Source organism: Vibrio sp. 16, from assembly GCF_963681195.1.
In the GTDB taxonomy this organism is placed as follows: domain Bacteria; phylum Pseudomonadota; class Gammaproteobacteria; order Enterobacterales; family Vibrionaceae; genus Vibrio; species Vibrio sinaloensis_D.
In genome coordinates, this window is record NZ_OY808998.1 from 633563 (window position 1) to 864248 (window position 230686).

Below are 230686 nucleotides of genomic sequence, written 5' to 3' on the forward strand. Positions count from 1 at the left end.
TTGTCGAGCCCTTGACGATGCATAGCCGCAGCGAGCGCAAAACCACCAAGGAACAAAAAGATGATCGAGTTGGCAAAGTTGTTCAGTGCAGTTTGGGTATCAAACACACCAAACAACACCGCAATGATGGGAACTAGGATAGCGGTGACGGTGACATGCAAGGCTTCGGTCAACCACAAAATGGCCACAAACATCAGCATGCAGATCCCAAGTACCACTTGGGGATCAAACGGGAGGGAAAAATACATGACCGCAAACAGCGCGATATTCGCCAAAATAATCATGCTGTTGCGGTTAAAAAACCATTCTCGGGTATTGCTAGGTAAAGGGACACTATCATTTCTATTCATTATTATATTTCCTTATGAGGGCCTTGTGGCATAGCAAATGATCCCACACAACCCTGCTCGGAAATATTTTTTATTGCGAATTTGTTAACCACATCAAAATCATGGTTAACAATGTTAAGTTAATGAATACTCTTGATAAGTTCCCATCAATTCTGTTGATTAAATACCGTTCAATTTATCAAAACTCTGCATCACTTCTGCACACTTCATCACTCTGCCGTGGCCCTGACCTTGAGTCGCAACTAAAGTGACATTTGGCATCTCTTCAGCGGCGCGTTGAGAGACCGAGAACTTGGTAAACTTATCGCCTTCATCATGAACAATAATAGTCGATGCAGAACGAAGTTTGAGCTTGTTGTAAGGATCGACTGATTGAATCGGATAGCGATATTCCTCTTCCACCTCAGAAACCACCGCATTGAACAAACGCATTGAATAGCCAGAGCGAGCGACGCTGCCAAATAGATTATCCAGATAGTCGAGGACAGGTGCGATCAGCAAAAATGGCTTATCCGCCAACTTCTGGTGATGGCATTCAATCGACGAAGCGGTACCCATACTATGGCCAACTAGCCCAGCAACTTCGTCAACACTATCCAGTATTGCTTCCAAGCCGTGAACAAAAGCGGGGATATGACCATAAACACCACCACTTTGCCCATGACCCGGGTGATCGTAAGCCAACGCGGTATAGCCTCGACTGGCGATGTGCTCCATCAATGGGTAGAACTGGCTGGCACTGCCTGACCAACCATGAGTCAACACCCACACAGGCCCAGAGCCAAGCTGATACGTCTTGAGCACACCTTCTTTTGAGCTGACTTCGCCTTTAACTAAGCCCGTTGGCTCTGCGTTTTTTGGCTGCGTGCGAGCAGGAGTGAGCAGCAATTTGCGCGCGGTATTTTTTGCATGCTTTGGCGCCAACGTATGATGCAGACGGGTGGTCAAGTTGACTAGGCTCTTTTTGACGCTGAACTTCTGCGAGGTGTTAAAGTAAATCTTCTCACTCATTTTGTTTTCCTTTCTTTGCCAGCCCTTACCTCTCGCAAAAGCGAACGACCGTGCTATTTTTAGTTAAATAATAAGCCAAGTAGAAATACTCAGCTTACTTTGTTCTATTTCCAGCTTTCAATCAGACGGTTAACGCCTTGCCAGAAATGCTGATAACTCGCCTCTTCTCCGTGCAATGAGTAGAAAAGGTGAGCGCTTAAATACAACCCATACAGTTCAAAGGTGGCTTGTTTAGGATCCAATTGCGAATCAAACTCACCATTCTCCACCCCTTTCGCCACCTGAATACGCAAGTACTCAACCCACGTCGCGATGGTTTTTTTCAGGACTTGTTGGGTCGGAGGTGTCTCGCACCCCGTTTCTTTCCATGCATCGAGAAACATGCAACTGCCTTGAAAAGAGTGGTTCCAGCCTAGCCAGTTATCAAGCAGCATCTTTAACTTCTGCTCGATCGATATGGCGTTGTGTTCTCTCGCCGGCGCAATCACTCTCTGAGTAAAGATATGATTTGCATGCTCTAAAACCGAAATCTGCAAGTTGTCTTTAGAGTTAAAATGAGCAAACAGACCGCTTTTCGACATCCCGCACTGCTTGGCCAATTCACCAATCGTTAGACTCTCTAAACCATTCTCACTGGCCAGCTCGAACGCCTTGGTCAAAATATTTTCTCGGGTAACTTTGCCTTTACTCATAGAACACTCTTACACAACCACCTGCTCTTTTTAGCACACTCGTACTTTTTTTCCAATAGCGAAAACCAACCAGCCTGAATACACCCAACTCAGTTTAGCGTGAAGCGTTTCACTTGCAGATCGAGATTCTGCGCCACTTCCGTTAGCTCGTTGGCGGCCACCGACACTTCCCCCACTGATTGGCTGTTCTGAGTGGATATTTCATTGGTTTCTTGTACGCTGCCACTGACATTGTTCGCCACCAAGCTCTGCTCCTCAACCGCTGCCGCGATTTGCAAGTTCAGCTCATTAAGCTCAAAAATGGAGTCTTTGATCGCTTGGAGTTTGTCGGTCGCTGAAATCGCACGCTGAGACGTTTCAAGTACCCGATCGTGGCTGCCCGTAATCGAGTTTGTCGCGGATTCTGCACCCGCTTGCAAGTTGGTAATCAAAGTTTCAATTTGATGGGTCGCTTCTTGTGTGCGCTGCGCCAGCGTTCGAACTTCATCAGCAACAACAGCGAAACCTCTTCCCTGATCTCCTGCTCTCGCGGCTTCAATAGCAGCATTTAATGCAAGCAGATTGGTTTGCTCAGCAACGCCTCGAATCGTTTCGAGAATCGAGCCAATATTGATTGACTCCTGATAGAGCCCTTGAATCTGCTCAACACTTGCTGTCATTTCGTTCTCTATGACTCGAATATCTTGCAAGGTTTGCCCAACGACACTCAAACTCTCCTCCGCATTAAATGTGGCTTGCTGGGTAAAGTTTGCGGCGCCCTGTGCGCTGGTTGATATTTCTAGCGTACTTGCAGACAGTTGCTCCACTGCGGTCGCGATTGAATCCATCTCCTGCTTCAAAGCCTGAGAAGACTCACTCGTGGTACTGGTGATTTGGGATAACTCCTCTGACATGACACCCGCACGACTGCTAGACGTCGCCACTTCGCTGATGATGTCTCGCAACGAGAGGATCGTCACTTGCATATCATTGAGCAATTCGCCGAGCTCATCTTTGCTATTGCTTTCTATCTTAATCGCCAAGTTGCCATTGGATAAGTGCTGAGACACCACCTTCACCCGTGCAATGCCTTGCAAAATGGAGTGACGAACCCACACAGCAAACGCCACCCCAATCATAATGGCAGCGGCAGATGCGAGGAAAATAGCTGTCACCGTCTGCTCTTTTCGCTCTTGCAGTTGAGGGATGAGCTTATCTTGCTGAGCGATCGCGGTGTATTTGATTTCTTCAAGCTGTTGCGAAATATCTTCACCGAGTTGAATCAATGCTCGACTCAAGACTTGCTCTTGCTCCTTAAGCATCACGACATGCTCAAAATCTTGGTTGTATTTTTCTCGCTCGCCCTGATAAGTAGACAATAACGATTGCTGCTTGTCGGTCACTAAGTATTTTTTGAGCGCGGCCTCCGCTTCAGGGAGCTGCTGATTAAGATAACGACGAGGAGTCTCTAACGGTGTTTTTTGCGGATCTTGAAGGAAATTTGATACGGAAATTTTGGCGAACAAGAAGGTCTCCATCAATATCGCGGAGTAATACTCAATATCAGCATCACCGCTGTTGTGCGCGTCTTCCAGCAACGACTCGATGGCAATGAGGGCCACTTTTTCTTGCTCACGCATCGTGCCATTCAAAGAAGCATCAAACTCATGGACTTCCTTCTGCAACAGATCGAAGTTGCGAGCGTAATCCGCCACTTCAACTTTAATTTTTGCTAAATGACGCAAACTCTCTTCATCATGAAGGTACGCTTCCAAGTCAAAAAGCAGAGTATTGGTCCGATCCAAGCGTTTGTTAAATGCCTGCATGTACTTATCATCGTGGGTTGCAAGAAACTCATTCACCCCTAGGCGCGTTTGCAACATATTCGCTTGGACTTGGCCAATGAGAGTCGTTTCTTTCGATAATTTGCTAAAGGTTTTAAAACTTGAACTGGCATTTTGCATGCCTTGATAGCTGACATACGCCGAGATACCAAAGCAGATAAAACATGCCAAAAACGCGATGATGATTTTTGTACTGATCTTAATTCCGTTTACCATCTTGCTCTCCAAGTTGCCTTTTCCTATGTCAACTCCACCAGCTAATGAATACCTGTAACAAAAGCATTCACACCACTTATCACAATGATTAGCAACAATATTTTATTGATAACGAGGCCGGTGACAAAAAAGGGATACGCCTCTCAAATCCGCTAAGAAGTGCTGTTTGCATCCACATAAAACCTCATCCAAATCATGATTCTTCGGCAAAAGAGTTGTTATCTTTCGCCACTCTGTTTCCATAAAAAGTCACTTATGAATAACGATAAAATCATCAGTATCGAGTTTGGCCGCGTCGTCGCTATACTCGCGATCGTCGCAATGCACTGCCAAATGTTTCTCACTTATTGGCAGTTTGACGGCACACCTTGGCTGGGCTTCATCTTCAACCAAACCACTCGATTTGCGGTGCCCCTTTTCTTTCTAATTTCTGGCTACTTGATTCAACCTAAGTTAATCGTAGACCCTATCTCGACGTTGAAACAGTACCTCACCCCATTACTGAGGATTTTTGTTGTTTGGAGCATCATTTGTTTGCTGATGCCGTTCAACCTTCAGCGAGTCGCAGAGCAAGGCTACCTAGCAGAACGTGAAGGATATTGGCAATTTTTAGCGGCAACGCCACTTAACTCTGTTTTGGAAGGGGGATTGGTTCACCTGTGGTTTATTCCTGCTCTTATGTTTGCCGCGCTTATCGCAGGTGTACTCGCCAAGGTGAACAAAACGACGTGGTTATTGCCGATCGGCGCAATCCTATACGTATATGGCGTGCTCGGCGGTAGCTATCAAAACCTGACCGAGCTATGGACCCCGTTCTTTACTCGTAACGGTCCATTCTTTAGTTCATTGTTGTTCGCCATTGGTTTTGCCATCCGTCAACACAGCATATCCGTTAGCGCAAGACACGCCGCCTTATTGGCATTTGTCGGCATGATGATTCATTTTGGTGAGGCAGCGTGGCTCTATCAGTTTGATCAACCGTTCAACGCTAACGATTTTCTTTTTGGTACAGCTTTGTGGGGAACAGGCTGTTTTCTTTGGTTATTGGCAAAGCCTGAGCTTGGAAAAGATCGACGAATCACGTCGCTGTCAAAGTTCGTACTGCCCATCTATGTAGCGCACTTACCTGTCATAATCTTGATGATGAACGTTGCACGATACTATGAGATTACCGACCTTGCCAAAGATGGCTTAGTACTGTTCGGGACGCTCATCACAACGCTCATTTTGGTGGTTGGCTTATCAAAAACACCGCTTTATCGCTGGTTATTTAGATAATTCGCTCATATGGCAAGTAGACTAAGTTAAGTATGATTAAGCCGACAATGACAAGAAAGGTGAGCTTCATACCAGTGATGCGTCCTTTCAATTTGTCGGCAAGAATACTTTTCGCGTGAAGGATGCGCCCAAGAACAAAGAGCGTGCCAAATAGATGAATGAGCCAAACAGACGCCCCATTGTATTCGACCATAGCCATCAGTATTAAGGTAATGGGAACATAATCAACCGCATTGCCATGAGCACTGCGTGCGACTTGCAACGCGTCCACACCGCCATCGGCATATTTTATTTGTGCTTTGCGACGCTGTTTGATGACTTCAATCGAAAGCCAAATCATCAAACCAGCCAATATTGAAGCGTAAAGTGCTGTAACCATAGTCAACGTCCTCTGTTGTGTGAGTGTCCAATAAATCACAAAAACGCCTCGCTGAACAGCGAGGCGTTACTGGGTAGCTTGTTAAACTAATCACACTCAGTGCCACAAAGTATCAAATACTTGCCTGTTTCCACCGTTGTCTAAAAGGGGTTACTTTCCTTTTGCATCGGCGCAGCACTCGGCGCGCAAAAAGCCAATCACACCCTCAAGGCATTGATACTCTGCAACGCAGTAAAGGGTACGACCTTCGCGACGCTGGCTGATTAAACCCGCTGACGCCAAACTCGAGATATGATGGGAAAGGGTAGAGCCTGGAATGGCCATTTTTTCTTGCACTGCACCAACCGCAACACCTTGATGGCCTGCTTTGACGACGGTTTTATAGATAGATAGCCGCGTTGGGTGGCCCAGCTCTTTTAATGCTTTCGCGACAGCGTCGAGTTCCATAGTCACTCCAAATAATCGTATATTTCCAGATTAATCGAAGTGTCTATTGAGTGCAACACCCCAAGAAAGTCAGGGATGTAGAGAAACTACGCAAATCAGATTAATACCAACCCATCAGTATCGAGCTAACTAGAATTCCAATCATAAAACTTGGGGTATGAAAGGACTCTGAGGATGTTCGATAGTACTCTTTTTGCGCTTCTTCTTGATAGCTCTTGATCGCCAACTCTTTTACATAATTGTTCTGCATAATTCTCACTCCTTGTTGATTTAACAACAGGATAAAACCTCAAGTTAACTTTAGGTAAAGCGTTATTTTGCTTTTTTGTTGGCGGCGACATCGGCCCAGTAGGTTAAGAGAAAGGGTGTGATTTTTGACGTCGTTTTCGACATAAAGACAGGGTGTGCTTTTGTTGAACCTGAGTCATCTGATTCCAACCCAAGATTTCCTTTAGGGTACGAAAACAGCCAAGGCAAACATCATCGTCATCAAGACAACAATTTCGCACACAAGGGTTGGTCATTTTGGTTTCACGCAACGACATCGGTTTCCCAATAAAGTCTTAAGTCACTGCCTAAGTGTAGTCATATTTGCGATGACTAGGGTCTGTTGATCTTTCGAGCTGATTTTTGCAGCTGTTTGTGGGAAATTTCTATTTCTTTATAAACAAGAGCAGACAGGGGCTTTGAAGTGTAGCTAGCCTACATGAAAAGCCGATAACGCAGTAGAAATGACCCACAAACGCTGCCCGAAGGGTTCGGCTAAAATCGTTTTATGCTTTGTTAAGGGGTATTTACTTAGAATGCTAGGCTACATACCCCTTGCCGCGCCTAAAACGATTTTATCTCGAACAAAATTTAACCGCGAAAGGTCAACAGACCCTAATTACCTAGCCAACAATGGCTCGCCATGACTCGATGCTTTTATTTCGACATTTATAGAAATAAATATTGACCTGCCTTTCCTTTGATTTCTATAATTCTAAAATAATCGAAATATATTCATCCTACTCGTTATGGAGTCAAGCAATGAACAATGAACTTATGACCATGGCAAGCGAAGCCCTGGATATGTTTGCCTTTCTCGCAGCAGAGTTGATCATTCTGTTTTTGGCCATCAGCTATATTGTTGGTGTGTTACAAGAGTTTCTAACCCCAGAAAAGATCCAGTCGATCTTAAGCTCACGTAATGGCAAAGGTTATATTGTTGCAGCGCTTTTAGGCGCAATTACACCTTTTTGCTCTTGCTCAACCATTCCTTTCCTAAAAGGGTTATTGCGAGCTCGAGCCGGGTTTGGCCCGATGATGGTCTTCTTGTTTGGTAGTCCACTGCTTAACCCTGTCATCATTGGTTTGTTTGTCGTGACTTTCGGTTGGAAAGTCGCCGCGTTCTACTTCCTGATCGCAATGACGGTATCGGTTGTTGCTGGTTATGTATTAGAAAAACTTGGCTTTGAAAAATACGTAAAACCTGAAGCCTATCAAGCTGTTGAAAACTCGAGTTGTAAAGCAAGCCGTGAAGAGCGCAAGCCTATAAAAACAGAAGCCAGTTCATGCAGTTCAAAAGCCGCTTGTGGTGAACCAACTTTGCCAGTGGCAGCGCAGAGCACTTGCTGTAGCACCAACGCCGAACCTAAAATTAAAGTCAGTTGCTGTGGTCCAGATGGCAGCGCCACTGCAACGCTCATTGAAAGCAAACAACAAAGCCGTTGGATGAATATCTGGTTATCCACTTGGAAAGACTTTAAACAAGTTTTCCCGTACTTGATGCTAGGTATTGCGATCGGTTCATTTATCTATGGCTTCATTCCGACGGAGTTGATCGTTGAATACGCTGGTGCAGGTAAATGGTATGCGATTCCTGTTGCGGCGGTTATCGGTATTCCACTCTATATTCGTGCTGAAGCCGTCATTCCATTAAGTGCAGCTCTGGTACAAAAAGGCATGGCGCTAGGATCTGTGATGGCATTGATCATTGGTAGTGCAGGAGCAAGTTTGACGGAAGTGATTTTGCTTAAGTCGATCTTCAAAAACCAAATGATCGCGGCTTTCTTGACTGTCATTTTAGGGATGGCGATAGGCGCAGGCTTCCTGTACAGCGTGCTCTTTGGTTAAACAAATCGTGATAAGCAGACCACTCTGCTTATCACAGACCATTTTTCTAGGCATCGAACGCAGTATACAAATGATCTAAAAACAGTCGCATTCGCTTGGGTAGATAATCGCGGCTTTGATAGATAACGTGTAAATCTGCGCTTTGGCCGACACTAACCTGACTAAAATTCTTCGTATAGCCATCAAGCAAGGTGACCAAACGGCCTTGAGCAATGTCTTGTTGGACATCTAGAATCGACTTCATGACGATCCCTTCACCGTCAATCGCCCACTGACGAAGCACCTCCCCATCATCTGAATACCGTTTTGGCATGATAGAAATGGATTGCTGCTCCCCATTAGCGGCAAAATACCAATGCTGCAGCGCTTCATTCCCTCTTATCAATGCAAGACATTGATGAGCCATCAACTCTGTCGGGCTTTTTGGCTCTCCGTAATCTGCAAGATATTGAGGAGATGCGCACAGCACTCGCTGGCTAGTTGCTAACTTGCGCGAAATCAGTTGGCTATCTGCTAGCTCCCCATAGCGAATCACCAGGTCCAGCCCAGACTCTGCCATGTTGCTTAACCCATCATTCAAATAGAGAAAGGGAATCACATCTGGGTGCATACGACAAAAAGAAGACAGCAATGGCGCAATGTATTGCTTACCTATGTCTTTCGGAGCTGAGATTTTAAGCGGTCCTTTTACCTCTGTGGTTCCGGTTTGAAGCACATTCTCAGTCGCTCGAACGCTTTCCAATATTTCAATACACGATTGGTGATAAAGCGCCCCTGCATCCGTCAAAGACAAATGACGAGTGCTTCGATTCAGCAGCTTCACACCATAGCGCTGCTCTAAATTTTGCAGCCTCGCCGTCACGGTCGCGGGCGATAGCCCCAAAGCTCTCCCGGCTGATGCCATGCCTCTGTGATGAACAATGGCAACAAACATTTCCATATCGGCGAACTTGTCCATTTTCCTACCTCATTATTTGGAATAGCTGAATAATAAATTCAAATAATAGCCAATTATCAAATTTTTTCGAATCAATATACTGACGCTATTCAGACAAGTCCCTCAACTTGCCATCGAAACCCAAAATGAGATTGCTATGAAAAATGAAAAGATGCCACTGCAGGTGTGGATTCTAACCTTAGCTGCCTTCGCAATTGGCACAGCAGAATTTGTTATCGCGGGCATATTGCCTCAAGTTGCTCACACTCTTTCAATTACTGAAGGTCAAGCGGGTTACCTAATTAGTGGCTACGCACTTGCGATTGTGTTTGGCGGCCCACTCCTCACGATATACCTCGCTCGTTTCAATAAGAAGAAGGTGCTGGCTGGGCTAATGGTGCTATTTATTCTTGGTAACCTACTTTCTGCGTACGCGCCAAACTATTGGATATTGATGACCAGCCGCGTAATCACAGGTTTGGTTCAAGGTCCGTTTTACGGTATTGGTGCTGTGGTTGCGACAGGACTGGTTGCCAAAAACATGGCTGGCCGCGCCGTTGGACAGATGTTTGCAGGCTTAACCTTAGCAAACGTGTTAGGGGTGCCAGGGGGCACTTGGATTGGTCTGCAATTTGGATGGCATACTACCTTCCTTACCGTCGCGGCCTTCGGTGCCATCGCTTTGTTCTTTATTGCGGTTGTGATTCAATCAAATGGACACGAGCAAGCAAAAGCGGTCAAAACTCAGTTAATTGCATTTAAGAATCCTCTACTTCTCATCAGTTTAACGGTTACCGTATTGGTTTGGTCGGGCTTCATGACCTTGTATGGTTACTTAGCGCCTATCGCTATGCACGTTAGCGGATTCGATGCGCAAGACGTAACATGGATTCTGGTTATCGTTGGGATTGGTTTGATCATCGGCAACCATATGGGTGGACGTTCCTCAGATAAAAATCTTCATAACGCATCCATCTATTGGGCTTTGGCAATGATTGTTTCACTGCTTTTGGTTGGGCTAAGCCTTAGCCATTCTTGGCTCTTTATCGCTGCTGCCTTTGTATTCGGTATCGCCTCTTTCGCGAATGTTCCAGCTATGCAGTTACGAGTCATGAACCACGGTGGCGAAGGACAAGAGCTCGCGGCAACTGCAAACATCTCCGCGTTTAATTTGGCCAACGCATTTGGCGGGTTCTTAGGAGGTATCGTGATAGACAGTCACTTGGGCGCAGGCATGATTCCATTTGCCGCTGTAGTGGTCCCTTTGATCGGCGTGATCTTTATCGTCAGAGCCAACCGCAGAGAAATCCTGAGCCCCCTCAGTCAAGCCTAACGAATAAGCTGCCTCTGGCAGCTTTTTTAATGCCAATGCTGACGTTGTCAGCAAAAATCATCGAGTTTATTAAGCCAGATCAATCTTGGTATTTATTTCGAGTAGCGTTCAAATTCCCTATCCTACACTTGTTTAAACACCCGTTCACAATAGTAAGGAGCCGCTTATGATTTCCGTACATAGAGACTATCAACTTCATGACCAAAACCATGCTCATGTGGAGATCAATCCTGTCGGCTTACTCGATGTCGACATTAGGGAAAACAAGGTTCATCACCAAGCCGAATTTTCTGAACTGAGCTTTAGAAAAGTTGGCCAATATACTCGATTATCTGCTCAGGGCGAGCAAAAACCTTGGCAACTTGAGCTAACCAACAAAGACGCGGAAGAAATCAACCGCTTGATTGATTCAGCCAACGAAGAGTTAGAGACGCTAATGCGGGATCTCTAAACAAACGCTGTATTTGAGCCGGTCTATTTGTGAGTCAAGATTGGAAGCTTGAGGAGGATCTTTTCGCTCAATGTATGGAACTGAGGCACCAATAGATAAACCGCGGAAACAAAGACGATAGAACCTACAAGGTCTATCGGTCGGTGCATTCCGAGCCACAGTCGGCTATACGCGACACCGAGTCCCCACAACATAAGCGCAGCGGCGAGTCCGTACTCTCTTGATTGCACAAATAGCCCACCAAAAAACGCGATACAGATGGCCACGAAAATCGTATGACCTGAGGGAAACGAGTAATCTTTTTCACCTTGCCAATGACGAGTTCTCCATTGGCTTACTTGCGTCGAAATGCCATCAATAACTTCAGCTTTTTGTGTCGAGTTGAGCTTGTAAAAATGCTCCGGCTGCGGAATGAGAAGCTGGTGAGACAAAAGTTCCGTGTAAGGTCGAGGGCTTTCTGTCATGATTTTCAGCCCGGTTTTAGCCGCAAAACCAATCAACAAAATCACCCCCAGTTGGACGCCGTTGGCAAGCAAGTTTTGAGTAGACGGGCGTTTTCTCCAGACCAACAGTGACAGAACTAACAAGGTAATGAGAAAGCCTTGTGAACCAGCGGAATCAGTGAGCAGAGTATAAAAAAGCCCTTCTTCGAAAGAGACGTCACTCAGTAAATCGATATGGCTAACGAGCAGTGACATTGGAGAAACCAATAACACCAAGATGGCCAATAACCCCAAGCCATACTGCTTTTTCATCAGATAGTTTTTCACTCGAATTCACCGCTCCACAACTCAACATGAACCGTATTAAACGCCTGTTTGTTGCGAGCTTTATCAACACTATGTCAATTCGATGAAAGTTCATTTCAGCAGCCAAAGATGATCGCAAAACGACGTCAATTTCCTCTTTCACTCGAGTCGCTAAAGGGCTATCTCACATTGATATGACCGGGGAAAAAGTGATGGACTGGGCCATGGCCACGACCCACTGTGAGCTCATCAGCATGAGAGATCGCTTGAGAAATATATTGCTTGCCAAGATACACCGCCTTGTGAAGACGATTCCCTTGAGCGAGATAAGACGCAATCGCTGATGACAAGGTGCAACCAGTGCCGTGGGTATTTTTCGTCGCAAAGCGTCGCGCGCGCAATAAGTCACTACTTTTGGCTTCAATCAGTAGGTCGTTGCTGTTGTCATCGCTATCAAGGTGCCCACCTTTGAGTAAAACAGCATTCGCTCCGAGCCCTCTCAGTTGCTCAATCATCGCCCCCATATCATCCTCGGTTTTAGGCACTTGCCCGCCAATAAGGGCGGCGGCTTCTGGCAAATTAGGGGTAATGAGATCGGCCAATGGCAGCAACTCACGCTTCAAGACCTCTATCGCGCGGTGTTTTAACAACAAATCTCCACTGGTCGCCACCATCACAGGGTCTACCACAAGATGCTTTGGTTGATATTGACGAATCTTTCGCGCGACCATGTCGATGATTTCGCTGTCTGCGAGCATCCCTACTTTTACGGCAACGATGTTGAGATCTGAAAAAACGGCATCGAGCTGGCTTTCAATATGAGCAACGGGTATAGGATGTATGGCGGATACGCCGAGGGTGTTTTGTGACGTGATGGCAGTAATGACCGAACACGCATAGCTTCCGGTTGCAGAGATGGCTTTGATGTCGGCTTGAATGCCCGCGCCGCCGCCGCTATCTGAGCCAGCAATGGTCAATACGATGGGGATATTGTCTTGTGAATGTGGCATGAGTGCTCCTATTACAAGACGTACAGGAACTCTCATCCAGCAGAGAAACCGCCGGCGAGTGCGGACACACTACCCAGTGTCACGCGAATAGTTCCCTACGTCAGTGTTAACTGAATCAGGTTCAACGGGTCTCGCAGTGCGATCTCAGCCATGCCATCAATGATGGTCAGGCCCCCCGACTATTTGCTGAGAATCATAACAGCAATCATAAGCGTGATGCACACAATAATTTTGCCGTTCAGGCAAGGGTTGCTACACAAACCAGTAATTATCGCTTAATCTAATTTTAATAATAGAATTTTATGAAGTAAGCATCATGCTCAACCCTACTTGGTTAAAAACGTTTACCACTCTTATCGATACAGGCCACTTTACCAAAACGGCAGATAAGCTGTTCATGACTCAGCCAGGCGTCACTCAGCACATAAAAAAGCTTGAGGAAGCATGCGGCTATCTATTGATTAAGCGAGACAAGAAAAGTTTCTCGATTACCGAGCAAGGAAGCGCCGTTTACAACTACGCCAAACGTCTTGAGAAGAGTGAACAGCAGCTCCTTGCCTCATTGGGCGAAGACGATCCTTATGCTGGAGCCGTGTCGCTCTCTTGCTCCGGCTCAATGGCCCTGATGCTTTACCCCGCCTTACTGGAGCTACAAAGTCATCACCCAAAACTCATTCCACAAGTCGAGGCAGCGCCGGAGCATAAAATCCTCAATGACATACTCGACGATCGCGCCGACCTTGGGATTGTGACACGAGTGCCGAATGACGCTCGCTTCCACAGCGAAAAACTCGGGAATGAGCCTCTGTGCTTGATGTTACCCGCCAAGCATCCTGCTAGTAAGCAGCCACTAAGCGTAGATACACTCAAGCAGCTAGGGTTTATTCGTCACCCTGATGCTGCCCACTATTTCGCGCTCTATTTTTCACAGTTCGATAATCCCGAGCTCGCTAGCCTAGCTATGAATGACGTCCCGATGACGGGCTACGTCAATCAGATTGCGCAAATTCTTCTGCCCGTATCGAAAGGGCTAGGATTTACTATTTTGCCAAAAAGCACGTTGGAAAGTTTTACCCACCGAGAGCAGGTCACGGTCTATCCATTACCAAGCTCAATAACCGAGAGCCTCTACTTACTTTCAAAAAAGAACCGTGATTGGCCGGCAAGGTTTAAGACAGTTAAGGAGACGATTGAGCACAGTATTGCAAAGAGAGAATAACGGGGAGTATATATAGTAAGGCAGGCACTAGGAGGACCCGTGGGAGCCCCCTGCGCGACTGAGTGGGTAGCTTATGCTTCTAGAACTTCTTCACCGAGCACTTCCGACAATAGAAGTTGGTCGGTCTCATCGAGCTTCATTCCTAACACAGGTAGACCGTGTTGGGCAGTCCAACAACAGAAGAAAACCACAATTGCTAATGCGAATAGAATCACTGATATCATAGCCTAATCTCCTCCATGGTTAACATCACCAATACCTGGCTAACCATAAGATGCCGCTAAATCGCGAAGGCCGTCATGCAATACTTTATTCTTTTACGTTTGGGAATCACACAGCGCGAAATCGCGCAAAGTTGTGTTTCTGTATCGTGCAGTGTATTCGTATTAACTATTGAAATCGACTTGGTCTAAACACCTTTGGTTAGTTTGGGTACTCTTTCAATATAGACATACCGTACAAATGAAGCAACTAGATTTAGTAGCAAATTTATACAAAGTCACACTTTTCTTGCTTTTGAGCTTGCATCCCACTCAAGACGGCAAAATTACCACTTAAACTTGCGCTAAGTTTCCACTTGAGAGAGCAATTAATTGACAATAAAGTGGCTGAGAGTTGACGTTACAACCTTGTAAAAAACCAAATCTAGCACGTAATTAACTCCCGACAAGGCGCGGTATTTCAGTGTTGCCCTGTCTTTGCGGAGAGTAATTGGTAAAAAACAGCCTAGCCATTGCCATTTCAATATTGGAGATATTATCAATTTTTGGCTTTTAGGCTTTGTGCAGTACAGATAGTCGCGCTGGTATCAACTTTTAAGGAACTGAGAATAAAAAAAGCTCCAGAGTCAGGCACTCTGAAGCTTTGATTACACCACTTTAATTGTGATTATGCGCCAATCACGCCGCCATCTTCACGGGTGATCGCCATGATCGTTGAACGCGGCTTGCTGTTACCACCACCTGGGAAGTGAGAAGGCGCGCCTTTTTCACCTGGGTGCTGGACACCCACAAACATCGTTTTGTTGTCTGCTGAGAAAGTCATACCCGTGATTTCACACGCAATTGGTCCAGTCAAGAAACGGCGAACTTCGCCGGTCATTGGGTCACCACACAGCATTTGGTTGTTGCCTTGTCCTGCAAAGTCCCCTTTGTTCGAGTAGTTACCATCGGTTTGAATCCACAAACGTCCCGCAGAGTCGAAACCAATCCCGTCTGGGCTATTGAACATGTTGTCTGCGGTAATGTTGGCACTTCCTGCATATAGGTTGCCTTTGTGGACCTCAGGGTTACCTGCAATTAAGTAAAGGTCCCACTCAAATCCCGCATTGGTATGGTCACCGGCTTGCGGTACCCAACGTACAATTTGGCCATAGTGGTTTTCTTTACGAGGGTTAGGACCACCAACAGGTTGACCTTCTTTCACACCTCGGTTCTTATTGTTGGTTAGCGTACAGAACACATGGTTGTTGTTTGGATGAACCGCAACCCACTCAGGTCTATCCATCGTAGTGGCTCCAACTTGTGTCGCAGCACGGCGAGCAAAAATCATCACTTCTGCTTGGTCGTTAAAACCGTTCTCTTTGGTTAAACCGTTCTTGCCGTGTGTCAGCTCAATCCACTGACCTTTGCCTTTGAGCTCGTTTTCATCCATTTCAAACTTGGCGACAAACAGAGTGCCCTCTTCCAGTAGGTTGCGGTTTGCTTTGTCATTGCCTGGCTGATACTTGTTCTTCGACACAAACTTGTATAGATGCTCTCCGCGCTCATCGTCACCGAGATACACAACCACATGACCGTCGTCGTTGATCAGTAACGCTGCATTTTCATGCTTAAAACGACCTAAAGCTGTTCTCTTTAGCGGCGTTGATGTTGGGTCATTCGGGTCAATCTCAACAACCCAGCCGAAGCGATGTGGTTCGTTCGGGTGTTTTGCCACATCAAAACGCTCATCGCTGTCATGCCACTGATACTTGCTCTTCGCCGCTTTCACACCATAACGCTTGTGATCATCACTTAGCTCTGCGCTCGCGTTAGTACCAAAGTAGCCGTTAAAGTTCTCTTCACAAGTGAGGTAAGTTCCCCAAGGCGTCTGGCCATTCGCACAGTTGTTGAATGTGCCAAGCGGTGTCATACCTGAAGGGTCTAGCTCGGTTTTCATCAGCTCGTGCCCCGCAGCCGGGCCGGTTAGCTGCATAGGCGTGTTTGCGGTGATGCGTCGATTGCGTGCGCCGCTTTTGTCGAGCGTCCAACCGCTATCGGATTTGATAATTTCAAACACGGTAACGCCATGCGCTGCTTGCGCTTTAAGAACGTCGTCTGCTGTCATCGCCTTTCCGCCGTGATCAAACAGCAAATCGTAATTGGTGTACTCGTTGTTTACCGCGATCACTGCGCGGCTGTCATTGATTGGGAAAAAGCTCATGCCGTCGGTGTTGTCACCAAACTGACGAAGCTGTGCGTCAGAGCCTTGCTTACCGCTTGGGTCAAACTCTGGCGCGCCATTAAAGATTGGGTCTCCCCAAGAAAGTAATGGGGTCGCTTTATAACCTTTCGGTACGATGAATGCGTCAGCTGTCGATGCTGGAACCGCTTCAAAGTTGAGCAGAGCACTTTCACCTTTTGCAGCGAAAGCCTTTGTGATCGGGTTTAGCGAAAGAAATGCACTTGCACTTACTGCCGCTGTTCCAGCTAAAAATCGGCGTCTCGACAGACGAGCATCGATCATTTGGCTGAACTCAGAATCCTGATTATCACGCTTATCGCTTGAAACTGGACACATTGCTGACTCCTTGCTTAGTTTTAATAAAAATTGCCAAGGAATGGTAGAAGCCGTAAATGACAGAGAAATTAACTTATTGTTTCTTATGGGTTAAGAACCCTTTACATAAAAACGACACTTACATGGCAAACTCATTAAAGTGCGCTATGGTTCAATTTTGGTAAATAAGGTACGGCATACATGCAAAAAAATGTGAACCAAACCCTAGCTTTTTTGAAAATTGGCGGCTAAATTGAGTCTTGTTCATGAGGAACTTGATTCACATTAGCTCAGTGAAGAGCGGATTTGTATTTACGTGAGGGAATATCATGAAGAAAATGAGAAAAGCACAATTGCATCGCGTTCGTATTCAGTATTGGAAAGAGTCGAACAAAAACGCGAACAAAGAATCTTAATGTGCTACCCCAAAAAACTAAGCTGGCTTAATCGCCAGCTTTTGCGTTTTTAGCGCCTTTGAAGCACTCTATGCGGCTTGATTGGAGCTTGGAAACATCTCTGCGAGCTCATGGAAAATGGCCTGAGTTTGTTTGGAGAACAGGTGTTTATCTTTATAGCCGACCAACTGAATTTGGCGCACCTTTCCTGAAATCAAGATTTGTCTCAACATACGGCTGACCATTTGAATATCCAATGCGCTGCCCTGCTCCAAACGAGAAACTGGGTATAAGCAAGCAAGATCAATGTTGAGTATCACCTCTTCACAATGGGTAAGATACGTCGCGATCTGCTGCTTCACTTGAAAACGATGACTAAAGTTGCACTCTGGCAACGTTAACCAATCACAGCCAAGATCTTCTGCATACTCAATGGTTCGCTCGTCAATGTTGGCACTGTCGATCCCTAAACAGAACAATCGGCATTCATTATAGCGTGACAATGCAAAGTGAAAGGCCGAGCCTTGGTCAGGCTCTAGTGACGCTTTTAACTCAAACTGCCGACCAATATGAATAATGCCCAAATCTCGCTGCGAAGAATGAAGAAGAGGTAAGCTGTAGAGCAAACTCTCGCTATTGTTTGTCAGCACAACGGGCAACGTATCAGAGCCTAAAAAACGGCTGAGGTGCAATTGGAACTGATTAGCAGACTGCTCCATGAGATTGTAGTGACCACCATTTAACCAGTGCGATTGATCCAGCGACACTAGCCAGTCAAACATCTCTTCTAAGCTCTGATCGGCTATCTCAAAGTCCACCTGTTTCATCGGCTTAATTCGTTCCGATACGGTCAACAACGCTAACCGATGTGAAGAAATACCTGTGATACTGTGTGTTTTGTTACGTCGAAATAGCCCAAACATCGCATTACCTTTCTGGGGGCAAAGCCCTTGCTGCTTGAAGAACGTGCAAAATTATCTTTTGCCGGTTTTGTTCTACCCTATGGGCAGGCGCCATGACCGAAATCGCTCCGACCAATTTTGTTCCTTTCATCACTGGTGCGCTGATCCCTGACACCCCTGAGTCGATCTCCGAAGTACTGAGCGCGTATCCTTGATTGCGGATTTGCGCCAACTCTTCTTGCCACTGCGAAATATGGTTGTATTCGCCAAAGTAACGTAAGATCTTTTCGCATCGCTGCGCAGGCATATACGCAAGCATCACCTTTGATGAGGCGCCTCGCAGCAGAGGTTGACTTTGACCCTGGACGTAGCTGCAACGAAGCGCCTGCATACTCTCTTTACGGCTCACACATAGCGCTCTGTAGCCTACGGGCACCATGTACGCCGCCATTTCACCGGTCTGTTTTTGCAGCCGATTTAGCACCACATCAACCGCATCCAAATCGTGCTGGCTGGTTTCGTAACTGCGCATTAGCATCAATGCAGCCGGACCGATGATCAAGGTTTTGTCTGATGGACTCTCTTCAATCAGGTTCCACTCTTTTAACAGTTTAAGATGGCGATATAAGCTACTGATTGGTGTTCCTACCTGCTCGCTGAGCTGTTTGGCAGTCACCGGCTCATCATTCACCGCCACTTGCATTAATAACTGCAGAACCTTCTCGTTTACTTGTCCACTACTCTGCTTCATAGAGTTCACGCTCTTGTTGTATCGCTAGAATTGGTTGATGATCAAATTGTATTCTTATCCTGTAGGAATTAATAAGCATTGGTCACAATAGTTTCTCATAATCCGAGAATTAACCCGTACCGCTGTTTTCTGGTCTTAACCTTGTCTCACTCTTGAACCTGCCAATAACTTTACTTAACGGTAAAGTTAAAATATTCTTGGGAACGATAATAAAATCAGCACCATTTACCAATCCAATAAGCCAGAACAATAATAATCCAGGGACAGACATGAACAAACTCGCCCTTTCTGTTGGCCTTACTTTTACTCTTGCTCCGATTCTGTTTTTTACTTGTCAGCGTTCAGAAGCTGGACCAAACGCGCAGCCCACCGCTTACGTGGTTCAGTTTCCAATCGAGCGCCAAGTCACCCAGTTAACCCCACTCGATGGCGAAATTAAGCCATCGCAATTCACCCAAATCATTGCTGAGCATAGCGCGAAAATCGATACGATTTATGTTCAAGATGGCGAATACGTTGACCAAGGAGAGCCGATATTTAGCTTTGATGATGCTTTGCCCGCCCTCGCGGTGAAGGCAGCAGAGTATGAGTATCAAATGGCGACAAGAAACATCATGGAGCTCACCCGTACCGCTCATGAAAACGATCCAAGGCTCAATACCGCCGTGAAAGCTGTCGACGCAACACGAAACAATTTGCTCAACGCGCAAAAGGCGCTGAAGTCGACCACAGTTTACGCGCCATTTTCGGGCAAAATGGGCCAAATTCGCTTTAATACGGGCAACCTTGTCAATGCGGGAGATCTAGTTTCTGAACTGGTGGCCACTGATACGGTTGAAGTGCACTTTATGGCCTCACCAGAGGTGCTCAATACCTTCCGCCAAGTCCTTAATAACGAACCCGACACGCTAAAAGCGTCGCTTCAATCTGCGGAGGGGAGCTTTATTGATGGCAAGCTCAAGTACGTCGACTCAAGCCTCTCTGATCAACATGCAAAGTTATCCGCCTATGCGGTGTTTGACAATGGTAATGGCGAACACCTGATTGGCTCGAAGACGACGCTCTACCTCAATAGCCCAGAGCCAAAACCCCAGCTGTTTGTGCCAGAAATCGCACTACATACTGAGGACGGCATCCCGACTCTCTTTGTCCTTGACGAACAACGGATTGTGCGGCCAAAGCAAGTGACCCTTGCGACAATCAAAGAGCGCTATACAGGTTATGTGCCCATCGCCGAGGGGATTGAAGCGACCGACTTTGTGTTATCGACACCTGATGCACCGCAACTCGTTGGTAAAAAAATCGACCCTATGGTCAATATCGTCAACCAGCTTAACGAAATACTCAATCGCGCACCTTGATGCTAAAAGCAGCGAACGAGCGACTAAAAGATGAAAAAACTCTCAAAACACCGCGCCAATAGTAGAAGGAACGACAAACTATGGTAGCTTCTCAGCTTTCCCCATCCTGTACGGATAAAGGTATGGATAAACGAAGTCAACGCAGCGAACGAACCAAGCTGAGTATTATTTTAGCGGCAATTGAATGTTATAAAGAGCTTGGCGTTCAAGGCGCCTCTTTGGAGGTCATCGCCAAGCAAGCAGGAACAACCAAACCAACGGTCTATTCTCACTTTGGGTCAAAGGAGAATCTCTACCAAGCGGTTGTTGAGCACATCATGGAAGAAGAGAAGCTTAATCACGCATTGCCGCCGTTCGACCCCAACCAGAGTTTACGCCAACAGCTGATCGATATTTTTTCCACGCAGCTTGAGCGAGTAATGAAGTGCGAAAGACGCCGTTTGCTGGTTGCCATTACGATTGAAGCCATGTGCCAAGGTCAATGTCACTTAAACAATGTTGAGAGCATTAAAACCTGCCCAATGGAGGCTTGGTTAGATTCTGCCATTCATCATGGTGCTCTGCCGCCGCAAAACAGTGCAGAGCTGGCGACCAATTTATGGGCGTTAATCAAAGGGCGAACCTTTTTTCCTGTTTTCTTGGGAATGGCACCCAATGATCTGAGCGAGCGACAACGCAACTTAGAATCTGCCATTGATTTTTTTCTGTCCTGCCAAAAAGCAAAATGAGGAGCCCATTGGCTCCTCATTCGTTTATTTGCTCAATGTCTGACCATGACTGCGGATAACGTCCTGATACCAATAGAAGCTTTTCTTGCGCTTACGTTCAAGCGTACCGCTTCCATCATCATGGCGATCCACATAAATGTAGCCGTATCGTTTACTCATCTCGGCAGTCGAGTTCGCGACTAAGTCAATCGGTCCCCAACTGGTAAAGCCCATCAAATCAACACCATCGAGTATCGCCTCTTGAGCCTGTACGAGGTGATCATTTAAGTACGCGATGCGATAGTCATCAATAATCTCGCCTTCTGGTGTCACTTCATCACGCGCGCCCAACCCGTTTTCAACAATAAACAACGGTTTTTGGTATCGGTCGTATAAAAAATTGAGCAACACTCGCAGCCCTTTCGGGTCAATCAACCAACCCCACTGGCTTTTCTCAAGGTAAGGATTCGGCACACCTGAAACGATGTTGCCGACTTCTTTATCTTTGGGATCGGCGCTAGCACAGCCACTGGCGTAATAGCTAAACGAAATAAAATCGACACTCGCGCTCGCCAGTAGTTCGAGATCGCCCTCTTGCATATCGATGGTAATCCCGTTTTCGCGGAAATAACGTTGCATGTACCCAGGGTACTTACCACGTGTTTGCACATCCCCGAAAAACAGCCATTGATTGTTCTCATGCCTCGCTGCCAGAACATCATCTGGGTTGCAGGTGTACGGATAATAAAGCGCCCCCAACAGCATATTGCCGATTTTGGCGTCTGGGATGATTTGATGACACAGGTTCACCGCTTTGGCATTGGCAAGAAGTTGGTGATGAATCGCTTGGTAGATCGCTTGCTCGCTCGCATCTTCTTGAAGACCAACCCCAGTAAAAGGCGCGTGCAAAGACATATTGATTTCATTGAAGGTTAGCCAAAGTTTGACCTTGTTTTTATAACGCTCAAACACCGTGCGTGCGTAACGTTCGAAAAAGGTGATGAGCTCTCGGCTCCCCCAGCCGCCGTAGTTTTCCACCAATGCGTAAGGCATCTCATAGTGCGATAAGGTGACAAACGGCTGCATCCCGTGTGCGGCTAACTCATCAAACAACTTGTCGTAGTAGGCAAGACCGGCTTCATTGGGTTCTAACTCGTCACCATTTGGGAAAATGCGCGTCCACGCAATGGACAAACGTAAACAGTTGAAACCCATCTCTTCAAACAACTGAATATCTTCTGGGTAACGATGGTAAAAGTCGATGGCGAGATCTTTGATCCCTTCGTTTCGTTCTTCCCGTGTTTGGTGAGGGCTCAAAATACCACTTGGCAACATGTCTGAGGTAGACAAGCCTTTGCCATCTTGATTGAAGGCGCCTTCGACTTGGTTGGCAGCAATCGCGCCGCCCCAAAGAAAGTGTTTTGGAAATGACATAATCTGTGCTCTTCGAATGATTGTTTGGATTAGTCTACGCCGATATTCGACGCAAAATAGGGCCGATTTTTTAGATTACCCTTTCCTAGTTTGTAAACGCTCTTCAATGATCTGAGAGTAGCTATTCGCCTTAACCCCGTAAATGATTTGCACATGTTGCTCATCTAAGATCACAACGCCAAATGCGCCGCTGTCCGTCAGACGTTTTTTATCAATCAAAGCGGTCTGCTTAAGTGTCAGTCGAAGACGAGTCGCGCACGCACCAGGCTCCAAAATATTGTCGAGACCGCCAATCGCGTCGACGATCTCGGTAACTTCTTGCTCATAGTTATTGTTCGTTGAGCCTAAGCGTTTTATGGTTTGAATAATTTTACGAAACATAGTCGTGCCGTTTTAAGCGAAATAAACCTCACATGTAACACAAGCACTTTCGCGTTTCTCTGACTCAAAGCAAGACCTAAGCAAAAAGACGATCACGAGCGTATAATGCCTCGTTGATTCAGCAGGTCGCACACGTGTTGTGTCTTCTCACGGAACATATCGCGCAGCAAGCGCACAGTGGGTGTGATAGAGCGACGACTTGGGCAAACCAACCACAATTCACTGCTTGTGGGCTGGTAGTCAGACATGATTTCTACAACATTTCCCGCCAACAAATCGTTCGACATATCCAAATAAGATTTTATCGCGATCCCTTTTCCGGCCACGCACCAGCGTCTTACCAAATCCGCATCATTTGATGCGCGGTTTCCCGACATTTTTACTTTGATCTCTTGCCCATCTTTGACAAATTCCCACTCATCTTTCAGCACATCACGTAACTGATAAAACAGCCCATTGTGATGCTTTAAGTCATCAGGGTGTTTGGGTTCGCCATGTTTGGCTAAATACTCCGGGCTGGCACACAATACTTTTCGGATATCACATATCTTAAATCCATACAGGTTTGAGTCTGTCGGCGAACCGTAACGCAGTGCGATATCCACGCCATCACGGTAGAGATCGACATTGCTATCACTCAAGTGCGTGCGCAACGACAACTTAGGGTGCGCGTCTAAGAACTCATCCAACCAAGGGACAACAACATTGCGCCCAAGGTCTGAGGAGAGTGAAATTCTCACCTCGCCATCGATCTCCCCTTGTTCTTCTCGCATAAGCTGCTTCGCTTGCGACAATAGCTCCAGCGCCTTTTCGCACTCTGGGATATAGCGCTCACCTGCACTTGAGAGCCTCAATTGCCGTGTTGTGCGGATAAACAGTTCGCTGCCAAGTGACGCTTCAACACGTTTCACCGCTGCACTCGCCGTTGCAGTCCTCATATCTAGCGCGGTGGCAGCTCTAGTAATACTGCGCATCTCAGCCACTTTCAGTACTACGTGCAGATCTTCAAGCAACATATTATCTATTCCTGTTTGATAATTATCGAAAGATTACACCGCCTTTGATGAAAAGCTCAAGCTGACAAAGATCAATATCAAATGAAATAGATTGAGTATTTATTCGGAGCGAGATCGAGTTAGCAATCTTTGCTCTTTGGAGCGTCTATTCTATATGTGTGTATTGATTAGGAAGAGGCTGGTTATGCATTACAAACATATCCTTGTCGCATTAGAGATTTCAGAAGAGAGTAACATCCTTATTGAGCGCGCTGTTTTTCTTGCTAAGCAGCTTGATTCACGTATCTCCTTTATTCATATCGACGGGACGCACGGCGAAATCTACCCTGATATTGTCGACATCAAAGCGACCCCAGATCTAAGACCACTCGATAGCCATAAAATGGAGCAGCTCAAGGCATTTGAAGACAATGCCAACTTCCCCATCAGTCAGTTTTTCATCGGAACCGGGGATTTGAGCGACAAGCTGCATGGTGTGATTCAAGACAGCCGAGTGGATCTTTTAATATGCGGCCATCACCAAGACTTTTGGAGTCGCATTGTTTCTTACTCGCAGCACCTCATCAACAAGTCTCCTGTGGATATACTCGTGGTACCGATTGAATCTTGATCGAGCAAATACAAGAAAAGGCCCAAACTCTTTGGGCCTTACTAAAAATATGCATTACTGATCTATGACCAGTAATCGAGTGAATCAGTTGCCCCACGCAAAAGGCTGGAACATAGGATCCAATGGCGTTTTCGCCGCGTGATTCACATAGTTACTGATCACTTTCTGCGACAAACCCAGAATCACTTCTAGCACTTGCTGCTGGCCGTAACCCGCTGCATAAAACGCTTCCAGATCAGCCTGAGTCACGTTACCTCTCGCACGAACCATGCTCAAGGTAAAGTCGTGCAAGGCTTGAAGTTTGTCTGTTGGTAGCAGAGTCCCGTCTCGCAGCGCCTGCGTAATATTCTCATCCACCTTCATTGAGTTAGCGATCAATGTATGCGCAGGAACACAGTAACGGCATTCGTGTTCTACGTTGATAGTTTGCCAAACAACAGTGAGTTCTTCAGCGGTAAATGAGCTATTGGCGAAATGAGCATGAAGCTGATTGTACGCCTTAAGCGTTTCTGGTGATTCAGCCAATGTCGCAAGTAAATTCGGAACCGCGCCCATGTTTTGCTGCGCACCTTGCAAGATGGCTTTCGACTCTTCTGGTGCTGATTCAATAGTGTGGCGTTTGAACTCGTTCATTTTCTTTCCTTCCTGTCTTTGTTTTTCAGTGCTAGATACGCCCTAGCGATGAACATACGATAGATCTATTTGAACGAACGTTCAATAATTAATTTGAACAATCGTTCAAATAATTTTAAAGCCATTAAAAATCAGTAATTTATTTTTATGTGCCTAGTATCACAGGCGACAAAGATGCGTGATCACAGCTTTACCGACCCTAACAAACCACCTATAATTTGAACTGTCGTTCAACATTGAGTTTCTACAGCATGGGCAAAACCGCAAAATTCGACCGAGAGTGGGTCATCAATCAAGCCACCGATCTCTACTGGCAAAAAGGCTTTCACGCCACCTCAATGAGAAACTTACAAGACGTGATCGATATGCGCCCAGGAAGCATTTACGCAGCATTTGGTAGCAAAGATGGGCTGTTTAAGGAAGCGTTGAACAACTACACGCAGATGGGTATTGAGAACTTAAACGCCTGCCTAGAAGCTTCCTCTTCTCCACTGGATGGTCTGAAAGCGTTTGTGAAACAAGTGGTTATAAATACGAAACATCATGCGCCCAATGGAATGTGCATGTTGGCCAAAACCATCGCAGAATTGACCGACGAACACCAAGCACTGCTAGAGCAAGCGCAGGCCTGTTTTCGCAAGATGGAAGAGACATTTGCCCAAGTGATTGTTCAAGCGCAGCAGCATGGTGAACTCTCTCCAGAGAAAGATGCCAACAAACTTGCTCGGCATCTCCAAGTGCAAATTGCGGGGTTGCGTACTTACGCGAAAGCCAACGACGATGACACGCTGCTTGAAGAAATGATCGACGATATTTTTACCCATCACCCGTTTTAAGTGTTGAGTATTGCAAAGACGACAAAGCCTGACGCTAAGGTCAGGCTTTGTCGTCTTTTTCAGTGGGGTTGTGATTACAGCACTTCAATCACATCATCCATATGCATACGCGCTTTCGGTAGGCCGTGGTTGTAGTCTTCCCCATCTTGGTGGTAGCCAATCGCCAATGCCACTTCACAGACATGCCCATCTAACTCTTGCTCAAAGATCTGGCCGATAAGCTCTGGATCGACCCCTTCCATTGGCGTTGAATCAATACCAAGGCGAGCCAAAGTGTGCAGTAAGTTACCCAGAGCAATGTAGACTTGTGCTTTTGTCCAATTGCCATTAAAGCCATTTTCGTCGGTATTCGCTTCTGCAAATCCGTAAGCGCCATCAAGCATCATGTGGTAACGCTCTTCCGGTAAGTGGCCTGATGTCACTTCGGCATCTACACGCTTGGCATATTTCTCTTTGGTGAATTTTGGATCGTAAGCCAACAGAATAGTGTGTGAGGCTTCTTTCGCATGCGGTTGATTAAACTGATGCTTATTGGCAAACGTATCGTGGAAACGCTGTTTGGCTTCATCGCTTTCCAATACGATGAATTTCCAAGGCTGTGAATTGATAGACGAAGCCGATAGACGCAGCGCCTCTTTGATCACTTGGATATCGTCAGCAGCAATGCGTTTCGTCGCATCGTATTTTTTAGCCGTATAGCGAGCGTTTAAGTCTTTAATGATTGGATGTGTCATGTTCGTGCCTCAATATAATAGGGGTTGCGTTACGCAATATGGGTCAATTCGTCGAGAGTAAACCGTTCAACCGCGCCTTCAGTTGCAGCCTTGTAAACGGCGATATGCTCACTTTGCAGGTGTTTTTGCAGCAACTCGCGTGATGTCCAATTTTCAAGGAAAACAAAATGCGCTGGATTCTCGTTGTCTTGGTGCAAATCGTAATCAATGCAGCCCTCTTCCAAACGGGTTGGCTCAATCAGCTTGATAAGCTCACTTTTCACCACTTCGATTTTGTCTTGCTTAGCAATAATATTTGCCACAATTGTTAATTTACTCATCGACTTAGCCCTGATATTTATCGTCCGCAACCACTTTGATTGCTTTTGCTTGATGTTTGCTTGAAAGTGATATTAAGGCAGGTTAAGAGCGCGATAAACAGTCTAATTTTTGAATTATTATCAATTTATTTTTGATAATAAAATTCACGTTCTCGCCATTCATCCTGCTATTTCACCGTTTGTCGCAAAGTCCTCCACTTGAAAAGCCAGTACAGATAATAGAGCTAAACCGTTAGACCAAGGACTTTAAGATGGATACCCTGCCAGCGTTATTATTCTCACTGTTTATCATCGCCCCCTTACTGACCCTGATACACGAACTCGGCCACGCAATACCACAACTATTTTGGGTAAAGCACGTGACCATTTCTTTAGGTACACCACGAAGAGGTTTCACTATCCCAATGGGTAGACTGACTATCATCACCTCAGCTACACCATTTCATCGAGGTTTTTGCCAGATATCCTCTACTCTCTCCCTTCAGCAAAGAGCCTTTGTACTACTCGGTGGTCCGCTTGTATCTTGGGGATGCTATTTCTTGTTCAGCGTTGGGCAAAATGTCAGTACACCTCCGTTCGCAACATACTGCCTCAACTTCTCCGCAACGTTTTCATTCCTTCAAGCGTTAATGACCACCATTCCATGGCGCTACCCAAAACGATTGGTTGGCTACTCGGGACAAGCGAGTGACGGATTACAACTACTCAAATTGCTACGCTCCACGTGATAAAACGAAAGCGGATACACGATCTTATTGACCCAGATTAATAAAAAGTGAACTAGACCAACATCACATTTTTGAACCCCGTAGAATGCGTGCTCACGTTCATGTTGAGTAAGAGATAAATAGTGACACGCGATCAATTTGAGTTATTAGCCCCGGGTGGCGATCTGGATTCTATCAAAGCGGCTATTGCTGCAGGTGCCGATGCCATATACTGCGGACTAGACCGCTTTAATGCCCGCAACCGAGCCACCAACCTCACTTTAGATAACTTGAATGGCGTGTTGCAGCTTGCGCATCAGCATAACTGTAAGATCTTCCTGACTCTAAACGTGTTGATTCTGGAGAGCGAAATCCCAGCCATCGTGCGTTTGCTCAGCCAATTAAACACCACGACCATTGATGGCGTCATCGTGCAAGATCTTGGTTTGGCTTACATTCTCAAGAATCATTTCCCAGATCTAGACGTACACGCTTCAACTCAGCTCAACACGCACAACGAAGGTCAGATCCTGTTTCTTAACCAGCTAACAGCCAGCCGTGTAAACCTCTCACGTGAATTGAACATCAATGAGATCAAGCATCTAGCTCAGTTTGGCCGTCAACATGATGTGACGATGGAAGTGTTTGTCCACGGCTCATACTGCATTGGCTTCTCTGGCATCTGTTACATCAGCTCTGCACGCAACGGTGCATCGGGCAACCGCGGGCGTTGTAGCCAGCCTTGTCGTGAACAATACGAAACCACCAAAACAGGTAACAGCTACCCACTCAACATGAAGGACAACTCGGCATTTGGCGATTTAGAAGCCCTTGCCGATGCGGGCGTGTATTCGTTGAAAGTGGAAGGCCGCATTAAGAAATCTCACTACGTTTACACCGTGGTCGATAACTGGCGTAAACAGATTGATCGCTTATGCGATGGTATGGAACTGTCGAACGACACCACTGAGCTTTACACCGTTTTCAACCGTGATTTCTCCAACGCGTTTTTGCAAGGCGACTTTGGTAAAGCGATGTACATCGACAACCCTCGTGACCACGCGGTGAAACATTTCTCTAAGATCTACAAATGCGAATCCGCCAATGATGTACAAGGCGTGAAGAAAAAGCTCTACGACGATAAAACCGCCATTATTGAGAAGGTTGCAGAAAAAACACAAGACTTTGATATAACTTCAACGCAAGCCTCTGGCAGCAGCCTAAAAGGCGCGATTGATGTACCCACTTTGCCGATGCTGCCTCAACCACAATTGCGCGAAGGCGCTCCGAAGCTATCGGTATTGATTTCATCAGTAGAAGACGCAGCACTATGCGAATACAGCGACGTCGACGTGTACTTCCAGCTACCAATGGGATTGGCCGGTGAACTGAATGCAATGATCGAGTTGTTCCAAACTAATCCGACATTGAAGCCTTGGTTCCCTGCCATTTTGATTGGTGACGATTACCAAGCGGCACGAACATTCTTAGAGGTCGCGAAACCTGCGCTGTCGATCACCAATAACTCTGGCGTGGGCATTTTGGCTCAAGCGCTAGGATTAGGTTGGGTGGCTGGCCCTCAGATGAACACAGTCAACTCATACTCGTTCAAATGTTTGCAACAAGAGTTCGCCGCAAGCGGTGCGTTTATCTCTAACGAGCTGAACATGAAGCAGATGCGCCACATTAAGCGCCCGCACAACATGCGCAGCTACTACAGTATTTACCACCCGAACACTCTGCTGACCAGTCGCCAATGTTTGTTCCAACAAACCGAAGGTTGCCGCAAGATTAAGGTCAACAAAGGCTGTTTGAAGCGTTGTGACAAGCGCACATCGATCATCAACCTAAAAGACAACCCTTACGTAGTACAAAAACAAAAAGGCAATCACAACGCGATATACAGCGAGCACAACGTACTTAACCTGCAAGTGCTGCAAGATTTGCCGCAGCTGTTGACTGACGTACTAATTGACCTACGCGATATCCAAACAGAAACCAGAGTATCGGTGAGTAAGCCAGAGGTTGTCGATGCATTTTTGCTTGCGCTACAAGAACCAAACTCAGTGCGTGCCCAAACGCTCAACGATATGATTCACCCTACGGCAAACGCACAGTATTTAAAGGGTTTGTAGCAAAAGCTTTGCTCACTCCTAATTCGCGTCATTTGATGGCTTGAACCAAGACCAAGCTATGACTACAATGGCGCACTTTTTCTACGGACTTCAAGGTCACAAAAAATGACAGATACAGCTAAACCAGCTCTACCAGATCGCCTATCAGGCAACCCACGTAGCCCATTCTTTGTAAAAGAGTGCTTCGATCACCAGATCGGTATTCGCTTTAAAGGCAAAGAACGTACAGACGTTGAAGAGTACTGCGTGAGCGAAGGCTGGGTAAAAATTGCTTCTCCAAAAGCAAAAGACCGTTTCGGCAACCCTATGCTTATCCAACTGAAAGGCGAAGTAGAAGCATACTACATCTAAGTCAGACTTAGCCTAATTTAACGAAAGCCACTCAGTTGAGTGGCTTTTTTACACACGCTAAATACCGCATGTAACTGGTCAAAATTTGTCTCAAGCCGCCAATGATGGCAGTATGCATCAAAATGAATATAACTTTACGGACGAAGATATGAAGCTTACATTGAGAAAAGCGCTCCCCTCAGATTTAGATTTTCTGATCAATCTACGCCATGCAACCATGCGCGATTACCTCGAAGATGCAGGTATGCCAACCACTTACGAAGCGTATGTAGACCGAATTCAATACAAATTTGATTGCGCGCAGATCATCAACCTTGATGACACTCCGATTGGGTTGTTTAAAACCGAGTACCAAAAAGAACAAAACCTGTGGTACCTGATCCAAATTCAAATCCACCCAGGCTATCAGAACTTACAAGTTGGTAGCCAACTGATCTACTCACTGATAGAAAAAGCAAAAATAACCAATGCAGTGGTTGGTTTAAGCGTTATCAAAACCAATCCCGCTTACAAGTTGTATCAGCGACTGGGTTTTGAGAAAGTAGGTGAAAACAAATTTGAGCACGAGCTAGAACTCTATCCATAGCCCAGCGCTCTAGCAGTATTGATAAGGACATCTATGCTCTCCACTCAGCACCTAATTCTCAAACCCGCAACAGAAGGTGATCTTGATATCTTCCTAGAGATTCTAGGCTCAGATGCTTTAACCAAATACCTTCCCAAAGGCAGCGCGTATACGGAAGATGAAATTAGGTTATACACTGACAAACGCCTTGCTCATTGGCAGCGTGGCTATGGCACCTACATCATTTATGAAAAAGCAGAACCTAGCATTAAGCTTGGGTATGTTGGTGTAGAGCAATGCGCCGATCCAAGGTTTAGTGATGTGCGCTACGCTATCCTTCCCCGTTATCAGGGCAAAGGTTATGTCTTTGAAGCCGCCAGCGCCGTGATTTCAGAAACCTTCAAGACCCAAGCGCTAGACAAGATTTATGGTGTCGCCTTAAAGCAAAACTTAGCCTCACTGGCGATCATCAAAAAACTAGGAATGACAGCAGATCCCAATACCGGACTTTATGGCGAGTTTGACGATCTTTTGACTTACTCCGTCGCTCGATAATTAGAGGAGCCCGCTATGAACCATGTCATGCTAGATATTGATGGTACGCTGATTCAGTCCTACGAGCTCGATGAGCAATGTTTCGTGTCCGCGGTACAAGAAGTCACAGGCTTAACCCTTTCGAGCGATTGGGAGGCTTATCCCCACGCAACCGACAAAAGCATTCTGCAAACCTTTGTCGAAAGGCAGGCTCCCCACTACTCTTTCGAAACGTTAGAACGTTTAGTTAAACCCGTCTTCATTCGCAACATCGCCAATACGCTACGCAATGAGCCAGCTAAAGAAATCCCAGGTGCAAGAGATTTTGTTTCTTATCTACTGCAAAGCGACCAACACATAGTGTCAATCGCCACAGGCGGCTGGGGAGAAACCGCTAAACTCAAGTTGGAGTCAGCGGGGTTCAACCCGAATGGCTTAGTGATGGCCTCTTCTAACGATCATCACTCTCGCACTCAAATTATGCGCGTGGCGCAATCTAAGGCTGACCAAAGCGCTGAACTGCCCGTGACCTATTTTGGTGACGCAAGTTGGGATGTGAAAGCATGCAAAGAGTTGGGAATCAACTTAGTCATCGTCGGCAATCGCACTCAACATCACCAGCAAATCAATGACTTCTCATGCCTAAATAGTGTGCTACGTTATCTTTAAACTAACATCGATTGTGACTCACTTTTCTTTAAAACCAGTATAAGAGTTTTTGAACGCCACACTTAAAAGAGTCAGGAGAGGAAATGGAAAGCCCACTTGTCACGCTCAAACACGCCAGCAAAAGTTTTATCGATGGTAAAGAGACACATCGCGTGTTGGAAAGCGTCGACTTCACACTGAACACAGGAGCGAGTGTTGCGCTGACGGGCGCCAGTGGCAGCGGCAAAAGTACCTTACTCAATGTCATCGCTGGCTTTGAGCCGCTTTCCGATGGTGAGTTGTGGTTAGATGGTGATAACACAGCAGCTTGGAAAGACCCACAATGGAGCCGATTTCGACACCAAAAACTCGGTGTTATCTTCCAGCAATTCAATCTATTAACGCCGCTCAACGTACAGCAAAACATCGCCTTTCCTCTGCATTTGAATCAACAGAAATGGAACGACTGGTGCGATTATTTGGTCGAGACTCTGGGCATCAGCCAACTTCTCGACAGGCATGTTTCTGCCCTTTCCGGCGGCCAACAGCAGCGAGTCGCTATCGCACGCGCATTGGCACACAAACCTAAGCTTCTACTTGCTGATGAACCCACAGGTAACCTCGACCAAAAAGCAGGGTTAGAAGTGATGAAATTACTCAGTGAAATCACCACCCAAGGCAATACGGCAGTGCTGTTAGTCACCCACAGCCCTGAATGCGCTGAATTTATGAAAACCCACTTACGCTTAAAAGATGGGCGATTGGATAATAGTCAGCTACAGAACTGTCATCAAGTAAACAAACATGAGCTTCGCCATGAAGCAAGCTAAGTTATCAAATACCAGATTCACTCATACTCGACTCGCCCTGAATCTATTTTCAGCGCACTATCGGCAGGCGCCACTGCAAGCCGCCGCAATTCTGATCGGTATCGTGTTGGCCGTGACCTTGTTTGTTGCGGTGCAAGCCATCAACCTCAATGCCAAGCGCAGTTATGCGGAGTCTACCGAGCAGCTTAGTGCACAAGCTCAGAACTTAATTATTCCACCCGCAGGGCAAAACTATCTGCCCGAATCGCTCTACTTCACCCTCAGACAAAACGGGCTCAGTGCAGCGCTACCTGTAATCGAAGGGCGAGTGAGAGATGAACAAGGGCGTCGTTGGTCAGTACAAGGTAGCGAGTTGATTGCTGCCATCTCTTCACGTTCGCGCTATTCATCGGATAGTGAGCAAAACGTCTCTTTGTTCGACAGTGCGTTACCTTTGCCTGAGCTTTTAGCCGGCAAGCCCATCGTGATGATGAGCCAATCTCAACATCAAAACTTAGGGGAGGTAGAAACCCTAACTCTGGACGACATTCCAACCCAAGTGGTGGTGTTGCCTGACGAATGGCAGTTAGGTAGCCGAATGTTGATGGACATTGGCTTTGCCCAGCAACTGCTCAATAAACAAGGACACCTCAGTTACATTGCGGTTTTCCATTCGGGTGAGAAAGGAAATAAAGACAAGCAAGCAAAGTGGCAGAACCTTATTGGTGAACAAGGACAATGGATTTCCAATAATCAAAGTGCAGACCTTGGCTCACTGACCGACAGCTTTCACCTCAATCTCACCGCAATGAGCTTACTCGCCTTTTTAGTCGGGCTGTTCATCGCTTACAACGGCGTAAAGTACAGCTTGCTGAAACGCAATCGACTGTTAGTGCAGATTCAACAGGCGGGCGTTGCGCCGAGCATTGTGTTCTCTGCGCTGTTAGTTGAACTCACTATTCTCGTTACCATCGGCGCTTCCCTCGGTTTTGTATTAGGCATGCAACTTAGCCATTGGTTGCACCCGACCGTGGCGCTGACATTGGAACAACTTTATGGCGCGACACTGCTGCCCGGCACTTGGCAGTGGCAATGGTGGGCGCAAGCGCTTCTACTCACATTAGCCGCAACCCTATTGGCGTGTTGGCAGCACTTTAAACAGCGAGTGCGCCAACCGCTTTCCTCTCATGGCGGTTTTTATCAAGCGCCTGAAGCCTCTAACGAAAACCAATTGTTCTTGATAGGTGCTGCGTTGACAACTCTCGCACTCGCAGGGTTATGGCTGAGTGAACACCACCGCTTCACCATGGCGTGGCTCGGCGTGCTTGTGGTGTCGATTCCTTTGTATCTACCCAAAACACTCAGCCTCTTAGCCAATTGGTGTGGAAAGCGCACCAGTTCCGGTTTGATGCAGTATCTGTTTGCTGAGTTGCGCGAGCTGATTTCTCCGCTTTCTCTCGCCATGATGGCACTGCTACTCGCCGTTACAGCCAATATGGGGATGAATACCTTAGTTGGTAGCTTCGAGTCCACCCTAAAACAGTGGTTAGAACAAAGGCTGCACGCTGATATTTACGTCAGTCCTGCGCAAGGAGAAATCGCTAATGTGGAGCGCGCGTTAGGGCAGTTCGACAAGGTTGAGACCGTCTACAAGCAATACTACGTCGACGATAACCTGCAAGGCTTACCGATTTTGCTTGGCACCAAAGACAAAGACACCTTAGAACAAACCATGGTGTTCAAATCGCATTTGGAGAACTTCTGGCCACGCTTTTACCAAGGTGAGTTAGTCGCTATCAGTGAGCCAACCGCGGTCAAACTGGGTTTATCACTGGGTAGCGAGCTCACGCTTGATGCCGTTCCAAATAAGAACCTGCTTGTGGGTGCGGTATTCCACGATTACGGCTCACCCAACGGTGAAGTCTTATTAGCACCAAAGTTATGGCAAGAGAGTGGCTTTACCGACCTGCCAACAAGCCTTGGTATTAAAGTCTCGGGTGACCCACAAATCGTCTACGAGCAACTGCGCGAGCAACTGAATCTGCATCCAAGTCAGCTCTACGATCAGGCGCAAATCAAATCCATCGCGTTGGATATATTCTCGCAGACCTTCGCCATTACGCGTGCGCTCAACGGCGTGACGTTGATGGTCGCGGTGATTGGCTTGTTCAGTGCTTGTTTCATGTTGCTCGACGCGCGTAAAGCCGCCATTGCAAGGCTGTATGCACTTGGCGTTAGTCGTCATAAATTAATGACCATGGTGGTCGGACAGATCGTCGCTTTGGTCAGTTTTACTCTGGTTATCGCCCTGCCCCTCGGTGCGATGGTGGGTTATGTGCTGACAGACATCGTCACCTTACGAGCTTTTGGTTGGAGCTTAAATTATGTGTGGAACTGGAGTGATGCCCTCAGTATTGCTGCGATCACCATCTTGGTGGCGGTGATTGCAACCTTGATTCCGCTGTGGCGATTGGTCAGTAAGCCTGTCGTGTCCAGTTTGCAAAGCGAGGTGTTGTGATGGTTCGATTAGCAAGCAAACTTACTCTGCTCATAAGTAGCTTGATCCTATTTGGATGTGAAGATGCCCAACAAAAAAATATGAGCACACAAAATATGGGCACATTGCTCGGCAGTGGAGATATGCAAAGCGAGGTCAACCCATTCACCCCCGTGGAAAAAGGGGTTGAACTGACCTTCCCGGCAGACCATCAAGCACACCCAAACTTTCGTCATGAATGGTGGTACTTAACCGCTAACTTAATTGATGAAGATGGCACTCCACTTGGCGTCCAGTGGACACAATTTCGCTTTGCTGCTGCGCCACCGCCACCGCCAAGGGGCGAAGATGACGTGAAGAAAACCGAGTGGCAAACGCAGCAAATCTATATGGCGCACAGCGCGGTCACGACCGCGGACAAACACTACGCCGATGAAAAATGGTCACGCGAACAAGCCTCTCTAGCCGGTGTTGATACTTCACCATTTCGGGTTTACCTCGATGATTGGCAGTGGACCTCTTCAACCAACGACCTCTTCCCTGCTACGCTAAATGCCAATTCAGAGCAGTTTGGCTACTCACTCAAACTTACCAGCAGCGCGCCTTATCAAAAGCAAGGCGAACAAGGTTACAGCCCCAAAAGTGCCAATGTTCAGGTGGCGTCGTATTACTACAGCCAACCGTTTATTGATGTCTCCGGTGAAGTCACCATCGACGGTGAAACCCATCAAGTGTCGGGTAAAGGTTGGATAGATCGAGAGTGGAGCTCGCAATTCTTACTCGACTCACAACAAGGCTGGGACTGGTTTGCCCTAAGGTTGAGTGACGAAACCAGTTTGGTGGTATTCCAATTGCGGGATTCCAAAACCGGATCAGCCAGTTACTCCAGTGCAAAGCTGATGCAGCAAGAGGGATCTGGCATTGCTATCCCACAAAAAGACATTCAGTTAAAGGCGACTAAGCAAACAAAAATCCAAGGTCGAACGTATCCAACCCAGTGGCAAGTGTCGATTCCTAATCAGCAAATTGAGCTTACCGTTTCTGCTCTCAACCTGAACGCGAAAATGCCGCTTTCTGTGCCTTATTGGGAGGGCCCAGTACGTATTGAGGGCTCTCATTCTGGGACTGGCTATATGGAGCTAACAGGGTATTGAAATATTGAGCGGGAGCCCCAATTATTTTGCTAGAACAAATACTGGCAACCAAGTCATACACTGATTGAAAGGAAATATGATGAACCCAATTATCGCCTTGCTGAAAGAGAACAACATCAGCGATGAACAGATCAACGAAATCTTCCAGACTCTGACGCAGAACCCGCTTGCGGCAATGGCAACCATCAGCCAACTAGGTCTGCCACAAGAGAAGCTACAAATGCTGATGACACAAGTGATGCAAAACCCTGCGCTCATCAAAGAAGCCGTTGACGAACTAGGCTTAGACTTCTCTAAAGTTGAAGAAGCAAAAGAGAAACTTCAGAGCCAAAACCAAGGCAACTAATTTTTCGCAATTAAGTCTTAGCCATTTAGCGCTCAATCAAGAAAAAGCCGTTCGCCCGAACATTGGGGTTAACGGCTTTTTGCGCTCTAAGCTCAACCAATTTCTATCACGCATTTCTCACTAACCACTCTTGAAACATTGATTCAATTCGGTAGGCTTTGAGCAACTCCAGCAAGAATGAGCTAACCAATGCGCGTTGATTACCAAAAAAGATTGTTGCCTGTTATTCGCTATTTAGAAGCGCATTTTAACGAGCCGTTAAATCTGCCAGAGGTCGCTGCACTTGCCAATCTTTCACCGTATCACTTTCATCGCACCTTTAAAGCGGTTCAAGGTGAAACACTGGCGGATTTTATTCGCAGACTTCGTTTAGAAGCCGCGGCAGATGAGCTGTTCAAATCCAAGCAACCGGTTTTAAATGTCGCATTAGAATATGGATTTTCTAGCTCACAAAGCCTAGCGAAAGCGTTCAAACAGCATTTTGGCGTAACCCCTACCGCATTTCGAGATTGCGATAACTATCAAGAGTTTGCCTTACTGGCTCGAAACAGCAAGATTGGACACACCTTGCGCAAGAATGGAAACGAAGTATCAACAAGCGATCCATATACTGGCTCTACACCAACAACATGGAGCAGCACAATGGAAACGCAAAACTTTGAAAAATCAAAACTGGCTTACATTCGCGTAAACGGCCCTTACGGCCAAGGTTATGAAGAGCCATCTGGCCGCTTGTATCAATGGGCAGGGATGAAAGGCTTGGCAGGCAATACCTGCATCTTCATCTACCATGACAACCCAGAAATCACCCCTGATGAGAAGTGTCGTACCGACATCTGCTTGATGGTGCCAGAAAATACAGAAGTGGCAAACGGTATTGAACTGCAAGACTTCCCAGGCGGTCAATACGCGGTAATGCGCCAGAGCATCACGGACGTCAATCAATATGCGCAAATGTGGGATGAGCTAATGGGCAAAGTCATTGAGTCTGGACTGGAAAACGACTGCAGACCATGCTTTGAGCTCTACCACAGCTACGATCCGCAAACCCACCATGCGGATGTGAGTTTCTGCACCGCAATCAAATAGCCCAACCTCTTCAAAAGCCTGCGTTCGAGCGGGCTTTCTTATCATCAGATTCAATAAGGCTTGACTAAACTTAACCGATCGCATACATCAATTGATAGGGAGTTATGGGGACTCCTCATACGATATGGACATTGAAATGGATTCAATCTATCTGTTAACCAGAGTTACCTCCAAGCCTTCAAGACGCGTGCTAAGAAAAGCCGTTCGTTTTGCCCACGCAGCAAATAAAGCGCTCCACATTTACGCCGAAGATTACCGTCGAAGCGAAGAACATACCTTTATCGATTTCTTGCTCAAAGGCGAAGAGAGCAGCGCCCGATACAATGACTATTTTATGCAGTGGTGCACCTCCGTAATAGAGTTAGTTGAGGAAATTTGCGCAGAAATAGAGTTCCCAGAAATGGATGTTAATTTCGACTTACTCTCTGGAAACAATTGGGAGAAGAAGCTATCGAAAGACCACCAAAACTGCGCCGACGTGTTCTTGGTCGATTATTCTCGAGGCGTATTAGCACCGCAGCTACTTAGGGAGTTGGCGCGTCAAAGTCACGATGTCTTGTTGCTGACGGAGAACAAATGGGGACAAGAGATAAAGATTGCCGCCGCCATTGATCCGCTCCACCGCGGAGACAAAAATGCGGACATTGATAAAGCGATTATTGACCGCTGCTTAGAGACTGGCGCAAAGCTCAATGCCTCGACCACACTGGTATATTGCCAATATGTCGCGCCATACTTAAATCGCTATTCACAAGAAATTCTCGCCAATCAAAAGCACGCCATCAAAGAATTTCTCAATAGCAACAAGTTCTACCAACTGCCTTTGCGGTTGATTAAAGCCAACCCTGAAGAAGGTTTACCCGATGCCGTCGATACCATTGGCGCATCCATTCTAGCCATGGGCGCTTGCAAACGTATCGCGCTCTCTCGGTATTGGTCAGGCAGTACCGTGGATGTGTTACTGGCCAACCCGCCATGTGATTTATTGCTCGTGAGTAAATAGCATTGCATAAAAAAGGGGAGCACCACGCTCCCCATTCAAACAATCCAGACTAACGCCGCTCGCGTACAATTTTAATCGCACCATCTAAGTGAATATCCCGCTGCGGGTAGGCGATAGTAATTTCATGCTGTTTAAACGCCTCATCAATGGCGAAACGAATCTCACTGGTCACAGCACGAACGCCCCCTTCCACTTGAGAATTTATCCAAAAGAAGGTTTCAAAAATTAACGCGTTGTCACCAAAGTCCTGAAAGAACACCGCCATTTCAGGTGTTTTCAGCACCTTAGGGTTACTTGACGTGATCTCTCGCATCAGGGTTTCCACCAAGCGAACATCACTGCCATAGGCAACACCCACTACCACAGAGCCACGAACCAATTTATCGCGCAAGGTCCAGTTGATCACCGTGTTTTCCAACAACTTGCTGTTAGGAATCAACATATGGACGCCATCGACGCGTCGAATTCGAGTAGAACGCGTGTTGATTTGTTCCACAGTCCCTTTTGCCCCTTCAACCTCAAGGAAGTCACCAATACGAATGGGCTTTTCGCCTATCAATATCCAACCACTGATGAAGTTGTTAATGATGTTCTGCGCACCAAAACCAAAGCCGATTGCTATCGCACCCGAGAGAAACGCAAAAGCGGTAATCGGGATATTGAGCATCGACAAAGTGGTCAGGAAAATGACCGCAAGGGCGACAACAAACAACACGCGCTCAATCAAGTGGACAATATTCGGGTCCTTGCCAGATGAGGTTAGGCGAGCACACACACCTTTAATAATAAGCTTTGAAACCCATAAACTAACCACCACCCAAGTCGGCACCGCTAAAATAGCCCACAAGGTAACCGGTTGTTCATTAAAGGTAAAAAGCGTCATCTCTAACCAAGAGATCGCCGTATCAAATGCATTCATATCTGTTTAGCACTCCCACCGCAGAATACTTGTGACGGATCAATAAGGAACTTTTTCCCCATCGCTTGACGACCAAGCAGCATCAAGTACGTCATGTCAGAGCGGTCGGTCAAGGTGATTTGGATTGGCCACTCTAACCCACCCAATTTCACATTGGTTTCAATCACATAGCGCTGCTCAGAAACACCGTTTGAGGATTTCACTTTGCGCAGGTCATACAGCTCGGCTTTACAGCGCACCACTTTATCAACGTTGTGCACCTCGGGGTGAATGTCGAACTGAATACCTGGCTTACCGTGTATGGTGATCAACGTAATATTGTCGACGTGCAACGAGGACGTCTGAGCACCGGAGTCGACCCGAACGGTCAGGTTTTCAATGCCAAGATCGGGCAATGAAATGCTTTCAAGACGTCCAATAATGACTTTTTCTTTGCTACTGGTTGCCATTACATACCTTCCTTAATTTCTCGTGAGGCCACATCCTCAGACAGCTTGTCAATTTGCTGGGCTATGGTCTGTTCATCTTCATGGAAGTAAGCAATGTGATACATCGCTTCCCCTTCTTGAACTAAGGGAATGTTCTGCTTACCAATGATGACCCCAGTTCTCGGCGCGACGATCACCGCTAATTCTTCGCCATAGGCACTGCTGATGGTTGCGAGCTGATCGCCTTTTTTCACGTAGTCACCCAGTTGGTATCGGTGTTTGACAATGCCACTCGCACTGCCCCTCACCCACTGGCTACCACGCGCAATCACTGGCTCTGGTACATCACGAAGTCGGCGACTTTTGCTCACCATGTTGAGATGACGCAAGACTCGAATGACACCTCGTGTTCCCATGCGGATCGAGGTTTCATCAAATCGCAACGCTTCGCCACCCTCGTACACCAGCACTTTAGTATTCGAGTTCGCGGCACAATCACGCAACGAGCCATCAATCTCTTCCGAATGCAGTACCACTGGTGCACCAAACGCATTCGCCAGCTGCGCGGTGACTTCATCTTCCACATTGGCGCGAATTTGCGGCAAGTTGGTTCGGTGGATGGCACCGGTATGCAGATCTATACCGTACTGACACTTATCGATGATCTCGGTTTTAAATATGTTTGCCACCCGCGCCGCAAGGGAGCCTTTCGGTGAGCCGGGGAAGCTACGGTTGAGATCACGACGGTCCGGCAAGTAGCGGCTTTGGTGGATCACACCATGCACATTCACCATTGGCACAAAAATCACCGTGCCTCGAATCACCTTAAAACGCTTCATATTGATAATGCGATGAACAATTTCAATGCCATTCAGTTCGTCACCATGGACGGCGGCACTGACAAAAATTGTCGGGCCTTCACGTTTGCCGCGAATAATGTATACCGGCAAAGAAACGTCAGCGTCGGTGTACAACTTCGCCACGGGCAACGCTATTTTAGTGCGTTGACCGGGCAATATTGTGTGTGTACCAATACGGAGCTCTGACATACTTGTTACCCCTTACCACGGGTTTTATTGGCGTTAAACTTGGCGTTCTTTTCAATAAACTCGTACAGCTTGCCCGCCACGTCTAAGTTGGTTGCTTTCTCGATGCCTTCTAGACCGGGTGACGAGTTCACCTCCATCACCATTGGACCATTATTGGAACGCAGCAAATCCACACCACAGAAATTCAGACCCATGATTTTGGCCGCACTGACTGCCGTTTCACGCTCTTCTTTGGTTAAACGGATCACTTCTGCCGAGCCACCACGATGCAAATTAGAACGAAATTCCCCTTCTGCCGCTTGACGCTTCATCGCCGCGACGACACGCCCGCCAATCACCAAACAGCGAATATCCGCACCGCCTGATTCCTTGATGTATTCTTGAATCAAAATGTTGGCTTTCAAGCCCATAAAGGCTTCGATGATGCTCTCCGCAGCTTTTGACGTTTCAGCCAATACCACACCGATGCCTTGGGTACCTTCGAGTAACTTAATCACCAAAGGGGCGCCACCGACATTTTTGATAAGGTCTTTAATGTTGTCAGGTTTGCTCGCAAAACCGGTTCTAGGTAGCCCGACGCCTTTTCGAGACAACAACTGTAAAGAACGCAACTTATCGCGTGAACGGCTGATCGCCACAGATTCATTGACGTTAAATGTACCCATCATCTCGAACTGTCTCGCCACCGCCGTACCATAGAAAGTAATGGAAGAGCCAATACGTGGGATCACCGCGTCATACAATGGCAATTCGTTACCTTGGTAGCGCACCGTTGGCCGGCTGCTGGTGATGTCCATGTAGCAGTGAAGTGTGTCGATAACATCCACTTCATGACCGCGTGCAATGCCCGCTTCAACTAGACGTTTGGTTGAATATAGATTCTGATTTCTCGATAAGATGGCGATTTTCATTTTGTCTCTCCCTATGGATTTGTAGGGAAAATGTAGTAGTTGTTAAGAGATAAATAAAACTATATATTTCTTACAGTTTGTTCGAAAAAATTTATCAAAATAATGAAAATTGAGTTGCTCAAAACCTTCATCGACGTCAGTCATACGCTGCATATTCGTATGTCCGCGCAAAACCTTCATTTAACGCAAGCGGCAGTTAGCTCGCGGATTAAACAGCTGGAAGATGAGCTGGGGGTACTGCTGTTTGACCGCTCGAACAAGCGCCTAAAGCTGACAGCAGAAGGGGATAAGCTGGTCAAGCATGCCAATGACATGATGGCCATGTGGCACAAGTTAAAACAAGAAGTTGGCGTCACTGACAGCGATGGTTCGCAGCTTTTTCTTGGCGCGATGATGTCCATCTGGGACATGGTGCTGCACGACTGGCTGCAAAAGCTTCACCGTAATATTGACGATGTGCACCTTTACACTCACACCTACTCTTCGGTCGAACTTCGTAAACGAGTGCTCAATCGGATTTTGGATATCGGCTTTCTCTTCGAGCCCCCCTACACCGACGAAATTATTTCGAAGAAACTGTGCACGGTGCCTTTGGTCTTGGTCAGCACAGACCCAATCAAGCAGGTAACCGACATCGAAAATTTCGTCATGGTTGACTACGGAGATACCATCAACTCGGCGTTTTTACATCATTTCGGCAAAGACCTTTCGCCAGTTCACCATATGAGTCAACCCAATACGGCCATGTCATTTATTTTAGAAGCCGGGGGGACCGCTTACTTGCCGCGCCAAATGTGCTTTACTCAACTGCGTAAACAGCAACTTTATCTTGTGCCGAATACGCCAACCTTTCAGCGTGACATTCATGCCATATACTTAGCCAATAGCCATAAAAGAGAGTTAATTGAAGATTCGCTGATGCTGTTCCCTTACAGCATTAGATAATGTTTATTTTATATGAGTAGTTGTTCGATTTTTTTTATCAACTGTAGCTAAACACAGAAATTGATCACAGTTGTGATCAAAAAGGAGTTCCAGAATGCTCAAAGCGTTTTATCTCAAGGATGACCAGTTGACCGAAGGTGGTCAGGAACTGATTGAACAATGGCGCCTTCAAGGTGGTCAAATATGGATAGATCTCTACAAAGAACCATTGAAAGAAGAAGAGTCACTGTTACTCAATCTTGGCTGCCACCCGCTTGCGATTCAAGATGCACAGCGCGATCGCAGACCGCCAAAAGTCGAGGAATTCGAGAACTATACTTTCGTCCTCTACCGTGGGTTTAGCAATGTCGAGACGCATCTAGACATCAAAACCATGGCGCTTGGGTGCTTTGTGGGCGAGAACATCTTAATTACTCGTCGCGTCGAACACTCATTTGGTATCGAAGCGTTAGCGAAACACCGTTCATTGTCTAAGTATCTGCGCTCGCCGAGCTTAATGCTGAGTAAAATCATGAATGCGTCTGCGCAGCGCTATACCGACGCGGTTCTTGAGGCGGAAGATGAAATCAGTGACCTTGAAGATGGGATGCTCACTCAGTCCAATGATGACTTAATGCACCGCCTCATTTTGCTCAAATCCCACTTACGAAAAATACATCGTATTCAGTCCTACCACGTTAAATTGGTCGACCAACTGATGACGGAAGAGTTTGCTTACATCAATATAGAGGATGCAGACATTAAGCACAGCCTGCGCGATGTGTTTGATAAGTTTGACCGATTAGAAAGCCTTACGTCGATGTATTACGACTTGTGCGGTGACTTGATTGAAGGTTACATCTCGTTGAGCTCACACCAGCTGAATAAAACCATGCAGCTGCTTACGGTCGTCTCAGCGATTTTTGTCCCACTGACCTTTGTTGCTGGCATTTACGGAATGAACTTTGAATACATCCCTGAACTCACCTTTAAGCATGGTTACTTTATGCTTTGGGGCGTGATGGCGATTATGGCGACGTCACTTCTATACGTATTTAGACGCAAACGCTGGTTATAAGCTCTTTTCACAAATAGACCAAAGCGACCTATCGTTTTGGTCTATTTCGGCATTACTTTGCCTATCAATCTTCCCTTTACATCGAAATCGCCTATCAAGTGAAATAGGAATTGGCTATCAATAGGATAGATACAAGCGATTTTCCTTAGACACACTCCGATGAGAATATACTTTCCGAAAGCAAGAAACGGCTCAGCCCAATACATTCAGAGGAAAGTAAAAATGATTAACACTCAAATCAAACCATTTGCAGCAACAGCATACAAAAACGGCGAATTCGTTGAAGTAACAGAACAAGACGTTCTAGGTAAATGGGCAGTATTTTTCTTCTACCCAGCAGACTTCACGTTTGTATGTCCAACAGAACTGGGCGACCTTGCAGACCACTACGAAGAGCTACAAAAACGTGGCGTAGAAGTATACTCAGTATCAACTGACACACACTTCACTCACAAAGCATGGCACGACAGCTCAGACACAATCGGCAAGATTCAGTACTACATGCTTGGCGACCAAACAGGCAACATCACAAACAACTTCGGTGTGATGCGTGAAGGTCAAGGTCTTGCAGACCGCGCTACGTTCCTAATCGACCCAGAAGGCACTATCCAAGCAATGGAAATCACTGCTGAAGGTATCGGTCGTGACGCAGAAGACCTACTACGCAAAGTAAAAGCAGCTCAGTACGTAGCAGCACACCCAGGCGAAGTTTGCCCAGCAAAATGGAAAGAAGGCGAAGAGACACTAGCACCATCTCTAGACCTAGTTGGCAAAATCTAAGCCACTGATAGCACACGCTAAGCGCGCATTGAGTTCCTAGCTAGCTTAGCGTCTTAATTAGAGAGCATTCCAGGTTAGATACTTTGACGACCTTCGGCCTGGTTTGCTCTCCCCTCGCTCCAATTTTATCCAGAGTAACCATTTAAGTAAGGCATGATTCTCTATGTTAGACCAAGCAATCCAACAACAACTCAAACAATATCTGGCTAATGTAAAACAAGAAGTACGTTTAGTGGTTAGCCTAGATGAAAGCAAAGCATCAAACGACATTCTCTCTCTAGCGAATCAAATCGCAGAGATGAGCGACCTCATCACCGTTGAACGTGATGACAACGCAAGCGCACGTAAACCCGTGATGGCGGTAACCAACCCTGAGAAAGGCACATCACTGCGCTTTGCAGGCTTGCCAATGGGTCACGAGTTTACCTCTCTAGTATTGGCGCTGCTTCACTCTGGCGGACACCCAATCAAACTAGAGCCAGAAGTGATTGAGCAAATCGCAGCACTAGACAAAGATCTAGACGTAGAAATCTTCATTTCACTGTCGTGCCAAAACTGTCCGGACGTGGTTCAAGCGTTCAACATGATGGCGGCGATCAACCCGAAAGTAAAAGCAACCATGATCGACGGTGGCTTGTTCCAAGATGAAGTGAAAAAACGCGACATCATGGCAGTACCAAGCGTATTCGTGAACGGCGAGCTGTTCGGCCAAGGTCGTATGTCTCTGACTGAAATCCTTAACAAAGTGGATGATGGCGCGAGCGAAAAAGCGGCGAAAGCACTGAGCGAAAAAGACCCATACGACGTACTTGTTGTCGGCGGTGGTCCTGGTGGTAGCGCCGCTGCTCTATACGCCGCTCGTAAAGGTATTCGTACTGGCGTTGTTGCTAAGCGTTTTGGTGGTCAGGTCATGGACACTATGGCAATCGAGAACTTCATTTCGGTAAAACGTACTGAAGGTCCAAAACTGGCCACTGATCTAGCAGAACACCTAAAAGAATACGACGTAGACGTCGTGACTGAGCAACAAGCTGAGAAGCTAATGGGCGCAGCGCACACAGAAGATGGTTTGATTCACATCCAACTTGAAAGCGGCGCAACGCTGAAGGGTAAAAGTGTCATCCTTAGCCCAGGTGCACGCTGGCGTGAAATGAACGTTCCGGGTGAGCAAGAGTACCGCAACAAAGGTGTCGCGTACTGCCCACACTGTGACGGCCCACTGTTCAAAGGCAAGAAGACTGCGGTTATTGGTGGTGGTAACTCAGGCATCGAAGCGGCTATCGACCTTGCTGGTATCGTAGAGCACGTAACGGTTCTTGAATTCGCCGACGTACTTCGCGCAGACCAAGTGCTTATCGACAAAGCGAACTCACTACCCAACGTAGACATCATCACGATGGCGCAAACAACAGAAGTAGTAGGTGACGGTACGCGCGTAACAAGCTTGAAGTACAAAGACCGCAACACAGATGAAATCAAAGAGATTGAACTGTCAGGTATCTTTGTTCAAATTGGTCTAGTACCAAACACAGAGTGGCTCAAAGATTCAGAAGTCGCCCTGTCTGAGCGCGGTGAGATTGAAGTGGGTAGTCGTGGTGAAACCAGCTTAGAAGGTGTTTTCGCAGCGGGTGACGCAACCACCGTTCCTTACAAACAGATCATCATTGCGATGGGTGAAGGGGCAAAAGCAAGCTTAGGCGCATTTGACTACCTAATCCGTAAACAAGGTTAATTGTCGCAGAACAAGCGGTGAGGGTTTGAACAAAATCCATCGGGTCACCGTAGAACTCGACGAGAACAACTAAAATAAAAACTGGAAGCCCAAAGTATTGCCAGCAGGTATTCAACTGCTGGCTTTTTTGGTTTTTGGTAGGTGAAATTCCTATTGAGACAGATTGGTTAGAACTTATCGACAAGCTTCTTTAGATGGCGCTTTGCCAATTCATGATTTCCACGGCTCATCCACTTAATACAATCAAACAGCTCCCAAGTCAGCCCTTCGTCACCGTTGGTATAGGCGGGAAAGTCCTCATGTTTTGGCGCGGGCGCATCCGTTACCCTCTGCTCGATGATGTCATTTTTGTCGAATAGCACTTTAAAAGGCTTTGAGATACAAAATGGTTCACTCACATCTAAGCAGTGGATTTCAGCACTGGTTAAGTCATTGAAAATGTATTTCTTAAAGTACGCATTGTCATTGTGAAAACCATCCAGCAGATAGAAAATTTCTTTATCACTCTCGAAGACGGAAAAGCACGAGTTTGCCGCTTTGTGAAAGTCATTTTGAGTAAAAACGAGAATGTCAGCGTCCGAGACTCGATCGCCTTTCCCTGCCGCCAGCGAGCCTAGCAACACAGCGGCAACCACGTCATCTTCAGATATAAATGCCGCGCACGCTGATTGAACCAACTCATTTTGCAAAGGTAGCGACTCTAAATTACGCTTTTCTAAACTCACAACGTCCTCCATGTGTTCTGGCTAATTTTTGACGAGCTTTGTCATTGCCGTCTCTGAGACCGACTGACCATCGATTCTATATTGATCTTTGAACTCACCGACAATATCGAACCCAGCTTTAAGATACAGGTTCTTTGCGGGCGTGTTTGCTGACAAGACACAAAGGTCGAGCCAATCAATCCCTGATTGTTGTTGGCAATACTCGACAACGGTACCAATGAGCTTTTGACCCAAACCTTGTTTACGACACGTCGCGTCTACACCCATACCGAGTAACACTCTGTGGCAACAGCTTGTATCATCATGGTGGCGAAGATCAATGTGACCTTTGATACTTCCGCACCTATCTTTCACTAGCCAAAGTTTTCGCCAACCCACCTCTCCAAGTTGATGGGAAAACCCTTGGACAAATTTATCTTTTGTTGAATCTGGTACGTCTTTTTGATTTCTGGATATTGGCTGGAAAAGCGGATTTTTCCCGTTGCCGTTTTCAGACAACTGATTTCCAAGGTAAATAAAGAACGAATCTAAATCCGATTTTTCTGCTGCTACGACTTCCATCTCATACTCTGCATTTTATTAAGACTGTTGCTTGGGCTTCTGGCGCTCAATTTTGCCGTCAAAGATCAAACTCGGAGTTGTACACTTTAAAGACATTGACCAAAGGCTCTTCCCAACCGAGGCACACTCGAAGCTGATCAACAATAGGTTTCACTTGGTGCTTTGCCACGTTGATTTCTACTTTTAGCAGGGGGTAGTTTTCTACTGTACCTTGACCACCAAACACCGGCTGTGAGCCATCAAGAGCGCGGTGAGATCCCGTCACCGAGCCGATGGCCCAGCAGTGGTCATAGTTTCCAATTTTATCGACGCCTGACTCATGTAGAGTACTTAAAACCCGGTCTTGTTGCTCTGGCGTACAGAAGATTTCTAGTTTATACATCTGGTATTTAGACTCCAAAATAGCGGTTCCCGCTAACGAAGGGTTAGGAACGTTGGCATAAAAGGCTTGCGGATCGCATCATGCTTGAAGCACGCCAATCCATACAGAAAGGTCTTATTACGATTGTGGTCTGGGAATCGTATATTCGTAAAAAATCACACCACTCTCATTTTCTGGCCGCTCTATAAAACCCAACTTTTTGAGCAAATTAGCTGAAGCGACATTCGATGTGTCAACGCCACCAACAAGTTTTGACCACGACTCTGTACGCGCTACTTCTTTGATAAAGCTTTGCAGCAGCTCACTCGCGAGCCCTTTACCCCAACATTCTTCGCAGAGCAAGTAACCGATATGCGCAGCGTTATTTTCGCTCTCTACATAGGCGAACAAGAAACCGATTAGCTCATTTGCCGTGGATTTCACCTGAAGTAAGCGACTCTCCAACAACATTTGATCGAGCCAAACCTGCGCCAATTGGCGAGAAGTAATACTGTGAAAATAGGGAGGTAAGTTTTCAACAACGGGCGGCGTCAGAATAGTAGGTATCTGCTTTATCAGAATTGATTGCTCATCAGGGCTAAGATTCCCTGATATTTCCTCAACTCTCAATCTCTGAGTTTCAAACGCTATTGCCATAGACTCTGCCTCAAATGGTTTGTCAGAACGAAAGGTATTGTCCAACTCTGAAAAACTCTGCTATCGCCAATCTGTCTGCATCAATACCCACAGGCGCTGACGATAATGGATACCAGTGCACGCTCTCGGCTTCTTGGGCTGAAATTTCTCCTGTCCAGTGGTCAACGACATAGTAATGGATTAATTGCAGCTCGCGTGTGGGATGATAAAGCGAACAAAGATATTGGTAGGATTCAGGGATCACATTCAACTCTTCATCCATTTCACGGAACAAGGCTTGGCGTTGGCTTTCACCTTCTTCAATATGACCGCCAGGAATGTTTACAATGCCCGCATCGGTTTCTCTGGTCTCGCTGCGTTTTTCGAGTAACACACGGTTGTTGTCGATCAACATAAAAGATACGCATTCGTGCACTTTCATCAAATGTCCCTATTAGTGTTAACGCCCAACTAAGTCGTCCATACTACACCGACCAAGCGGAGCATTCATCTTTAACCTCAACAGGGACGTAAAGTAGTAACAATCAGCGTTTTTTACGCCTTGCTTAAGCCACCTTTATGCTGGATTGCACGTGACTATCTTTTGACTGCTCGATGTTTTATCGAAACGACGATGACTTGAAACAAACTTACGATGTTTCTCAGCAATCCAAGGAATCAGCTCGTTTGAATCGAGTTTTTCAACCTGATTGGATTTGCTGCGCCCGAAACTAAACCCATTGGTACACAGTTCACTGGCTTTTTTATCGAATAGCTCAGTTAGTTTGTTTGAATCAGGCTTTACCTCGTCTGCATAGTAAACGGCGAGCAAAAGGTATGCCTCTGCAGATGGCAGACTCTTAGTATAAACATCCATTTTTACATCACTCGGCTTCTGAGATGCACAAGCACTCAGAAGAACAATAGACATAATGCTAAAAAACCGTTTCATTTACCTCATACTCCTTGTGGTATAACGCTTATAGGTAGGGTTAAAGATAGATTCCAGAGCTTCTAAGCTGTGACTTAAGATCCAATAATTTAATCTGAGTCACGAGTAGAATTAACGCATTGCTTAGCGCTGCGAAAACCAACAAACATACTGAAATCATGCCCAGAAATCCGCTGTTTGATATCAAGATTAAAGAGGCACCAAGAGTAATAAGGCAACTTGAAATTGCCAACGCAGTTTCTCCACTTTCGAGCGAACAATAATCACCATTGGGATTATATCGAATTCTAATTTTCAAACTCAAACCACCAAATTTGAGCTGGATTGAATGCCCATTTCGGGTGTGTTCAATTCTGTTCATCTTTAGTGTCTCTTCGACGCGATCTAACATGCTGTGACCTAGGATTGTTGAATTTGAAACGAGTCTAAATTCAACAAGTTAGTAAGCTAGTGTTCAGGCTCTATTTTTCGACCTAACTCTCGGAAACATAAGTACATATTAATAGGCACAATCAGCGACATCTGCAAAAACCTAAAAACAGACACATTAATGGTTGACTCTCCTCTATGCAGGAGAGTTTATCGTAGTACCTCAATCAACAGATATTGAGGATAAACACGATGAAAACAGCATTCATCAGCGGCGCAACGCTGGCTTTGGCCTTCATGGTGAGCACTTGTTACTCAACCAAGCGGAGCATTCATCTTTAAACGCAGAGCATGAAACGCTGCGAATCACCCTTAAGCATCTCCTGACGAGATCGACTTAATGGCTTCGGCAATGGATAGGAACTGTATCTTGGTAAGGCACATTTCTGCTTTCGCAAACTCATGCTCTTGAACCAACTTGGTTACTTCCGACAAAGTAAGCATGACACCTTCAGGCTCAAACGCATAACTATCGCTTTCTACACAGACTGAGTAACACTGCCCGTGACTGTCAATGAGACGGTCTGAGCTATCCCAAATTAAACCTTCTAATTCAGTAACTAACTGATGGACGGAGTCCATATACAGTAGTTCTGAATCCCCATCTAACTTGAAAATACAAGGCCAAATAATCATTTTCTATCCTGCTAACGTAGAGTTGTAGCCAACGCCATCACCTAATTGAACCATGGCGCCGACTGCATCAAACCCAACGATAGGACAAAATTTCTAACGTTGGGAATTTGATTTTAGTTCCTTGCTAGATTGTAATTACATTTCACCAGACTTTATTTTTGCTTGCGCTTCTTCCGGTGTTGATAGCGAGAATAGTAGATCCATCATGGCCATTATACGTTTGCGGTCGTCTCCCCACTTATCGGGGTTTGAGTTGTTTGCTGCTTTGAACTCGACATTACCAACTTTCTGATCATTCTTATATGCTTTAATATTTGCATCGGCAATAAAAGTACTAAAATCCCAACTCCACCGCGATATATAAGTTAGAGTCAACTCCGGAGCTTCAGGTGGCGTTCCATCATTAACAACTTTACATCTGTGGGCATTATCAAGGCACCACTCCTGCATCGATTGTAAAAATATGTCTCGAGTAGCATCGTCTCTTACGATTGTAATATCTTTACTTTGCTTGTCTTGAGGAATCGGGTCTACCGTATATTTGGGTGCGGCACATGCTGCAAGTAAAAATGGAATAGCAACAATAGTAAGTTTCTTAAACATATAAACAGCCTCTTACCTTATATTTTATTTATGAAAAGCACATATCAAGTCCGCACAGCAGAATAATAATGCTATCTAAGCCAATAAAGCGTGATACCTATATGCATCACGCCGTCTTTATATGCCTTTTAAATTAATAATCAATAGCTTATTCACCACTATGTGAGCTTAAATGGCTATATAGTTTTACTGTTGTCGCCTGCGCAGAAGCCGAACGGAAGTCGTTATGGGTGAGTTTGCTCTCAAATGAAGCAAGAGATGAAATGAATAGGATGTTGCGCGCAACTGGATACAAAAATGCCTGCAGAGTTGCAGGCATTTATTCAACTACAGACGATACTCTTTGAGTTCACCTTTGTCAGTAATGGTGGCATTAGCGAGCTTGTTGCCATAGATATCTTTAAAACCTATATCGATGGAGTTGCTCGCGTGAACAATTTTCGTAATCAAGATTTCGCCTACATCATTGCTAAGAGTGAGGTAGTAATGCACATTGCGGCTGCAAGGAATCACTTTTTCTTTAAAGGTTTTGCTGATGTAGTACATGGATTCGCTGTTTAGCTCTACGCCATGCTTTTTAACGATATCCACTAAGCTGCCAACGATAGTGCCGACTTTTTTCAATTCACCGGTTAAAATCATCATTGCCTCCAATCTATTCTAGAGCCCAATCGCCCACCCAAGACCAAGCATGGATGCACTTGAGCACCGCGCTTGCTACTGCGATAAGAAATAGACAACTCTGAAATCGTGGCCACAGCAGCGAGAACATTCTGTTTATTCATATTTATATTGATAATTATGTTGTGTCCTCACCAAGCTATCTTGAGAGCATTTACCGAAAAAGTAATTTAAAGTTGCATTTTTACTCGGTATTTTCGAAGTGTTTACTCTAAATGATCAAATATCTTTAATTTTCAACCAGTAAGAAGGCCTCTTCTACTCCATTTATGGGGTAACCCCATGAGCAAGCGAATTTAAATAACTCACTTACCATGATCTAAATCAGACCTACAATTATTACTCTCATCGAAATAAAGTCTTTATATTCAATGATTAGAAGAAACAAGGCTAAGATTCGTTAAATCGACTTGGGCTAGAAAGGTTATCGGAAATAGGCAAAAAGTGCCGCTTAACAGACTTTAGTGAACTCAGCAGTTTAGGAAGCGGTTGAAATGGTACCACCCGCAATTTGAGGCGCGACGCATTGATGTGAATAGATTGGAATAAGCCCCTCTGCCGCGTTAATAGAAGCAGAGGGGCTATCTGTTTAATCTAGACTCAGTCATTTTGGAGTATTTGCTAGGCAACCTTAGTGGCGCTCGCTGGCTTGCTATCAAAAAATACACCGTGCAAGGCACAAATTGAGGATTGGTACTGGTTGTCATCAACAACAAACTGGACATTGACATTGCGCATTGATGAATGAACCGCGATCGGAGTAATGTCCCTGTCCATCAAAGCCAGTACGCCTTTTGCCAGAGCTTCATTCGTATCAAACTGCGAACCAATCGCAGAGATCAAGGCAACCATTCGACCTTTGATGTTGGCCTGTGGGAATCGCTTCTCCGTCTTGTAGAGCACTTTATTTAACGCATCGGTACTGCCCGTTAAGTAGTAAGTCATGGAGTTGGCATTCATCTCCTTTCCGACTAACCGAACGCGAGTATCTGTGATGATTTCCATCAAGTCATAGCTGACATTGTCCACACACCCGACCATCGCTTGGTCAAACAAATGCAGCGCGAATACTTTCTCTTTCCCCGCAATGATCTCCACTTTATCCATCGTTGGACGAAACTCCCCCGAGATCAGGGTGCCAGGATGAAGAGGTTCGAACGTGTTTTTGATTTGTAACTCAATGCCGCTCTCTCTCAGACCCGCTGCTGCGTTCGGATGAATGGCTTCCATACCAAGGTTGGCAAGTTGATCGGCAACGTCGTAGTTTGTTTCTCCCAGAGGAAGCACTTTCTCAGACCCAACCACACGAGGATCCGCCGAACTGAGGTGGTACTCTTTGTGAATTATGGCTAAGTCGGCACACGTTAGCGACGCAATTCGGCTAAACGTCATTTCACTGTAGCCACGGTCATAGGTCGACATCAGCCCTTCTTTGCATGACGCGTATCCGGTCACGATCGGCAGTTCTTTGGTTGTGTCGATATCAGCAAAAGCTTTGAGAATGCATTCGTCCAAACTCGCTGGCACTTGCGTATCCCAACCGGATAAGTCGACAAATCGCGCATTGTAGCCCATGTTTTTCAGCTTTAGCGCTGTGTTGTAGGCACTGTGCGCTTCACCAATGGAAGAGAGAAATTCTCGAACCTGAGGAAGATAGTGACGAAGTGAAAACTGCCCATACTGGCAGGTCTCTAATATATTCGAAATACACACTTTCGCTTCTGAAATCCGAGAGCGAATAAACTTATCCGCTCGCATGCGGTTCATTGGATCCGCAAAAATATTCTCGTTGGCGAGTAACATTCGCTGCTCAACGTAATCTAGTGCCTGTTGCCAGCTGTCATCTCGCTTGGCAACCAATTGATAGACGCCGGGTTTACTGGTTTTTTTGCATTCGAGTAAGGCATCAGTCATACCTGCGTAAGCCGATACGACAAACACTCGGTTGTACATTTCCTCTTCGCTATCTTTGATTAAAATATTATCTAGAACAGCATCGAATGCGGTCATGGAAGTACCGCCGATTTTCTCTACGGTATAAATCATGTTAAAGCCTTTTGTTTGGTTTTGAATTGTGTAGGTGGCTAGACGAACTCGCCTAGCCAGAGATCGTTTGTCTAGTCGATAAGTGGGTACACACCATTTTCATCGTGCGTCTCTTTACCGGTGATTGGCGGGTTAAACACACATGCCATCACCATCTCTTTACCTTCATAGGCGCGAAGATAGTGCTCATCATGCTTATCTAAAATATAGAGCGTTCCCGGTTTGATCGGATAAGTCTTACCACCCACCACTTCAATTTCGCCCTCACCACTCATGCAGTAAACAGACTCCAAATGATTTTGATAGTGAATGTGTGTCTCGGTGTTTTCAAAAATGGTGGTGATATGAAATGAAAAGCCCATGTTGTCATCTTTCAACAACATGCGAACGCTCTCCCACGTTTCGGACGCAACTCTGCGCTCACTGTCTCGACATTCATCTAATGTACGTACAATCATCTTGCTTCCCCTAGTTACGACGCTTTTTTAAATTGTTGTTCAACGACAGATTCAACCGCGTTTTTAAAGATATCTAGACCTTGTTGCAGCTCAGACTCTGTGATGGTTAGCGGCGCAAAGAACTTCACCACTTCATCGTTGGGGCCCGCAGTTTCAATAACTAAGCCGTTATCAAAACAGTTCTTGACGATGTCGCTAGCCAACTCACCACTGCGACATTCAATCCCCATCATCATCCCGCGGCCTTTGCGAGTGACGAACATCTCTGGGTAACGGAGCAACGTAGACTCAATCACCTCCGAAACCAGCAGTGAACAATTCGAAATATGCTCCTCGAACGGAGCGCTGTCGGCCCAATACGCCTCAATCGCCTTGGTCGCCGTGACAAACGCATGGTTGTTGCCTCGGAAGGTGCCGTTGTGTTCTCCGGGATTCCAAATATCTAGCTCAGGTTTCATCAGAACAAGCGCCATTGGCGATCCATAACCGCCAATGGATTTCGATAGGGTCACCATATCCGGTTTGATGCCTGAAGATTCAAAACTAAAGAAGGTGCCAGTGCGCCCGCAACCTGCTTGAATATCATCCACAATCAGTAAAATATCGTGCTTCGAACAGAGGTTGCTCAGTCTCTTTAACCAATCCTCAGAGGCGACATTCAAGCCACCTTCACCTTGCACCGTTTCAACCAGTACGGCAGCAGGTTTGTCGATCCCCGCAGAATTGTCATTCAACATGGTTTCAAATAATTTCAGCCCATCAATGTCGGCATAACCCTCAAACGGAATGCGCGTTACATCATTTAAACTTGTTCCTGCGCCTTGGCGATGGTGCTGGTTTCCTGTTGCGGCAAGGGCTCCCGCGGTACACCCGTGAAAACCGTTAGTAAACGCAACGATAGAACTGCGACCTTTGGCTTTTCTCGCCAGTTTGAGCGCGGCTTCTACCGCATTGGTTCCGGTAGGGCCTGTAAACTGGACTTTATAGTTCAGACCTCGTGGCTGAAATACATGCTTGTACAGCGCTTTCAAGAAGTCCGCTTTCGCAGCAGAATGCATGTCTAACCCGTGCGTAATACCATCAGACTCAATGTAGTTGAGCAACGTTTGTTTAAAAATCGGGTTGTTATGGCCGTAGTTAAGAGACCCAGCACCAGCAAGAAAGTCCAGGTACTTTTCACCTGATTCCGTCTCTAGCCAGCACCCTTTTGCTTTAGTGAATACGACTGGGAAGCTGTTGCAGTAAGAACGTACTTGTGATTCTTGTTTGTCAAAAATATCCATGATTAGACCGTTTATCTATCCTGTGGTTTGAGTGGGTTTTAGCGGGATACGATACAAATACTCCGTATCGTGCTTCCCTTTGAAGTGTGTTGTTTGGTCGAGAAATGTTGAAACACTGCCTTGCTGACCATTTTCTTTATCGATCTTTTTAAACAGCGCCCAAGAGGCACCATTTTCTTGCGTAATCGTGGTTTCAATGGCCGCTATATTTCGTAAAGCCTTTCTCGCGAACAGCGACTTAAGCATCTGATAAGCCAATCCTTTCCCGCGGTGATTGGGAGAAACCGCCACCTGCCAAATAAATAGCGTCGTGGGATCGTCAGGCTTGAGGTATCCAGAAACAAAACCTGACACCTCACCATCACAACGGGCAAGCAAACAAGTTTGGCTAAAGTGCGTTGATTGCAAAAAATTGCAGTAGGAAGAATTGGTGTCGAGTGGTGGACACTGGGCGATTAAGTTAAAAATCTCGTCGCCATCCTCTGCAGTTGGCTCTTCAAATGAACCATGAGAATGGGCTTGCTCATCAATTTCAGGGTAAGCAACCCAAGGTGCTGATACGATCATAGGAATGTGCATTTACTTCGAACTCTAAATAAACTTGCTATTTATTATCACGCAGAAAATGCCCCAAAAGGCAAATTTGACCTCAAAAAAGCCCAGTTTATGTGATGTAAATCACACAAAAGACCAGATTAACCAAACTGTCACTAATTCGACATCTAATATTTTGAGCAATAACCTTTAAAATCCAACCAAGTTAAACAGAACTAGAAATACGAACACTCGAATAAAATCTTATCTCTTACCAACAACCAAGAGATACTTAGAAAAACCCAAGTTAAATCATTAAAAATAAACAATTTAAATAAAGCCAGAATCACAAGGTAGAGGTTTAATTGTGTACAAACCTTACTATTCTTCGATCAAAAACCTCTCCAATTCATTTGAAATAGATTTCTTTTTTATTTAGAGTACAAAGCAAAAATTAGGGTGAGTATCAGAAAAAGGACAATGACATGGCTCCCATACCGGACGATAAAGGGCTCTCTGGGAAGTTTGGAGAAGGGACCTAACGCGCAGGTTCTGTACTAGCCATTTTCGATAAGCGACCCTTTGTAGTTTGCCCCAAACATACATAGACTTAAGCTACTCTACCTCCACGTTGTATTGACAAGCCAATGACCCGACTCTCTAACACCGCTCTCGCACTAAGCCTGATTTTGTCTAGCTGTGCCGCCTTTGCCCAAACCACTGATATGCTGATCTCAAATGCAAAGATCTATCAGCATCCGGATGCCGACACCCTTGTGATTGCGCAAGGGAACATTGTTCATATTGGTACCAAACACTCAGCTGCTGTCTATAAAACGTCGACCACTCACATGATTGATGCTGAGCAAGCGTTTTTGATGCCAGGGTTTATCGACAATCACAATCATGTATTTGAAGCCGCCTCTGAAGCTGGCGGACAATGCGAGTTGAGCATGAGTGCCTCTCTGCAAGAGCAACGCCCTTATCTCGAAGCATGTAAAGCTCAGCACACTGGAGAGGGTTGGTTGATGGGCTATGGATTCTCATTAGAGGCGATTCTAGGTGAGCACAACCACGATACCCCACTCGACGTGATTGATTCTGTCTTCCCAAATCAACCTGTCATCCTGATGGAGCAAACCTCGCACTCTATGTGGGTTAATTCTGCGGCGCTTGCCGAAGCGGGTATCACGTCGTCAACGCCAGATCCTCAAGGCGGAAGAATACTCAAAGATGAGTACAGCCAAAAACCAAACGGCATCTTATTAGATAACGCAGGCGATCAAGTGATGGAGATAGCGTGGAATGCGTTGGAAAATCAGTTTGAGCAAAGCTATCAGGGATTAATGAATGGTCTGGAAGAAGCGGCGTCTCACGGCATTACCACCATAGGGGACGGGCGCCTATATTGGAAACGAAGCTGGTTTGATGTCTGGAAACAAGCAGAAAAAGAACAAGATCTAACCGCCAGAGTCTCATTACGTCCATGGATATATCCGGCAGATCCTGTGAAACCGCAACTTGATTTCCTTAAACGAGTCCACTCTAACGATACCTCGCGTCGACTGCTGGTCAATCAGGTAAAAATGTACAGCGATGGCATCTTCATTAATGGCACCGCCAAGACTCTCGCGCCCTATTTAGACACTTACTTACCCAATGATCCGTACGGTATTAATTACATTCCACCAAAACAGATGAAAACGTGGCTCAATGAGCTAGATCGAATCGGATATGGCGCTCACATTCATGCCATTGGCGATGGGGCGATCCGCGAATCATTGGACGCCATCGCCAGCGTTCGTCGCCAATCCCCTCATCGCCCTTACACACTGACTCATGTAGAACTGGTCAACGTAAAAGACAGCTCCCGCTTTAAGACACTTGATGTAACCGCGGATTTTCAGGTGGGATCGGATTACGTCGCCTACCACGATCACCAATGGGCGCAGGCGTTTTTGGGGGCGACACGGGCACGAGCGCTAATGAACCTAAGAGCCCTATTTAACGCAGGTGCTAACGTGACATTAAGCAGCGATTGGAACGTGCACGATATCAACCCTCTCGTTGGTATCGCCAATAGCGTAAAAATGGGAGAGACCGGGCTGCCATCCGTAGATGCGGCGATAAAGGCTTACACCATAAACGCAGCGAAAAGCTTGGGAATCAGTGATATCACTGGCTCCATCGCAATCGGCAAATCCGCCGACTTGGTCCTAATCGATGATGACATCACACAATTAATGCCCAATGACATCGCGAAAGCCACCGTGTTAATGACCATGCTGCAAGGTGAGATTGTCTATGAGGCTCAGTAAACACTCGACTCTATGCCGCAATCTGAGCGAGTTGACTTTCAGATGGTGGACATAGAGTCATTATGATTAATGAAGAGTTGGTAAGTATCGCTGTACAAATGTCACGACATGGGGCACATACTTTTCGGTATCGAAAACTGGCGCACTATGGCCAACCCCCTCTTCAATCCACAGCTGATTCTCGACGCCAAATGCGTCCAACTTAGCTTTTAGCTGCTCACTCTGTGCTAGAGGCACGCGCTTATCTAGTGTGCCGTGAAGCTGAATGAATGGTGGCGTTTTTTCATTAACGTACGTCGTCGTCGATGCCTGTTTCGCAATTTCTGGGATCACGCTAGGCGTATTGCCCAGGAAACGAGATACCGAGGATTTGTCACTAACCGCTTTCCCTCCTTTGTAACCCAACGCCAGTAAATCCGTTGGTCCAAAGAAACTCACGACTGCGCTAACCTGATATCTCGGTTGGTGATAAAGCGAGAGGTTGTCTTGTGAGTTTGTCACACCAATCAAGCCCGCCAAATGCCCACCAGCCGAGCGACCCATCATCACCACATTATCTGCAGCCACATTAAACAGCTCGGCGTGATCATGAAGGTAGTTTAGGGCATCGTTGATATCCACAATGGCAGCCGGAAAGGTCGCTTCTCCACTTAACCGGTAGTCGATAGACGCCAACGCATAACCTTTTTGCATCATAGAGCGTAAAAGTAATGGATTCTTTGTCGGAATCGCGTCTTTACTGCCTCGTTTCCAAGCTCCACCGTGAACCCAAACTAGCAGTGGATAGGGTTGCTCTGCCATTTGCTTCGGTTTGTACAGGTCGAGCATAAGCGTACGACCATCAAGAGTCTTATAGACAATGTCTTTGGTGACTTCGAACTCATCACTTGCATGGGTGCTACTCATACCCAGCAATGATATGGCGAAGAGCGCGACTGCTCGATTCCAGCGTTTTAACTTCGACATTAGAATGACGCCTCTGCTGCAATCCAGTAACGACGACCATCCTCAACATAGCCGTATTCATCGTAGCTTGTTTCTACATCAAAGACGTTATAGACGCCTGCCATTAGCTTAAGTTGTTGATGGACCTGCCAGTTTCCGCCGAAGTCGACATAGGTGATCGAAGGTGCAGAAACATTGCGCGAATCAACAGTAACAGGCTCCGACTCTTCACTGCGATAGGATGCACGTAACCAAGCGTTGATGCCTTCGCGAATTACCCAATCTGAATTAATCGCTACAAGGTGCTTTGGCGCTTGCGTTAAAGGTTGCCCTTTGTCATCACCAGACAGCTTTTCACTGTAGGTATAGGTGTAAGTTGCTCCTAGACTAACCGTCTCTGTAATGGCTTTTTGAATCGAGCTTTCCGCACCATAGGTTTTCGCGTCTTCAATGTTTACATACGTTGAGTCACATGCGCGTCCAGAGCAGTTTGGATCCAGCTTCACCTTGTCAATTTTGTCTTTAAACTCATTGTAAAACACCGTCAAACTAGAGTTGAGCTCATTGATACCCGTGTAGTAGAGGCCCAACTCGGTGTTCACCGAAGACTCTGGTTTAAGGTCTGCGTTGCCGTAGATCTCGCATCGCCCATTGCAACTCTCTTGCACCCACTCCTCTTCCATTTCCGTGAGACTCGGTGAGCGGTAGCCCGTTGACACTCCACCTTTCATTGTCCAGTCTGAACTCAAGCTCCAAACACCGTAAATACGTGGGCTCAAGTGAGAGTTGAATTGCTCATTGTCGTCATATCGTAAGCCGAGTGTCAGAGCAAAATCGTCGGCCAGATACCACTCATCTTCCGCAAAAAGAGACCACTGAGTATTATTGAAAACGAAATCGCCATTATCGAGCTCTTCACTCTGATACGCTGCGCCAAACGATACGTAATGCATGCCTAACGCTTTCGACCATTGTGTATTTGCGTTGATATTGTGTACGGCTAAATCGCGCCCAACATTCTCCACCTTCTCGCTACTCACGTAAGACGAACCCGTGATGGATTCATAATTTGCGTCATGGGATAAGCCCAAAGATCGGCGGTTATTGGTCGTCTCGGAGCTCTTGGTGCGTGTTTTGCCTTCGGTATTAACGCGCTCTTGATCGTGATATGTGTAATCGAGGGTAAAAGTATCAGTATCTGTCGGCGTTAGATAAACAGACGCACGATAGTTTTCTAGCGTTTTTCCGCCATTAGCATAAAGAATCTCATCTTCAATTCGCTCTTGGTACATACCTGAGATGGCCGTGCTGAGCAAACCATCGATCAGAGGCCCAGCCAAATAGACTTCACCTTGATAGAAATGACCAGACTCGTCATTTTCTTGTAACGTGGCTTCCGCACGAACACTGCCTGTCCAACTTGGGAAATCCTTGCGCGTAATGATATTTATGACGCCGCCTATCGCATCAGAGCCGTACAATGTCGACATTGGTCCGCGTACCACTTCTATCCGCTCAATCGCATTTAATGGTGGCAGCCAATCTTGCTCAAAGCCACCACCACTGCTCACTTGTGTCTCTCGGCCAGATTGCTTGCGACCATCCACCAAAATAACTGTGTATTCAGACGGCATACCACGCAATGAAATCTCTTGACGCGATCCTCCTCCCGTAACAACAACACCTGGAATGTCCTTCATAGCATCGGTGAGATCTTTATATGAACGTGTTTCAAGTTGCGCTCGGTCAATGACACTGATCGATGCGGGAGCTTCGAGCGTCGACTGTTCATAGCCAGAGGCGGTAACCACAACGGTTTCCATAGTGGTTGTATCGTTATCTGATGGAGATTGTGCAGAAGAAGCAAAAGGGGTCACAGCCGTGAAACTCAGCGCAGCATAGACGACTGAATTCACGTTTAAAGGAGGATTCTTGAGCATGGTGATAGTTAACTTACTTGCAATTGATAATTGTTATCAATTAGATGTTAATTACCCCACAGTTTCAATCAATAACGTATTCACAATGTAAAATCTCGCTATGCAGGATCTGAAACGTTGTCAGGATATCTTGTATCCAGTTAGGCAGACAACGCTTCTTCGTCAAACAATTCATTGATCAATTCACGCACCCAGACACACATAGGATCATCATGAAAACGCTTGTGCCAGTATAGATAAACCTGTGAAAAATCCAGACGCAATGGCTCTGGCACCTCTCGCGTAATCAAACGTTCATCTTGGCATGCAGCTTCTGCGAACGGAGTGGGTAAATGGAAGATAATGTCTGTTTCCGCAGCAATGCTTGGCGCCGAAGTAAAGTTGGTAAGCTGCACTGGTGCCGACAAACGCTGCTTTTTGTTGGCAAGCCCAAGCTCAATGAACTTATGTTCGAAAGAGAGGGTTTTCTCTCCCTGTAATGAGATCTGCCCAAAATGGCAATTGCACAGTTTTTCCGCTGTCAGCTCTTGCTCAGCCAAAGGGTGATTACGGCTCATCAATAGGCGAAAGTCTCTCTTAGCTATCGCCTTTCGATAAATCGTATTTTCCGACGTAGGTGGCTGATGAGAAGAAAGTGAAAAATGAACATCACCCGATACAAGATCCTCAAAATGACGCTTTGGTGTGGTATCAATACTGACGACAAGATTCGGCGCCCGTTCACGTATGGCCGCCACAAGCCTAGGCATAATCGTATTGATTTGTGGTTGAAGGCCGTAAAAACGAAGGGTTCCTTCCACTTTACTCGGCTCGAAAGAGTTAGTGTTAGAAAGTTTTTCTAAGCTAATGATTAAAGAAGAAATATCCTTTTTGATGACTTCCGCTTTGGAAGTCAACTCATAGCCAAAACTGCTCCTAACCAAGAGCTCATCATCGAAAAAGACCCGCATTTTTTGCAATGCTCGACTGACTGAAGATTGACTGGTATTCAATAACAACGCCGTGTTAGACACATGTTTTTCTTCGAGTAAGTATTTCAAAATATAGAGGGATGTAACATCGACTTGAGGGATTTGCATACGCTGCTCTTGCTTCCAAAATGGGGTCACTGCTTAGCCAAACACTCGGCTCACTATTCACTTTATCAATAAATAGTTTGCAGAGATAGCGCTGCTAATTCCGTCCATTTTGCAATCACTCGCTTACCACATATGTAAAGTCCCACTTGTGGTACGCAACAAAAAAGCCAGCATGACAGACATACTGGCTTTTTGGACTGCTTAAACATACGTTAAGCTGGCTTGTGATTATATTGAGCCTTACTTACCACCAATGCTCAAACGAGCAAAGCGAACGTCTGGCGAGAAGAAAGTGCGGCTATCGTTAATCTGCTGAGTATCACCCACAGCCACAACGTACCCCACAGCCTCCAATCAGGTGCGCCTCAATCACCAAACTAGATTCAGGACTAGCCACCGCCAGTTTGAAGGCGTATCGGGTGCGATCCCATTCGCTGGGTTATTCACAATGTCCGGCCATTGGCTTGCATACATACCCAATGCGTTTTGAGAAAAACTCTCACCGAATGGAGTAGCAAGGTAGTTGAGCGTGTTAGAGGTCAGCGCGTCTTTCGCTTCTGGGACTAAATCCATTAAGTTCAAGCAATGCCCTGTCGCCCAGCGAAGCTTACTGGTAAAAACTGCCGCCACCGTACTGATATCTGAAAAGCCTAAAATCCATTTTGGCCTTGTATGCTCTAGTTTGGCAAAATCAATGAGGGGTAACAGCTACATCTCCAACTCCCCCCCCAAGGTGGATAGATAGCATCAATGTTGTCATCGAAAAGAAACGTCATCAGCTCTTCTAAACGCTGCTCAATGGGCGCACTCACATGCTTAAGTTCGCCATATTAACACTTGCCTACAACAACAGTGAAACCACAGGATTCAAGGTGCTGCTTAATGATGTCAAACCTAGGCTGGTGGGCTTTGGCTATCCCACACGAGAATGCCGTAATTGCAATCGTGCTTCCTTGACGTAACGGATTAGGGTACTTCATTGTTTTTTCTCAGTAATTTAAGCCTGATATCAACGTACCTATTTCCAACCGCGATTTCAACGTTGCTTATTTAACCGACAAATCACATCCACTTTCGGAAGCCAACTTTGGAAAGCGTTACATTTTGTTTATCAAACGGTACTCGGAGTTGGAGAGAATCGCATCCTCCAACACACCAATTCCTAGTGTGCTGTAACCAAAGAAGTTCGGCTTAACTGTGGAACGAAATGACTGGACAGCCTGGGCTAGATTATCATCCAGCATGAGCGCATCTGCCACAGCAGACAACCGTGTTTGATTCGCAGGAGCTATGGGCGAAAGAAACTCACTGACACCACTAATCGAAGAGTATAAGAAGGCAAATTCCCCGCCGTTATTCTCCTCAATATAGTAACTACCCGTGCGAGCATAAGCAGCGCGAACTTCATTGACACTCTCAATTGCGTTGATGTTGCGATCAAAAAACTGCGCTCCACCAGCATGTTCGATCGTTTCTGGTTTGAATCCATCGTTCGGGAAGACCAAATAAGCAACAATCGCATTATCTCGAGCGATAGCAGATAAGACAAAGTTATCATCTTGGTAGTACTGAATTACATCACCTGTGGAAGAACGTTTAATATAGACTGGCGCCCCAAACGTTTGATCAAGCACTTGCGCCGAAGAACGAATGTAAATTTTATCGAGCTTATTGTGCGATGGAATATCCGTCATTTGAGACAGTCCGAAATTAACCATCTTGTTGATGGCATCAAAGCTGTCATTAAAACCTCCCAGTGCAATCGACACCACAGAGGCTAAGCCGATCGCGCGGGCCCATCCTCCAGATAAAGCGCTACTGTTCACTTCTTCTGACGTAGAGGCTCGTACAGCGTCTCCGCTCACTTGATTTGTGTGATCTGTTGCCATTGTTATCCTTTAAACTCATCGATCTTGTCTAGTAAGGCTTCTTTTCCTTCTTCAGCTTGCTCTTGAACCTGCTCAAATGCCTTGGTATCGGTAATTTGTTCTATCTCTTCTGAGTAATTGAAGCCGACATATATGCCAACAGCCACAAAGAAAACAGCAAAAATCTTAAACATGGTTTTTCTCAATTGTTTTGGTCACAGTACAAATACACCCACGAGGTGTCTGAGCAATCACTGATAAAGAGCGATGCGGCTCGTCACTTTTTTCAAATACCCTTTGGTCTCATCGTAGGGAAGCTCCTCCATCAACTGGTGATAGACTTGATCTGGGGACATAGCATTAATCACTGTCGCAGCTTTGTTGATGTTGGTCGAACGGTCTGCATTGAAGGCACGCGCAACATTTCCTGCCCCTGTGTTATAAGCAGCAATCATGCAATAAAGTCGACTCTCATCATTCTCTATTTTTCTCAGATAGCGCCGATTTAAAATATCTAAATACGCCACTCCCGTTTCAACGTTGATCGTTGGTTTATACAGTTCCGAGGGCGTCATAGGAGCGTCAATATTCCGAACTTGCTTATTGACGTCATGCCCTGCACTCGTCGGTACTACCTGCATCAAACCATAAGCTGGGATGTGGGATTTGGCGTCCGGGCGAAACGCCGACTCAGAGTGCATAATTGCCATAATCAGGGCAGCGTCAACTTGCCAGTTTTTACTCTCGTTTTGCGCTAGGGGCGCGTACTGACTGGCGCGTGTTTTGAGGCTATTTTCTGGGAGCGTCACCTTGTAGCTGACCACTTTTTGAGGGGCGGTCGGGGCACTTGCCACTCTTACATTTGGCGAAGTTGGGCGTTTTAACTCCTTTTCACTCGCCTCTGACTTTGAAGATGCTTTTTTAGGCTCTCCATGCACAACTTGATCACGAGCGACAAACTCAGGTTCAGACTCTGACAATTCTGGAGTTTCAGCATGTGCGACAACAATGCCATACTGAGCCCTCATCTTGGCGTAGAGTTCACTTTGCGCTTTTATGCGAGCTTGCGCTTGCTCTAAAAGCGCCATCTTTTTGGTATGCGCCCTCTGATAAATAAAAGCATCAGGGGCACCTGTCTTCGCGTTGATTAATCGCTCTGCTTGAACGTCCAACTCATTCATTTGACGTTGAGTTTGGGCAATGACAAACTGCTTCTCTGCTTGCTCTTTTTCCAGCGAATAGGTTATGGCGTGGTCTTGCCACTGCCCAGCGTCAATTTGTACTCCCTCACTAACAATGTCCTCAGGCAAAACACTGAGTAGTTCCTGCGACGTTTTGGCTGACGCATCCAGATCAACCAGAACAGAAACCGTCGCAACATTTGCTTCATAGTCGATACTCATTCTTGTCGAATCATTGTTGGAATAGCGCACATCTTTCGTTGCAGTCGAAACCGCCCCCTCACCCCACTTTGTAATCAAGTCAGCCCGTCGTTGATCAAGCGTTTTGGTATACTGATCTCGCCACGCTTCATACTCATCCAGATAGTGATTCACATAGGCATGAAACGCTTTTTTCTTGTCTTCTGGTGATTGATTCACCTTTGCTACCGCTTGGTTTAGTTGCGTTAACTGCTCATCGGAAATCGCCCATGCTGGTGTGCTAAACCAAGCTGATATGACAACGGCCAACACGCTTTTCGTTATATTTGAATACATATTTTTCCTTTAAGCCGATAAAAAAGACCGCCAGCATGGCGGCCTTTATGTCCCCTAACATTTCATCAATGCTCGATTATTTCTTCAAAGCTTCAAATGCTTCCGCCAAATCGGCGGCAGCTTGTTCATTGTTAAACTGATCCCAAAGCGCCGAGTCTTTGCCACTCACTTGATCAATTACGGTATTCATATTGGCATCAAAGGTCGCTTGATCCATTCCAACAAGGACATAAACACCACCAGTGGGGCTCGCTTGGCTAACGATCACGCGACTGTTGGTCAAACTTCGAGTCACCACACTTTTGGTGATGTTCTCAAATGTCTCTTGAACGTCTTCGGTGATCTCTGTTCCAGCCAGTGTTTCAGATGTAGTTACCGAGCTTTCAATCGCTTGCTGAAAAAGATTGTTAACGTCAGTCTGGAATTGGCTAGCCAAGTTGACTCGCGCATCATTCACGGCAACCTTACGCATCACATTCAGTCCTGCAGGACTTTTTTTCGAATAGCCTGTTGCTCCAGCCGCAAGGCCAGTTGGCAGTACGTCGCATATCCACCCAGGCGCGGCGACAGTAGGCGCATCTGGAAATGTACACGGAGCAAAGTTCTGTGCCTGTTCTACGCTAATGGTATTCGTACTTTGGCATCCGGCAAGCAACGTAACCAAAGAGACAGAAATCAGTGTTTTTTTCATGATAGGCCCCTTGCTATGGCTACTTCATCCAACATTCAATATCGCCTAGGCGGCATTTCTCTGGGACCACTTTGCCCAATGACCCTTTTTGCACTTTCAGTGCTGTTTCTTCATCGATAGAAACCCAAGAGTATTTAGGAGTCACTGCATTGTGTTCATTTTTAACCACATAGCCTGTACCTATAGGGAACACTTCAAGCTCACCATCCATCGACTTCATACCTTTCGTAAAGAGTACTTCCGCACCAGGCTCGATACGCTTGTTCTTACCCATGTTCAGACGAACCATACTGCCATGCTCACATTGGCGCAGCTCTAACACTGGAGCACTCGCAGCCAACATTTTTTTTAACTCGTAGGTATGTTCGACCGCTTCTGCGGCTGCTTTGCTTGCTAGGCTTTGGTACTGACCTACCGAAATAGGACAGTCAGAGCGACGCTCTTCTACTTCAATATCTTCATCACCTTCCATTTCGATACGTTTCAGTAGTTCCATACTTGGAATAGAGACCACTTTAGCGACCGCTTTCACTTTGACTTTGAAATCACACTCTGCAGGGTAACGTTTCACTTCGCCATCCGCTTTCTCACGGGTACGGGCTTCTTTGTGCTTATAGGTGAGGTTTGATGCGGTAATTTCAGTGATGATGGCGATATCCGCGATGGAAGCACCTTTGGTACTAACGCGCCCACTATGCTCTGCAAGAATCAGTTCATTTTTGAGTTTATTGGCTAACGACCGATCAACCAGTTCAGCCCCCGACTTCGCAATCTGAGCTTCTAATGAATTTCGCATAGAACTCATCAGTTTTGTCGCAGCTTGATCGTGAAAAGAGATGCTTGGTGGCAACACAATCACTTTAGTATCTTCCGTGGAAGGAATACTTATCTCCGTAGTATCAATCTCGACGCGTGTATCGGGAGTACAGACTTCATCTGCGATACGTGTACACCCCGACAAAGCGGTAATCAGCGCACTTGCCACCAACGTTTTTTTTAACATTCTTATCTCCGAATATTTTGTAGTCTATTGTTAAAGGAATACGGTGTTAATTATTTAAGCCCAACACATTCCATATTCCTTTTTCGTTAATTTGTTCATTTAGGTGCCTAGCAGCCCCTTCATCAGCATATTTATAGCTAAGAACCGAATTGCCGGTAGAAATAATCTCATTGCTTGAAATTGTTCTATTCTTAATATCTTTAACTTTTATCTTATAAACAATGGTTGAAATATAGTTACCAGATAATTCACTGCTACGTTTTTCCCCAGTTACTTTAATGACATGAGTTTGACCACGTCGACGTAACTGATCCGTCGCAATATTAAACTCTGAAAGTTGCTCACCGATAAAACGCAAAGCGAGTCTAGACTGAGAATCGCTCTGCAACCCAAAGTAAAAAGAACTGACCACTTGTTCATACAGGGCTACATAATCAGACAGTTGTGAAATATTAGGTTGGAAGCTGGGGTCAAGTGGCGCTAGCATAGAAATACGCACGAGCGCATCACGGTGCAACTGACGCGCATCACTATTTTCAAGCCACCAAAGCAACCTATCTTGACGGTCGAAACGAAGCAGTTGCATGGACGCTTTCTGGTTCATTTCGCGCAACTCACGTTTTAGCTGCTCAATTATCGAAGACTTTTTTATTCGAACTTCAACAAATGATCCTAACTCATTCTCTTCAATTTTAACAAATTCTATACCATTCAGAGTTAGTGACTCTGTTTGGGTATTAATTTTGTTATCTACCAAGTTATTAATAGAGGAATTATTACTCGACTCTTTAAATACTTCCCTGATATAAGTTGAAGAGTCAACTTGAGTCCACAAGCTTTCATTAATATTGCTTACTGCAATTTTTTTAGCATGAGGTAAATTTCTTGCCTGCGCGACTGAGTATAAATATTGATCACTACTTACCTTCGGATTTAGATACCAATCAGGTTTAGTTGTTTGACAGCCGGTTAAGAAAGAGGCAGAAGCAAGTTGAATTAGGACGAGAGTACGCCGCCTCATAAAAGACATTTTTTGAACCAAAATCAAATAAATACGCCGAGAATACTATATGCCGATTTTTATAAATTCAAGGCAATGAAAATGAGTCTGTATATATTTCCTACATATTCGTTTTTATATTTTACAATATCCTGACACAACTTCGATCAATAAATAGACAGGAGATTATAGCATTATCAATATAAGTCGTTGTTTTTAATGAAAACAAATCTATAAAACTCATTTAAAAATATTAATCAATAGTATTTTTTGTTTTTTTATTTCATTATCAAAAATGTGACAGCAAACGTATTCCTATATGATACGGTCTAATCTTTATCGTACACAAATTACTCTAAGCACAAACCGTCTCTCTATTTTTCCACACCTAATGTTGCGGGTTGACTATTATCCAAATGTTTCTTTTTCCAAATATACGTGGTTTGAAATTACCCTACGCAAGGGGCATGCTTCGTGTTGATGACACACTCTCATCCTCAGTCTACGGAACATCGACTATTAAACGCGTTTTTGATGCCAACTCTAAAGCAGAAAGGAAATACGGGATTGTGTTTGGACAAAGACAATTACTCTCAAACAATCCAAAAAAGCCAGCATGACAGACATACTGGCTTTTTGGGCTGTTTAAACATACGTTAAACTGGCTTGTGATTATTTTGAGCCTTACTTACCACCAATGCTCAAACGGGCAAAGCGAACGTCTGGCGAGAAGAAAGTGCGGCTATCGTTAATTAGCTGAGTATCACCCACTGCCTCAACTTCTTGCAGCATCTTGTAGAAGTTACCCGCAACCGTGATACCACGCACTGGTTGAATGCGCTCACCATCACGGCACAAGAAGCCACTCGCACCAAACGAGAAATCACCACTCACTGCATCCGCACCAGAATGGACACCTTGAAGTTCGACTAACTCTAGGTACTCACCCGCTTTTACTTCTGACGCACTGCTGTTACCTGTCGCAATCACTTTGTGATTCGCTGATACGTCTAGGCTCGATTTTGCACCGCGAGCGGCACTTGCTGTCGAGACTGCGCCCAAGTAACTTGCGGTCTGGCTGTTGTGTAGCAAGGTTTTCAAATCACCATTAGCAATCATCACATTGTCTTGAGTTGCAAAGCCTTCACTATCAAAACTCGCGATTGCCATACCATTTGGCATGTAAGCCGTATCAGTAAAGGTAATCAAATCACTCGCAACACGTTGACCAAGCTTGTCACCCAGTGGCGTAATGCCTTTCATCGCGCTTACGCCAGAGAAAGCACTGCCGAAAGCACCGAATAAACTTGCTAGCGCATTGATGTGGAAGATAGCAGGGTAGTTACCCGTCGCAACCGGAGCACCTTCCAGAAGATCGCGAGCAAGGTTGTAGCCACCCTCGATACAGTAAGTTGGATTCAACTCATCAAAACGGCGACCCAGTGACATTCTACCCGCCATCGACTGTTTACCGTCTTTTTCAAACAAGGTATACGCGTAACAAGTGAACGAGCGCTCGAAGTGTTGACACAATGTACCTTGAGTATTGGCAATGATCAGTTGTGTTTCGCCATCGCTGTAACCATTGTAAGGTGCGCTAGAAGCGTGAGGTAGCGCTACTACGCCTTGCTCAAGAGCGAGAGACAGTTCAATTTTTTCATCAACCGAAGTTGTGTCTTCTTGCGCAATCGCAGCTACGTCAGTCGTGATTTGGCTGTTCACGCAGCTAATGGTCTGATGTTCGTCTTGCTTGGAAAAGCGAGCGCTTTGTAGTGCGTTGGTCAGCATCAAATCTAAGCTTGGTTGCTCTAACGACTCAGAATAGCTTGTTGCAACACGCGCATCTTTCACAACACGAACACCCAGAACTTGGCTTGAGCTTACTTTGTACTCATCCAGCTTTCCTTGGTTCGCTTTCAAAGAAAAGCTACTGTTGCGGTTTACAATGACGTCCGCTTCTGCACCTTGGCGTTTTGCTTCTGATAGGACGTAATCAACCGCATTAAGAAGTTGTTGTTCTTGGCTCATTAGTTACCGCCTCCTACCAGAATGTTATCGACTTTCAGCGTTGGCTGACCGACTGTTGTTGGTACAGAACCACTTACTGAACCACACATGCCCGGCGCAAGCGCCATGTCTTTGCCGACCATGCTGATTTCTTTCAACACTTTTGGACCCGTGCTGATCAGCGTTGCAGTTTTCAGAGGTTTGGTGATTTTGCCATTTTCAATGAGGTAAGCTTCACGAACAGCAAAGTTAAACTCCCCCGTACCCGGTTGAACCGAGCCGCCGCCCATCTTCTTCGCATAGATACCGCGTTCGATGCCAGCCAGCATGTCATCGAGTGAATGCTCGCCTTCTTCGATAAAGGTGTTACGCATGCGTGAGGTTGGTGCGAATTTGTAGTTTTGACGACGACCAGAACCCGTAGGTTCGTAACCTGTCTTCATGCCACCCATTTTATCGACCATAAAGCTGGTTAGCTTACCGTCTTTGATCAATTGAGTGCGCTGAGTCTTCATACCTTCGTCATCAACGTGAATCGAGCCCCATTCGTTGGTCATGGTGCCATCATCGACAGCATTCACAGCGGTGTGAGCAATCATTTCGCCCATCTTGTCGTGGAATACGGACGCTTTCTTTGCAACCGAAGTGGTTTCTAGTAAGTGGCCACACGCTTCATGGAAGATTACGCCGCCAAAGCCGTTACCAATGACTACTGGCATTTCACCCGATGGGCACGCATCCGCGCCAAGTTTTACTAGCGCTTGCTGCGCGATAGTTTGACCTAGCTCTTTCGCATCAAGCTGTTCACTGAACTCCCAACCAGCAAGAGCGCCAGGACCTTCCATACCTGAAGACTGCTCACTACCTTTTTGCGCGACAGTATTACCCGCAACTCGGATGTAGTGACGAGTATCGTCAACGTGTAGACCTTCTGAGTTGAAGATAGAGACTTGCTGTTCGCGCTGAAGTACGCTGCCGATGAACTGGCTGATATGTTCACTCTCTGCACGTGCGGCTTTATCAACTTGTAATAAGAAAGCGATTTTAGAATCTAGATTGGCGTCTTTGCTAAGTGGCAGACGACAATCATGTTGAATTGGGTAGCGGTTCAGATTGAGAGAACCTGCTGACACGATTTGCTCACGCTTGTCTTTTGCTGCAAGCAGTGAGGTTACGCGTTTTAGTTCGGATTCATCGGTGCTGTTGGTGTAACCGTAAAGCACTTTATGACCGAAGAAGAGACGAATACCGATGCCAAAATCGATACCCGAGTTCACCTTGTCCACCTCGCCAGAGGCAATCTGGACAGTGTTGGTTTGATGGTGTTCAACGAATAGCTCAGCGAAATCAGCCCCTAAAAAGAGGGCATGATCGATCACCGCTTTCGCTGTTACAGAATTAAGCATGAAATCTCCTTGCTTGTTGAGCGTCCTAGCCACCGCTTTTTTAAACTATGTGGTGTGAGATTGATGATACAGTCCACATCTTCGACACTGGGTGGCAATGCAGGCGATTTTACCATTTTTTAACGTCTTCGACTCGATGATAAATTGTATGAAACAGTGACCAACAATCCATCCACCAAAGAAATAGCAATAGATTCACTCAACAGTGTCGCCACGGGCGTTTTTGCTTGTCCCCTATTGGGGCGTCGGCAATTGCGTCTCAAGCCATTCAATAAATGCCGCATTCTTTGGTCTGTGTTGCTGCCCGTTTAGGCAGATCAAATCGTAACCTCGCTCTGCATTTACACGCTCAAAAGGGGCGACGAGTTCACCGTTTTCTAGGCTGCTTTTCACTAAAGATTCACGGGCAATCCCCAGCCCCATTCCGTTCTTAGCTGCTGTCATTGCCATATCGGCGTGATTAAACAAGTACGTTCTGTCCATCACATTAAGTGTGTTGAGTAGCGGCTTAGATTGCTTGGCTAACCACATCGCCCACTCTTGATTGGGTTCACTCGCCTCCAATGATTCAGAGCAGTGAATAAAAGTCACGCCAGCCAACTGCTCAAGCAATGGCGTTTGACTGGCGAAATGATCGTCAAAGTACTTCGGGCTACACACCGGCAGTAGTACCTCATCAAATAAACGCTGATGGTAGAAACCGGGATGTTCGCTATCGCTGTAGTAAATCGCGATATCGACGGGCTCATGTTGAAAGTCCAAACGGCTCGCTTTCACCCTCAGTTTAATATTGAGATACGGATACAAACGTTGGAAATCTGGCAACCTTGGCAAAAGCCAACTCTGGGCGAACGTCGGCGCTGCTCCAATATATAACTCACCGCGCAGTTCATTGAACTTGATGTCTTCGAGCTCAGAGAAAATAACGTCGAACGATTGGTTTAATGCATGCAGTAATCGCTCACCTTCTTTGGTCAGTTCTAGCCGTCTCGTCATGCGCACAAACAAACTGAAGCCCAGTTGCTCTTCTAACGATTTGATTCGCTGGCTCACCGCCCCTTGGGTAATGAAGAGCTCTTCCGCTGCTTTGGTAAAGCTAAGAAACTTACCTGCAATCGCAAAAGTGTACATATTGGAGAGCATCTGCTGCTTTCTGTCCATCATTCGACCTTTCATAAATTAGCTGTACTAATCCATAGCAAGATTTGTTTGGTTTGTGAAGCAAATCAGGATGCTTTTAAATCAAACTGTCTTATCCATAACGAGAACATCACGATGAAAAATAATCTTAAAATTACCATCATTGGCGCAGGATCTAGCTACACACCAGAGCTGATCGAAGGTTTGATCAAACGCAATCATGAACTGCCAATTGGCGAGTTGTGGTTGGTTGATATCGAAGATGGCGCAGAGAAAGTCAGCATCATTGGCGATTTAACACGTCGCATGTTGGCTAAAAACGACATGTCGCATATTGATGTGCACGTCACCTTGGATCGCAAACCTGCTTTGAAAGACGCAGACTTTGTCTGTTCTCAATTTCGCGCTGGCTGTTTGGAAGGTCGAATCCGTGATGAACGTATCTCACTGAAGTACGGCATGATCGGTCAGGAGACCAACGGGTTAGGCGGCTTTGCCAATGCCTGTCGCACCATTCCTATCGCGCTGGAAATCTGTAAAGAGATGGAAGTGTTGTGTCCAGATGCTTGGTTGCTCAACTTTACCAACCCATCAGGCATGGTGACAGAAGCGATTCTCAAACACACTAAAGTGAAAGCAGTCGGTTTATGTAACGTGCCAGTGATCATGCAAAAAGGCATCGCCCAAATGCTCGGTGCTAACGAGCAAGAGTTCGTATTGCAAGTTGCGGGTTTGAACCACTTTATCTGGGCACGCCAGATCCTGCACGAAGGTCGCGACAAACTGCAAGAAGTGGTCGAAGAGATCCTATCTGGCAACGATCCTTTGGTGCCGCAAAACATTCCTCCATTCGACTGGCCACAAGAGCTGCTGCGTAATATGGGGATGATCCCTTGTGCTTACCTACGCTATTACTACACCAGCGAAGACATCATGAGCCAAGAGATTGAAGAAGCGAACGGCGAAGGCACACGCGGTGAAGTGGTCAAAGCTATGGAGAAACGACTGTTTGATATCTACCGCAATCCAGAGCTCAGCGAGAAACCAAAAGAGCTCGAAAAGCGTGGTGGTCAATACTACTCAGAAGCTGCCTGCGAGCTGATGAGCTCTATCTACAACGATAAGCGCACCATTATGCACGTTAACACCCGTAACAACGGTGCCATTGCAGGCTTACCGGATGATTGCGCGGTGGAAGTCAGCTGCATGATCACAAAATCGGGACCTGTGGCGTTAAACGTAGCGCCATTCCCAAGTGACACACTGCGCTTGATTCAATTGATGAAAGACTTTGAATCACTCACGGTAGAAGCGGCAGTCACGGGCGATCGCAATGCCGCGCATCGAGCCTTAATTTTGAACCCGCTCGTGACCACCGGGACGATTCTAGAAAAGGCGCTAGAGGAGACGATTGAAGCCAACCTCGACTACATGCCACAGTTCCGTTAGTCCGAACGAAAAAGGGATGGTGGATGCCATCCCTTTACAAGACTCACGCTTAAACCGGCTGGCTCAGCATAAACACCACCACTAACGCGAGGCTGCTGCCCATACAGCGGTTTACCCACACCACCTTTTGTGGTGACTGAATAAAGCGGTTCAATACGGTGCCAAAGTACGCCCACGCAAACATCCCCAACACACCCGTTCCCACCATCACGCTAATAATGATCACCACCTGTGTCAGGTAATCATTGTTTGGCGAGATAAATTGAGCGAACACCGTCAGCGAGGCAACCCAACTTTTCGGATTAAGAATTTGCACCCAAACGCCAGATAAAAAACCGGACTTTTTCGCATTCGAATCATTGTCGACTTCCATTGTGGCAATCGACCATGCGAGATACAAAAGGTACGCCGCACCAATCCACTTCAACGCCGTGTACAAGTCTGGGTAAAGGGTAAACAAACTGACAAGCCCCACACTTGCACCAACCAACATGATGATCACCCCGACGGCATTACCCAACACAAACGGAACCGTCGCAGAAAACCCATATCGGCTCGAAATACCTAACAGCGCGACGTTACCTGCTCCCGGCGTTAAAGAAATAGAAACGGCAAACAACAAAAATGCCGCCAACAATTGAGCACTCATGCACTCTCTCCCAAAAACTAATCAACGAATATGGCAACAGTCTAACGATTTGGGTAGAAAGAAAATTGCTATCTGCGCTACGATAAAAGCCAATTTGAGCAGACTACTCCCAAAACAATTATGAAAAAGAAAGAATCCACCAATTTTGAATTAGATAGTACCGATTTCGCCATTCTTGACCATATTCAGAAAGATGGTCGCATGAGTAATTCCAAACTCGCCGAGACGGTTAACCTAAGTGAAACGCCCTGCTGGCGACGCTGGAAAAAGATGGAAGAGGAAGGCTACATTGAGGGTTACGCCGCAAAGCTGAACCGTAAAAAGCTCGGCTTCCAAGTCTCTGGTTTTACGCTAGTGACCCTTGGCAGCCATGAAGTAGAAAACACCGAGCCTTTTGAAGACTTTGTCGCCGATGCAAACTGGATTCTCATGTGTCATTGCATCGCGGGCGGTGCTGACTACATTGTCCAAGTCGTCGCGCATGATCTCGACGAATATTTTGAACGCATAAGCTCGATGAGACGGGTAAAAGGCGTCAGCGCGATTCAATCCAACGTATCCGTCAAAGAGATCAAAAGCACTTTTCAATTGCCATTGGAGTAGTCTAGCAAGGGCACTAAATCCATTAGCCATTGGCTAAAGAATCAAAGAGGCAAAGAGAGCAAGATTAAGGGAGATATTCTGCAAAACATGATAAGAAGGTTCATAAGATATCGTCACTTGCAGTCATCTCCTGTAGGCTCTGTACCCTCAATTCCAGTTCCATCTAACGCTTTACTGTAGTATGCATAATGCTGGCGTCTTAGCTTTGTATTTAAAGTAAATGCAAAGACCATGTCCTGAGCGTCACTAGCATCATCCCAATCAAGATTCAGTTGCTCCATGCAGTGAATAACCGGTTCAAACGTCATCACGTGTGCATGTGCAATCTCCGTATCTATTTCCGTTCCTCCTGAGTAGTCGTAGTCAAATACCGTTTGTATATGCCTTGCACTTTGCCGATAGAAGCCTCGCTCATTTTCTGGGATCATCAATGCATTAATAAACTCATCAACATCATCTCGGATGCCATTTTCATCGGCATCGACACCTTTCAACGTGTCATCGCGATTAAGGATGGGCTCAAAATGCTGAAGAAGATACGCTAATTGCGCCTTGGTGGTTGATGCGCTCTCTAGGGCTTGGCGGTCTTGCTCTGAAAGCACAATTTTATCTTCAATGTTTCTCGCATTACCCTGCGAGATCCCCCAACCAACAATAAACACCCAACTAGGGCTGCAACCGTTTTGTCCATATTAGTCATTCTAAATTCCATTGAATCAATGTACTGGGTTGAAAATATAACCTATTTGGATTCTCTCAATTTAGACAGGGGGTCGTTGAAATAACTAGATTACCAAAGTGTGAGTAAGTGCAAGTGAACGTGTCCAATCGCTGATAAGGAGGTAAAATTAAACCACCAAAATGGTGGTTTAATTGAGGCTGATTTTTTTGGATGTCACTCAGTAGTCTATCTCTTTGCACTGGAATTTGGGCGCTTCCCCTGAAACTGCTTAATACTCTTTTTACTGTTAGTACGGCGGTTGGCTTTTTTATCACGTGGGGCGCGTTTGCTCTCGCCTGTGGAGGGTTTATCGGTAACAGGAAAACCATCTAACTCTTGAACCGGTAACTCACGCTGAGTCAGGCTACGAATGGCATTTAATGCTTCTGTTTCGCCATGACAGACCAGCGACATTGCAACACCTTGCTCGCCTGCACGGGCTGTACGCCCAACTCGGTGAACGTAAGTCTCTGCGTGCATTGGCAACTCAAAGTTAATCACTACTGGTAGTTGTTCGATGTGAATACCACGGGCGAGCAAGTCTGTAGCAATCAACACTTGAGTCTGACCAGATTTGAATTGTGCTAGCGTCTCTTCACGCTCAGATTGACTCTTATTGCCATGCAAAGCACTGGTGGTAATGGCGGCTTTATTAAGCTTTTTCGCCAAGCTATCGGCATTCTCTTTTGCGCCAATAAATACCAGCGCTTGAGACCAGTGATTCTGTTTAATCAGCTCAATCAGCGCTTTCGCTTTACTGCCTTTGTTGACCAAATAAAGCGTCTCCGCAATGTCTTTGTTGGTGCTGTTTTCTTGGTGAGCCGTCAACGCAACAGGCGCACTCATCAAAGCCGTCGCTTTTTGTTTTAATGCGTCAGAGAAGGTGGCAGAGAACATCGCCGTTTGTCGTTGTGCAGGTAGTTTTTCCGCAATCGCTTGGACATCTGGCCAAAAGCCCATATCCAATAGACGGTCCGCCTCATCCAAGATTAGCGTCTTCACCCGCTTTAGCGACAGCTCTTCAGCGCTTAGCAAATCTAACAGTCGCCCCGTCGTGGCTATCAGTATATTTGGTCTCTTCGCTAACTTAGCTTGCTGCTGCGCTTTATCGACACCGCCACACAATACGACCGAACTCAAACCAAGCGGCTGAGTGATTTCACCTACCGAATCATTGACTTGAAAAGCCAGTTCGCGAGTTGGGACTAAGACTAAAGCTTGGTGATCAGGATTTGGCAACAGGCGTTGCAACAGTGGCAATAGGTAAGCAAGTGTTTTACCACTGCCCGTATTAGCCTGCGCGAGCACGTCTTTCTCTGCCAACATTTGTGGAATCACCAAAGCTTGTATATCCGTCGGTTTGACCACGTTTTGCGGCAGCGCCTGAACAAGTTTTGGAACAAGAGATAAGGAAGAAAAAGACATCGAGTGGATTCCTAGATAAAAGTTAACAGGCTAACGGACGCGGTGACTTGACCACATAACCGAATGCCGAAGTGAGTCGACTTGGGGAGTATATCATTGAGCGCGCCCCAAAAGCCGTTAAAGAATGTAGTGCAGAAGATCGGCGGCTAAAATCGCATCAAAAAGGCGTTTCCATCTAGCGCGATTTACACTGTAATTTCTCCAGTAGCGGGCTGAAAAAAACGAGATTCATTTCCCAACAATAGGAAGAAGTCAGAGCATTCACTCAGAAATATAAAACTAAATTGCTAATAAATTGAAATGGTTAAAACCTAGTCTATGTTTAGATATAAAAGTTTGTTCATATAACAAGGACTAGGTATGAAACGTTTCACCCTCTCCCTTCTAACCATTGCAATGTCAGTCAATAGTTATGCCGCTGTCGACTCTAAACCTGCGACTCAGGCAACCATCGAAGCCAACCAAGCTCTCTATAAAGCCTTGCCGTTTAACGACACAAAAGATTTTGAACGCGCGCAGAAAGGCTTTATTGCCAAGCAAGATGTCGTGACCATCACTAATGACAAAGGCGATGTCGTTTGGGATCTCGAAGAGTACAAGAAGTTCATTACTCTTGACGCAAAAGCACCTGATAGCGTTAACCCTAGTCTTTGGCGAAATGCTCAGCTCAACGTGATCAATGGTCTTTTCAAAGTCACGGATGGAATCTACCAAGTACGTGGCTACGACTTAACCAATATCACTTTCGTAGAGGGTAAAACTGGATGGATTGTGTTTGACCCACTGATCTCGCAAGAAACCGCCAAAGCGGCACTCGATTTTATCAACTCGGAGTTAGGGGAAAGACCTGTCACCGCTGTGATCTACAGCCATAGCCATATCGACCACTTTGGCGGCGTGCGTGGCATTGTCGACGAAGCAGACGTGACCGCCGGTAAAGTACAAATCATTGCTTCCCACGGGTTCACAGAACACGCCGTATCTGAAAACGTGATTGCAGGTAACGCAATGGGTCGACGCGCCATCTATATGTACGGAGCCTTATTGCCTAGAAATGCGCAGGGAGGCGTCAATGGTGGCTTAGGACAAACAACGTCGACGGGGCTAGCAACGCTCATTAGACCCACACTCGTCATCGAAAAGACGGGCGAAGAGCACATTGTTGATGGCGTCAAAATGGTATTCCAATACACGCCGGGGTCGGAAGCACCTACTGAAATTAATACCTGGCTACCAGAGAAGAAAGCACTCTGGATGGCAGAAAACAGTACCAATACCATGCACAATATCCTCACTCTACGCGGTGCTCAGGTGCGCGATGCGCTGAAGTGGTCATCGTATTTGAATGAAACTATCGAAATGTGGGGCGACGAAGTCGAGGTCAAATTCCAAAGTCACCATTGGCCGATGTGGGGGCAAGAAGAGATTGTCGATTACTTCAAACTTCAACGTGATATGTACAAATACACTCACGATCAAACGGTTCGACTCATGAACCAAGGCTACATCGGTTCCGAAATTTCCGAGATTATTCAGTTCCCGAAAGAGATCGATCAGAACTGGAATACTCGTGGTTACTACGGCACGCTCCGACACAATAGTCGCGCGGTCTATCAACGTTACATGGGTTGGTATAGCGGTAACCCATCCGATCTGAACAATCTTCCACCAACCAACGCTGCCGTCAAATACGTTGAATACATGGGCGGTGAAAATGCGGTCATCGATAAAGCGCAACAAGACTTCGACAAAGGAAACTACCGCTGGGTGGCTGAAGCGCTTAAACACGTCGTCTTTGCCAATCCACAAAGCAAAAAAGGCAAACTGCTGCTCGCTGATACCTATGAACAGCTAGGTTACCAAGCAGAGTCTGGACCTTGGCGCTCGGTCTACCTCCAAGGTGCCTATGAGCTGCGCAATGGTACACCTTCTTCTGGTGGCACCAATACCGCGTCTCCAGACATCATCAAAAACATGCCACCAGAAATGCTGTTTGACTACTTAGCAGTACGTCTGCTCCCAGAAAAAGCGGCGGGCAAAGACTACACCATCAACATAAACTTCACTGACCTTGATGAGCAGTACACGCTTTACATCGAAAACTCGGTATTAAACCACACCACCAAACAGTCGGACGATCCGGACGTCTCTTTAACCTTAACAAAAGAAGCGTTAGACAAGGTACAGCTTGGCGAGATGACGCTTGAGCAAGCCATTTCAAGCGGTGATTTAAAACTGAAAGGCGACAAACAAGTGTTCAAAGACTTTGTGGGCATGCTAGATACCTTCAACTTCTGGTTTAACATCGTCACGCCATAGGAAGCAACAATGAAGCAACTCAATATGCTGGTTGCGATTTGCCTGAGCAGTGTCAGCCTCGCTGCTCAGGCATGTACCTACGATGGTCAATTTAGCAATCCATTTACCGAAAGTTACCCGGGCTCTCTAGATGTCGCGTTGTCAACGTACGACGCGCTAGACAGCCAGACAATTGATACGATTTCGTCTCTCAACGGGCCTTCTGGTTTACGAAGAGCCAGTTGGTGGCTGAAACTAATGGCGGACAAATACGCCAGTGAGTTGCAGTCAGTTAGTTACATTTATCTTGTCGACAGTCATTTATGGAGCAAGGTTGAACATGGTCAATCCATTACCGTTCACTCGGCTCCAAGTGATGAGTCTTCATCAAATCGTGTTCTTCTCCTCAGTGAAGCAGCTCTTAACGCGCTTGTTCAGGGGAAAGTCAGCTTTGAGCAAGGCGTCACTCTTGGCGTCATCCACAAGGCGGGTTAACAAAGGCTGCCCTGCGGAAAGTGTAAACATTTTGCCCCACATGGTGTGTTCTATGTGGGTGCATTTTGGTCCGAGAAGCCGCAGAACATAGGGTTATAATGCGTCTTATTCTCGACAAATACATACGATGTTCGTAGAGTGGGATTTACAACTCACGACAATATGGATCTCGCCTATCACTCCTAACGCTCTCTAAAGCGTGCGATAATGACCTGTTTTTTATCGTACACATTTGAAGGAACCAAATGACCGCTACAGAATATCTCAACGACCTGAATCAACGTTACCTCACCATCCACCGAACTAAAGAAGACTTTTTCTGGGAGACTTACATGGGCATCAGTGATGATCATGACGGGTCGACCAAAGCGCAAACCGAGTGGATCAACTTTCTTAGCAATGCCGATCAAATCGCTGAGATCAAACACCAGTTGGAAGCAGCCGAATCTATTACCGATGATACCGAGAAAAAGGCGACCCAAACCGGACTAAATGGCTGGTTAAACACATTCCAAGCACACGCGATTGAAGGGAATGAAGCGCAAGCTCTAAAAAATCAGTTGATTGAGTTCGAAGCAGGACTGTTTGAACGAAAGCAGAACCATGTACTCACTTTTACCGATGAGCATGGCAAACAAGTTGAAGGCTCACTGCCTGTATTGGCCTCAACCATTCGTACCAACAACCATGAAGACGTCCGCAAATCGGCGCACCAAGCACTACTTGGACTAGAGCAGTGGTTGCTACAAAATGGCTTCATTGAGCTGATCAAACTGCGCAATCAATTTGCGCGTTCTTTAGGTTACGACACATTCTTCGATTACTCCGTCGTTAAAACGGAGAAAATGACCTCAGATGAGCTGTTTGCCATTCTTGACGATTTTGAAGCTCGCACTCGTGATACTAACCTTGCTAGCCTCGTCAATCTTGCTAAAGAAAAAGGTGACAACGCACTGACGGGCCATAACTTCGTGTACTCATACTCAGGTGACGCAATGCGTGATCTGGACCCGTATGTGCCCTTCTCCAAGTCACTTCGCCGCTGGGTTGAATCGTTTGGTCGTTTGAACATTGACTATTCTGGCGCAGAGCTCACGCTGGATCTGCTCGACAGAAAAGGCAAATACCCGAACGGCTTCTGCCACGGTCCTATTCCTTCGTTCTATAACCAAAACGAGTGGGTTGCAGCCAAGGTTAACTTCACCAGCAACGCCAAGCCAGACCAAGTTGGCAGCGGTTATTCTGGTATCAACACCTTGTTCCATGAAGGCGGTCACGCTGCGCACTTTGCAAACGTCAAAATGAACGCGCCGTGTTTCTCTCAAGAATTTGCGCCTACCTCTATGGCCTACGCAGAAACACAATCAATGTTCTGTGATAGCTTGCTCAACGATGCAGACTGGTTAAAACAGTACGCACTGGACGCACAAGGCAACCCTGTCCCTGACGACGTGATTAAGGCAATGATCAACAGTCGTCAGCCGTTTGCTGCTTTCTCAGAACGTAGCATCTTGGTTGTGCCTTACTTTGAACGCGCGCTGTATCAACTGAGCGATGAAGAGCTTACTCCTGAGCGCATTACCGCTCTTGCGCGCCAGTGTGAAAAACAGATTCTTGGTCTAGAGTGCAGCCCGCGCCCGCTTATGGCAATCCCTCACCTAGTGTCAGATGAAGCTGCTTGTGCCTATCACGGCTACCTGCTAGCACATATGGCGGTGTACCAGACGCGTGCTTACTTCCTCGATAAGTTTGGCTACCTAACCGACAACCCTGAAATCGGCCCTCTGCTTGCTCAGCACTATTGGCATTCAGGCAACCAGCTTTCTCATAACGAAACCATTGTGAGCTTAACGGGTGAAGGATTTAACGCTAAGTATTTGGCGGATGCATGTAACCTCTCTTCAGAAGAGGCTTGGGCAGCGCAGCAAGAAAAAATTGCCAGCTTAGCGACGCGCCAACAAGCGGAAGTTGCGTCATTAAACGCGACCATTAAAGTCGTCGATGGCAGCAAAGAGTTGGCAAGCAACCAAGAGTCTGATGAGGCGATGTGCGATCAATTTGAAGCCTACATCAAAGAGACTTACGGCTGTTAACTAGCTCACGACTCAACTCCCCAAGGCCGCGACGATTCGCGGCCTTTTTGATCAAGCGCTTTATTGAGCGCCCCACCAAACAGCAGACGCCCGCAGTAAACCAATGATTTATAAAATGGATTTGTAGAAAAACGCGCCTCTGTGTCATTATGCATCCAAAGCAATTCGTTGCCCTATTCAATCGCTATTCAAGGAAGAACGCATGATAGAGATCCGCAAAGCCAATGCGTCTGATGTTCAGCCTATCTACGATTTGCGCAAGCGCTCCATTCTTGCCAAATGCGCAGACCACTATCAACCAGAGCAGCTCGCCCTTTGGACGCAAGGTGGCGTGTCCGAACAGCTGAAAAAGGACATTGTCGCGACCTTTTACGTTTCTGAGGTAGATGGCAACGTAGTGGGGTGTGGCAAACTCAACACCGAGACAGGCATGGTCGATGCCATATTTGTCGATCCGCCTTATTTTGGTTTGGGCGCAGCAAAGAAGATGCTGGCTTTTCTTGAGCAAATGGCTAGAGAGCACAAACTGGAAAAAATGGTCTTAGAGGCAACCCTAAATGCTGCTCCTTTCTATCGCTCTTGCGGATTTCATGGGGAGGAAATCTCGACCTATCACTCTCCACGAGGAGTGAGCTTAGATTGCGTCGTGATGGAAAAGACTCTGACATAGTCTCTCGACCTATGCATCTAGTGATCTTTTCAGCGCACTAGCTGCAAGCAAAACACATCATTTTTCAAACTCTTTAAAAAGGTAAACTCTACTCATGCTTTGGCGCCGATTTTTCGCATATCTCATTGATGTACTCCCCATATTTTTCATCACTTTTGGCTTCTTTTGGTTCTTTATGGGTTATGACATTATTTTTAAAGGATTTTTAGACGGGACGATTGAGCGAACAGAATTCTACCCACACCGAAACCAAGTCAGAGACTTTTCCGCTCTACTTTGTTTTATCTACTTTGTCATCTTTGAGTGCCGAGGAGGGTTCAATACGGTCGGTAAATCGGCATTGAAGATAAAAGTCGTCGACAAAGAGGGGGGAGACATCTCTTTGTGGCAATCTTGCGAACGCAACTTTCTCAAATTTTTCACCGTAGCGACAGTGGGACTTGGCTTTCTGTACGTATTCTTTAACAAAGATCGTCTATTCCTGCATGATAAAATTGCAGGCACTCGATTGATTGCTTTGAGCGAAAGACCGACTGCCGAGGAAGAACTACAATGATAAGCCATATCGACCATATTGTTCTCACCGTCTCGGACATTGCCCATTCTATAGCGTTTTACCAACGGGTTCTGTTGATGGAAGAGGTCACCTTCGCCAACGGTCGCAAAGCGCTAAAGTTTGGAAACCAGAAGATTAATTTACAACTGTTAGGTCAGGAGTCGAGAAACCGAGCGCAAGTTGGCTCAGGAGATCTTTGTTTGATAACACGTTGGCCACTCGAGGAAGTGATTACTCACTTAACTAAAGAGCAGGTAGAGATCATCGAAGGGCCAGTTGAGAAATCTGGAGCCCAAGGCCCTATTCAGTCAGTCTACTTTCTAGATCCAGACTCTAATCTGATTGAGATTAGCGTTTACTGTTAAACTAATGCGAATAGAAAACTATGAATGAAAAAATGACCGCACTATGCGGTCATTTTTTACTTTGTTTAATTGAAGACGGTTAACGAAAACGCATCGCGAGCGTAGCGGCCACATTGCGCGCCGTCATCTCCACGTTAAATGCCGCCTCTTTCAGCGCGGTGGGTAGATCTGTTGCCCCCAACACCACACTGAACACCGCATCAATGCCGTGATCATGGACCACGCGACAATCTTGCGCAGTACTGCCCGCAATGCCAATCACAGGTAACTGATAGAGCTTCGCGGTACGTGCCACGCCAATTGGTGTTTTACCATGAATGGTTTGGCTATCAATGCGCCCTTCACCCGTAATCACTAGGTCGGCATCTTTCACAACTTCAGCAAGGTTAACCGCATCCATCACTATGTTAATGCCGGGGCGAAGTGTTGCATCAAATAAGCCCAAAAGCGCCGCGCCCAGTCCACCAGCAGCTCCTGCACCCGCTTGACTGATCACATCCTTACCATTGGTTTGATGGATCATAGCAGCGTAGTGCGCGAGGTTTTGGTCAAGCTGTTCAACCATTTCAGGGGTTGCGCCCTTTTGCGGGCCAAACACATGAGAGGCGCCTTTGGGGCCACACAAAGGATTATCAACATCACAAGCGACTTCGAGTTGAATCTTTGCTAAACGAGGATCCAAACCAGACAAATCAATCTTAGCTAAACGCGCTATGGCGCCACCACCAAAAGGCAAGTCGGCTCCCTCAGCGTCGACCAGTTTCGCGCCAAGAGCTTGTGCCATTCCCACCCCACCATCATTGGTCGAGCTACCACCAATACCGATGATAATGTGGTTCACACCTTTATCGAGTGCCGCTTTGATAAGCTGGCCAGTACCGTAGGTTGTGGTAAGGAGCGGGTTTCGCTCACTTGGATCCACTAAGTGCAGCCCTGACGCTGCGGCCATTTCAATCACCGCAGTAGAGCCATCACCCAACAAACCATAAAACCCTTCCACAGGTTGGCCTAACGGACCGGTGACTTCCACCGTCACGATATCGCCGCCCGTGGCATCCACTAGGGACTGTACGGTACCTTCTCCTCCATCAGCCATCGGCAGTTTGATGTACTCTGCGTCAGGCATGATTTCTTTAAAGCCATTTTCAATCGCAGTTGCCACTTCCATAGCGGTTAAACTTTCTTTGTAAGAATCTGGAGCGATAACTACTTTCATATTGGTTTCCTATATTGGCTTGCTACAGCAGAACAAGACTTAGAATGTAAACTAGCGTCATGGCTGTCACGCCTTGTACCAAAGTGGCCATGGTTTGCGCGCGATACGCCAAGCCAACCGACATACGGCTAAACTGAGATACCACCCAGAAGAAGCTGTCATTGGCATGCGATACCGTCATCGCACCGGCACCAATCGCCATCACCGTTAGCACTCGTCCCATTTCAGAGTCTAGCCCGAGTTGTGCCAACATTGGAGCCACCAAAGCGGAAGTCGTAACCAGCGCAACCGTTGATGAGCCCTGCGCTGACTTCAATGCAGCCGCCACAATAAACGGCATGAAGATACCAACGCCCAACGCCGATAACGTCGTACCCAAGTACTCGCCGAGCGGCGTCGCTTTCAACACAGCGCCAAATGCACCACCCGCACCAGTAATGAGTAGAATTGGCGCTGCTGACGTAATTCCTTGGCTAATACGCTCGCCAAACTCTTCCACCTTGTTGTCACTTTTTAGCAAGCGAACCGACAGGAACAGACCAATAATCAGCGCCGTCAGTGGTTGGCCTAAGAAAGAGAGAACATCAAACATAGTGCCATCGCCTAACGGCAGGCTTGGGAACTTAGCGATAGAGCCTAAACAGATCAGAAGAATAGGGACGAAAATGGGTGCGAACGCTTGGCCCGCTGTCGGCAGTTCACCATACGAAGCCTTGAGCTCTTTCCAATCTTGTTTTGCTTCAGCTAACTGATCACCGCCATCAGGCTCCACATCTTTGAATCGATTTGCCCACAACATACCTGCAATCGCAGCGGTCGCGGCCACAAAGATACCGACACCAATCACCAAACCCAGATTAGATTCAAGGCCTAGGTTACCCGCTGCCGCGATTGGACCCGGTGTTGGCGGAACGAAGGTGTGTGTCGCATAGAGACCCGTCGCCAATGCCACACTCATCGCCACGCTGGAGGTTTTTAAACGGTTCGCGAGCGACTCTTTTAGCGAGTTCAAAATCACGTATCCCGAATCACAAAACACAGGCACCGAAACGATGTAGCCAATGATGCTCATGGTGAGTGTTGGTGAGCGTTCGCCAAGCACTTTAATCACCGTATCGGCCATGGTAATGGCTGCGCCACTTTTTTCTAAGATGACACCAATGATGGTGCCCAAAACAATGACTAAGCCGATATAGCCCAAAATACCGCCAAAGCCGGAAGCGATGGTTTTTGCGATGCTATCTGCCGGTAATCCATAGGCAAATGCAGCTAAAAAGGCGGCAACGATGAGTGCTAAAAAGGGGTGTAACTTAAATTTGGTGGTTGCGAGGACGATAAAGGCTATCACCCCCAGCAAGATTAGGATAAGACTCATGATAACTCCGTTTATTATTGGTTTACTCAGGGTATGTGAAGTCGTTTCACACACTCAGGGTGTCTGTAGGGACGGGGCTATTATTGAGCGATTCGAGCCACATTCCTTTATGCAAGGTGACAAATTTATCAATTCAAAAGGCAACATAAACTGTCAACTTGCACAAAAACCTAATGGTAATCACAAGCATTTTAAGGCTAGATATAACTGCACCTTATGATCTAACTTGTTGATTTTTAGATTAGTCACCTCTTCTATCTTTTCCAATCGGTAACGGAGTGTATTTCGGTGAATATGTAGCGCTGCACAAGTTTGAGCTAGATCGCAATCTTGGTCAAAAAACACGCGGAGTGTTTTAAGTAATGCGCCCTTGCTGTCTTGTTGTTGGAGCTTGACCAGTGGTTCTAGTAGCTGTGCTTGCCTCCACTCGTCTTGTTTTAAGCCCCCCACTAACACCGATAGCTTATGATCTTGATAGAAAAGAATGGCGTCTTTGCTCTGCTTTGCGCCATCTAGCGTTGCTTTGGCGGTATCGTAAGAACGCGCTAAACCTGCCAGCCCCGGGAAATACTGCCCCATCGCAATCTGGATCGAAAAGTCCGATTCTTGCTCTACGCGCTTAAGAAGCTTTTTCACACGGCGCCGCTCTTCCATGTGATTCCAGACACCACCAACCAGCGTAACGGGTTTGAGCACTACCACTTCATTCATCGATACCGACACGATACCAACGATATTGTTTCGCTCTGGATACTCGAGCAAGTGGACCAATTTCTGAAGATGCTCCAGCGTTAAAGGCTGCCCTTTTTTTGGGATCACTTTCACTGCGGCGGCAATTCGGGGTTGAGAAAGGTTGAGATCCAAACGCTCAGCAATCGATAGCAGTTGGTTTTCGTTTAATGTAGAGCCTTGAATAAGCTGGATAAGTAACTCTTCACGATGACGTTTGTTCCACTGAATCTGCGCCATCATGGCTTCTTGTTCGACAATCAGTTCAGCGGTCATTTTGACAAGCTCACCATAGCGCCTGACTTCATCGGGTTGACCTGATATGCCCACCACACCAATGACCAACTCTTGGTGAAGAATAGGGAGGTTGATCCCCTCTTTGACGCCATTTAGTGTGCTGGCTACGGTCTTGTTGATTTCAACCGTACGATTGTCGTGGATCGCTAACAGCGCGCCTTCATGAGTGCGGTGCAAACGGGAGGGATCACTAGAGCCGATGATCTGTCCGTTTTCATCCATCACGTTAACGGGAAATTGAATAATTTTTGTCGCTCGCTCTACGATTTGGCGAGCAATTAGCGTGTTTAACTGCATTAGTGCGCCTTATGATCACCCACTATCGGTATTTTGCTTAACATATCACAAGGGCACCTTGAATCACGCAGGGCAAATTCGACCCGCTCACAGAGAGAATAAAAAAATGCCCGAGGCTCTCCCTCAGGCACAATTTAGTTCAGGTTATTCATACTGGGCCAGCCAGTGTTTTAACAGCAGATTGAGCTCAGTCTGTTGCTCATGACTCAGTCCGGCGACTAACTGAGTCTGCACGCCCACATGCTCCTCAATGATTTGGTCAATCAACTTCAGCCCCTCTTGAGTCAGCTCAACGGTCACACTGCGACGGTCTTCTTTGCTGTGCTGGCGGCTGATCAAACTTTTGGCTTCTAACTTGTCGAGCCGATTGGTCATGGCGCCTGATGTCAGCATCATGGAATTAATCAGCTCTGAAGGCGTTAAACGAAACGGCGCGCCACTTCGACGCAAAGTCGCGAGCACATCAAACTCACCGAGCTTTAAGTCATATCGCTTATGCAGCTCTGCAACCTCAGACTCCATGTACTTTGCAATTCGCATTAAGCGACCCATGATCGCCATAGGCTGAGTATCCAAATCTGGCTTCTCATCGGCCCACTGGCTCACCACTTTATCTATCGCATCCATGAATCTCTCTCTTACTCCCATAGCAAACTCGAAGTATCTTAACATAAAGATACTTTACAAACAGCAATGTGAGGAGTAAGTTTAACTTAAAGTATCTTAATATGAAGATAAATGATGAACATATTGCTTGCGATGATCCCCGCCTTCTTTTGGGGAACCACTTATGCCGTTACCCAATACACACTCGCGGATTGGCCGCCATTGTTGTTAGGGGCGATAAGAGCGCTCCCTGCTGGTCTGCTGCTTCTGGCATTCAAACCCAGTTTACCTAAGGCGCAAGATTGGGGCGTTCTTGTTCGCTTGGGCTTTATCAACATTGCCACCTTCTTTGTTCTGATCTTTGTTATGGCGCTCACGCTGCCATCAGCCATTTCTGGGGTGGGAATGATTTCAGTGCCCGTATTCGCGATGCTCTACACTTGGTTGCGATACAAAAAACGCCCGGGTCGACTGCAGGCGGTCAGTGGGGCGGCACTGATTGCTCTAGCTTGGATGCTGTTTGATCCGCGCTCCATCAGCTTAAACCCCGTTGGTTTGGCGGCGATGCTTGGCGCGATCAGCTGCATTATTGTCGGCAGTTCATTAACCAAGTCACTAGGTGAGCGTATTCACTGGTGGACAGTATTGAGCTGGCAACTGATTCTAGGCGGCGCAATCCTAACGCTTGCTGCCATCATCCATAGCATGATTCAACCCGCCCAATACATCGCGGCGATTGAGCAGCTCTCGATGACCAACGTGTTGGGGCTACTTTGGGTTGTTCTACTCAATACTGCGCTGGGCTACGGTCTGTATGTGTGGTTGTTGCAACGCATGTCTGTGGTCGATTTTACCTTTGGCGGTATTGCTAACCCTGTGGCGGGGATCGTATCTGGGCTGCTATTGCTCGGTGAGTCTTTTACCCCCGTGCAATACAGCTTAATGGTAGGCATGATCGCGATGTCGCTGTTACCCCAAGTGGTAGACAGCTTGCGCTCCCAAGCCAAAGCACAAAGGCATGCAGAAATTTAGAGTGGTAAGCGTCATCAACAAGGCGTGCAAGTGGATACAGCGCGGTTTTCTATCGCTTTCGGGATAGTGATGGAAAACTTTGCACCGCCTAGTTGGCTTTGGCTGACGGCCAATCGCCAGCCAAGATTCTTCGCTGCTTGATTGGCGATCGCCAAACCTAAACCAAAGCCGCCTTGATTTAAGTTTCGGCTCGCATCCAAGCGAGAAAAGGCGATGAAGATTTCTTCTTGTTTCTCTTCAGGTATCCCTTCACCGTTGTCTTCAACATGGATCAGGTAGCAGGTTTGGTCCTGCTCGATCGACACTTCAACTTTGCCATTACCATATTTGTTCGCGTTCTTGATCAAATTATCGAGCACCAATTTAGCGTAGCAATCGCAGCCATAGACCTTAGGGTTATCCAATTCGTGTTGAATAACAAACGTCGCGCTGCCCGGCTCCGCGGTAACTTGGATGCGATCTTGGCAGAGCTCAACCAACGAAAAACAAGTCGGCTCTAGCTGCATTTCTCCATGCTGGTTGGTCAGCTTTGCCAGTTTGAGGATGTCTGACGTTAACAGTGAAATATCGCCAATATAACGGTCTATTTGATCAAATAGGTCGTTTTTATCGACGGTATCCTCTCGCCTTAGCAGATCACTGGCCATCTGAATACGCGTCAACGGCGTTCGAATCTCATGAGGAATGGCGTAAGAGAAGATTTGCGCCTGTTTGACGCGAGCTTCAATATCGTCCGCCATGTAATTGAAACTCTCAACAATCTCTTTCATCGGTGACAGAGCACTCGGCTCAGCGCGCACGCTCAGATCTCCCTGACCAAAAACGCGCTGCGTGTGGAGTAGCTTTTTGACACGTCGATTAATCATCACAAGCGGCGTGTATATCAGAAGCCCGATCACCAAACCAATCAAAGTAAACAAGGCGGTAAAAAACTGTGTATCTTCATCCTCATACCACTCTTCGTGAGTGTGAGAGGGCTCTTCAATTTCAGTCAGCAGTAAAAACTTGTCGCTGTTGGGAATGGGTAACGCAGAAGAGAAATAGTCGTCGTCACGCACGTACACCTTGGGTCCTGTGTCACTGACAAGCATCACGCACTCTTTACACCGCTCGCCCGCCACCTCACTGTTGTCCACCAATGAGAGCGTGTAGTTATAGAACACCAACTCGTCTTGACTGTTTAGCCTTTCGTATAGCCCATCTGGCTCGCCCTCAGTTTCGAGGTAACGCTTTACATGAATGGCAGAGCTCTCAACAAACGAATCAATGTCTCCTTGTAGCATGTAGCCGTCAGTAAGTTTGGTAAACAAGGTAATGGTACCCAGAATACTGACCACTCCCGTGAGGTAGAGATAGGTGAAGATTGAGCGACTTTTTTTGCGTTTTACCATCATGGGAGCCATTGAATCCAAAGCATCAGTCAAAATATTATCGAGCTGGCAGCAGAAAAAACACGCTTGATTGCACGCCAGCGCAACGAAAAGTGGACAACCTAGCACAACCGGCGGGCGTTTTATATCTTAGAAATGAAAAAGCCTGCTGTGAGGGGCTGCAGGCTTTAAAGAGAAAGAGACGTCTTCCGCCAACATGCTGAAGGCTGTCTTATCATCTAGGCAGTGTTGCGGGTAGGCTCTCCTAGCAGAACTCTAGAGATCACCTTGATCAATCGAACGGATAACACGGCACGGGTTACCCGCCGCGACAACATTCGCAGGAATATCTTTCGTCACTACGCTACCGGCACCAATGACACTGTTAGCACCAATGGTAACGCCCGGACAAACGATAACACCGCCGCCAAGCCACACGTTATCACCAATCGTAATCGGTGTACCAAACTCAACGCCATCTTCTACGCGCCCTTTTACATCTAATGGGTGGCCTGCCGTGTAAATTTGTACATTCGGCGCGAACAGCACATTATCACCAATGTGCACCTCTGCCACATCGAGCACCACGCAGTTAAAGTTAGCGTAAAAGTTTTTGCCAAGTTTTATGTTCGAGCCGTAATCACAACGAAATGGCGGCTCGAGATACGCCCCCTCGGAATCCGGAATCAAACGGTCAACAGCGCTTCGCCACTCTGGGCTATTTGGAATGCTATTGTTCAGTGTTTGCAACACCTTACGGCACTCAATACGTTCGTTGAACAGTTCTTCGTCCCACGCTTCATAAGGCTCACCTGCGAGCATTTTCTCTTTTTCGCTTCTCATCACTCAGTTACCTTTAACCACAGCACATCATAGGCTGCCAGCAAAATATCTTCACCGACCAGTTCCTTACCAGATAGTAAGTCTCGGGTTCGCCTTGACCCCAAAATATCGCATATCGACGCCGGAATTGATTGCGAGGATTCGGCGAAATTACAGAGAGCGAGAAGTTGCTCACCCTTTGCGTTAGTTCGGCAGTAGGCAAAAAGTTGCGAACGATAAGTTTCTAAAATCTCAGTCTTTGCATTACCAAACTCAGGGTGATTTCTACGCAGTGCAATCATCTGTTTAAGATCTTGGTTGATGCGATGCTGATAACTGCCTTTGCTTTCTGCCAATGCGACCGCTTCTGCGCTAATTTGAGGGCGGTTCACCCAGCGCGCATCTTCGCGTTTAAACTCATCATTCAAGTAGCTGTGATCGTTCAACATACCTAGCTCATCACCTTGATAAATCAGCGGAATACCACCGATGCTCAAGTTGATGCTATTAAGCAGACGAATACGCTTCAATGCGTGCTCAATCGCTTGTGAATCATCTGCTTCTATCGCTTTTTCTAACCCCGCAAGAGAGGCCAAAGAGCCACATACTCGGCAATCACCCGTAGTTGGGTTTTCTTGGAATGGCACTCCTTGAGAGAATGAGCCGTCGAATTTGCCAGTGTAGAACTGATTCAAAAAGCGGCGATGCTCATAGCCATTAATGCCAAGCTGCTCAGCGACTGCATCATCAAACGTCCAGCCAATATCGTCGTGACAACGAATGTAGTTCACCCATGAACACTGGTCTGAAATCTCAAAGCTTTTCTTTAATGATGCTGTCAGTAACTTGGTTTCACGTGTTGCCAAACTTTCCCACATCAGCGCCATCATCAGTGGGTTGTAGGACAACTGACACTCATCTTTGTCGATGTACTGTGCCACCTCATCTGGGTGCACAATCGCTTCAGATTTGAATAACACGGCAGGCGCTGCAATCTGCAAACAGGTGTTGAAACACTGAATCAGAGTATGCGCCTTCGGCAAGCTTTCACATTGGGTCCATTTCTCTTTCCAAATAAACGCCAAGGCGTCCAAACGCAGACCTTCACAACCGATGTTAGCTAGAAACAGCATCTCATCAGTAATCGCGTTAAATACTGCAGGATTTGAGTAATTGAGATCCCATTGGAAGCTGTTGAATGTCGTCCAAACGTACTTCTCTACATCTTCTAAGAAAGTGAAGCTGCCACGACGAACGGTTGGGAAGATCTCGCGGCAAGTTTGATTGTACTCATCCACTTCTTGCTTATCCGTGAAGAAGTAATAAAAGTCTTCAAACTCAGGGTTGCCTTTACGCGCTTGCTCCGCCCAGTGGTGTTCATCTGAGGTGTGGTTGAACACGAAATCCAGCACTAGGCTGATGCCTTCATCACTCAATGCCTCTGCTAACTGCGCCAGATCTTTCTCTGTGCCTAGCTTTGGATCGACCTTGCGGTAATCCGACACGGCATAGCCGCCATCACTGTCCCCTTCTGGTGCTTTGTAAAGCGGCATCAGGTGCAGATAGTTAATCCCCAGAGACTTGAGGTACGGGATCTTCATTTGTAGCTTTTTCAAATCACCCGCAAACAAGTCGACATACACCGCCATGCCGAGCATTTTTTCACTGCGGTACCAACTTGGATTACCGAGGCGCTTCTCATCCAAGTTCTTCCATTTGCGTTTGCGACCTGCAAAGGCTTTGGCAAGCACAACCACCAGCTTTTGTAGATGCAAGAAGAAGTCATAACGTTCACCATAAAGCGAGTGCAGTTGCCCAACTAAAGATGGAAAATGCTGCGCCAAACGTTCAAGAAACACCTTTTCATCTTTTTTGGTTAGCTTTGGCAATTCAACCGAATCAAGAACTTGCTGCAGTGCTTGCTGGGTTTGTCGTTCGTTTAACATGTTTTCTCTCCTGCCAAGCTAGACACTTGAACGTTGCGCAGTGCCAGCGAGCCGCTATCCACGTTTAGGGCGACACTTGCTTGTGTCTCTTTGGCGTAAACAAGGTTGGTAAAGCTGTATTGGCCAGCATTGATCAGCAACTCGACTGAGCCTTTGTCGATCAACACTTCGACTTGGAATTCATTCTCAATCGGTAAGGTCACGCGATAGTCGTGTGGGAAGTGTTCATCAATGCGTTCCGAGCCGAACTGACCGCGACGTACAGAGCGCACTTCTATCCCTTGTTCGACACCAGCAAACTCAAAGTAAGCCGGATTGTCTTGGTACACATTCAGGTGCAACGTTTGGATATCTTGTAGCGTCACATCAGCGCTGAACTTCATGACTTCTTGCAGGCTGTAAAGGCTAATCGCTTGTTCGTCACTTGGCTCTGGCGTTTGCACATCAAGACTTAACGCCTGATTAAGCTCTTTCACAAAGCGTTGTCCAACACGTAACCCTGCTTTACCTTCAAACAGGAACAGCTCACGAGGCATGGCCATCGAACTGCGAAACTCTTGGGTTGGTAACTCAAGCGAGTACTGATGATTACTCATCCATGTACTGACGATACGGCGACCGTCTTCAACTGGGATGTCAGAGAAAGACTGAGTCGCGTAGTAATCACGACCGAAATCGAGCCACAATACGGTCTCTGGATGATTGTGATTGATGAAGGTTTCGCCATCAAAGTCGCCAATGAAATACTGCGTACCAGCACCGCCACAGTGCGCACCCTCACCAATGCCAACCACCAAGACCCAACGTGTTTCTTGCGAGCCTTCGATAGGCAGTTCAAACAAGTCTGGGCATTCCCACGGGCCTTTGCTGTGCGCACCATGACGGTAGCCAAACTCGCTCACTAAACGCCAGTCCAATAGGTTGGTCGAACGGTAGAACTCGATATGTTGACCACAAGACACCACCATCACCCACGCTTGGCTTTGCTCATGCCAAATCACCTTGGGATCACGGAAATCCGGATTACCACGTGCAGTAATGATCGGTGCACCGTTGGCGAACTTCTTCCACGTCATGCCATCTTGGCTATAAGCGAGAGATTGCTGCTGAATTGGATCTTCTACTTCAGTGCCATCAGCCAGTATCACTTTAGGTTGAATGAACGAGGTGTAGAACGCCAATAAGCCAGGTTTGTCGGCCTCAAATAAACCTGAGGTGTTATGCCAATCGACAATCGCACTGCCCGAGAAGCACATGCCAGATTCATCTGGATACAGTGCAGGCTCAAGCTCTTGCCAATCTATCAGGTTGGTACTGATTTTGTGTCCCCAGTGCATTGGTCCCCAAACCGTATCGCTTGGGTAATACTGGTAAAACTGGTGATAATGACCATTAAAGAACACCAATCCGTTTGGATCGTTCATCCAACCTGAGTTAGGCGTCATATGCAATAAAGGGCGATACTGTTCGCTCATAAGCCAATCCAATGTTGTAGTGAATATTTCTAGGTTTGGACGCGACGAAAAATGGAGCTGGAACAGGCTCCCAAAACGGACGCTACGCTGCCAATGCTGGTCCAAAACTAGAAATATTGAAAAAGAGTGGGGTTCCCCCCTTACGACGAAGGAGGGATTTCTTGCGCGGTTAGAAGCTGTAGTTCACACCTAAGATAAATAGAGGAATGTAACCATCGAACTCATCACGTTGCGGGCCGCTAGCGAAGTCAATTTTCTTATAGCTTGCCTCACCAAACATGCGCCAGCTCTTTGAAAGTGGGTAGTTGGCAGATACGCCTAGCTTAGAGTAGTCTTCTGTCCACGCATGAGCGCCTGTTGAATCAACACTCTTTTCGAATGAACCAAACTCCCCCCACAATGACGCAGAAAGTTTACCGAAGTTATGCCAAATACCTGGTTTAATGATCCACTCAGTCTCTGTTTCAGAGTAACCATCTTTTGCCTTCCACTGACCTTCTTGGTAACGGAAATTCAACCATGCGCCCGTGTTGTCATTGATTTTGTAGCTAAAGCCTGGCTCAACTTCCCAGTACGGGAACTCCCCCGTGCCACGCTTGTATTCCACGTGGTAAAGCGCGTAACCATGCATACCTAAACGATCTGTCAGTTGGTAAGAACCAAACACTTTACCGCCCGGAGTAGTGCGTTGGTCAATACTCTCACCGGCTAACTTCAAACCCCAACCAATATTACCTTTTTCATGGTTGTAACTACGGTTAACATAGATTTCTTGGATTGAGTTTACGCCTCGGTTGTAGTCGGCATGCTTCAGGTTACCAGTAAACAACTCTTCACGACCTGAGTAGAAACCAAAATCCCAACCTGGTAAGTCGTCGTGTCGGAAGCTACCTTGCGCAATGGTGTATTTAACTTTACCTTCGTTAACACCGTCATCGCGGATCAAACGCTCAACTTCAACGTTAGAACCTAGCGTACCATGGAACTTACTTTCTTCTTGTTGAGGAACACTTAGAGCAGTTAATAACTCAGCATTAGAGTATTCCGACTTCAATTGCTCTACGGCCGCTGCAAGTTTTGCATCTTTCTCTGCTTGAGGTTCTGTTAAGTCTTCAGCAAATGAAACACCTGAAAAAGCAAGGGTTAAAAGTACAGAAGATGCCACTACTGTTTTTTTCATGATTATTACCTTATTATCACATTGTTACTGTCGCCCCCTTGGGGGGCAATTCGATGCCTGCTGCAACAGGCGTTAATGTCACGCTCAAACGGGCTGCAACCCGAATTTTGAGCGCAGTAATCCTTAAGCCCGCCTCATGGTGGGCTTTTTTATAGTTTTTAGAATTGTGAGCGAGAGCGGTTAACTCGCTTGCTGCACCTGAGGTGGTAGCGTAATTAAATCATTAAGGGTATGACCTCGCTCGTAGGCTTTACCTTTACTGTCAAATAGGTGACATTTCTCAGCCGGAATGCGGATGTTCAAACGCTGGCCGATTTCGACATGCACAGTACCTGGTACGCGAACCAATACTTCCTGGCCACCGCGTACTAGCGTGGTGTAAAGCAGTGATTCTGTCCCTAGGCGTTCGAAGCCCTCAACAATCACACCCACACCTTCTTCGTCAAGGTGGATGTCTTCAGGACGGATACCAAGCGTCATCAATGCGCCTTGTGTCGCGCCTTTTGCGTTTACGTCCGCTTGGAAGGTGTAGTCACCCACTTCTACCGTTGCTTTTTCATCGCAAGCAGAAACCAGTGTCGCTGGCAGCAGGTTCATTTTTGGAGAGCCGATAAAACCTGCTACGAACAGTGTTTGAGGGAAGTAGTACAGCTCCAGAGGCGAGCCAACTTGCTCTACAACGCCAGCACGAAGTACCACGATTTTGTCGGCTAGGGTCATGGCTTCAACCTGATCGTGGGTTACGTAAATCACGGTAGATTTGAGTTTTTTGTGGTATTCCGCTAGCTGCAAACGCATACGAACACGTAGTGATGCGTCTAGGTTAGATAGCGGCTCATCAAGTAGGAACAACTTCGGATTGCGAACAATCGCACGACCAATCGCCACACGCTGACGCTGACCACCCGATAGTTGACTTGGTTTTTGTTTCAGAAGGTTTGTCAGTTCTAGCATTTCCGCTACCTGACGTACTGCTGAATCAATGTCGTCTTTGCTTTTCTTCGCCAGTTTTAGGCCAAAAGCGATGTTTTCGTAGACCGTCATGTGCGGGTAAAGCGCATAAGATTGGAATACCATGCCAATCCCACGATCGGTTGGTGAAAGGTTGTTAACCACCTCACCGTCTAAGCACATGTCCCCTGATGAAATCTCTTCCAAACCTGCGACCATACGCAGCATGGTTGACTTACCACAGCCTGATGGCCCAACGAATACCGTGAATTCACCGTCTTCAATGGTCAGGTTGGCATCCTTGATGATGTGTGCACCATCAGGATAAATTTTGTTGATGTTCTTCAGTTCTAAACGTGCCATTGTTCTACCTATAATTCTTTAAGAGTCTGGGCTTTAGGTGATTCGGGGCAGCACGCCGATATCAACGACTGCCCCACCACACTTCTTATTTTGGATTAACCTAGGATCTCGCCCAAGTTGATGCCTTTGGTGTCATCGAAGCGCCATGTCGCGTGACCAACACGGTCGTTAGGACCAATGCCCACTACGCGCATGCCTGCTTCTTTTGCTGCGTCTACACCCGCTTCTGCGTCTTCAACTACGATGCACTCGTCAGCGTTTACGCCCACTTGGCCTGCTGCGTGGATGAACACGTCCGGTGCTGGCTTAGAACGGTTAACTGACCAACCATCACCGATAGCATCAAACAGTGGTGTTAAGCCAAGACGGTGCAGGATAGGACGAGCATTCTTACTTGCTGACGCCAGTGCCACTTTGATGCCACGTGCGTTTAGCTCAAGTAGGAATTGCTCAATACCCGGTAGAACGTCTTTCGCAGAAATCGTGTTCAGCAGATCCACGTAGTAATCGTTCTTACGCTTCATTAGCTCAGCAAACTTCTCTTCGCTGATCTCTTTGCCGTTCAAGATGATGTTCAGCGACGCTTGACGAGATACGCCACGTAACTGCTCATTGATTTCACGGTCGAAGTAGTAACCTTCTTCGTTCGCCATACGTTGCCACGCTTGGTAGTGCAGCTCAGCCGTATCCGTGATTACGCCATCTAGGTCGAAAATGAATGCCTTACACATTGAATGTCACCTCTGTTGAATCGATAACACGTGGCTCACCTGCAACTTCGATGTTTAACGCTTGGCCGTTGAACTCTGGACGCTCGATGCGAACTTGCTCTTGGTCAACGGTCACTTCGAGGCGCTCACCTTTCCAGTAGATTGGGAAGTTCAGGCTATCCCACTCTTTAGGAAGGTTAGGGTTGATACGCAGGTTGCCACCTAGCATACGAACGCCACCGAAGCCGTAAACCACACACTGCCACATGCCACCGATAGACGCCGCGTGAATGCCGTGATCTGAGCTCTTCATGTTCTGACCGATGTCGATAGACGCAGCTTGTTGGAACAGGTCGTAAGACAGCTCTGGGTTACCAACATCTGACGCTAACACCGAGTGCGTAGACAGACTTAGCGACGAATCGTGCAGTGTCTTCGGCTCGTAGTAGTTCCAGTTAGCCAGTTTGGTTTCTAGGTCAAACTTATCTTCCTGCTGTAGGAACAGCACCATGATGTCCGCCTGCTTAGAAACCTGCATCTCGTTAACCTGTTCTAGGTTGTAGTCTTGGAACAGACCACCAACGAATGGCTGCTCTTTGTACTTAGTCAGGTCGATGATTTCTTTCTGTAGGTAAGTGTCATCCTGTGGGATTACCTTATCTTCAGCACGTGGCTTCGGTAGGTAGATGTTGTCTACGCGGTCTAGCCACATTTGACGAGCTTCCACTAGGTTTAGCTTGTCAGACAGCTTAGCCAGTAGCTCTGGGTTCGACGCTTCTAGATCCTCGTAGTAACGAATCGCTAGTTTGATGTTCTCTACCGCCATGTAGTTAGTGAACGCGTTGTTGTCGATGTGCTCTTTGTACTCATCAGGACCGATTACGTCACAGATACCCCACATGTTGCGGTCTTCTAGCCAATCTAGTCGGCTTGTCCAGAATGTTGCTGTGTCGAACATGATCTCGTAGCCCATGTCGTCCATGAACTTCTGGTCGCCAGTGATTTGGTAGTACTGCCACAGTGCGTAAGTGATGTCACACGTGATGTGCTGCTCAATAAAGCCAGACCAAATCTTCGTCGACTTACCCGTGATGATGTCTACTGCACCCCATACTGGCGTTACTTCTTCACCTGTTAGTGCCGATTCCCATGGGAACTGTGCACCGATGTAGCCGTTGTCTTTCGCTTTCTTACGAGCGCCATCTAGCGTCTTAAAGCGGTACTCAAGTAGGCTGCGCGCCACTTCAGGCATGGTGTAGATGAAGAACGGAAGCATGAATACTTCTGTATCCCAGAACGAGTGACCTTTGTAGCCTTCGCCAGATAGACCTTTCGCACCGATACCGAAGCGAGAGTCGTGCATTGGCGTAAAGATGTTCAGCTGGTATTGCGCAAAACGAATTGCAAGTTGGTCGAAATCGCTACCACCGATGGTGATGTTCATGCCTGCCCAACGCTTATCCCACTCTGCTGCACTCTCTCCTAGAAGTTCATCGAAGCTGCGGTCAGCGTTATTTTTTAGGTTCGTCAGAGCGTGGTCACGAAGTGCTTGAAGCTCGTAACCTTCCACATCGAACTGCTTGTCGCGAGACGTATGAACCACACCGACTTTTTCTGTGCCGAACGTTTCGCCCGCTTTCAGATCGTAGTTGATGTTTACCCATACTTTACGACGGTCCATCGCAAGTGAAGGGTCGATTTCTGTCTCTTGGCCGTCAACTAGGTAGCGGTGAGACGTTAGGAATACAAAGTCTACTTTGCTCTCTGTTGTGTGTTGTAGAAGCTCGATAAAACGCTTGTCGTAGATACGCTTTTCGCCTTCGTGGAAGTGCTGTGCACCTGAGTTAGAAAGCTGCGCATCCACACCAGAGCGGATTTCGATTTTCGCATCGCTGTTCAGTGCTTTTACTTGAACGTCAAATGCCATTAGGTGAAGGTTTGCTTGCGAGAAGAAGCGACGGAAACGCATCTCAAAGCTCTTACCTTCGTTATTTGTCCATGTGAATTCACGGATTAGCTCACCGTTTTTCACGTTTAGGCGACGAGAGTAGTTGCTCACTTCACCGGTTTCTAGGTGGAAACGGCGACCATCGATGAAGATTTCAATCGAGCTCATGTCTGCAGAGTTTGGCAGCTCGGTGACTTCGTCTGCATCAAACTTGTTGTAAGTACCAGCAACGAAAAGGTTGCGAACTTGGCCCACGTATTTTTCTTCCGTTGCACTACGCGCACCCATGTAGCCATTACCTTGGCTCATTACCACTTCACATTTGCCTTGGAAAGCTGAGTCAAACGCCGTCTCTTCAACGATCCAGTTTTTTAGTTCGCCTTGACCAGCGTTGTAGTTCATAAACATCTTAAATATCCCCGAAATTTAACCTTTAACAGCGGAAGAAATGTCGTTACCCACGAAGTAACGTTGGAAAACCATAAATACAATCAGTACTGGGATTGTTGACAGGAAAGCCCCCGCCAAGATCAGGTTCCAGTCACCTGCTACGCCATAGGCGTTACGTAAACTCAATAGACCAACAGGGAGCGTGAACGCGTCAGCTGGGCTGTTAATCACCACAAGCGGCCAGAAGAAGTCGTTCCAAGCACCTTGGAAACCAAGGATGGTGACCGACAAGATGGCTGGCTTCGCCAGTGGCATAAATACCTTCCAAAGAATCACAGCAGGGCTTGCGCCATCTACGATTGCGGCTTCTTCCAGTTCTTTCGGAATGTTCTCGAAGAACTGTTTCATGATCAGAACCTGACCCGAAGCAACGACCGCGGTGATGACCGCCCATGGTGTGTTCAATAAGCCGATATCTTTATAAATTAGGTAGTTAGAGATGAACGTCACTTGGCCCGGAATCATCATGCTGAACAACATGAAAGCAAACACAGCACGCGCACCAGTGAACTTCAATCGAGCTAAGGCATAACCCGCAGTACATGCAAAGAATAGGGTCAGAATCACCTTACCAATCGCAATGAAGAACGAGTTGATGGTCCAGCTCATGAACAAGCTCTTACCTGTATCTAGGCTCACCGACTCGGTGTACACGCGAACGTAAGACTTAAATACATAACCAATCAAACCCGGCGTTGCGTTATCCCATGCCGCGACACGGCCACGACGTTCCATCTTGCTTGGCGCTAGCGTGCTATCAATCAGCACTTGGCCGCGCGGCGCTTCTACCGTTAGTGGTAGCGTTGCAATCTCAGGACCTTGCCCTTGATACTTGATGGAAAATGCCCACGTTTGGCTGTGACCTTGCTTAGTAAGTTCACGACGACCACGCTTCTCTACAAACGTCACGTTGTCGTTAGTGTCTACCAGCACTGGCTCGCTGACTTGTGCGTAATCGGCAGCAAAGTCGGTCACGATAGCCGCAGCCATACCTGTACCTGGACGACGGCGTGGCACTTCAATCTCTGGCGTTGCCAGCTCTTTGCCGTCTTCCACCGCGTAAGTCACAGTGAAGTTCACTTCTGCGCCCGGAGCAAAACCACCGAACATTGGCGCATCGTTACCTTCTTTACCGAGTTGGTAAGCGGCACCCCAGTTGCTTGGTTGAACCTGTGCAAAGTTGAACTTAAATGGCTGCTCTAGTGGGTCATCTTTCAAACTCGCTAAGAAAGCCACCACGAACGTACCTAACATGACAGTCGCAACCAGTAGCAACGCACTGTAAACCCACGCCACTTTTGCCCAGCGACGGCGCGCTTGGAACTTGGAAATCTCTTCCATTGATGCCATAGGTTTCGCATCATCGTGATTCATGGTTGAAACGGGATTAGTCATCTGCTTTCTCCTTCACACCAAAGATTTTCTGCAGATAAACCACTGCCAACGTGATGAATGCCAATACCAATGCTGCCGCGCTTGCCATGCCGATTTGCGGCGTGCCACCTGGTGGGAAGGCGTTGTGGTAAACGTAGTAAGCCAGCGTAATACGTGATTCGAGCGGTGCTGCCGAGCCAAGCAGTGCTACTTGGTCAAACATTTGTAGCGTACCGATAATCGAGAAAGTCACGACCACGAACGTCACCGGTGCCAACTGAGGAATCGTAATGTTCCAGTGTTGTTGCCACTTGTTCGCACCATCAATGTGCGCCGCTTCGTAAAGCTCACCCGGAATGCCTTGTAAGCCCGCTAGGAACAGCAGCATGAAGGTCGGGATAGTGGTGTAAATGTTCTGAATCACGATTGCCCAAAGTGTTAAAGGCATTGGCCCCACATTGTCACGTGTGTTCAACCAGTTCACTTCCACGATTTGGTCCGTCACTTCTACCCAGCCCATTGCGCTGGCTACGAAAGTCGCCACACCCGCAACGATGAAAGAGAGAATGCCCCATGCTGGATCCAACCAACCAACCGGTAAGCCTTTCAAACTGTCTTTGGTTACCAACACAAACTGAGTAGCGATAGCGACAAGCACAAAGCAGCTCAAGTGCGGGTAATGGTTCACCACATCGGTGACAAAGCCGTTCAGATAACCGTTCTTTTGGTAGAACCAAATGAAGATCAGTGTCACCGCGGCACTCGACAAAATACTTGGTAAGTAAAATGCGGTTCTAAAGAAGCTTTTTGCGCGAATTTTAGAGTTCACTAAAATCGCTAAGCCAAGTGCTAACACGGTTTGCACACAGGTCACGATCAACGAGAACCAAATGGTGTTTGCCAGTGAAAGCAGGAATAAGTCGTCAGTAAGCAGAGCTTTAAAGTTCGCTAAACCAACCCAGATTGCATCGCTGAACAAGTCGTACTCGGTAAAGCTGAAGTAAACCGTTCTGATCAATGCGTATAGAAAAAACACCACCAAAGTCAGTACAAATGGCCCAGCTAGGAGCCATCCGTAAACTTGTTGGCGTAAACGTAAAGAGTTCATCCCTCGCCCCGTTATTTCGCCATCAGTGCATCGTATTTAGCTTGCGCCATCTTGATCGCTTCTTTCTGCGTCATCTGACCAAGCAACACTGAGTTCAATGCTTCATTAATCGGAGTCATCCATGCTGTGCCGTAGTTACCAAATGCGAATGGCTCTACATTTCCTTCAAGAGCACCTTCAAACACTTGTTTTGCCAGTTCGTTTTCTGCTTTTTGCTGTGCAAAGAACTCTGACTTACCAAGCGCTTCACGGCTTGGCAGAGCAAGACCTGAATCCAACACCCATTCTTGTGCTTTTTGGCTAGTTAGGATCTCGACCGCTTTTTGCGTCGCTTCAATGTTCTTACCATCTGCATTGACGCCCCAAGCAACAGTAAACAGTAGGTTGCCACGTTCACCGCTTACTGGATCTTTTGGCATCAACGTTGTGCCATAAGGCAGGTTTGGCGCTTTATCGCGTAAGTAACCACTGATCCAGTTACCTTCTAGAGCGATTGCTGTTTCTTCCGTACCGAAACAGCCGCCGCCCCAGCCTTGACCAAGGTCAGTCGCCAAGATGCCCACTTTGTCTTCGGTAACTAAGCCAGTGTAGAAGTTAAATGCACGCTCGAAGTTCTCATCCAGAACGGTTTTGCCTTCAGCGTTGAATGGCGTCCAGCCTGTTGCGAGCGCAAAGGGTGCAAAACGCGCGTAATCAGGCATAACACAGATACCAGAGACTTCATCTGCTAGCGCATTTTTCACATCCAGTAGTTTTTTACGTAAATCTTCCCAAGAGTCTCGATTGGTTGGGTAAGCGACTTCAGCATCATCAAAAATGTCTTTGTTGTACTGCAGTGCAATTGTGTTGAAATCCTTAGCCACGCCGTACTGTTTACCTTTAAACGTAAACGCCGAGTTCAAGCTTGGAATCATGTTGGCCGCGACTTTTTCTAAGCTGCTGTTATTTTGAGAAACTTTGCCAGAGTTAACTAACGTGTTAGCGAACACAACATCAACGTAAAACGCATCCGGTGCAGTGCCCGCTGAAAGGGAGTTGGTAATAAATTGAGAGAAGTCACCCTCTACTGCTAGGTACTTAACCTCTAAGCCGGCTTTTGCGAAATCATCTGCCAGTACGTCATTAACCAGTTTGTTCAGTACGACTACGTCGTTCCCTCCCCAACCAGCAATGGTTACTTCGGTATTTGCAACAGCCTGAGTAGATAGGCCGGCAGCAAGTAGGGATACTGCCAATATTGTTTTTTTCATGTTGCCCTCAATTCCTTCATTTCAAAATCTGAGGGTATTATGCGCAATTTACGTAAACGCTTACGTTAAGTTGATCACATTACGCTTTTATGACGTGGAGAAACAAAAAAAGCATGACTGAAGTCATGCTTTTTGAGGTTATTGTTAATTATATGATCGTTTTTTACGTTGTTTTGCCCAATTTTAAGCTTACCTCAACCACCGAACCCACGGGCTGTTCACGTAAAATGGCTTGCTCGAGCATAGATGCAACGCGCGCAGCAATCTTATCGGTATCTTGCACTATGGTGGTTAAATCTTTAGAAATACCCGGCAAACCATCGTAACCTACAACGGAGAAATCCTGAGGAAGCTCATACCCTCTATCTTTTAGAGCGGCGATAACACCAAGCGCCGTTTCGTCACACTCACAAACAAAGCCTTGATAGCCCTCAAGCTGCTTTTTATCAATATTCATGAAGTAACGATAAGCAGCGATTTCTCCCAAAGGATCAGCGCCAGTACGTAACTCTCGAACAGGTAAGGCATTGCTGGCCATCACCGACATATAGCCTTGATGACGGAACTGATAGCCATCACCATAAGTGGTTGGAGTCACAAAGCAAATGTCCGTTAAGCCTTTATCTACAAGGTGTTGCGTTGCTTCTCGACCACCATTGAAATCATCCGGTGCCACCCAAAACGAGCCTTCACTCATGCCAATACAAACAAAAGGAAGATCTAACTGTTGGCAAGTTTTAATGCGCTCATCATCGGTTGTAATACCGAGTAACACAGCGCCGCCAACCTGCTCTAAATCCACTTCACCAAAGCTCACGGGTAATAAGTTTCGGCCTGAGTTTTTAATTGCCGCCGACAGTGAAGGCCATAGCATTCCTAGATATCGAGAAGCGTAAAAGTCATGGGGACCCAGTGAGATCGCAATCGTGTTCTTATGACTGCCGCTTAGTTCACGGGCCGACGTGCTTGGAACATAACCAAGGTCTTTACAGATATCGAGAATTTTCTTTCTGGTTTTCTCGCTAATACCAGGCTTGTTATTTAAGGCTCGACTAACGGAAGCAATTGAAACACCAGCGATTTTTGCTGCTTCATGTATAGTTGCTTTCTTTAGTTCCGCGTCAGTTTTTGGTGCACTCACTCGCGCTCTCCTACCGCAAAACGTAAAATTTACGTTTATTATCTAGTAAGAAAAGAAAAACTCAACTCTCATTTACGTAAATTAGGATTGTCGTCAACCAAATTCGTTAATTTTTCGCTCGTTCAGTTAACTTTCTCACTCTCGCAACATACTCATTGGGCCGTTTTCCGTAAGAAATCATAAAAGCAAAGGGCAGCCGGGCCCGTTTTAGCTCCCTTAGGTAGGGTGATATGCAGCGGCACTTGATACTTTTCATTGTGCTCGACTTTAAGCACCTTTAACTGGCCTGTGTTTCTTGACTTGATGATGTGCTCTGGCAAGCGGCAAAACCCGACACCTTGCTCCACCGCCCGAAATGCATGATCAAAATTATCAACGGTAATCCGCTGATTCGCCTTTAACCAGCCGACATTTTGCTCTTTGTTCTCAACCTGAGTCGCCCCCAGATCGCGAATGACAACTTGGCAATGAGTGGCAAAATCCGACATACAAACCTGACTTTGACTTGCGAGTGGGTGCTTACTTGAGACAACGGGCAACATACTCGTCATCGAAAAAGCTTCGGCAGGATAGTTAGTCACCGGCAAAGTAATTATTGCAATATCCGCTTGCTCGCTGGTCACCATTTCTGCCGTTTTAGAAAGCGAAGTCTCTACAACTTGAATGGAGGTGGTACTGTTTTGACTAAGATACTCTGCCATCGGTTGATAGAGCAGGCTCGGGTCGCAGAGGTGATCCATCGCGACGGTAATCTCTGACTCGACACCCGCTGAAATTTGTTGGCTTAAGTCTTCTAGCTCTCTGGCCTGTTCAAGCATACTGCTCGCTCTTCTAAGCAGTGAACGGCCATGCTCAGTCACTGTGGCACGTCTTCCCTTCACCTCCACCAGCTTAACGCCCAGTTGATCTTCTAACTTTTTGATCGAGTAAATCAGGGTGGTATGGCTTTTGTTTAAAGCCGAAGCTGCGGCTTGAATACTGCCCGCTCTATCCACTTCCTTCAGCGTAACCCATTGCTCAAGTGTACTTTTCAACCTCATCACACAACCTGTCAGTTTTTTAGACATTAAAGCGCAATATTATGAACTTTTCTGTTTAATTTATATAGACAACAATATCTCCATCGAACAGCGACACGCGTTCACAACAGACAACAATTGGAGAAACTAAGATGAAATTACTGCAAGTCGATTTTGAATATCATGGCCCTATGGGCGAAGAGATGTCTCGCGCATTGGTAGGTCTAGCGGAGTCAATTAATCAAGAACCCGGCATGATGTGGAAAATCTGGACAGAAAACGGATCTGAAAAGCGAGGTGGAGGTATCTATCTTTTCCAAGATGAGACCAGCGTACAAAATTACCTAGACATGCATGCCGCTCGACTAAAAGAAATGGGAGTTGCAGAAGTGCGTGGCGTTATTTTTGACATCAATCAGCCACTGACTGAAATCAATCGTGGGCCAGTTGGCCTGTAAGGAACCGCTATGACCAATAGACTGTTTTTAACCTTACACGGCAGCATCTACACTGTGTTTGCATTCGCACTGTTTTTTCTGCCGACCATGATGTGGCCAATGTATGGTGTAGAGATTAACGATAAGTACGCTTACTTTCTGTCTCAGCACACAAGTATCTTTCTCGGTGGTGTAGCGGCAGCAAGCCTGTTTCTAAGAACAATTGAGCACAAAGAGACAATGCAACAGCTACTCAAAGCACTGCTTGTCACCAACCTGCTTGGTGTCGTAATAACTGGCTATGCTGGATTGACAGGGATCTTTGTCGGCTTCGGTTGGAGCGATCCTGCCTTCTTCGCTCTGTTGTCTTTGCTTAGCTATAGACAGCTAATCAAACAATCATAATTCCAACGCCTATTTGCGCCTGTGACTAAGCGCAGATAGGCCCACCTCGCCTTTTGTATCCAACCTGCGTAGAATACGCGCTCTTTTCCTATTCACGAGCACTTATAGGCAGTCAGTTTGCATACAGTAGAACAACTCAAACGCGGCGAGTTACGCGGCATACATCGGCTTAAACTCTCAGAGCAGCTTACCGAGCTACCCGACGAGATCCTCTCTTTGGCCGATTCACTCGAAATCTTAGACGTATCAAACAACTTACTGACCGACCTCCCTGACTGGTTAACCGAACTGCCTAAACTGACCATTGTTTTCGCCTCCCAAAACCGTTTTACGCATTTACCTTTGGTGCTCGGACGTTGTAAGCAGCTTGAGATGGTTGGCTTCAAAAGTAACAAGATCGCCCGCGTATCAGGCGATGCATTACCTCTGCAGCTACGTTGGCTGATTTTGACCGACAACCAAATTGAGCAACTTCCAGAAGCGCTCGGTCATCGACCACGTCTGCAAAAACTGGCGCTTGCTGGAAACATGATCAAGGTATTGCCCACCAGTTTTGACAAGCTCGAAAACCTTGAACTGGTGAGACTGTCCGCCAATCAGCTCACCCACTTCCCTGATGTCTTGTTGACTCTGCCTAAACTGGCGTGGATGGCGTTTGCTGGCAACCCGTTCTGTGAGCGAACCATGACAACCGCCACGGTTCCGCGAGTCTCGCCTGACGCTTACCGACTCAACCATGTGTTAGGTCAGGGCGCTTCTGGTGTGATCTCGCACGCCGATTGGCTGGATCGCCGTTACGATTTTCCAGATCAAGTCGCAGTCAAAGTGTTTAAAGGCGAAGTCACGAGCGACGGCTACCCACAAGATGAGTTACAAGCCTGCCTACAAACGGGGTCGCATGACAATTTAGTGGCGTCGATCGGTTTGGTGGATGACACTGAATCTCTCGCTTTGGTGATGAAACTAATCCCTGATAACTACGTCAACCTTGGTTTGCCACCCACACTGGAAACTTGCACTCGCGATGTGTTCAAACCAGAGTTTCGCTTGTCGGTCAGACAAATTGAGAAGATCGTCGATCAAATGGTGGACGTGTTCAATCACATGCACGACAACAAGGTTTGCCATGGCGATCTCTATGCCCACAACGTATTAATCAATCAAGAGTGTGAGATGATTTTCGGCGATTTTGGCGCGGCGTCGGTTTATGACTACCTGACCGAAACGCAGCAAAGAGGGGTAAGAAAAGTGGAGGCCAGAGCGCTGAGCCATTTTATTGATGACCTACTTTCAGTTTGCCAAGCAAAAGAGCAGCAAACGGCGGCGTATCAATCACTGCGAAAGCTCACAAAATTGATCGCCTAATCCTCCTCACGCTTTACAGTGTAAAGAGCCACCTCGCAAGGTGGCTCTTTTTGGTTATGCCAGTTCAATCACCAAAGCTTGGTAAGGCTTTAATGCCATTTCCGTTAGGCTCTCAACAGTCTCTGGGTAATTGTTGATTACTTGCTGTTTGACACTGCCGGGATAACTTCTCACCACACTATTACCACTAAAGTTTGCAATGGTCAGCAGAGATTCGCCTTGATGACTGCGGATGTAGGCGTAGACTTCACTGTCTTGCGGGTCCAGCAATTGATGCTCGCCATACACAATCACGTCACCGTACTGCTCTCCTTGGCGCAAAGCAATCAAGCGGCGGTAGTGATGATAAATGGAGTCATCGTCATTCACCGCCTGTTCCGCGTTGATCTCTGAATAGTTGTCATTGACGGGCAGCCATGGCGTCCCCGAGGTGAAGCCAGCGTTTAATTGATCGTTCCACTGCACAGGGACTCGAGCGTGATCGCGTGAAAAATCGTTCAAAAAGGCCACCGCATCCGCATCACTTACTCCTCTGTCACGCATTTTTTGATAGTGGAATTTCGCCATCAAATCATTGAACTCGTCAATAGAGTCAAAGTGCTTGTTGGTCATGCCAATCTCTTCACCTTGGTAGATGTACGGCGTACCACTCATCATATGCAGTACCGTGCCGAGCATTTTCGCACTCACCACGCGGTACTTTGCAGAGTCACATCCATAGCGCGAAACCGTGCGAGGCTGATCGTGGTTGCTCCAATAGAGACTATTCCAGCCTTTCTGATACAAGTCTTCTTGCCAGCGAGTCATGATCTCTTTGTATTGAACCAAATCGAACGGTTTTTTCACCGCATTGTGCTCTTCCCTATCGATACTGACGTGCTCGAACTGGAATATCATGCTGATTTCGTTGCGATCAGGATGCGAATAATAACGCCCATCAAGGGTGGTAGTGAAAGGCGTTTCTCCCACGGTTAACACATCATAATGTTTGAGGACTTTGTCGTGCATTTCACGCAGGTATTGGTGAACCAACAAGTTATTGGACCAATGCTCCCACCCCGCAACCCCTTGATCGAAGATCGTCGCATCGGGGTAATCGGAGGGTTTACCAATCATGTTGATGACATCCATACGAAAACCACCCAATCCTTTTTTCAGCCAGAAATGCATCATGTCGTAGACGGCTTCACGCACTTCTGGATTCGCCCAATTGAGATCAGGCTGCTTGTTGCTGAACAGATGCAGGTAATACTGCCCAGTGTTCTCATCAAGCGTCCAAGCCTTAGGTTTGAAAAAAGACTCCCAGTTGTTTGGCTCACTGCCATCAGGCTTAGGGTCTTTCCAAATATACCAATCCCGTTTGGGGCTATCTTTGCTGCTGCGTGATTCAATAAACCAAGGGTGTTCGTCTGAGGTATGGTTGACCACCAAATCCATCACAATCTTGATACCGCGCTTGTCCGCTTCAGCGATCAGCCTATCCATATCGGCCATGGTGCCAAATTCAGGAGCAATTTTCTGATAGTCGGAGATGTCATAGCCGTTGTCGTCCATCGGCGATTGATACACAGGACTCAACCAGATGACATTGGCACCCAGCTCCGCAATGTAGTCGAGTTTGTCGATGATACCAGGAATATCACCGATCCCATCGCCATTCGCATCATTGAAGCTTCGCGGGTAAATTTGGTAGACAACCGAATTGTGCCACCAGCGCTTATCGAGTTGCTGCGTACTCATGATCGTTGCTCCTTAAACGGGTTATACAGGCCTAACTGGTACGTCGAATCATCAACTCGGTGTCGAGTACCATGGTTTGGTATGGGATGTGTCCCATCGCCATTTGGGCGGCAAGCTGCCCTTTATGCATAATCGGCTGTCTGACCGTGGTTAATCCGGCTGACTCTGCAGCAGGAATATCATCAAATCCGACAATACGAATCTCATCTGGAACGATTAATCCGAGCTCTTGGGTCACCTCAAGGGCTGCGAGAGCAATCTTGTCACTCATACACAGCAGCACTTGGGGACACTGCGGTGAGGTCAACGCGCCTCTCAACATGGTTTTTAGAACCGGTTTCTCAAGCTCATGGATTTGCCACACATTATCCACATCCAGCGTAGCCCCCTTGTCGTGAATCGCCCGTTTGTAGCCTTCAAAGCGGCATCTCGACACCGATTCTTCCTCTGTGTACAGGTTGTCTAGATTGGCCAGTGCCAGTGCATTGGTCGATTCCAAGCGCAAACCAAGGATCAAGATATGGTCATCAGGGCTGTGAATAGCGTGGCTTGCGATGTCATAACAGGCTTGTTCGTTATCAACGTTAATCGAGGGAATGTCTGGCCAACAAAAATCGACCGTCACTAAAGGTTTGCGCTGACGCGTAATCAAGTTCATGACGTTGGCGTCCATCGGTTTGCCATACACAATAAAGCTGTCTGGAATCGTCTCGACTTGAGTGTTCTGATAATTCTCAGTATTGGACGGCAGCATCAACATGTTGACGTGCTCTTGGTCAAGCAATTGAGAAATCCCCGCAAGAAACTCCGTCGCAACAGGATCGGTAAAGTTGAACGCAAGGTTGTCAGCCAATAACAGCCCAATCACCCCTGTTTTACCAGTACGAAGGCTGCGCGCAGTGATGCTTGGTCCACTGTAACCGAGGTTTTCGCACTCTGAGAGAATCTTCTCTCGCAGCGATTTAGAGAGCTGGTTTGGTCGGTTAAAGGCATTCGACACCGTCGCGGTGGAAACCCCGAGATACTCAGCTACGGTTTTAAGTGTCGGCTTTTTATTCTGCATGATAGGGCTAAGTCCAAACGTCTTGTTCTGGAGGCAAAGGTAGCCTCAATTTTTTAAAGTCTAAAACGATTAAGTAAAAACCAGTACTCGAAGCAGAGAAGCAAACTGATCAACTTTGAACCTGATCAACTTTTGTTCAAAATAACAGCAGTAAATATGATCAAAAGCACAACACAAGGCTAAAAAACAAGCAATCTCTGGAAGTACTTATATTTTGATTAGTGATAACTTAATCGATTAAGAGATAACCACCATAAACGGTCATCTCAACAAAGTTCGGTTTGATAACAAGAAACGTTAATTAGGTATCTGAACACGGAGTCTAACCAATGAAAACCACTCTACTTGCTAGTTCGATTGCTGTCGCGGTGCTGTCCCTCCCTACCATCGCTGCTGATTTAAAATATACTCCCGGCGAGGACGCTCGCTTCAATTGGCAAAGCTACGAGGCTTTGAAGAGTCAAGATCTGAAAGGTCAAACCATCACCATCTTTGGTCCTTGGCTTACTCAAGATAAAGAGTTAGTTGAAAGCGTGATTGCTTACTTTGAAGCCGCTACAGGCGCCACAGTGAACTACTCTGGTTCAGACTCGTTTGAGCAACAAATCGCCATCGATGTTCAAGCAGGCAGTGCGCCGAATATTGCGATTTTCCCTCAGCCAGGCTTGGCTGCCGATCTCGCTTCTAAAGGCTTCTTGACCCCCCTAGAGCCAAAGACAGCAACATGGATCAACGACAACTATGCCGCCGGTTCTTCATGGGTCGATTTGGGAACCTTTGCCGGTAAAGATGGCAAAGACGCACTGTATGGATTTTTCTACAAGGTCGATTTGAAATCGCTGGTTTGGTACGTCCCTGAAAACTTTGAAGATGCGGGCTACGAAGTCCCTGAAACCATGGAAGAATTAAAAGCGTTGACCGAGCAAATCGTCAAAGATGGCGAAACTCCTTGGTGTGTTGGTTTAGGCTCGGGCGGTGCAACAGGCTGGCCTGCAACTGACTGGGTAGAAGATATGATGCTGCGCACTCAATCGCCAGCGGACTACGACAAATGGGTCACCAACGAGCTCAAGTTTAACGATGCCAAAGTGGTCAATGCGATCGAAGAATTCGGTTGGTTTGTACGCAACGATGCCTTTGTTGATGGCGGCGCTCGCGCAGTTGCTGCAACCGACTTCCGCGACTCGCCGAAAGGATTGTTCACCTCTCCGGTCAAATGTTACATGCATCGCCAAGCCTCCTTTATTCCAAGCTTCTTCCCTGAAGGCACTCAGCTAGGTGCAGACGTTGATTTCTTCTACTTCCCTGCCTACGAATCGAAACCGTTAGGTAAGCCAGTACTCGGCGCTGGTACCATGTGGAGCATCACTAAAGATTCACCTGCAGCGCGCGCCTTTATGGAGTTCTTACAATCACCCATCGCCCATGAAATTTGGATGGCGCAATCAGGCTTCTTAACGCCACATAAAGGAGCAAACGTGGATGCCTATGGCAATGAAACGCTGAAAAAACAGGGTGAGATATTGCTGCAAGCGACAACCTTCCGGTTCGATGGCTCTGATCTGATGCCGGGCAAAATTGGCGCAGGCGCCTTCTGGACAGGCATGGTGGACTACAGTGGTGGTAAATCTGCCCAAGACGTTGCCAACGACGTTCAAACCACTTGGGATGCGTTGAAGTAACCTCCCACGTTGAAAGCCGATAGGCACCCGCTCTATCGGCTTTCTGTTGCCTCGAGAACGAATTCGACAGCGATAGGTGAAATAGCAATGGAACAGCTTTACTCCTCACTCTTTATCATGGCGTTAGGCGTTGCCAGTTGCGTGGTCTACTTTTTGGGCACCAACTGGTTGCTGAGTGTGATCTTTCCAACCAAAAACGTCTCCAATCAAACCATGGCTCGCAACTTGCGACGTGCCGCATCCATTCGTCCTTGGTTGTTTCTTGGCCCTGCCTTGAGTTTTCTTGGTTTGTATCTGGTGTATCCGGTATTTGAGTCGATAGTGCTGTCTCTGCACGACAGAAACGGCGACCAATTTGTTGGCCTCGCCAATTACCTATGGCTCTTTAACGACCCTGAATTTCGCGAATCGCTGTTTAACAACTTACTTTGGTTGCTGGTTGTCCCTGCGGCGTCGACGTTTTTCGGTCTGGTTATCGCCGCTCTGACAGACAAAGTCAGCTGGGGCAATATCGCCAAAAGTCTGATTTTTATGCCGATGGCAATCTCGTTTATCGGTGCATCCATCATTTGGAAATTTGTCTACGACTATCGCGCTCCTGGATCAGAGCAAATCGGTATTCTCAATGCCGTAGTTGAAGCGTTTGGTGGCACCGCCCAAGCCTGGATCACGATCCCATTTTGGAACAACTTCTTCTTGATGGTGATCTTAATTTGGATCCAAACCGGTTTTGCGATGGTGATCCTCTCCGCTGCGCTGCGCGGTATCCCAGAAGAGACGGTAGAAGCCGCTGTTCTTGATGGCGCGAGTGGAGTGCAAATCTTCTTCAAGATCCTTATTCCACAGATTTGGGGCACCATTGCCGTGGTGTGGACCACCATCACCATTTTGGTACTGAAAGTTTTCGATATTGTTTTGGCGATGACCAACGGCCAATGGAGCACCCAAGTTCTCGCGAACATGATGTTTGACTGGATGTTCCGAGGCGGCGGTGATTTTGGACGTGGAGCTGCCATTGCGGTAATCATTATGGTTGCCGTTGTCCCAGTGATGGTTTGGAACATGCGCCAAGCGAGCGCGCAAATGGAGGATCGCTAATGTCAGATTCAACGTCTGCGAGTAACGCAACATTCAGCATGAGCAAACTTAGGCGCTCACCGCTGACGCTTTTGGTTCACTTTTCGGTGTTTGTGATTGTGGTGCTGTGGACCTTACCCACAGCGGGTCTTTTTATTTCGTCGTTTCGCGACAAAGACCAATTGGCGATTTCCGGTTGGTGGACATCTCTCACCAGTTCGCAGCAGAACTTGGTAGAGCGTACCGAGGTGCCAGACAAGCAAGTGAAACAAGGGGATCGATATGTTCTTCAAGGCCAACTGCTGGTAGATGGCAAGCCGAGTACCATCAGCGCGTTTGGGTTTTCTTCGCGTGAGCCTACCCGTTACCAACCAGGCGAAGTGGCGCAAATGCGAAATGACGGCACACTCACGGTTGCAGAAAATGGCCAATATCAGATGACCTCACCCGAGCCGTTTACTGGCTCGCGAGGCAAGCGAATTTTCTTTACCGCTGTTGTGCCTCCCAAATTCGGCTTGGATAACTATCAAGAAGTGCTGACCGCAGAAGGGATTGGTCGCTCATTTATCAACTCCCTAACCGTCACCATACCCGCCACAATCATTCCGATATTGATTGCGGCTTACGCGGCCTACGCACTCTCTTGGATGAAAATGCCCGGTCGAAACCTGTTGATTGCGTTAGTGGTTGGCTTACTCGTGGTGCCTTTGCAAATGTCATTGATTCCACTATTAAGACTCTACAACGATATCGGCGCCTTTTTTGGCGTGGGGGCAAAAACCTATCTCGGGATTTGGCTCGCCCACACTGGCTTTGGCTTGCCCTTGGCTATCTATCTGCTGCGCAATTACATCTCCAGTTTGCCACGAGAGATCATTGAATCTGCGAAAGTAGATGGGGCTACCGACTTTGAAATCTTTATGCGCATTGTGCTGCCGCTCTCTTTTCCTGCCCTCGCCTCATTTGGCATTTTCCAATTCTTATGGGTTTGGAACGATCTGCTGGTGGCTACGGTATTTCTTGGTACCGGCGAAGAACACATGGTGTTAACCGCACGATTGCGTGAGCTGCTTGGTTCTAGAGGCGGCAACTGGGAAATCCTTACCGCATCGGCCTTTGTCTCTATTGCGGTGCCGTTAGCGGTCTTTTTTACCCTACAACGCTACTTAGTTCGTGGACTTCTTTCTGGCTCAGTCAAATAAGCCGTTTGCAAATGATGAGAATAATGAAATGACAGGATTAGCTTTAACCAACGTAACCAAATCATACGGTGACACGCAAGTTCTGCACGGCATCGACCTCGATATTCGCCAGGGTGAATTTGTTGTGTTTGTCGGCCCTTCTGGCTGTGGAAAATCGACACTATTGCGTATGATCGCGGGGCTAGAGGAAATTACTTCTGGCGACCTCTTTATTGAACAAGCCCGCGTCAACGATTTGCCCGCCGCTATGCGCGGTATTGCGATGGTGTTTCAAACCTATGCTCTCTACCCGCACATGACGGTGTATGACAATATGGCGTTTGCCATGCGCATCGCCAAAGAATCAAAAGAAGCCATTCATGAGCGAGTGATGGAAGCCGCCAGAATGCTGCAACTTGAGCCCTACCTCGACAGACTACCCAAAGCACTGTCTGGTGGTCAGCGCCAGCGTGTGGCGATCGGACGCGCCATCGTGCGCCAACCCAAGGTGTTCCTATTTGATGAGCCACTCTCCAACCTAGATGCGGCGCTGCGTGTGCAAACCCGTATTGAAATTGCCAACCTGAAAGAGCAACTTGAACAAACCACCATGATCTATGTAACCCATGATCAGGTCGAGGCAATGACGCTTGCCGATCGCATCGTGGTGCTCTCAGCAGGGAAAATCGAACAAGTCGGTACGCCGCTTGAACTCTATACGAATCCAGCCAATGTGTTTGTTGCTCAGTTCATTGGCTCTCCGGCCATGAACCTAAGCGCCGCAACACTGATTGAAGCGGGCGATAAATGCAAAGTGAGCGCCGAAAGTGGTCTGCACATCGATATCCCCATTGCCGCCGCCCCTGAGCTAAAAGGAAGCCAGCTTCAATTGGGCGTTCGCCCAGAAGATTTTCTTGTTGCAAACCAAGAGGAAGCGCTCATCTCCGGAACCGTGCTGTTTGTCGAGTCATTGGGCGAAGTCACCTTGCTCCATATCAACGCCGAGGGACATGAGGAAGCCATAGTAGCGAAGTTACCCGGGATCTTAGATTTCCATCGCGGGGAACAAATCCATCTAAAAGCGGATGTCGAGAAGATCCACCTCTTCAACCAAGATGGTCTCTCTCTTAAACACTTGTGATAGTGGATTCTGGCTTCTGCTCTCTCGCGAACTCGATACAGGAACGTTCTATCATGCAAAATAAGGTTCAGTTGATCGCTTACGTTGACCGCTTAAGTGGCGCCGATTTACCCGCATTGAATACACTGCTCACCACTGAGTTGAGCGGCCTTTTTTCCGCCGTTCATCTGCTACCGTTTTTTTATCCTATCGACGGCAGCGATGCAGGGTTTGATCCGATAGACCATCAATTGGTTGACCCACGCATAGGCAACTGGGCAGATGTCAAAGCGCTCAGTGAACACTGTGACATCATGGCAGACCTTATCGTCAATCATGCGTCGGCTCAGTCTCCGCAGTTTATCGATGTGCTTAACTATGGTGAGGAGTCCGCCTATTGGTCTCTGTTTCTCAAAGAGCAAGACATCTTCCCAAGCGGCATCACTGATAGCCAAGCAGAGGCCATTTATCGTCCCCGCCCCAACCGCTGTTTTAGCGCCAAAACGCTCAAATCGGGTCAGCAAGTTAACTTTTGGACCACCTTTACCGACAACCAAATTGACATCAATGTGGAACACCCCGAGGGCAAAGCGTATCTCGAGCAAGTGTTGCAACTGTTCGCTGACAATGGGGTGAAAATTATCCGCTTAGACGCCGCAGGCTACGCGATCAAACGCGCAAATAGCAGCTGCTTTATGCTCGATGAGACGTTTGATTTCATTGATGCTCTATCTCAGCGGGCCAATCAACTGGGCATGGAAACCATCGCCGAGATTCATAGCCACTATCAAACGCAGATTGATGTCGCGAAACGGGTTCATCGAGTCTATGACTTTGCCCTCCCGCCGCTGGTATTGCATGCTCTGTCCGCTAACGATGTCGATCCGCTGATTCATTGGTTGGGCATTGCGCCGCGCAACTGCCTGACTGTGTTGGATACACATGATGGTATTGGCATTATTGATGCGGGTCCCGAAGGCGATAAATCAGGGCTACTGACGCCATCTCAAATTGATAGTCTGGTTGAATCCATCCATACCAATAGTGGCGGTCAAAGCCGTTTGGCGACGGGCGCAGCGGCGAACAACCTCGACTTGTATCAAGTCAATTGCAGCTATTACGACGCACTGGGAAGAAATGACTTTCACTACCTTATCGCGCGAGCTATTCAGTTCTTCAGCCCGGGCGTTCCCCAAGTCTATTACGCGGGTTTGTTTGCCATGGAGAACGACGTCGAACTGCTAAAGAAAACCCAAGTCGGCCGTGACATCAACCGCCCCTATTTAACGCCGCAAGAGGTCCATTCACGACAGCAAAAATCCGTGGTCAAAGGGCTAATGGAACTCATCAGGCTGCGCAATCGTCACCCCGCTTTCGATGGTGAATTTGAAGTTTCAGGAGGGGGCACATCATTGACGATAACTTGGATCAAGCAAGATTGCCAGATAGCTTTGGCAGTAGATTTGGCGTCACAAGAGGCGTCGATAACGAGCAGCATGGGCGATAAAGAAGAAGCGCTCGACCTACACCAACTGGCCAACCGTGAGGCCGATTGACCAAATAGAACTGGTAAGATGCGCCTTCGTTCAACCTTGCCGAGCGTCAGACAGGTCACGCAGATGTGCTTGCTAGCGACCACCCGCTAAATCGACAAAAGAGCCGGTCACATACGATGCTTCCTCGCTGAGCAACCACGCAATGGCATTAGCGACTTCTTCGGGTGTTCCTCCGCGCTTGAGAGGAAGATTGGGACCAAGGCGGTCAACTCTTCCCGGCTCGCCTCCGTCGGCGTGCATGTCGGTATAAATACAGCCCGGACGCACACCATTCACGCGGATATTCTGCCCAGCCAGCTCCAACGATAGCCCTGTGGTCATCGAGTCCATCGCCCCTTTTGATGCCGCGTAATCGACGTATTCAAAAGGGGCACCAAGTCGAGAGGCTGCCGACGAGACATTCACAATCGCCCCATGCTCGATAGCGTGATCGAACTGATTGATAAAGGTTTTGCAGCAGACAAAGCAGCCAATCACATTGGTGTCGAGCACTTGCTTAAATCGCTTAACGTCGATGTTGTGCAGTTCAGATTGAGTAAAGAGAATCCCGGCATTGTTAACCAAATGCGTCACGTCGCCGTAACGCTGACGAGTTGCGACAAACATGGCTTGAACTTGATTCTCGTCACTCACATCCGCTTGATAGGCAAACGCCTCGCCGCCTTGCTCTACAATCTTATCGACAACCGAGTGCGCTTGTTGCTGATTAGAATGGTAGTTAACACACACCTTGTAGTTTTGCTTTGCGAGCAGCACGCAAGTCGCCGCTCCAATTCCTCGTCCACCACCGGTCACAATCACGACTTTACTCATCTTCTATCCTTAAGAGCTCAACTGACTTTACACTGTAAACCTAACCGATCTTGGCTCTGTTTTTAACCCCTTCCAACAAAGCATCAACGAATAAAGTCAACGCTTTAGGTTGATAGCGCCGCTGCTTGTAAACAAGGTACGCTTGTCTGTCGCTGCGATGATACTGAGGCAGAACACGGGTCAAATTCATCTCTTCTGTAACATGACGAAAGGGCAATGACGCAATGCCGAGTCCTTTTTCCACCGCCGCGCAAACCGAAATAATGTCATTAACGATCAACCTAGGATGAATCTTTAGCATTTCCACTAAGGTATCGTCTTGATAGACAGGAATATCCACTATGTGATCAACGCTAATCCAATCAAGCTGAGGAAGCTGTTCCAAGGTCGTTAAGGGCTGGCCAATGCTCTGCAAATACTCTGGGCTAGCAAAAAAGGCATGTTTTGCCGTAAAGAGCGGCCGAGCGATCATCTCATCAAGCCCCGTTACGTCGAACGTCATCAACAGATCTCGATCCGACTGCGGAACCGCTTGCTCTTGGCTAAGGACTAAATCGAGTGTGACTTTAGGGTAGTCGGTTAAAAACTGCTCGACCACCTCAGCGATAAATCCGCGATAAAAATTGTGGGGCAAGGCTAACTTAATTGACCCCGACACCTCTTCGGTGTCTGAGACGAGTTGGTCAAAACTGGATTCAATGGACTCCATACCGCTGCGCAGCAACTCAAACGCTTGCTGACCATTTTGAGTGGCGACAAGCTCCCGTCCTTGCTTTTCAAGAAGGCGAGTATTGAGACGTGACTCTAGCGCAGATAAACGACGCGACATGGTCGAAACAGGAAGTTGCAGCTTTCTTGACGCAGCAAGCAATGAACCCTCTTCAACCACACAGCAAAATAGGTAAAGGTCATCAATATTTCCAAATATGGAATTCATGGTTCTAAATGTGCTTATTTTTCTCAATAATGACTAGTTATATCCTTCTTTCTCTCTTCACGACAAGCGAATAAAGGACAAACTATGAATCGAAAACAGTTTTGGCTCTCAGCCCTACTCTCCTCCTTTACCATGGCCGCGATCATGTCTGGTCTACTGTCGGGCTATAAGTTAGGGTTTGGCGACCAATGGCCCGCGATATGGATGCAAAGCTTCGCCCTGGCGTGGCCCTGCGCATTACTGCTTAACCTGACGGTCTTACCCCAGGTTCGAAAACTTGCAACATGGCTTGCGACAGCGACCTCCACCACGCAGGTATAAAAAAACCGAGCACTCTGGCTCGGTTTTTTAATCTCGCTGCAATTACAGCTCAGCGTTGTGGTAAACCTGCTGAACATCATCACAGTCATCAAGAAGATCTAGGAATTTCTGGAACTTCTCTGCATCTTCACCCGCGACTGGCGTGTGCGTTTGAGGAACAAACGTGATTTCCTCAACATCTAGCGTCAAGTCAGGGAATGCACCGTTTAGAGCCGTCTTCGTTTTGAAGAACTCGGTATGCGGAGCAAATACCGTGATAACGCCATCTTCAAGCTCTACGTCTGTTACGTCAACGTCTTCCATCATCAAGGTTTCTAGGATGATTTCATCGTCATCACCCTTGAACTGGAATACCGCTTGGTGATCGAACATGTGAGAAACAGAACCTTCAACACCGATCTTCGCACCCGTTTTCACGAAACACTGACGTACGTCTTGGAATGTGCGGTTGCCGTTGTCTGTCAGACAGTCAACGATCACGCTAGTGCCGCCAGGGCCAAAACCTTCGTAACGTGCTGGTGCGTAGTCTTCGCCGCCACCGCCGTTCGCTTTGTCGATTGCTTTATCGATAACGTGTGCTGGAACTTGGTCTTTTTTAGCTTTTGCGATCAGGTGTTTTAGCGACAAGTTCATGTCTGGGTCTGAGCCACCGTTTTTCGCGCACATGTAAATTTCTTTACCGTATTTGGAATAAACTTTAATTTTTGCGCCAGCTGTTTTCGCCATAGAGGCTTTGCGCACTTCAAAACTTCTTCCCATCGGGATGTTCTCTCTAATTCAATTTAACGCGAAGGATTTTAGCAAAAAGCGAGAGCTTTTCAATTTCTCACTTTGCAGAGGAAATGGCCCGCATTAGGCGACACCCATTACTCGCTTATATTTGGCTACGGATTCTAAAAAGAACGTTCGTTCATTGTCATCTCGAATTTTGTCGGCTTCCTGATCGATTTCATCAGGTACAGCTTTCGCTTCACGAAGCTTCCAAACTAAAAACGACGCTTGCTTATCAAGCTCAACCTTATTTTTCTCTTCGGCAGGAAGGTTAGAAAGGTTAATCGACATAAAAAACGCTCTGTATCCGTAAAAATATGGAGTGGGAATATACCACACCAACGCCCAATGTTGAGCAACAATCGTAGGTTGTAAGCGGATCAGATCAAAAAAACAGCGCAAAAATAAAGGGTGGCTTGATGTGCCACCCTTAGGTATTTGAGATTAGACAAGACAACTAGTGCAACAAGCCCAGTTCCTTTGCTTCATCAATTGATAAGCCACTTTCACGAATCTCTCTGAGCGCTTCAATACGACGACGTGCTTCTGCACATTTGACCGATGTTACCGGCTTCTTTGACTCGACTTCTTCCGTGAAGTCCCACTTATCTGCAATCTTAGTCATTTCATCATGGTCAATAGAATTAATGGACATATAAACCTCCGAACAAACCATGCTAGGGACAGCTAATCTGTAGCAAAACAACGCGCCCCTTGTTAAGAATTTTAGCTCCAGAATGTGATTCTGCTAATAGTTCGAAAAGTCTTATCTATTTTTCTATAAATAGGCTTTGCATGGCCCATTATCTCGAAGTACATTTAAAAGATTACCCCCAATGAAAGTAAGCTGATCTGGCTCTCACTTTTCTTCTCCCTCCATTGGCTCGAAACACCCGCAACGCGCCGCTTTGCATACTATTTAAACAACGCTTTTTCGACTCACTTCACCCTTTTTGCCATGAGTTCTTTTCACTCACGAATTAAGAGTTAATGATAATCATTATCTTTTACTTTTTTGGTAGGTAGATTTATGAGTCAATCGTTTCTCGAGCATGCATTTCATGCCGACCCCATTATTCAAATACGCGAATTGTGCGTCGATTACATTACCGATCACGGTGATTTCCAAGCCGTGAAGTCGGTGAGCTTTGATATCGGAAAAGGCGAAATCTTTGGCCTTGCAGGAGAGTCAGGCTGTGGAAAGAGCACCATCGCTTTCGCCATCAATCGTCTCCATAAGCCGCCAGCGTTTATCTCTGGAGGACAAATCCACTTCCAAGGGAGAGACTTATTGCGCCTTCCAGATGAGGAAATTAATGCCATTCGCTGGAGTGAAATTGCGATGGTATTCCAAAGTGCCATGAACTCGCTAAACCCAGTATTGCCAATCAAAGAGCAGTTCGCCGATGTGCTTCGTCACCACCAAGGTGTGAGTGAGGAAGTGGCCCAAGACCGCGCTGAAAAGCTACTCGATCTGGTCAACATTCCACGTGAACGTCTCAGCGAATACCCTCACCAATTCAGTGGCGGTATGCGTCAACGTTTGGTGATTGCCATTGCGTTATCACTCAATCCTAAATTGATCATTATGGATGAACCCACCACAGCACTAGATGTGGTCGTACAACGAGAGATCTTGCAGCAAATCTACCAACTTCGTGAAGAGTTTGGCTTCTCGGTTCTATTTATCACTCACGACCTCGCATTAATGAGCCAGCTTTGCGATCGCATCGCCATCATGCGCCACGGCGAAATCGTCGAAGTCGCCGCATCAAAACAGATACGCAATGCACCACAACACCCATACACACAAAAACTTTGGGCTTCGTTCCCGAACATCCATGAAGGTAAACACAATCAAGAAGGAGCGACAGCATGAGCGAGCCCATTATTAGACTGAACAACGTCGTTAAAGAGTTCACCATTGGCGGCGGTTTCGCTTCTGAAGAGCGTTTCAAAGCCCTGCAAGGCGTCAGCTTCGATATCTACAAAGGGCGTACTCTCGCGCTTGTGGGGGAATCGGGTTGCGGTAAAAGTACCTGCGCGCGGTTAATGACAAAGGTCTACCCTGCGACCTCGGGTGAAATCTTGTTTAACGGTAAAAACATCGACGACATTGAAGGGCGCAAAGAGCTGCTTGAATACCGCAGCAAGGTCCAAATGGTGTTCCAAGACCCGTTTGGCTCGCTCAATCCCACACACACCATAGAGCACCACCTGACCCGCCCGTTAAAGATTCACAACCAAGTCGCAGATAAAAATGAGATTCCCGCGAAACTGCAAGAACTGATTGAATTAGTGGAGTTAGCACCGGATACACTTAAGAAATTTCCCCATGAGCTGAGTGGTGGTCAAAGACAAAGGGTTAATCTAGCAAGAGCCTTAGCGGTAGGCGCAGAGGTGATCTTAGCCGATGAACCGACGTCAATGCTCGATGTATCGATTCGACTGGGCGTACTCAACCTAATGCAGCGAATGAAGAAAGAGTTCGGTATTGGTTTTCTTTACATTACCCACGATCTCGCGACTGCGCATTACATCGCCGAAGAGACGGCGGTAATGTACAAAGGCCAAATCGTAGAATGGGGAGATACTCAAGCGCTGTTAACCAATCCACAGCATCCTTACACTCAATTGCTGATTTCTGCCGTTCCAGACCCGGATCTTCCATTTGGCAAATTGGTGCAGAGTGAACCAAACTATTCACTGGATGCCGACAAAATTCGTGCAGAGAGTGCCATTGTGCAAGAAGAGTACAAACAAGTCGGTCCAAACCATTTTGTAAAACAATGGGTTAAAGCAGCATGATGACATTAGACACGTGGGTCGAACAGATGGGTGTGTGGTATCAAACTCGAAAGCATGATCAAGAGCAAACCCTAGAATCATTGATCCAATCGGTTCCAGATGCCGTTTGGGGTCCAAGGATCACCGATCTTCAGAGCAAGGCTATCGCCTGCTGGTTAGATGGGTGCCTGCGTGTCTACCAACACAATCATTATGAAAAGCCAGACAAAGCCTATCAATATTTGCAGTTAGCCTACAGCCGACTGCAAAACGTGGTCTCGAATCCGCTCAGTGAGCTAGAGCTTAAAGATTGGTGCATGAAGCGCCTGCAACACCTGGCCGTATTAACGCTTGAGTTCTGTAACCAGCAAGAGCAAACCTGTTGGCAAGCCGAGTCGGATCAGTTGATCGAATCCCATGTTCACTTTATGGCAGCGCAATCGTGGAATGAACCACGGAACTATGATCAAGGACAACGCGTCCTCCATTAATCTTCGCCCCCTGTTACTCACCCAATCTGCGGATCAATGATCAATTCCTCCCTTGATCATTGATCCGATAATCACACCTTTTCGGCCAATCTTTCATCTCAAAACTGAATTTTGGACAAAAAAAAGCGAGTTCAGAGAACTCGCAAAAATATTCAGAATGAATGTAACAATATGAGCCAATCTATCAGGGATAATCTAATCCCTCATTCATCAGAAAGGACAAAAGGTTGTCTATTCGGGATAAATCTTATCCAACTCCCCTATTCGCTTTGTCAGTTGACTGTCAGGAGAATGTAGTAGCTTTGTTCAATGGTTTATCGAATGTAACAAACGATAAACAGGTGGCACAAAAAAGCCAGCGTGCGACGCTGGCTTCTCTCTTGAAGGTAAAAATTAGACCGCGACTTCGTCAAGGGCTCTGAAGACCGTCTCATCGAGGTGCCCCTCAAACACTTGTTTGCACACTTTCCTACGCACGGCGAGACCAGCAATAAGACGTTCAATAGATAAATGTTTGTTCTCACTTTGGCCGTTATACAACTCGACCATTTTGCTCAAGGTTTCGTACGGAATTGCCTGCTCACCGACGCGAAGGTAATCGAGCTTGTCTATGAGCTCCAGACACTCTTCTTGAATTGAGGTGTGTGAATGCCCTGTCATAGCGGCAAGAGCCGTTATAGAGCGTTCTAGGGCCTCTGGTGAGGTGTATTTAGATAGAGTAATGGTAATCTCATCAGCGTTGATCTCAACCAGGTGCTTGCGCTGTTTGACTCGTCGGCCAAGTTTCCCTTTCGGCGATCGTTCTTTACGCTGAATGGGTTCGAACTCACCATCAATGATCTGAGACATCTCTTCAAGCTGCTTTTTAGTCACCATTTCATTGCGCAATGGGTTTGGCAACGTTGGCGCCATATTTCGCTTACCTGCGTTGGTTGTTCTGGCGCGCGAATAACGAAGCACCTCTTCAGCGTCACATTTGATGTCAAACTGGTAATCTTTGATCTTCCCTTTCTCTTCGACCGCCGAGATCGTCAAGTGGTAACCCCAGAGGTTGACGACAAAAAGATCCTCTCTCCCTTTTCCATCCGATAAACGTTTAAGCTCGCGGATCAGATCCATCGAAAAACGGCGCCATTCAATGTTTCGTGCTAACTTCTGATTCAACTCACTCAGCAACATTTCATCAGTATGACGACGTACCATGCGACTACGGAAGTAACTGTAGAGCTGGAATACCAAAGTATGCTGTTTCAAGATCTCAGGTGGGAACAGGAAGAAGTAATCACGCGTCAGCAGCTCTTCGTAGAACGAGGGTTCCCAAACTAGGATATACAGGTTTGGTTTAATGCGAATTTCGCCGTCAGCGTTCTCTGTAGGCGCTTCTTCCGAAGCTGTGATGGTTCTGGCTAGAAAACGGAAACGGTCGCTCTTGAAGCCTTCTGGCATGTTCTCGCTTAACCAGCGGCCAGTCAGCTCATGCAACTGAAAGTCCGTAAATTCAATGCGATCAATACTATCTCGAATTGAATCACGTGCAGGTCCACTGTCTTTTTTGCCGCGCAAGGAAAGAATATCGGTGATATACAGCGGTGTTTTATTCGGAACTTGAGTGCCATCCAGCTGATACTGGTGTTGGTGATGCTCGTGGTATTGAACTGTCAGAGTAAACAAGGCGAATAGGGTCATCAGATCATCAACGGTCATGATGTTCTTTGATGAACGCGTTTCGATCACAGCACGTGTACCTGAGATCGAAACCATGCTTTTCTGGTACTGCTTACGCGTCCGTGGGGGTGCTAACGCTTGATCAATGATCCCCGCCCAGTTGGTAGGAGAAACGACAAATTGATCCGCTTCGTCTTTCATTGCTGGTGGCGTATTGAGCCCATGCTCGTTTAACAAGCGCTTGTTCACTTGCGTTTGCGCGAGAGCTTTAGAGCGTTTTTGTTTCTCATTTTGTTTTACCGATTCAGTCACTAGGCTGGTGGCACCAAGCGCTGATATCAATTGGCTCGGATTGATAAAACGGTGCAACATGGTTTTGCCCGCCAATCCTTCTTCAAAGCGAACAGGCACTTGCTGAAACAGTCCAATATTAACGGCTGCACGTAAACGCTGTTGAATCGCAGCGCGAGTGACTTGTCCATCGGTTGCCTCGATCAATTCGGTGGTTGAGACCAAACCATCTTTGCTGCTAAAGCCTCGCAGAGAAATCAAATTCAGAAGTTCTACGATACTTTTCGTCACCCCTTTGAAATGCTGATATTGCTCTATCCAGTTAACTGCTGTTTCTGATACCTCGAATAGATGTCCATCTTTGTGGCTTCTAGGGAGTTTGATCAGTATCTTTTCTTCTGAGCTCATTTTTAGATCCGTGTCACACTAGCCGTAATATCGCTATAGTTCCAGAAGAATAAAGAAAAAAAGATCATAAATAAAGAAAAAACTTATTGTTTTTAAATAACTGATCTTTCTGATTATATTGATCTTAATTGGTAATATGATCTATTGATCTGGGCGACAAGTGCCTTGTAACTAACTGTTTTGAAAGGAATAAAAAAAACAGCCTCTGAAAGCATGATCATGATAATACCGAAACCATGATCACTATAAACGAGAAAGCATGATCAGAATGATTAAGAACGATGATCATCATCTTTATGAAAACATGATCATTGTAAGTCTTGAAGCATGATCATCATCGTTTCACATATTATCCACAGATCGGCACGGTGATAAAAGCTAGGATCTTGAATTCGCACTAATGGAGCTGACAAAAACAGTCGAAACGATGATCAAGAGAGAGTCATTTTTCATCGATTTCCAGATATTTTCATCATGTTACTCAATTGAAATGACACCACTCCAATGTTATCCACAACAGCTGATTTATCGTAAAACTGGCGAAAGCATGATCAAGCTTTTTGAAGATAAGTGTCTGTTTGATGGACCTGTCATCGAACCGTCTTTAAATTGTCGTCGATTTGTCTTTAAACCCCACTATATATGCATTTGCCCGTAATTTATCTGGAAATTTTCATGCTTCCGGAAAGATATCATACTTGATCATTGTTCCGATCTTTTTGTTGATAAGATCACTTACCGATGAATCTGAAAATCTGACCATTTTCCCTTGATCATTGTTCCTTCAGTGGCGTATTTAGCCGCAAGCATGATCATGATGAGTTCCTTGATCATCGTTTCGAAATATTTGTTGCAATTACGAATCCCTAGTTGGTTTGCCAGATTTAGAACTCCTTCCCTATTTCCGCTCTTTACCATTCAGTTCTAGAGATTTTGTTATCGAGTTTTAAATTGAAATGACACCATCCGTAAAATACGCTGCAAAGTTAATCGTTCCGAGGTTTGTTCCTTAATCGATAGCCTTTTATTTTTACAATGTAAATTTGTGATACTGTAACATTTTAAATCTGGTTTACTTTTCGGGTTATTCCAAAGCTTTAAAAATCGGATTTTTTGCGTGCTTTTTACCCATTGTCACTAAAATGACAAAATGTTTTCTATTTAATGTGATTTTTATCCATAAGTGTATGTTCACCTTTTTATTGTCAATTTAATTAAATGCTGTACAATTGTGGGTAAGTCATTTATTACGGAATTTGGCAATGAAGAGAGATAACACAATAGAAAATCTCAATCGCCTCGCGGAGCAAACCGCTCAGGTTCAAGCTGACCGCATTGAGATTGTTTTGGAAGAGCGCAGTGATGACCATTTTCCACCAATGTCAAAAGCATTGATGGAAACCCGCTCAGGTCTGACTCGTCGTAAATTGGATGATGCCATAAGCAAGCTTGAAGAGTCGGGTCATCAGTTCACTAAGAACAACGCCAATCACTATTCTATTTCTCTTCAAGAAGCGCATATGCTTATGGACGCGGCTGGCGTGCCTAAGTTTCATGAGCGTAAGAAAAATGGTGACAATAAGCCTTGGATTATCAACGTACAAAACCAAAAGGGTGGTACGGGGAAATCGATGACGGCCGTTCATCTCGCGGCGTGTATGGCACTAAACTTAGACAAGCGCTACCGTATCTGTCTGATTGACTTGGACCCACAAGGTTCACTTCGTCTGTTCTTAAACCCGCAAATTAGCATCACTGATCACGACAACATCTATTCTGCTGTCGATGTGATGCTCGACAACGTGCCTGAAGGTGTGGAAATCGATAACGAATTTCTGCACAAGAATGTGTTGCTGCCTACTCAGTATCCAAACTTAAAAACGGTATCGGCGTTCCCTGAAGACGCGATGTTCAATGCTGAAGCGTGGCAAAGCCTGTCACAAAATCAGTCGTTGGACATTGTTAAGCTGCTTAAAGAGAAACTTATCGATCAAATTGCCGATGACTTTGATGTCATTATGATTGATACCGGTCCACACGTTGACCCGCTTGTTTGGAATGCAATGTACGCATCAAATGCATTGCTTATCCCTTGTGCGGCGAAGCGTCTTGACTGGGCGTCGACGGTTAACTTCTTCCAACATCTGCCGACGGTGTACGAAATGTTCCCAGAAGATTGGCAGGGGTTAGAGTTTGTCCGCTTGATGCCAACCATGTTTGAAGATGACAACAAGAAGCAAGTCGCGGTACTGACGGAAATGAACTACCTGTTAGGGGATCAAGTGATGATGGCAACCATTCCAAGAAGCCGCGCATTTGAAACTTGTGCAGATACGTACAGCACCGTTTTCGACCTTACAACTGGCGATTTTGAAGGTGGCAAGAAAACACTGGCGACAGCGCAAGACGCCGTTCAAAAGAGTGCGCTTGAGCTTGAACGTGTCCTTCATAGTCATTGGTCATCACTGAATCAGGGGTAATAGAGCATGGCAATAAAAACTTCAGATCTTAACGCGCGTCTTTTTGGTAAAGCAAACAAGCGTCATGTTACGACTCCACAGCAAGCCCAACAAGCGGCTAAAGAGCAGGCTCAGGTGATTGAGTTAGCGGTTGCTGGTGAACAAACTGTACAATTTGAGTTGGTTCGTATTCCTGCTGAACAGGTCAAAGAGCAGACCGTTGTCTTTGCTGAAAACGCACGTGAACAGTCATTTTTAAATGAACATGCGCTGTCTGACGTACTGGTGACTCTGCGTGAGCGTGGTCAACAATACCCAGCGGTGGGTCGTAAGCGTGAAGATGGGCGTATCGAAGTTCTCGATGGTAGCCGTCGTCGCATGTCATGTATTTTGGCAGGCAAAGAGTTCTTGGTTTACGTTGGTGACAACATTAGTAGTGAACACGCTAAGTTCCTGTCTGATGTGGCCAATGCGCACAAGCCGCTTTCATTGTTTGAAAAAGGCAAAGAGATGCTCGCGAAGCTAGAAAGTGGTGAAGCAGAAGATCAGAAAGCGTTAGCTAAAATGTTCCAATGCAGTGAGGCACTTGTCAGTGGTGCGTTGAAGGCTGCCGATTTACCTTTGGAACTTCTTCAGGCTTACCCAAATGTCGCGGACTTAGGTCGTCCTACGATTGTGAAGCTGCATAAACAATTTAATGGCTTAGACGAAGACAAACGTAACCAGTTGCTTGCCAAGTGTGGCTCTGAAGGTGGTTTTGTTTGGCAGCGCAGTCAAGCACACGGAGTGACTCGTATCACTAAAGATGTGACGGAAACCATCGAAGCGTGGATTGAAGAGATGGCGCCAAAGAAAGCGGCAGTATCGGCTAAGAAAGAGCTGGTCAAAGGGCGCGCAAGCTACACGCGTAAGGGCCAGAATCTGGCGCTTAACTTAAAGAAAGTGGATGACGCCGTGATGCAAGACATCCTCGACTATGTAGCGGACAAGCTTAAATAGTCCAAAACAACTCACAGTGAAAAGCCGCCTCGTGCGGCTTTTTTTATGCAATAATGCGGCCTGTTGTTTCGACCAAACGAGAGACCTCATGAACGCGACGCACCATTTTCTATCTACTTTGACCGATATCGCTGGTCATAACTTCCATCGTTATGGCGTAGTACTGAATGGCCAGCACGAGTGGCAAGTCAGCACCGCTGAATCTGTGGCTGAATCGGTAACTAAGTCGCTGCAGTCAGAAAAAGTGTTTCAGTTAGGAGGGGAGGCGCTTGCTTATGCTGACCTCAGCGTTGGTTACAATAAGGGACAACAGTTGCTTGGTCAGGAGTGTGGCTTATTGATCTGTGACTTGCGCAGCGACTTCGACGCCAACAGTTTTAGTGCGGCATTGGGGTGTTTGCGCGGTGGTGGTCTACTTTTGGTTTTTCCTCCTTCGCACAATCAATCCTCTCTTGATGGACAATGGCTACAACGTTGTTTGGCGAACTTGTATCAACTGTATCAAAATCAGATCCCCAATCTCTCTGCATTACCTTCACGCCATGCCTCTTCTGTAGAGCTTTATCAGCAGCAAAATATAGCGGTAGAGAAAATTCGTAAGGTGGTTGAAGGGCATCGTAAACGTCCTTTGGTGATGGTTGCTGACCGAGGGCGAGGAAAGAGTAGTGCGCTTGGAATCGCCGCGGCGCAATTACTCCAAACACGTGCCATGCATATTTTGGTTTGTGCGCCAACGTTGGCGACGGTACAGCCCATATTCCAGCACGCAGAACGTTTGCTCGACAGCGCGCAAGTTCAGAAAGGGCGTTTGATGTTGGGGGATTCAGTGATCGAGTTTATCGCGCCGGATGATTTGCTAAAACGAAAACCCAATTGTGATTGTCTGTTTGTGGATGAAGCGTCGGCGATTCCCATTCCGATGTTGCAGCAGATGGTGGCGCACTACCATCGCACAGTATTTTCAACCACAGTGCATGGCTATGAGGGCTGTGGTCGCGGCTTCACGGTTAAGTTTCAGACGTGGCTACAGGCGTGTCGACCAGGGACGCAAACTTATGCACTCTCACAACCGATTCGTTGGAATGAATCTGATCCTTTGGAAGGTTGGCTGTTTGAGACCTTCTTACTGGACGCGGAACTCGAAAACGCCGGGTGTGAATCGCATCGAACACAATTGTCGCGATTGGATAAACAGACGTTGCTGGATAGTCCCCACTTGTTGCGCTCATGCTTCGCACTTTTAGTGAACGCTCATTATCAGACTTCACCGAATGATCTCTTGCTGCTTCTTAATGATGACACCATGTCCTTGTATGCGACATTCGAAAGCGATGTTTGTGTGGGATGTCTGTTAGTGGTTGAGGAGGGCGGTTTAGACGCGGCAACCGTTTCAGATATTCAGCAAGGACGCCGTCGACCCAAGGGGCAGTTAGTGGCGTCAAGTTTAGCATCGCAGTTGGGTATCTCAGAAGCGGCAATCGAATCGAGCTTACGCATCATGAGAATTGCGGTTCACCCTGAGTTACAGGGCAAGGGCATAGGTCAAGAGATGGTCGCGCAGCTTCAAGCACAAACGAGCGCAGACTTTTACTCAACCAGTTTTGGGGCGACGTCTGAGTTGGTCCATTTTTGGCGACACAGCGGCTTTTCCCCTGTGAAGTTGGGAAGCAGTCGTGACCATGCCAGCGGCACACATTCCTTGCTGATGGTAAGTGGACGCGCTTCTTGGATTCCTGCCGCTTGCGATTACTATCGCTTGTTTATTCAGTTTTCTTTGTCGAATTTATTTCAGCATCTTGAAAGCGACTTAGTCCGTAGTTTGGTCGATGAAAGTGATGCTTCCGTTGATGCTACAGATTTTGATGCCTTGATTCAGGGCTACTTAGCCGGAGGTGCTCAATATGATAGTATTGCTCCTGTGCTTGATACGTTGTGGAAGCGTTCTCCTCAAATTATCCAGTCCATGAGTGATCTTTTGGTTGCGAAAATAGTACAACAACGAGACTGGAGTGAGTGCGCTCGTCTCGCTCAGTGTGCGGGTCGTAAACACGTTGAAGCCATGTTTAAGCAGCAACTTGAAGTTTGGATTAACCAATACCGAGCCTGTTAATTTACACTGTAAAACGCTTCCTATCGGCAAGTTATCCTGCGATGAAATATCAGTTTACAGTGTAAATGACGTTCTATTTACACTGTAAATCGATTTGGTGCGAAACGGTATTGGGATTGACCCACAAAAAAACCTCGTTTTTTGTAAGGGACTAGTGTTTCTCACTAACCCTTTCATTTATCAAAGATAATTCGTTTAAACGATAAACGGCTTGTATGTTTCTGGTGCTTTTTTATTAGTACCGTCATTTGCGAATTACTCAGTTCTTCCTACACTCATTTTTAGGCAACAAGATTTATATTGGCTAGAAATAATAAGAAGTGAAGGTTAATACATGGACTGTGCTTTACCTGAATCGCTTGATATCTCAACCGTGCTGGATTCCACTTCAAGTTACAGAGAGTGGCTATCTGAAAACACCGAAATCGTCATTGATGCTTCGCAAGTATCCCGTGTCGACGCGGCTGGTGTTCAAGCACTTTGCTCCCTATTCATTTCTGCCAACAATCATCAAATTGACATTCAGCTAAAACATCCTTCTCAGATACTGCTTGAAGCGCTTGGTACCTTAGGACTAAGTGAGCAGATCAAATGGAATGAAGACTGTGGAGAGAGCAAGCATGACGAAAATTCTAGCTGTGGATGATTCAGTTTCAATCCGCCAAATGGTGAGTCACACCCTGAAAGATGCAGGGTATCAAGTCGAAACCGCGAACGATGGCCAAGATGCGTTGAGTAAAGTGATGAGCACAAAGTTTGATGTGGTGATTTCAGACGTCAACATGCCAAATATGGGTGGCTTTGAATTAGTGAAAGCGCTGCGTGCAAAACCGCAATACAAGTTCATCCCTATTTTAATGCTCACCACTGAAACCAGCACCGATAAAAAAATGCAAGGCAAGTCAGCCGGTGCAACGGGGTGGTTAGTTAAACCCTTCAACCCTGAAACATTACTCAAAACTCTAAAACGTGTGATTTAGGTTGTCACGCTGAGAGACAAAACAGAATCATCGAACTAATAAAGCGAGCAGCAGGCATTGCGACTTGAACTGCGAGCAATAGAAATCGTCTTTGGTAGGGAAACAATATGGCTTTAGACATGGAACAGCTACGCAAAATGTTTTGCGAAGAGTGTCGAGAGAATCTGGAAGTGTTAGAAGATGTGCTTCTAAACCTGGATCTTCAACACGTCGAAGCTGAGTCTATCAATACCATTTTTCGCGCTGCACATTCGATAAAAGGCGGTGCGGCGACATTTAACCTGCTTAATATCAGTGAATTTACTCACTCTGTTGAAGCGTATCTTGACCTTGTCCGCACGGGAGAGCGCGAGCTCAGTGCAAGCTCGGTCGATGTGCTTCTCAAAAGTGGTGACTGCATTCAAAGCATGTTAGAGCAACATGAATCAGGCACAGAGACCGATGACAACTTGCTTGATGATGTGCGTGCTCAACTGGACTCGCTGTTAGGAGAGAACTCACACGCAGAGTTCACTGAGCCAACCGATGACAACTCCCCTAAAGAAGATGGCATAAACGGGGATTGGCGAGTCACCTTTAAACCTCACCCAGAGATATTCTTCAGTGGTAATGACCCTTTACGTATTGTGCGCGAGCTAAAAGAGCTGGATGACCAATGCGAAATCGTCGCAAACCTTGAAAGCATCCCAAGCATTGATGACCTTGAAGCTGAGCTTTGTTATCTGAGTTGGATTGCTACGCTACCTGCCTCTGTCGAGGAGCTATTGATTCGAGAAATTTTCGAATGGGTAGAAGATGAGTGTGACTTGATCGTAGAGAGAACCAACGAAGAGCCGAGTTGTGAGCCGGATGGCGACATCGCGCCAGCGCCCGGTGTGCGAGAGGTGAGTACGCGGAATGAAGCTGAACAAGAACCAGCGCCTCAACCGGTAGCTAAAGCGGCAAAGGGTGAAGCCAGTGTCAGTTCGATTCGTGTCGACATCGACAAAGTTGACAGTCTCATCAACTTGGTGGGGGAACTGGTCATCACCCAATCGATGCTGACCGAAATTGGCAATGACTTTTCCATTGATAAGTTAGAGAAGTTGAAAGCTGGCCTCGATCAACTGCTGCAAAACAGCAAAGACCTACAAGAAAACGTCCTGAACATCCGCATGTTACCGATGAGTTTTGCGTTCAGTCGCTTTCCTAGGCTGGTTCGAGATTTATCCAGTCGCCTTGAGAAACAGGTCAACTTATCGATTAAAGGGGAACAAACTGAACTCGATAAGACCGTACTTGAACGGATTGTCGACCCCTTGGTTCATCTGGTTAGGAACGGAATCGATCATGGGATTGAGCAGCCAGCGTTGAGGCTTGAAAAAGGCAAGCCTGAAATAGGGGTAATTGAGCTGAATGCCTACCACCAAGGCGGTTCCATTGTCATCGAAATTTCGGATGACGGTGCGGGATTGAACTGCGACAAGTTGTGGAATAAGGCGATCGAAAAAGGTGTACTTGATTCCGATGTGCGTCGAGAAGAATTTTCTGACAAGCAAATAATGAATTTGATTTTTGCCCCTGGATTCTCCACCGCGGATGAAGTGTCGGACATCTCTGGACGAGGCGTTGGCATGGATGTGGTTCGCCGCAACATTGAAGAGTTAGGTGGCCATATTGAGGTGGAATCACGTTTGGACGAAGGCAGCTGTTTCACCATCAGCTTGCCGCTCACGCTCGCGATTTTAGACGGTCAATTAGTGAAAGTTGGCGGAGAGGTGTATGTCATCCCGTTGCTGACCATTATTGAGTCTATCCAAATCGATCCGAGCTGCATCAAGCTGGCGTCTGGTGGCATAGAGCTGTATCGACTGCGTGAAGAAAACATACCGATTTTACGCTTGCAAGAAGAGCTGCAAATGGGAGAGAGCGGGGCACTCGATAAACGCATTCTCTGCTTTGTGGAGGCGGCAGGTAATCGTGTGGGTTTGCTGCTTGATGAGTTGCTCGACCAGCAGCAGGTGGTGATTAAGAGTTTAGAGTCTAACTACAGCAAAGTGAGTGGTATTTCTGGGGCGACCATTCTTGGAGACGGATCGGTCTCTTTGATACTCGATATTCAAGGGCTGGTCACTAGCTTCTTGAACCGAGCCTCAGAGGGGACGCACAAAGGGATAGCGGCGTAGGAGGCAAGATGAATCAAACAGAAGCGCTGCTGAGCAACGAGCTTTCTCAAGCGTCGAAACAGTCCATGACAGCCAACGCTGAAACTTGGCTCAGCGAAGTAAACGAAGAGGTCAGTGAAAGTGCGGACTTTCTTAGTTTTCAACTTGCGGCGGAACTCTATGGCGTGAACATCAACGATGTGGAAGAGATTCGAGTGTGGGAAAAGCCGACCCCTATACCGCGTGCACCTCAGTTTGTATTGGGGGTGATCAACTTGCGCGGAATGATTGTCCCAGTCGTAGACCTGAGACTTCGATTTAACCTTGGACAAGCAGATTACTTGCCGACCACTGTCGTGATTGTATTGCGCAGCTCAAACGGACAGGAACAACGTTTGATGGGATTGGTGGTTGATGCTGTGAGCGATGTGATAAGCCAAGGAAACAATGCGTTGTATCCGGCGGTAGGGGATTCGTTAGTCACCCCCTACTTACAAGGTTTACTCAACGTGGATGAACAGGTGATGTCGCTGCTTGATACCAATGAGTTGCTGAGTATTGATCGAATCTTAAGGGAGAACGCATGAGTTTGACGCAAGAGTTTTTGAGCTTTGTCCTCGATGGCGATGAATACGGTGTCCCTATCTTAGATGTTCGAGAAGTTCGCGGTTGGAGCCCTGTCCGAGAGATTCCCAACTCCCCTTCCTATATGAAGGGCGTTTTAGAAATTCGCGGCGGTTACGTGCCGATAGTCGACTTGAGGCTACGGTTTGGTTTGCACGCGGCAACATTAGGTCCGACAACGGTGGTGATCGTGCTGAATGACGCACAACACCACCCACTTGGCATTATTGTCGATGGTGTCTCTGAAGTGTATCCGCTGAAGGATGCGCAGATCAAACCGGCACCGCACGTCGCTCCTGAAGTTGACCACAGTTACGTCAGGGGAATCGCGTCGGTCGATTCTGGGCACTTAATTTTAATACATTTGGACGCTCTGTTTGATGCAGCAGAGCTCGTTGAACCCCATCATGAAGTACACAGTGGGGCATGACTTCAACCCGTTTTATCAGCGTGTTGTAACACTGGTCAAAGCAATCATTGAGAGGTAACTCATGGCATTTTGGAACAGGAAATCCGAGGTAGATACAGCGTTTAAAGCGCCGACACAAGATACCTTAACTCAAGATTTTGAGGTTGAGGAGCAAGGAATATCAAAAGAGCAGTTGCTGTGTGCGTTAAATGCTGCCCAAACGGCGTTGATGATGATAGACCGGGATTTCAACATCACCTACATCAATAAAAAATCGATTGAGTTGCTTAAAGTGCATGAGGCTTTGTTTCGTTCGGTATGGCCCAACTTTCAAGCGACCGAAGAATTTTTGCTCGGTTACTGTATTGATGCTTTCCACGTTAACCCTAGCCACCAGCGACAACTGTTGTCGAATCCTTCAAACCTGCCATACACCACCAACATCAAAGTGAAAGATGTCCAAATCGAGCTCAATGTCGGTGCCATCATAGATGCGCACGGCCAGTACGTGGGGAATACGCTCGAGTGGAAAGATGTGACGGAAGAGCTGGCGAAAGAGCGTGAGATTGGGCGATTGGTCTCTGCGGTGGAAGGGATGACCACCAACCTAATGATGGCGGATAAAGATGGCATCATTACTTACCTTAACCCGTCGCTAAAAGCGCTGTTGAGCAGCCGAGAACGGGATCTGCAAAGTGTGTTGCCAGGGTTTGATGCCAGTAATCTTGTCGGAAAAAATATTGATGTCTTTCATAAAAATCCTAGCCATCAGAGAAACATCATTGCCAATCCTGATCGCTTGCCATTCTCTTCCAACATTGCGGTAGGTTCACTTGAGTTTAATCTCACCTGTATCGCGATGCGTGACGGGCAAGGAAACTATATTGGTCCTGCGCTGCAATGGGTCGACATTACAGAGCAGCAAGATGGGCAACGACAAGTCGAAGCTCTGATCCAAAAAGCGATTGATGGCGAGTTGAGTGAGCGCATTGATACCAGCGTGTACAGTGGTTTTATGAAAGAGCTGGGTGATGGAATCAATAACTTGCTCGACACCATGGTTGCGCCGCTTGGTCAATGTATCGATGTGATGAGCCAAGTGGCGGATGGGGATCTCAATAGCACCATGTCTGACGACAACAAAGGTGAATTTGGACGACTGTCTGACGCGGTAAACACCTCCATCATCAACTTACGCAACATGGTCGAGAAAATTACCCATTCATCGGCCCGTGTTGCAACCGCCTCTACCGAGATTGCGGAAGGTAACAACGATCTCAGTCAGCGCGTCGAAGCGCAAGCGTCTAACTTGGAAGAGACCGCGGCGAGCATGGAGCAGATGACAGCCACAGTCAGGCTCAATGCTGACAACGCCAAAGGTGCCAATGACCTCGCCGATGACGCCAGCAAAAAAGCCAGCAAAGGCGGCGAAGTGGTCGGTCAGGTGGTCTCTGCCATGGCGGAAATAAACTCTGCGAGCAAGAAAATCGCCGACATTATTGGCGTGATTGATGAAATCGCCTTCCAAACCAACCTTCTAGCGCTGAACGCTGCGGTGGAAGCCGCCAGAGCAGGCGAGCAAGGTCGCGGCTTTGCCGTTGTTGCGGGAGAAGTACGTAACCTTGCCCAACGCAGTGCCGCTGCAGCCAAAGAAATTAAGGGTCTGATCAAAGACAGCGTCGAGAAGGTGGACGAAGGCTCCCGCTTAGTGGATGAGTCAGGTGAAACGCTCAGTGAGATCGTTGATGCGGTTGCGAAGGTGAGCGAGTTGATCGCGCAAATCGCCTCATCAAGCCTAGAGCAATCAACTGGCATTGATGAGATCAACCGTGCGGTGGCGACCATGGATGAAATGACGCAACAAAATGCCTCCCTTGTCGAACAGACATCTGCGGCAAGCCAATCGCTTAAAGATGAAGGTAAGCAACTTCTCAACTTGATGAACTTTTTTGCCACAGACAGCAACGTGACCACATTTGAAAGCCGGACGAAAGAGTCTGGGCGCAAAGGCAACGTCAGGGAAATAAGAGCGCCAAAGGTTGCTAACTCACGCTTAAAGCTAGAAGAGGACGGAGATGAATGGGAAGAGTTCTAGTTCAAACTGAGTCAAGGATGCCCGACAAGCCAGAATTTGAGCTTACTGATCAAGACTTTAAGTTCATTCAATGGTTTATGCACAAACATGCGGGCATTTACTTCTCAGACAGAAAGAGAACCTTGGTCTACGGTCGTATTAGCCGCCAGCTGCGACGATTACGGCTAAAGCGTTTTGCCGAGTACAGAACTCTGATAGAGCAAAACAGTGAGGAGCGTATTTGTTTTATCAACTGCTTAACCACGAATAAAACCCAGTTTTTCCGTGAATACCACCATTTTGATTTTATGGAGAAAGTATTGCTTTCAGAGTGGGCACAGCAAGGTAAGCGGAACATTCGAATCTGGTCTGCGGGGTGTTCAACCGGTGAGGAGCCTTACAGTTTCATCGCGTCACTCCACACGGCCAATGCACTAGAGCAGTTTGACTCAATAGAGATAACGGCAACGGATCTGGATACCCGTGTCCTCGAGGTTGCCGAGCAAGGTATTTACGATGAAGAGGCGTTAAAAGCGATTCCGATTAAGTACCTCAAGCCCTGCTTTGTAAAAGGGATTGGTCGCCATAGTGGCGAAATTAAAGTGCGTCTAGGGCTGCAAAAAATGATTCAATTTCAAAGACTGAATTTGCTGGAAAATTGGTCGTTTGATCAGCGATTTGACGTGATTTCTTGCCGAAATGTGATGATTTACTTCGATAAGAAAACACAACAAGAGCTGATTACACGGTTTCATCAACAGTTGAGCCCCAACGGCGTGCTGTTTATTGGTCACTCAGAAAGTATGCCTGCCGACTTTGACGGCTTCCATCATCTTGGCCACACCATTTACGTAAAAAAATAAGGGACAAGGATGATAGGTATGCGAGAGGAGAAAACCCAAACGCCCACTGCACATTTTAATCGCTTCTACCATCCACAGAGAGAGAAGCACATCGTTAAGGTGACGCCCGGTGGTGTCTATTGTACCCAGCGCACTGATGAGTTAATCGCAACGGGGCTTGGTTCATGTATCGCTGCGTGTGTTTGGGACGAGACGGCCAACGTCGGAGGAATGAACCATTTCCTACTGCCGTTTGACAACTATAGTCAGATCAAAAGTTGGAAGCCGGAGTCATTGGTTTCTACTGCCTCTCGTTATGGTATTCACGCCATGGAGATGTTGCTGAACTCATTAATTGAACGAGGGGCAGAACGAGACAATTTACAGTTTAAGCTGTTTGGTGGCGCTCAGATGCTTGGCAGACATTCGATGATAGGGGCGAAAAACGTCGCCTTTATTCTCAATTATGTCGAGCAAGAGCAACTCAAGGTTATCGCACAAGATCTTGGCGGGCTAGAGCCAAGAAAAGTGATGTTTGACCCTATTAGTGGTAAAGCGTGGCTAAAACGCATCCCATTTACTGAAGTCCACCGGTTACAACATCAAGAAGAAAAATACGCACATCAGTTGGATAGAGAAAGTCATCGCAAGCATGACGATGACGTGGAGTTATTTTAATGAAAAAGATCAAAGTACTAGTGGTTGATGACTCGCCCGTGTTTCGCGCACTACTGGCAGAGTTGATCAACGCCGATCCCGATCTTGAGGTGATCGCCATGGCTGCCGATCCTTATGAAGCGCGAGAGATGATCAAACGTCACAACCCAGACGTACTGACTTTAGATATTGAAATGCCCAAAATGAATGGTGTCCAGTTTCTGAAAAATCTCATGCGCTTGCGTCCTATGCCTGTGGTGATGATTTCGACTTTAACCCAGCATGGTGCACAGGCCACCTTAGCGGCACTGGAATATGGGGCGGTCGACTATTTTCCCAAACCCTCGGTTGATAGCACGGCAGAAATGGTCAACTACAAGCGCGAAATCAACGAGAAAATTAAGGTCGCCGCTGGAGCAAACGTTGCTCAGGAAACCCACCTTGAGCATGGCGCACAGGTGGCTAAAGTGTCTGCGCCAAGCCGCACAAGCATTGAGTTGATTGCTATCGGTGCCTCAACAGGAGGAACAGAAGCGGTCAAGCAGGTACTGTCATCACTGCCCGCGGGGCTGCCTCCTGTCATCATTACTCAGCACATCAGTGCGATGTTTTCTGGCTCCTTCGCCCAGCGACTGGATGAGAGCTGCGCCCTTAACGTTAAGGAACTCGTGGCTAATCGCGCTCCATTGGTTAATGGCTGTGCCTATGTTGCTCCGGGTGACAAACACTTGGTTGTCGTACGAAGAGGCACACATCTGTACTGCCAGCTTGATGATCGCCCTGCGGTGAATCGTCATAAACCCTCGGTGGATGTGATGTTTGACACGGTTGCAGAGACCGTAGGCAAACAGTCAATTGGGGTGATATTAACGGGCATGGGGCAAGATGGCGCAAGAGGCATGCTGGGCATGAGAAACGTAGGCGCGCGAACCATCGCTCAAGACCAAGCCACTTCTGTGGTGTGGGGAATGCCTCGAGTAGCGGTTGAACTCGAGGCTGCGGAATCGGTGGTGCCACTGGGTAAAGTGTCTGAGCAAATTTGCCACTACTTATCGAGTGATAACCATTAGCAAGGAGAGCGTTATGAAAACACCACTATTGTCGATTAAGCCTCGATACTTCCTTGCCGTCACGACGCAAGTACTATTGCTGACGTTTGCTGTGACACAAGCCTCCACCTTGCTGGTTGTCTCGGCCATGATCGCCGTCGCCGCGATTCCGTGGTTTGTATTTCCACGAGGAACGGTCCCTGTGGAACTGGATGTGAAGCCGCCTGTAAGCACTGAGAGCTGCGAGCAGAAAACGGCCGACATTGCACCCTTACTTTCATTGCTTGCCTCCCAGCTTCAAGAGCCTCTCAATCATCAAAAAGGGGTGATTGATGAATCCGTTGAAACACTTAACGAAAGTTACTTTGAACTGCAAAAACTGGCGCAAGAGCAAAACCAAATCACCGCTGAGCTGGTAGAGAATTTATTGGGCCAGTCAGGGAGCGATCATGACATCAGTCAGGTACTGCCGAAAACCGAATCTATCATCCGAAACTTCGTCGATACGTTGGTGCAAGTTTCTGAAAAGAGTATTTCCGCGGTGCACAGCATTCACGATATGTCCGAGAAGCTCGATGCGGTGTTTAAGCTATTGGAGCAAGTTCGCGGCTTGTCAGAGCAAACCAACCTTCTGGCGCTTAATGCAGCAATTGAGGCTGCGCGCGCTGGAGATGCTGGGCGAGGGTTTGCCGTTGTGGCTCAGGAAGTGCGTAACTTGTCCCATAAAGCGGAAGAGCTCAACAACCAGATTGAACAAGAGATCAACATCGCGCAGCGTACGGTCAAAGAGGCGAACCAAACCGTGGGAGAAATGGCCTCGATTGATATGACTGAAGCGATAGAGTCAAAAGACAAAGTGGACGAAATGCTCAGAGGCGTGCAACAGGTCAATGTCTCAATCGAGCATGAAATACAAAAAATCAGTGACAGCGGTGAGCGGTTACATGTTCAGGTGGACAACGGAGTACGAGCATTGCAGTTCGCTGATATCGTTGTCCAGCAAGGGGATTATGCCAAACAGACCGTCGACTATTTGCTGGCGTTTTCTCAACTGTGTGATGAGTGGAATCAGCAACGCATCGACGCGGAGCAGTTTATCCAAACCACGCAAGAGCTGTATTCGCAAGTGCAACATCGAGATGCCCCCGCGGCCTCTCAGTCTAGTATCGAAGAGGGAGAGGTCGAGCTCTTCTAACGCTGTTTATGCTTTGTACTCCAATGGAGGAACCCTATATGTCAGTAGAAGCTCAGGTAGACTCAGGCTCAAGGCACGTCACCATCTTAATTGAAGGGGCGTTTGGCTTTAACTTAGTGCAAGATTTTCGTCGTTGCTACACCGACCGACGAGATTACCGCTTTACCATCGACTTACGTAAAGTGGATTACATCGATAGTGCTGGGCTTGGAATGCTGCTCAATATGCACAGCTATTTAGAGCAAGATGACGGCATGATCCGCATCACCAACACCTTGCCTCAAGTGCGTAAAATTTTGATCATTTCTCGCTTCGATAAGAAGTTCTCAATTGAGTAAACTCAAGGAGAAGCTATGCATGTCATGATTGTTGATGACCATGCAACAAACCGCGAGCTGTGTCGGTTTATGCTCGGTCATATCGCAGAAAAGACGACTCTGTTTGAAAACGGACAGGGGGTCGTTAGTGCAATGGAACAGATGGACACCTTGCCGGATGTTATCCTCCTTGATGTGATGATGCCGATAAAAGATGGATTCACCACGGCGAAGGAGATTCGTAAAGCATTTCCGAATATTCACATTCCGATTATCTTTCTTACCGTGCTTGATGATCACGCGTCGTTCGAAAATTGCCTGCATTATGGGGATGATTTTATTCTTAAACCTGTCGAGCGCAGTGTTTTGCTGGCAAAAGTACAGGCGCACTATCGCATTGTCCGAATGCACAATGAGGTCACGGAGCAGCGCGATGAGCTGCGTCATTTCCATGAGCAGGTTCGCTATGACTACGCCATTGCAGAGAGCATTTTCTCCAATCTGATGGAAGAGATGAGCTCTCAGGTCAATAATATTTATGGGATTAACTACATTTCCACGCCTTCAACGGTGTTTAATGGCGACTTGATTGTTGTCGCCCACCGTCCTCATGGTGGGGTCTACGTAATGATTGCAGACGCTACAGGCCATGGGCTGCCTGCGGCTATTTCAGCTATTCCTGCAACTCGCGCGTTCTTCTCTATGGCGGCGAAAGGATTGTCGCTTGGAGAAATTGTCAGCGAAATTAATGACGCCCTAGTGCGTTTTTTGCCGATGGGCATGATGCTCGCCGCCAGTGTCTTTGAAATTCGGGCCAACGGGTTTGAAGTCTCTTGGTGGGGAGGCGGCTTGCCGGATGGTTATGTGATTAACTCAGATGGTTCAATCGATCGTCGACTGGTTTCAAGACATATGCCGCTTGGCGTGCTCAAGCCAAGGGAGTTTGAAACCGATCTTGTCCATATGAAGCTTGAGCCAGACCAACAGATCATTTGCTATACCGATGGGGTGATTGAAGCGTGCAACCGAGAAGGAGAGCAATTTGGCCTTGAACGTCTAGAAAAAGCGCTTGCTAGCCCACGCCCAGTGATTCCTGTTTTATATGATTCTGTACGTCAATTTGCCCACAAAAAAGTCGATGATGACTTGTCGATATTGGCTATGAAGTTCCCCATCTCCAGTACGCAAGAGCCAGACTTAAAAAGCGTTAAACTCAACATCAACAAAGTACCGATACACTCAACGCTTGATTTCCCTGCTCCGGTGTTAAGAAGTGTGAATGTGATGACCGAAGTCAGGCAGTATCTCAGCGGTATCTTGTACATGGGAGCGCATCTCGATTTGGTTTGCTCGGTGCTTTCTGAACTGTTTGCCAATGCGATTGAACATGGTTTACTCAAATTAGATTCGTCGATCAAAGAGCAACCGGATGGCTTCTTCTTGTTTTATCAGATGCGTGAAGAACGTTTAAAAACCCTTGATGATGATGCTTGGCTGAAGCTGCGTCTCACTTATGAGCCAAATGAAGCCCAGTTGATGATGGTGCTCGAACACAATGGCGAGGGGTTCGAATACAAACTGCCGCAACAAGGCGATGGGCCGCCGCGCAGTTATGGTCGTGGTATCATGCTGGCCAAAGCGCTTTGTTCATCACTAGACTATTCCAGTAATGGACGCTGTGTGACGGCCGTTTACTCGTTGAAAGAGGAGCATCATTTTCCCACGTAGCGGAGTTCAGATTTACAGTGTAAAAAATTTATTAAAGTGACCTACGCTCTAATTTGTCACACTTGTGATACAGCTAGGCGAGCAAATTGCATACACTCAAGTGAGGACGTAAAACGGGCTGATTGTACATGTGGGATAAATTTGTTGCCTTGTCAGAAGATCACCGAGCTGTCGTCGCGACCTTGTCGCCTAGCATTTCGGTGGATGGAAATTTTGATACGCGAGGGTTAGAGGAAGCATTAGCTGCGATAGGAGCGAGTGAGTTTTTTGTGATTGATGAATCGGTTACCCGCTTTATCAATCTAGCCAAAGAGAGCGCGGGGGAAGCCTACTCAGGGGTGACCATTGCCGAAGTCAGGGATGCCACGGTTGAGGTTGTGCTTTCTGAACACGATATGTTGGCGAGCATGGTGGTCACCGGAGCGTACAAAGGTGAGCCTCTCAAAGGACCACAAATCGTCCACGCGCTCGCACAAGCCCATGTAACTAAGGGCATCAATAAACTGGCACTTAAAAAAGTGCTCATCATGAGCCATCAGCTCAAACCTGGTGAAACCTACACACAGCCGGTCGCCAAAGGCAAAAATCCGGTACAAGGCCAAGACGCCAAATTCATCCCTCTGGTTAAAGATCCCACCAAACAAGTCTTAGCACCCAAAGAAGATCAGCAAGATGGCAAAGTCGATATGCTCAATTTGGGCGAGACGATTACGGTATCTGAAAATGATCCTTTGATGAAACGCATACCTGCTACCAAAGGGGAACCAGGTCTTACTGTGCAAGGCAAAGTGATTCCTCCTAAACCCGGCAATGACAGTGTTCTTAAAGAGGGCAAAGGTTCTGCAATCTCGCCGCAAAACCCCAACGTATTGATTGCTACCGTTTCAGGTATGCCGATGATCAAAGAGAAAGGCGTTGAAGTTGAAGACGCCCTCTGTTTACCGACCATTGGTGTGGCGACGGGCCATGTCAAGTTCAAAGGCAACGTCGTTGTTCTGGGCGACATTGAGTCCGACATGGTGGTGCGGGCAACCGGCACCTTAACTGTCGGCGGTTTTATTGAATCGGCCGATGTGCAAGTTCAAGGCGATATTCAAGTGGCAAAAGGCATCATTGGTCACAATGTGTCTGAAGGTGAAAAGCGCAGTTGTATTGTAAAATCTGGTGGCACGATCAGCGCCAATTACGCTCAGTTCTGTGAACTTCAAGCGGGCGAAGACATTCATCTCAACGTCCACTGTATGAACAGCGAAGTGCGTTGTGGTAAAGATTTGGTTGTGGTCGACGCTTCTGAAAAGCATGGCACATTGAGTGGAGGTCACGCCAAAATTGGTGGCAAAGTTGTTTGTGTCGAGCTTGGTGTTGAGGGAGATACCGCCACTTATGTTGAGGCATTTGCTCGCTTCCAGATGTTTAAAGATCGCCAAGCGAAGCTGAAAGAGCAATACACTCAAGCGCAAGAAGGCACCATGAGTGTCATTCGAAAAGAGCTAGAGTTTAAAAAGATCCCGAAATCACAACGTACGCCAGAGCAAGAACAAGAACTAGAAACCTTTAAGCAAGAAGCGAACGCTCACTTAGAAAAAGTTAAACACGCGCGAGACAACAATGAGCAGGAGCTCGAAGTGGCTTTGGAAGAGAATGTCATTGAGGTGAAAAGCAAGGTGTTCTCTCATGTGACGGTTCAGTTCGGGGAAGAGAAGATCATCACCAAGCGCTCTCATGGTCCGAGCATTTTCTCTTTCAACCAGTATGAGATTAAATGTCGTTCAATGCTGGATGAAGAGGCATTCGAAGAGGTTTAAGCGCAGTCAATCATCACACCTGTCACCCTATCTTGATTCGTTGAGGTAGGGTGATTTTTTGTTTGGGCTAACGACGCTGACAGGTTGTGCAGCCGCGACACGCAGACCGTGTATGCTTGTCGAGTTGGCTGCGCTGAATTTTGCAGTAGGCGTTTTTTAAAGCGCGCCGGGCAGAGAACCAATCGTCAGGTTTTTCTAAGATTAGATAGCCGTTAAAGCGTTTGACCAGCTCCACACGATGTTTGTCGATAAAACGGCTATCGAAGCCGATTTCAAAGTAGTCGAGTGCTTGTTCAATCGAGGTGAAACTGGCAATTTTCTGCTGGATGTCGACTTGGCTCATACACCGACATCTCTTTGCATAAAGACGAATTGTTCATTGTGTGAAAGGCACTTAAAGCCTAAGCGCTGATACAAGCTACCGACGCGATTACCTTGCAGGTAGCAGAGCTTGATTGGCAGGCGTAACTGATCCGCTTGGGTGATCACTTGATTCAGGACTTGGCTGCCAATGCCTTTGCCATGCCACTCTGGCAACAGAAAAAAACGTCCAAAATAGAGATGATCGCTGTGGTGCTCAAGGAGATAACTGCCGACAGGTCGATCTTCTCGCTCGATGATCGTCGGTTTAGCCTGGTGCCACTCTTGCTGGTGGAGCGCTCTTTGAATCTGTTCATCCCAGCCAAACACGGCTTTAATAGCATCATATTCTGCGGCTTTTTTGAGCTCGAATAAGAACTCATAATCTTGCGCATTCGCAGGGCGGGTAGTGTAGTCGAACGACATGTTAAGCGCCTTGTGAGCTAAGCAGTTTATCAATGGCACTTTTGCTGGTTTTGCCTATCTTTTGCATCAAAGCAAAACTGGGCTCTGAAATACCGCGAGACTGCAAATCGTTGACCATCAGCATCCACAGTTTCGCCGTCATTTCGGCATCCGCCAACGCTCGGTGAAATACACCGTCATTGTCTATTTGCTTAAAACGGACAAGATCGCCTAGTTTGTGGCTTGGCGCATCTTGGTTAAGGCGACGAGATACCAGCAAAGAGCAAGCAAACTCCCCCGAGTAAGCGGCGTTCACTCGTTCCAATTCATCATCAAGGAAACGTTTGTCAAACGAGGCGTTGTGGGCAACGAGGTTTTCACCTGCGATGAATTGCGCAAATTGAGCCATCACTTCATCGCAGCTTGGCGCATCGCGTAGCATGACATTGGTAATACCTGTGTATCCTTCAATGAAGGAGCTAACGCGAAAGCCAGGATTCATCAACTGTTGGAAGGTGTCGACGACTTCACCATTGACCAACTTCACGGCGCCGATTTCTATCGCGCGGTCGCCCATGTTGGGTGACAAACCCGTGGTTTCAAAGTCGAGAACAACGACAGAGTTCGCAAGAGACATACTTCTTCCTAAGCCTAGTGATTTGGCTGTGAATTATAGGTTTGCAGTGCCAGAGGGTAAAGGAGTTATTCCGCCCGCCCAGCCAAGGAAACGTCAGTGATTAACCCACGTTTATCGACTGTTTGACAATATGGAACTGCTCACATTGATTGAACCGCGCAAATGCCTGTAACTCTTTTTCCAGCGCAGGCATAAAGTCATCAGTATTGATTAATCCAGGCTCAAGGCTCAGATGCAAAACGTTGAGCGTAGCGCTTTTCTTATCCACTTTGCAGTCGGCTCTCGCAACGAGTTTACCATCCCATAAAATCGGCAGAGAGAAATAACCAAATTGGCGCTTGGCTTGTGGCACATAGCACTCAATCAGGTAATCAAAGTTGAAAATGGCACTGGCGCGTTTACGTTGGATGAGCAAATTATCGAACGGTGACAGGATTCGTGCCTGCTTTCGATTCAAGCGTTTGCCAAGCAAATTCAACGATTTTACACAGGCGTAGTAAGGCTGATGATTAACCATGATGGGTTCAATCTCGCCCATTTCCACCAACTCTCCAATGGCTTGGGTCACGCTCGTTTTTACATCCTTGAGTTGATACACCATCTCTTGAATCGTGCCAAAACCGTGCGCTTTTAAGTAACTGAGTACCAAAAATCGACCATGTTCTTGCGGGGTTGGCATAGAGGTGTCGATATTTTGGGGTAAGACACGCTGCGTGAGATCGTAGACTTTATGAAAGCCGCGCCGCTCAGCAATCATTAAGTCACCTTGCATGTAGAGGTTTTCTAACGCTTGCTTGGTTGGCTTGGTGTGCCATCCATCAGTTTTATGTGCTTTGGACTCAAAGTCTTTTGCCATTAATGGCCCTTCTGCTTCAATTCTTGCCAACACATTCTTCATAAGATCTCGATCTTTACAGTACCAGTGGCGCTGCTGACCAGACTTGATCGCGACTTTTCGCGGCAAACTGTAGCGGTAGTTGCTCATCGGCAAATATGCAGCGGCATGAGACCAATACTCGAAGACGTGGCGATCGGCGACCAGTTGATCAAGGTGTTTGGGGTGATAGCTGGGGTTTCGACTCCATAAGGTGTGATGGTGGGCTCGCTGAACAACAGAAATGGTATCGATCTGGATATAACCCAGTTGTTCAAAGGTGTTTAGAGTTTTGGCGTAGCTGCTGCCTTTTACGCCCGCTGTCGGTAATCCTTGCGACAGCAATGCCAGTTTTTGCGCTTGCGCTAGGGTGAGTGATTGCATTGAAGTTGAGCATTCCTTGCACGTGTATGCGTCTACATTTTGGCTCTGTATGGTTGCATGCTGTTATTGGGCCAGCAAGCGGCTGCTGTATATTTCCCTCACAATAATTCACCTCACTAATAAGAAAATTATCTTTTATTGAAATTTTTGCGGAGAAGATCCGCTCTCTATTTCTGCGATGAGCAAATTATCCGCAGTCGCACAATGGGTATTACTGCTCAGAGGTGGGCACTGAGTAGCTGAAATAGGGGCAAAAGCATGATCGATTTTGCGACGACGATGGAAGCGTGGTTGTTTCAGGACAATCTCTCATTATCGATGCTTTTTGTTGGCGTTGTTTTGCTGTCGTACCTGCTAGAAGACTTGGCAATTATCACCGCTGCGACCTTGTCGGTTGAACATATTATGCCGCCAAGTTTGGCTCTAGCAGCAATCTTTGTCGGTATCAGCTCTGGCGATATGGGCTTGTACCTGTTGGGTAAGCTGGCGAAAAAAGTGGCATGGTTTCGCTATCGTCTACTGCGCTATCACAGGGCGAGAAAACTGCGTCGAACTTTGCATCAGCAAGCATTTAAGACGCTGTTTATCGTTCGCTTTGTTCCGGGGCTTAGAACTGTGGGCTTTACCCTAAGTGGATTTTTAGATGTGCCGAAAGTGACGTTTTTGCTTGCGGTGATCACGGCGACAGGGCTGTGGACATTGCTGGTGTTTGGCTCTTTTTTCCAGCTAGGGAATGCCGCTTGGTTGCAAGAGAGCCAAGGAGCATGGCTGCTAATTCCCGCAGGGCTGTGCCTGATGTTGCTCATCAATAAACTGATTACTAGAACCTTCTTAAGGGATGCGTATGACACAGCACGCTAACATAGAGGTGATTCCTTCAGGACGAGTCAATGCCGGAATGCCGGTTTTGCATCAACCTAAGCGGGTCATTTCGCCATTCGAGTTTTTACCGACCTGGTTTTTTTATACGCCTGTCGTCATTCAAAGTGCGGCGCTGAGTTTGGCACATCGTGATTGGGCGCTGCCGTTGATTGCTAATCCCGCGATTAAGTTAAGCGGTATGGTGGGTGAGTCCAAGCATGACATCTTCGCCTCTGCTGGAGAGCAAACCAAGCGCTGGATTCTGCCGTTTGTTACGTTAACCAAAACCCCATTGCCTTGTGCCAAATTGGTCGAAGAGGCAAAGCATCAACTCGCAGGCTTAGGGCTCGGTTATCCCTTGGTAGCAAAGCCGGATTTGGGCTGTCGTGGCGTGGGGGTAAAGCTGATTCGCAATGATAAGCAACTGCACGATTACATTGAAACCTTCCCTCAAGGTGGGCGTTTTCTATTGCAACAAAAGTCTTCTTATCAAGCAGAAGCAGGCGTGTTTTATGTCAGGCAGCCGGGAGAAACCCGCGGAAAAATTATCTCCATCACGCTGAAGTATTCACCCTATGTGGTCGGAGATGGTAAGTCGACACTCAAACAGTTAATTGAGCAATGCCCTCGCGCTGGAAAACTTCAGCACCTCTACCTTCCTCGTCATTCTCACCAATTAGAGCAAGTGATTGAAAATAAGGACGAGTTTCAATTGGCATTTGCAGGCAGTCATTCACGGGGGGCGATCTTTCGCGACGGTAACCGATTTATCACCGAGCAGTTAGAGCGCAAACTCGATCTTGTACTCGGTGATTTTGACGGGTTTCACTACGGTCGCTTGGACATTAAGTTCCGAGATATCCATGCGCTCATGCAAGGAGAGCATTTCGATATCCTTGAAATTAACGGCGCGAGCAGTGAAGCGGCACATATTTGGGACAGCGACACGCCGCTGAGCCACATTTTTGCCACCTTGCTCAAGCAGTATCGATTGCTGTACCAGATTGGCTCAAAACACAAGAAACAAGGCATTGGCTCTCCGTCATTGGGTACACTTCTTAGCGCATGGCGAGAGGAAAAACTACTGACTCAGCAATACCCCATGACGGATTAATTTGTTTAGGAAGCGCAATAATGAAAAACACCCAAGTTGACACGCTATCGCTCAACCAAACTCACGCTTCGCAAGCGGTGGTCGGTTGCATTGAAACATTGAACCAAGGTTACGAGTTTCTCGAAACTCTGAGTGCCGACGATTATGTCTACCTTGCTCAGCCACATGTAAGCAGCTCAATTGGCGAGCACTTTCGTCATTGGCTTGATCTGTTTCATGCCATTCGCCTTGAACCACGACGGATTGACTACAACGTTCGCCGGCGCGGCCATCAGGTAGAACGAGACATCAACGTCGCCAAACAAGAGATCAGCGAACTGATCGAGTGGCTGTTTGAGCTACCGACTGGAGACCTTCATCAAGGCGTTGCCGTTGAGACCGAGGTGCTGCTATCACAAATGCAAGTGGAGGAAGTCTCTTCTACCTTGGTGCGTGAGCTAACCTTTGCTGCGCTGCATGCAACGCACCACTTCGCGATGGCTAAAGTGGTCGCCTCGATTCGCGGTGTGACCTCTGATTGTCGTTTTGGGGTTGCCCCTGCCACGGCGACGTATCAAAGAGCGCAATAGCCTATGTGTACATTATCTTGGGTCTACCATGGGAATACCCATTATGAGGTTTACTTCAATCGCGATGAGCAACGCGCGAGGTTGCCCGCGATTGAGCCGCAAAACCTCATCATTGATGGCGTGAACTGCGTTATGCCAATCGATCCAGTCGGCGGCGGTAGTTGGATCGCGACCAATGAGCACGGTGTGACCATCTGTTTACTGAACTTCTACCAAGGTGATACCCCAAAAGGGGAGTTGGTAAGTCGAGGCATGATCATTAAGCGACTCGCAAGCAGTGGCTCTAGCCAAATGGTAGAGCGTCGATTGCTAGAGATGGATCTGTCGTGTTTTGCCCCCTTTACTTTGGTGCCTTTTGACACGCGTCGCAGCGCAAACGAGAGCGTTGTCTGGACTTGGAATGGTTCGACACTGGTGCGCAGTCATGCAACGGCACCGATTGTCTCTGCGGCGATGCATTTTGAACAGGCAAGAGAGTTTAGAGTGACGCTGTTTGATGCCCTGACAGGCAGTATTGAGCGCGATAAGTTGGGCTTTCAGTTCCATCACACACATGATGCTGCCGCGCCTCACTTATCCCCTTTGATGAAGCGAGATGATGCACGGACGGTGAGCTTTACGTCTGTCGTTGTTTCGCCTAATCAACAGACCATGATTTATCGATCGTTTGACGATGACCACAAGATTGATTTTCAGTCTTCTTTGCAGTGCCGCAACCATGATGCTATTCAACAAGGAGTTTTCAAATGAAAAAACTATTTGCCCTACTGACGATGTTGGTCAGTTTTTCTACTGTCGCTGCTGATGAAATCTACACCGGCTTTTTTAGCAATAAAGCGCTTGATGGCTACGATACGGTGGCGTACTTCACGCAAGGCAAACCTGTGAAAGGGAATAGCCAATGGCAAACCGAATACAAAGGCGCCGATTGGTATTTTTCTTCACAAGAGCACCTCGACAAGTTTAAAGCGGATCCCAACGCTTATGCTCCCCAATATGGCGGTTATTGCGCTTGGGCGATCTCAGAGAAAAATGATTTTGCCGCCGCCGATCCAAAAGAGTGGGCAATTGTCGATGGCAAGCTTTACCTCAACTACAACGCAGAAGTGAAGAGCTGGTGGGATGATGACCGCGCAGGTCATATTTTGGCGGCTGATAAGAACTGGCCAGCGCTGATTAAGTAGCGGTGTTGCATCTATTTCTGAGGAATGGTTAAGGAGCTTATGATGATCACCAGTCCGTTTCGATTACCACGTAAAACCCCTTTTGGTATCGGAGAGTCGATAGTTGAATGGGCAACCGGTTTATCTACCCTTGACCGTTTATATCGACAAGAATCTCTGCCTGAAGACAGCTTTGAGTTCATGCAAGAGACGCTCTCGCGAATTGGTACTCAGTATCAAGTCGATCATGGGAGCTTAGAGAGTGTGCCCACTGAAGGCTCGGTATTAATTGTTGCCAATCACCCTTTTGGTGGCATTGAAGGGGTGATCCTCGCCTCGTTGATTTCTCGGGTACGCAAAGATGTGAAAGTGCTCGCCAATGAGCTACTTAAACGCATCCCTGAGCTCGACGATCTGTTTATTGGGGTGAATGTCTTTGGTGGAGAGCAGGCAAGGCGGACCAATCGTCTTGCAATCAAAGAAGCCAATCAACATTTAAAGCAAGGTGGAGTGTTGATTCTCTTCCCTGCTGGCGAAGTTTCCGCTTGGCAAGCGAGCGAAAACAAAATCACGGACAAAGCGTGGAGTCAGTCGGTGGCGAAGTTTGTGAAACATGCCGAAGCCACGACGGTTCCGATCTTTATTAATGGCATGAATAGCCCACTGTTTTACCAAGCGGGAAGGATTCATCCTCTGCTTAGGACGGCGTTGTTGGGTCGTGAGCTCCTCAACAAATCTGGTCAAACTATCTCTGTATCGGTGGGAAATCCGATCCCGTACAATGAAGTGAAAGACTTCGACAGTGATGATGACATCACGCAGTACTTTCGCCTCAATACATATTTGATGGGCAGCCAGAAGCGCCATCAAGTCGCGCAACAGCCGTTGAACGGCGCCCATTCGAATAGTTCCGAAGCGTCGATCATCGCCCCCATTACGCCCGAGTTGCTTGAGCAAGAGCTGGAGCGTATGACCGATTTTAAACTACTCGAACAAGGCGAGTTTTCGGTTTACTGCGCGCCCAGTGAGGTGATGCCAAACATGATGCGAGAAATTGGTCGCGTCCGTGAGGAGAGCTTTCGTGAAGTGGGAGAGGGTAGCGGTTTAAGTTGCGATCTTGACCGTTTCGATGTTCATTATCATCAGCTGTTTGTCTGGCATAACACCCATCGTGATTTGGTTGGTGCCTATCGTTTGGGGCTGGTCGATGAGCTTATGGCGCAGGGTGGAATCGACGCGCTCTATTCCACAAGTCTATTTAAGTATGATGAGGCCTTTATTGACACCTTGGGCCAGTCTATTGAGCTTGGTCGCTCGGTTGTGGCGAAACGTTACCAGCGCAATATGCATTCGCTGTTGTTGCTCTGGAAGGGAATCGCCGGCTTTGTACAGCGCAACCCGAAGTACACCCATCTATTTGGCCCTGTTAGCATCAGTAACGACTACAGCCCAGTCGCTCGGCAGCTGATTGCGTCGGTGATGACGGTGCATTATTACGATGATGAAAAAGCCAAACTGGTGTCACCCACCACGCCACTTGAGAAAAGCGGTCAAGAGTTTTGGCGACCGGATATGCTCAGTTCTTTGTCCAAGTTGCCGCTGCTGTCCAAAGTGCTTAGTCGCTTAGAGCAAGGGATGGGCTTGCCTGTTTTGCTACGACAATACCTCGGCATGAATGGAAAGTTGGTCTGTTTTAACGTTGACCCTGCGTTTAACTTCGCGCTAGATGGGTTGATCGTCGTGGATCTCACCTCTGTATCTGCGCGAACTCTGGGTAAATACATGGGTCGTGAAGAAGCGCAGCGCTATTTAGATTCTCACCTCTAACTATTTCACTTAACGCCTAATAAAGCCGTTGATTTCAGCGGCTTCACGGCGCTTTTACATAGATTGATTTCGAATCAGTCAGAAGGTTTCGAGCTAGTCGTATCGGTCGGGCTTGCGATACTCTTCGATTAGATTACAAGGATTGTTATGCCGACCTCACTGACTCTACCCATTGCACTTATTGCATTTGCTGCCAACTCATTTTTTTGTCGTTTTGCTTTAGCGGAAGGCTCGATTGACCCTGGTTCGTTTACCTTGATTCGACTTGTGTCAGGGGCGCTCACTCTGTCGGTCATTTTATTGTTTCGACGTCAGCTGGAATCTTCTTTTTTTAAAAGCCGTTTGAGCTGGTGGTCGGGAATGGCGTTGTTTGGCTATGCGGTGAGTTTTTCATTCGCTTATACCCAACTCAGCACCGGAACAGGGGCGCTGATCTTGTTTGGTATGGTTCAGCTCACTCTCGTTGCATTCCATGTTTGGTCAGGTAACCGCCTTAAATCGGCAGAGTGGTTTGGTATTGCGATTGCGATATCGGGCTTTGTGATTTTGATGCTGCCATCAGCGCAAACGCCAAGTCTAGGCTCTGCTGTATTGATGATGATTTCTGGGGTGTTTTGGGCGGTATTTACCTTACTTGGCAGAAAAAGTGGCGTGGCTTCTGTCGCGATTACTCACGGTTTTGTCCTAGCTAGCGTATTGGCGTTAGCGGTAAGCCCATGGTTGATGAGTGCCCATAGTATTACATTCCAAGGAGCTACTTGGGCGCTGTTATCCGGTATTTTTGCTTCGGGGTTTGGTTATGTACTTTGGTATCAGGTGATGAAGCACATATCCGTTCTGCAAGCCTCTGTGGCTCAACTGGCGGTCCCTGTAATTGCGTTCGCCGCCGGCAGTATTGGGCTAGGGGAGCCAATTACCCTAACCGCAGTGGTTTCATCACTGCTGGTATTGGGTGGAATTGGGGTGATATTTGTGGCTAAGGGGCTATAAATGCAATGAGTATATTATGGCTTTGGTGGAGGGCATTTGTGCTCCGAGTCAACGACAATCAATACTCCACAGCCAATAACACCGCCCACGTCGTCAGTGGCGCTGGTCGTATCTGGGTCTGGGATATCTCTTGGCTCGCTGCGCTTTCCAGAAGTACAGCCGAGCAACAAAAGAGAAACGACCAAGGTGCTTAGTAGGAACTTGTTCATGAGTTATTGCTCTCCATGTAGTTCATCTCTTCGTCGGTCATTAGAATCTCAGCGCGGCACCAAGGTAAACATTGCCATTGCCATCGAATTCGGTGTTGGCTTGTTTGTATCCCGCTCGAACATCGAATAGACCTAAGTTTTGGCCAATTTCAAAACCGTAAACGAGGTGTGCACCTAAACCATCATTAAACTTATGGTAGCCAAGGATTGGTGTTAAGTAGATGGTACCAATCGGGAAAGTGGGCTTCATATTGAGACCAAATGATCGGACGTCTTCTGTGTGTTGTGTGTAGGCTAGTTCATAACCAAATCTGAGCGTTTTGTCTGCGGTAAAGTCGAAGCCGTATTGGATAGAGCCTTGAGAGCCATCAAGAAAAGAATCGACACCAAGATAGCCACTGTCTGCGAGCGAGCTTGCTGTGAATACACTGGAACTGATGAACATGGTTACTAACAGTTGTTTTTTCATATTAAGCCTAATTATTGAAATACTGAGGATAAATTATCTTCACGCAACGTAGGTTTGGTATATTTATCCGCAACGGAGTTATAGGTATTTGCTTTTATTTTGCTTAATGCACTAATTGTCGACTGACTATTAAGCGAATAAAACTTTGGCAGGCCAATTACCATGATAACGGATAAAATAATAATAACGACGACAAACTCAGTGAGAGAATATCCTTTCATCGCTAACCCTAACATTTGAGTTGCTTGTTAATGTTGCATTATCAACAGGATGGGTATAAATAAAGATTGCGAAAAATGCTGCAGTCACTCTTAGAATAATATTCATAGTGTTTACTCCTAAATAACATGGCGAGACAATTAAATACTTTGCTATTTATACATTGAGCAGAGAATTTCAAATCCTCGTGGACTCAATAGATCATGCAAGGTTTTCACTTTTAAATCTTTTCTTTGAACAACCTTGTTCTTTTTTGATTTACACATCAGACACTTGTTTTTATCTGACGAACTGTAAAACTTCCTCGGTGAGATTTTTACAGAGTGTCCGTTGTTGCATATTAGCGTTATCTTTACATCGTAACCAATGAACCTAGAGATGGAGGGCATGCTCCAACCCTTTTCAATCACCGCTTTCTCAAGTCTCTTTCTGGCGTCAATTTTTCTACTATTCATGGTAAACCGTCATTTAAATGGCGAATGGATTTTAACCCATGTTTTTGGAGAATCTAGAGGGGCTTACATTACTTACAAAGCCAGAGCGCCTGGGCTTCGATGGTTTTTTTGGGGTGGATTAAGAGAAAAGCATGGATTTAATAAATGTGATCTCTGACCACATCAGACTTTCAGCGAGTTTTCTGCTTTATGAGTAAGTCATCCTTTGGTGGTTTTATAGGCAAACAGCTCTCTGTTTAAACTTACGATTGCTTACGTTAGTCCCTTATTTCCCCTCATCTGTTTTAAATCAGAACGTATTCCATAGAGTAATAGCGTCCCCATACTGTAAATTTTAACTCTATTGATGGGGATAAAAGATATCGTTAAGCGACCATGTTGTCGGTGTGCAAGAATAAATACATTTTTATGACTTTATAATTGAAAGAATTATTTTCTTAGGTGATATATGAATGTTCTTGAAGTTGATGATTGTAAGTTATTGTAATAAATGCAGGGTTTCTCTTTTCTAAAACAAGATTTGTAATGATTTGTCAGGGCTTTGATTAAAATAAATGCAAAGTTAAGATATGTAAGCATTTGCTGATTATGTTTTTTATTTTGTTAACCTAATTTCAGTTATCAAACGAATAACTAATTTTAAGAATCAAAGCAGTGGATTATATATTATGAAAAAGACTCTATTAGCAATCGCTATTCTAGCTAGCGGTACAGCATCAGCAGCAATTAATGTTCACACATCTGAAAACGTTTCTGTGGACGTTTCTGGTGCGGTTGAAGTACAAGCTTTCCAAAGCCGTTTTAACGTAAAAAACGATAAAGCGTACAACGAAGATGTAAAAGGTCGTCTAGATGACGGTGACCTACAAATCGACATCACTGCGCCAATTAACGATGACCTTAAAGGTATCGCATCTACAGGTTGGAAATACGAGAGCAACGCAGTAGAAAACGACCTGTTGTTTGTTGGTCTACAATCGGCGTCTTTCGGAACTTTGACAGCGGGTCGTCAAGCAACCATCGTTGATGGTTCTGGTATCTCTAACGACATCGAGTTTGGTCTAGGTCTTTACGATTCAAACGGTGACAAGCAATCTGTATTTGGCGTGACATCTGCAGACGAAGTACTGAAGTACAAGTTCGAAAAAGACGGCTACTGGGTAGGTGTTTCTTACGCTCAAGAAAATGACGCATCAGTTAAACAAAAGAACTCTGCATACGATCTTGGTGCGGGAGCAACATTTGCTGACCTAACAGTTGCGGCTTATTACCAAAATGTCTCTGCTAAAGATAAAGACGGTAAAGGTTCTCAGAAAGCTTACCAACTAGACGCATCTTACAAGTTGGATGCACTTACTCTTGGTGCCTCTTACGCAGATTCTGACCTAAAAATCGGTTCAACTAAAGCTAGCCTAGATGTTGCTAAACTGACAGCAGCGTACACGATTGAGAAAACGACTTTCGCGTTGGGTGCAGATCAAGGTCACGTTAAAGCAGACGGTCAAAAAGTTAAGCTAAACAACTACTACGCGAACGTAACATACAAGTTTACAGATAACGTAAAAGCGTACTCTGAAGTGGGTTACCTAAACTCAGACAAGCTAGAAAAAGCACTTAAAGCTGAAGGCGCAAAACTAAAACTAGGCTACGTTGTCGGCCTAGAAGTTAAATTCTAATCATCCACTGCCAAGGATTTAGAATCATCGGGCGTGTTCTCCTTTTCTTCGCCCGATAAAACTTAGCCATCTAAATTGCAATTAATGGATTAAGTTTATAGCCCCAATGCCTCGTATTGGGGCTTTTTTGATTGTTAGTCTTTGATGATTACTTTCTCAATTTTAATGGTGTCTAATGGCACGTCATCATGGCCTTTTTTAGAGCCAGTCATTGCTTTACCAATGTTGTTCACCACCTCCATACCTGCGGTCACTTTGCCAAAGACGGCGTAACCCCAACCGTTATTGGTTTTAGCGGTATGGTCTAAGAAATTGTTGTCATCAAGGTTGATAAAGAATTGAGCCGTTGCTGAATGCGGTGCATCGGTTCGAGCGAAGGCAATAGTACCTGTTAGGTTTTTTAGCCCTCGGTTTGCTTCGTTCGCAATCGGCGCGTGCGTCTCTTTCTCTGTCATATCTTCTGTGTGGCCGCCACCTTGGATCATAAAGCCATCGATAACTCGGTGGAAAATGGTCCCTTCGTAGAAACCTTCTTGGCAGTAGCGGAGAAAGTTCTTTGAGCTCACTGGCGCTTTTTCCATGTTGAGTTCGATTTCGATGTCGCCATAGGTGGTCGATAAGATAATCATAGTGATGAATACTCGATAGGTTTGATTTGGCCAGAGTATAGCAGTCAGTGTGGTGGAATTGCAGCGCGTATGTAGCAAAGGCTTAGCCTGAGTTATTTGAGCTAAGCCTTAAGTGAGTTAGTCTCCTAGTGGTTGTCGGTCTAACCCGCCGCGGTAGGAGTCAAGGGCCAGTTTCAAGCGGCGCAGTTTATCGCGTGAGCGGCGTTTATGGTTGACCGCCAGTGCCATGGAAAGCACATCGACGAGCGCTAGCATGGCATAGCGCGATGCAGACGGTTTATAGATAAAGTCTGTCTCTTGGTGCTCGATAGGTAGAGTTAAATCCGCGATACTATCTAGCGGCGTCGATTTTGGGGTAATCGCAATCACTTTTACTCCGTACTCTTTGGCAAGTTCAGCGGTTTCGACAATCGCTGGGGTATAGCCCGTTGCAGAGAGCATCACAATCACGTCATTGCTGTCGGCGGTAGAGGCAATCATACGCGACATAAGCCCATCGTTATAGGCGACAACCGCGTAACCTAAGCGAAAAAGACGGTGCTGCATCTCTTGAGAAGCAATGGTCGAGCCGCCACCCATACCAATTGAAATAACTTGTCTTGCGCCATGTAGCCACTCGACGGCGGTATCAATGTCTTGTTCGTTGATAAGGTTACGGTTGATGTCTAACGACTGCTTAATGGATTCGTAAATGCCCTGATAACCAGTTTGATCGGGCGGCTCAAGAATAAAGCGTTGACCGACGGTGAGCGTTTGAGCCAGCTTAATCTTCATATCACGAACGTTCTTGCAACCAACGGCTTTCGCAAAGCGCGTAATCGTCGCTTCACTTACTTCGGCACTTTCTGCCAACTCAGTAATGCTTGCGTTGGCCGCACTTTCAATATCGTCCATGATCAGTTTGGCGACTTTCTTTTCAGCGTCACGCAGGGCACTGAATCGCTCGGTAATGCGCGAGATAATATCGACTTCTAAACTCAAGGTGTTGTCCTACTATTTTTTTGTTGGAGGCGACGCGCCATGCCAGGTACTTGAGCCTCCAAAATTTGCCATTCAGTATACTTAAAAATCCATGTCTAGAAACGGGTCTCTACCCAATGGGTGACATGGTAATCATCGTCGCAAATTGCTATCGAGCGCCACTTATCGAGGGTTAAACATGGGTGAGAGGTTGAAAAAGCGACGATGTCACCGACATTCAGATCTGAGCTAGGATCGATTTCAATAAAAGCGTGCTGATCCATGACCGCGGTAGTGGTGGCGCTGCCTACTTCAATCTGTCGACCATGGCGGTAAGCGCGTTCTGGGATCGGCAGACCCGCATCAAACGCGACGTCACGTTTGCCTAATCCTGCTACCAATCGGTTTGGCTCCGGTCTGGAAATGATGTGCGCCCATACTTCGAGTGACGATTGCAAGTCGCCCCCGAGATCGCAGGCTGCGCCTTGGTTTTTCTCTGCGCGCGCCATCACCTTGTTTTGCGCTTCTAGGTAGATGCCAGTGTCATGAATGGCGTAGCAACCAGGGCGAATGATCGCGTCTACATCGTCTAAGTTGGCCAAGCATTCCGAGACCACGTCATACCATGCTGAGCCTGCACCTGTAACGATTGGCTGAGTACTGATGAGCTGTTCTTGCTTCAATGTGCGAGCTAAAGAAAGGCTACGAGTCAGGAGGTCACGCACTAGTTGCTCGGCGTTGTCACCGTGAATCACCCCTTCATACACTTCAATGCCGCGCAGACAAAGTGGTGAATATTGTTGGATCAACTGAGCCTGCTCCATCACTTGCGATTCGGTTCGACAACCACAGCGACCGCCCTCGACCCCAAACTCTATGAGTAGATTCAGGTGAACTTGGCGCTTGGCAAAGAAGTGACCTAAGGCTTGGATATTAAGGGCTGAATCAACACACACATACAGCTCGACATCTTGGCGTTCAATTAAGTTTGCCATGATCGCCATATTGGCTTTACCCACCACCTGATTGGCGATGATGATATGTTTCGCCCCTGCTAATGCGGCAATTTCTGCTTGAGCGGGCGTCGCAACGGTGATCCCCCAAGCGCCATGCTCTAGCTGCTGGCGGAAAAAGTCCGGCGTCATGGTGGTTTTCCCGTGCGGGCAAAGTTTAACCTTGTGCTGCAGGGCAAAGCGCTGCATCCAATCTAGGTTGTTGTTTAGTTTTGAGTGCTGAATGACCGCCGCTGGCAGGCTCACTTCTTCATTGATTAAGCTGAACTTTTCTTGACTAGAGGTTGAATAAGGTTGGCTTTTTTCGCCACAGCTCGGTGGTGTGATGGGCTCGATTTGGTAGTTAATATCACAGTTTGAATTAAAGTCTTTCATCGCAAGCTCACTTCTAACACGTTTTAAGTTGTTGATTTATATTGTTTGTTGGTTTTTATATTAATTGTAATGTTAGAAACTATCAAACATTGTGGGCGCTTTTGTGTGTTTTATCACTGATTTAAGTAAGGAGATTATTAGTATAGGAAGCCTATAAACGACGGACGAAAAGGTGAGCCATGGTGTTCGATACCATTATCAAAAGTGTAGAGGTCTTTGACGGTACCGGCGCTAAGCCATTTATGGCGGATGTTGCGATTTGCGGCACACGAATTGAAAAACTTGAACGTATTGGGCAACTTGAATCTGCACAAGCGAAACAGGTGATTGATGGTCAAGGTTTGGCGATTGCTCCTGGTTTTATCGATGTGCATACCCACGATGATACCAACGTTATTCGTTACCCAGAGTGCTTACCAAAGATAAGCCAAGGGGTAACCACGGTGATTGTTGGTAACTGTGGCATCAGTGCTAGCCCAGTCGTACTGGCAGGCGATCCACCAGACCCAATGAACCTACTGGGAAAGCAAGAAGATTTTAAATACCCAACGTTTGCCCGCTATGCCAAAGCGGTAGAGCAAGCGCAGCCTGCCGTCAACGTCGCGGCATTGGTCGGTCATACTGCGTTACGCAATAACGTGATGGACGATCTGCAACGTACGGCGACGGAAGAAGAAATTACCCAAATGCGAGCAACCCTCGATCAAGCGATGGAAGAAGGCGCATTGGGGCTGAGCTCTGGTTTAGCGTACGCGAGTGCCAAGCAAGCAACAGCCAATGAGGTTATGCGTCTTGCTCAAGTGTTGGGTGAGCATGGTGGCATCTATACCACTCACATGCGCACAGAATTTGAAGAAATACTTGCGGCAATGGAAGAAGCGTTCGAGACGGGGAAGTTTGCCAAAGTCCCTGTGGTGATTTCTCACCTTAAGTGTGCGGGTGCAGGTAACTGGGGCAGAACCGTTGAAGTGCTTAACTTGATGGACAAGGTCTCTAAGCACCAAGACGTGTCGTGTGATTGTTACCCATACTCTGCGAGCTCATCAACCCTTGACCTTAAGCAAGTGACAGACGACTTCGATATCTTTATCACTTGGTCGGAGTCTCACCCGCAACACGCAGGCAAGATGCTTAAGCAGATCGCAGACGAAATGGATCGCCCATTAATGGAGGCGGCGAAAGCGTTGCAACCAGCAGGCGCGGTTTATCACTGCATGGATGAAAACGATGTGAAGCGGGTACTTAAGTACAAGTTGACCATGGTGGGCTCAGATGGGCTTCCGAACGACCCACATCCTCATCCGCGTTTGTGGGGCACATTTCCTAAAGTGCTTGGCTATTACAGTCGTGACGAGAAGCTTTTTCCACTGGCGGAAGCGATTCACAAAATGACGGGTATGTCAGCCAAGCGCTACAACTTGCATGGCCGAGGCGAAATTCGCGTCGGAGCCTATGCCGACTTAGTTTTATTTAATCCAAACACGATTAAAGATACCGCTACATTCGAGAACCCAGTTTCCGTGGCAAGAGGTGTTGAATGTGTATTTGTAAATGGTGAGTTGTCTTATTTTGAGGGCAGCGTGACTAATAAACGAAGTGGTGTATTTATTTATAGAAAATAAATGGCCAAATAAATAAGCGAACATTAATTAAATTATTTTATATTTTACTGGAGAATATTATGTCTATTAAACGTTACGGTGTTGAAGGTGGTACAGGTACGGGTGGTCAGCATCTTCCGTTTGCTCGTGCAACTGAAGCGGGGGGCTTCCTTTATGTATCGGGTCAGACACCAATGACAGATGGAGAAGTGGTTGAAGGCGGCATTGTTGACCAATCTCGCCTAGCCATTCATAACTGCGTCGACATCATGACAGAAGCCGGCTACACGCTTGAGGATGTGGTGCATGTAAAAGTGGTACTAACAGACTCTCGCTACTTCCAGTCGTTCAACAAAGTGTTTAAAGAGTTCTTTGGCGAGCATCCACCAGCGCGCATTTGCATGGTGTGTGACTTAGTTGTGGATGTGAAGGTCGAAGTGGACGTAACCTGCTATCGAGAAGATCGCCGATAACCTCACAAAGATAGAATCTATAGCGCCGGGTTTATGTTTATCCCTGTTAATATTTTCTCGGCGCTCTTACCCTACAAAATAAATTAAAAGCAACAGCACATATAAATAGTGATCTTAATTCAAATTAATAATAGGGCTATTTGTATCTAGGAATAAAAAGTAACTGCTCGTTGTAAATAATTAAATATGGATTTTAATTAAGAGGTGTTCGATGAATAGTACACTGTTTCTCACTGGTTTTGGCGTATATGTCTTATTTTTAATCTGGCTTGGCTGGTTTGTTTCTCGTAACCAAAAGTCAGGAGAAGATTTCCTATTGGGTGGTCGTGGTCTGCCACTGTTTCTTGTTTTAGGTACCACAGTAGCAACCATGGTTGGCACGGGCTCTAGTATGGGCGCGGTTGGCTTTGGTTACGCAAATGGCTGGGCTGGAGCGCTTTATGGCATTGGCGGTGCCATAGGTATCTTGCTACTTGCTCTCTGGTTTGCCCCAGTCCGTAAACTCAACTTTATGACAATGAGTGAAGAACTCGCTTACTACGTGGGTGCAAACCGCATCGTTAAGAACGTGGTTGGTCTGCTTATCTTTATCGCGTCAATTGGGTGGCTCGGTGCACATATTCTTGGTGGTGGGATGTACCTCGCTTGGATTGCAGACATCGAACTTAGCACGGCGAAAATGATCATTGCAGCGGCATTTACCATCTACGTTGTTATCGGTGGCTACACGGCTGTTGTGTGGACCGATACGATTCAAGCTATCATTCTCTTTGTTGGCTTCATTCTAATGGCGGTACTGTCAGTGCAGCACATTGGTGGCTTAGATAACTTATACGCCGCGATGGATCCCGCAGCGACAAGCTTCCTAGCGATTGAAAAACTCGGTCTTCTGCCTGCAATTTCTCTTGCGGTTGTGATTGGTGTCGGTGTACTTGCAACACCATCATTTCGTCAGCGTATCTACTCAGGTAAGGATGTTTCTACGATTCGCCGCTCTTTTGTTGGCTCGGGTATCTTGTACCTTTTCTTCTCTATCATTCCCGCCATCATCGGTATGGCCGCACATGCCATTGACCCAACGCTAACTAACCCGAACTTCTCGTTCCCCTACATTGCGGCAACCGTCTTGCCTGTGGGTGTTGGCTTAATTGTTCTTATCGCGGGCCTTTCGGCAACCATGTCGAGCGCAAGCTCTGATGCGATTGCCGGCGTCTCTATCTTATTGCGTGACGTGTATGTGATGTTCACAGGCCGCGTGCCAAATAAAGAGTCTATGCTGAATTACTCTCGTCTTGCTCTTGTGGTGGTGATTGGCTGTGCTTTGTTGTTCGCTCTTACCTCAAACGACATCATTAGCTACATCACTAAAATGATTTCAACGGTTATGTCAGGCATGTTTGTCTGCGGTATGCTGGGTCGCTTCTGGAAACGCTACAACTGGCAAGGTGCGCTGGCGACACTGGCAGGGGCGTCTATCGCGTCAATTACCGTCATGATGAGCGCAGACCTAACCGCATTCTGGGGCAACCCAGTGATTCCTTCATGCCTGTTCGCATTAACTGCGGGTATCGTGGTGAGCTTAGTGACGCCTGCGAACCAAGTAAGCCCAGAAATGGCACGTGCAATTCTTGATGATGAGCGAGCGCTGATGGAAATGGAACTGTCCGACAAAGGCCAACTAGACGAAGACGTTTCACTGCAAAATCGTCAAGCAGTGAAGAGTGCTTTTTAAACATCCATCATACTAAATTGGGTGGTTCAGCAATGGGCCACCACACTAAACAGGTGAGCCCAAATGACACATCCAATTCATATCGCGTTCTTCGGTGAATGCATGATTGAACTTAGCGGCCTTCCTCTTAAAAAGGGTTTCGGTGGCGATACACTAAACACCGCACTTTACCTTTCTCGTCTGACTAAGCGTACCACTCTTTCAGTGAGTTACGCCACTGGGCTAGGTAAAGATGCGCTATCACAGCAGCTCATCGAAGCTTGGCAGCAAGAGGGGATTAATACCTCGCTGGTGGAGCAATACGGCGACAAACTACCTGGGCTTTACATGGTGGAAACGGACCCTCAAGGTGAGCGCAGCTTTATGTATTGGCGAGACAGCGCCGCGGTTAAAAGTTACTTCCTTAACGCAGAGCTCAGCAAGCTTGAACAGGCAATGAAGCAAGGCCGCGTTGATGCGGTTTATTTAAGTGGTATTAGCTTGGCGATTCTTTCTGATGTGTGTAAAAAGCGGCTTATTGATGCATTAAGTGATTTTTCACAAGCGGGTGGACAGGTGATGTTTGATAATAACTTCCGCCCTCAATTGTGGACAAGCGAACAAGCCAAATACTGGTATGGTCAGCTTCTTCCACTAGTTGATATTGCTCTCATTACTGAAGATGATGATCAGTTGGTGTGGGGAGCGGACGAAAGCGTCGAGCAGCGCAGTGTACGTTTAGGTTGCAAAGAAACGGTGATCAAACGCGGCTGTGAGCCATGTAAAGTGATTTGGCAGCAAGGTGGCGAAACACATCATGCTTATGTCAGCGCAGAGCAGGTCGCCAATGTGGTTGATACTTGTGCGGCGGGCGATTCGTTTGCAGCAGGCTATTTAGCGGCAAGACTTAATGGACAAAGTGCCGAAGCTGCGGCGGCGTTAGGCCATCAGCTAGCGTCAACTGTGATTCAATTTTCAGGTGCGATCATCCCGAAATCGGAAATGGCCCACCTCACTCTTTCTTAACAATTTCTGGGTAATAAACATGAACAACGAAATGATCAACAAACTAAAACAATTCAAAGTTATCCCTGTTATTCAAATCAACAAAGTGGAGCATGCGGTACCTTTGGCAAAAGTCTTAGTGGAAAACGGCTTGCCAGTCGCGGAGGTGACCTTTCGCACAGAAGCTGCAGCTGACGCGATTAAAGCGATGAGCGAAGCCTACCCAGAAATGTGTGTAGGTGCTGGTACGGTATTAAACGCGCAGCAGGTTGACCAAGCCAAAGCCGCAGGTTCTGAGTTCGTGGTTGCTCCCGGATTGAATCCAAACACGGTCCGTTACTGCCAAGAAGTGGGCATGCCAATAGTTCCGGGCGTAAACAACCCAAGCCAAGTTGAGCAAGCGTTAGAGCTTGGTCTGAATTTCCTAAAATTCTTCCCTGCGGAAGCGTCTGGTGGGGTCGCCATGGTGAAATCCCTACTTGCACCGTATGTGGATGTGAGCTTGATGCCAACAGGCGGCATCGGTAAAGGCAACGTCAATGATTATCTAGCGATTGATCGAGTCGTGTGCTGCGGTGGCACGTGGATGGTGGCGCCAAGTTTGATTGAAAACGAGCAGTGGGATGAGATCGCAAAGTTAGTCCGCGAAGCGGTCGAGCATGTGGCGTAGCTCAGAACAACAACCTTTAATACAGGACAAAGACAATGAAAAAAGCGACGTTAGCTCTACTCGTTTCGGGCTTAATGACAGGACCTGCAGCAATGGCAATGGCACCCAATACCGACTTAAACCTTATGCCTTACCCACAAGAAGTGGAACTGGGCTCGGGCTCTGTAAGCATCGACAAAGCGTTTAGTATTTTCATCAAAGGTTACGATTCTGAGCGCGTTCAGTTTAACGCGAAGCGCACCATGGAACGTTTATACCGTCAGACTGGCCTGCCAATGCTCCACTGGCAGGCGGAGTCTGAAAAAGACGCCACCTTAGTGATCGACATTCGCAAAGGACCAAAAGATGCTGTGCAAAATATTGATAGCGATGAGTCATACCAACTTGAGGTAAAAGATGGTCAAATTCGCCTCTCATCTGAACGTCCGTATGGTGCATTCCACGGCCTTGAAACCTTCCTCCAGCTTGTGACCACCGATTCGAACGGCTATTCGGTTCCAGTGGTGTCAATTGACGATGAACCTCGCTTTAAATGGCGCGGCGTCTCTTACGATACTTCTCGTCACTTCATTGAGCTCGACGTGATTCTGCGTCAGTTGGATGCCATGGCATCGGCGAAAATGAACGTGTTCCATTGGCACATTTGGGACGATCAAGGCATCCGCATTCAGCTCGACAACTACACCAAGCTTTGGTCTGAAACCGCTGACGGTGACTACTACACCAAAGATGAAATCCGCTACGTCGTAAATTACGCACGCAACCTTGGTATTCGTGTCATTCCAGAAATTTCACTGCCAGGTCACGCGTCGGCGGTTGCACACGCTTACCCTGAACTCATGTCTGGCATGGGCGAGCAGTCTTACCCACAGCAACGTGGTTGGGGTGTGTTTGAGCCGTTAATGGACCCGACTAATCCAGAGCTTTACACCATGCTTGCGAGCGTGTTTGATGAGGTAGTCGAGCTGTTCCCAGATGAGTATTTCCACATTGGCGGTGATGAGCCAAATTACAAACAGTGGAAAGAGAACCCGAAGATCCAACAATTCATTGCGGACAACAATTTAGATGGTGAACGCGGCTTGCAATCTTACCTCAACACTAGAGTTGAAAAGATGCTCGAAGAGCGTGGCAAGAAGATGTCGGGCTGGGATGAAATTTGGCACAAAGACTTACCCAAATCGATCGTTATCCAAAGCTGGCGCGGGCATGACAGCATTGGTCGTGCAGCAAAAGAGGGTTACCAAGGCGTACTGTCTACCGGCTACTACTTAGATCAACCGCAGCCAACTAGCTACCACTACCGCAACGACCCAATGCCAAAAGGCGTCACGGTGGATGACACGCTACACAGCGGTGAAAAGTTCGAAACGTACGACTGGGTGAAGCCACGCAACAAGGGCGGCCCGCGTAAAGGTAATCTCACCATTATCGAAGCAAAAGATGGCACTTTCCGCGCATTTACCGACTATAACGGCAAATCTCGTGAAGAAGTGCATATTCTAGAATACATACCTGGGGTTAAATTCCGTGGTCACTTCGATAACTTCATGTCCTACACAGAATTCAACTATCAATTTGCAGGCGGCAAGCTGAAAGAGGGCAGTTACCAGATCATTGGTAATGTTCGCTGGCCAGCAACGGGTGAACTGGTCGCAAGCAGCGCAACCAAAGGCAGTGTCATTCCAGAGCCAAATGGCGGCTATCCAGCAGAGCTAAAAGGTAAGGAGAAAGATCTAATCTTAGGTGGTGAAATTACCATTTGGGGTGAGAACCTAGATTCAATGACCATCGAGCAGCGCCTATGGCCACGCAGCTATGCGATTGCTGAGCGTTTATGGTCAAGCCAAGAGCTAACAGACGAGCGCAGCATGTATCAGCGCATGAGCGTGATGGACACATGGTCTGAAATCTCTTTAGGTCTGCGCCATCACGCCGACGCGACTATGATGCTCAAACGTCTGGCTAATGGTGCTGACGTGACACCACTACAAACGTTGGCCAAGTACATCGAGCCTGCTCAGTACTACGCACGTCACTGGGAAAAATGGATTTCAACGCCAAATAAAGGCGATCTTTACAACCAGTATGAACGTCTAAACCGCTTTGCGGATGCCTTGCCAGTAGAGAGCTTAGCTGTGTATGAGATGAACGATCTTGTTGAGGCGTTCGCAAATGGCGATAAAGCCGCACTAGACAAACTTGCGATGCATTACCAAGTCGTGTCGTTGGCGGCACAGCAAGCGAAACCCATCTTTGCCAACAACGTAGCCTCGGTTGATACCGTGAAAGTGGCAGATGCGACGGTTAAAGTTGCAGAGCTGGCAAATACCTTGGTTGAGATTGCCAAACAAGGGAAAACGATTCGTCAGGCGGATGCCGCGGAATATCAAGGTGTGATTAATGATAACGCCATCATCCTAGATGAAACGATTGCCGCCATCGTTAAACCAACAGAGCGTTTGCTTCACATTTTGACCAAGTAGTCGTGAAACCATTTGCCGCTAGCCTGCGCTGGCGGCATTGTGCTGGATAACATTCTTATTGGAATCATGATGATGCAAGCAAGTAACCACTTACTCTTTTATGTAGGAACCTACACCGACTCACCCAGTAAAAGCCAAGGGATCGGAATGGTCAGCCTGAACCAAAACACCGGTGAACTGATCCGTTTAGAGGACGTTTATCCGCTGCGAAATCCCTCTTATCTAACCCAAACTAAGCACGCCTTGTATAGCTTTTCCGAAGTGGCTCAAGAAGATGGAGCCCAGCTCGTATGTCTGCAAGAAAAAGCCGCCTATTCAGTGCCGATTGAAGGTGATTATCCTTGTCATGTGGATGTGTCAGCTGATGGGCAGTATCTCGCAGTGGCGAACTATGGCTCAGGCAATGTGAGTATTTACTCTCTAGATAGCCAAGGTATCGCCAACACTTTAGTGGCTAACTTGTTTGAAGATGGGCAAGGCCCCAATAAAGACCGCCAGCTTTCACCTCACGCGCATCAAGCGGTGTTTCTAAAGCATCAACCCACACTGGCGACCGTCGATTTAGGCAGCGATGCCATCCGTTTTTATACCATTGAACAAGATAAGTTTTCACTCGCTCAGACGGTCGCGTTTCCGCCGGGATCAGGGCCACGTCATTTGGTGTTCAATCACGCTGAAGAGACGGCGTATGTAGTGTGTGAGCTAAGTGAAACCTTGGTGGTACTAACGCAGAAAGAAAGTGGTTGGCAGATTGAACAACAATTACCGCTATTGCCCGATAGTGAGATAGGGCAAGCCGCGTCAGCAATAAATCTCTCTGCCGATGAGCGCTTTGTTTATGTTTCTTGTCGTCACCAAAACCAGATTAGCTGCTTTGATGTCTCTGGTGAAAAAGTTCAATGGCTATTTGGCTCAGAGTGTGGTGGTTCATTCCCGCGTGACTTTACTCTTTCATCATGTGGAGAGTGGTTGGTGGTGGCCAATCAGCACTCCAATAACCTAGTCAGTTACCAACGAAACCTAAATGACGGCACATTAACGCCAACCGGCCATAAGTGCCAAATCGACAGCCCGGTCTGTTTAGTCGAACAACCTAAATAACGTCTGTTTAGGCTGACGGTTCTGTCAGCCTAACAATATTGGGTAGCTCCGCGTGAAATGCCCCTTCCGCCCCCATAAAGCCAAAGGTATAAGGTGTCACTTTTAGCCCTTTTCTTGCTCGTATATCTTGGCTTTCTCGAAGTAAGTTAAACATCCAGTCTTCTAGCTTTTTGTTGATCTCTTGGAACTCTTGGTGAGTTAACTCTGCTTTTAAGCTAATTAAAAACGCTTGGTCATCGTCGACGGGAATATTGATGACCCGCTTTTGTAATCCTGAAAGCACCTTCGCGCTGAAAAACTCTGGGTATTTGGCGCCTTGCTCAAAAGCGGTGTGGCCGGGAACGAGTAGTTTACATTGATTGAAAGGCCCAAGAGCGACTAAGCCTGCTTGCTCTAACTTTCGTAAATAAAGATGAGTGGACGCGGCGTCGAGTTGATAACGCTTGGCAATATCATCGACAGTCTTGTTCTCTGCCAGTTCACTCCAAAAGGTAAACAGCGCTGGGCAAGCGTAAAAAGCGGCATCTTGCTCTGGCGTAAAAAGAGGAATGGCATGTAAGTTTTTTTCCGCTTGTTCAAGCAGTTTCGAGAGAGGAAATTCAAGCCACTGACTGATAGCGATCAAGCGCTGCATCGACATGGGTTGAGCATTGTTCAGTAGCCGTTTGACACTGACTTCCGAGATGTCTAATTCAGCGGCTAAATCTTGATACGACGCGCCTCGACTCTTTAGTTTCTGCTTCACCAAATTACATACTTCTTGAGCGAGCTGCTGATCCATATTGGCTCCTAATCTGCCGTTCGATACCTTGGGTATCATAATAGTGACCTTTTGGTATTTTGATTGAGATTAAAGGTCGTTATGAGATTCTTTTCTCACTATTTTGCTCAGGAAAGTGCCATGTCTCAACAGCAATTGATTCGATGCTATGCCACCCAGCAAGCATTTCACTGGTTTATCACTGGGATGCTCATCCCGGTTTTAATTTTGATATTTCAATCTCGTGGGCTGAGTTTGACTGACATCGGTTTGGTGATGGCGGTATGGATTGGCACCACCACCTTTTTGGAGATTCCCTTAGGTAGTGCCGCAGACCGATTTGGCCGACGTAAAACCTATTTGCTTTCTTTGTTGCTGAGTATGTTGGGGGTCTTGGCCTTATTGTTTGCATCAACAATGCCCTCGGTCCTCGCCAGCGCGATATTGCTTGGTGCGGCTCGGGCGGTCTATTCCGGTACGTTAGATGCTTGGTTTTATGATGCTTATCAGCTGTCACCCGGGCCGCTTTCTTATCATGATGCGCTGGCGAGAATAAACCTTATGGTCACAGTCGGGTTGGCGCTAGGTTCGTTGGTCGGAGGCGGGTTGCCTGATGTTGCCTTGCATCATCAGTGGTTTGAGTCAAAATATGACCTAAATTTGATCCTCATTGTCGCGGCAACAGGTGTCCTTTTCATGGTGACCTTAACGCTTATTCCGAGCGAAGCACCTCCCTTGACTCAACAGAAACCCTCGCAGCAACAATCACTGCTTTCTACCTGCGTGCAGGCGCTGAACGAGGCATTTCGCCACGATGTATTGAAGCGAGTGATGCAAACGACCTTGGTGTTTGGCGTGGTATTGAGTAGCGTTGAAAACCTCTGGCAGCCATATCTTGCCAATATTATGGGCGATGATACGGCCAGCACCTTGATCTATGGGGTTATCTCGGCACTCTACTTTTTAATGGCGGCAGCGGCATCTTGGTGCTCCGTTAAGGGATTGCGTTGGTTTTGTGGCTCCCATCGAATGTTGCTTTTTGCCAGCCGCTTATCTGCTGGCATGGTGTTGTTGTTGATGTCGACAACAACGCAAGTTACGAGCTTTTCTCTTGCTTATCTGATGTTTTTCTTCCTTTTTACCTTGGGTGAAAACTCGCAAATGGTGTTGGTCAATGACAATACTAAGGCCGAGTTTCGTTCGACTATGCTCTCGATCAGTTCCTTTGTTGTCACCTGCGGTGGAATGATCGCGTCGTTAGGGTTTGGCTATTTATCGGATCACTTTGGCATTTCAGCCAGTTGGAGTGTTGCGGCGTTGCTGCTGGTGGTATCGTCTTTTGGCTTTATACGAATTCCAGCACAAATGTCTCGAACTAACGGCGTGGTGGAATCGGGTCGATAGGTTTGATTCACGGCTTTATCATTGAAACGTCATAAACTTTTTACAATTATCTGTTTGAGTTATAGGCGAAAAGTTTTGCTGTGTTGTATGCCGTTCGATGCGTCATCATGTCAAAACCAGAACAATAAAACATAACTCGTTTCCTCAAGGAGAAACAACAGATGAAGCAGATCCTAACCAGTGGTATTGCGCTCTTGCTTGGTATGAGCTCAATGGCGATGGCGGCGAATGAACCTGCACAAGTAGGTCCGCGTCCTTTGTACTTGGTCAGTGACATGGAAGATGGTCCTCTTAAATCAAAATTAGAAAGTTGCAGTGCAGGTCCTTTTTATCGCAGCGACTTTTCGATTGGTCACCGCGGCGCGGCAATGCAGTTTCCAGAGCATACTAAAGAGTCTTACCTTGCGGCGATTGCAATGGGAGCGGGGGTTCTGGAGTGTGATGTGACCTTTACCAAGGATAAACAATTGGTTTGTCGTCACTCACAAAGTGATCTGCACACTACAACGGATGTGCTTGCGCACCCTGAATTGGCGAAGAAGTGTTCTGTTCCGTTCAAACCTGCCAATCCCGAAACTGGCGAAGATGCCCAAGTAGAGTGTCGTACGTCAGACTTTACCCTCGCGGAGTTCAAGACTCTCAAGGGTAAAATGGATGGCGCGAACCCGAAAGCCACCACGATTGAAGAGTACATGAATGGCACTCCGGGCTGGCGCACTGACTTGTATTCGCAAACGGGTACATTGATGACGCATGCGGAAAGCGCGGCGCTGTTTAAAAAGCATGGTGTAAAAGTCACACCTGAGCTGAAATCAGCGGCGGTAGAAATGCCATATCAAGGCTTTAGCCAGAAAGATTATGCTCAAAAGCTGATTGATGAACTCAAAGCAGCCGGCTTCTCTGCAAAAGAGGCTTACGTGCAGTCATTCAATCTTGATGACGTGAAGTACTGGATTAAAAACGAGCCTGAGTTTGGTCAGCAAGCGGTCTATCTTGATGATCGCGTCTATAACCTAAAAGACTTCACGGCGACGCTGGAAAACATGAAAGCGCTCTCTGATCAAGGCGTTAACATCATTGCGCCTCCTCTTTATGCGCTGATTGATTTAGATGAGAAAAACAGCATTGTTGCCTCTGAGTATGCCAAGCTGGCAAAACAAGCGGATTTGGACATCATCGCATGGACGTTAGAGCGTTCAGGGCCACTTGCGCAAGGTGGTGGTTGGTACTATCAAAGCGTTACCGAGCAGATCAAGCAAGATGGCGATATGATGAAAGTGTTGGATGTGTTGGCGAAAGATGTCGGCGTACTGGGGGTCTTCAGTGATTGGCCTTCAACAGTCACTTACTACGCCAACTGTATGGACATCTAACCACGGCCATAGAAGAGAAAAGCCCGAACCATGTGTTCGGGCTTTTTGGTTTTAAGTTAGCTTAAAGTTTAAATGAACCAATTTCCTGGTTCAGTTTATCTGCTAATGCGGATAGCTTGGCCGCTTGCTCGGCGGCATCGGCAGCCTCAGATGAGAGCTGATCTGACACGGAGCGAATCCCTTCCGTATTCATCGTGATCTCATTCGAGACTAGGCTTTGTTCTTCAGCTGCCGCTGCAATTTGAGCCGCCATATCGCTTATCACATCGACCGCCGTATTGATGTTGACAATATTGCCATTGGCAGTGGTGGCGTCGTTGACACTGTCTCGGGCTTTGGTTTGGCTCTGACCCATGATTTGAACCGCTTTGTGAGTTGTCGATTGCAGCAATTCTATCGTATGTTGGATCTCTTTGGTGGAGGTGTGGGTACGTTGTGATAGCACGCGAACTTCGTCAGCAACAACAGCAAAACCACGACCTTGGTCACCCGCTCGAGCAGCTTCAATGGCGGCATTCAATGCAAGAAGATTGGTTTGCTCGGCGATGTCTTGGATGGTAGATAAGATAGTATTAATGCTCGTCGCGTGCCCTTCTAAATCTTCAATCACGTCGGTAGCAACTTGTACATCTGCTGCCAGTGCTTCAATTGATACCAGGGTTTGATTGACCTGGCTGGAGCCATCGACACAAGCGGTGACCGCATCTTGAGAGTTTTTCGCGGTATTTTCCGCATTAGAGGCGATTTCGGCGGTAGCTGCTGCCATCTCACCGACCGCGGTAGCGACCATATTGATCTCATCTTGCTGGCTATGGATACGTTGGCTGCGCTCCTCCGCTTGATGAGAGGTAATAGAGGCTTGATCGCTCAGATCGTGGGAAATCCCTTTGAGCGTCATGACCATTTGGTGCATGTTGGCAACGAATTTGTTGAAGCTGGTGGCGAGTTGGCCAACTTCATCTTGAGTCCGCGGGCTTAGTCGTTGGGTTAGGTCACCATCTCCTGACGCGATTTCCTCCAAGGCTTTTGTGACGACGAGAAGGTCTCTAAACAAGTATGAGATGAGCGCCGAAACCAAGCCAATCAGAACGATCGCGCCAATGACTGCTGTAATGATTAGCTGAGTCAGCAGTTCGTAGTACGCTGACTCTTCGGTTGTCTTATCCATCTGAATGGCGACAACCCAGTCTGAGTCTTCAATCTTGTTGAAGTACATCAACTGAGGCTCTTTTTGTGCGCTGAACTCACTGATCGTGCCGTCTCTTTCTGCTTTGAGTATTGCCGGGAGTGTGAGTTGTGAATCCCAGCGAGTAACGGGTTGCATCGCTAAAGATGTTTGTGGGTGCGCAAGGAAGGTTCCGTTAGCACTGTCAATCAATATCGCCTGTGCATTTTCACCAACATCAAGATTGACGATTTCTGATATCAATTGGTCGATTAATAGATCTGCACCAATTACGCCCACGACGCGACCATTCTGGCTCACGCTTGCCGCGATTGACACCATCATTTTATTTGAATTGATGTCTTTATAAGCTGGGGTAATAACAGGCTTGTTGGAGTTGATCGCCGCCTTGTACCATGGGCGAGTGCGGGGGTCGATATGACTGAGATCTAGGTCAGCATGTGAGGTGACGACCACCCCTTCGCTCGAACCGAAGTAGACGTCTTCAAAGCCACCGCTGATGCGTGCCTGATACAGCGCTTCGTTGATATTGTCTGCGCGAAGTAAGCTACCTGTGGCGGTGACTATATTTTCTCGGATATCGATCCATTTGCGAATAGCATCAGACTCGGTTTGGCTGACACCGCCAGCATGTAAGTAGATTGCGTGGCGGCTTTGTTCAAACAGCTTTGAAGAGGCTTGCCAAGTTAGCAACGAGGACATGAGTACAACAGCGAACAAACACGCCATTGTCAGTTTTTGCTTTAACGATAGATTCATTTATTAACCAGTATAAGTGTTGAGCAGACTGAATTTATGGAACGGGAGATTGTATAGGTTTTGAATGTGGATTTATAGGGGGTGATATACTGTTTATTTGGATGGGTCGTTTGATTTATGAGCAGTCAAAACAAAGCATCGATCGAAGAGGTCATTGTGGGCTTGGATAGGCCGTTTGTCGGGTTGTTAGACTAATTTTTCAAGGGGAAAGGAGCTCCCTACGTTGGGAGCTCTCGTTTAGTAAATCGAACTTATGCCTCAGAGGTATTTCTCTATCGGCAGTAATTGCAGGAAGTAAGATTGGAATCGAGGCCATTTCCCTGTGTCTGGTTCGCGATTTAGTCGTCGTTCTCCCGATTGCCAATACACATCGCCCTCTTGCAAATGCAACGACCAGCTGTGCGTTTCATCCATCGCATCACCAATCGTTTCTGCCAATTCTTCGGCAACCGCTGGGCTGTCGATGACTAGGATCGATTCGCTGTTTAAGTAGGTTGAGCGGAGATTGAAATTAAACGAACCAATCACAGCAACCTGCTTGTCGAAGACGGCGGATTTTGAATGAAGACCGTAGCTCGCCTCTGGTGCACACTTGCGGTTATCTTTGGTTGATGCGAAACAAAGCGAGCTATCGGGTTGGAGCTCAAACAGCTGCACGCCATGTTGCAACATATCTTCTCGGCGGCCAGCATAAGCGGAATGGTTGGTGACCAGATCGTTTGATGCCATCGAGTTGGTTAATGCCTTAACATCAACGCCACGCTCGTTGAGTGTTTGCCAATTGTCCAGTTGGCGGTCGTCAAACACTAAATAAGCCGATTCAAGGAGCACTTCCTTATGGGATTGTTCGGCAAGCTGGCTTAGGTATTTCGCTGTCCTTTTTGGCTCTGAGGTGTTGCTTTCATCGCTCGGTACAGGTCTGTCGGCAATGTAATGGGCTTGTACTGGGGTCATTGAGCCAGTGAGCTGAGTTAACAACTGTTTCGCCGCCATTGGCTTTGTGGGCAGCGGAGGGTACGCAAGATACTCAGGAACGGTTACCGATTTGAGTACAGAAAGGCTGACGTCTTGATCTTCACCAAGTAAATCAACTGGGTAAGACCAACGACTATCCCAATATTGGTTGAAGCTTGTTTGAACCTCTTCAACCACATCCCCCATCACCAATGCGTCTCGATCGCGAAAGTTGATGTCATCGGATAAATCGAAGTACTCGTCGCCAATATTGCGACCGCCGACCACAGAAAATGCGCCATCCACGGTGAAGGATTTGTTGTGCATACGGCGGTTTAAGCGTGAAAAGTCTCCCAATACATTGAGCCATTTCGCCACACCGCGGCGGGTTGGGATTGGGTTAAAAACGCGTATTTCAACGTTGGGATGGGCATTGAGCTCGATCAAAAGCGACTCGCGCTCATTGAGGTTAATGTCATCGAGCATGACACGCACCTTCACGCCGCGGTCGGCGGCAGCCAGTAAACGGCTGGCAAGGTACGCGCCTGAAACATCGGAGTTCCAGATATAGTATTGAATGTCTATGGTGCGCTCCGCCGTTTCAACCAACGCCAATCGCTGAGCAAGGGCATCCCACCCTGATTCTTGCAACAAAACCGTGCTCGAAACCTCAGGCCGATCTTTCCAATACTGGTCATTGAGCTTTGATAACTGGGTGTCGGATGGTAATGGGGTCGTGGATGGAGTGTGGACGATGTCATCGGGAAGCGTGCCACAGCCAGCTAAAAGGCTGACAATAAAAAGTTGAGAAGCTAAGCGCCTAAGCTTAATCATGAATGCGCGTCCTTGGGGATAGTTAGAGCAATCGCGTGAGTCTTGACTCCAGTATAACAAAAACCGAATGGGCGTAGGTTTGTCGCTTTTGAGGAAAATGAATGGCTATGCAATCAGGTTGTTATTTTGCTGAGCAATAGTACGTGCTTCATTGATTAAAATCACATCAGCGGTCAAGTAAATCCAGTACTATCGGCGCAAAATAATAGTCATTATCAAATGAAAGCAATGAGTCCCATGAAGCAATCTGCACTCGATTTACAAACCATAGTCGATGCTCTGTCGAAAGTAGAAAGAGCAAACAATGTCGATTTATGTCCGTTGAAAACGTCTATTTCCAACATGCCAGTGGATACACTAAAGACCTTTGGTCGTATTGGTCATCAAGATTCCATTGACGCACGTTTCAAGATTTTGAGCGAAGGCTTTCCTAATCTGAGCCACCAAGTCAACTACTTGCTCGAAGCCTCTGTGCTTCTTTAGGGCTTCACTCTCCGTTGAATCAAACCGCCACTCTAGTGCAGTTGCTAGAGTGGTTTTTAGTGCGCGCTATTTATTTTAGAGCGTTAACTTCGGTTGAATGAAGTCAATGAACGCTGAAATCCTTCTCGCCACATTGGAGGACTTATAGTACACCGCATTGACTAACTCGCGGCCGGTGCGGCTGATCTTTTCGTGTTCAAGCACTGGTATCAACCGGCCTTCCTCAATGTCGCTATTCACCATAAAACCTGACAAACAAGCAATGCCATTGCCTGCCAGAGCAAGTTGTCGCACCGCCTCACCATTGCTTGATGTAAGTGTTGGCTGCAAACTTTGAAACCCTTTTAACGGCCATTGATTGAGTGCTTTTGGTCCGCTGAACCCGATTGTGGCATGGTGGATTAAATCAGCGGTCGTGTGTGGCTGTCCCCGTTTTGCTAGGTAGTCAGGAGAAGCCACTAAATGGAGTTGACTGCGTCCGAGCGGTCTTGCATGCAGAGTGGAGTCGCTCAACTGACCGATTCGAATCGCGACATCGGTTTTCTTTTCAAGCAGATCAACAAATCCCTCGTTAGATGAGAGTTCAAGTTCGATGTCAGGATATTGCGCTTGGAAATCACCAATTAAAGGCACCAATTGGTGAAGAACAAATGGGCTGGCGGCGTCAACGCGTAATCGACCTTTGGGAAGTTCACCGCGTGATATCAGCTCCTCTTCTGCCCGTTGGATCTGGGTTAATCCTAGGCGGATTGAGTCGATGAACTGCCTTCCTTCATCGGTTAACTCGATTCGGCGCGTAGTTCGATTGAGAATCGATACCCCAAGTTGTTTCTCTACTTTGCCAACGGCGCGTGAGACGCGAGCCACTTGAATATCAAGTGTGTCTGCCGCCGCAGAAAACCCGCCGCTATCCACCACGGCTAACAATATTTCAAGATCATCTGAGCGGGTAAGCATACGGTTTCCTCTAGGCCAACTGATGAATGGGTTATTACCTTCATTTATAGCAAAAATCATTTGCTAAAACTGCTGATTTTTACAATGAAATAGAGAGGCATAATACCGCTATTCCCAGTCATCGCCGATTTCAGGTGAGGCTATTAACGTGATAGTGAGTATTTACCATGCCTTTAGCTCTTTTTGCATTGACGCTTAGCGCCTTTGCCATTGGTACCACGGAATTTGTCATTGTTGGGTTGATCCCGACGATGGCCAGCGACCTTGGTGTTTCTTTGCCTTCTGCTGGTCTACTGGTTAGCTTGTATGCGCTTGGTGTTGCCATTGGTGCGCCAGTGTTGACTGCACTAACCGGAAAGTGGAACCGCAAGTATGTTCTGTTGGCTGTCATGGCCTTGTTCGTATTAGGAAACGTGTTAGCGTGGCAAGCCCCTGGTTACAACACCCTTATTGTTGCGCGCATTCTTACTGGACTGGCACACGGTGTGTTTTTCTCTATCGGTTCGACCATTGCGACTGGATTGGTGGATAAAGATAAAGCCGCGAGTGCCATTGCCATTATGTTTACCGGACTCACAGTGGCATTGGTGACAGGTGTGCCACTGGGTACATACATTGGTCAAACATTTGGTTGGCAAGCGACATTTCTGATCGTCGCGATTCTTGGAGTGATCGCGTGGATCGGTAGCGCCTGGCTAGTGCCTAGTAACTTAAAGCAACCTCCGGCCACTAAGTTGTCAGCACAGCTTAAAGTGTTGACTCAGCCAAGGTTACTACTGGTGTATGCCATTACGGCGCTTGGCTATGGCGGTACGTTTACCGCGTTTACGTTCCTCGCTCCCATCTTAGAGCAGCAAAGTGGCTTCAGCTCTCAGTCGATTGGTTTGATTATGCTGGTTTATGGCGTCTCGGTTGCCGTGGGCAATATTTGGGGCGGAAAAATGGCCGACAATTTTGGCCCAATCAAAGCGCTGACGATCATTTTTTCGGGCCTTGCGATTGTGCTTTTGGTCTTTAATGTTGCGGCGTTCAATCCGATTACTGCTGTGGTGACCATTTTGGTTTGGGGCGCATTTGCATTTGGTAATGTGCCGGGGTTACAGGTGTACGTGGTTAAACTCGCAGAGCAATATACGCCCGATGCCGTTGATGTCGCGTCAGGGCTAAATATTGCGGCGTTTAATGTAGGTATCGCGCTTGGTTCATGGGGCGGTGGACAGATTGTCTCTAACGCTGGGTTAATGCATACCCCTTGGGTTGGGGCTTTGATCGTGATGCTAGCACTGATGTTGACGCGTTGGAGTGGTCGTTTGGATAAGGGGCAACCTGTTGAATCTACAAGTGAAGGCGTGGTGGCTTCTTGATTCCGTTGCTGAACATGGGTCACGAGGGCAATTGCTACTAATAAAATTGTCATTTACAAACTAAACTTAAGTTGTGCTTAAGTAGTTTGGAGGTAAGCATGGATGTTCTGATTCAATTCGATGAGAAGGGGATGTACCAAAACAACCCTTGGGATATACCAGTGCCTTATCAGAAAGGGGAAGTACACTTAGTGAGCCCGCTCTCTGCTATGGTATTGATAGATCAAGCTCAGGCGCATCTCTACCTCAATGATGAAGACCGACGCATGACACTCTTAGAAAAGTAACGTGCGATGTTTACTTAATTGCAGGCGAGCGAGAAGCGGGGCGTTAACCAGAAAGGTGTCGCCCTGCTTTTTTATGCCGTTCAACCATGAATAACGAGACTCTGTTAAAAGGGTTACTTTGGTAAAGTGTCTACAAAGCTATCGTCATCATCTGGCTGCGGGGATGGGTGTTGCTTTTGCCAGTCAGGGTTGTTGTGTATCGCGTCAATCAGCTCTCTATCAAGCCGCGCAAAATACAAATCTTCCTCTGCCTTGCCACGCAGTCTGAGTTTTTCCGTAAAGTCCATATTAGCCTCCTGCGGAATCTTTCACTCCCACATTAAGTATAGTGGGTCGTGGTCAATTGCTCACACCAAGGGTAAGCAATGCTTCTCATTATGGCTCCGGTGGTGTCAACCTAGGTTTACTTTGTTGTGAATGATTATCATTTTTGTGAATAATTCTGTTATCATCGCTGCAATAGTGGCAGATGTATCAATAGTTGAGTGGTGTCTGAGGAAAAAGTGTCAATGGTATCTGACAAGACAAAATCGGCGACTTTCAATCGGATCAGCAAGGTGTTGGGGTTTATTCATCGTCACCTTGATACGCCACTTTCACTTGACGAGATTGCCGCACAAAGCTGCTGGTCAAGATGGCAATTACAGCGCGTGTTTCAAGCTGAAACGGGTTTAACGGTAGCTAACTACGTTAGGCAGTTAAAGTTAAGTTTGGCGGCAGAACTGCTTCTTGATACCGATCAGCGAGTGATTGATATTGCGTTAGCGACTGGGTTCAACTCTGAGATCGCGTTCAGCCGAGCCTTCAAGCAATTTTTCGCTTGCAGTCCGCGCGTCTACCGTAAGGCGGGGCAACGCACTGGGCTCAAAAAACCAATTGAAATTTCTGAGGTGCAAATCAACGGTGAGCGTGAGCAGTCGTTTGTTGAGGTTCGTGTAGAAACCAAACCAGCCTTCATTCTTAAAGGCATGCGTGGTGAGATAACAGGGCTGTTTTCTCTTGATCCTAATTTTGCTGATGTGGTACCTAAGCTTTGGCAGCGCCTCGATGCTGAAGCTAACAGCACGTCACTCTCTTTTGGTCACTGCCTAGGTGTGGTTGATGTGACCAAAGTGGCGTTCGATGGCAGTAACCTCTTCTATTGGGCGGGTATTGAATTACGCTCAGATATCGCCATGCCTGCATTGCCTAGTGTGGTCTCTGAGCAGCTAGCAATCCTCAATGTACCAAAACAAACCTACGCTGCCGTTAAGCACAAAGGGCCCATTGATCGCCTGCCTCAAACGCTTGAATGGTTCATTTTGCATTGGCTTCCGACGTCTGGATATCGTGGTGTTGATGGCTATGAACTGGAGGTGTATCCAGACGACTATCAAGCGGACGCTGCGCACGCCGAAATGGAGTATTGGGTGCCGATCGTCCGGGTCTAACAAACCAAATAGCCAGCTTCTTTTTCCCATGTTGCACCAAATTGTTAACTTTCTTTTTTGTTGAACAATAAAATGCAAATGATATTTATTCTCAAGAAAAAGAAACACATGGGTATTAAGGACATCATGGACAACTCGACGACATTTCCGCGCTCAACTTTAGCGCTTGCATTGCTTGCGACCTTCTCGCTTCCCACTATCGCCTCCGATCACCACAGCTCCGAATCGACTCAATTGGAAGAGGTAACGGTGCTGGGCAAGGCCTATCGCAATACAGCGACCAAAACCGCACTCGAGCCAGAGGAAACGCCGCAAGGTATTACGGTGATTGAGGGTGAGTTGTTGGAGCAACGCGCCGTCCAATCGGTATCGCAAGCGCTTCGTTATGCGCCGGGTGTCGTGACAGAGCAAAAAGGCGCGGCGGTCACCATGTATGACAACTTCTCTATTCGAGGTTTCGATACCAACAACGTTAACTATTACGATGGTTTGGTGCTGCCTTTCCTCGTGGGTTGGAACTTACAGGCACAGATTGATCCTATTGCGATTCAACAAATCGAAGTGTTCAAGGGGCCAACGTCTGTCCTGTATGGCTCAATGCCTCCGGGCGGGATGGTGAACATTATCGCCAAGAGCCCACAACAAAAACAGCAGACATCGGTGGGCTTAGCGACGGGCTCAAGAAACCTAATGGAAGTCTCTATCGATACAATGGGGCAAATTGCTCAGAGTGACTTCTCGTACCGTTTGATTGCTTTGGCACGTAAACAAGATAGCCAAGTGGATGGCGCACAAGAGCAGCGATATGTCATTGCGCCTTCTTTAGATTGGCAAGCGAGCGATCGTACGCTTATCAACGTTAACCTCTATTATCAGAAAGATCCGGCGATGGGGATCAACTCATCGGCACCACTTGAAGTGATCAAGAGCCAATCGCCATCGACGTCGCTGGGGGATGAAGACTGGAGCAAGTTTGAACGTGATGTGTTGATGATCGGGTACAAAATCAACCATGAGTTCAATGATACCTGGTCGCTGCTGCAAAATGCGCGTTATATGGATGCATCGCTGTACCAAGAAAATACCTATCACAGAGGAACCAGCTTCAATCCCGTGACAGGTAGCCTGGCGAGAAACATCTATACGACCGATGAAAGCTCGAAGAGTTTTGTGATTGATAACCAAGTCTCCGGCCAAATGACCGCGGGCGATTGGCAGCACAACTTGCTACTTGGCGCGGACTACCAAAATCTCACAGGAGATTCGCTATACAAAGAGTATACGGCGAATGCTGAGTTCTATGGCTTTAATGCTTACAATCCCGACAATAGCCTACTCGATCGCAGCAAAATCAACGAAGTTTATCGAGAGTCTCACGACATTGACTACAAACAACTGGGTTTTTATTTCCAAGACCAAGTCAGAACAGGGCGCTTAGTGCTATTGGCGGGTGGTCGCTATGATTTGTTTACCTCGAGTGATGACAAAGTCAGTACCAGCCCGACTTATGACGGCAAAGATAGCTCTGATCACAAGCAGTTTTCGTATCGTGTTGGTGCTTTGTATGAACTCGACAATGGCATTTCCCCCTTCTTGAGTTACGCGACCAGCTTTGAGCCGGCGGCAGGCACGGATGTCACCGGTCAATCGTTTAAACCTCAAATTGGTGAGCAGGTCGAAATCGGCATGAAGTATATGTCTGCTGATATGTCCCAGTCACTGACCGCTTCGTACTTCCATATCACCAAGAATGATACGATTGTCGCGGACCCCTCTGACCCGAGCTATCGCGCGAAAATTCAAGTGGGTGAAGTGACCTCGCAAGGTGTTGAGCTAGAAGGTCAGATGTTCCTGACAGACAATTGGGATGTTCAAGCTTCTTACGCTTACATTGATATGGAAATCAAGAAAGCGTACGACCCGAACTTAGAAGGCACGACGCCTATTTATGTGCCAAAACACAGTGCGATGGCTTGGACCAATTACTACGTCTACAGCGGCGCATTTGAGGGAGCACGCATTGGCGCTGGCGCCCGCTATGTGGGAGAAATGGAAATGGACGCGTCCAATACACAAGGCAAGGTGCCTGCTTACACTGTGGTGGACATGTCTCTAGGCTACGAGCTAGGTGGTGTCAGTGAAATGTTGTCTGGCGCGCAAGCGAACCTTGTCGTCAACAACCTTTTTGATCAAGAGTATTACTCGTGTTACGACAAAACCAACTGCTGGTTTGGTGCCGAGCAGTCTATTGAACTCAACGTTAACTACAATTTTTAACCGACAATCTTACTTAACATAGCCGCTCATTTTGCGTGGCTAGGCTAGGTTTACAATGTAAATCGCCCCAGCATTTAACTGGGGCGATTCAATCTGGTTTGTCGACTATTTAAAACACACGTCTGCCCAGCGGGCTAATCCAGCCGTGACGGAGCCAAAGTAGTTGCCGCTAACGACATCGATGTTTGGTAGGGTTTCTTGCACAGCGCTGCGCAAGATGGGTGAGCGTGCAGAACCGCCAGTCATGAAGATCGCATCGGGCTTCACGCCGCCTTGCTCTACCGCCTCTTTGACCAACTCTGCCATTTTCTGTTTTGGCGTCTCGATCGCTTCGATCATGTCCTCAAAGCGAATATCCACCTCGAGCTGCTCAGACAGCAGTTGAATCACACCGTGATAGTGGGCGTGATCGGAAAGCGCAATTTTGGCTTCTTCCGCTTGGCGCACAAGGCGGTAGCCCAGTGTTTCATGGAATACTTCCAGTAGACGAGCGAGTTTTTCTGGCTCTTTTGCTTCTTTCTTCAGCTGTTTTAGCGTCGCCAAGTTTGAACGAGAGTAGAAATCCGCTTGGGCATCGACACTGTTAATCGCAATCGGATTCCAAAACTGGATGGTTGGCATAACGATGTTTGCGGTGGTTTTACTGCCAAGACCAAATGGCGTCATCAGTTGTTTAAAGGCAAGGGCGATATCGAGATCGTTGCCCCCAACACGCTGGCCACTGTGCGCTAACAAACTTTGTGTTCTGTCCGCTTTACCACGCCAGCTTGGTCCCATCTCGATCAGTGAGCAGTCTGTGGTACCGCCGCCAATATCCACCACCAGTACAGTTTTGTTCTCGTTTAACGAAGCTTCGTACTCAAGGCCCGCAGCGACAGGTTCAAATTGAAACTCGACATGTTTGAAGCCTGCGCGTGTTGCTGCCTTAAGCAGGATGCTTTCGGCTTGTCGGTTTGCGGCTTCGCTGTCGCGGCCATGGAAGTTTACAGGTCGCCCGATCACGGTTTCTGTAATGGCTTGCTGCGCATCTGCTTCGGCGTTGCGTTTGATGTTATCCATCATGGCGCAAACGAGATCTTCAAAGAAGCTGACCTGAACATCACGCAGTCCAGAAGCGCCTAAGAACGACTTTGGCGACTTAACGTAATAGCTTTCGCTGGGATCTTGTAGGTAATGATCCAACGCTGCTTGGCCAAACGCGACCTCTTCGGCAATAAACTCGATGCCTTCTTCGCGATTGATGTTGATCGCGCGTCGAAGTACCTGCTCGCCCACTTTGTCGATGGGTTTAATATCACGGTGCTTAAACAGATACTCAGCCACGGCTTCGCGGCTCGGTGCGGATAGGGTAGAAGGAATGTATACGCTGTCGCCTTCTAGCTTGAGCAGCTTTGGCTCCCCTTGCTCTATTTTTGCAACTGAGCAATTTGCCGTCCCGTAGTCAAAGCCAATAAACATTCGAACCTCCTACCAATGAAAAAAGGTCGGCAATGCTACCTTAATGCGAAAATGAATGCCACTGGTGATTTGTTAAGCATGTCTATTGCGGACAACTTATAGTAGTCTAAGTGAATATGTGAATTTCTAATTTATTGATTGTATTGAACTAATAACCATAGTTTCGTAAGAGGTGGTATGGATACCGAAAACGTCATGCTGGCATACAACCAGTACGAAAGGCAGCAATTTAATGCCCTAGGTGGAGAGAAGATAGATACACCGGAGCTAGTCCGTTTTGTCTCTCCCGAGCGATATGGCAGCTACATCGCTTATTTTTGCTTGACGGCAGAGAACGCGCAAGCGGTCATCGATCGCGAAAAAGCGTTTTTTCAGCGGCAAGGAAAATGCTTTGAGTGGAAAACCTACCAGACTGATAAGCCCGATGATATTGCACAAAAACTGCTTAATAGTGGTTTCGAGAAAGCCGAGCAAGAATCGTTTATGGTGCTTGATCTGAGCACCATCACCGCAAAACCTGTTGACGAGTCGCTGCTGACCGAAGTGCACGATGAACAAGGCATACGCGATGCGATTCGTGTCCAAGAGCAAGTCTGGGGCGGCAATTTCGATTGGCAATTCCAACATCTACTCAGCTTGAAGCAACAAACGCCCGACGCGATTTCCATTTACGTGGTCTACCACCAAGGTCAACCTGTCACTTCTGCATGGCTAACCTTTAATGGAGAAAGCCCATTCGCGGGAATCTGGGGTGGGAGCACCATTGAATCTGAACGTGGCAAAGGGTTTTACTCGCTTTTGCTCAACAAACGCATCGCCGAGGCTAAATCACGTGGCAAACAGTACCTCACCATTGATGCGTCAGATATGAGCAAACCGATTGTCGAAAAATATGGTTTTCAACTTGTGACGAGCACAACTGGTTACGAGTTTAATGTGGAGTAGTGGATATGGACGCTATTGAAGCTAATGTCGAACTGGAAGCGGCGCTCCTTGATTATGCGACCGAATGTTGTGATTCCGGCATTGAGATGTACCAACGGGCAATCGCTGATCCAAAAGGGTATTTAGCCAGTCTTGTCGCGCGAAAAAGTGCAGATTGCGCCGAACTCCCAGAGGGTTGGCTCCCTAGCACCACATATTATTGCGTTGAACACGGTCGAGTATTGGGAGCCATTCGTGTGCGCGCCGGTACGAATGACTGGGTCGAAAACGTTATTGGCCATATCGGCTATGAAACACGGCCATCCGCACGTGGGAAAGGGGTAGCAAGATTTCTTCTCGCTTGGGTGGTAAAAAATGCGATTGAAAGCCGAGCCATCGTGACCTGCAACGTGGCGAATCTTGCTTCTCGCCGCGTGATTGAATCTTGTGGTGGAGAGTTTTTGGGTGAGTTTGATGGCGGCAGTGAAGGACGCGTGCGTCGCTATGCGTTTTATCGAAACTGAGACAGTATGCATTGATGGTGAAAGAGGCGATCTTGGTCTCAGATACATGCCATCTTAGATGTTAGGGTAGTACACATAGTAACCAGTTTATTCGGCAGAAATCAGCATTTTGCTATCACAACGAAAGGGGTAACTATGTTAGGTGAAGATCATTCATTACTCAGTGAGTTTCCAGAATTTAAGGAGACAATCCTTGCTCTAGCGAAAACAGACGATGTGTTTTTAACCGACATGAAAGCGTATGACGGGCTAGATAAGGAGATAAGAACGTTAGAGTTGAGAGACTCTCCGATCAGCGATGAAGAAATGCATCAAATGAAACACGATAGGGCGATGCAAAAAGATAATCTTCACCAGCGTATTCTTAAAGCTCATCAGTAGCGACATGATTGAAGAAAAAAGAGCGATTCGTCGCTCTTTTTTTGTGGTTGATAGCGAAACGTGAACATTCAATTGAGGTGTCGCCCAGTTCACTGTTTTCCGGTTTGCGCTCGTGCTAGCATCGAACCTTGATTTCGACTTAAGGTACAAACATGTCATCAGATCGTTACGGAACCAGCGCAAGTTACAAGCGCCAAGAAGCGGGTTACAGAGAAAAAGCGTTAAAGCTCTATCCTTGGGTATGTGGGAGTTGTGCAAGAGAGTTTGTTTACTCAAATCTGCGCGAGCTCACCGTTCATCATAAAGATCATGACCACACCAATAATCCAGAAGATGGCAGCAACTGGGAGCTATTGTGCCTATATTGTCACGATCATGAGCACAGTAAATACCTAGAACATGAACGCTATGGCAGTGAAGTAAAGCCGGGTGAAGATGAGCACCAAGGAGCGACGTACAACCCATTTGCGGATTTAGCCAACATGCTCAAAAAGTGATGATTGAGCAACCAACGTCAATCCTATGAGGTTGGTGCTCAACATTGTCGCTGTAGAAGACTCAAACAAGCCTCTTCGACTTCCTTTCGTGCTAGCGTTTTGCCAACCCTTTGCTGTGCAAGTAAGGCAGAATATGAGGGCGAGACTCGCCCGCTAATTTTCCTGTGACTTCCTGTGACCAAGTACTTTGCTTCTGATTGCTAGAGCGATTCGCATAGTAGTCTTGCATCGTTTGGTCATAGGTTTTAATCGCTTCTAAATCAAGCGCTTGATATTGGTTTTCGTGCAAAATAACTTCGCTTGGTAGCCGCGGTTTTACCTCGGGTTTTTGGTCAGGGTGCCCTAAGCACATACCAAACAGAATTGCGGTATTGCTTGGTAAACCGAGTAGTTCATCCACATGCGCCGCATTGTTTCTTAGACCGCCAATATACACCCCGCCCAGTCCCATCGATTCTGCGGCCAGTAAGCAGTTTTGCGCCATAATGCCTGAATCCACCGCACCAATAAGCGTCAACTCGGTGAAATCTACCTGCACATCCGGTCTGATCGCTGTATGGCGTTGATAGTCAATACAAAACACCAAGAACTCTGCCGCGCTTTCAACATACGCTTGGTTACCCGCGTATTGTGCCAGTTGTTTGCGTTTTTCTTTGTCGGTAACGCGAATGATCGACACAACCTGCAATAAGCTCGAAGAAGAGGCAGCTAAGCCCGCTTGAATGATGGTTTGTAACTGCTCACTTTTAATTGGATCTTGAGTGAACTTTCGAATGGAGCAATGGCTGAGAATGGTTTCAATGGTACTGTTCATGATGGCATGACGTCCTTGTTTTTGTTATTCGATAGGGTTACGAATTCACCATAACGGTATTTGCTAAACGCGTAAATCGAAAACCATTATCAATCGTAGTTTGCTGCGGGTGAATCCATGACCATCATGTTGAGAAACCGCTCAATCTCTAGTTCCCTTGCCAGTGAACCGTGTTAATCTCGCCTAACAAACTAATAACCATATAAAGACTCAACCATGAATACCGCTTTGCTGGGAATGTTTATTCCAACTTTCTTTTTTGTTTCGATTACGCCGGGGATGTGCATGACATTGGCGCTGACACTTGGCATGAGTGTGGGCTACAAACGCACATTATGGATGATGGCCGGAGAGCTTGTCGGTGTGGGGCTGGTGGCAGTGGCGGCGGTACTCGGAATCGCCGCAGTGATGCTCAACTACCCTTGGTTGTTTGTCGCATTGAAGTTGATTGGCGGAGGATACCTGTTCTACTTGGGTGTTCAAATGTGGCGCTCGCGCGGCAAACTGGCGATTAATGTTGAACAACAAGACTCGGCGCCGCAAAGCGATTGGGACTTGGTCGTACAAGGGTTTGTTACTGCGATCGCCAACCCGAAAGGATGGGCATTTATGATCTCGCTGTTGCCGCCTTTTATCGACCAAAATGCGGCTCTTACGCCTCAGTTGATTGTCTTGGTGTCGATCATATTGTTGTTCGAATTTATCTGCATGACACTTTACGCCACAGGCGGAAAAGGCTTAAAGCGTCTTCTTGGTCAATCTCAGAACGTGCGTTTAATGAACCGGATTGCTGGCACATTAATGATGGGCGTCGGTGTCTGGCTACTCGCCAGTTAAGCCATCAATCGAATCCAAGTGTTGGACAATAAAATCGATAAATGCGCGAATGTGAGGTTTCGGGTAGTGAGATGGCTTGTACAGCGCGTAGATTTCATCGCTGCGTTTCTCTCCATAAGAGACCTGCCATTCGGGCAAAATATTAGTCAAGGTTCCCTGCTTTAGGTAGGGAGCGACCATCCAATCTGACAGCAGCAACACGCCGCTACCATGCAGTGCGCCTTGCAATATGGGCGAGCCACCTCTTGAGCTAAAATTACCCGTGACTTGAACTTTGTGTCGCTCGTTTTCTCGGCTGAAATACCAATGACACTTCTGCCGCTGCTGGCTAATCAATAAACAATTGTGTCCACTCAGATCGTTTGGCTCAGTGATGGCTGGGTTCGCTTTTAGGTACTGAGGTGATGCGACCAACACGGTGCGGTTAGTGAGGAGTTTTCGTGCCTTTAATCGGCTGTCTTTCGGCGTACCAATACGAATGGCTAAATCGATGTTGTCACTATTTAAGTCGACCACATGGTTATCGAGTTCAAGCTCGATTTGAACCTTTGGATATTGGGCGAGAAACCTTGGGATCAAAGGCGCTAGGAAGACATTACCAAAGCTCTCAAATGCCGAAATACGCAGTAATCCTTGGGGCTGGCTGGGTGATTGCTTCATTTGATTGACTAACGCATCCGCTTCTTCCACCAGAGATAAGGCTTGATGATGAAAGTAACGCCCTTCGTCAGTGAGAACCAGTTGGCGGGTGCTGCGTTTAAACAGAGTCGTTTGCAGCTTTGCCTCTAGATTGTCTATGTTTCGTGCTACCGAAGAAGGCGCCATGCTCAGTGCATTCGCCGCTTGAGAAAAACTCCCCGATTCGACCACCTGATTGAACACTCTAATCAACTCAAACATGCCATGCCTCACCTTTGCGTTTTATGCAAAACTAAACTGCGCTTGGTTGGTATTCTGCAGATATTTGGATTGATGCACAATGAATTTGACTTCACAGAAATGAAAAGGAACGAAGATGAATTCACGAATTAATATTGCCAGTGTTGAACCTAAAGCGCTCAAAGCCATGTTGGAAGTGGAAGGTTACTTGGAGGGGGCAGAGTTACCTACGCCATTAAAGAAACTGATTAAGGTTCGTGCATCGATGATCAACCAATGTGCTTACTGTATTGAGATGCACGTCGCTGAAGCGGACAACGTTGGCGTGTCTACGCAGAAATTATTTGCGTTAGCCGCTTGGAGAGAGTCCCCATTGTTTAATCCGCAAGAGCGTGCAGTGCTTGCCTTAACCGATGAAATGACCCAGATCGCGCAACACGGCGTTTCTGAGCAAGTGTATGACGCGGCTCTGGCGGAATTGGGAGAACCGCTTCTTGCTCAGGCGATGATGCAAGTCATCATGATCAACGCGTGGAATCGATTTGCAGTGGCGACTCAAATGACGCATGGCTAACCATAGCCGATCAATACTCTTTCCCATCCTCCCAGCCTAGCGTTCAAACGTTAGGCTTTTTGTGTCTTTCTTTTTCAGGCTACGGAGTTTTTAGTTTTGTTATGATATAACATAACCTTAATTGGAAGGGAGAGCGCTGTGCAGATCGAAGAACTCATTGAAAGAGTAAAAGCCGAATGCAAGCAGCAAGGGAAGCAGCTGACTGCCAAACGTCAGCTCGTTTTACATGCTTTATTGAAAGCCGATCAAGCGATGTCTGCTTATGAAATTGTTGATTATTGCCAACAAGAAATGGGGCATTCGATTCAAGCCATGTCGGTGTATCGGATTCTGGAGTTTCTAGAGGATCTGAAACTTGTGCACAAGATACAGGCTTCCAATAAGTTTATTGTTTGCGCTCATATTGAGTGCGAGCATGAACATGGCACACCCCAGTTTTTCATCTGCTCAAAATGCAACAAAATCAGCGAACAGATCGTCGATCCTTCTTTGATGTCTGGGTTGCAACACCATGCTCGTCAACAAGGATTTACGGTGATCCAGCCCCAAATTGAAATCAACTGCGTGTGTGACGAGTGTTTAAAGTCTTCGTAGCTTGTCTTTCCTCCTTTCCGACCACGAACTCTAAACCTCAAGGAGAGCCGAATAGATCATGACATCGACATTGATTAAAAATGCCCGAATAGTAAATGAAGGAAGTGTACAACGAGCCGATCTTCGTATTGTGGATCAACGTATCGCAAAAATAGATGCGCATATTGAAGCTCAGGCAGGTGATACCATTATAGACGCAGACGGCGCCTATTTATTGCCCGGAATGATTGATGATCAAGTTCATTTTAGAGAGCCTGGCTTAACCCATAAAGGCACCATTGCATCCGAGTCTCGTGCGGCTGTTGCTGGCGGAATCACGAGTTTCATGGAAATGCCCAACGTTGCACCTGCCACGACGACGATTGAAGCGTTGGAAGACAAATTCGCCTTGGCAGCCGAAGCAGCTTATGCCAACTATTCGTTTTACCTAGGAGCGACAGAAGATAATTTAGCTGAAATTAAGCGCCTTGATCCCAAATCGCACTGTGGTGTGAAAGTCTTTATGGGAGCATCCACTGGAAACCTTTTGGTTGAGTCACCAAAAGCGTTGGAAGATATTTTTCGTGAGTCGCCAGTGCTGATTGTGACTCATTGTGAAAGTGGTCCAGTTATCGCAAAAAATAGAGCGCGACGATTAATGGACAATGCGCCTCTTACCATTCATGACCATCCTATTCTGCGCGATGACGAAGCGTGTTACGCCTCTTCGTCGTACGCGGTTAGCTTAGCGAAAAAGTATTCAAGCCAACTTCATGTACTCCACATTACCACCGAAAAAGAGCTGGCTTTATTTGAAGCTGGCCCTGTTGAGGGTAAAAGTATTACCGCAGAAGCTTGTGTTCATCATTTGTGGTTTAGTGCCGACGACTACGCAGAGCGTGGCAATCGAATTAAGTGCAACCCAGCCATCAAGTACAACAGCGACCGAGCTGCGCTTTTGAACGCGCTATCGACCGGACAAATTGATATTATCGCGACGGATCATGCACCTCACACGCTGGAAGAAAAACAGGTGGAGTACGATCAGGCGCCTGCTGGGTTACCTTTAGTTCAGCATGCGCTGCTGACTTTGTTGGATCATGTTCATCATGGCCGTATGACCATGGAACAAGTGGTTGAGAAAACCGCGCACAATCCAGCTATTCGCTATGCGATTCAAGATCGTGGTTTTATCCGCGAGGGGTACTATGCCGATCTCGTTCTGGTTGACCGTTCGACGACGACCGACGTCAGTGATGAGAACACCCTTTATCACTGCCAGTGGTCCCCCTTTGCTGGTCATCAGTTTCACGCTGCCATTAAGCAAACATGGGTCAATGGGCACTCAATGTTTGTGGATGGAAACATCAACCAAGCGCCGGGCAGTGCAATGCGACTGAGTTTCAACCGATAGATCGCGCCATCAATCAAATAGCCCGAGTCGTTGCTCGGGCTATCTGCACATAGGCACTATTTGACGACGATGGTTTTTTTCTCTGCTAATGCCATCGCAACATGAGACGAAGCGTAAGCACTTTCATTGATGAAGTGAGGGTAGATATCATGGTCTTTTTCCCAACAGATGTCATAACCAGAGAGTGTCGTCAGTAATGGTTCGCCCGGTTTGACAACGTTGAAGTCTCTGCCACAAATGGTTGGGTGGACCAGAGCACTTCTCAGCCCGTCTTGCCCAAGCGGTATTGTCACCTCTTCGGTGTAGAAATAGGCGTCGTAATTGCTGAGGCTATCTAGCTGCCCTAGATTGTATTTTTCAAGGTAATCCAATACAAAACTCAGCATCTTTTTCATGTTTTCCAGTACATCAGATTTTAAAGCGCCATGAGCTTGGGCTCCTACCTCAATCATGATTCCATACTTACCTGCCGTGCAAAGGTAGGGTTGCTCCTGCCAAGTTTTCCTATCCTCAAACAGTATGTTTGCCTCCGGCATTCGCTGCTTAACGTAAGCCCCCATGTGTGTGTAAAACGGGTCTTGTGAGAGCAAAATGAGCGTTGCTCCCATATTGCTGGTGGTATTGTGAAGATCGATGACCAGTTGGTTGGCGGTTGTATCTAGGTTTTCTATCCATTGTCGAGCGACACCGTGTTCATGTAAATCAAGTGGCATGGTCTGAGCACGGTCAGAAAAGCATCGATTGAGGTCGGTATCGACATAGCGAACATTCCGTTTTACCGCTTCAGGGTTAGCGATGACGCTTGATGACGAAAAGGTGGTTCGATTTGCATCGAACAAGCGTTCATTGATGAACTTCTGTAGATATATCCCTGAGAGCTCGTTGCCGTGTGTTCCAGCTACGAGTAAAACTTGATTCAATTGTGCCATGCCTTGCTGTTCCTTTGGTTCACTTACCTAACGCGTAAGCTGATCTGTCTTTTAAGATATGTTATAACATAACAAATGTTACATACTTGGCCACCAGAAATGAAACACTTTAAAATTCTCGCCTCTGCTGTCGCGATTGCTGCGCTCTCCGTTGCGTTTTTGATTCCTACAGAAGACCCCGAGCCTCTATCACCACCGACAGAAATACAAATAACGCAAGCCCCAGTAACGGTACCAATAGCCACTAGTGGAGAAGTTCGTGCGCACTATTTTGTTAAAGTCGGAGATACACTCAGTGATATTTTCTCTGCTTGGGATATTCCTTACACCACGTTGCTAGAAGTGCTATCAGCCGATTCCGCCCATTTGCAACTTGATACCATTCAACCGGGAGATCACTTGGAATTCGTGTTTAAGGGAGAGCAGCGACAGCTAGACTCTTTGACTTATCATGTGAGTATGGTTGAGCATGCTACTTACTCTAGGGATAAAGCGAACCCAGAAACGTTTCAATATCAACTCGAGGAGGAACCTAGCGAGTGGCGTGAGGTCCTTTATAGTGGAACCATTGATGGCAGTTTCTCTTTATCGGCGCATAGGATGGGGTTATCGGCCAGTCAAATCGCCAACATCACACGCGTGTTACGAGATAAGGTAAATTTTGCTCGATCGTTGAGAGCTGGTGATCGCTTCGATGTGCTTGTGAATCGTCAATTTCTTGGTGAGCATCCAACTGGGAAAAGTGAAATCCAAGCGATTTCGTTTAACCTGTCGGGCAAAGAGGTCTCTGCATTTCTTGCTAAAGATGGACGCTTTTATGATCGAGATGGGAACAGCTTGGAACGAGCGTTTAATCGCTTTCCGGTCGATTCTCAATATCGCCGCATTACCTCAGCATTTAACCCAAGGCGCAAGCACCCAGTGACAGGTCGAGTGACGCCACATAATGGGACCGATTTCGCCACCCCAGTCGGTGCCCCCATCTATGCGACGGGTGATGGTAAGGTTGTCGGGGTGCGAAATCACCCTTACGCGGGGAAGTATTTAGTCATTAAGCACAACAGTGTGTACACCACGCGTTACCTACATTTAAGCAAGTTCTTGGTTAAGAAAGGTCAAAGGGTCAAGCGCGGGCAAAAAATCGCCTTGTCTGGCGCGACGGGGCGGTTAACTGGACCACACTTGCACTTCGAGGTATTGGTGCGAAACCGAGCCGTGGATCCGATGAAAGCGGATCTACCTTTGGCGACATCCATATCACCGGACGATAAACCCGAATTTATCGCCCGTATTCACTTTTTTGATCAAAAAGTAGGGAATCAACTTTCTGAAGTTAGCCAGCCATTACAAGGGTGATGATCGGCTGGTTTTATCGCTCAATTTCGCCCTGAAGTTGAGCGAGAAAGCCTTTCATATAATCAGTGCGTCTTTTCGCCTCTTGTTTTGCCGCCGGTGTGTTCATCATGGGTTCAAGTTTAAACAGCTTGTTATAGAAGTGGTCCACCGTGTAGCGTTTGTCATCCAACTCGCGCTGGTGACAAAATGGATCATCAACGTGATAAAGGCTAGAGCCAAAGCTAGCACTCACTTGCAAACATCGGGCAATTCCGACCGCGCCCAACGCATCTAATCGGTCCGCATCTTGAACGATCTGGGCTTCTAACGTGGTTGGCGGAATATTAGCGCTATAACTGTGGGCGCAAATGGCGTGGTGAATCTCCGCTAGACATTGTTCAGGGTAGCCAATGCTCTTCAAAAATTCCGTTGCTTTGTCCGCTGCCATAAGAGAGCTTTTAGCGCGATCGGGGTGATTCTTAGGGAAGGTAAAACAGTCATGCAAATAGGCGGCAGGAAGGACAATATCAATTTTTGCACCTTCCTGCGCGCACAATGCGCGTGCGGTTTTGACGACTCTAGCGACATGGCTAAGGTCATGTGCAGGGTCTTGGACCATCTCTTGGCGAATAAATGCCAAAAGCTGAGGTTCGAAGTGTTCGATTGTCGCCATCTTATTGTTCCATAAACGATTATGCAGAGATGGTATCACGACAACTTGTCGCAAGCTGTATACAAGGTCCTAAAGTGGCGGCGAAGAGGATGGGCAAGTGGTCAGTAATCGAAGTTCGCCTCTTTAGCTCACCAAGGCTTTACTCTATAATTGCCGCGCTTTTATTTGGGTTACCCCTATTACCTTGGACAAATTATGATTTCAAAAAACCAACTTAAATTACTTCGAGCTCTTGGCCAAAAGAAACAGCGCAAAGCGCATGGTCTGTTTTTGGTGCAAGGTGAAAAGAACGTACTTGAGTTGGCTAATAGCTCGCTAACCGTTAAGCAGATTTTTGCTACGCAAGAGTTTCTCGCACAGAACCAAAGCGAACTGAGCGGCTTTGAGTGCATAGAAGCGTCGCTTGATGATTTAACTAAAGCGAGCACACTGGTTAGCAACAATGCCGCGATTGCGGTGGTTGAAATTCCAAGTGTCGAAACACCAAAAGCACAGGGCTTAATGATTGCCTTAGATGGCGTGTCTGATCCAGGTAATCTAGGTACCATCATTCGAGTTGCTGATTGGTATGGTATTAAACACATTGTAGCGAGCACCGATTGTGCTGACCCATACAACCCAAAAACCATCAGTGCGACAATGGGTAGCTTTGGCCGTGTGACAGTAAGCCAGCTAGATTTACCAAGCTATTTAGAACAATCTAATCTGCCGGTTTATGGTGCATTCCTAGAAGGTGAAAGCGTGCATAAAACCGAGTTTGCTGCCGAAGGCATTTTGTTGATGGGCAGTGAGTCTCACGGTATTCGCGAACAAGCGGCAAAGTTTGTGACCGATAAGATCACGATTCCAGCCTTTGGCGGTGCAGAGTCGCTGAATGTCGCGATGGCTACAGGCATTATTTTGGATAACTTGCGTCGCCAGCACAGTTAAGCCAAATCAAGATGTTAAAAAAGCGCAGTGATGACCAGTCACTGCGCTTTTTTTGTGCCTACGAAACTCAAATACGTCTTAGCTTGCCTTAATAACGATTTCTTACCGAGTGAGAACGTTATACAGAATGCCACTCAAGCTACTTTTTCCATGTGATATGATTTGCACATAAATTGTTAGATAGCGCCGTGCTGCATCACGACCTGGTCAGCAAGAGATTAGACCGGTTCAGTGAAGCTAATAATAGTTACGCGGCCTACTCAAAAATACACTTTTACTGTTTATTTATACAGTTATCATGTGTATGCTTCGAATGCAATAAAGGGAGATGTACATAATGGCAATAAAATACGAAGAGAAAGTTCCTAGCCCATCAGAGTTCTGCGAAATGCGAGTGAAGGCAGGTCTGTCTCCAAAATCGTTAAAGGCTGCCACTATTGCTTTGCCAAATAGCTTGTACGCTATCTCGGTTCGAGATGGTGACACGCTAGTTGCGATGGGGCGAGTAGTTGGAGACGGTGGATGTAACTTTGAAGTTGTGGATGTTGCAGTCGCTCCGGAGTATCAAGGCCAAGGGTTAGGTCGGAAGGTTATGGAGCATATAGATAACTATTTATCGTCGGCAGCGCTTGAAGGCTCTTATGTTTCAATGATCGCAGATGAGCCAGTGTTTTACGAAAAACTAGGGTACAAGCTTGTTTCTCCATCCAGCCAAGGAATGACGAAGAAATTTAAGCCACACGCATAACACACTGCTTAAGAATGATTCGCAACGCGTGGCTCTTTCAGTCTATCGTTGGGTTTCATGTTTATACGGCAAGCGATAGCTTTGCTCGCACCTTAATGCTGCGTTACATGTTTTCATCAATTCAGGAGTAATTTTATGTCTTACGCTGAGACTAGCTGTCTATGTGGTTCTGTAAAAATCACAGCAGAAAACATCAACCCTAACTTTACAGTTTGTCATTGTCAGTCATGTCGGACTTGGGGTGGGGCTCCATTTTTCGCAGTTAAATGTGGGACACAAGTGAAAATCGAGGGCGAAAACAAAGTTAAAATGTACAAGTCATCCTCTTGGGCTTCTCGTGGTTTTTGCGCAGAGTGTGGTACTCATTTGTTTTACAAGTTCAAAGAAACTGGTGAATACAATATGCCTGTAGGCTTATTTCCAAACTTGGAAGGTTTGAAAATGGACATGCAGTACTTTAGCGACATGCGTCCAAGTTACTACTGCTTTTCCAACGAAACTAAGGAAATGACGACAGCAGAAATCATGGCTTACTTTGCGGACAAGGTTTAACCAAACATATAACAAAGCGTTGCGTATAAGGAGAAGTTAAGTGGTAGAAAGGATGACTTACGACGGGTTACCTCAAATCGCAGGGCCGTATGTTCATGCAGCAAAGCACAACAAAACACTTTACGTCTCTGGGCTCACCGCTTATGGAACAGGTGCTCAAGTGTCTGGTTTAATAGAGCAGACTCAAGAGATTCTCGGACAACTCTCAGAAATCCTTAAGGTAGAAAAACGCTCAAAAAGTGATTTAATCAAACTCACTATTTTTGTTCGCGACATGTCTATGTTAGGTAGCATCCGAGAGCTTCTATTTGATTTCTATGACGGTCACTTGCCCGCATGTTCTCTGGTAGAGGTTTCAAAACTTATTCATCCGGATTTGCAGATAGAAATCGAGGCTATCATAGGACTGTAAGCGGAGTGAGGTGCGACGACACGCATCATAGCAAGTATCACTTTGCGTATAACCACTAAAACGAAAAGAGGGCTGACAATCACTGTCAGCCCTCTTTGTGTATCTCGTTATGTGCAGAATGGTGCTCGTTACTTCTCAAGCATGCCTAACTTATCAGGCACGCCATTCCATTTTTCTGCTTCATCCATTGCTGGTTTGACTTCGGTTTGTACTGGCCAAAGCTCCGCTAACTCTGCATTGAGTTCTACGTAGATTTTTTGGTCCTCTGGCACTTCATCTTCTTGGAAGATCGCGTGCGCGTCACACTCGTCAACACAAAGACCGCAATCAATACACTCGATTGGATTGATGACCATAAAGTTTGGCCCTTCATGGAATGCATCTGCCGGACATACAGCGACACAGTCAGTGTATTTACATTGGATACAGTTATCGGTTACGACAAACGCCATGATGGGTCTCTTATCTTTAGTCAAAATTAAGGAATGGGATAATACTCATCCCCTGCCAAAATTCAATATGTTTGATTTAGTATGACAGACAAATCAATTTCTCGTAAAATGCGCGCCATTGTGAGCTGACCGCCTCTCAAGCGGTTTTGGCTAAGACACCTATCTATACGAGACATCTACATGATACGTTTAAACGAAATCAAACTTCCTCTTGATCATGAGGAAGAGGCGCTGACTGCTGCCATCACCAAGAAACTTGGTATCTCTGAAGACCAAGTCATCTCTTACAATGTTTTCCGTCGTGGTTACGATGCTCGTAAGAAAGCCAATATTCTCCTTATCTACACGCTAGATGTGATCGTTGAAAACGAAGCTGCATTGTTAGAGCAGTTCGTGAGCGACCCGCACGTGAAAGAAACGCCAGATATGGAGTACAAGTTCGTCGCGAAAGCGCCTGAAAATCTCACAGAGCGTCCGGTCGTGATTGGCTTTGGTCCGTGTGGTTTGTTTGCTGCGCTGATTCTTGCTCAAGCAGGCTTTAAACCTATTGTGGTTGAGCGCGGTAAAGAGGTGCGTGAGCGTACGAAAGATACCTTCGGCTTCTGGCGTAAGCGCACACTCAACACGGAATCAAACGTTCAGTTTGGTGAAGGTGGTGCAGGTACGTTCTCTGACGGTAAGCTTTACAGCCAAGTCAAAGATCCAAATTTCTACGGCCGCAAAGTGATCACTGAGTTTGTTGAAGCAGGCGCACCAGAAGAAATTCTCTACGTAAGTAAGCCGCACATCGGTACGTTCAAACTGGTTACGATGATCGAGAAAATGCGCGCGAAAATCATCGAACTGGGTGGTGAAATCCGCTTTAGCACTCGCGTCGATGATATCCATATGGATGGCGATCAAATCACTGGTTTAACGCTGTCTAACGGCGAAGAGATCAAGTCTCGTTACGTGGTACTTGCGGTTGGCCACAGTGCGCGTGATACGTTTGAAATGCTCCACGATCGCGGCGTGTACATGGAAGCAAAACCTTTCTCGGTTGGCTTCCGTATCGAACACAAACAGGCGATGATCGATGAAGCGCGTTTCGGACCAAATGCGGGTAACCCAATCTTAGGCGCGGCAGACTACAAATTGGTTCACCACTGTAAGAATGGTCGCACGGTTTACAGCTTCTGTATGTGCCCAGGTGGTACGGTAGTGGCGGCGACGTCTGAAGAAAACCGTGTGGTAACAAACGGCATGAGCCAATACTCTCGCTCAGAGCGTAACGCCAACGCGGCTATCGTGGTGGGTATCGACCCAGAGCGTGACTACCCAGAGCATCCACTCGCAGGTATCGAGTTGCAGCGTAAACTTGAGTCAGGTGCCTATGTGCTAGGCGGCGAAACGTACGATGCGCCAGCGCAGAAAGTGGGTGACTTCCTGAAAGGTCGCGATCCAAGTGAGTTAGGTGATGTGCAACCGTCTTTCACGCCGGGTATCCACCTAACGGACATCTCGAAAGCGCTACCGGATTTTGCAATCGAAGCGATTCGTGAAGCGATTCCTGCGTTCGATAAAAAGATCAAAGGCTTCGCGAGTGCCGATGCTTTGCTAACGGGGGTTGAGACTCGTACGTCTTCTCCTGTGTGCATCAAGCGCGGTAAAGACTTTCAGAGTGTTAACCTGAAAGGCTTCTACCCTGCAGGTGAAGGTGCAGGTTACGCTGGTGGGATTTTGTCTGCGGGTATCGATGGCATTAAGGTGGCAGAAGCGCTATCTAAAGCTATGGTCGAAGACGCGGCAAGCGCATAAAGCGAACAGTGTTGAAGAAAGGCTGCTAAGGAAACTTAGCAGCCTTTTGTTTATTAGAGCGGTGTATCTGAGAATTTCTATTATTGGCAGATGCCCCTTTGATTAGCCTGCCATTGACACGCCAAGCGAGAGCACAACGCTATTGAGGACGACAAAGAAAGCCACCAGAGGCGCTATGAATTTGAGCCAAGTAATGTAAGGAATTCGAGCAATCGCCAAACCGCCCATCAAGACTCCATAGGTCGGGGTGATAAACAGAATCGTACCAATACCGCTCATAAACGCAGTCACGACAAGCTCTCGGCCTGTGTTGGCAAAATCACTCAGTGGCGCCAAGATTGGCATGCTCATGACGGCAAGACCAGACGTTGATGGGACAATAAACGACAGCATCATTTCAATCACGTAAACGGTATTGATAAAGAGCACCGAGCTTTTACCTGCAACTAAACCTTCTGCATAGTGAAGAATGGTATCGGTAATGTTGCCCGCTTCCATGACCACAACGATACCGCGAGCCACGCCAACAATCAGCGCAACGCCAATCAAATCGGCAGCCCCAGCAACGAAAGCGTTGATCAGCTTTTCTTCGCCTAAACGGCCCACAATGCCACACAGAATACCCATAAAGATAAACAGGGTCGCCATTTCTGCCATCCACCAACCGAGCGCGGAGACGCCATAAATCATGATGGCAAAGGTGAGAATGAATAGAACCAATACCCCCTTCTGCGAACCTGTGAGTTCTGGCAATTGCGCGCTTGGATCTTTGTCACCAAGAAAGTGTTTTTCGTTCTCTTTGCGCAGGTTGGCAAGCAAAGAAAGCTCTGGGTTGTTTTGAACTTTCTTGGCATACCGCATCACGTAAGCGATTGAAACGACTAAAGCAATGGCGAGAATGGCAAATCTGAGCTCGATGCCACTAATGAAATCGACGCTCGCTGCGTTAGAGGCAATCACAGTGCCAAACGGGTTAATGGTTGAACCTAATGTCCCGACCCCTGTACCCACGAAGATAACGGCGACGGCGACCATAGGATCAAAGCGAGCAGTCATAAAAATCGGAATCAACAAACCGTAAAACGCGAGGGATTCTTCTGCCATGCCATATGAGGTTCCACCCAATGCAAACAGCACCATCAAGATGGGAATCATATAAATCTCTCTGCCCTTTAAACGCACCATAATCCGTGCGATACCCGTGTCAATCGCGCCTGTTTGCGTGACGATGCCAAGAAAGCCTCCCACCATAAGCACAAATAGGCTCACATCGATTGCGCCAATCAGCCCAGATGCGGGGTCATAGAAACCAGAAATCGGTGCCATTAGCGTGTCAAAGAAACCTTGTGGCGAAGACTCAATCACATGATAAGAACCGGGAACTGGGACTTCTCTGCCTAAGTTCTCATTCATCTCTCGGGTATATTTTCCTGCAGGCAATAAGTAAGTGAGGGTGGCGAAAAAGGCGATCAACAGGAAAAGAATGGTAAAGGTGTTGGGAAATTTCTTTATTTTGAACATAGTGGGTCCTTAACGAGTGTTTGTACTCGCACTGCTCAATGAAGTTCTAGAGAAAACGCTTGGTGATGTATTCGGAAGTCATGCACTGCAATACGCCGCCGTATGAGAGCTCAAACTCAATGAGGCTGCCCACGTGGTAAGGCATATCGCTGTCGTTGATGTCGAGAATAAGGTGATCGCTACTGCCGCCAATCACAATGATGTTCCTATCTTTTGGGGTCATTTGGCTAATATCGATATCTTGCTTGCCGATGGCACAAATCGCGCGTTTGCGAAGACCGCGATCTGTGAAGGTAGGCTTATGACCAAAAGCATCTAGTGCAGTTGATTCGGCAGGTACGGAAGGTTTCACTTTGATTTCGACAATCTCAGCCGTTAAATCAAAGGTGTCTTGGCGAGTGTTGGGCACAGGGTCGTCATTTAATCCGATGCCCATAAGCACAGAAGCGCCAAGTCTTAGCTGGTTGATGCCTTTGGGGAGTTCACCGCGCAGCATTAAAGGTAGCCCTGCAGAGCTTGCTCCTGAGAGATAACTCAACCTAATGTTGTGTTCTGTTTCGATCTGCTGCGCCAGTGCAATCAACTGGGTTTGGTTGTCTATTGAAGGTTCAACACCACCATAGCAGGCGAGGTTAGTGCCAAGGCCAACTAATTGAAGCCCTTCAAGTTTCATAACTTCTCTCGCCAGCTGTAAAGTTTCCTCTTGGTAGAACGAACCTTCACGAAGGTCTCCCATGTCATGCATGATAATGACTTGATGGATCTTGTGCTGTTTGACCGCTTCGATCGCCAGTGCTTGAAGAGTTTCTAGCTCTGAGTTGAGAGAGATATCCGCGTATTGCACTACTTCTCTTGCTTGGCTAATGGCTGGAATTCTCAGCAGCATGGTTTCACCATCAAGGTGACGAAGTTTTTTCAGGTTTTGAATTCTAGAGTCGGCGAGAATGCCAATGCCTCCGGCGAGGATCGCTTCTCCCACTTCCGGATAGGCACAGGCGAGTTTGGTAACGCCTGCGGGTTTAACGCCAAAGCGTTCGCACGCGCTAACCAGATTGTGTGCATTGTGGGTGATCGTATCCAAATGAATATTAATGCATGGGTAATGTTCCATATAAATACCTATGTCGAATAGTGATATTTATATGCATTTGGCGCTTTTTGATGGGTAAGATAAATAACGGGTTATTTATAGATACTTTGCCAGTTTTCGATGTTAGATATTATGCGCATATTTGTTGGCAAAGCCGATGGATGTGCTTTGCCATCAAAGATACACAATGGCTGATGAGGCTTAGCTTTTGGCGATGTTTGTTGAGTTCAAAACAGGGCTTTCGGCACGCGGGTTGTGTTCTAATGAATGAACAGCAGCAATTTTATTCATCAACTCCGTGGCCGCGAGAGAGCGTTCCTGTGAGTCCAACGTTGTCAGGTGAAACGATGCGAGATACTCCAACGATGGCGCGTTGATCTTGACCATTTTTCCCCGGAGTTCCCATATTTCGGCATAGTGATCGGGTAAGTAGCCGACAAAAGTACCAGAGAGAATCAAATGCGCGGTGGCTTCCATGTTGGTGCTACTCGCTAGGTGGGATAGGTTTTTTGTGTCACTGAACGGCGTAATCTTGTGCGGCAAGCCGCGATCGACGATGGGAAATCGAATCAAGTCTTGGGTCGTGATTTCATGCTTTAGGTTCAAGATAGGGTGATCGGGCGTACAATATAGGCACTGTTTCTCGTTGAACAACAGGTGGTAGTTGAGTCCATCTTTTTGCACTTCCGACGAAGTGACACCCAAGTCAATTTCTCCTTCAAGCAGTTTCATTTCTATCTTGTAGGAATCCCAAATATCAGTGTCGAGGGTGACTTTCGGGTGATCGTGACAAAAACTGCCAATCGCATGCTGAATGCGACATTTTGGGTTGGTGGCAAGGTTGTCGGTAAGCGCCAATTTAACGTGCCCATGAGAAATCTTGCGAATGTCATCAAGCTGATTCTCAAAGCAATGAATATTGTCGAACAGTTGCTTGCTAAGTTGGTACACCTTCAAACCATCGGGCGTGAGCCGAAATCCTCGACGTCCTCGTTGGCACAGCGTCATCCCCAAGCGGGTCTCCAAATCATTCATTCTTGTACTGATTGTAGACTGATGCATGTTGAGTTTGAATTGCGCTGCGGAAAAGCCGCCGGAGTCGGCGATGGTAAGAAATAGGTGGAGCAGCTTTAAGTCAAAGTCATTTATTTTGCGCATATCGCCTCAGATCTTGCTAGGAACTCTTTGCTGGGATGGTAAAAGAAAACCGAACGATGATCTGAGAGATGCCGCACTGACTGGACTTTAACATTATGAATAAAAAGATATTTTTATTCAGGCTAGTCTCCGTTTAGACCAACCTGAGCCTTACTTTAGTTTGCGCGGTGTCGTTTTGCGGTGACGCTTGTGTTATTCAAAGCTCCAAGAGAATCCAACCCCGTAGCTCCCGTAAGGATCGCTGTGGTAGTAAGTCTTCACATTGCTATCGCCCAAATCATACTCTGTCACGTAACAATCTGTGCTGCCATGGCCTGCTGACATGCCACTGCCACTGAATGGTCGGCTGGTGGAACCGTAGCAGTCGTGTCCAGCAAATCCTTGTTGGCCGGGTAGGCTAGATGGACTGTCGAGCTTGCTCATCGAGTCGATCAGGTAGTTATTGGCCTCGATGCTTCTTAACAACGCATCATCTGCCATTGCAGAGCAAGAGAACAAAATCATTAAGGTGCTCAAGGCGGAGTGTTTTAGTGACATAGGGACCTCAAATAATCAATGGTTGAGCTAAATTTGATTTATAAGGTAAATGTTAGTGTCGATTAAATCAATAAAAAATTATCGTAAAACGATAAGTTTTTATTGTTTATTTATGATTTGGCCACTAATATACACATGAATTATTTGTTATGAGGCCTAGTATGTCGCACCAATCCATTAGTACTTTTAGTCGTAAGTTGCTTATTTTGTTTTGGTTTTCTTTCTTTTTCGTCGCTGCACTTGATACCACTTTATGGTTTAGCGCCACCATGTTTAATGCGCAATGGTTTACCGCTAGCTTCCCTGTTGAGGTGGAGTTACCCTTGTCGGTCACTCGCTCATTGGTCGGGTATATCCCGAGTATGTTCTCTGCATTTTTGACAATGGCGATGCTGTGGCAGTTGATCGTGTTGTTCAGGCTCTACGAGCAAGGCCAGATTTTTGAGCAGAAAAATGCCTGCTGTTACAAGAAACTGAGTTACTTATTGATCGCAACTCCTTTTATTGGTGCGTTGAGTGACCTACTGCTTAGCCTCGCTTTATCGTACAATGGCGAGTCTTGGTACTTTTCGGTACAAGTCGATGACGTGGACATCACAATGATGGTAATCGGTCTTATTGTCCGTGTTATCGCGGTGGTAATGGAAAGAGCAGCAGAACTTCAAGAAGAAAGTGAGCTGACGATTTAACGGAACAAATATGGCGATTGTAATCAATCTTGACGTAATGTTAGCCAAACGGAAAATGCGCTCAAATGAGTTAGCAAAACGGGTGGGCATTACCGAGCAAAACTTGTCGATACTGAAAAACGGGCGTGCGAAAGCGGTAAAGCTGGCGACGCTGGAAGCTATCTGCAAGCATCTCGATTGCCAACCCGGGGATATTTTGGAGTATGTGCCAAGCACTGAAGAGATAGAATCTCTCTAATTGGTGATGATTCCATTGACAACACAAGGCCAGAGTCTGACTCTGGCCTTGTGTTTTTTGGGCTATACCATTTGGTGTTAAAGCTGCTCCATAATCTGCGAGATCTCGTGTTGCCACTGTTTTTGCATCGCTGGTTTTTGATGCTTGGGCTTTCGCCCTAGATCCGCTTCCAGCAAGGTTTCCAGCTCCAACAGCCTTTCCAGCATTTGCTCTTCTGATTGCTCATCGGCGCTTGCTTCGGCTTCAACTGCCACAGCATCGTTTGCATGATGCAACATGGCAGATTTTGGAGAAGTCTCGGTTATGCGTTGGTACACCTCTTCCGCAGACAGGTACTCGGTCAGCAAACCATTTTCAATAAACCAGAATCGATTGCAGCTTTGCTCTATCAGGCTTCGGTCGTGACTCACCAACAGGGCAGCACCTTCGAAGTTTTGCAGAGTTTCAATCAACTCCTCTTTGCCTTCCATATCCAAATGGTTGGTCGGTTCATCTAAAAACAACATGTGATAACGAGCGAGGGTTAAGCCAACAAACAGCAGCCTTGCGCGTTCCCCACCACTTAGACTTGCGACGTTCTGATCGTGTCTTGCGTACTCGAACCCTGCACCAATTAGCGAACGTTTTGCCTGTTCACTGCTGATGCCGGCAAACGACTGCAACGCATCCGTGATGGAGTGAGCATCGTCGAGTTGCTTTAGGGATTGATCGTAATAACCTAATCGACAACGATCGTGGAAAGTTACACTCTCATGCTGGTTGCTTAGGTCTGTTTGGATGACATCGTACTGACGATAAAGCAGATTCAACAAAGTCGATTTACCGCAACCATTACTGCCGAGAACGGCAATTCGGTCGCCACTTTTTACGCGCATTTCTGCCATATCAAACAAGTGATAATCACTGTTGGGTGGCGTGACCGTGAAAGGCAAAACCTCTAACAGTCGATTTGCTGGCAGTGACTCACCTTGAAGTTGCAGCGCCCAAGGTGTGCCTTCTGTCAGTTCGGTTTGTTCTTCCTCTAAACGTTCTTTGCGCGCAAACATCGTCTTGGCTTTTCGAGCAAGATCTTCGTTGTCATAGACTTTGCCCCAAGTGGCTAGACGCTTGGCGCTTTTCTCGATTCGGTCGATCTCTTTCTGCTCGCTGGCATGGCGAAGTTGATCGGTTTCATCTTTCTCTTTCAATGCTTGTCTCGCTTGAGAACAAGGCAAAGAGAAATGATGCAGAGACCGATCTCGCATGACCCAAGTGGTGTTGGTGACGCGATCGAGTAAGGTTTGATCGTGAGATACCAAAACGAATGAGCCTTTCCAGTTTGATAGGAATTGCTCTAACCAAAGGAGCGATGGCAAGTCCAAGTGGTTGCTTGGTTCATCCAGAAGCAGTAAGTCAGGTTGATGGATAATCGCACGAGCAAGCAGCAGTCGCATTTGCTGACCACCGCTGCAATTCTCAACTGGCATTTGTCGTTCTGTGGTCGAAAAGCCTAGTTCATCTAATAAGAGTTCGGCGCGCCAAATTTCATCATCGGATAAAGAGTCTGCTAACGCCTGTAAGACAGAATGTCTGTTTAAAGATTCAGGTAAATGCTGCTCAACATAACGCATCAAACATGAGCTGGCCTTGGCAACCGTTCCTTGGCTTGGTTCAAATTGACCGCTAAGCAGTTTGAGTAGGGAGCTTTTACCACAGCCGTTATGACCGATAAGACCAATTTTGTCGCCACGATGAATGGTAAACGTCAGATCTTTGAAGATGGGTGTTGCTGTGTGAGAAAGGGTTAGTGATTGTGCAGTTAAAAAAGTACTCATAATGTTCTCAAGAATTTTGGGCGTAAGACGCCATTGTCATAGCTGACAATAATTCTTCGAGCTTGAGGGATAGTACTCGGGACGTGTTTTCGTCGAAAGGTAATTATTCGCTCAAGTCGAGATTATCGCAGCGCGAAATCTGAAACTCTTGAGCGGTCTTTCATGCCATAAAAACGTGGGTTGATTGAACACCACAAAGACATAAATTCCTCCTTAATTTCGTTGTAAGTGTTGCCACTTTTGGTGATTCGATGGGGCAGAGTCTAGCGGCAGATTCACCAATATGCAGCTTAAAGAGTAAATTTTGCCCGCCGGTTCATATTAATCAGAGAATAAGTGCTCATTATGTATAAAAAAGCACCGACGTTACGGTGCTTTTGTTTGATTGCGAAACGGCACTCAGTATATTGTTAGCGACTAGAACTTCGCCATAAACGATTTCGTCAGGGGTAGGCGGAAATCTTTGCCCATCATTTCATAAACGTTGAATTTCACCGTGTTCCAGTTTTCTTCAAAGTTGTATTCGAACACGCTGTCACCCGTATCCAAGCTTTGTGTCATGGTCCACTCTGTTGCGTAACTAGACATACCATTGCCGTTGCTAAAGTCTTTGTATGGCGCATCCGCAGGCACACGGTAAGGAACTGTCGACAGCTTCATCATACCGTTGGTGATGCTGGTCGGTTCAGTGAGTTTGCTCATAAAGTAGCTCGCGTGAACAAAGCGACTGTGTGAGCTACCGTTGCCAATGGAGCCATAGTCAGTATCACGACTCGCGTTTTCCCACGTTGGTTGAACCTGCTTACGCATTTCGATGTGCTCTTTCATCGAAGGGTCGTTAGTCATTACCATCGCTTCTTCGCCGCGGTAGGTGTGCAAACCGTCTTCATCCACCTCAATCACTAGGCGATCACCGCTCTTATCCGTGACAGACCAGTGAAGTTTGATTTCAACGGGCATGCCTTCCATAGGGATAGTCGCGTATTCCAATGTTGGCAGCGCTTTAACCACATCATCAACCGTTGCGTAGTTAGCCAGTAGGTATTCAGCGATGGTAAATTGCGTGACTTCTGAACCTGTTTCCGCCTTTTTCATGGTCATATCCGGATAGAACAGAGCGTTGACTTGCATGCCCTCGCTGTTTACACCATCGGCAACCAGTTCACCATAAGCCAGTACCGCAACCATGTCGTATTTCACCGTGTAGGTATTGCCCAGACCATTACCTTGAAGCGAACGAACGTCGCCTTTGTTAATCGTACCTAGTACAGGTGAGGTTGATTCCATCCAATCCATCGTTCTAGAAGTGAAAGTGCCCAAGTCGGTATTCCATGCGACTGAGGTACAAGCGTGCGCTACACCAGTAGTAAGAGTGCCAGCAAGAAGGGCTAGGGTGATTGCTTTCAATTTCATAGTAACTCCGATTCATGTTTAGGAACGATTTGGAGTGTACGGTGGAAAACAAAAATACCTAAATCACGTTATGAGTATTCAATCCTCACTTCGAATGGTGTGAGTGTGACTGTGTTCTTTAAACAGTCGAATCATTTCTCGTGTGACAGGGCCTGCTAAGCGGTTGTGTTGCCAAAGGTTGATGGGAAACTGAAGCACGGCATGGAGTTCGTCTATCTCAATGGTCTGTAATTGCTGGGTGGCTAAAAGATCCTCCACGCAATGGGTAGGGACAATTGCCCATCCATCACCTGCGACTAACAGGTTTTTGAGCACATTCACACTTTCAATTTGTTGAGCGAGATTCGATATCGTCAATGTTTGTGCGATGCCAGTATGGTGAAAATCTGCCATCAATAGTTGTCTTGCTCGCTTTAGAGAGGTGAGGTCAACAACCTGATGTTGCTTAATAAATTCGCTGGTGGCACAAACAACAAAAGGAAGATTGAGCAGATAGGTGTAGCTGAATGCTGTCGTGGCATTACCCGTTGGAACGAGCATGACAGCAAGGTCTGCGGCGTCTTGTTCGAACAGCGCTTTCGTTTCGTGATTGTTTTTGTGAAGCCAGTTCACTTTGACTAGCGGGAATTTTTTGCGAACCCCAATCATCACATCTTGAATCAGTTTTCCCGGTACCAATTCACTATGGCAGATAGTAATTTGGCTCTCATTCCCTTGTTCGGTGCTCTGACAAAGACGCTCAAAAGACTTGGTCGTTTCCGCGAGGTTTTTAGCATGTTGATACAGTGCTAAGCCTTCTTCCGTCAATTGAGGATAGCGTGTCGAACGGTCAAACAAGGTCATGTTGATTTCAATTTCGAGGTTGGTGATCACCTGACCAAGCGTCGTGCGATGCTTATTTAATTGTTTTGCTGCTGCGCTAAAGGAGCCACACTCGGCAACAGCGACAAAGGCGGTGACTTGCTCATAACTGATGTGCATGATGGTTTGGTCCTACAAAAGTGTCTTATTCAAACCTAATGTAAGACGCAAACAGAGTCCAGATAGAGAAGAACAAGTTGTGATGAGTTTACTTATCTCAACACTCGCTCAACTTGCTCAATAACATACGAATCTTCTAGCGCTTTACCCAACATCAATTGATGGTTCAGTAGTCCTAGCATAAGGGTATAAAGCGATTCTTTGTGTTGCGCTGAAACGTAATTTTCTAGCATCGTCATGTACTTTTGATTCGCAAGTAACATGCATGGATCGGTAGCTAAGTTTTCTTGCCCAATCACATCAATGTAATCAGAGACAAGCTTCATTTCTTGGAGGAAACGCGGAGCCATTTGCTGGAAGATCAATACGAAGTTTTCGACTTGTTGCTCTGTATTCGCTTCACTTGAGTTTGGTCTATCTGCTAGCACTTCTGCATCAAAGTTAACGATGGCCTCTGTTGCGGCTTTGAACAGTTCATCCTTACTTTTGTAATAGTGATAAACCGCACTTTTGCTCATTCCTAACTGTTCGCACAGCTGTCTCATACCAATATTTTTGTAACCGAACTCAAGGAACACTTCGGTTGCTTTTAAGGCAATTTCCCTACGTCTGCTTTCATGATCGACGATCTTAGGCATGGTTTTCTTCTCAGCTTTTGTTACCGCAATGCCTCGCAGTATAACACAAGATCCTTTATTTAGACCGAGTGGACAAAAAAGATCTTTACCTAGCTCTCAAAGCGTACTAATTTAAAAAGACCACTTGGTCGAAATAGAGTTTAGTATGAAAACGCACCTTCGAATTTTAATTGTGGGCTCAACGGGGTACTTAGGCTCGAATATTGTTGAGCTACTCCTCTCTGAGCACATTGATTTTAAAGCCATTGCGAGAAACAAAACCAAGTTACTCGCAATAGGTGTGGAAGAGTCACAAGTGATAGAGGCGCAAGTGACTCACCCCGATGAGCTTAAAGGTGTTTGCGACGGTGTCGATGTTGTCATCTCATGCTTGGGCATTACTCGCCAACAAGACGGATTAGGCTATTTAGATGTCGACTACCAAGCAAATTTGAACTTGCTTGAAGAAGCAGAGCGAGCAGGTGTCGGCAAATTCATCTACATCTCTGCGTTTAATGCTCAGAGATACCCTCAAGTTCGTTTGCTAGAGGCGAAAGAACGCTTTGCGAATCGGCTTTTACAGTCAACAAAATTAACCCCTTGTGTGATTCGCCCGAACGGCTTTTTCTCTGATATTACCGAGGTGTACAACATGGCGAAATCAGGTCGAGTCTTTACTTTTGGCGATGGTGATAACTTGCTTAATCCCATTCACGGAAAAGACTTGGCGAGATTTTGTGTTGAAGCGATTGAACGCAATGACACAGAATTAGATGTCGGTGGCCCAGATGTTTTGTCTGTCAATGATATTGCTCGGCTCGCGTTCAAATCTCAAAGTAAAGCGGAGAAAATTACGCACCTACCGGACTTTCTGCGCAGAGTCGGGTTGTCGTTAGTGCGCCACTTGCCGGAGAAATTTGGCGGTCCTGCGGAGTTTTTCTTGACGATGTTGGGGCGCGATAGCATCGCTCCTACATATGGCGTTCACACGCTTGATGATTACTTTAGTGCGCTTTCAAGCTGTGAGTAAGTTTGGGTGGGGAATCGTTAGCTTAAACTACAAAGGCACTGCAGAACGCAGTGCCTTTAGGTTCGCTAGCTAGTTAAATCGATTTCACCCCCATATTAAACAGGGTAAAGCTGTACATATCGGCATAAAGGTCGATCACCTTGCTGGTCGGGGTGCCCGCGCCATGGCCTGCGTCGGTTTCGATTCGAATCAACCTAGGTTGCTGACCAAACTGCTTAGATTGCAATTCTGCGGCAAACTTATAAGAGTGAGCAGGTACAACGCGGTCATCGTGATCACCGGTGGTAATCATTGTTGCAGGGTATTCAACCCCCGCTTTCACGTTGTGCACAGGCGAGTAGTTTTTCAAATATTCGAACATCTCTTTGTTTTGATCGGCGGTGCCGTAGTCATATGCCCAGCCAGCACCTGCGGTAAACGTATGGTAGCGAAGCATATCCAGTACCCCGACCGCTGGTAGAGCCACTTTGAACAGCTCTGGACGCTGCGTCATTGCGGCACCAACAAGCAGTCCGCCATTGGAACCACCGTGAATGGCGAGTTTGTCTGACGAGGTGTAGCCTTCATCAATCAGGTACTCTGCTGCGGCAATGAAATCATCAAATACGTTTTGCTTTTGTAGCTGTGTGCCTGCATTGTGCCACGCTTTGCCATACTCGCCGCCGCCACGAAGGTTGGCTACCGCGTAGATACCGCCAAGCTCTAACCACGCTGCTCGGCTTGGGCTAAAACCAGGGGTTAAGCTGACGTTAAAGCCGCCGTAGCCATACAGAATGGTTGGTGCTGTGCCATTGAGTTTGATGCCTTTTTTGTAGGTCAAAATCATCGGTACTTTGGTGCCATCTTTCGAGGTGTAGAAGACTTGCTTAGACTCAAACAGATCGGAGTCGAATGGCGCCGCTGACTCATGATAAACGCTGCTCTCGCCCGTTTTGATGTTCAGCTTGTAGGTTGTGCCCGGCATCTTGTAGTTGGTAAAGGTGTAGTAAAGCTCGCTTTCGTGCTCTTTAGCGCCAAAGCCGTGAGCGCTACCGATGTCAGGCAGAGCAATATCGCGAATAAACTTGCCATCCATGTCGTATTGTTTGACTTGTGAAGTCGCATCGACCATGTATTGCGCAAACAGATTGCCGCCTGCGGTGGAGACGTTGAGCACGTGCTTGGTTTCGGCGATCACGTCTTGCCACTGCTCAGGTTGCGGCTTGGCAAGATTGAACTTCGCAACACGCATATTTGGTGCGTTGAAGTTGGTCTCGACGTATAGGGTGTCACCTTGCGAGTCGATGATCCAAGTGTCCGAATCGGTATGGTCCAACACAGTAACGAGCTCGCTGTCTGGCTTGGTTAAGTCTTTCACGTAGAGTTTGTTGCCCGACGTCGATTCCATTGCACCAATTACCAAGTAGCGACCATCTTCTGTGGTGTATCCTGCCACGTAGCGATGTTTCTCTTGCTCTGTACCACCGAATACAAGCGTATCTTCACTTTGCTTGGTACCCAGTTTGTGGAAGTAGAGCTTGTGTTGATCGGTTTTTGCCGATAGCTCACTGCCTTCTGGTTTGTCGTAACTTGAGTAGTAAAAACCTTCGTTGTTGAGCCAGCTAATGCCGCTGAACTTGACATCAACCAAGGTCTCGCCAATCTGTTGTTTGGTTTCTGTGTCGAGCACAATCACTTTGCGCCAGTCACTGCCGCCCTCAGAAATGCTGTACGCGAACAGAGAGCCGTCTTTAGAAAAACTTGTTCCACCCAGCGAGGTTGTGCCTTCTTCGCTAAACGTATTTGGGTCAAGGAAGACTTCAGGCTCACCGTCGCCAAGCTGGCGATACAGAACATCTTGATTCTGAAGACCATCATTTTTGTAGAAGTAGGTGTATTTCCCTTCTTTGAAAGGGCTGCCCACTTTTTCGTAGTCCATCAACTGGGTAAGGCGTTTCTCGATTTGATCGCGAAACGGAATTTGGCCGAGATAGTCGTTGGTGACTTTGTTCTGAGCTTCAACCCAGCCTGCGGTCTCTGCGCTGCGGTCGTCTTCCAACCAACGGTAAGGATCTTTGACGGGAGTGCCAAAGTATTCGTCCACCACGTCCACTGTTTTGGTGTTCGGATATTGTATTGTCATCTGCTGTACCTGTTGTTGTTCGGTTTGATTTGCAAGTGCGGTTGGTATGCTTCCGCCAAGTAAGACGGAGGTCGCCAGAGCTAAGGCCTTTAAATGCATAGCCTTTCCTTTTGCTGATGGATTTTATAAATAGGAATGAGACTCTACTACATTTCACTGCTTAGAGGCGAATTGTATGGTGAAGTTCTCTGGACTCTGTGAAAAAAGCCGAAAAAACAACGAGAACATTGACCGATTAGGTATCGAAATGTATCGACTTCCTGTTTTGCAAAGAATTGAGTAAGCAACGCAATGAGTAGGTGCTTACTCGCTTACATCATACGTCTTATTTGGCTTGCTGCATTTCCACCAAACCACCCGCGTTGTGCAGGTTGGTAAAGCCTTGTGATTGAAGATAACGGAAGGCTTGACCAGAGCGATTGCCACTGCGGCAATACAGTACGATCTGGGTATCTTTGTCGATGTTGGCAAAGTGTTTGTCCAGCTCTGACAGCGGGTAGTTCTTGGCGTTATCTAAGTGGCCAGCGGCAAATTCCTGAGGTGTGCGGACATCAACAATCACTGCGCCTTGTTCAATCCACTCCCAACCGATATCAGCCCGCTCTGATGCCACCACCGATGGCGCAACAAAACTCAAGCTCAAACAAGTCAATGCAATAGCAATTTGGTTTTTCATTCTTCTTAGTACCCTTTTGGCAACGGTCTGACACTGATTATACGTGCTGTTAGGTTGGGGCGATGAGGGGAGGATCTAACTCTGCTGCTTCAATATCCGTTGTTACTGAAATTTCGATTATTAACTTTAATTGCAACGATAAATATTTTTTATCAAAATTGACCCTTGAACTTGTTTTTCGTGACCCTATTTATTTTACCGAAAGCGAGTTGACCCATTCGCAAATCAATCAATTGTCTAACCCTGTCTTTTATTTTTGGTACTAAGTAGGAGGCACTTCAATATGAAAATTCGTCCTTTAAATGACAAGCTGCTTGTTGAACGACAAGAAGTGGAAAACAAATCTGAAGGGGGGATTGTTCTCACTTCCCAATCTGTCAAAAAGTCCAACCGAGGCAAAGTTATTGCCGCGGGCCTAGGTAAACGTCTTGAAAATGGTGAGCGCGCTGCGATGGAAGTCAAGGTTGGCGACGACATTATCTTTAATGACGGATACGGTGTGAAAACCGAAAAGATAGATGGGACCGAATATTTAATTCTGTCGGAATCTGATGTGTTAGCTATCGTCGAGTAATGGTTTTTGGTCGTTTTAAGGAGATAAATCATGGCTGCTAAAGAAGTCTTATTTGCGAATGACGCACGTCAAAAGATGCTTACAGGGGTTAACCTGCTTGCCGATGCCGTAAAGGTGACGCTTGGGCCGAAAGGTCGCAATGTGGTGCTGGATAAATCGTTCGGCTCGCCGACCATCACCAAAGATGGTGTTTCGGTTGCTAAAGAGATCGAGCTAAAAGATAAGTTTGAAAACATGGGTGCGCAGATGGTCAAGCAGGTGGCATCCAAAGCGAACGATGAAGCAGGCGATGGCACCACAACGGCCACGGTATTGGCGCAAGCATTTATTAACGAAGGGCTTAAAGCGGTCGCATCGGGCATGAATCCGATGGATCTAAAACGTGGTATCGATAAAGCAACCGAAGCGGCAGTATGCAAGTTGCGGGATATGTCGAAGCCATGCAGTGATAAAGAATCGATCACGCAAGTGGGCAGCATTTCCGCCAACAGCGATCGAGCGATTGGTGAAATCATTGCGGAGGCAATGGAAAAGGTGGGGCGTAATGGCGTTATCACCGTTGAAGAAGGTCAAGGCCTAGATAATGAACTGTCCGTGGTCGAAGGTATGCAGTTTGACCGCGGGTATCTATCGCCATACTTTATTACCAACCAAGATAACGGCACTGTCGAGCTCGACAATCCTTACATCCTGTTGGTGGATAAAAAAGTCAGCAATATTCGTGAACTGCTCCCTGTATTGGAAGCAGTGGCTCAGGCATCTTGCTCGCTATTAATCATCGCGGAAGATATTGAAGGCGAAGCGCTTGCGACATTGGTCGTGAACAACATGCGTGGCATCGTTCGTGCGAGTGCGGTGAAAGCGCCTGGCTTTGGTGATAACCGTAAAGCGATGATGGAAGATATTGCTGTCCTTACTGCGGGCACGGTGATTTCTGAAGACCTCGGCCTAGAGCTTGAGAAAACAACGCTTGAACAATTGGGTTCGGCGAAGAAAGTGACCATCACAAAAGACGCGACCACCATTGTGGGCGGCGCTGCAGAGGCGAGCACCATTGCTGACAGAGTCGCATCGATTGAGAAGCAAATCGAAGCAACCACCTCTCAATACGACAAAGACAAGTTGCAACAGCGCATTGCGAAACTGTCTGGTGGCGTTGCGGTGATCAAGATTGGTGCTGCGACCGAAGTTGAGATGAAAGAGAAGAAAGATCGTGTTGATGATGCGCTTCATGCGACCAGAGCGGCGGTTGAAGAGGGCATTGTCGCTGGTGGCGGTGTGGCTCTGACCAAAATCGCGAAAGAGCTTTCTGATCTGCGCGGTGACAACGACGATCAAAATATGGGGATTCGTGTGGCGATTCGTGCCATGGAAGAGCCATTGCGTCAGATTGCCATTAACGCAGGTGATGAAGCGTCTGTGGTTGCCAATGCGGTTAAAGCGGGTGATGCCGAATACGGCTACAACGCTGCGACTGGTGAATATGGCAATATGATTGACATGGGCATCCTTGACCCAGCCAAAGTGACGCGTTCAGCATTGCAATTCGCCGCATCGGTTGCAGGTCTAATGATCACTACTGAGGCAATGGTGTCGGATTTGGTGGAAGACAAAGAGCAAGATAAGTAATGGTCTTACTTAAATAATATAAGTCTTTGAGCCTACAGTTAGCGGGCTTGTAAACCCGCTAACTTACCGTGTTGAGGTGAGTGTTATGGTCCGTTTACCCGCGTTTTCGTTCTCAATATCAGGTCGTGGTGAAGCGTCATCTGATTGGCCGGCTTCACTGAATTTCCCTCTCGTTCCATCCGGGCAGGAGTTCTCGATTATGGGTGCCTTGCCACGTAAGCCGACCGTGATGATTTTCACGATTGATCTGTCACAGGTATGGCGACAAAGCGCGCCGTCTCGGGTCATTCACTAGTTTGAGCAGCCAACCGATGTTGGCTGCTTTTCTTAGTTCTCATAATCAGTGGCGCTCTAGCTTCATCAACATCTCATCTATGTACTATAACTATAAGATTCCTAGATGGTTTTCGGTAAGAGGTTTCGATGAGTTTGGCGATTCAAGATCAGATCCCCAACAACCACTGCTACGGCTGCGGTACTTTGAACGAGCAGGGCTTGCAAATCAAAAGTTATTGGCAATCTGACACCGAAGCAAACTGCAGTTTTACTCCCTCTCATCATCATTGTGCTGGCCCCACCCACTTTCTAAACGGTGGGATCATTTCCACCATTATTGACTGTCATTGTGTTTGTATGGCGATCGCGAAAGGTTACGAGTTGCAGGGGCAAATGGTAGGCGTTGGTGACCCGGTTTGGTATGCGACAGGCAGCCTTGAGGTTTCTTTCTTAAAACCCGTTTCTATTCATCATCCCGTTCAGCTCATGGCTCGCGTTTTAGAAGCCTCAGATAAGAAGATCACCATAGAATGCGAACTCTACTCGCAATCGCAAGTCTGTTGCCGAGCTAATGTGGTGGCGGTGAGAGTTCCTAATTCGTGGTTTGAGTCTTCTTTAGATACTAAGTAGTTAGATTTGAACCATTTGCGGAATAGGTTTAAATTTCGCCGAACATATGGGTTGAAATCACAACACATGTCTTACCCTATCAAGCCAATCGGGTATGTGGTTGCGATACCAAGTGATGTATTTTTCTTTATCGGAGTTGTCGCGGCTGACTAGAATATTGACAACTTCAATGATGATCCAACACTTCGCAATGACAAGGTGTCTTTCAAGCTCTTGTTTCGTCAACAACGTGCTGTATTGAGTATATTGCCGAATGATCTCTCTATAATCTTCTAAGGTTCCAAGGCCTGCAACTAAGGGGGCGAGATCGATAGCAGGGCTTCCCTTCCCGAATCGTTCCCAATCGAACAACACAAGGTCACCGTTGGCTCTTGTCCCCCAGTTCCCGTCATTGGTATCACCAGATATTAAGTTTGGCTGCTGAAATAAGCATGACGACAGCTGTTGTATCTCGATAACTTTCGACGCGTGGTACTCCGGAAGGCGCAATACATTGAGAGCGTCTTCCGTTGCTTTTGTTGTCCATTGGTGCGTTTTAACAGGGAACGGGGGCGAATAGTTTGAGTGATGAAGGCTCGCCAGTTGAGAGAACAGCTCCTTAGGCTTTGAGCGTAGAGCAGTTAAGGATATTGGGTTGGGCACCCGCTCAATATAGAGATCTTTCTCATCAAGTTTAACTAGAGTTGGAATGTTTACGCCAGTCAGATGTGGAGCGGCGGTTTGATAAAGATTGATTTCCACTTCAGAAGCGCCACGTTTTCGGATGCACTCGACGCCGTCAATCATCTCAATAGAGACTCTGGCTGCACCCATTCGAGATAAATCTTGATTGCTCATAGGTATCCTTACTGTTGCGTTGGATATCGCACTTTGTCGTATTGAGTGATAAGCGAATATAACAGGTTTTTTTAACGTAAGCGGGTGCTTATTTTTCAATAGGTACGATTGCGATTGAAGGGGGGGCTTGCACATGAATGTTGTTATGGCCGGCATTCGCGGTACAATTGCGAACTCCACACGACGGGCAATAAACCATGCTATTTAACAACAATATCGACGATATGCTGCGCTATTTGGATCGTTTCTGTAAGGAAACACAGATGATTGAAGTAGACAGTGTCTCGGATGAACAGCTCAATTTAGCGCTTGATTTTCTAACGCTCGCCCACAAGCTCCGGTGCGATATTTACGCGACCAGTAACCGTAGTTGCTCACACTTTATTGGTGTTGGCGTGTTTGCTCTCTCACAAGAACGCGCACCACAAGGCAATTTGTTCCTAAAAGTAGAGAGTAATAACCTCTACCTTGCTTTTGAACTTGAAGACTGCAACGACGAGACGCTCTTAACGCCGTTGCGAGTGATTGATGCCTTGATGTATCTGGCCGAAAGTCAGGGAGAGGCTCTCCTTCCTGAAGACTACGTCAAGTAGAGACCTTTCCATGATTGCCGTTCTCTAGCTTGAGCGGTTTTCTCTCCTGAAATTAGGCTAGCTGTTGTGAGTCTCTCGATAAGTTTTTGGTAGATGCTCAGCTAAAAAGTCCATCAGTACACGAATTTTCTTATTGTGTTGAACGTCTCGGTGACACGCTAGGTATAAGGGGAGTTTGGGGATGTCGATGCCAACCTTGATCTCTTGCAAGCTGAGCTCTTCACACAAGTGTTTATGCGAGACCACAATGCCGCCATGATTTCGGGCTAATTCTAGATGCATCGGCATAAAATCGGTGCGAAAGAGAAATTGTTCATTGCGGATTTGCCAACCCAACTCTTGTCCGCCTTTCTCAAATTGTCGGTCTCGGTCGTAGCCGATAATTCGGTGTTGAAACAGCGCTTGAGCGGTATCTGGCGTGCCATTGACACGCAAATAGTCGCTGCTTGCGAAAAAGCCCAAAGGGATGTCAAACAGGCGTCGACAGATTAAATCTTGCTGTGTGGGTGGAAACATTCTAATCGCCACGTCCGCATCACGCTTGTCCAGACTGCTGACTTGATTACTGACTTCCACTTCGAGTGACACTTCTGGGTAGGTATCCATGAAAAGAGGCAAAATCTTAGGCAGATAATGCAGCGCAATCAGTTCGTTTGCTGCCAGTCGAATTCGTCCACTCAGTGATGTTGCTTGCCCCGCCGCAAGACGCGCTAAACGCTCTGCGCTCGCCTGCATGTTGCGGCACTCTTCCAATAAGCTTTCGCCAAATCCAGTCAGTGTTAGGCCTTGCGTACTGCGATCGAATAGGGGTTGTCCAAGGCGCTTTTCCATAAGCTGTAGTTGCCTGCTCAAGGTTGGCTGAGAGACGTCTAACGAGATTGCCGCTTGGCTGAGACTGCCGTGCTCGGCGATCGCCAGAAAGTAGTGCCACCATTGCCAATTGCTATTCATTTTTGCATATCCACTAGTAATTAATACGGCTTCATTATTCCCAGGTGAATCTTAGAATAGTGTTATCGACTGGAGGGAACAAGATGAAAACTGCACTGATTTTAGGAATATCTGGTAATTTTGGCGCGCAGATGGCAATGGCCTTGCATGAGGAAAACTGGCAAATACGAGCGTTAGTCCGAGATAAATCGAAAGCGCCAAATTGGATCTCGTCAGAGAATGTTTGGGTGGGTGATGCCAGTGATGAGAAGGCTGTGGAGCAAGCGGCGGCTGGCGTTGACTTGATTGTTTACGGCGTTAATCCCACTTATGACCGTTGGCCACAAGATGCGCTTAGGCTGTTAGAACCATCGGTTCGGGTTGCGGAAAAGCACAATCTGCGCTTGCTGTTTCCTGGCAACGTATACAACTTCGCCCCAAGTTCTGAGCCAATCACAGAGGATACCTCGATGTCCCCTGTTACTGAGAAAGGCGTAATCCGTGTGAATATGGAACAAAGGCTTCGTTTGGCGAGTCAGCAAGGAGCAAGTATTACCATTGTGCGGGCTGGGGATTACATCGGGCCAAAGACACAGCTCGGTTGGCTCGATGCCATCTTAAAGCAAAAACAGGATCGCGCTACGATGCAACTTCCTCATGATGAGCAGCATGAGCATTTCTGGTGTTATCTTCCTGACTTTTGCGCAAATACTGCGAAGCTGATGTCGCTCCCACAATCGCGTTTTGAAGTCTGGCATGACGAAGGATTAACACTGAGTCAAAAGGATTGGCAGCAGGCTTTTCTCGCCAATGGTCAGTTGCTCAAAACAACGCGCTTTTCTTGGTGGTTGCTAAAAGCTATTGGCCTGTTTAAGCCGGTAATTGGCGAAGTGGTTAAGATGCGATATCTGTGGCAACAACCGGTTATTCTGAGTGGTAAAAAGATGAGAAAGGCGCTGGGTGAGAATTTCCAGTCCACACCGCTTTGCGAGATATTACTCACGCTACAAACGGGGCAATAGGCTCAAACTCGGTTCACTTACCACGTCATACGTAGACGTTCACAGCGTAATCAAAAAGCCCACGGAAAAGCGCCAGCGTTTCCGTGGGAGGAAAGGGGAGAAAGGCAGTGGGAGCCGAATTACAACTTTTCCGCCGAGACTGTTTTAATGGTCGGCCAGTTGCTGTCGGCATCTTGAATGAAGCCTTGGGTATCTTCTAACCAGCGTTTCTGGACGCTTTTATCAAGATTCAAATAGAGTTTTCCATCTTCCACTTTCCACGCTTGTGGGTCGGTTTCAAACTTCTTACCCATTGCTACGCCAAATGCACAGTAGCCACCGTATTGCGGTGCATACGCTTGTGGATCGGCTTTAAACTGATCTCGGTTTTCACTACTCGCGAAATGGTAAATGGCATTTTTGTATGTGGCGGTAAATTGTGGATTGCCTTGAACGGCGCCTTCTTCGGTGAAGTAAGCGACAGGGTCATAGCCTTTAATGGCAAGATCGTTCGCGTCTACGCTCATGTCGATGTCTGCCGCCATCAGTGAAAAGCTAGTACCAAGCAACGCTGTCATCAGCGTCAATTTTTTTCCGGTCGATTTGGTGTGAGACATAACAAGCTCCTTGTCTGTATGAGTTATCTCTGATGAATAAATTAGCCGACCTCTCCGGTCTGTAGAGGGACTAAAAACCGAAAAACTGCGCGAATCGTCCGGAGGTTACATGGATTTGCTTTCTCAGTTGATGGAACACTTTTCAATACGCACAGGCGTGTTTCATTCGGGGCGTCTGTGCGGCATCTCCTCATTTAAAGATCGCAGTATCAATCAGGGCCATCTGCATGTATTGAACGCGGGTCACTTAAAACTGGTTAACGGCGAGGGGAAAGCTCAGCTCTTTACCCAGCCTTGCGTCATTTATCTGCCGAGTAGTGCCCCCCACACGATTGAAGCGGTTGGAGAAGTTGTAGAGTTGGTCTGCGCCAATGTGGAGTATCGAGCGGGGAAAATGAACCCCTTGTTGTCTGCGTTACCGGAGTTGATCGTTATTCCCTTTGAGTCTGCGCCGAGTTTAACGTCGGTTGTCGATATGCTGTTTACAGAGTCAGACAGCGTGAGCGTAGGTCAGCAGTTTTTGATGGATACATTGAGTGATACGCTGATGGCGCTGATTTTCCGCTATCTTATTGAGGCACAAAAAATAGAGCGGGGGCTGTTTTCCGCATTGGCGCATCCCCGTCTAGAGCCGGTCGTGAGTGCGGTGCATCAGCTTCCTGCTCGTCATTTTCAAATTGCAGAGATGGCCGCATTGGCCGCCATGTCTCGCAGTCAGTTTACGGAGACATTTAAACAAGCGGTAGGAGAGACGCCAGGGGAGTACGTTCAGAAATGGCGAATCTCGGTGGCTCAGTCCTTGCTGTTACAAAGTAAGCCTCTCAACTGGGTGGCCGATGAAGTGGGGTATAGTAGCTACTCGGGTTTTGCGCGAGCGTTTCAGCAGGTTTGTGGTGTGTCGCCCAGACAATGGTTACAAGACAGAGCGGGCTAGTGTGCTTGCTTTTTGGGATAGGGGCTTTCTGCTATATTTGGCGAGTTGTGCTGTACTTTATTCCATTTCGGCTCGCAGGGTTATGTTACTGCTAAAGTTTGATTAATGGAAAATTAAGCCATTTAAACGTTTACTTTGAGTGAGTGGCATGAAAAAGGTGGACTTTGCGAAGGCGTTGTTCCATCCTGCCGCTCCTAATTCATTCAACCTAATCAATGAGACGAAGTGCCTGCTGAACATTTAATCAGCCTCCCGTATCTCATTAAGTAGTAAGGAGTTCAACTTGAACCTATTTGTAAGAGATCTTACCGTTATCGATTCTTCATACATCTGTGAAACCAGAGGGGTCGTAGGAGATAGTTGGATTTTAGACGTCACCATGTCTGGTGAGCTTAATGAGATGAGTATGGTGCTGGATTTTGGTCGCGTTAAGAAGCAGATCAAGCATCTGGTGGATGAATTTGTCGATCACCGTCTGCTTGTGCCGATGCAAAGCACAGCCATTGTGTTCCAACCAAGCAAAGCGGGCTATGCAACGCTCGATGTACTGCGCGGAGAGAAAAGCCTTCACCTTCATTGCCCAAATGAAGCCTACTGCTTAATTGACTCTGACAAGATTACAATCGAGAGCATTACCAAGCATGTGTATGACATCCTTCGTGACAATCTACCAAGTAACGTGACTGGTATCGAGATTACTCTACGCCATGAGAATATCGACGGGGCGTTTTATCACTATACCCATGGTCTGAAAAAGCACGATGGTAACTGCCAGCGTATTGCCCACGGTCACCGCTCACCAGTAGAAATTTTGGTGGATGGTCAACGTGACAGCGAGCGAGAAGCGGCGTTTGCCCAGCGTTGGGAAGACATTTATTTAGGATCAGAAGAGGACGTAGTGACGCTGGATGCGCTGAACCTAAGTGACAACGCTAGCGCCATTACTGATGAGAGTCATTATGGCTTTCGCTATACCGCGCCTCAAGGCGAATTTGAGTTAGCCATTGCGAAGAGCGAAACCGAGATTCTGCCGACAGATACAACCGTTGAGCTGCTTGCAGGCTATATCGCTGATCAGGTAAAACCGACTTTAGACGCCGGGCAATCTTTGCAAATCATCGCCTATGAAGGTGTTGGTAAAGGTGCAATGGCTTTTCGTTAAGTTCTATTGATTGATACAAAAGTACTGAAAAGGGTAAGTGATTCGTCACTTACCCTTTTTTAATCAAGATTGTCAGGCGTGTTGAGATAGGTACCGCACTTAGTACATTTGTAATCACCACTTGCTGCTCCTTCCATTAACGCACTGGCGATAGCGTAAAACAGGCCGGACAAAAAGCCTCGGGTCGCGGTTTCATTGGCAGGTTGCTCTTGACTAAACGCATGGTATTTATGCTGAGTGACTGTCTTACAGTTGCAGCAAAAAGCGCCCATCTCATCTGGGCCATAAGAGTATTTCAAAGTCTTTTTTCCAAGAGCTAACTAGCGAAGGGAAAATAAGGTGACATGTTTCTCTGCCACATCATTGTTAGGTAAGGTTGTCATTGATGGTCTTCTTACCACACTTTTCGCAGATGCTATGCCGTGAGAAGTCATCCATTGTCGCTTCAAATGCGCCCACTGCAGAGCTCTTAATAAAGCCGCTGAAGAAGTCTTTGATTTTATTTGCTTTGGGCTCATCTCGGACGAGTACCACAACGTGATTGGTGTTCATATCACAGTGTGAGCAATATTGCGTTTCATTATTTGTCAGCATTCGGTATCCAACTTTATTACCTTGATTCATACGTAAGCTAACAAATAATTGCTGAGCTTATATTTAGTAAAGTCACAACTACGAGGAAACTTGTTGTGGCTTTCTATCAATATTAGATGACCATATGCTGTGCCAAAAAGTCATACACTAAACGGACTCTTTTACTGGTGTGCAATTCGCGGTGACTTACCAGCCACGCATCGATTTCAAAAGGGTTGAAGTGTTCTTTAAACGCGATGCGTAAATCTGGATGGGCGCGAGCAATGTGCTCGGGTAAGAGGATGAGCGTTCGCGTATGTTGAGCCAACTGCCATTGAACCAATTGATTGTTGCACACTAGAGTAAATGGATTGTGTTTGAGTTGCCAGTTCGAGTGCTTGAGGTGTTGAGTTAGATGGTCAGTGTAATCAAAACCGATGATCTGGACGTTAGCGACCTCGTTCGGTGACTTACCTTCAAAGCTGTTGACCAACTCTTTGCGCCCATAAAGGTACACGGTCTCCCGGCCGATTTTTTTGGCAATCAGATCAAGGTCGGTGGGCCTTTGATAGCGCAGGGCGATATCCGCTTCTCGACGTTTCAAATCGCTCACTTGATTGGAGACGATCAATTCGATATCGATGTTTGGCGCTAACTCGTTGAGTTGACTCACTAACGGCGGAAAGCGAAAAAACGCATCGAGCTCGGTGAGAGAAATGCTCACTTTGCCCGCGATGCTTTCATCTTGGCCAAGAGCAGTCAGTAACAGTTGGTTGGCGGACTCGGCCATGTGACTCACATGCTGATAGAGTTTTTGGCCACTGTCGGTCAGTACCAGTTTCTTGCCTACTCGCTCGAACAGCGTGAGTTTTAGCTCGTGCTCAAAGGCCGCAATTTGGCGCCCAAGCGTTGGCTGGCTCATATTGAGCGCTCGTCCGGCAGCCGAGAATGACCCTTCCTCGGCGACCACAAGAAAGGCGCGAGCATGATTCCAATCAAACTGAATGTGTTTCCAATCCATGAATCGTTCCTAATCCATTCAATAATGAATGATTGTTATACACTACTGGTGGATTTCCAAACAATTTTGAATTGTTAAACTGACTGCTCATCCAATAGATGAAGGAAATGGCGATGAAAGTGGTGGTTTTAGGCGCAACAGGTGCAACGGGACGTTTGGTTGTCGCGCAGTTATTGGACTCTGGGTGCCAAGTGACTGCGTTGGTGAGAAACTTAAGTGTGTTAGAGGCGCATGCACATCTTCAACAAGTTAAGGAAACCGCCTTATCAATGGAGAGTGAACAGCTTGAGTCCTTACTGGCCGACAGTGATGCGCTTGTCTGTTGTTTAGGCCATAACCTGACGTTGCAAGGCGTGTATGGCACACCCAGAATGCTTGTCCGAGATAGCCTGCAGAGAGTGGCTTCTTTACTCTCAGTCAAGAGAGAGCAACCGCTTAAGATCGCATTGATGAGCTCGACGGGCGTTCGCAACGTGTTGTTAAAAGAGTCTGTTCCATCGCTAGAACGGTCGATCAATGTCTTGCTGCGCTGGCTGCTCCCTCCTCATCGCGACAATGAACGCGCAGCGCAGTTTCTCCAACGTCAAGGAAGTCGCCATCACGCTCTCCAATGGGCGATGGTGCGCCCAGACACGTTAATTGATAGGGCCGAGGTCAGCGAATACTCATGGCACTCTAGCCCAACACGGAGCGCATTGTTTAACGCAGGGGAGACGAGTCGAATTAATGTTGCTCACGCGCTATGTCAGTTGGTGTTGGACGACGCTCTGTGGCAACAATGGCAGTCTAAAACGCCAGTCATCTATAACGTCGAGTGATACACCATTTTCGTTACTCAGTGTGCGGACGATTGTCATTAAGGGGGTAAGTAAATATTTGAAAATTAGGCAATCGTATTAGGTAGTGGGTTTTTCTTGTCTATACTTGTTAGAGCGTCTTTTCGGTCACTAACTTAAGGAAGAGCATAAATATGATTCATCGGCTGATTACATTATTAACGTTGGTGGTGAGCTTTAACGCATACAGTATACCCACCCCACAAGGTGAGCCCATTTTGTGGGTCAACGGCAATCTGAGCCAACTCAATACCGGTGATGGCGTTGTGTTTGATGAGCAAATGCTGCAAGCGCTAGATATCCAAAGTATCAAGACAAGCAATCATGTTGTCAGTCAAGCAGTGGAGTATCGTGGTCCGACGATCAAGAGTTTGCTTGATTATGTGGGTGCAAAAGGCACACATGTTCGTATTACTGCGTGGGATGATTATGTAGTGAGGATAGCCGTCAGCGATATAGAGAAATACGGCGTCCTACTGGCAACCCATGAAGCAGGAAACAAAATGACGCTTGATGACAAAGGCCCATTGTTCGTGGTGTTTCCATTTAGTGAATACCCTGAATTGAGAAACGACTTCTATTACAGCTTATCAGCTTGGCAAGTGAAGGAAGTGTTTGTTGAATAGCACACGGGTAAGTCAACACCGACATGTTCGGCGAATTGTTATGGTTGCGATCGGAGCACTGTGTTTTGCGCTCATTTTATTGATTGTGAATTTCTTCTCTTCGTTGATCGAAATTCGCAACATTTCTCCACAGCCTTACGTCACCATCGTGAATAATAATATGTCTGCCAAAAACAAGGTGCTGTTGTTAAAGGCGGAGTTGCAGCGTTTTGAACTGGCGCCATCAGTTCAAGCGTTACGAAGTTTGCAGATAAAAGCGAGGATCTATAAATCCAGTATACTGCAAGATTTCAACGCTAGGCGGACATTGAATGTTCACGAGCAATATGGTGACGTTACCATACTGAAAAAAATCGTCTCCCAGTTGGAAGTGTCATCTGCGTTGATCCAGCAGATAACGCTAGACAACAGTCAGCCCCTTAACATTGCTTCTCAAAAAGTGGATGATATCTATGTGATGCTCAACAGCTATCTCTCCGACTTTATCTCCCAAGTTCAAAAAGACCAGTTGCAGTTTAATCAACACAAAGAAGATATCTACAAGGAACAGTTTTTCAATTTGGGTATTATTTTGCTGTGTACCATTGCGATGATTCTGATCGTTTCGTGGTTGTACTTTAATCAAACCAAGCTAAGCCGAGACTTAACCGAGCGGACGTTGAATTTGGAAGAGGCAAGACGGCTTGCGGAACAAAGTGCGATAGCGAAAGCGCGATTTTTAGCCAACATGTCCCATGAGATGCGTACCCCTCTGAATGCGATCATCGGGTTGAGCCAGAAAGAGCATTACCTTGCGAGTGATGAACAAGTAAAAAACTATGCGTCATTAATCAATCGTTCTGGTCAGCACTTATTGAAATTGATCAATAGTGTGTTGGATCTCAGCAAGATCGAGCAAGGGAATGTTACCTTGTACGAGGAGCGTTTCTACTGCAGCGAACTTATCGATGCCGCGAAAATCGTCTTTGTTGAGGCGGGTAAAGAGGATGTGGATGTGTTCTTTTCCCATCAATTAGCGGCTGATTATTTGCTTATGGCCGATAAAACTAAGTTGCTGCAAGTGATTACAAACCTTGGCTACAACTCACTAAAGTTTACCCACCATGGCCATGTTGAAGTCAATCTTACGCTGGATTCTCAATTACAAAGGTTGATTCTGACCGTCTCCGATACCGGTATAGGTATGAGCGAAGCGCAACTTGGGCAAGTCTTTAATGAATTTACCCAAGCGGACGATTCTATTTCTCGTCTTTACGGAGGAACCGGCTTGGGCTTATCGATTAGCCAATCGTTAATTGAACTAATGGGAGGCAAAATCGACGTTGAGAGTGAGCTTGAGAAAGGGACAACCTTTACCGTCCGAGTTCCTGTGATGTTAATGGAGCAAAAGCCGAAAGTCCCCACCGCCGCTACAGGGCAAAAAGTACGAGTACAGGCGTCCAACGAATTTGCTGAGCGCCTTATCAAGCGTGAGTTAATCAATGCGGACTTGTATGATGAAGACGCGGATATGACGCTCACATATCTTTCAGGCAGAGAAACCCTGTCACAAGAGGGAGTGACGAATTGCCATCATATTGTTTTGTGTAACGCGACAATGGCCCTTGACCAAGATGACGTGTTCAGAGTGAGCAAACCCTACGACTTTTTCTCTGTCGTGAATGCCATTGGTTCAATGGCTATGGGATCAGAGCGAGTGCCTGACACCCATTCGCAGTCATTTCCCAACTCCTTGCGTGTGCTGGTGGTTGAGGACATGGAAATCAACCAGATCGTCGCGCAGAAGATGTTATCGCTACTGAATGTGGACGCGACCATTGTCAATAATGGCCAAGAGTGTCTCGACTGTCTGCAAAACCAAGAATTTGATGTGATTTTCATGGACATTCAAATGCCCGTTATGGATGGGTTGGAAACGCTCAAGCAGATCACGCGCCATCAACTCGCGCCAAACTCAGCCATTATTGCACTCACCGCTAATACCTTTGACAGTGATGTGAACGCGTACTTGAGTGCAGGATTTGATGATGTGTTGGCGAAACCCTTTCAACTGGAGTGGATGCGTGAAATGCTCGAAAAATATGCATAAAAGCTGTTGAACCGCCGTTTATTGTGTGCTCTACTCTCGCCCCCAATTTTATTGCCTATACAAGGAGTTGCAGTGCGTAGAGTAAATGTGGTTGGCACCAGTGGAAGTGGTAAATCGACGTTTAGTGCCGAGCTTGCGAAAGTGCTGGGTTGTCAGCATATCGAAATGGATACTCTTTTCTGGCTACCGAATTGGCAAGAGTCTAGCGATGAGGTATTTTTCTCTAATATTGAACGTGCGTTAGACTGCCCTAGTTGGGTATTGGATGGTAATTACAATCGTACTCGTGAGACCAAATGGAGAGATGTTGATACGGTGATCTGGATTGACTACTCCTTCGCTCGAACTTTGCTGCAAGCAGTAAAGCGGGCGATTCACCGAGTGTGGACAGGTCAAGAGCTTTGGCCAAATACGGGCAATAGAGAGACATTTCAAAAATCGTTTTGTAGCA

At 46.9% G+C, this 230686-nt stretch carries 229 protein-coding genes, 1 pseudogene and 1 riboswitch (2 of these 231 cut by a window edge); of the genes and pseudogenes, 113 read left to right on the top strand and 117 right to left on the bottom strand.

The features are described from left to right. The 4 genes from U9J37_RS17135 to U9J37_RS17150 all read right to left on the bottom strand — a co-directional run. Positions 1–350, bottom strand: the 5' end (the start) of a protein-coding gene (locus U9J37_RS17135; protein WP_043887169.1) for an SLC13 family permease. It extends 1039 nt beyond the left edge of the window; the window shows 350 of its 1389 coding nt (coding positions 1–350); it begins with the start codon at positions 348–350; the stop codon falls past the left edge of the window. Positions 351–509: 159 nt separating this feature from the next. Then, complete coding sequence (locus U9J37_RS17140) at positions 510–1361, bottom strand: alpha/beta fold hydrolase (protein WP_005473939.1); 852 nt, start codon at positions 1359–1361, stop codon at positions 510–512. Between the two features lie 104 nt (positions 1362–1465). After that, a complete protein-coding gene (locus U9J37_RS17145) occupies positions 1466–2053 on the bottom strand; it encodes a TetR/AcrR family transcriptional regulator (RefSeq protein WP_005473968.1) in 588 nt (195 codons plus the stop codon). An 89-nt stretch (positions 2054–2142) separates the two neighbouring features. Further along, positions 2143–4092, bottom strand: coding sequence for a HAMP domain-containing methyl-accepting chemotaxis protein (locus U9J37_RS17150; protein ID WP_005473986.1), 1950 nt, complete (start codon positions 4090–4092; stop codon positions 2143–2145). A 255-nt stretch (positions 4093–4347) separates the two neighbouring features. On the opposite strand from U9J37_RS17150, the gene U9J37_RS17155 reads away from it, so the two are divergent. Further along, positions 4348–5370: an acyltransferase gene (locus tag U9J37_RS17155; RefSeq protein ID WP_005473907.1), complete on the top strand. Its 1023-nt coding sequence runs from the start codon at positions 4348–4350 to the stop codon at positions 5368–5370. On the opposite strand, the gene U9J37_RS17160 is transcribed toward U9J37_RS17155, so the two are convergent. From U9J37_RS17160 to U9J37_RS17175, 4 genes are all read right to left on the bottom strand, one after another. Then, positions 5363–5749: an MAPEG family protein gene (locus U9J37_RS17160; protein ID WP_005473909.1), complete on the bottom strand. Its 387-nt coding sequence runs from the start codon at positions 5747–5749 to the stop codon at positions 5363–5365. The genes U9J37_RS17155 and U9J37_RS17160 overlap by 8 nt on opposite strands. A 150-nt stretch (positions 5750–5899) precedes the next feature. After that, positions 5900–6196 (bottom strand): ArsR/SmtB family transcription factor, encoded by a 297-nt coding sequence (locus U9J37_RS17165; protein ID WP_005473959.1) that lies wholly within the window; start codon positions 6194–6196, stop codon positions 5900–5902. A 100-nt stretch (positions 6197–6296) separates the two neighbouring features. Then, on the bottom strand, positions 6297–6446 hold the full coding sequence (locus U9J37_RS17170) for a hypothetical protein (protein WP_005473930.1): 150 nt from the start codon (positions 6444–6446) through the stop codon (positions 6297–6299). A gap of 103 nt (positions 6447–6549) precedes the next feature. After that, the gene (locus U9J37_RS17175; RefSeq protein ID WP_083794677.1) at positions 6550–6741 is read right to left on the bottom strand and encodes a DUF1289 domain-containing protein; all 192 of its coding nucleotides are present in this window, start codon (positions 6739–6741) and stop codon (positions 6550–6552) included. Between the two features lie 484 nt (positions 6742–7225). On the opposite strand from U9J37_RS17175, the gene U9J37_RS17180 reads away from it, so the two are divergent. Next, positions 7226–8311, top strand: a complete 1086-nt coding sequence (locus U9J37_RS17180) for a permease (RefSeq protein ID WP_005473913.1) — start codon at positions 7226–7228, stop codon at positions 8309–8311. A gap of 46 nt (positions 8312–8357) precedes the next feature. Here the strand turns inward: U9J37_RS17180 and U9J37_RS17185 are convergent, their stop codons facing one another. Next, positions 8358–9269: a LysR family transcriptional regulator gene (locus U9J37_RS17185; protein WP_005473903.1), complete on the bottom strand. Its 912-nt coding sequence runs from the start codon at positions 9267–9269 to the stop codon at positions 8358–8360. 136 nt (positions 9270–9405) lie between these two features. On the opposite strand from U9J37_RS17185, the gene U9J37_RS17190 reads away from it, so the two are divergent. Next, positions 9406–10581 carry an MFS transporter gene (locus U9J37_RS17190; protein ID WP_005474007.1) on the top strand — a complete coding sequence of 392 codons (1176 nt, stop codon included), beginning with the start codon at positions 9406–9408 and terminating at the stop codon, positions 10579–10581. A 166-nt stretch (positions 10582–10747) separates the two neighbouring features. Further along, positions 10748–11032 carry a hypothetical protein gene (locus U9J37_RS17195; RefSeq protein WP_005473926.1) on the top strand — a complete coding sequence of 95 codons (285 nt, stop codon included), beginning with the start codon at positions 10748–10750 and terminating at the stop codon, positions 11030–11032. A gap of 23 nt (positions 11033–11055) precedes the next feature. Here the strand turns inward: U9J37_RS17195 and U9J37_RS17200 are convergent, their stop codons facing one another. Further along, entirely contained in the window at positions 11056–11802 is a 747-nt protein-coding gene (locus tag U9J37_RS17200) for a phosphatase PAP2 family protein (RefSeq protein ID WP_005473899.1), read from the bottom strand. Between the two features lie 158 nt (positions 11803–11960). Next, on the bottom strand, positions 11961–12791 hold the full coding sequence (gene thiD / locus U9J37_RS17205) for a bifunctional hydroxymethylpyrimidine kinase/phosphomethylpyrimidine kinase (RefSeq protein ID WP_005473953.1): 831 nt from the start codon (positions 12789–12791) through the stop codon (positions 11961–11963). Between the two features lie 75 nt (positions 12792–12866). Continuing rightward, positions 12867–12979, bottom strand: a riboswitch (TPP riboswitch). A gap of 128 nt (positions 12980–13107) precedes the next feature. On the opposite strand from thiD, the gene U9J37_RS17210 reads away from it, so the two are divergent. Further along, entirely contained in the window at positions 13108–14010 is a 903-nt protein-coding gene (locus U9J37_RS17210; RefSeq protein WP_005473893.1) for a LysR family transcriptional regulator, read from the top strand. A gap of 71 nt (positions 14011–14081) precedes the next feature. Here U9J37_RS17210 and U9J37_RS17215 read toward each other — a convergent pair whose 3' ends face one another. From U9J37_RS17215 to U9J37_RS17230, 4 genes are all read right to left on the bottom strand, one after another. Then, positions 14082–14234: a hypothetical protein gene (locus U9J37_RS17215; protein ID WP_005473982.1), complete on the bottom strand. Its 153-nt coding sequence runs from the start codon at positions 14232–14234 to the stop codon at positions 14082–14084. 664 nt (positions 14235–14898) lie between these two features. Continuing rightward, a complete protein-coding gene (locus U9J37_RS17220; protein WP_005473901.1) occupies positions 14899–16791 on the bottom strand; it encodes a PhoX family protein in 1893 nt (630 codons plus the stop codon). 463 nt (positions 16792–17254) lie between these two features. Continuing rightward, positions 17255–18088, bottom strand: a complete 834-nt coding sequence (locus U9J37_RS17225) for an arginase family protein (protein WP_005473932.1) — start codon at positions 18086–18088, stop codon at positions 17255–17257. Positions 18089–18092: 4 nt separating this feature from the next. Continuing rightward, positions 18093–18818 (bottom strand): IclR family transcriptional regulator, encoded by a 726-nt coding sequence (locus tag U9J37_RS17230; protein WP_005473990.1) that lies wholly within the window; start codon positions 18816–18818, stop codon positions 18093–18095. A 269-nt stretch (positions 18819–19087) separates the two neighbouring features. Between U9J37_RS17230 and U9J37_RS17235 the strand changes: the two genes are divergently transcribed. Together U9J37_RS17235 and U9J37_RS17240 are read left to right on the top strand one after the other, a co-directional pair. Then, a complete protein-coding gene (locus U9J37_RS17235) occupies positions 19088–20179 on the top strand; it encodes an efflux RND transporter periplasmic adaptor subunit (protein ID WP_005473957.1) in 1092 nt (363 codons plus the stop codon). 122 nt (positions 20180–20301) lie between these two features. Beyond that, the gene (locus tag U9J37_RS17240; protein WP_005473917.1) at positions 20302–20907 is read left to right on the top strand and encodes a TetR/AcrR family transcriptional regulator; all 606 of its coding nucleotides are present in this window, start codon (positions 20302–20304) and stop codon (positions 20905–20907) included. A 24-nt stretch (positions 20908–20931) separates the two neighbouring features. Here U9J37_RS17240 and U9J37_RS17245 read toward each other — a convergent pair whose 3' ends face one another. The 3 genes from U9J37_RS17245 to U9J37_RS17255 form a co-directional block, all read right to left on the bottom strand. Further along, on the bottom strand, positions 20932–22323 hold the full coding sequence (locus U9J37_RS17245; protein WP_043887170.1) for a glycoside hydrolase family 1 protein: 1392 nt from the start codon (positions 22321–22323) through the stop codon (positions 20932–20934). A 72-nt stretch (positions 22324–22395) separates the two neighbouring features. After that, the gene (locus U9J37_RS17250) at positions 22396–22701 is read right to left on the bottom strand and encodes a PTS sugar transporter subunit IIB (protein WP_005473891.1); all 306 of its coding nucleotides are present in this window, start codon (positions 22699–22701) and stop codon (positions 22396–22398) included. Between the two features lie 92 nt (positions 22702–22793). After that, positions 22794–23717, bottom strand: coding sequence for a LysR family transcriptional regulator (locus U9J37_RS17255; protein ID WP_005474015.1), 924 nt, complete (start codon positions 23715–23717; stop codon positions 22794–22796). Between the two features lie 184 nt (positions 23718–23901). On the opposite strand from U9J37_RS17255, the gene U9J37_RS17260 reads away from it, so the two are divergent. After that, on the top strand, positions 23902–24327 hold the full coding sequence (locus U9J37_RS17260) for a universal stress protein (RefSeq protein ID WP_005473951.1): 426 nt from the start codon (positions 23902–23904) through the stop codon (positions 24325–24327). 84 nt (positions 24328–24411) lie between these two features. Here U9J37_RS17260 and U9J37_RS17265 read toward each other — a convergent pair whose 3' ends face one another. Next, positions 24412–24960 carry a carboxymuconolactone decarboxylase family protein gene (locus tag U9J37_RS17265; RefSeq protein ID WP_005473965.1) on the bottom strand — a complete coding sequence of 183 codons (549 nt, stop codon included), beginning with the start codon at positions 24958–24960 and terminating at the stop codon, positions 24412–24414. 251 nt (positions 24961–25211) lie between these two features. On the opposite strand from U9J37_RS17265, the gene U9J37_RS17270 reads away from it, so the two are divergent. Beyond that, positions 25212–25796, top strand: a complete 585-nt coding sequence (locus tag U9J37_RS17270) for a TetR/AcrR family transcriptional regulator (RefSeq protein WP_005473883.1) — start codon at positions 25212–25214, stop codon at positions 25794–25796. A 74-nt stretch (positions 25797–25870) separates the two neighbouring features. Here the strand turns inward: U9J37_RS17270 and U9J37_RS17275 are convergent, their stop codons facing one another. Together U9J37_RS17275 and U9J37_RS17280 are read right to left on the bottom strand one after the other, a co-directional pair. Next, on the bottom strand, positions 25871–26530 hold the full coding sequence (locus U9J37_RS17275; RefSeq protein WP_005474018.1) for a nitroreductase family protein: 660 nt from the start codon (positions 26528–26530) through the stop codon (positions 25871–25873). A 29-nt stretch (positions 26531–26559) separates the two neighbouring features. Continuing rightward, entirely contained in the window at positions 26560–26850 is a 291-nt protein-coding gene (locus U9J37_RS17280; RefSeq protein WP_043887171.1) for a putative quinol monooxygenase, read from the bottom strand. 850 nt (positions 26851–27700) lie between these two features. On the opposite strand from U9J37_RS17280, the gene U9J37_RS17285 reads away from it, so the two are divergent. The 11 genes from U9J37_RS17285 (at position 27701) to U9J37_RS17335 (ending at position 38688) form a co-directional block, all read left to right on the top strand. Continuing rightward, entirely contained in the window at positions 27701–29692 is a 1992-nt protein-coding gene (locus U9J37_RS17285) for a peptidase U32 family protein (RefSeq protein ID WP_005474011.1), read from the top strand. Positions 29693–29797: 105 nt separating this feature from the next. Further along, positions 29798–30043 carry a DUF3297 family protein gene (locus U9J37_RS17290; RefSeq protein WP_005473870.1) on the top strand — a complete coding sequence of 82 codons (246 nt, stop codon included), beginning with the start codon at positions 29798–29800 and terminating at the stop codon, positions 30041–30043. 148 nt (positions 30044–30191) lie between these two features. Continuing rightward, complete coding sequence (locus tag U9J37_RS17295) at positions 30192–30629, top strand: GNAT family N-acetyltransferase (protein ID WP_038136152.1); 438 nt, start codon at positions 30192–30194, stop codon at positions 30627–30629. A 33-nt stretch (positions 30630–30662) separates the two neighbouring features. Continuing rightward, a complete protein-coding gene (locus U9J37_RS17300) occupies positions 30663–31163 on the top strand; it encodes a GNAT family N-acetyltransferase (RefSeq protein ID WP_005473961.1) in 501 nt (166 codons plus the stop codon). A gap of 15 nt (positions 31164–31178) precedes the next feature. Next, complete coding sequence (locus U9J37_RS17305) at positions 31179–31811, top strand: HAD family hydrolase (RefSeq protein WP_005473922.1); 633 nt, start codon at positions 31179–31181, stop codon at positions 31809–31811. A gap of 83 nt (positions 31812–31894) precedes the next feature. Further along, the gene (locus tag U9J37_RS17310) at positions 31895–32620 is read left to right on the top strand and encodes an ABC transporter ATP-binding protein (RefSeq protein ID WP_005473895.1); all 726 of its coding nucleotides are present in this window, start codon (positions 31895–31897) and stop codon (positions 32618–32620) included. Further along, positions 32607–35117: an ABC transporter permease gene (locus U9J37_RS17315; protein ID WP_005473887.1), complete on the top strand. Its 2511-nt coding sequence runs from the start codon at positions 32607–32609 to the stop codon at positions 35115–35117. Before U9J37_RS17310 ends, U9J37_RS17315 begins: the two co-directional genes overlap by 14 nt. Beyond that, positions 35117–36250: a lipocalin-like domain-containing protein gene (locus U9J37_RS17320; RefSeq protein ID WP_005473920.1), complete on the top strand. Its 1134-nt coding sequence runs from the start codon at positions 35117–35119 to the stop codon at positions 36248–36250. The genes U9J37_RS17315 and U9J37_RS17320 overlap by 1 nt, the downstream gene beginning before the upstream one ends. Before the next feature lie 79 nt (positions 36251–36329). Then, positions 36330–36596: a DUF2999 family protein gene (locus tag U9J37_RS17325; protein WP_038212314.1), complete on the top strand. Its 267-nt coding sequence runs from the start codon at positions 36330–36332 to the stop codon at positions 36594–36596. A 189-nt stretch (positions 36597–36785) separates the two neighbouring features. After that, positions 36786–37685 (top strand): AraC family transcriptional regulator, encoded by a 900-nt coding sequence (locus U9J37_RS17330; RefSeq protein ID WP_005474020.1) that lies wholly within the window; start codon positions 36786–36788, stop codon positions 37683–37685. Between the two features lie 136 nt (positions 37686–37821). Then, positions 37822–38688 (top strand): universal stress protein, encoded by an 867-nt coding sequence (locus U9J37_RS17335; protein WP_043887173.1) that lies wholly within the window; start codon positions 37822–37824, stop codon positions 38686–38688. Between the two features lie 49 nt (positions 38689–38737). Here the strand turns inward: U9J37_RS17335 and U9J37_RS17340 are convergent, their stop codons facing one another. Genes U9J37_RS17340 through rimK form a run of 4 tightly spaced genes read right to left on the bottom strand, consistent with a single transcriptional unit; the run spans position 38738 to position 41995 of the window. Further along, entirely contained in the window at positions 38738–39607 is an 870-nt protein-coding gene (locus tag U9J37_RS17340; protein WP_005473928.1) for a mechanosensitive ion channel family protein, read from the bottom strand. Continuing rightward, positions 39604–40056 (bottom strand): ATP-dependent zinc protease family protein, encoded by a 453-nt coding sequence (locus U9J37_RS17345; protein ID WP_005473897.1) that lies wholly within the window; start codon positions 40054–40056, stop codon positions 39604–39606. Before U9J37_RS17345 ends, U9J37_RS17340 begins: the two co-directional genes overlap by 4 nt. After that, positions 40056–41084: a succinylglutamate desuccinylase/aspartoacylase family protein gene (locus tag U9J37_RS17350; protein WP_005473984.1), complete on the bottom strand. Its 1029-nt coding sequence runs from the start codon at positions 41082–41084 to the stop codon at positions 40056–40058. Before U9J37_RS17350 ends, U9J37_RS17345 begins: the two co-directional genes overlap by 1 nt. A gap of 5 nt (positions 41085–41089) precedes the next feature. Then, entirely contained in the window at positions 41090–41995 is a 906-nt protein-coding gene (rimK, locus tag U9J37_RS17355) for a 30S ribosomal protein S6--L-glutamate ligase (protein ID WP_005473885.1), read from the bottom strand. A gap of 102 nt (positions 41996–42097) precedes the next feature. On the opposite strand from rimK, the gene U9J37_RS17360 reads away from it, so the two are divergent. The 4 genes from U9J37_RS17360 to ahpF all read left to right on the top strand — a co-directional run bounded on the left by U9J37_RS17360 (position 42098) and on the right by ahpF (position 46509). Continuing rightward, a complete protein-coding gene (locus tag U9J37_RS17360) occupies positions 42098–42940 on the top strand; it encodes a LysR substrate-binding domain-containing protein (RefSeq protein WP_322414268.1) in 843 nt (280 codons plus the stop codon). 94 nt (positions 42941–43034) lie between these two features. Beyond that, positions 43035–43997: a magnesium transporter CorA family protein gene (locus U9J37_RS17365; RefSeq protein ID WP_038135729.1), complete on the top strand. Its 963-nt coding sequence runs from the start codon at positions 43035–43037 to the stop codon at positions 43995–43997. A gap of 222 nt (positions 43998–44219) precedes the next feature. Next, positions 44220–44777, top strand: a complete 558-nt coding sequence (gene ahpC, locus U9J37_RS17370; protein ID WP_005374632.1) for an alkyl hydroperoxide reductase subunit C — start codon at positions 44220–44222, stop codon at positions 44775–44777. 163 nt (positions 44778–44940) lie between these two features. Continuing rightward, positions 44941–46509: an alkyl hydroperoxide reductase subunit F gene (ahpF, locus tag U9J37_RS17375; RefSeq protein ID WP_005469131.1), complete on the top strand. Its 1569-nt coding sequence runs from the start codon at positions 44941–44943 to the stop codon at positions 46507–46509. Positions 46510–46676: 167 nt separating this feature from the next. On the opposite strand, the gene U9J37_RS17380 is transcribed toward ahpF, so the two are convergent. From U9J37_RS17380 to ectA, 13 genes are all read right to left on the bottom strand, one after another. Beyond that, complete coding sequence (locus U9J37_RS17380; protein ID WP_005469309.1) at positions 46677–47246, bottom strand: nucleotidyltransferase domain-containing protein; 570 nt, start codon at positions 47244–47246, stop codon at positions 46677–46679. A 9-nt stretch (positions 47247–47255) separates the two neighbouring features. After that, entirely contained in the window at positions 47256–47795 is a 540-nt protein-coding gene (locus U9J37_RS17385; RefSeq protein ID WP_005469159.1) for a GNAT family N-acetyltransferase, read from the bottom strand. Positions 47796–47853: 58 nt separating this feature from the next. Further along, positions 47854–48177, bottom strand: coding sequence for a YqfO family protein (locus U9J37_RS17390; RefSeq protein ID WP_005469341.1), 324 nt, complete (start codon positions 48175–48177; stop codon positions 47854–47856). Between the two features lie 117 nt (positions 48178–48294). Further along, complete coding sequence (locus U9J37_RS17395; RefSeq protein ID WP_005469329.1) at positions 48295–48813, bottom strand: GNAT family N-acetyltransferase; 519 nt, start codon at positions 48811–48813, stop codon at positions 48295–48297. Between the two features lie 22 nt (positions 48814–48835). Beyond that, complete coding sequence (locus tag U9J37_RS17400; protein ID WP_043886377.1) at positions 48836–49234, bottom strand: NUDIX hydrolase; 399 nt, start codon at positions 49232–49234, stop codon at positions 48836–48838. A gap of 135 nt (positions 49235–49369) precedes the next feature. Beyond that, positions 49370–49744, bottom strand: a complete 375-nt coding sequence (locus U9J37_RS17405; protein ID WP_043886378.1) for a hypothetical protein — start codon at positions 49742–49744, stop codon at positions 49370–49372. 741 nt (positions 49745–50485) lie between these two features. After that, the gene (locus U9J37_RS17410) at positions 50486–50809 is read right to left on the bottom strand and encodes a DUF4144 family protein (protein WP_043886382.1); all 324 of its coding nucleotides are present in this window, start codon (positions 50807–50809) and stop codon (positions 50486–50488) included. A 135-nt stretch (positions 50810–50944) separates the two neighbouring features. Then, positions 50945–51412, bottom strand: a complete 468-nt coding sequence (locus U9J37_RS17415) for an Sbal_3080 family lipoprotein (RefSeq protein WP_005469421.1) — start codon at positions 51410–51412, stop codon at positions 50945–50947. A 327-nt stretch (positions 51413–51739) separates the two neighbouring features. After that, positions 51740–52057 carry a hypothetical protein gene (locus tag U9J37_RS17420; protein WP_005469335.1) on the bottom strand — a complete coding sequence of 106 codons (318 nt, stop codon included), beginning with the start codon at positions 52055–52057 and terminating at the stop codon, positions 51740–51742. A gap of 657 nt (positions 52058–52714) precedes the next feature. After that, positions 52715–54139: an aspartate kinase gene (locus tag U9J37_RS17425; RefSeq protein ID WP_005469195.1), complete on the bottom strand. Its 1425-nt coding sequence runs from the start codon at positions 54137–54139 to the stop codon at positions 52715–52717. A 71-nt stretch (positions 54140–54210) separates the two neighbouring features. After that, positions 54211–54597, bottom strand: coding sequence for an ectoine synthase (locus U9J37_RS17430; protein WP_005469282.1), 387 nt, complete (start codon positions 54595–54597; stop codon positions 54211–54213). A gap of 14 nt (positions 54598–54611) precedes the next feature. Further along, the gene (gene ectB / locus U9J37_RS17435; RefSeq protein WP_005469014.1) at positions 54612–55880 is read right to left on the bottom strand and encodes a diaminobutyrate--2-oxoglutarate transaminase; all 1269 of its coding nucleotides are present in this window, start codon (positions 55878–55880) and stop codon (positions 54612–54614) included. A gap of 15 nt (positions 55881–55895) precedes the next feature. Next, on the bottom strand, positions 55896–56459 hold the full coding sequence (gene ectA / locus U9J37_RS17440) for a diaminobutyrate acetyltransferase (protein WP_005469244.1): 564 nt from the start codon (positions 56457–56459) through the stop codon (positions 55896–55898). 602 nt (positions 56460–57061) lie between these two features. On the opposite strand from ectA, the gene U9J37_RS17445 reads away from it, so the two are divergent. Continuing rightward, positions 57062–58732 carry an amidohydrolase gene (locus U9J37_RS17445; RefSeq protein WP_005469221.1) on the top strand — a complete coding sequence of 557 codons (1671 nt, stop codon included), beginning with the start codon at positions 57062–57064 and terminating at the stop codon, positions 58730–58732. 66 nt (positions 58733–58798) lie between these two features. On the opposite strand, the gene U9J37_RS17450 is transcribed toward U9J37_RS17445, so the two are convergent. From U9J37_RS17450 to U9J37_RS17515, 14 genes and pseudogenes are all read right to left on the bottom strand, one after another. Beyond that, positions 58799–59698, bottom strand: a complete 900-nt coding sequence (locus U9J37_RS17450) for an alpha/beta hydrolase (protein WP_005469135.1) — start codon at positions 59696–59698, stop codon at positions 58799–58801. Beyond that, positions 59698–61617, bottom strand: coding sequence for a TonB-dependent receptor domain-containing protein (locus tag U9J37_RS17455; protein ID WP_005469219.1), 1920 nt, complete (start codon positions 61615–61617; stop codon positions 59698–59700). Before U9J37_RS17455 ends, U9J37_RS17450 begins: the two co-directional genes overlap by 1 nt. 140 nt (positions 61618–61757) lie before the next feature. After that, positions 61758–62696, bottom strand: a complete 939-nt coding sequence (locus tag U9J37_RS17460; RefSeq protein ID WP_043886397.1) for a LysR family transcriptional regulator — start codon at positions 62694–62696, stop codon at positions 61758–61760. Positions 62697–63065: 369 nt separating this feature from the next. Next, a complete protein-coding gene (locus U9J37_RS17465) occupies positions 63066–63326 on the bottom strand; it encodes a hypothetical protein (protein WP_052297947.1) in 261 nt (86 codons plus the stop codon). 12 nt (positions 63327–63338) lie between these two features. Continuing rightward, positions 63339–63404: pseudogene (locus U9J37_RS17470) on the bottom strand (hypothetical protein); the annotation flags it as partial. 389 nt (positions 63405–63793) lie between these two features. Further along, positions 63794–64585 carry an ETEC_3214 domain-containing protein gene (locus U9J37_RS17475; protein WP_005469312.1) on the bottom strand — a complete coding sequence of 264 codons (792 nt, stop codon included), beginning with the start codon at positions 64583–64585 and terminating at the stop codon, positions 63794–63796. Between the two features lie 2 nt (positions 64586–64587). Further along, the gene (locus tag U9J37_RS17480) at positions 64588–64758 is read right to left on the bottom strand and encodes a hypothetical protein (RefSeq protein ID WP_005469203.1); all 171 of its coding nucleotides are present in this window, start codon (positions 64756–64758) and stop codon (positions 64588–64590) included. Positions 64759–64815: 57 nt separating this feature from the next. Then, positions 64816–66282, bottom strand: coding sequence for a transglycosylase SLT domain-containing protein (locus U9J37_RS17485; protein WP_043886398.1), 1467 nt, complete (start codon positions 66280–66282; stop codon positions 64816–64818). A 76-nt stretch (positions 66283–66358) separates the two neighbouring features. Further along, positions 66359–66973 carry an LPP20 family lipoprotein gene (locus U9J37_RS17490; RefSeq protein WP_005469081.1) on the bottom strand — a complete coding sequence of 205 codons (615 nt, stop codon included), beginning with the start codon at positions 66971–66973 and terminating at the stop codon, positions 66359–66361. 19 nt (positions 66974–66992) lie between these two features. After that, a complete protein-coding gene (locus U9J37_RS17495; protein WP_005469094.1) occupies positions 66993–67976 on the bottom strand; it encodes a hypothetical protein in 984 nt (327 codons plus the stop codon). A 46-nt stretch (positions 67977–68022) separates the two neighbouring features. Beyond that, positions 68023–69006 carry an LPP20 family lipoprotein gene (locus U9J37_RS17500; RefSeq protein WP_005469056.1) on the bottom strand — a complete coding sequence of 328 codons (984 nt, stop codon included), beginning with the start codon at positions 69004–69006 and terminating at the stop codon, positions 68023–68025. 654 nt (positions 69007–69660) lie between these two features. Beyond that, positions 69661–71004: a TldD/PmbA family protein gene (locus U9J37_RS17505; protein ID WP_005469072.1), complete on the bottom strand. Its 1344-nt coding sequence runs from the start codon at positions 71002–71004 to the stop codon at positions 69661–69663. Next, on the bottom strand, positions 71004–72389 hold the full coding sequence (locus U9J37_RS17510; RefSeq protein WP_005469104.1) for a TldD/PmbA family protein: 1386 nt from the start codon (positions 72387–72389) through the stop codon (positions 71004–71006). Before U9J37_RS17510 ends, U9J37_RS17505 begins: the two co-directional genes overlap by 1 nt. 234 nt (positions 72390–72623) lie before the next feature. Beyond that, positions 72624–73550, bottom strand: a complete 927-nt coding sequence (locus tag U9J37_RS17515) for a LysR substrate-binding domain-containing protein (protein WP_043886442.1) — start codon at positions 73548–73550, stop codon at positions 72624–72626. Between the two features lie 114 nt (positions 73551–73664). Here U9J37_RS17515 and U9J37_RS17520 point away from each other — a divergent pair, with 114 nt between their 5' ends. Then, positions 73665–74978: a 6-phospho-beta-glucosidase gene (locus U9J37_RS17520; protein ID WP_005469291.1), complete on the top strand. Its 1314-nt coding sequence runs from the start codon at positions 73665–73667 to the stop codon at positions 74976–74978. Between the two features lie 49 nt (positions 74979–75027). Here the strand turns inward: U9J37_RS17520 and U9J37_RS17525 are convergent, their stop codons facing one another. Then, positions 75028–75627: a LysE family translocator gene (locus U9J37_RS17525; RefSeq protein WP_005469274.1), complete on the bottom strand. Its 600-nt coding sequence runs from the start codon at positions 75625–75627 to the stop codon at positions 75028–75030. 120 nt (positions 75628–75747) lie between these two features. Between U9J37_RS17525 and U9J37_RS17530 the strand changes: the two genes are divergently transcribed. Next, positions 75748–76230: an Lrp/AsnC family transcriptional regulator gene (locus tag U9J37_RS17530; protein ID WP_005469058.1), complete on the top strand. Its 483-nt coding sequence runs from the start codon at positions 75748–75750 to the stop codon at positions 76228–76230. A 113-nt stretch (positions 76231–76343) separates the two neighbouring features. On the opposite strand, the gene U9J37_RS17535 is transcribed toward U9J37_RS17530, so the two are convergent. Then, positions 76344–76892: a hypothetical protein gene (locus tag U9J37_RS17535; RefSeq protein ID WP_322414269.1), complete on the bottom strand. Its 549-nt coding sequence runs from the start codon at positions 76890–76892 to the stop codon at positions 76344–76346. A gap of 245 nt (positions 76893–77137) precedes the next feature. Further along, positions 77138–78376 carry a DEAD/DEAH box helicase gene (locus U9J37_RS17540; RefSeq protein ID WP_005469302.1) on the bottom strand — a complete coding sequence of 413 codons (1239 nt, stop codon included), beginning with the start codon at positions 78374–78376 and terminating at the stop codon, positions 77138–77140. Between the two features lie 360 nt (positions 78377–78736). On the opposite strand from U9J37_RS17540, the gene U9J37_RS17545 reads away from it, so the two are divergent. The 6 genes from U9J37_RS17545 to U9J37_RS17570 all read left to right on the top strand — a co-directional run bounded on the left by U9J37_RS17545 (position 78737) and on the right by U9J37_RS17570 (position 84853). Further along, positions 78737–80695 (top strand): alkyl/aryl-sulfatase, encoded by a 1959-nt coding sequence (locus U9J37_RS17545; RefSeq protein ID WP_005469012.1) that lies wholly within the window; start codon positions 78737–78739, stop codon positions 80693–80695. A 9-nt stretch (positions 80696–80704) separates the two neighbouring features. Then, positions 80705–81169: a hypothetical protein gene (locus U9J37_RS17550; protein ID WP_005469092.1), complete on the top strand. Its 465-nt coding sequence runs from the start codon at positions 80705–80707 to the stop codon at positions 81167–81169. 245 nt (positions 81170–81414) lie between these two features. Then, positions 81415–83262: a M3 family metallopeptidase gene (locus U9J37_RS17555; RefSeq protein ID WP_005469286.1), complete on the top strand. Its 1848-nt coding sequence runs from the start codon at positions 81415–81417 to the stop codon at positions 83260–83262. A 202-nt stretch (positions 83263–83464) separates the two neighbouring features. After that, on the top strand, positions 83465–83932 hold the full coding sequence (locus tag U9J37_RS17560; RefSeq protein ID WP_005469200.1) for a GNAT family N-acetyltransferase: 468 nt from the start codon (positions 83465–83467) through the stop codon (positions 83930–83932). A 94-nt stretch (positions 83933–84026) separates the two neighbouring features. Next, entirely contained in the window at positions 84027–84488 is a 462-nt protein-coding gene (locus tag U9J37_RS17565) for an RDD family protein (protein WP_052238218.1), read from the top strand. Then, a complete protein-coding gene (locus U9J37_RS17570) occupies positions 84485–84853 on the top strand; it encodes a VOC family protein (RefSeq protein WP_043886401.1) in 369 nt (122 codons plus the stop codon). Before U9J37_RS17565 ends, U9J37_RS17570 begins: the two co-directional genes overlap by 4 nt. Positions 84854–84932: 79 nt before the next feature. On the opposite strand, the gene U9J37_RS17575 is transcribed toward U9J37_RS17570, so the two are convergent. From U9J37_RS17575 to U9J37_RS17590, 4 genes are all read right to left on the bottom strand, one after another. Continuing rightward, positions 84933–86069 (bottom strand): glycerate kinase, encoded by a 1137-nt coding sequence (locus tag U9J37_RS17575; RefSeq protein ID WP_005469209.1) that lies wholly within the window; start codon positions 86067–86069, stop codon positions 84933–84935. Between the two features lie 22 nt (positions 86070–86091). After that, complete coding sequence (locus tag U9J37_RS17580) at positions 86092–87444, bottom strand: GntP family permease (protein ID WP_005469052.1); 1353 nt, start codon at positions 87442–87444, stop codon at positions 86092–86094. A 180-nt stretch (positions 87445–87624) separates the two neighbouring features. Then, positions 87625–88767 carry a sugar diacid recognition domain-containing protein gene (locus U9J37_RS17585; protein ID WP_005469233.1) on the bottom strand — a complete coding sequence of 381 codons (1143 nt, stop codon included), beginning with the start codon at positions 88765–88767 and terminating at the stop codon, positions 87625–87627. Positions 88768–88911: 144 nt separating this feature from the next. Next, a complete protein-coding gene (locus tag U9J37_RS17590) occupies positions 88912–89394 on the bottom strand; it encodes a MarR family winged helix-turn-helix transcriptional regulator (protein WP_005469243.1) in 483 nt (160 codons plus the stop codon). Positions 89395–89508: 114 nt separating this feature from the next. On the opposite strand from U9J37_RS17590, the gene U9J37_RS17595 reads away from it, so the two are divergent. Continuing rightward, entirely contained in the window at positions 89509–90405 is an 897-nt protein-coding gene (locus tag U9J37_RS17595) for a DMT family transporter (RefSeq protein WP_043886444.1), read from the top strand. A gap of 14 nt (positions 90406–90419) precedes the next feature. Here the strand turns inward: U9J37_RS17595 and U9J37_RS17600 are convergent, their stop codons facing one another. From U9J37_RS17600 to U9J37_RS17660, 13 genes are all read right to left on the bottom strand, one after another. Beyond that, positions 90420–91799 (bottom strand): sensor histidine kinase, encoded by a 1380-nt coding sequence (locus U9J37_RS17600; RefSeq protein ID WP_322414270.1) that lies wholly within the window; start codon positions 91797–91799, stop codon positions 90420–90422. A gap of 252 nt (positions 91800–92051) precedes the next feature. Continuing rightward, entirely contained in the window at positions 92052–92618 is a 567-nt protein-coding gene (locus tag U9J37_RS17605) for a sugar O-acetyltransferase (RefSeq protein WP_005469298.1), read from the bottom strand. Continuing rightward, complete coding sequence (locus U9J37_RS17610; protein ID WP_005469090.1) at positions 92618–94543, bottom strand: alpha-amylase family protein; 1926 nt, start codon at positions 94541–94543, stop codon at positions 92618–92620. The genes U9J37_RS17605 and U9J37_RS17610 overlap by 1 nt, the downstream gene beginning before the upstream one ends. Then, positions 94537–96018, bottom strand: a complete 1482-nt coding sequence (locus U9J37_RS17615) for a glycoside hydrolase family 32 protein (RefSeq protein ID WP_043886402.1) — start codon at positions 96016–96018, stop codon at positions 94537–94539. The genes U9J37_RS17610 and U9J37_RS17615 overlap by 7 nt, the downstream gene beginning before the upstream one ends. A 169-nt stretch (positions 96019–96187) precedes the next feature. Then, positions 96188–97198, bottom strand: coding sequence for an OmpG porin family protein (locus tag U9J37_RS17620; RefSeq protein WP_005469392.1), 1011 nt, complete (start codon positions 97196–97198; stop codon positions 96188–96190). Positions 97199–97378: 180 nt separating this feature from the next. Further along, positions 97379–98512, bottom strand: a complete 1134-nt coding sequence (locus U9J37_RS17625) for an ABC transporter ATP-binding protein (RefSeq protein ID WP_005469310.1) — start codon at positions 98510–98512, stop codon at positions 97379–97381. 95 nt (positions 98513–98607) lie between these two features. Beyond that, a complete protein-coding gene (pgmB, locus tag U9J37_RS17630; protein WP_005434287.1) occupies positions 98608–99243 on the bottom strand; it encodes a beta-phosphoglucomutase in 636 nt (211 codons plus the stop codon). Then, positions 99236–101578: a glycoside hydrolase family 65 protein gene (locus U9J37_RS17635; RefSeq protein ID WP_005469239.1), complete on the bottom strand. Its 2343-nt coding sequence runs from the start codon at positions 101576–101578 to the stop codon at positions 99236–99238. Before U9J37_RS17635 ends, pgmB begins: the two co-directional genes overlap by 8 nt. Positions 101579–101596: 18 nt before the next feature. Then, positions 101597–103015 (bottom strand): carbohydrate ABC transporter permease, encoded by a 1419-nt coding sequence (locus tag U9J37_RS17640; protein WP_045410775.1) that lies wholly within the window; start codon positions 103013–103015, stop codon positions 101597–101599. After that, the gene (locus U9J37_RS17645) at positions 103008–104102 is read right to left on the bottom strand and encodes a carbohydrate ABC transporter permease (protein ID WP_005469078.1); all 1095 of its coding nucleotides are present in this window, start codon (positions 104100–104102) and stop codon (positions 103008–103010) included. Before U9J37_RS17645 ends, U9J37_RS17640 begins: the two co-directional genes overlap by 8 nt. An 11-nt stretch (positions 104103–104113) precedes the next feature. Continuing rightward, on the bottom strand, positions 104114–105352 hold the full coding sequence (locus U9J37_RS17650; protein WP_005469017.1) for a type 2 periplasmic-binding domain-containing protein: 1239 nt from the start codon (positions 105350–105352) through the stop codon (positions 104114–104116). A gap of 163 nt (positions 105353–105515) precedes the next feature. Next, the gene (locus U9J37_RS17655) at positions 105516–106493 is read right to left on the bottom strand and encodes a LacI family DNA-binding transcriptional regulator (RefSeq protein WP_005469288.1); all 978 of its coding nucleotides are present in this window, start codon (positions 106491–106493) and stop codon (positions 105516–105518) included. A gap of 152 nt (positions 106494–106645) precedes the next feature. Further along, on the bottom strand, positions 106646–107533 hold the full coding sequence (locus U9J37_RS17660) for a LysR family transcriptional regulator (RefSeq protein ID WP_043886447.1): 888 nt from the start codon (positions 107531–107533) through the stop codon (positions 106646–106648). Positions 107534–107664: 131 nt separating this feature from the next. Here U9J37_RS17660 and U9J37_RS17665 point away from each other — a divergent pair, with 131 nt between their 5' ends. From U9J37_RS17665 to U9J37_RS17675, 3 genes are all read left to right on the top strand, one after another. Further along, positions 107665–107970 carry a monooxygenase gene (locus U9J37_RS17665; protein WP_005469295.1) on the top strand — a complete coding sequence of 102 codons (306 nt, stop codon included), beginning with the start codon at positions 107665–107667 and terminating at the stop codon, positions 107968–107970. Between the two features lie 9 nt (positions 107971–107979). After that, positions 107980–108354, top strand: a complete 375-nt coding sequence (locus tag U9J37_RS17670; protein WP_005469369.1) for a hypothetical protein — start codon at positions 107980–107982, stop codon at positions 108352–108354. Positions 108355–108471: 117 nt separating this feature from the next. Next, entirely contained in the window at positions 108472–109719 is a 1248-nt protein-coding gene (locus tag U9J37_RS17675; RefSeq protein ID WP_005469344.1) for a leucine-rich repeat-containing protein kinase family protein, read from the top strand. Positions 109720–109773: 54 nt separating this feature from the next. Here the strand turns inward: U9J37_RS17675 and U9J37_RS17680 are convergent, their stop codons facing one another. Next, positions 109774–111459, bottom strand: a complete 1686-nt coding sequence (locus U9J37_RS17680; protein WP_005469356.1) for a glycoside hydrolase family 13 protein — start codon at positions 111457–111459, stop codon at positions 109774–109776. A 31-nt stretch (positions 111460–111490) separates the two neighbouring features. Beyond that, positions 111491–112522: a LacI family DNA-binding transcriptional regulator gene (locus tag U9J37_RS17685; protein WP_005469091.1), complete on the bottom strand. Its 1032-nt coding sequence runs from the start codon at positions 112520–112522 to the stop codon at positions 111491–111493. A gap of 329 nt (positions 112523–112851) precedes the next feature. Between U9J37_RS17685 and U9J37_RS17690 the strand changes: the two genes are divergently transcribed. From U9J37_RS17690 to gtfA, 5 genes are all read left to right on the top strand, one after another. Next, positions 112852–114204: an ABC transporter substrate-binding protein gene (locus tag U9J37_RS17690; protein ID WP_005469293.1), complete on the top strand. Its 1353-nt coding sequence runs from the start codon at positions 112852–112854 to the stop codon at positions 114202–114204. Between the two features lie 87 nt (positions 114205–114291). Beyond that, entirely contained in the window at positions 114292–115302 is a 1011-nt protein-coding gene (locus U9J37_RS17695) for a carbohydrate ABC transporter permease (RefSeq protein WP_005469357.1), read from the top strand. Continuing rightward, positions 115302–116483, top strand: coding sequence for a carbohydrate ABC transporter permease (locus tag U9J37_RS17700; RefSeq protein ID WP_005469099.1), 1182 nt, complete (start codon positions 115302–115304; stop codon positions 116481–116483). Before U9J37_RS17695 ends, U9J37_RS17700 begins: the two co-directional genes overlap by 1 nt. Before the next feature lie 28 nt (positions 116484–116511). Continuing rightward, positions 116512–117603 carry an ABC transporter ATP-binding protein gene (locus U9J37_RS17705; protein WP_039475348.1) on the top strand — a complete coding sequence of 364 codons (1092 nt, stop codon included), beginning with the start codon at positions 116512–116514 and terminating at the stop codon, positions 117601–117603. 53 nt (positions 117604–117656) lie between these two features. Next, the gene (gene gtfA / locus U9J37_RS17710; RefSeq protein ID WP_005469320.1) at positions 117657–119138 is read left to right on the top strand and encodes a sucrose phosphorylase; all 1482 of its coding nucleotides are present in this window, start codon (positions 117657–117659) and stop codon (positions 119136–119138) included. Between the two features lie 72 nt (positions 119139–119210). On the opposite strand, the gene U9J37_RS17715 is transcribed toward gtfA, so the two are convergent. Further along, complete coding sequence (locus tag U9J37_RS17715; protein WP_005469048.1) at positions 119211–119951, bottom strand: SDR family oxidoreductase; 741 nt, start codon at positions 119949–119951, stop codon at positions 119211–119213. A gap of 40 nt (positions 119952–119991) precedes the next feature. After that, the gene (locus U9J37_RS17720; protein WP_005469362.1) at positions 119992–120888 is read right to left on the bottom strand and encodes a LysR family transcriptional regulator; all 897 of its coding nucleotides are present in this window, start codon (positions 120886–120888) and stop codon (positions 119992–119994) included. Between the two features lie 84 nt (positions 120889–120972). Here U9J37_RS17720 and U9J37_RS17725 point away from each other — a divergent pair, with 84 nt between their 5' ends. Continuing rightward, a complete protein-coding gene (locus U9J37_RS17725; protein ID WP_038212244.1) occupies positions 120973–121209 on the top strand; it encodes a DUF2798 domain-containing protein in 237 nt (78 codons plus the stop codon). Between the two features lie 42 nt (positions 121210–121251). On the opposite strand, the gene U9J37_RS17730 is transcribed toward U9J37_RS17725, so the two are convergent. From U9J37_RS17730 to U9J37_RS17740, 3 genes are all read right to left on the bottom strand, one after another. Next, complete coding sequence (locus tag U9J37_RS17730) at positions 121252–121968, bottom strand: YebC/PmpR family DNA-binding transcriptional regulator (RefSeq protein ID WP_005469305.1); 717 nt, start codon at positions 121966–121968, stop codon at positions 121252–121254. A 93-nt stretch (positions 121969–122061) separates the two neighbouring features. Next, the gene (locus U9J37_RS17735; RefSeq protein ID WP_005469113.1) at positions 122062–122271 is read right to left on the bottom strand and encodes a DUF3283 family protein; all 210 of its coding nucleotides are present in this window, start codon (positions 122269–122271) and stop codon (positions 122062–122064) included. A gap of 166 nt (positions 122272–122437) precedes the next feature. Further along, positions 122438–122635 (bottom strand): PA3496 family putative envelope integrity protein, encoded by a 198-nt coding sequence (locus tag U9J37_RS17740; RefSeq protein WP_005469028.1) that lies wholly within the window; start codon positions 122633–122635, stop codon positions 122438–122440. A gap of 375 nt (positions 122636–123010) precedes the next feature. On the opposite strand from U9J37_RS17740, the gene U9J37_RS17745 reads away from it, so the two are divergent. The 3 genes from U9J37_RS17745 to U9J37_RS17755 are packed head-to-tail and all read left to right on the top strand — an operon-like array spanning position 123011 to position 125258. Then, positions 123011–123859: an ABC transporter ATP-binding protein gene (locus tag U9J37_RS17745; RefSeq protein ID WP_005469102.1), complete on the top strand. Its 849-nt coding sequence runs from the start codon at positions 123011–123013 to the stop codon at positions 123857–123859. After that, complete coding sequence (locus U9J37_RS17750) at positions 123856–124788, top strand: ATP-binding cassette domain-containing protein (protein WP_005469214.1); 933 nt, start codon at positions 123856–123858, stop codon at positions 124786–124788. Before U9J37_RS17745 ends, U9J37_RS17750 begins: the two co-directional genes overlap by 4 nt. Beyond that, entirely contained in the window at positions 124785–125258 is a 474-nt protein-coding gene (locus U9J37_RS17755) for a hypothetical protein (protein WP_005469248.1), read from the top strand. Before U9J37_RS17750 ends, U9J37_RS17755 begins: the two co-directional genes overlap by 4 nt. Before the next feature lie 393 nt (positions 125259–125651). Here the strand turns inward: U9J37_RS17755 and U9J37_RS17760 are convergent, their stop codons facing one another. After that, positions 125652–127622: a replication initiator protein RctB domain-containing protein gene (locus U9J37_RS17760; RefSeq protein ID WP_005469179.1), complete on the bottom strand. Its 1971-nt coding sequence runs from the start codon at positions 127620–127622 to the stop codon at positions 125652–125654. Between the two features lie 1262 nt (positions 127623–128884). Here U9J37_RS17760 and U9J37_RS17765 point away from each other — a divergent pair. From U9J37_RS17765 to U9J37_RS17840, 16 genes are all read left to right on the top strand, one after another. Then, on the top strand, positions 128885–130102 hold the full coding sequence (locus tag U9J37_RS17765; RefSeq protein ID WP_005469364.1) for a ParA family protein: 1218 nt from the start codon (positions 128885–128887) through the stop codon (positions 130100–130102). 6 nt (positions 130103–130108) lie between these two features. Continuing rightward, positions 130109–131080 (top strand): ParB/RepB/Spo0J family partition protein, encoded by a 972-nt coding sequence (locus tag U9J37_RS17770; protein ID WP_005469189.1) that lies wholly within the window; start codon positions 130109–130111, stop codon positions 131078–131080. An 88-nt stretch (positions 131081–131168) separates the two neighbouring features. Next, the gene (locus U9J37_RS17775) at positions 131169–133190 is read left to right on the top strand and encodes a GNAT family N-acetyltransferase (RefSeq protein ID WP_005469246.1); all 2022 of its coding nucleotides are present in this window, start codon (positions 131169–131171) and stop codon (positions 133188–133190) included. Between the two features lie 334 nt (positions 133191–133524). Then, a complete protein-coding gene (locus tag U9J37_RS17780; protein WP_005469178.1) occupies positions 133525–133836 on the top strand; it encodes an STAS domain-containing protein in 312 nt (103 codons plus the stop codon). Further along, positions 133811–134170 (top strand): response regulator, encoded by a 360-nt coding sequence (locus U9J37_RS17785; RefSeq protein ID WP_038135593.1) that lies wholly within the window; start codon positions 133811–133813, stop codon positions 134168–134170. The genes U9J37_RS17780 and U9J37_RS17785 overlap by 26 nt, the downstream gene beginning before the upstream one ends. 107 nt (positions 134171–134277) lie before the next feature. Beyond that, positions 134278–136335 (top strand): chemotaxis protein CheA, encoded by a 2058-nt coding sequence (locus U9J37_RS17790; protein WP_005469181.1) that lies wholly within the window; start codon positions 134278–134280, stop codon positions 136333–136335. 65 nt (positions 136336–136400) lie between these two features. Beyond that, the gene (locus U9J37_RS17795; protein ID WP_043886450.1) at positions 136401–136901 is read left to right on the top strand and encodes a chemotaxis protein CheW; all 501 of its coding nucleotides are present in this window, start codon (positions 136401–136403) and stop codon (positions 136899–136901) included. Next, positions 136898–137368 carry a chemotaxis protein CheW gene (locus U9J37_RS17800; RefSeq protein ID WP_005469182.1) on the top strand — a complete coding sequence of 157 codons (471 nt, stop codon included), beginning with the start codon at positions 136898–136900 and terminating at the stop codon, positions 137366–137368. The genes U9J37_RS17795 and U9J37_RS17800 overlap by 4 nt, the downstream gene beginning before the upstream one ends. A gap of 61 nt (positions 137369–137429) precedes the next feature. Next, positions 137430–139442, top strand: coding sequence for a methyl-accepting chemotaxis protein (locus U9J37_RS17805; protein WP_005469336.1), 2013 nt, complete (start codon positions 137430–137432; stop codon positions 139440–139442). Further along, on the top strand, positions 139427–140284 hold the full coding sequence (locus U9J37_RS17810; RefSeq protein WP_043886404.1) for a CheR family methyltransferase: 858 nt from the start codon (positions 139427–139429) through the stop codon (positions 140282–140284). Before U9J37_RS17805 ends, U9J37_RS17810 begins: the two co-directional genes overlap by 16 nt. 9 nt (positions 140285–140293) lie before the next feature. Further along, the gene (locus U9J37_RS17815) at positions 140294–140941 is read left to right on the top strand and encodes a chemotaxis protein CheD (RefSeq protein ID WP_043886405.1); all 648 of its coding nucleotides are present in this window, start codon (positions 140294–140296) and stop codon (positions 140939–140941) included. Next, entirely contained in the window at positions 140941–141990 is a 1050-nt protein-coding gene (locus U9J37_RS17820) for a protein-glutamate methylesterase/protein-glutamine glutaminase (protein ID WP_005469079.1), read from the top strand. The genes U9J37_RS17815 and U9J37_RS17820 overlap by 1 nt, the downstream gene beginning before the upstream one ends. Positions 141991–142003: 13 nt before the next feature. After that, positions 142004–143164 (top strand): methyl-accepting chemotaxis protein, encoded by a 1161-nt coding sequence (locus U9J37_RS17825; protein WP_005469023.1) that lies wholly within the window; start codon positions 142004–142006, stop codon positions 143162–143164. Positions 143165–143202: 38 nt separating this feature from the next. Next, a complete protein-coding gene (locus U9J37_RS17830) occupies positions 143203–143502 on the top strand; it encodes an STAS domain-containing protein (protein ID WP_005469115.1) in 300 nt (99 codons plus the stop codon). Between the two features lie 15 nt (positions 143503–143517). Then, positions 143518–145209 carry an ATP-binding SpoIIE family protein phosphatase gene (locus tag U9J37_RS17835; protein WP_043886406.1) on the top strand — a complete coding sequence of 564 codons (1692 nt, stop codon included), beginning with the start codon at positions 143518–143520 and terminating at the stop codon, positions 145207–145209. Positions 145210–145337: 128 nt separating this feature from the next. Further along, entirely contained in the window at positions 145338–147014 is a 1677-nt protein-coding gene (locus U9J37_RS17840; RefSeq protein WP_005469220.1) for a flagellar assembly protein A, read from the top strand. 67 nt (positions 147015–147081) lie between these two features. On the opposite strand, the gene U9J37_RS17845 is transcribed toward U9J37_RS17840, so the two are convergent. From U9J37_RS17845 to U9J37_RS17860, 4 genes are all read right to left on the bottom strand, one after another. Further along, complete coding sequence (locus tag U9J37_RS17845) at positions 147082–147357, bottom strand: nitrogenase-stabilizing/protective protein NifW (protein WP_005469300.1); 276 nt, start codon at positions 147355–147357, stop codon at positions 147082–147084. Then, positions 147354–147800 (bottom strand): GNAT family N-acetyltransferase, encoded by a 447-nt coding sequence (locus tag U9J37_RS17850; RefSeq protein ID WP_005469409.1) that lies wholly within the window; start codon positions 147798–147800, stop codon positions 147354–147356. The genes U9J37_RS17845 and U9J37_RS17850 overlap by 4 nt, the downstream gene beginning before the upstream one ends. A gap of 1 nt (position 147801) precedes the next feature. Then, on the bottom strand, positions 147802–148416 hold the full coding sequence (locus tag U9J37_RS17855; RefSeq protein ID WP_005469429.1) for a 3'-5' exonuclease: 615 nt from the start codon (positions 148414–148416) through the stop codon (positions 147802–147804). 100 nt (positions 148417–148516) lie between these two features. Next, positions 148517–149674, bottom strand: a complete 1158-nt coding sequence (locus tag U9J37_RS17860; protein ID WP_005469152.1) for a winged helix-turn-helix domain-containing protein — start codon at positions 149672–149674, stop codon at positions 148517–148519. A gap of 258 nt (positions 149675–149932) precedes the next feature. On the opposite strand from U9J37_RS17860, the gene U9J37_RS17865 reads away from it, so the two are divergent. The 7 genes from U9J37_RS17865 (at position 149933) to U9J37_RS17895 (ending at position 156198) form a co-directional block, all read left to right on the top strand. Next, positions 149933–150535 carry a DedA family protein gene (locus tag U9J37_RS17865; protein WP_005469223.1) on the top strand — a complete coding sequence of 201 codons (603 nt, stop codon included), beginning with the start codon at positions 149933–149935 and terminating at the stop codon, positions 150533–150535. Next, the gene (locus U9J37_RS17870; RefSeq protein WP_043886407.1) at positions 150519–151649 is read left to right on the top strand and encodes a hypothetical protein; all 1131 of its coding nucleotides are present in this window, start codon (positions 150519–150521) and stop codon (positions 151647–151649) included. The genes U9J37_RS17865 and U9J37_RS17870 overlap by 17 nt, the downstream gene beginning before the upstream one ends. 20 nt (positions 151650–151669) lie before the next feature. Continuing rightward, positions 151670–152218, top strand: a complete 549-nt coding sequence (locus U9J37_RS17875) for a hypothetical protein (protein WP_005469255.1) — start codon at positions 151670–151672, stop codon at positions 152216–152218. Positions 152219–152221: 3 nt separating this feature from the next. Further along, a complete protein-coding gene (locus tag U9J37_RS17880) occupies positions 152222–152968 on the top strand; it encodes an NRDE family protein (RefSeq protein ID WP_005469173.1) in 747 nt (248 codons plus the stop codon). Beyond that, complete coding sequence (locus U9J37_RS17885) at positions 152965–153402, top strand: YHS domain-containing (seleno)protein (protein WP_005469226.1); 438 nt, start codon at positions 152965–152967, stop codon at positions 153400–153402. Before U9J37_RS17880 ends, U9J37_RS17885 begins: the two co-directional genes overlap by 4 nt. A 42-nt stretch (positions 153403–153444) precedes the next feature. Continuing rightward, positions 153445–155208, top strand: coding sequence for a bifunctional lysophospholipid acyltransferase family protein/GNAT family N-acetyltransferase (locus U9J37_RS17890; RefSeq protein WP_043886408.1), 1764 nt, complete (start codon positions 153445–153447; stop codon positions 155206–155208). Positions 155209–155355: 147 nt separating this feature from the next. Then, positions 155356–156198 (top strand): DMT family transporter, encoded by an 843-nt coding sequence (locus tag U9J37_RS17895; RefSeq protein ID WP_005469227.1) that lies wholly within the window; start codon positions 155356–155358, stop codon positions 156196–156198. Positions 156199–156212: 14 nt separating this feature from the next. Here the strand turns inward: U9J37_RS17895 and U9J37_RS17900 are convergent, their stop codons facing one another. Genes U9J37_RS17900 through U9J37_RS21380 form a run of 3 tightly spaced genes read right to left on the bottom strand, consistent with a single transcriptional unit; the run spans position 156213 to position 157112 of the window. Next, positions 156213–156407, bottom strand: coding sequence for a hypothetical protein (locus U9J37_RS17900; RefSeq protein ID WP_005469148.1), 195 nt, complete (start codon positions 156405–156407; stop codon positions 156213–156215). 40 nt (positions 156408–156447) lie between these two features. Next, positions 156448–156876, bottom strand: a complete 429-nt coding sequence (locus U9J37_RS17905) for a hypothetical protein (RefSeq protein ID WP_005469191.1) — start codon at positions 156874–156876, stop codon at positions 156448–156450. Between the two features lie 11 nt (positions 156877–156887). Then, complete coding sequence (locus U9J37_RS21380) at positions 156888–157112, bottom strand: prepilin-type N-terminal cleavage/methylation domain-containing protein (RefSeq protein ID WP_005469215.1); 225 nt, start codon at positions 157110–157112, stop codon at positions 156888–156890. Between the two features lie 1106 nt (positions 157113–158218). On the opposite strand from U9J37_RS21380, the gene U9J37_RS17910 reads away from it, so the two are divergent. Further along, positions 158219–159226, top strand: coding sequence for a porin (locus U9J37_RS17910; protein ID WP_005469068.1), 1008 nt, complete (start codon positions 158219–158221; stop codon positions 159224–159226). A 134-nt stretch (positions 159227–159360) separates the two neighbouring features. Here the strand turns inward: U9J37_RS17910 and U9J37_RS17915 are convergent, their stop codons facing one another. The 3 genes from U9J37_RS17915 to U9J37_RS17925 form a co-directional block, all read right to left on the bottom strand. Then, on the bottom strand, positions 159361–159855 hold the full coding sequence (locus U9J37_RS17915) for a peptidylprolyl isomerase (RefSeq protein WP_005469010.1): 495 nt from the start codon (positions 159853–159855) through the stop codon (positions 159361–159363). A gap of 117 nt (positions 159856–159972) precedes the next feature. Beyond that, the gene (locus U9J37_RS17920) at positions 159973–160836 is read right to left on the bottom strand and encodes a MurR/RpiR family transcriptional regulator (protein WP_005469232.1); all 864 of its coding nucleotides are present in this window, start codon (positions 160834–160836) and stop codon (positions 159973–159975) included. 95 nt (positions 160837–160931) lie between these two features. Beyond that, entirely contained in the window at positions 160932–162203 is a 1272-nt protein-coding gene (locus tag U9J37_RS17925; protein ID WP_005469331.1) for an amino acid deaminase, read from the bottom strand. A 179-nt stretch (positions 162204–162382) separates the two neighbouring features. Between U9J37_RS17925 and U9J37_RS17930 the strand changes: the two genes are divergently transcribed. From U9J37_RS17930 to U9J37_RS17960, 7 genes are all read left to right on the top strand, one after another. Continuing rightward, entirely contained in the window at positions 162383–163825 is a 1443-nt protein-coding gene (locus tag U9J37_RS17930) for an N-acyl-D-amino-acid deacylase family protein (RefSeq protein ID WP_005469436.1), read from the top strand. Positions 163826–163884: 59 nt separating this feature from the next. Then, complete coding sequence (locus tag U9J37_RS17935; protein ID WP_005469093.1) at positions 163885–164277, top strand: RidA family protein; 393 nt, start codon at positions 163885–163887, stop codon at positions 164275–164277. Positions 164278–164488: 211 nt separating this feature from the next. After that, positions 164489–166009, top strand: coding sequence for a sodium:solute symporter family protein (locus U9J37_RS17940; RefSeq protein WP_005469198.1), 1521 nt, complete (start codon positions 164489–164491; stop codon positions 166007–166009). A 63-nt stretch (positions 166010–166072) separates the two neighbouring features. Continuing rightward, positions 166073–167014, top strand: a complete 942-nt coding sequence (locus U9J37_RS17945) for a sugar kinase (RefSeq protein WP_043886410.1) — start codon at positions 166073–166075, stop codon at positions 167012–167014. Between the two features lie 19 nt (positions 167015–167033). Beyond that, the gene (locus U9J37_RS17950) at positions 167034–167663 is read left to right on the top strand and encodes a bifunctional 4-hydroxy-2-oxoglutarate aldolase/2-dehydro-3-deoxy-phosphogluconate aldolase (RefSeq protein ID WP_005469021.1); all 630 of its coding nucleotides are present in this window, start codon (positions 167034–167036) and stop codon (positions 167661–167663) included. A 35-nt stretch (positions 167664–167698) separates the two neighbouring features. Next, complete coding sequence (locus U9J37_RS17955) at positions 167699–170149, top strand: beta-N-acetylhexosaminidase (protein ID WP_005469451.1); 2451 nt, start codon at positions 167699–167701, stop codon at positions 170147–170149. 72 nt (positions 170150–170221) lie between these two features. Then, the gene (locus tag U9J37_RS17960; protein ID WP_043886454.1) at positions 170222–171250 is read left to right on the top strand and encodes a lactonase family protein; all 1029 of its coding nucleotides are present in this window, start codon (positions 170222–170224) and stop codon (positions 171248–171250) included. Positions 171251–171257: 7 nt separating this feature from the next. Here the strand turns inward: U9J37_RS17960 and U9J37_RS17965 are convergent, their stop codons facing one another. Then, positions 171258–172031 carry a helix-turn-helix domain-containing protein gene (locus U9J37_RS17965; RefSeq protein ID WP_005469172.1) on the bottom strand — a complete coding sequence of 258 codons (774 nt, stop codon included), beginning with the start codon at positions 172029–172031 and terminating at the stop codon, positions 171258–171260. A gap of 120 nt (positions 172032–172151) precedes the next feature. Between U9J37_RS17965 and U9J37_RS17970 the strand changes: the two genes are divergently transcribed. Both U9J37_RS17970 and U9J37_RS17975 read left to right on the top strand, forming a co-directional pair. Next, the gene (locus U9J37_RS17970) at positions 172152–173414 is read left to right on the top strand and encodes an MFS transporter (RefSeq protein ID WP_043886411.1); all 1263 of its coding nucleotides are present in this window, start codon (positions 172152–172154) and stop codon (positions 173412–173414) included. A 161-nt stretch (positions 173415–173575) separates the two neighbouring features. Next, positions 173576–174787, top strand: a complete 1212-nt coding sequence (locus tag U9J37_RS17975) for a glycerophosphodiester phosphodiesterase family protein (protein ID WP_005469096.1) — start codon at positions 173576–173578, stop codon at positions 174785–174787. Positions 174788–174848: 61 nt separating this feature from the next. On the opposite strand, the gene U9J37_RS17980 is transcribed toward U9J37_RS17975, so the two are convergent. Together U9J37_RS17980 and U9J37_RS17985 are read right to left on the bottom strand one after the other, a co-directional pair. Beyond that, entirely contained in the window at positions 174849–176732 is a 1884-nt protein-coding gene (locus tag U9J37_RS17980) for a methyl-accepting chemotaxis protein (protein ID WP_005469171.1), read from the bottom strand. Between the two features lie 258 nt (positions 176733–176990). Continuing rightward, entirely contained in the window at positions 176991–178520 is a 1530-nt protein-coding gene (locus U9J37_RS17985) for a phospholipase D family protein (RefSeq protein ID WP_005469381.1), read from the bottom strand. 237 nt (positions 178521–178757) lie between these two features. On the opposite strand from U9J37_RS17985, the gene U9J37_RS17990 reads away from it, so the two are divergent. Beyond that, positions 178758–179003: a hypothetical protein gene (locus U9J37_RS17990; RefSeq protein WP_005469318.1), complete on the top strand. Its 246-nt coding sequence runs from the start codon at positions 178758–178760 to the stop codon at positions 179001–179003. A 75-nt stretch (positions 179004–179078) separates the two neighbouring features. On the opposite strand, the gene U9J37_RS17995 is transcribed toward U9J37_RS17990, so the two are convergent. Further along, a complete protein-coding gene (locus tag U9J37_RS17995) occupies positions 179079–179960 on the bottom strand; it encodes a LysR family transcriptional regulator (protein WP_043886412.1) in 882 nt (293 codons plus the stop codon). A gap of 167 nt (positions 179961–180127) precedes the next feature. Here U9J37_RS17995 and U9J37_RS18000 point away from each other — a divergent pair, with 167 nt between their 5' ends. Together U9J37_RS18000 and U9J37_RS18005 are read left to right on the top strand one after the other, a co-directional pair. Continuing rightward, on the top strand, positions 180128–181324 hold the full coding sequence (locus tag U9J37_RS18000) for an MFS transporter (RefSeq protein WP_005469339.1): 1197 nt from the start codon (positions 180128–180130) through the stop codon (positions 181322–181324). 98 nt (positions 181325–181422) lie between these two features. Then, positions 181423–181611 (top strand): hypothetical protein, encoded by a 189-nt coding sequence (locus U9J37_RS18005; RefSeq protein WP_005469440.1) that lies wholly within the window; start codon positions 181423–181425, stop codon positions 181609–181611. 113 nt (positions 181612–181724) lie between these two features. Here the strand turns inward: U9J37_RS18005 and U9J37_RS18010 are convergent, their stop codons facing one another. Beyond that, a complete protein-coding gene (locus U9J37_RS18010; RefSeq protein WP_005469368.1) occupies positions 181725–181898 on the bottom strand; it encodes a hypothetical protein in 174 nt (57 codons plus the stop codon). Positions 181899–182120: 222 nt separating this feature from the next. Between U9J37_RS18010 and U9J37_RS18015 the strand changes: the two genes are divergently transcribed. Both U9J37_RS18015 and U9J37_RS18020 read left to right on the top strand, forming a co-directional pair. Further along, positions 182121–183041, top strand: a complete 921-nt coding sequence (locus U9J37_RS18015) for an AraC family transcriptional regulator (RefSeq protein WP_005469299.1) — start codon at positions 182121–182123, stop codon at positions 183039–183041. Between the two features lie 126 nt (positions 183042–183167). After that, positions 183168–185318 carry a TonB-dependent siderophore receptor gene (locus U9J37_RS18020; RefSeq protein ID WP_043886456.1) on the top strand — a complete coding sequence of 717 codons (2151 nt, stop codon included), beginning with the start codon at positions 183168–183170 and terminating at the stop codon, positions 185316–185318. Positions 185319–185423: 105 nt separating this feature from the next. Here the strand turns inward: U9J37_RS18020 and yegD are convergent, their stop codons facing one another. Next, positions 185424–186776: a molecular chaperone gene (gene yegD / locus U9J37_RS18025; RefSeq protein ID WP_005469106.1), complete on the bottom strand. Its 1353-nt coding sequence runs from the start codon at positions 186774–186776 to the stop codon at positions 185424–185426. Between the two features lie 177 nt (positions 186777–186953). Between yegD and U9J37_RS18030 the strand changes: the two genes are divergently transcribed. The 4 genes from U9J37_RS18030 (at position 186954) to U9J37_RS18045 (ending at position 189102) form a co-directional block, all read left to right on the top strand. Beyond that, positions 186954–187721, top strand: a complete 768-nt coding sequence (locus U9J37_RS18030) for a GNAT family N-acetyltransferase (RefSeq protein ID WP_005469157.1) — start codon at positions 186954–186956, stop codon at positions 187719–187721. A 5-nt stretch (positions 187722–187726) separates the two neighbouring features. Beyond that, complete coding sequence (locus U9J37_RS18035) at positions 187727–188224, top strand: GNAT family N-acetyltransferase (RefSeq protein WP_005469146.1); 498 nt, start codon at positions 187727–187729, stop codon at positions 188222–188224. 135 nt (positions 188225–188359) lie between these two features. Then, positions 188360–188605: an HP1242/YdcH family protein gene (locus U9J37_RS18040; RefSeq protein WP_005469192.1), complete on the top strand. Its 246-nt coding sequence runs from the start codon at positions 188360–188362 to the stop codon at positions 188603–188605. Between the two features lie 152 nt (positions 188606–188757). Then, positions 188758–189102, top strand: coding sequence for a YajD family HNH nuclease (locus U9J37_RS18045; protein ID WP_005469109.1), 345 nt, complete (start codon positions 188758–188760; stop codon positions 189100–189102). Between the two features lie 91 nt (positions 189103–189193). On the opposite strand, the gene nfsA is transcribed toward U9J37_RS18045, so the two are convergent. After that, the gene (gene nfsA / locus U9J37_RS18050) at positions 189194–189916 is read right to left on the bottom strand and encodes an oxygen-insensitive NADPH nitroreductase (RefSeq protein ID WP_005469323.1); all 723 of its coding nucleotides are present in this window, start codon (positions 189914–189916) and stop codon (positions 189194–189196) included. 216 nt (positions 189917–190132) lie between these two features. Between nfsA and U9J37_RS18055 the strand changes: the two genes are divergently transcribed. Then, the gene (locus U9J37_RS18055; RefSeq protein WP_038135482.1) at positions 190133–190753 is read left to right on the top strand and encodes a LysE family translocator; all 621 of its coding nucleotides are present in this window, start codon (positions 190133–190135) and stop codon (positions 190751–190753) included. On the opposite strand, the gene U9J37_RS18060 is transcribed toward U9J37_RS18055, so the two are convergent. Further along, the gene (locus U9J37_RS18060) at positions 190739–191653 is read right to left on the bottom strand and encodes a LysR family transcriptional regulator (protein WP_005469050.1); all 915 of its coding nucleotides are present in this window, start codon (positions 191651–191653) and stop codon (positions 190739–190741) included. The genes U9J37_RS18055 and U9J37_RS18060 overlap by 15 nt on opposite strands. A 115-nt stretch (positions 191654–191768) precedes the next feature. On the opposite strand from U9J37_RS18060, the gene U9J37_RS18065 reads away from it, so the two are divergent. The 3 genes from U9J37_RS18065 (at position 191769) to U9J37_RS18075 (ending at position 194193) form a co-directional block, all read left to right on the top strand. Then, complete coding sequence (locus U9J37_RS18065; RefSeq protein ID WP_005469224.1) at positions 191769–192206, top strand: carboxymuconolactone decarboxylase family protein; 438 nt, start codon at positions 191769–191771, stop codon at positions 192204–192206. Between the two features lie 138 nt (positions 192207–192344). Then, positions 192345–192800 carry a Fur family transcriptional regulator gene (locus tag U9J37_RS18070; RefSeq protein ID WP_005469278.1) on the top strand — a complete coding sequence of 152 codons (456 nt, stop codon included), beginning with the start codon at positions 192345–192347 and terminating at the stop codon, positions 192798–192800. A gap of 58 nt (positions 192801–192858) precedes the next feature. Then, positions 192859–194193: a dihydroorotase gene (locus tag U9J37_RS18075; protein WP_043886413.1), complete on the top strand. Its 1335-nt coding sequence runs from the start codon at positions 192859–192861 to the stop codon at positions 194191–194193. Positions 194194–194249: 56 nt separating this feature from the next. On the opposite strand, the gene U9J37_RS18080 is transcribed toward U9J37_RS18075, so the two are convergent. Continuing rightward, positions 194250–195122 (bottom strand): aspartoacylase, encoded by an 873-nt coding sequence (locus tag U9J37_RS18080; RefSeq protein ID WP_005469140.1) that lies wholly within the window; start codon positions 195120–195122, stop codon positions 194250–194252. Positions 195123–195221: 99 nt separating this feature from the next. On the opposite strand from U9J37_RS18080, the gene U9J37_RS18085 reads away from it, so the two are divergent. Beyond that, a complete protein-coding gene (locus tag U9J37_RS18085) occupies positions 195222–196478 on the top strand; it encodes a peptidoglycan DD-metalloendopeptidase family protein (protein WP_043886458.1) in 1257 nt (418 codons plus the stop codon). 13 nt (positions 196479–196491) lie between these two features. On the opposite strand, the gene U9J37_RS18090 is transcribed toward U9J37_RS18085, so the two are convergent. Next, positions 196492–197130 (bottom strand): HD domain-containing protein, encoded by a 639-nt coding sequence (locus U9J37_RS18090; protein ID WP_005469207.1) that lies wholly within the window; start codon positions 197128–197130, stop codon positions 196492–196494. Positions 197131–197325: 195 nt separating this feature from the next. On the opposite strand from U9J37_RS18090, the gene U9J37_RS18095 reads away from it, so the two are divergent. From U9J37_RS18095 to U9J37_RS18110, 4 genes are all read left to right on the top strand, one after another. Next, the gene (locus U9J37_RS18095) at positions 197326–198060 is read left to right on the top strand and encodes an RNA methyltransferase (RefSeq protein WP_005469032.1); all 735 of its coding nucleotides are present in this window, start codon (positions 197326–197328) and stop codon (positions 198058–198060) included. 337 nt (positions 198061–198397) lie between these two features. Next, positions 198398–198808 carry a GNAT family N-acetyltransferase gene (locus U9J37_RS18100; RefSeq protein WP_005469070.1) on the top strand — a complete coding sequence of 137 codons (411 nt, stop codon included), beginning with the start codon at positions 198398–198400 and terminating at the stop codon, positions 198806–198808. Between the two features lie 135 nt (positions 198809–198943). Beyond that, positions 198944–199360 carry a GFA family protein gene (locus U9J37_RS18105; RefSeq protein WP_043886415.1) on the top strand — a complete coding sequence of 139 codons (417 nt, stop codon included), beginning with the start codon at positions 198944–198946 and terminating at the stop codon, positions 199358–199360. A gap of 40 nt (positions 199361–199400) precedes the next feature. Beyond that, positions 199401–199772, top strand: coding sequence for a RidA family protein (locus U9J37_RS18110; RefSeq protein ID WP_043886416.1), 372 nt, complete (start codon positions 199401–199403; stop codon positions 199770–199772). A gap of 128 nt (positions 199773–199900) precedes the next feature. Here U9J37_RS18110 and fdxA read toward each other — a convergent pair whose 3' ends face one another. Continuing rightward, on the bottom strand, positions 199901–200224 hold the full coding sequence (fdxA, locus tag U9J37_RS18115; RefSeq protein WP_005469114.1) for a ferredoxin FdxA: 324 nt from the start codon (positions 200222–200224) through the stop codon (positions 199901–199903). Positions 200225–200404: 180 nt separating this feature from the next. Here fdxA and U9J37_RS18120 point away from each other — a divergent pair, with 180 nt between their 5' ends. After that, positions 200405–202021, top strand: coding sequence for an NAD(P)/FAD-dependent oxidoreductase (locus U9J37_RS18120; RefSeq protein WP_038135463.1), 1617 nt, complete (start codon positions 200405–200407; stop codon positions 202019–202021). 102 nt (positions 202022–202123) lie between these two features. Here U9J37_RS18120 and U9J37_RS18125 read toward each other — a convergent pair whose 3' ends face one another. The 4 genes from U9J37_RS18125 to U9J37_RS18140 all read right to left on the bottom strand — a co-directional run bounded on the left by U9J37_RS18125 (position 202124) and on the right by U9J37_RS18140 (position 206327). Continuing rightward, positions 202124–203542, bottom strand: a complete 1419-nt coding sequence (locus tag U9J37_RS18125; RefSeq protein ID WP_005469217.1) for a YfcC family protein — start codon at positions 203540–203542, stop codon at positions 202124–202126. 46 nt (positions 203543–203588) lie between these two features. Then, the gene (locus U9J37_RS18130; RefSeq protein ID WP_005469294.1) at positions 203589–204653 is read right to left on the bottom strand and encodes an alanine/ornithine racemase family PLP-dependent enzyme; all 1065 of its coding nucleotides are present in this window, start codon (positions 204651–204653) and stop codon (positions 203589–203591) included. Positions 204654–204833: 180 nt separating this feature from the next. After that, entirely contained in the window at positions 204834–205790 is a 957-nt protein-coding gene (locus U9J37_RS18135) for a LysR family transcriptional regulator (RefSeq protein ID WP_005469042.1), read from the bottom strand. Positions 205791–205982: 192 nt separating this feature from the next. Next, a complete protein-coding gene (locus U9J37_RS18140) occupies positions 205983–206327 on the bottom strand; it encodes a hypothetical protein (RefSeq protein ID WP_005469251.1) in 345 nt (114 codons plus the stop codon). A 161-nt stretch (positions 206328–206488) separates the two neighbouring features. On the opposite strand from U9J37_RS18140, the gene U9J37_RS18145 reads away from it, so the two are divergent. Next, positions 206489–207016 carry a DUF2975 domain-containing protein gene (locus U9J37_RS18145; protein ID WP_005469414.1) on the top strand — a complete coding sequence of 176 codons (528 nt, stop codon included), beginning with the start codon at positions 206489–206491 and terminating at the stop codon, positions 207014–207016. A gap of 10 nt (positions 207017–207026) precedes the next feature. Then, complete coding sequence (locus U9J37_RS18150) at positions 207027–207254, top strand: helix-turn-helix domain-containing protein (protein ID WP_005469338.1); 228 nt, start codon at positions 207027–207029, stop codon at positions 207252–207254. A gap of 77 nt (positions 207255–207331) precedes the next feature. Here U9J37_RS18150 and U9J37_RS18155 read toward each other — a convergent pair whose 3' ends face one another. The 4 genes from U9J37_RS18155 to U9J37_RS18170 all read right to left on the bottom strand — a co-directional run bounded on the left by U9J37_RS18155 (position 207332) and on the right by U9J37_RS18170 (position 212100). Next, on the bottom strand, positions 207332–209068 hold the full coding sequence (locus U9J37_RS18155; protein WP_005469108.1) for an ABC-F family ATP-binding cassette domain-containing protein: 1737 nt from the start codon (positions 209066–209068) through the stop codon (positions 207332–207334). Positions 209069–209485: 417 nt separating this feature from the next. Next, complete coding sequence (locus tag U9J37_RS18160; protein ID WP_005469177.1) at positions 209486–210481, bottom strand: linear amide C-N hydrolase; 996 nt, start codon at positions 210479–210481, stop codon at positions 209486–209488. 78 nt (positions 210482–210559) lie between these two features. Further along, complete coding sequence (locus U9J37_RS18165; protein WP_005469268.1) at positions 210560–211462, bottom strand: LysR family transcriptional regulator; 903 nt, start codon at positions 211460–211462, stop codon at positions 210560–210562. A 92-nt stretch (positions 211463–211554) separates the two neighbouring features. Next, positions 211555–212100, bottom strand: a complete 546-nt coding sequence (locus tag U9J37_RS18170) for a TetR/AcrR family transcriptional regulator (RefSeq protein ID WP_005469218.1) — start codon at positions 212098–212100, stop codon at positions 211555–211557. A 145-nt stretch (positions 212101–212245) separates the two neighbouring features. Between U9J37_RS18170 and U9J37_RS18175 the strand changes: the two genes are divergently transcribed. Continuing rightward, positions 212246–213109 (top strand): SDR family oxidoreductase, encoded by an 864-nt coding sequence (locus tag U9J37_RS18175; protein ID WP_005469358.1) that lies wholly within the window; start codon positions 212246–212248, stop codon positions 213107–213109. A gap of 73 nt (positions 213110–213182) precedes the next feature. On the opposite strand, the gene U9J37_RS18180 is transcribed toward U9J37_RS18175, so the two are convergent. Together U9J37_RS18180 and U9J37_RS18185 are read right to left on the bottom strand one after the other, a co-directional pair. Then, entirely contained in the window at positions 213183–215330 is a 2148-nt protein-coding gene (locus U9J37_RS18180) for a prolyl oligopeptidase family serine peptidase (RefSeq protein WP_005469230.1), read from the bottom strand. Positions 215331–215556: 226 nt separating this feature from the next. Then, positions 215557–215907: a rhodanese-like domain-containing protein gene (locus tag U9J37_RS18185; protein WP_005469237.1), complete on the bottom strand. Its 351-nt coding sequence runs from the start codon at positions 215905–215907 to the stop codon at positions 215557–215559. Between the two features lie 283 nt (positions 215908–216190). Between U9J37_RS18185 and U9J37_RS18190 the strand changes: the two genes are divergently transcribed. The 4 genes from U9J37_RS18190 (at position 216191) to U9J37_RS18205 (ending at position 219016) form a co-directional block, all read left to right on the top strand. Beyond that, positions 216191–216481 carry a co-chaperone GroES gene (locus U9J37_RS18190; RefSeq protein ID WP_005469403.1) on the top strand — a complete coding sequence of 97 codons (291 nt, stop codon included), beginning with the start codon at positions 216191–216193 and terminating at the stop codon, positions 216479–216481. A 30-nt stretch (positions 216482–216511) separates the two neighbouring features. Next, positions 216512–218110 (top strand): chaperonin GroEL, encoded by a 1599-nt coding sequence (groL, locus tag U9J37_RS18195; protein WP_005469253.1) that lies wholly within the window; start codon positions 216512–216514, stop codon positions 218108–218110. Between the two features lie 85 nt (positions 218111–218195). After that, the gene (locus U9J37_RS18200) at positions 218196–218405 is read left to right on the top strand and encodes a hypothetical protein (RefSeq protein ID WP_083794628.1); all 210 of its coding nucleotides are present in this window, start codon (positions 218196–218198) and stop codon (positions 218403–218405) included. 128 nt (positions 218406–218533) lie between these two features. Next, positions 218534–219016: a PaaI family thioesterase gene (locus U9J37_RS18205; RefSeq protein WP_005469076.1), complete on the top strand. Its 483-nt coding sequence runs from the start codon at positions 218534–218536 to the stop codon at positions 219014–219016. 57 nt (positions 219017–219073) lie between these two features. On the opposite strand, the gene U9J37_RS18210 is transcribed toward U9J37_RS18205, so the two are convergent. Next, positions 219074–219853 carry a phosphotransferase family protein gene (locus tag U9J37_RS18210; protein ID WP_043886419.1) on the bottom strand — a complete coding sequence of 260 codons (780 nt, stop codon included), beginning with the start codon at positions 219851–219853 and terminating at the stop codon, positions 219074–219076. Between the two features lie 197 nt (positions 219854–220050). Between U9J37_RS18210 and U9J37_RS18215 the strand changes: the two genes are divergently transcribed. Next, on the top strand, positions 220051–220446 hold the full coding sequence (locus U9J37_RS18215) for a hypothetical protein (protein WP_005469325.1): 396 nt from the start codon (positions 220051–220053) through the stop codon (positions 220444–220446). A gap of 57 nt (positions 220447–220503) precedes the next feature. Here the strand turns inward: U9J37_RS18215 and U9J37_RS18220 are convergent, their stop codons facing one another. After that, a complete protein-coding gene (locus U9J37_RS18220; protein ID WP_005469400.1) occupies positions 220504–221397 on the bottom strand; it encodes a LysR family transcriptional regulator in 894 nt (297 codons plus the stop codon). Between the two features lie 83 nt (positions 221398–221480). Between U9J37_RS18220 and U9J37_RS18225 the strand changes: the two genes are divergently transcribed. Then, the gene (locus U9J37_RS18225) at positions 221481–222398 is read left to right on the top strand and encodes an NAD(P)H-binding protein (protein WP_005469040.1); all 918 of its coding nucleotides are present in this window, start codon (positions 221481–221483) and stop codon (positions 222396–222398) included. A gap of 119 nt (positions 222399–222517) precedes the next feature. Here U9J37_RS18225 and U9J37_RS18230 read toward each other — a convergent pair whose 3' ends face one another. Beyond that, the gene (locus tag U9J37_RS18230) at positions 222518–222994 is read right to left on the bottom strand and encodes a YHS domain-containing (seleno)protein (RefSeq protein ID WP_005469280.1); all 477 of its coding nucleotides are present in this window, start codon (positions 222992–222994) and stop codon (positions 222518–222520) included. 109 nt (positions 222995–223103) lie between these two features. Here U9J37_RS18230 and U9J37_RS18235 point away from each other — a divergent pair, with 109 nt between their 5' ends. Together U9J37_RS18235 and U9J37_RS18240 are read left to right on the top strand one after the other, a co-directional pair. Then, positions 223104–223928, top strand: coding sequence for an AraC family transcriptional regulator (locus U9J37_RS18235; protein ID WP_005469228.1), 825 nt, complete (start codon positions 223104–223106; stop codon positions 223926–223928). Positions 223929–224211: 283 nt separating this feature from the next. Next, a complete protein-coding gene (locus U9J37_RS18240; RefSeq protein WP_005469418.1) occupies positions 224212–225090 on the top strand; it encodes a 6-pyruvoyl trahydropterin synthase family protein in 879 nt (292 codons plus the stop codon). A gap of 59 nt (positions 225091–225149) precedes the next feature. On the opposite strand, the gene U9J37_RS18245 is transcribed toward U9J37_RS18240, so the two are convergent. The 3 genes from U9J37_RS18245 to U9J37_RS18255 all read right to left on the bottom strand — a co-directional run bounded on the left by U9J37_RS18245 (position 225150) and on the right by U9J37_RS18255 (position 226684). Then, positions 225150–225362 (bottom strand): hypothetical protein, encoded by a 213-nt coding sequence (locus U9J37_RS18245; protein WP_005469188.1) that lies wholly within the window; start codon positions 225360–225362, stop codon positions 225150–225152. A 94-nt stretch (positions 225363–225456) separates the two neighbouring features. Beyond that, a complete protein-coding gene (locus U9J37_RS18250; RefSeq protein WP_043886420.1) occupies positions 225457–225684 on the bottom strand; it encodes a hypothetical protein in 228 nt (75 codons plus the stop codon). Positions 225685–225796: 112 nt separating this feature from the next. Continuing rightward, complete coding sequence (locus U9J37_RS18255; protein ID WP_005469044.1) at positions 225797–226684, bottom strand: LysR family transcriptional regulator; 888 nt, start codon at positions 226682–226684, stop codon at positions 225797–225799. A gap of 113 nt (positions 226685–226797) precedes the next feature. Here U9J37_RS18255 and U9J37_RS18260 point away from each other — a divergent pair, with 113 nt between their 5' ends. The 4 genes from U9J37_RS18260 to U9J37_RS18275 all read left to right on the top strand — a co-directional run. After that, entirely contained in the window at positions 226798–227502 is a 705-nt protein-coding gene (locus U9J37_RS18260) for an NAD(P)-dependent oxidoreductase (protein WP_043886421.1), read from the top strand. A gap of 152 nt (positions 227503–227654) precedes the next feature. Continuing rightward, a complete protein-coding gene (locus tag U9J37_RS18265) occupies positions 227655–228146 on the top strand; it encodes a putative pterin-binding protein (protein ID WP_005469327.1) in 492 nt (163 codons plus the stop codon). Between the two features lie 40 nt (positions 228147–228186). Beyond that, the gene (locus U9J37_RS18270; RefSeq protein WP_005469417.1) at positions 228187–230235 is read left to right on the top strand and encodes an ATP-binding protein; all 2049 of its coding nucleotides are present in this window, start codon (positions 228187–228189) and stop codon (positions 230233–230235) included. Positions 230236–230307: 72 nt separating this feature from the next. Beyond that, positions 230308–230686, top strand: the 5' portion of a protein-coding gene (locus U9J37_RS18275) for a P-loop NTPase family protein (RefSeq protein WP_043886422.1). It continues 170 nt past the right edge of the window; 379 of the gene's 549 nt are visible here — the first part of the coding sequence; the start codon lies at positions 230308–230310; the stop codon falls past the right edge of the window.

Bases quoted from the DNA above. Each gene is read 5' to 3' on its own strand.
- U9J37_RS17140 (WP_005473939.1), bottom strand. From the start codon at position 1,361: ATGAGTGAGAAGATTTACTTTAACACCTCGCAGAAGTTCAGCGTCAAA.
- U9J37_RS17145 (WP_005473968.1), bottom strand. From the start codon at position 2,053: ATGAGTAAAGGCAAAGTTACCCGAGAAAATATTTTGACCAAGGCGTTC.
- U9J37_RS17150 (WP_005473986.1), bottom strand. From the start codon at position 4,092: ATGGTAAACGGAATTAAGATCAGTACAAAAATCATCATCGCGTTTTTG.
- U9J37_RS17155 (WP_005473907.1), top strand. From the start codon at position 4,348: ATGAATAACGATAAAATCATCAGTATCGAGTTTGGCCGCGTCGTCGCT.
- U9J37_RS17160 (WP_005473909.1), bottom strand. From the start codon at position 5,749: ATGGTTACAGCACTTTACGCTTCAATATTGGCTGGTTTGATGATTTGG.
- U9J37_RS17165 (WP_005473959.1), bottom strand. From the start codon at position 6,196: ATGGAACTCGACGCTGTCGCGAAAGCATTAAAAGAGCTGGGCCACCCA.
- U9J37_RS17170 (WP_005473930.1), bottom strand. From the start codon at position 6,446: ATGCAGAACAATTATGTAAAAGAGTTGGCGATCAAGAGCTATCAAGAA.
- U9J37_RS17175 (WP_083794677.1), bottom strand. From the start codon at position 6,741: ATGTCGTTGCGTGAAACCAAAATGACCAACCCTTGTGTGCGAAATTGT.
- U9J37_RS17180 (WP_005473913.1), top strand. From the start codon at position 7,226: ATGAACAATGAACTTATGACCATGGCAAGCGAAGCCCTGGATATGTTT.
- U9J37_RS17185 (WP_005473903.1), bottom strand. From the start codon at position 9,269: ATGGACAAGTTCGCCGATATGGAAATGTTTGTTGCCATTGTTCATCAC.
- U9J37_RS17190 (WP_005474007.1), top strand. From the start codon at position 9,406: ATGAAAAATGAAAAGATGCCACTGCAGGTGTGGATTCTAACCTTAGCT.
- U9J37_RS17195 (WP_005473926.1), top strand. From the start codon at position 10,748: ATGATTTCCGTACATAGAGACTATCAACTTCATGACCAAAACCATGCT.
- thiD (WP_005473953.1), bottom strand. From the start codon at position 12,791: ATGCCACATTCACAAGACAATATCCCCATCGTATTGACCATTGCTGGC.
- U9J37_RS17210 (WP_005473893.1), top strand. From the start codon at position 13,108: ATGCTCAACCCTACTTGGTTAAAAACGTTTACCACTCTTATCGATACA.
- U9J37_RS17215 (WP_005473982.1), bottom strand. From the start codon at position 14,234: ATGATATCAGTGATTCTATTCGCATTAGCAATTGTGGTTTTCTTCTGT.
- U9J37_RS17220 (WP_005473901.1), bottom strand. From the start codon at position 16,791: ATGTGTCCAGTTTCAAGCGATAAGCGTGATAATCAGGATTCTGAGTTC.
- U9J37_RS17225 (WP_005473932.1), bottom strand. From the start codon at position 18,088: ATGTTTGGGCTATTTCGACGTAACAAAACACACAGTATCACAGGTATT.
- U9J37_RS17230 (WP_005473990.1), bottom strand. From the start codon at position 18,818: ATGAAGCAGAGTAGTGGACAAGTAAACGAGAAGGTTCTGCAGTTATTA.
- U9J37_RS17235 (WP_005473957.1), top strand. From the start codon at position 19,088: ATGAACAAACTCGCCCTTTCTGTTGGCCTTACTTTTACTCTTGCTCCG.
- U9J37_RS17240 (WP_005473917.1), top strand. From the start codon at position 20,302: ATGGATAAACGAAGTCAACGCAGCGAACGAACCAAGCTGAGTATTATT.
- U9J37_RS17250 (WP_005473891.1), bottom strand. From the start codon at position 22,701: ATGTTTCGTAAAATTATTCAAACCATAAAACGCTTAGGCTCAACGAAC.
- U9J37_RS17255 (WP_005474015.1), bottom strand. From the start codon at position 23,717: ATGTTGCTTGAAGATCTGCACGTAGTACTGAAAGTGGCTGAGATGCGC.
- U9J37_RS17260 (WP_005473951.1), top strand. From the start codon at position 23,902: ATGCATTACAAACATATCCTTGTCGCATTAGAGATTTCAGAAGAGAGT.
- U9J37_RS17265 (WP_005473965.1), bottom strand. From the start codon at position 24,960: ATGAACGAGTTCAAACGCCACACTATTGAATCAGCACCAGAAGAGTCG.
- U9J37_RS17270 (WP_005473883.1), top strand. From the start codon at position 25,212: ATGGGCAAAACCGCAAAATTCGACCGAGAGTGGGTCATCAATCAAGCC.
- U9J37_RS17275 (WP_005474018.1), bottom strand. From the start codon at position 26,530: ATGACACATCCAATCATTAAAGACTTAAACGCTCGCTATACGGCTAAA.
- U9J37_RS17280 (WP_043887171.1), bottom strand. From the start codon at position 26,850: ATGAGTAAATTAACAATTGTGGCAAATATTATTGCTAAGCAAGACAAA.
- U9J37_RS17290 (WP_005473870.1), top strand. From the start codon at position 29,798: ATGACAGATACAGCTAAACCAGCTCTACCAGATCGCCTATCAGGCAAC.
- U9J37_RS17295 (WP_038136152.1), top strand. From the start codon at position 30,192: ATGAAGCTTACATTGAGAAAAGCGCTCCCCTCAGATTTAGATTTTCTG.
- U9J37_RS17300 (WP_005473961.1), top strand. From the start codon at position 30,663: ATGCTCTCCACTCAGCACCTAATTCTCAAACCCGCAACAGAAGGTGAT.
- U9J37_RS17305 (WP_005473922.1), top strand. From the start codon at position 31,179: ATGAACCATGTCATGCTAGATATTGATGGTACGCTGATTCAGTCCTAC.
- U9J37_RS17310 (WP_005473895.1), top strand. From the start codon at position 31,895: ATGGAAAGCCCACTTGTCACGCTCAAACACGCCAGCAAAAGTTTTATC.
- U9J37_RS17315 (WP_005473887.1), top strand. From the start codon at position 32,607: ATGAAGCAAGCTAAGTTATCAAATACCAGATTCACTCATACTCGACTC.
- U9J37_RS17320 (WP_005473920.1), top strand. From the start codon at position 35,117: ATGGTTCGATTAGCAAGCAAACTTACTCTGCTCATAAGTAGCTTGATC.
- U9J37_RS17325 (WP_038212314.1), top strand. From the start codon at position 36,330: ATGAACCCAATTATCGCCTTGCTGAAAGAGAACAACATCAGCGATGAA.
- U9J37_RS17330 (WP_005474020.1), top strand. From the start codon at position 36,786: ATGCGCGTTGATTACCAAAAAAGATTGTTGCCTGTTATTCGCTATTTA.
- U9J37_RS17335 (WP_043887173.1), top strand. From the start codon at position 37,822: ATGGATTCAATCTATCTGTTAACCAGAGTTACCTCCAAGCCTTCAAGA.
- U9J37_RS17340 (WP_005473928.1), bottom strand. From the start codon at position 39,607: ATGAATGCATTTGATACGGCGATCTCTTGGTTAGAGATGACGCTTTTT.
- U9J37_RS17345 (WP_005473897.1), bottom strand. From the start codon at position 40,056: ATGGCAACCAGTAGCAAAGAAAAAGTCATTATTGGACGTCTTGAAAGC.
- U9J37_RS17350 (WP_005473984.1), bottom strand. From the start codon at position 41,084: ATGTCAGAGCTCCGTATTGGTACACACACAATATTGCCCGGTCAACGC.
- rimK (WP_005473885.1), bottom strand. From the start codon at position 41,995: ATGAAAATCGCCATCTTATCGAGAAATCAGAATCTATATTCAACCAAA.
- U9J37_RS17360 (WP_322414268.1), top strand. From the start codon at position 42,098: ATGAAAATTGAGTTGCTCAAAACCTTCATCGACGTCAGTCATACGCTG.
- U9J37_RS17365 (WP_038135729.1), top strand. From the start codon at position 43,035: ATGCTCAAAGCGTTTTATCTCAAGGATGACCAGTTGACCGAAGGTGGT.
- ahpC (WP_005374632.1), top strand. From the start codon at position 44,220: ATGATTAACACTCAAATCAAACCATTTGCAGCAACAGCATACAAAAAC.
- ahpF (WP_005469131.1), top strand. From the start codon at position 44,941: ATGTTAGACCAAGCAATCCAACAACAACTCAAACAATATCTGGCTAAT.
- U9J37_RS17380 (WP_005469309.1), bottom strand. From the start codon at position 47,246: ATGGAGGACGTTGTGAGTTTAGAAAAGCGTAATTTAGAGTCGCTACCT.
- U9J37_RS17385 (WP_005469159.1), bottom strand. From the start codon at position 47,795: ATGGAAGTCGTAGCAGCAGAAAAATCGGATTTAGATTCGTTCTTTATT.
- U9J37_RS17390 (WP_005469341.1), bottom strand. From the start codon at position 48,177: ATGTATAAACTAGAAATCTTCTGTACGCCAGAGCAACAAGACCGGGTT.
- U9J37_RS17395 (WP_005469329.1), bottom strand. From the start codon at position 48,813: ATGGCAATAGCGTTTGAAACTCAGAGATTGAGAGTTGAGGAAATATCA.
- U9J37_RS17400 (WP_043886377.1), bottom strand. From the start codon at position 49,234: ATGAAAGTGCACGAATGCGTATCTTTTATGTTGATCGACAACAACCGT.
- U9J37_RS17405 (WP_043886378.1), bottom strand. From the start codon at position 49,744: ATGAAACGGTTTTTTAGCATTATGTCTATTGTTCTTCTGAGTGCTTGT.
- U9J37_RS17410 (WP_043886382.1), bottom strand. From the start codon at position 50,809: ATGATTATTTGGCCTTGTATTTTCAAGTTAGATGGGGATTCAGAACTA.
- U9J37_RS17415 (WP_005469421.1), bottom strand. From the start codon at position 51,412: ATGTTTAAGAAACTTACTATTGTTGCTATTCCATTTTTACTTGCAGCA.
- U9J37_RS17420 (WP_005469335.1), bottom strand. From the start codon at position 52,057: ATGATGATTTTAACCGGTGAATTGAAAAAAGTCGGCACTATCGTTGGC.
- U9J37_RS17425 (WP_005469195.1), bottom strand. From the start codon at position 54,139: ATGATTTATACCGTAGAGAAAATCGGCGGTACTTCCATGACCGCATTC.
- U9J37_RS17430 (WP_005469282.1), bottom strand. From the start codon at position 54,597: ATGATTGTACGTACATTAGATGAATGTCGAGACAGTGAGCGCAGAGTT.
- ectB (WP_005469014.1), bottom strand. From the start codon at position 55,880: ATGGATATTTTTGACAAACAAGAATCACAAGTACGTTCTTACTGCAAC.
- ectA (WP_005469244.1), bottom strand. From the start codon at position 56,459: ATGCACATTCCTATGATCGTATCAGCACCTTGGGTTGCTTACCCTGAA.
- U9J37_RS17445 (WP_005469221.1), top strand. From the start codon at position 57,062: ATGACCCGACTCTCTAACACCGCTCTCGCACTAAGCCTGATTTTGTCT.
- U9J37_RS17450 (WP_005469135.1), bottom strand. From the start codon at position 59,698: ATGTCGAAGTTAAAACGCTGGAATCGAGCAGTCGCGCTCTTCGCCATA.
- U9J37_RS17455 (WP_005469219.1), bottom strand. From the start codon at position 61,617: ATGCTCAAGAATCCTCCTTTAAACGTGAATTCAGTCGTCTATGCTGCG.
- U9J37_RS17460 (WP_043886397.1), bottom strand. From the start codon at position 62,696: ATGCAAATCCCTCAAGTCGATGTTACATCCCTCTATATTTTGAAATAC.
- U9J37_RS17475 (WP_005469312.1), bottom strand. From the start codon at position 64,585: ATGGCAACAGATCACACAAATCAAGTGAGCGGAGACGCTGTACGAGCC.
- U9J37_RS17480 (WP_005469203.1), bottom strand. From the start codon at position 64,758: ATGTTTAAGATTTTTGCTGTTTTCTTTGTGGCTGTTGGCATATATGTC.
- U9J37_RS17485 (WP_043886398.1), bottom strand. From the start codon at position 66,282: ATGTATTCAAATATAACGAAAAGCGTGTTGGCCGTTGTCATATCAGCT.
- U9J37_RS17490 (WP_005469081.1), bottom strand. From the start codon at position 66,973: ATGAAAAAAACACTGATTTCTGTCTCTTTGGTTACGTTGCTTGCCGGA.
- U9J37_RS17495 (WP_005469094.1), bottom strand. From the start codon at position 67,976: ATGTTAAAAAAAACGTTGGTGGCAAGTGCGCTGATTACCGCTTTGTCG.
- U9J37_RS17500 (WP_005469056.1), bottom strand. From the start codon at position 69,006: ATGTCTTTTATGAGGCGGCGTACTCTCGTCCTAATTCAACTTGCTTCT.
- U9J37_RS17505 (WP_005469072.1), bottom strand. From the start codon at position 71,004: ATGAGCCAAGAACAACAACTTCTTAATGCGGTTGATTACGTCCTATCA.
- U9J37_RS17510 (WP_005469104.1), bottom strand. From the start codon at position 72,389: ATGCTTAATTCTGTAACAGCGAAAGCGGTGATCGATCATGCCCTCTTT.
- U9J37_RS17515 (WP_043886442.1), bottom strand. From the start codon at position 73,550: ATGGACAGAAAGCAGCAGATGCTCTCCAATATGTACACTTTTGCGATT.
- U9J37_RS17520 (WP_005469291.1), top strand. From the start codon at position 73,665: ATGAAAAATAATCTTAAAATTACCATCATTGGCGCAGGATCTAGCTAC.
- U9J37_RS17525 (WP_005469274.1), bottom strand. From the start codon at position 75,627: ATGAGTGCTCAATTGTTGGCGGCATTTTTGTTGTTTGCCGTTTCTATT.
- U9J37_RS17530 (WP_005469058.1), top strand. From the start codon at position 75,748: ATGAAAAAGAAAGAATCCACCAATTTTGAATTAGATAGTACCGATTTC.
- U9J37_RS17540 (WP_005469302.1), bottom strand. From the start codon at position 78,376: ATGTCTTTTTCTTCCTTATCTCTTGTTCCAAAACTTGTTCAGGCGCTG.
- U9J37_RS17545 (WP_005469012.1), top strand. From the start codon at position 78,737: ATGAAACGTTTCACCCTCTCCCTTCTAACCATTGCAATGTCAGTCAAT.
- U9J37_RS17550 (WP_005469092.1), top strand. From the start codon at position 80,705: ATGAAGCAACTCAATATGCTGGTTGCGATTTGCCTGAGCAGTGTCAGC.
- U9J37_RS17555 (WP_005469286.1), top strand. From the start codon at position 81,415: ATGACCGCTACAGAATATCTCAACGACCTGAATCAACGTTACCTCACC.
- U9J37_RS17560 (WP_005469200.1), top strand. From the start codon at position 83,465: ATGATAGAGATCCGCAAAGCCAATGCGTCTGATGTTCAGCCTATCTAC.
- U9J37_RS17565 (WP_052238218.1), top strand. From the start codon at position 84,027: ATGCTTTGGCGCCGATTTTTCGCATATCTCATTGATGTACTCCCCATA.
- U9J37_RS17570 (WP_043886401.1), top strand. From the start codon at position 84,485: ATGATAAGCCATATCGACCATATTGTTCTCACCGTCTCGGACATTGCC.
- U9J37_RS17575 (WP_005469209.1), bottom strand. From the start codon at position 86,069: ATGAAAGTAGTTATCGCTCCAGATTCTTACAAAGAAAGTTTAACCGCT.
- U9J37_RS17580 (WP_005469052.1), bottom strand. From the start codon at position 87,444: ATGAGTCTTATCCTAATCTTGCTGGGGGTGATAGCCTTTATCGTCCTC.
- U9J37_RS17585 (WP_005469233.1), bottom strand. From the start codon at position 88,767: ATGCAGTTAAACACGCTAATTGCTCGCCAAATCGTAGAGCGAGCGACA.
- U9J37_RS17590 (WP_005469243.1), bottom strand. From the start codon at position 89,394: ATGGATGCGATAGATAAAGTGGTGAGCCAGTGGGCCGATGAGAAGCCA.
- U9J37_RS17595 (WP_043886444.1), top strand. From the start codon at position 89,509: ATGAACATATTGCTTGCGATGATCCCCGCCTTCTTTTGGGGAACCACT.
- U9J37_RS17600 (WP_322414270.1), bottom strand. From the start codon at position 91,799: ATGATGGTAAAACGCAAAAAAAGTCGCTCAATCTTCACCTATCTCTAC.
- U9J37_RS17605 (WP_005469298.1), bottom strand. From the start codon at position 92,618: ATGAGAAGCGAAAAAGAGAAAATGCTCGCAGGTGAGCCTTATGAAGCG.
- U9J37_RS17610 (WP_005469090.1), bottom strand. From the start codon at position 94,543: ATGTTAAACGAACGACAAACCCAGCAAGCACTGCAGCAAGTTCTTGAT.
- U9J37_RS17615 (WP_043886402.1), bottom strand. From the start codon at position 96,018: ATGAGCGAACAGTATCGCCCTTTATTGCATATGACGCCTAACTCAGGT.
- U9J37_RS17620 (WP_005469392.1), bottom strand. From the start codon at position 97,198: ATGAAAAAAACAGTAGTGGCATCTTCTGTACTTTTAACCCTTGCTTTT.
- U9J37_RS17625 (WP_005469310.1), bottom strand. From the start codon at position 98,512: ATGGCACGTTTAGAACTGAAGAACATCAACAAAATTTATCCTGATGGT.
- pgmB (WP_005434287.1), bottom strand. From the start codon at position 99,243: ATGTGTAAGGCATTCATTTTCGACCTAGATGGCGTAATCACGGATACG.
- U9J37_RS17635 (WP_005469239.1), bottom strand. From the start codon at position 101,578: ATGTTTATGAACTACAACGCTGGTCAAGGCGAACTAAAAAACTGGATC.
- U9J37_RS17640 (WP_045410775.1), bottom strand. From the start codon at position 103,015: ATGACTAATCCCGTTTCAACCATGAATCACGATGATGCGAAACCTATG.
- U9J37_RS17645 (WP_005469078.1), bottom strand. From the start codon at position 104,102: ATGAACTCTTTACGTTTACGCCAACAAGTTTACGGATGGCTCCTAGCT.
- U9J37_RS17650 (WP_005469017.1), bottom strand. From the start codon at position 105,352: ATGAAAAAAACAATATTGGCAGTATCCCTACTTGCTGCCGGCCTATCT.
- U9J37_RS17660 (WP_043886447.1), bottom strand. From the start codon at position 107,533: ATGAGGTTGAAAAGTACACTTGAGCAATGGGTTACGCTGAAGGAAGTG.
- U9J37_RS17665 (WP_005469295.1), top strand. From the start codon at position 107,665: ATGAAATTACTGCAAGTCGATTTTGAATATCATGGCCCTATGGGCGAA.
- U9J37_RS17670 (WP_005469369.1), top strand. From the start codon at position 107,980: ATGACCAATAGACTGTTTTTAACCTTACACGGCAGCATCTACACTGTG.
- U9J37_RS17680 (WP_005469356.1), bottom strand. From the start codon at position 111,459: ATGAGTACGCAGCAACTCGATAAGCGCTGGTGGCACAATTCGGTTGTC.
- U9J37_RS17685 (WP_005469091.1), bottom strand. From the start codon at position 112,522: ATGCAGAATAAAAAGCCGACACTTAAAACCGTAGCTGAGTATCTCGGG.
- U9J37_RS17690 (WP_005469293.1), top strand. From the start codon at position 112,852: ATGAAAACCACTCTACTTGCTAGTTCGATTGCTGTCGCGGTGCTGTCC.
- U9J37_RS17695 (WP_005469357.1), top strand. From the start codon at position 114,292: ATGGAACAGCTTTACTCCTCACTCTTTATCATGGCGTTAGGCGTTGCC.
- U9J37_RS17700 (WP_005469099.1), top strand. From the start codon at position 115,302: ATGTCAGATTCAACGTCTGCGAGTAACGCAACATTCAGCATGAGCAAA.
- U9J37_RS17705 (WP_039475348.1), top strand. From the start codon at position 116,512: ATGACAGGATTAGCTTTAACCAACGTAACCAAATCATACGGTGACACG.
- gtfA (WP_005469320.1), top strand. From the start codon at position 117,657: ATGCAAAATAAGGTTCAGTTGATCGCTTACGTTGACCGCTTAAGTGGC.
- U9J37_RS17715 (WP_005469048.1), bottom strand. From the start codon at position 119,951: ATGAGTAAAGTCGTGATTGTGACCGGTGGTGGACGAGGAATTGGAGCG.
- U9J37_RS17720 (WP_005469362.1), bottom strand. From the start codon at position 120,888: ATGAATTCCATATTTGGAAATATTGATGACCTTTACCTATTTTGCTGT.
- U9J37_RS17725 (WP_038212244.1), top strand. From the start codon at position 120,973: ATGAATCGAAAACAGTTTTGGCTCTCAGCCCTACTCTCCTCCTTTACC.
- U9J37_RS17730 (WP_005469305.1), bottom strand. From the start codon at position 121,968: ATGGGAAGAAGTTTTGAAGTGCGCAAAGCCTCTATGGCGAAAACAGCT.
- U9J37_RS17735 (WP_005469113.1), bottom strand. From the start codon at position 122,271: ATGTCGATTAACCTTTCTAACCTTCCTGCCGAAGAGAAAAATAAGGTT.
- U9J37_RS17740 (WP_005469028.1), bottom strand. From the start codon at position 122,635: ATGTCCATTAATTCTATTGACCATGATGAAATGACTAAGATTGCAGAT.
- U9J37_RS17745 (WP_005469102.1), top strand. From the start codon at position 123,011: ATGAGTCAATCGTTTCTCGAGCATGCATTTCATGCCGACCCCATTATT.
- U9J37_RS17750 (WP_005469214.1), top strand. From the start codon at position 123,856: ATGAGCGAGCCCATTATTAGACTGAACAACGTCGTTAAAGAGTTCACC.
- U9J37_RS17755 (WP_005469248.1), top strand. From the start codon at position 124,785: ATGATGACATTAGACACGTGGGTCGAACAGATGGGTGTGTGGTATCAA.
- U9J37_RS17760 (WP_005469179.1), bottom strand. From the start codon at position 127,622: ATGAGCTCAGAAGAAAAGATACTGATCAAACTCCCTAGAAGCCACAAA.
- U9J37_RS17765 (WP_005469364.1), top strand. From the start codon at position 128,885: ATGAAGAGAGATAACACAATAGAAAATCTCAATCGCCTCGCGGAGCAA.
- U9J37_RS17770 (WP_005469189.1), top strand. From the start codon at position 130,109: ATGGCAATAAAAACTTCAGATCTTAACGCGCGTCTTTTTGGTAAAGCA.
- U9J37_RS17775 (WP_005469246.1), top strand. From the start codon at position 131,169: ATGAACGCGACGCACCATTTTCTATCTACTTTGACCGATATCGCTGGT.
- U9J37_RS17780 (WP_005469178.1), top strand. From the start codon at position 133,525: ATGGACTGTGCTTTACCTGAATCGCTTGATATCTCAACCGTGCTGGAT.
- U9J37_RS17785 (WP_038135593.1), top strand. From the start codon at position 133,811: ATGACGAAAATTCTAGCTGTGGATGATTCAGTTTCAATCCGCCAAATG.
- U9J37_RS17790 (WP_005469181.1), top strand. From the start codon at position 134,278: ATGGCTTTAGACATGGAACAGCTACGCAAAATGTTTTGCGAAGAGTGT.
- U9J37_RS17795 (WP_043886450.1), top strand. From the start codon at position 136,401: ATGACAGCCAACGCTGAAACTTGGCTCAGCGAAGTAAACGAAGAGGTC.
- U9J37_RS17800 (WP_005469182.1), top strand. From the start codon at position 136,898: ATGAGTTTGACGCAAGAGTTTTTGAGCTTTGTCCTCGATGGCGATGAA.
- U9J37_RS17805 (WP_005469336.1), top strand. From the start codon at position 137,430: ATGGCATTTTGGAACAGGAAATCCGAGGTAGATACAGCGTTTAAAGCG.
- U9J37_RS17810 (WP_043886404.1), top strand. From the start codon at position 139,427: ATGGGAAGAGTTCTAGTTCAAACTGAGTCAAGGATGCCCGACAAGCCA.
- U9J37_RS17815 (WP_043886405.1), top strand. From the start codon at position 140,294: ATGATAGGTATGCGAGAGGAGAAAACCCAAACGCCCACTGCACATTTT.
- U9J37_RS17820 (WP_005469079.1), top strand. From the start codon at position 140,941: ATGAAAAAGATCAAAGTACTAGTGGTTGATGACTCGCCCGTGTTTCGC.
- U9J37_RS17825 (WP_005469023.1), top strand. From the start codon at position 142,004: ATGAAAACACCACTATTGTCGATTAAGCCTCGATACTTCCTTGCCGTC.
- U9J37_RS17830 (WP_005469115.1), top strand. From the start codon at position 143,203: ATGTCAGTAGAAGCTCAGGTAGACTCAGGCTCAAGGCACGTCACCATC.
- U9J37_RS17835 (WP_043886406.1), top strand. From the start codon at position 143,518: ATGCATGTCATGATTGTTGATGACCATGCAACAAACCGCGAGCTGTGT.
- U9J37_RS17840 (WP_005469220.1), top strand. From the start codon at position 145,338: ATGTGGGATAAATTTGTTGCCTTGTCAGAAGATCACCGAGCTGTCGTC.
- U9J37_RS17845 (WP_005469300.1), bottom strand. From the start codon at position 147,357: ATGAGCCAAGTCGACATCCAGCAGAAAATTGCCAGTTTCACCTCGATT.
- U9J37_RS17850 (WP_005469409.1), bottom strand. From the start codon at position 147,800: ATGTCGTTCGACTACACTACCCGCCCTGCGAATGCGCAAGATTATGAG.
- U9J37_RS17855 (WP_005469429.1), bottom strand. From the start codon at position 148,416: ATGTCTCTTGCGAACTCTGTCGTTGTTCTCGACTTTGAAACCACGGGT.
- U9J37_RS17860 (WP_005469152.1), bottom strand. From the start codon at position 149,674: ATGCAATCACTCACCCTAGCGCAAGCGCAAAAACTGGCATTGCTGTCG.
- U9J37_RS17865 (WP_005469223.1), top strand. From the start codon at position 149,933: ATGATCGATTTTGCGACGACGATGGAAGCGTGGTTGTTTCAGGACAAT.
- U9J37_RS17870 (WP_043886407.1), top strand. From the start codon at position 150,519: ATGACACAGCACGCTAACATAGAGGTGATTCCTTCAGGACGAGTCAAT.
- U9J37_RS17875 (WP_005469255.1), top strand. From the start codon at position 151,670: ATGAAAAACACCCAAGTTGACACGCTATCGCTCAACCAAACTCACGCT.
- U9J37_RS17880 (WP_005469173.1), top strand. From the start codon at position 152,222: ATGTGTACATTATCTTGGGTCTACCATGGGAATACCCATTATGAGGTT.
- U9J37_RS17885 (WP_005469226.1), top strand. From the start codon at position 152,965: ATGAAAAAACTATTTGCCCTACTGACGATGTTGGTCAGTTTTTCTACT.
- U9J37_RS17890 (WP_043886408.1), top strand. From the start codon at position 153,445: ATGATCACCAGTCCGTTTCGATTACCACGTAAAACCCCTTTTGGTATC.
- U9J37_RS17895 (WP_005469227.1), top strand. From the start codon at position 155,356: ATGCCGACCTCACTGACTCTACCCATTGCACTTATTGCATTTGCTGCC.
- U9J37_RS17900 (WP_005469148.1), bottom strand. From the start codon at position 156,407: ATGAACAAGTTCCTACTAAGCACCTTGGTCGTTTCTCTTTTGTTGCTC.
- U9J37_RS17905 (WP_005469191.1), bottom strand. From the start codon at position 156,876: ATGAAAAAACAACTGTTAGTAACCATGTTCATCAGTTCCAGTGTATTC.
- U9J37_RS21380 (WP_005469215.1), bottom strand. From the start codon at position 157,112: ATGTTAGGGTTAGCGATGAAAGGATATTCTCTCACTGAGTTTGTCGTC.
- U9J37_RS17910 (WP_005469068.1), top strand. From the start codon at position 158,219: ATGAAAAAGACTCTATTAGCAATCGCTATTCTAGCTAGCGGTACAGCA.
- U9J37_RS17915 (WP_005469010.1), bottom strand. From the start codon at position 159,855: ATGATTATCTTATCGACCACCTATGGCGACATCGAAATCGAACTCAAC.
- U9J37_RS17925 (WP_005469331.1), bottom strand. From the start codon at position 162,203: ATGAAAGACTTTAATTCAAACTGTGATATTAACTACCAAATCGAGCCC.
- U9J37_RS17930 (WP_005469436.1), top strand. From the start codon at position 162,383: ATGGTGTTCGATACCATTATCAAAAGTGTAGAGGTCTTTGACGGTACC.
- U9J37_RS17935 (WP_005469093.1), top strand. From the start codon at position 163,885: ATGTCTATTAAACGTTACGGTGTTGAAGGTGGTACAGGTACGGGTGGT.
- U9J37_RS17940 (WP_005469198.1), top strand. From the start codon at position 164,489: ATGAATAGTACACTGTTTCTCACTGGTTTTGGCGTATATGTCTTATTT.
- U9J37_RS17945 (WP_043886410.1), top strand. From the start codon at position 166,073: ATGACACATCCAATTCATATCGCGTTCTTCGGTGAATGCATGATTGAA.
- U9J37_RS17950 (WP_005469021.1), top strand. From the start codon at position 167,034: ATGAACAACGAAATGATCAACAAACTAAAACAATTCAAAGTTATCCCT.
- U9J37_RS17955 (WP_005469451.1), top strand. From the start codon at position 167,699: ATGAAAAAAGCGACGTTAGCTCTACTCGTTTCGGGCTTAATGACAGGA.
- U9J37_RS17960 (WP_043886454.1), top strand. From the start codon at position 170,222: ATGCAAGCAAGTAACCACTTACTCTTTTATGTAGGAACCTACACCGAC.
- U9J37_RS17965 (WP_005469172.1), bottom strand. From the start codon at position 172,031: ATGGATCAGCAGCTCGCTCAAGAAGTATGTAATTTGGTGAAGCAGAAA.
- U9J37_RS17970 (WP_043886411.1), top strand. From the start codon at position 172,152: ATGTCTCAACAGCAATTGATTCGATGCTATGCCACCCAGCAAGCATTT.
- U9J37_RS17975 (WP_005469096.1), top strand. From the start codon at position 173,576: ATGAAGCAGATCCTAACCAGTGGTATTGCGCTCTTGCTTGGTATGAGC.
- U9J37_RS17980 (WP_005469171.1), bottom strand. From the start codon at position 176,732: ATGAATCTATCGTTAAAGCAAAAACTGACAATGGCGTGTTTGTTCGCT.
- U9J37_RS17985 (WP_005469381.1), bottom strand. From the start codon at position 178,520: ATGATTAAGCTTAGGCGCTTAGCTTCTCAACTTTTTATTGTCAGCCTT.
- U9J37_RS17990 (WP_005469318.1), top strand. From the start codon at position 178,758: ATGAAGCAATCTGCACTCGATTTACAAACCATAGTCGATGCTCTGTCG.
- U9J37_RS17995 (WP_043886412.1), bottom strand. From the start codon at position 179,960: ATGCTTACCCGCTCAGATGATCTTGAAATATTGTTAGCCGTGGTGGAT.
- U9J37_RS18000 (WP_005469339.1), top strand. From the start codon at position 180,128: ATGCCTTTAGCTCTTTTTGCATTGACGCTTAGCGCCTTTGCCATTGGT.
- U9J37_RS18005 (WP_005469440.1), top strand. From the start codon at position 181,423: ATGGATGTTCTGATTCAATTCGATGAGAAGGGGATGTACCAAAACAAC.
- U9J37_RS18010 (WP_005469368.1), bottom strand. From the start codon at position 181,898: ATGGACTTTACGGAAAAACTCAGACTGCGTGGCAAGGCAGAGGAAGAT.
- U9J37_RS18015 (WP_005469299.1), top strand. From the start codon at position 182,121: ATGGTATCTGACAAGACAAAATCGGCGACTTTCAATCGGATCAGCAAG.
- U9J37_RS18020 (WP_043886456.1), top strand. From the start codon at position 183,168: ATGGACAACTCGACGACATTTCCGCGCTCAACTTTAGCGCTTGCATTG.
- yegD (WP_005469106.1), bottom strand. From the start codon at position 186,776: ATGTTTATTGGCTTTGACTACGGGACGGCAAATTGCTCAGTTGCAAAA.
- U9J37_RS18030 (WP_005469157.1), top strand. From the start codon at position 186,954: ATGGATACCGAAAACGTCATGCTGGCATACAACCAGTACGAAAGGCAG.
- U9J37_RS18035 (WP_005469146.1), top strand. From the start codon at position 187,727: ATGGACGCTATTGAAGCTAATGTCGAACTGGAAGCGGCGCTCCTTGAT.
- U9J37_RS18040 (WP_005469192.1), top strand. From the start codon at position 188,360: ATGTTAGGTGAAGATCATTCATTACTCAGTGAGTTTCCAGAATTTAAG.
- U9J37_RS18045 (WP_005469109.1), top strand. From the start codon at position 188,758: ATGTCATCAGATCGTTACGGAACCAGCGCAAGTTACAAGCGCCAAGAA.
- nfsA (WP_005469323.1), bottom strand. From the start codon at position 189,916: ATGAACAGTACCATTGAAACCATTCTCAGCCATTGCTCCATTCGAAAG.
- U9J37_RS18055 (WP_038135482.1), top strand. From the start codon at position 190,133: ATGAATACCGCTTTGCTGGGAATGTTTATTCCAACTTTCTTTTTTGTT.
- U9J37_RS18060 (WP_005469050.1), bottom strand. From the start codon at position 191,653: ATGTTTGAGTTGATTAGAGTGTTCAATCAGGTGGTCGAATCGGGGAGT.
- U9J37_RS18065 (WP_005469224.1), top strand. From the start codon at position 191,769: ATGAATTCACGAATTAATATTGCCAGTGTTGAACCTAAAGCGCTCAAA.
- U9J37_RS18075 (WP_043886413.1), top strand. From the start codon at position 192,859: ATGACATCGACATTGATTAAAAATGCCCGAATAGTAAATGAAGGAAGT.
- U9J37_RS18080 (WP_005469140.1), bottom strand. From the start codon at position 195,122: ATGGCACAATTGAATCAAGTTTTACTCGTAGCTGGAACACACGGCAAC.
- U9J37_RS18085 (WP_043886458.1), top strand. From the start codon at position 195,222: ATGAAACACTTTAAAATTCTCGCCTCTGCTGTCGCGATTGCTGCGCTC.
- U9J37_RS18090 (WP_005469207.1), bottom strand. From the start codon at position 197,130: ATGGCGACAATCGAACACTTCGAACCTCAGCTTTTGGCATTTATTCGC.
- U9J37_RS18095 (WP_005469032.1), top strand. From the start codon at position 197,326: ATGATTTCAAAAAACCAACTTAAATTACTTCGAGCTCTTGGCCAAAAG.
- U9J37_RS18100 (WP_005469070.1), top strand. From the start codon at position 198,398: ATGGCAATAAAATACGAAGAGAAAGTTCCTAGCCCATCAGAGTTCTGC.
- U9J37_RS18105 (WP_043886415.1), top strand. From the start codon at position 198,944: ATGTCTTACGCTGAGACTAGCTGTCTATGTGGTTCTGTAAAAATCACA.
- fdxA (WP_005469114.1), bottom strand. From the start codon at position 200,224: ATGGCGTTTGTCGTAACCGATAACTGTATCCAATGTAAATACACTGAC.
- U9J37_RS18120 (WP_038135463.1), top strand. From the start codon at position 200,405: ATGATACGTTTAAACGAAATCAAACTTCCTCTTGATCATGAGGAAGAG.
- U9J37_RS18125 (WP_005469217.1), bottom strand. From the start codon at position 203,542: ATGTTCAAAATAAAGAAATTTCCCAACACCTTTACCATTCTTTTCCTG.
- U9J37_RS18130 (WP_005469294.1), bottom strand. From the start codon at position 204,653: ATGGAACATTACCCATGCATTAATATTCATTTGGATACGATCACCCAC.
- U9J37_RS18135 (WP_005469042.1), bottom strand. From the start codon at position 205,790: ATGCGCAAAATAAATGACTTTGACTTAAAGCTGCTCCACCTATTTCTT.
- U9J37_RS18140 (WP_005469251.1), bottom strand. From the start codon at position 206,327: ATGTCACTAAAACACTCCGCCTTGAGCACCTTAATGATTTTGTTCTCT.
- U9J37_RS18145 (WP_005469414.1), top strand. From the start codon at position 206,489: ATGTCGCACCAATCCATTAGTACTTTTAGTCGTAAGTTGCTTATTTTG.
- U9J37_RS18150 (WP_005469338.1), top strand. From the start codon at position 207,027: ATGGCGATTGTAATCAATCTTGACGTAATGTTAGCCAAACGGAAAATG.
- U9J37_RS18155 (WP_005469108.1), bottom strand. From the start codon at position 209,068: ATGAGTACTTTTTTAACTGCACAATCACTAACCCTTTCTCACACAGCA.
- U9J37_RS18160 (WP_005469177.1), bottom strand. From the start codon at position 210,481: ATGAAATTGAAAGCAATCACCCTAGCCCTTCTTGCTGGCACTCTTACT.
- U9J37_RS18165 (WP_005469268.1), bottom strand. From the start codon at position 211,462: ATGCACATCAGTTATGAGCAAGTCACCGCCTTTGTCGCTGTTGCCGAG.
- U9J37_RS18170 (WP_005469218.1), bottom strand. From the start codon at position 212,100: ATGCCTAAGATCGTCGATCATGAAAGCAGACGTAGGGAAATTGCCTTA.
- U9J37_RS18175 (WP_005469358.1), top strand. From the start codon at position 212,246: ATGAAAACGCACCTTCGAATTTTAATTGTGGGCTCAACGGGGTACTTA.
- U9J37_RS18180 (WP_005469230.1), bottom strand. From the start codon at position 215,330: ATGCATTTAAAGGCCTTAGCTCTGGCGACCTCCGTCTTACTTGGCGGA.
- U9J37_RS18185 (WP_005469237.1), bottom strand. From the start codon at position 215,907: ATGAAAAACCAAATTGCTATTGCATTGACTTGTTTGAGCTTGAGTTTT.
- U9J37_RS18190 (WP_005469403.1), top strand. From the start codon at position 216,191: ATGAAAATTCGTCCTTTAAATGACAAGCTGCTTGTTGAACGACAAGAA.
- groL (WP_005469253.1), top strand. From the start codon at position 216,512: ATGGCTGCTAAAGAAGTCTTATTTGCGAATGACGCACGTCAAAAGATG.
- U9J37_RS18200 (WP_083794628.1), top strand. From the start codon at position 218,196: ATGGTCCGTTTACCCGCGTTTTCGTTCTCAATATCAGGTCGTGGTGAA.
- U9J37_RS18205 (WP_005469076.1), top strand. From the start codon at position 218,534: ATGAGTTTGGCGATTCAAGATCAGATCCCCAACAACCACTGCTACGGC.
- U9J37_RS18210 (WP_043886419.1), bottom strand. From the start codon at position 219,853: ATGAGCAATCAAGATTTATCTCGAATGGGTGCAGCCAGAGTCTCTATT.
- U9J37_RS18215 (WP_005469325.1), top strand. From the start codon at position 220,051: ATGCTATTTAACAACAATATCGACGATATGCTGCGCTATTTGGATCGT.
- U9J37_RS18220 (WP_005469400.1), bottom strand. From the start codon at position 221,397: ATGAATAGCAATTGGCAATGGTGGCACTACTTTCTGGCGATCGCCGAG.
- U9J37_RS18225 (WP_005469040.1), top strand. From the start codon at position 221,481: ATGAAAACTGCACTGATTTTAGGAATATCTGGTAATTTTGGCGCGCAG.
- U9J37_RS18230 (WP_005469280.1), bottom strand. From the start codon at position 222,994: ATGTCTCACACCAAATCGACCGGAAAAAAATTGACGCTGATGACAGCG.
- U9J37_RS18235 (WP_005469228.1), top strand. From the start codon at position 223,104: ATGGATTTGCTTTCTCAGTTGATGGAACACTTTTCAATACGCACAGGC.
- U9J37_RS18245 (WP_005469188.1), bottom strand. From the start codon at position 225,362: ATGGGCGCTTTTTGCTGCAACTGTAAGACAGTCACTCAGCATAAATAC.
- U9J37_RS18250 (WP_043886420.1), bottom strand. From the start codon at position 225,684: ATGCTGACAAATAATGAAACGCAATATTGCTCACACTGTGATATGAAC.
- U9J37_RS18255 (WP_005469044.1), bottom strand. From the start codon at position 226,684: ATGGATTGGAAACACATTCAGTTTGATTGGAATCATGCTCGCGCCTTT.
- U9J37_RS18260 (WP_043886421.1), top strand. From the start codon at position 226,798: ATGAAAGTGGTGGTTTTAGGCGCAACAGGTGCAACGGGACGTTTGGTT.
- U9J37_RS18265 (WP_005469327.1), top strand. From the start codon at position 227,655: ATGATTCATCGGCTGATTACATTATTAACGTTGGTGGTGAGCTTTAAC.
- U9J37_RS18270 (WP_005469417.1), top strand. From the start codon at position 228,187: ATGGTTGCGATCGGAGCACTGTGTTTTGCGCTCATTTTATTGATTGTG.